The following is a 226,824-nucleotide window of genomic DNA, read 5'->3' as shown; positions in this document are numbered from 1 at the left end:
TGCGCGTCGCCCGCGAGGAGCAGGTGCAGGCCCCAGCGGTCGTCGTACTCGTCGTGCCACTGGTGTCCGTAGAGGTGGTCCGTCACGTCGTCGTCTCCTAGGTCAGGTAAGGCTTACCTAACACTATGGGCGGTGGTGGGGCAACGACGCAGAGCCGACGGTTCGGTGTGACCTGCGTCAACCCCGGGCGAGCAGGCTGCGCGCGGTGTCCAGCAGCGTCGTGCCGGCGGGCCGGAACGACATCCCCAGCAGCCGCCGCGCCTTGTCGTTGCTGATCTCCAGGTGCGGGGGCTCGGCGCCGTCCTGCACCACCGTGGAGACGTCCGCGCCCAGCTCGCGCCGCAGCAGGTCGATCACCCAGCCCCAGGTCACGACGTCGCCGCTCGTCAGCAGGATGCGCTCGCCGACGGCCGCCGGCGTCGTCATCGCGCGGACGTGTGCCTCGGCGACGTCGCGGACGTCGACGACGCCGAACCGCAGCCGTGGGAGCACCGGCACCGCGCCGGTCAGCAGGCCCTGGACGGCCCCGACGGACGTGGACAGCCGCCCGTCCAGCACCGGGCCGAAGATCCCGGTCGGGTTGAGGACGGTCAGGCCGGGCCCGCCGTCCTGCCCGGCCACGAGGTCCCACGCGGCACGCTCGGCCAGCGCCTTGGAGCGGATGTAGGGGTCGTTCGGGTCCTCGGGGTCGGTCCAGTCCGTCTCGTCGTAGCGCCCGCCGGCCTTGGGGCTGTAGCCGACGGCGGCGAACGACGACGTCATCACGACGTGCGCCGTGCCCGCGTCCCGGGCGTGCCGCAGCACCCGCAGCGTGCCGTCGACGGCGGGCGCGATGACCTCCTCGGCCCGGTCCTCGGGCACGGAGAGGAACGGCGAGGCGACGTGGTGGACGACCGCGACGCCGTCGAGCGCCCCGGCCCAGCCCGCGTCGTCGTCCAGGGAGGTCACGACCGTCTCCAGGCGGTCGCCGGGGTCGACGCCGGCGGCGCGCACGAGGTGCCCGACGTCGTCCGCCCGGCGCGCGTCCCGCACCGTGGCGCGGACCCGGTACCCGCGCTCCAGGAGCGTGGCGACGAGCCGGCTGCCGACGTAGCCGTTGCCGCCGGTCACGAGGACGGGTGCGGCGCTCACATCTGCTCCATCGCCGCGACGGTCCGCTGGGTGGCCCGGCGCTCGGCGTCGGCGTCGCCGTCCACGCGGGACTGCCACAGGTCGGTCTTGGCCCGCAGGTACTCCAGGCGCACCGTCATCCGGGCGATCTCCGCCTCGACGCGGTCGGCGTGCGCCGCGAACAGCGCGGCCTCTTCGGCGGCTGCCGCGACGTCGCCGGGTTCGAGCAGCGCGAGGTAGCGCCGCATCTCGTCGATCGGCACGCCGGCGCCGCGCAGGCAGGACAGCGCCTCCAGCGTCTCGACGGCGCGCGGCCCGAACCGGCGGTGCCCGCTGTCGGGGTCGCGGTCCACCGGCGGGACCAGCCCGATCTGCTCGTAGTACCGCAGCGTGGACTGGCTGAGCCCGGTCCGCCGCGCGGCCTCCTGCATGGTCAGCGCCCGTCCGGGCGCCCTGCTCGTCGTCGTTCCCATGCCCTCAGGCTCCGCTACCTCAAGTGCTCGAGGTCAACCGTGCCGCCCGTCACGTCTCGTTCCCGTATCGCTCCCGCCCCGCGCCAGGTTCGCCCTTGCCATAGCCGGGCACGCACGGCAGAGTCTGGTGTGACGCACCTCACGACGGGGTGAGGCGCGTCGCCAAGGAGGTGTCCCATGACGACCGCCGAGTTCGCGACGCTGCGCCGTTCCATCGAGCAGCTGCGTCGGAGCGTCGCCGACGTGCGCGGCGCCTTCGGTGACGCACCCGAGGTCCGCAGGCTGGTGAACGACCTGGAGCGGCTGGAGATCGACGCCGGCGACCTCGCCGCGGCCCACCCCGCACAGGCGGGCGGCACGGGCCCGGCGCCCGAGCCCGTCGTCGTGCCCGACACCCCGCTGGACGCGGCGATGTTCAGCGACGCGGACGACGAGGGGCTCGGCGGCTACCACGGCGACCGGTCGTGACGGCGACCGCCCGTCGGGTCGGCGCCCGGGGCGTCGACGCACCCGGGCGTGCCGCGGTCGGTGCCCGGACGCTGCGCACGGACCGATGGTGGCTCGCGCCCGCCGCGACGGCGGCCGGCCTGCTGGTCTTCGTCGTCTACGCCACCGCGCGGGCGTTCGAGCAGGCGTACTTCTTCGCGGACGAGCGCTACCTGACGCCGTTCTACTCGCCGTGCGTCTCGCTCGGGTGCGCGTCGGCGCCGGGCTCCTCGCACTTCGGCATGTTCCTGCCCGACAACCCGCTGATCCCGTACGCGGCACTCAGCCTGCCGTTCCTGCTGGGCTTCCGGCTGACCTGCTACTACTACCGCAAGGCGTACTACCGGTCGTTCTGGCTGGCGCCGGCGGCCTGCGCGGTGCCGGAGCCGCACGCGCGGCAGACGGGCGAGACCCGGTTCCCGCTGATCCTGCAGAACGCGCACCGGTACTTCTTCTACTTCGCGGTGCTGGTCTCGCTGGTCAACACCTACGACGCGCTCGTCGCGTTCCGGCATCCCGACGACGGGTTCGTCGTCGGCGTCGGCAACCTGGTGCTGCTCGCGAACGTGGCGCTGCTGTGGTGCTACACGGCGTCCTGCCACTCGTGCCGGCACGTCATGGGCGGCCGGCTCACCCACTTCTCGAAGCACCCGGTGCGCTACTGGTTCTGGACCCGGATCTCCGCGCTGAACACGCGGCACATGTTCTTCGCGTGGATCACGCTCGCGTCGCTGATCCTCACGGACCTGTACGTGACGCTCGTGGCGCGCGGGACGATCGTCGACCTTCGCCTCATCGGATAGCGCCCGTCACCGGAAGGGAAAGCAGCCTTGACCGAGATCGAACGGCACGACTACGACGTCCTCGTGATCGGGGCGGGCGGCGCGGGGCTGCGCGCCGCGATCGAGGCCCGCGAGCGCGGGCTGCGCACGGCGATCGTGTGCAAGTCGCTGTTCGGCAAGGCGCACACCGTGATGGCCGAGGGCGGGTGCGCCGCCGCGATGGGCAACGTCAACGAGCACGACTCCTGGCAGGTGCACTTCCGCGACACGATGCGCGGCGGCAAGTTCCTGAACAGCTGGCGGATGGCGGAGCTGCACGCCAAGGAGGCGCCCGAGCGGGTCTGGGAGCTGGAGACGTACGGCGCGCTGTTCGACCGGACGCCGGACGGCCGGATCAGCCAGCGCCACTTCGGCGGGCACACCTACCCGCGACTGGCGCACGTCGGCGACCGCACCGGGCTGGAGCTGCTGCGCACCCTCCAGCAGCGCATCGTCGCGCTGCAGCAGGCCGACCACGACGAGACCGGCGACTTCGAGGCGCGGCTGCGGGTGTTCGCCGAGTGCACCGTCACGGAGCTGCTCACCGACCCCGACGGCGACGGGCACCACGCCCCGGTCGCCGGTGCCTTCGGGTACTGGCGGGAGTCGGGCCGGCACGTGCTGTTCTCCGCGCCGGCCGTCGTGCTGGCCACGGGCGGGATCGGCAAGTCCTTCCAGGTCACGTCGAACTCGTGGGAGTACACGGGGGACGGGCACGCCCTCGCCCTGCGGGCCGGCGCGAGCCTGGTGGACATGGAGTTCGTCCAGTTCCACCCCACGGGCATGGTCTGGCCGCCCAGCGTCAAGGGCATCCTCGTGACCGAGGGCGTGCGCGGCGACGGCGGCGTGCTGCGCAACTCCGACGGGGAGCGCTTCATGTTCGGGTACGTGCCCGACGTCTTCAAGGGGCAGTACGCCCAGACCGAGGACGAGGCCGACCGCTGGTACGACGACCAGGAGAGCAACCGCCGCACCCCCGACCTGCTGCCGCGCGACGAGGTGGCCCGCGCGATCAACACCGAGGTCAAGGAGGGACGCGGCTCCCCGCACGGCGGCGTCTACCTCGACATCGCCAGCCGCATGCCCGCCGACGAGATCCGGCGGCGCCTGCCCTCGATGTACCACCAGTTCAAGGAGCTGGCCGACGTCGACATCACGGCCGAGCCCATGGAGGTGGGCCCCACCTGCCACTACGTGATGGGCGGCATCGCCGTGGACCCCGACACCGGGCAGTCCCGCGTGCCGGGGCTGTTCGCGGCGGGGGAGTGCGCCGGCGGGATGCACGGCTCCAACCGGCTCGGCGGCAACTCGCTGTCCGACCTGCTGGTGTTCGGCCGCCGCGCCGGGCTCGGCGCGGCGGACTACGTCGTCGGCCTGGAGCGCCGGCCGGCAGTCCGGGACGACGACGTCGAGCTGGCCGCCGCCATGACGCTCGCCCCCTTCGAGGCGCACCCCGCCGGCCTCGCGGGCGAGAACCCCTACACGCTGCACGCCGAGCTGCAGCGCGTGATGAACGACCTGGTCGGCATCATCCGTACCGAGCAGGAGATGGTCGCCGCGCTCGATCGGCTCGCCGAGCTGCGGGCCCGCGTGCACGACGTGGTCGTCGAGGGCCACCGGCAGTACAACCCCGGCTGGCACCTCGCGCTCGACCTGCGCAACATGCTCATGGTCAGCGAGGCCGTCGCGTCCTCCGCGCTGCTACGTACCGAGAGCCGCGGCGGGCACACCCGCGAGGACTACCCCGGCCTCGACGCCACGTGGCGGCACCGGGTGCTGGTGACCCACTGCGTCCGGTCCGGCTCCGGGCTCGGTGCGGGGGCCGGCGCGGGGGCCGCCGTCGTACCGCGGACCGCCGTCGAGCCCGCCGAACGGGAACCCATGCGCCCGGACCTGCTCGCCCTGTTCGACCTGACCGAGCTGGAGAAGTACTACACGCCGGCCGAGCTGGCCGGGCACCCGGACGCGAGGCACCCGGACGCAGGGCACCCGAACGTCGGGCGGGCCGCGGCGCCGCAACCCGAGGGAGGCACGGCATGAGCTACAAGGGCCGGTTCCGGGTCTGGCGCGGGGACGCCGACGGCGGGGCGCTCGCGGACTACACGGTCGAGGTCAACGAGGGCGAGGTGGTGCTCGACGTCCTGCACCGCCTCCAGGCCACGCAGACCCCCGACCTCGCGGTGCGGTGGAACTGCAAGGCGGGCAAGTGCGGGTCCTGCTCGGCGGAGATCGACGGGCGGCCGCGGCTGCTCTGCATGACGCGGATGTCGGTGTTCAGGCCGACCGACGTCGTGACCGTGACGCCGATGCGCACCTTCCCGGTGCTGCGCGACCTCGTGACGGACGTGTCGTTCAACTACGCGAAGGCGCGCGAGGTGCCGTCGTTCACGCCGCCCGAGGGCCTGGCGCCCGGCGAGTACCGGATGGCGCAGGTCGACGTCGAGCGCTCGCAGGAGTTCCGCAAGTGCATCGAGTGCTTCCTGTGCCAGGACACCTGCCACGTGGTGCGCGACCACGACGAGAACAAGGAGGCGTTCTCCGGCCCGCGGTTCCTGATGCGGGTGGCCGAGCTGGAGATGCACCCGCTCGACGTCGCCGACCGGGTGCCCGCCGCGCAGGAGGACCACGGCCTGGGCCGCTGCAACATCACCAAGTGCTGCACCGAGGTGTGCCCCGAGGGGATCAAGATCACCGACAACGCGCTCATCCCGATGAAGGAACGCGTCGCCGACCGGCGGTACGACCCGCTGGTCTGGCTGGGCCGGACCATCTCGCGGCGGCGGGGCTAGTGCTGCTCGGCTAGCGCTGCTGGGCTAGTGCTGCTTGGCCAGGGCGGCGGCCCGCGCGAGCTCCGCGCGGATTGCCGGGACGTCGGCCAGGCCGAGCTCGAGGTGCTGGTCGAGACAGTCCTGCCAGGCGGCGCGCGCCTCCGCCCAGCGGCCGACGTCGCCGAGCAGCGCCGCCATCCGGCGCTCGGCCGCCACCAGGTCCTGCCGCATGTCGAACTCCCGGAACCGGACCACGGCCTCCTGGTAGCAGCCGATCGCGCGCTCCAGGTCGCCGAGCGCCGTGTGCACGAAGCCCAGCGTGTCCCAGACGACGGCTCGCGTGGTCGGGTTGTCGTCGTCGTTCAGCAGCGCCAGGGCCTGCTCGGCGAGCGGCAGCGCCCGGCCGAGGTCGCCGTCGTGCGCCAGCGCCCACGCCAGGATGTTCAGCGAGTGGGCCTCGTAGTACGGCTCGCCGGTGCGGCGCCCCTGCACGAGGGCCTGCTCGGCCTGGCGCACCGCGTCGGCGTGCCGGCCCCACCGGACCAGGTCGCCGGCGTAGCCCTGGTGCGCCATCTGGAGCACCTTGATGTCGCCCAGCTCCGCGGCGAGGCCGATCGTGCGCCGGCGCAGGGCCTCGCACTCCGCCGCGCGCCCGGCGTCCGCGGCCAGGGCCGCGAGGTAGCGGGTGCACCACACCTCGGCCCGGCGGTCGCCGACCTCGACGGCGACGTCGCGCGCCGCGACCAGCACGGTCCACAGCGCGTCGCGCAGCTCGGCGCGGTGGGACAGCGTGCTGTAGAGCGCCCAGACCAGGGACAGCACCTCGCCGGTCAGCCCCTGGGCGCGGGCGGCCTCGACGACGGCGAGCAGCACCGTCCGCTCGGCCCGGAACCAGTCGGTGGGCTCCTGCTCGGGCACCCGGACCGGGCCCGGGTCCCGGACGAACTCCTGCCGCACGCGCGCGGGCCACCTGCGGCGGTCCATCTCCAGGGCCACGCCCAGGTACCAGGCCGTGACCCGCCGGACGGCGGCCTCGCGGGCCGCCCGCGGCTCGTCCTGGCGGGCCCGCTCCCCGGCGTACTCGGCGACGAGGTCGTGCATCGCGTACCGGCCGGGGGAGTGCTCCGTCACGAGGCTGACGCGGACGAGCTCTGACAGGGCGGTGCCTGTGTGGTCTGGTGCGGCGCCGTCGTCCGGACCGTCGAAGAGGGCGACGGCCGCGTCCCGCGACACGTCCGGGCCGGGGTGCACGCCGAGCAGCCGGAACATCCGGGCGCCGTCCGGCGTCAGGGCGCGGTACGACGTCGCGAACACGCTGCGGACGTCCGCCATCGCGTCGTCGTCGCCCAGCGCGTCGAGCCGGGCGCCGCCGTCGGTCAGCTCGTCCGCTACGGCGGACAGGGGGAACGCGGGCCGGGCCAGCACCCGGGCCGCGGCGATCACGACCGCGAGCGGCAGCCCCGCGCAGCGCTCCACGATCCGGCGGACGGCGTCCGGCTCGGCCGCGGCCCGCCCGGCGCCGACCCGCAGCGCCAGCAGGGCGGCACCCTCGGCGGGCGTCAGGGTGCCGAGCGGGACCCGGCGCGCGTCCCGCGCCGTCAGGCCGGACAGGGTGGCGCGGCTGGTCACCACGGTGACGGCCGGGCCGGCGCCGGGGCCGGGCAGGAGCGGCGCCACCTGGTCGGCGTCGCGGGCGTTGTCGAGCACGACGAGCAGCCGCCGTCCGGCGACGACGCTGCGGTACAGCGCGAGCCGGGCGTCCTCCGTCGCCGGGACGCGGCCCTTGGCCACCCCGAGCGCCTCCAGGAACGCCCGCACCACCTGGCCCGCCGGCACCGGGGCCGACGCCGGGTCGAAACCCCGCAGGTTCGCGTAGAGCTGCCCGTCGGGGAACCGTCCGGCCACACGGTGCGCCCAGTGCAGGGCCGTCGTCGTCTTGCCGACGCCGCCCGCGCCGTCGAGCACTACGACCCGGGGCGCGGCGTCGTCGGCCAGGAGTGTGTCGAGCGCGGCGAGGGCGTCCGCGCGACCGCTGAAGGCGAGGGGGCCCAGCGGGAGCTGGCGGGGGACCCAGCCGGGCTGGTCGGTGGTGTCTCCGCTGGTCGCGGTGGTGGTTGCTGGGCCGTTCGCTGTGCCGGTCGTTGGGCTGGTTGCTGGGCCGTTTGCTGTGCCGGTCGCTGGGCTGGTTGCTGGGCTGGTTGCTGTGGCGGCGCCCGCGCGGGTGTCGGAGCCCGCGAGGATCGCACGGTGCTGCCGGCGCAGCGCCTCCCCGGGGCCGATGCCCAGCTCGTCGGCGAGGGTCCGGTCGAGCCGGGCGTAGGCGTCGAGCGCCTCGGCACGTCGTCCGGCGGCGACGAGCGCCGTCAGGAGCTGGCCCCAGAACCGCTCCTGCAGGGGGTACCGGTCGGTGAGCTCGCGGAGCTCGGCGACGAGGGCGTCGGTCGTCGCCTCGGGGCTGCCGTCCGGCGCTCCGTCGTCCCGTGCCCGGTCGTCCGGTGCCCCGTCGTCCAGGGCTGACAGGTCGATCTCGATGCGCCGGGCGAGCGCCGTCAGACGCTGCTCGTCCAGGCGCGGGCCGTCGACCGCGTGCAGCACCACCGACCCGACGCCCTCGAACGGCGCGCCGCGCCACAGCGCCAGGGCGTCGCGGAGGCGCTGTCGTTCGGGTCGGGCCGGGTCGGAGGGTGTTGGGTCGTTGGGCGAGGCCGCGTCGTCGGACGGGGCTGGATCGCCGGGCGGGGGTGCGTCGTCGGCCTGGGCTGCGTCGTCGGGCCGGGCCGGATCGACCTGGGCCGCGACCAGCGCCGCGAACGACGCGACGTCGACCTGCCCCGCCGGGACCGCCAGCCGGTACCCGCCCGGGACGGTCTCGACGGCGTCGTCGCCGACGACGGACCTCAGCCTGCTGACCAGCACCTGGAGCGACCGCTGCGGGGAGACCGGCAGGTCCTCGCCCCACACCACCTCGACCAGGCGCTCCACCGGCACCGGGGCGCCCGCGGCGACGGCGAGTCCCGCCAGCAGCGCGCGCAGGCGGCCCGGCAGGTGCACCTCCGCGCCGTCCACCGCGACGGCGAACGGCCCCAGCACGGCGACCGTGACCGCGGGCCGCTGCCCGTCGTCCATCCGCACCCCGTCCCGCGCCGTCGCGACCCGTGCCTGCCTGTGCCTGTCGTCTGCCTGTCCCGGCCATCCTGCCGGGTCGCGCCCGGGACCGAAAGCGCGGGCTGAAAGCGGTTTGAAACCGGCCCGGCGTGAACTGTGCGGTACTGCCACCACCGGGAGAGCGCCGATGCTACGGATCCACTTCACCTCGCAGGACCTGCTGCGCGTGCGGCTCGCGTCCGGCCCCGACCCGCTGTGGGAGGCGGTGCTCAGCGCGCACCAGGCGCACCAGCCGGGCGGCCCGCCGGTGTTCCGGGAGTGGCGCTCGCGGGTGGTGCCGGCGCTGACCTCGGAGGCGCGGGCCTACCTGCGGATCACGCGGCCCCGGGACGGCCTCCGCCCGCCCACCGGCACGCCCACCAGCACGTCCACTGGTACGTCCACCAGCACGTCCACCCGGCTGGGCGCGGCGGCCCAGGCCTACCACGACCAGGCGCTCGCCCCCTTCTGGCCCGCGATCCGGTGTGCCGTCGAGGCCGACGTCGCCGCGCACGCGCGCACCCTGACCAGCGGCGGCACGGCGGCCCTGCTGTCCGGGCTGCACCGGTCCGTGGTCTGGCGGGACCCGGTGCTGAGCGTCGCGACCGCGGCTGACGGGGACATCTACCTGGAGGGCCGGGGCCTCACGCTGCAGCCGGCGTTCTTCTGCGGGCAGGCCCCGTTCGCGCCGTCGGACCCGGAGCTCGCGCCCGTGCTCGTGTACCCGGTGCCGCACCGCTCGGCCTGGCTGCGGCAGCCCGGCGCCGGCCGGCACGACCGCGCGCTGGCCGCGCTGCTCGGCCGGACGCGCGCCGCCGCCCTGTCGGCGCTGGCCCACGGCGCCAGCACGAGCGAGCTGGCCCGGCACATCGGTGTGTCCGCGCCGTCGGCGTCCGAGCACGCGTCCGTGCTGCGCGACGCCGGCCTGATCGCCTCCCGGCGGGAGCGCAACAGCGTATGGCACACGCTGACGCCGCTCGGCCGGGCGGTGCTCGACAGCGGCGGCGTGGATCAGCGCGTGCCGGCCGCGGTGTCGTAGGCGTCGTCGTCGGCGTCGTCGGGCTGCCCGAGCGCGCGGGCGATCCAGCGGCGGGACCCCGCCTGCTCCGGCACGCGGCCGAGCGTCTCCAGTGCGGAGAGCGCGAGGCTCTCGGTCTCCAGGAGCGTCGTCACCTGACGGCGCTCCCACAGGTGTGCGCGCAGGCAGCGCGCGATGCGCCAGGTGTGCTCGTGGTTCCCGGTCGCGGCGGCCCGCCGGACCATGCCGACGAGGACGGGCGCCTCGTCGTCGGACAGCCCGGACCCTGTTCCGGCGCCTGCCTCGGCCCTTGCCTCGGCTGCGCGGGCCGTGCCCAGGTAGTGGTCGAGCATGCGGACGACCGCCGGGCCGGACTCCTCGGGCGGGTCGGCCGAGACCAGCTCGTTCGCGTAGTCCATCAGCAGCTCGTGCATGGTGAACTGGCCCGGCGCGAGCTCGATGAGCAGGCTCGCCCGCTCCAGCTCGCCGACGGCGGCACGGGCGCGCTGCTCCGGGATCGCCGCGAGGGCCGCCACGCTCGGGACCGTGAGGTACGGCCCGGGGTGCAGGCCGAGCAGGCGGAACACGGCGGCGGCGTCCTGGCCGAGCGCGCGGTACGACCAGGAGAAGACGGAGCGGGCGGCCCGGTCGCCGTCGGCGGACAGGGCGGCGATACGGGAGTCGTGCCGGTGCAGCTCGGCGACAAGGGCGGCGAGCGGGGCCCCGGGCCGCCCGGCCGCGCGCTCGGCGACGATCACGTGGGCCAGGGGGAGCCCGCCGCACAGGGCCAGCAGCTCGCGGGCGGCCGCGGGCTCCGTGGCGAGACGGGCGGCGCCCACCTGTCCGCTACCCAGCCGGGCGGCCAGCACGTCCTCGGCCTCGGTCGGCGGGAGCGTCCCCAGGGCGAGCCGCGCCGCGCCCTCTACGGCGACCAGCCCGCCGAGCCGGTTCCGGCTCGTGACCACGACCACGCAGTGCCGTCCGCCGGGCAGGAGGGGCCGCACCTGCTCGACGTCGCGCGCGTTGTCCAGCACGACCAGGACCCGGCGGTCGGCGAGCACCGAGCGGTACAGGGCGGCCTGCGCGTCGGCGTCGTCCGGGATGCGGCCGGGCGGGACGCCGAGGGCGTCGAGGAACTGGCGGACGGCGACGGCGGGGGCCAGCGGCGTGTTGGTCGGGAAGAACCCCCGCAGGTTCACGTAGAGCGTCCCGTCGGGGAAGCGGTCCGGCACGCGGTGGGCCCAGTGCAGCACCGTCGTCGTCTTGCCGATCCCGCCCGGCCCGTCGACGACGGCGATCCGGGGCGCGTCCGCCAGGAGAGCATCGAGCGTCGAGAGGGCCTCGGCGCGGCCGCGGAAGGCGCCGTCCGGGGGCGGGAGCATGCTGGGCGGACGGGGTGTGGTGCCGGCGGGGGCCGTGGTGTTGGGTGCGCTGCCGTCGGGCGTCCTGTTGTCGGGTGCGGTGCTGTCGGCTGCGGTGTCGTCGGCTGCCGCGCCGTCTGCTGCCGTGCTGTCGCTGGGGCGCGCGAGGAGCCGCTGGTGCGCGGCCCGGGCCTCCTCGCCCGGCGGTGTGCCGAGCTCGTCGCGCAGGACGCGGTACAGGTCCTGGTAGGCGGCGAGCGCGTCGGCGCGGCGGCCGGTGCGGTCGAGCACCGCCATGAGTCGGACCCAGAGGCCCTCGCGCAGCGGGTGGAGCGCCACGAGCTCGCGCAGGCCCGCGGCCAGCTCGCCGAGGTCCGGGGCGTGGCCGGCCAGCGCGAGGTCGGCGCCCCGTTCGACGGCGCACAGCGCCTGCTCCATCAGGCGCGGCCGGTCGGCCGTGACGAGCAGGTCGGAGCCGACTGCCTCGAACGGCGCGCCGCGCCAGTGCCCCAGGGACCGGCGCAGGAGCCGGTACTCCTCGGCCGGGTCCGCGGCGGCGCTCGCGGCCAGATCTGCCTCGAACCGGGCCACGTCGACGGCGGACGCCGGCACGTCGAGCTGGTAGCCGCCGGAGGTGGTGCGGACGACGTCGGCGCCGAGCGCCGTGCGCAGCCGCGTGACCAGCACCTGGACGGCCTTGCGCGGGTCGGCGGGGCGCTCCTCGCCCCAGACCGCCGCGGCGATCCGGTCCGTGGGCACCGGCCGCCCGACGTCGAGTGCCAGCACCGCGAGCAGCGCGCGCAGGCGCGGGGTGAGGGCCACGGGAGTGCCGTCGAGCGTCACGGCGAACGGGCCGAGCAGGCGCACCGACACGGGGCTCGTGCCGCCGACACGTGACATGTCCGCTCCCAGGGTCGCCGGTGCTGCGTGTGCTCAGTGTCGCGTGCGGCCGGCGTCCTCGCCGTCGTCGGGGGTGGAGCTCATGTGACGGCCAGGGTGACGAGCGTGATCATCAGGGAAAGGATCAAGCCGCACACCACCGCCAGCAACAGGCCGATCATCGCCCAGATACCGATCATGAGGCCACGCCCCCTGCGGACCTGGGGACTGAACCCGATCGCTCCTTCGTCGTAGAAGTTCTGGTGCGGCGGCGCGTAGAACACCTCGAGGGTCTGGCCGGGAGCGACGTCGACGTCGAGAACGGCGTGGCCGTACCGGCGGAGCCACTGGGAGTACACCTGGAGACGGTGCCGTCCCGACCTGATCGGGATGCGCTGGGTACCCACTGCCGGGAGCGGAGCGGGCCAGCCGTCGACGGTGAGCGTGGGCGCGACCATGTTCGTGGTCAGGACATTTCCCTGGACCGTGACCGACAGCTCTGCGTCGAAGTCGGGCAGCGCCGGCTGCGGCGGCTGCAGTGGCGGGTGCGACGGCGGTGGCTGGCTCACGGGCTGAGGCTAGCTGCGGTGGTCGGAGCGTCACAGGCGGCCAGCCTCGAATTCACCCGCCACCCCCTCTCCTTTGAGACCGAAGTTTCTTGTCTTTGGGCCACCCCAAAGACAAGAAACTTCGGTCTCGAAGGAGATGACTCAACTCGGCCCGAGGTTGCCCCGACGCGAGGCGGCCCCACCCGACCTGGCTCGGCCCGACCCGGCCCGGCCCGCCACTACAGCCAGTCGTGCTCGCGGGCGTAGCGGGCCGCCTCGTGGCGGGTCCGGGTCTGGGTCTTCTGCATCGCGTTGGACAGGTAGTTGCGCACAGTGCCCTCCGCGAGGTGGAGCTGGGCGGCGATCTCGGCGACGGAGTAGCCCTTGCTGGTCACCCGCAGCACGTCGACCTCTCGCTCGGTCAGCGGGCAGTCGTCGATGACGGCCAGCGCGGAGACGTCCGGGTCGATCCACCGCTTGCCCTCGTGCAGCGCCGCGATGACCGTCGTGATGTGCGCGGGCTCCGCCGACTTGCTGACGAAGCCCTGCACGCCGAGCCGCAGCGCCTTGCGCAGCACGCCGGGCCGGGCGTGGCGGGTGAGCATGAGGATCACCTGGTCCGGTTGCGCGGCGCGGATCTGCTCGACGGCGCCCAGCCCGTCCACCCCGGGCATCTCCAGGTCGATCACGAGCACGTCGGGCCGGTGCAGGAGCGTGGCGTCGACGGCCGTGGCGCCGTCCTCCGCCTCGGCGAGGACCGTGATGTCGCCCTCCAGCGGCAGCAGCGCGGCCAGCGCCTTGCGCAGCAGTGCCTCGTCGTCGGCCAGTACCACCGTGGTCATCGGCTGCCCTCCAGTGCCTTCGTCGCCGGCGCGGGGGTCGCGCCTGCCCGCGGGAACGCCGCGGCCGTCCGGAACCTTCCGGACTCCTGCTCGACGGTCAGCTCGCCGCCGTCCTCGGTCACCCGCTGCCGCAGCGCCGAGAGGCCGCTGAGCGCGGGCAGCGGCGCGTCCTTGGCGCCGTCGTTCACGATGTCGATGCCCTGCCCGGTCAGCGTGATCCGGACCAGCGTCGCCTGGGCGTGCCGCAGGATGTTGGTGGTCGTCTCCCGCAGGACCTGGCCGAGCAGCTCGGCGGTCCGGGGGTCGGCCTCGGCCCGGCGGTCCACCCGGACGGCGATGCCGGCGGCCTCGAACAGGTTCTTCGCGTTCTCCAGCTCGGCCGACAGGTTCAGCCGCCGCTGCGCGTGCGCCAGGTTCTTGGTCTGGGCGATCGTGTCGGCGACCAGGGCGTGGATCTCGCGCAGCTCCTCCTGGGCCCGGTCGGCGTCGCTGTGCACCAGCTTCTGCGCCAGCACCGTCTTCAGTTTCACGACGTGCAGGGTGTGGCCCTGGATGTCGTGCAGGTCGCCCGCGAACCGGATCCGCTCCTGCGCGACGGCGAGCTCCGCCTCGCGGTCGCGCGTCTCCTTCATGAGGTCGAGGTACCGCTGGTTGCCGTACAGCAGCGGCGTGGCCACGACGAACACGCCCGTCGGCACGAGCACGTAGACGATCAGGTCGCCGACGACGTCGTCCTGCGACACTAGCAGGCGGCTCGCGCCCACGGCCGCGATGAAGGCCAGCAGCCCGAGCCCGGCGGCGATCCGGTGCCGGGGGAGCTGCGGCACCACGAGCGAGCCCACGACGCCGAGGCCGTAGAAGGCCGTGCTGCTGTCCGTGACCAGCGCCCCGAACACCCACACCGCCGCGGTGATCACGAGGCAGGGCAGGGCGACCCGCGCGAGGTCGTCCGCCGTCCACCGCTCCATCGCGACGACCGCGGCCACCACGCCCACGACCAAGGCGGCCGTGCCCCACCAGGTCGTGTGGTCGATCAGCACGAGCACCACGCCCGTGAGGATGATCGGCGGGACCTGCAGTACGAGGTTGAGCCGGCGCAGCTTCCCCTGGGACACCTCGTTGTGCTCGGACAGCGCGGTCCGCAGGGGCCTCACCACCCGGCACCGGCCGCGTGCATACCAGCCGGGCGCGCGCCAAGAGCAGGCACACGCGCGGGCACGAGGTCCATCGGGCACTCCGGTTCGGTCGGGCGGGTTCGGTCGGGCACGGATTCGGTCGGGCACAGAGAATCGTCCCCCAGTATTCGTCCTCGGCCCCGGCCCCACCAGTGACGCTGCGTCACGGCCGGCCCTGATGAATGTCATGCCAGGTCGGTGACGTCGTTCCACTGTCGAGCGGGTGAAAGTTCGGGTGTGATCGACCCATGCACAGACCACGAGCCGCACTCACGACCGTGTCCGCACTAGCCGCCGTCGCCCTGGCGGGCGCCATCGGTGTCCCCGTCGCCATGGCGACGTCGGAGGACCCGACGGGCGCGCCGTCCGCGGCGACGTCGGGCAAGCCGTCCGGCAGCACGTCGGGCAGCACGTCCGGGAAGGCCGCCGTCGCGACCGCCGACGACCCGGTGACGCACGAGGAGAACGACAGGGTCCCGGAGGGGGCCGCGTGGACGCAGCACTACTTCCCGTCCTCGGACGGGTCCGACGTCGAGCTGCACGCCGACGTCCTGCTGCCCGAGGGGCTGGAGAAGGGCGAGCAGGTGCCGGTGATCATGTCGGCCGGCTCGTACTTCGGGCACTCGGGGGAGATCTTCGACGAGGGCCACCCGAACACCGGCCCGTCCGATCGCTTCGGCGACCTGGTCGAGGGGATCGACCTGTTCGACCGCGGCTACGCGCTGGTCCTGGTGGACACCCGCGGCTACGGCGGCTCGACCGGCTGCATCGACTTCGCGGGGCCGGGCGAGCAGGCCGACGTCGCCGCCGCGATCGACTGGGCCGCGGACCAGTCGTGGTCCACGGGCGCGGTGGGCATGTACGGCAAGTCGTACGACGCCGTCACCGGCCTGATCGGCAACAACCTGGACCAGGACGCGCTCAAGGCCGTCGTGGCGCAGGAGCCCATCTGGGACATGTACGACCGCGTCCGCAGCAACGGCGTGCCCCGTCAGGAGGGCATCATCGCGCCGAGCACGTACAACACGATCGCCCAGCTCCCGCAGATGGCGGACGACGACGAGCGCTACGTGAAGAACTCGCAGTACGAGCTGACGCACCCGGAGTGCCTCGCGGCCAACACGGTGAACAACCTGATCGCCGACCCGGGCACCAGCTACTGGCAGGACCGTGACCTGGCGAAGCACGCCGCGGGCACCGACACGCCGCTGTTCGTCACCCAGGGCTTCCTGGAGTGGAACACCCGCGCCGAGGGCATGGAGGAGTACCTCACCAACCACGAGGGCCCGCAGCGCGGCTGGCTGGGCCCGTGGGACCACGTGCGCGGCAACGACCGCACCGAGGACGGCACCCTGAAGATGGGGCGCGAGGGCTGGTTCGACGAGATCGGCGCCTTCTACGACGAGTACCTCAAGGGCGTGGAGCCGACGACGGACTACCCGGCGTACTCCGTCCAGGACAGCACCGGCACCTGGCGCGCCGAGGACTCCTGGCCCGTCGTGGACAAGACGGCCCGGATCAAGCTCGGCAGCGGCTCGTACGTCGACGACGGCGGCCCGCAGGAGGAGCAGGACGGCAGCCGGTCGAGCTTCGTGAAGTGGTCCGAGCCCGTCGAGCGGGACACCCGCGTGGTCGGGACGCCCAAGGTGTCGCTGAACGCGAAGGGCAACGGCAACGTGCTGGTCGAGCTGCACGACGTCGCCCCCGACGGCACCGCCGTCGCGTTCGACGAGCAGGCCGCCGTGGTGCAGGCCGGGCGGCTGACGGTCGACCTGGAGTCGGCCGACTGGACCCTGGCCGCCGGCCACCGGCTCGCCGTGGAGATCGGCTCGATCCAGAACGGCTCGTGGGTGGACACGCCGTCGGGCCAGAAGATCAAGGCCACGGACGTCCGCCTGGAGCTGCCGCTGGACGACCCGGCCGGCGACGTGCCCACCGAGGGCGACCGCGCCGTCTGGCTGGACTCGTACCTGGCCGCGTACACCGCGGAGATGACGCCGGGCGAGGCCACCTTCACGGTGCCCTCGCCCGGTGCCCGGGACTGACAGGTCGCGCTGACGTCCGGCACTGACGTCCGGTACTGACGTCCGGTACACACGTCCGGCGTGGCTGGGGGGCTGCGCCGGCTGAAGGAACGCGCCGGACGGGCGCGACGGAGCTAGTTGTCCCGGCTCCGCGTGTCCGTCCGGCGCGGCCGTCGTGTCAGCAGCGCGTCGTGCCCGCGCGGCCGGCCCACCGGGTGGACGGTGTCGATCGCCCGCTTCAGGGCGGCCTGCGTGACGCCGGTCTTCTCGTTGTCGGCGTGGAGGGCCGCCATGATCTGGTCGGCCGCGAGCCGCAGCGTGACCTCGGCCTTCCGGGCGATGTCGGCCAGCATCTCGGTCGCGGTGTTCTCGTCGACGCCGCGCACCACGGCGATGACGCCCTTGGCCTGCTCGATCGACGCCTGGCTGACGAAGGCGCGGTTCACGGCGCCGTCCGCCTCACGGTCGAGCGCCTCCCGCTGGACGGGCGTGACGTCCACGACGTAGCCGACCAGCTCGGGTGACCCGCCGCGCTCGCTCTGGCTGCCCTGACCCGTGACCACGACCGACCGGGTGCGGCCGCTGCGGTCCACGATGCGGTGGGCGCACGCGAACGGGCGGCCGACCCGCAGGGCCTGGCTCGCGGCCCGCACCACCCGGCCGCGGTCGTCGGGGTGCTTCCGGGAACGCAGGGCGTCGAGCCCCGGCTCGATCTCGTTCCGCTTCCAGCCGTGCATGGTGTAGACCTCGTCCGACCACCACCAGGTCCCGGAGGAGAGCTCCACCCGGTAGGTGCCGACAAGAAGATTGGTACCCAGGCCCATCGTGCGCATGAGATCCGCTGCCGAAAATCCCGCGGAGAATGCGGGCGCGCCGTCCCCGGCGCTTTCTGCTGTGGTCGTCCGCGGCTGTTCCATCAAGGACACAAGGACCTCCCAGATCCGTTCGGATCTGAAGCCGCTTCATGACTCCAAGCCATTCACCCTACTCCGGTTCGGGCGATTCGGACAGTCCGGACCTAATCGCCCCTGGTGAGCGCGCGTATTTGGGAATGCCTTGACGCTCGAATTTCGGCGCCTTTTCCCGCGCATTTCCAGGCCGATTTACGACGCCGTCGTCGCCTGGTCGCCTCATGGTCGCCGCCCACGTCGCCGCCCACGAGGACCGCTCCCGGTTGCGAGCCGGTTTCACCCGCCTAGGTTGGAGGGAGGTCATGAAGCGGCCGCACGGTGGAGCGCGGCACACCGCTGCCCTGCCCTCTGACCTCGCCCGGTCGCCACCGTGCGAGGACGACGACGGGAGTCCCTCATGAGCCAGACGGCACCTGATCCGTTCGCCCCGTCCAGCGCGGCACCGCCCCCGCCGGACGTCCCACCCGGGCAGGAGAGCATCGGCCGGCTCGTCGGCGAGGTCAGCCGCGACCTGTCGACGCTGGTCCGGCAGGAGGTCGCGCTCGCCAAGGCCGAGGTGGCGCAGTCCGCGAAGAACGCCGGGAAGGGCGCCGGCATGTTCGGCGGCGCGGGCGTCGCGGGGCACATGGTGCTGGTCTTCCTGTCGATCTCCCTGTGGTGGGCGCTCGCGACGTGGCTGGGCGGCGGCTGGTCCGCGCTCGTCGTCGCCGGAGTGTGGGCCCTGATCGCGGGCGTGCTCGCCCTGCGCGGCCGGGCCGCGCTGCAGTCCGTGGGCGGCCTGCCGAAGACCGCCGAGTCCGTCAAGAAGATCCCCGACGCGCTGCGCGGACACGAGGAGAGGAACTCATGAGCACCAACGTCTCTGGCAACGGCTCCGACACGCACGGCCCGGACACGAACGGCCCTGACCCCCACGGCTCGGAAACGAACGATCCCGAGGTGATCCGCGCGGACATCGAGCGGACGCGCGAGGAGCTGAGCCACGACGTCGACGCGCTCGGCGACCGGATCAACCCGGCCCACATGGCGCGCCGCCAGGCCGACCGGGTGCGTTCCGGCGTGTCCCACGTCAAGGAGCGGGTGACGGGTTCGGCGCACGACCCCGCGTCGTCGGGCCGGACGCCGTCCGCGCGGAAGCCTTCGGCGCCGAGCCCGTGGTCGGCGCCGGACCAGTCGTCCGTGAACCAGCTGCTGGACCGGGTGCGGGAGAACCCCCTCGGCGTGGGCCTGGTGGCCTTCGGGCTCGGTTTCGCGGTCGCGTCGCTCGTCGTGTCCGGCCGCGCCGCGCGCCGCTAGGGACGCGCCGGTAGAGACCGAGCAGGCGCTGGAGACCGACCATCCACCAGAGAACGACCGGGCAGAGAGCGACCAGGGGGCAGGCACCATGACCGACATCGACGACTCGTCCTCCCGCACCGGCGCACCGGCACCGGACGACCGGCGCAAGCCAGACTCCCCGCCGGACCTGCACCGGGGCACGTGGAAGTACGTCGCGCGCAACACCGTGCGGCAGTTCTCCGCGGACGAGTGCCTGGACCTGGCGGCGGCGCTGACGTACTACGCCGTGCTCGCCGCGGCCCCGGCCCTGCTCGCCCTCGTCTCCGTCCTCGGGCTGGTGGGCGACGCCGAGCAGGCGGTCGAGCGGGTCATCGACACGGTCGACGGCGTGGTGCCGCCGGACGCGCTGGCGGTCGTCGAGCCCCTGGTCCAGAACGCCGCCGGGGGCGGGGGCCGCGCAGGGCTGGCCCTCGTCCTCGGTGTCGCGCTCGCCCTGTGGTCCGCGTCCGGGTACGTGGGCGCCTTCGGGCGGGCGATGAACCGGATCTACTCGATCGACGAGGGCCGCCCGGTGTGGAAGCTGCGCCCTGTGATGCTGCTGGTCACGCTGGTCGCGGTGGTGATCGCGGCACTGATCGTGGTGGCACTCGTGCTGAGCGGCTCGCTGGCCCGGGCGGTGGGCGACGCCGTCGGGCTGGGCTCCACGTCCGTCACGGTGTGGAACATCGCGAAGTGGCCCGTCGTGCTGCTGCTCGTCATCGTGCTGGTCGCGATCCTGTACCGGGTCACGCCGAACGTCCGCCAGCCGCGGATGCGCTGGATCAGCGTCGGCGCGTTCGTCGCGATCTTCGCGTGGGTGCTCGCGTCGGCCGCCTTCGGGTTCTACGTCGCGACGTTCTCCAGCTACGACGCCACGTACGGCTCGCTGGCCGGCATCATCGTGTTCCTGCTGTGGCTCTGGATCACCAACCTCGCGCTGCTGTTCGGCGCGGAGCTCGACGCCGAGCTGGAACGCGGGCGCCAGCTCCAGGGCGGCATCGCTGCCGAGGAGACCCTCCAGCTCCCGCCCAAGGACGCCCGCGCCAGCGAGAAGCGCGAGGCCAAGCGCCTCAAGGAGGTCGAGCGCGGGCGCGAGCTGCGCACCACGGCGGCCGGGCGGCACCGCGCGGACGACGGCGACACGAGCAAGGACAGCACGGGCCAGAACAGCACGAGCAAGGACAGCTAGCCCGGCACCGTCCCGCTGCGGAACGCCCGCTCCCGCGCCCAGGCGTGGAACCGGTCGAACAGCTCGACCTGCGCGCGGGCCTGGTCCAGGAGCTCGTCGAGCCGCGCGGCGTCCAGGCCGACGTCGTCGGCGTGCTCCCGCAGGGTCTGCCAGCCGCCGATCTTGCCGAGCACCGCGGACCGCATGAGCTCGGCCTCCAGCACCGCCGTCATCGGCGACCGGTCCGTGAGGCGGCCGTTGAGCTTGAGGCGCCCCGCCTTCTCGCCCAGCCACGCCGCCACTTGGCGGTGCCGGCGCCGCGGCACGCCCAGGGCGTTCAGCAGGTCGCGGTACAGCTCCCGCTCGCCCCGCAGCTGCTCGGTGGCCTCCGCCAGCTCCGCGTAGAACGGCGTGTCCGCGTAGGTGCGGGTCATCAGCTCCAGCCGCTCCAGGCCCGCCGTCGCGCCGGTGAAGTGGTCGGAGAGGTAGAGGCCGAACAGGTAGTGGTCCATCGAGTCCGGGATGCGTGGCTCCGCGCCCGCCCGCCGCGGCACGGGCACCGTGGCGTCGCCCGGGGGCCGCGGGCTCGCGGGCCGCAGCGGCGCCGACCCCGTGCCCTGGCCCACGGCCATGCCCTCCAGCAGGTCCTCGAGCGCGTCCGCCGCGGTCCGGCGCGGCGCCCACCCGAGCTCGGACCGGATGCGGGTCGCGTCCAGGACCGGCACCCCCAGCGCCATGTCGAGCCAGCCCGGGTCGGTACGCACCACCCGCGCCGCGTAGGCGGCGGCCAGCACGCCCCGGACGGCCGACGGCGGCACCTCGACCAGGCGGCCGTGACCCGCGATCCGGGCCAGGTCCTGGCCGCTCAGCACGTCCCGGGCCGCCACGTTGAACGCCCCGCGGGCACGCTCCAGGACCACGCGCGCGTAGGCGTCGGCGACGTCGTCGGCGTGCACCGCCTGCAGGCGCAGCCCCGCGGGCAGCGGGATCGCGGGCGGCCGGCCGTACCGCAGCAGGCTCACCGGCACGAGCGGGCCCAGGAAGTACCGCACGACCTCCTGCGCGGCGTCCGCCTGGAAGATCAGCGCGGGCCGCAGCCGCGCCACCGCGACGTCGGGGTGCGCCCGCTCGAACTCGTCCAGCACCCGCTCCTGCGCGGCCTTGTCCACGCTGTAGTGCGACGTCCGGGTGCCCGCGACGGGCCAGTCCTCGCGCCGCGGCTCGTCGTCGGCCACGGGGGAGTACGCGCTCACCGAGGACGCGACCACCAGGTGCGGCACCCCGGCCCGCGCCACCGCCTCGGCCACCCGCCGGGTGCCCTCCACGTTGGTGCGGCGCAGCCGCTCGCGCTGCCGGTTCGGCTGGATCAGCCAGGCCAGGTGCACGACGGCGTCCGCCCTGCGGAACTGCTCGACGAGCCGCCCGACCACGGCCTCGTCCGTCTGCTCCGAGCCGACGTCGACGGCCCCCCACCCCGCGTACACGTACGGCTCGGCGCCGCGGTCCGGCAACCGCCGGGCGATCCCCAGCAGGGACGTGACCCGCGGCTCCGCGTGCAGGGCGCGCAGCAGCGCGGTCCCGACATTTCCGGTGGCACCCACGACGACGACGCGCATGAGGCCACGTTCGCACCGGGCCGGTGCACCCGCATCCGGCGCGGTAGCCTGCACCGGATGAACCGGTCCCGCGACCCCGGCAGGCCCGCCCCACGGGTGCTCGCCGAGCTCGGACGGCTCGGCACCCGGGCCGTCGACTACGCCTGGGCCGCCGACCGGCAGCTCCGCCACCTGGTGGGCCGCGCAGCACTGCCCACCGGACCCGGCGGCGCCGCGCCCGCCGTGCTCCTGCCCGGCATCTACGAGACCTGGGAGTTCCTCGGCCCCGTCGCGACCGCGCTCGCCCGCGCCGGCCACCCCGTGCACGCCGTGCCCGCCCTGCGCCACAACGCGCGGCCCGTCCCCGAGTCCGCCGACGTCGTCGTCGAGCACCTCGAACGCGCCGACCTGACCGGCGTCGTGCTCGTGGCCCACAGCAAGGGCGGCCTCATCGGCAAGCACGTCATGCTCTCGGCAGCCGCCGACCGCGTGCTCGGCATGGTTGCCGTCGCCACACCCTTCGCCGGCTCCCGCTGGGCGCGGTACATGCTCTCCCGGGCCCTGCGGTCCTTCGACCCCCGCGACCCGGTGCTGCTGGCGCTCGCGGGCGAGCTGCTGGTCAACGAGCGCATCACCTCCGTCTACCCGCGGTTCGACCCGCACATCCCCGAGACGGGGCGCCTGACCGGCGCGCGCAACGTCGAGCTGCCGCTGGCGGGCCACTTCCGGCCGCTCGGGCAGCGCCTGCTGGTGCAGACCGTGGTGCGCGAGGTGGCGCGGATCTCGGGCTGACCCGTGCCGGAAACTCTCGCCGGCGTGGTCCACTGGGATGTGCTCACCGTCCGCCACACCTCGCCCCGGCGGCTCGACGTCGGCCTGACGCTCGGGCCTCTCGGGCACGGCCCGGGCGACCCGACGTTCCACCCGGCCGCCGACGGCTCCGTGTGGCGCACGTCGCTGCTGCGCGCCGGTCCGGTGACGCAGCGGTTCGTGCCGGCCGGGCCGCACGAGGTGGTGGTGCACCTGTGGGGCGACGGCGCCCGCGAGGCCGCCGCGGCGCTGCCCGTGCTGCTCGGGGAGGACGACGACGCCGCGGACTTCGTGCCGCCGCCGCAGGCCGCCGTCGCGCACCGCCGCGCCGTCGGGATGCGCATGGTGCGCAGCGACCGCGTGCTGGAGGCCCTGGTGCCCGCCGTGCTGGAGCAGCGCGTGCAGACCGTCACGGCGCACCGGGCGTGGCGCTGGCTGGTCACGCGGTACGGCACGCCGGCGCCCGGCCCCGCGCCCGAGGGCCTGCGCGGCGGGCTGCGCGTGGTGCCCGACGCGCGGGCCTGGACCCGCGTGCCCGTGTGGGACTGGCACCGCGCCGGCGTCGACCCCGGGCGCGCGCGGACCGCCGTGCGCTGCGCGCTGGTGGCCCCGCGCCTGGAGGAGGCCGCCGCGATGGCGCCCGCCGAGGCCCGCGCGCGGCTGGAGAAGGTGCAGGGCGTGGGCGTGTGGACGTCCGCCGAGGTGGCGCAGCGCGCCTTTGGCGACGCGGACGCCGTCTCGGTCGGCGACTTCCACCTGCCCGCCGCCGTCGGCTGGGCCCTGACGGGCGAGCGCACCGACGACGACGGCATGCTGCGGCTGCTGGCGCCCTACGCGCCGCACCGGCACCGGGTGGTGCGGCTGCTGTCGCTGTCGGGGCGCGCCCGGGCGCCGCGGCGCGGGCCCAAGCTGCCGATCGCGGACTACCGGGCGTTCTAGGGCCTGCGGCTGGGCGGTGCGGGCTGGGTCAGGCGGCGGGGTAAGGCGGCTGGGTCAGGCGGCGCAGCGCCCCGACGACACCGGGGAGTCCAGGGCGGTGGCCTGCGCGGCGACGGGGCGCAGCTCGGCGTCGGTCATCGCGAAGCCCACCTCGACGTCGGCCTCGGCGCGGGCGAAGATGACGCCCGCGACCCGGCCGTCGGTGGTCAGCAGCGGCCCGCCGGAGTTGCCCGGTCGCACCTCCGCGGCGATCGAGTAGACCTCGCGGGGGCTGGCGCCCTCGTCGTACACGTCGGGCACGGGCGCGGTGTTCACGCTCAGCACGCCCGCGCTGCGCGAGGTGAACGGGCCGCCCCAGGGGTAGCCCTGGACGGCGGCGCGGTCGCCGACGGCGAGGGTCCGGGAGATGCGCAGCGGCTCCGCGCCCAGGTCCTCGACGGCGACGACGGCGAGGTCGTCGACCGGGTCGAAGTACACGACGCGCCCCTCGCGGGCGGGCCGGTCGGGCAGCTCGACGACGGGGCGGTCCACGCCGGCCACGACGTGCGCGTTGGTGACCAGCCGGTCGGGCGCGACGACGAAGCCCGAGCCGGTCGAGCTCTTGCCGCACGCGTACGCGATGCCCGAGATCCGCGCGACGGACTGCGCGGCGGCCTCGAGCTGCGCGTTGTCGAGGTCGACGACGGGCGCGACGGCCTCCTCCCGCGGCACCATCAGGATGTTCAGCCGCGGCAGGCCGTCGTCGAGCACCATGGCGCGCATCTGCGCAAGGGGCCGGCCCACGGCGGCCGGCGTCAGGTCGTCGATGGCGCGCAGCACCGCGGAGGACGAGACGGCCGAGGAGACGCCCGGCGTGCCGGTCGCGGAGACCGCGTTGCCCACGAAGGACAGCGCCAGCGCGACGACGATCACGTTCGCCGCGCCGCCCAGCAGCCGCTCCAGCGGGCGCAGCCCGGTGCGGTCCACGCCGCGGCGCAGGTCGTGGCCGAACCCGGCCCCGATGGAGGCGCCGAGCAGCGGCAGCAGCACGGCCAGCGCGATCGAGACGGGGCCGCGCCACTGCGCCGAGGGCAGCACGTCGTTGACCGCGGGCACGGCCCAGAAGGCCGCCAGCCCGCCGAGGATCAGGCCGGTCAGGCCGCCGAGCGTGGCCAGCAGGCCCCGGCTCAGGCCGGCGCCCAGGGCGATGAGCAGGGCGACGATCAGCACGAGGTCGACAAGGGTCACGGATAGAAGGTAAGCGGTGAACCTGGGGCTGGGGGCGCCGCCACGCACCTCCGTCACCCGATCCGCAGATTTGCGGACGGAACGTTCACAGCGCGTGCGTCCCTTGCCTGCTGGTGCGCCGCCGCATACTTTCGGGCCGTGCTCGTATCGACAGGGTCCGGATCGACGTCAGGGTCTGGATCAACGACAGGGTCCGGATCGACGACCGGGGACCTCGCCCCGTCCCGCCCGGCCCGCTCCGACTTCCTGTGGACCGCTGTCGTCTCGGTGCTGGCCGCCTTCGGGATGATCGCGCTGGCGCTCCAGGCGAACGAGGCCGACGTGGACCCGGTCCTCGCGTACGTCGCGAGCTCCCTGTCCTGCCTGGCGCTGCCCGTCGCCCTGCGCCACCCGGTGGTCGCGACGGTCGTGCAGTGCCTCGCGACGGCGGCCCTGGACGTCATGGCGTCGGGGCCGGCCCCGTTCCCCGCCGTCACGATCTGCGTGCTCGTGGCCCACGTCGCCCTGGTCGCGCTGCGGCACGACTGGCGGATCGCCGTCGGCGTGTGGTGGACGATCGCCGGCGTGTCGGTGCTGCTGGTCGCCCTCGCCGTGGAGGACCGGCACTCCGAGGTGGCGGAGACCCTCGCCGTCGTCGTGCTGGGCCTGGCCTCCCTGATCGCCCTGATCGGCGGGATCGCCTCCCGGTATCGGCTGCGGATCCGCGGCGAGCTGGCCGCGGCCCGCCAGGACGCCCGGGTCGAGCACGAGCGGCGCACGCTCGTCGAGGAACGCACGCGCATCGCCCGCGAGCTGCACGACGTGGTGGCGCACAGCATGTCGGTGATCCACATGCAGGCGACGTCGGCGCCCTACCGGCTCGCCGACGTCGACGCGAGCACCCGGGCCGAGTTCACGGCCATCGCGGCCGGCGCCCGCGGCGCGCTGGGGGAGATGCGCCAGCTCCTCGGGGTGCTGCGCGAGTCCGGCGCGGCGCCCGAGACCGACCCGGCCCCCGGCCTGGCCCGGCTGCCGGAGCTCGTCGAGGGCACCAGCAGGTACGGTGCACCCGTGACCCTGGTGGTCGAGCCCGAGGTGGGACAGGTGCCCGACGTCGTCGGGACCACCGCCTACCGGATCGTCCAGGAGGCGCTGAGCAACGTGGTGCGGCACGCGCGTGGCGCGTCGGCGACGGTCCATGTCGACCGGGAAGGGACCGACCTGGTCGTCACCGTCAGCAACACGGCGGGCGGCACCGGCAGCGTCGAGCCGGCCGGCGGGACGCAGCGGTCGCGGCACGGGATCACCGGGATGCGGGAGCGCGTCGCCCACCTCGGCGGCGAGCTGCGGCACGGGCCACGGCCCGACGGCGGGTACCGCATCATGGCGCGGCTCCCGCTCCCGGCGTCGGACGGCGGGGACGGCCGTGACGGTGGAGACGGCGCGGGAACTGACACGGACAGCGGTACGGAGGGGGAGCGCGGGCGATGAGCGGAGCGGCGATCAAGGTGCTGGTGGCGGACGACCAGCCGATGATCCGGGTGGGCATCCGGGCCATCCTGGACTCGTACGCCGACATCACGGTCGTCGGTGAGGCGGTCGACGGCCGCGGCGCCGTCGACCAGGCCCGGCGCCTGGCCCCCGACGTCGTCCTGATGGACGTGCGCATGCCCGTGCTCGACGGCCTCGCGGCGACCCGGGAGCTGCTGGACCCGGCGAGCCGGCCGGCGGGCGCGCGGGCCGGGGAGGCAGCACACCGCCCGCGGGTGATGATGCTGACGACCTTCGACGCGGACCACTACGTCTACGAGGCCCTCCGGGCCGGCGCCAGCGGCTTCCTGCTCAAGGACTCCGGGCCCGACGAGCTCGCCGCCGCCGTCCGCGTCGTCGCGGCGGGCGACGCGCTGCTCGCGCCGGGCATCACCCAGCGCCTCATCGAGCGGTTCGTCGAGGCGGCGCCCCGCGACCCGGCGCAGCACCCCCTGGTCCAGAGCCTGACCGACCGCGAGCGGGAGGTGCTCACCCTGATCAGCCGCGGGATGTCCAACGGCGAGCTCGCCGCTGCCCTGGTCATCAGCGAGCAGACCGTCAAGTCGCACGTCAGCCGCATCCTGCAGAAGCTCGGCCTGCGCGACCGGGTGCAGGCCGTCGTCTTCGGGTACGAGAACGGGCTCGTCGTCCCCGGACGCTAGACCGTCCGGGCAGGTCCCGGGGTGAAAGATGGTCCTCTCGTAGGGGGCGGATCGCTCCCGCGAGGGACGCGGGTGCAGGACCGCGCTTCCTACGTTCGTGGTGTTCACGACCCAGCACCCGGACGACCCGAGAGGGAACCACCTCGATGCCCACCACCCCGCCGTCTGCCATCCCGCCGTCTGCCACCGCGCTACCTGACCTGCCCGACGGCGCCGCCTCCGCGCGGTTCACCGCCCGCGAGCGCTGGACGCTCGCCGCCGCCAGCCTGTGGCTGGTGGTCGGGCTGCAGCTCGACGCGTTCGCGCACTCCACCATCCCCGACCTGGAGACCTTCTGGACGCCGTGGCACGCGGTGATGTACTCCGGCATCGCGGCCTGCGGCCTCACGCTGGTCTGGCTGCTGCGCTCCCGCCTCCCGCAGACGGTGACCTACCGCAGCCTCCTGCGGGCGACGCCGTCCGCGCTGCGGCTGCCCGTGATCGGCATGGCGCTGCTGCTGGTCGGCGGCGGTATCGACACCCTGTGGCACAACCTGTTCGGCATCGAGAAGGGGCTCGAGATCTTCTTCAGCCCCAGCCACTACCTGATCATCGCCGGGATGGTCCTGGTGGCCGCGGGGCCCGCGCTGATGGTCGCGTCGTCCGCGAGCACCGTCTCCGCGACCGCTTCCGCGACCGTCCCCGCGACGCCGGGCCGGCGCCTGCGGGGCGCCGACGCCGTCCTGACGACCATCTCGGCCGTGCTCGCCGCCATCCCCGTGCACATCTACACCGGGCATGCCTCCGCGCTGGAGGAGCCGCTGCTCGGCACGGGCGACACGGACATGAGCTCCTTCTCGCTGGACGCCCAGATGTTCCACGCCTACGTGGGCAGCACCGTGGTGCTGCTCGTCCCGATCCTGCTGATCTCCCGCCGCTGGCGCCTGCCCGTCGCGGCGCCCACCGTGCTCGTCGCGGCCCCGGCGTTCCTCATCTGCCTGGTGCTCGGCGACGCGGAGCTCTGGCTGCCGGTGACCATCACGGCGGCGACCGCCGTCGTCGAGCTCGTGGCGCGCGCCCTGGCACCCCGGCTGCGCGCCCTCGGACCGGACCAGAGCTGGATGGTCCTGGGGCTGGCCGCGCCCGCCGTCGTCTGGGGCGCGGTGCTCGCGGTCAGCACCGTCACGGCCGGCGGTCCCGCCTGGAACCTGCACATGATCAGTGGGCTCCTCGCGCTCGTCGCCTTCACCGGGGCGGGCACCGCGTGGCTGGTGCGCCGGGTCCAGCCGGCGGGTGCGGCCGCCCAGGCTGAGCCTGCCCGGTCCACCCAGGCTGGGTCCGCTCAGGCTGACCGAACGCAGGCCGAGCGCACGCCGGCCGAGCCGGCCCCGACCGCGCCGTGAGCGTGGTCCGCCGGGGGGTGAGCGCGCTCGCCCTGGCCCTGGTGGTGCTGCTGACCGCGATCTCCCCGGCGGCCGCGCACGCCGGCGGCCTGAGCCCGACGGGCGTCCGCGGCGTCGTCCTCGACGTTTCGCCCCGGGTACCCGGGCTGACCGTCCGCGCGATCGAGGACGGCGCCCGGCTGGAGGTCCGCAACGCCACCGCCACCGCGGTGCGGGTCCCGGCCGGGGGCGGCCAGAAGCGACCCGTGACCGTCCCGGCGGGCACCACCCGCACCTGGATCGACGCCCGCGCCACCACCCTCGACCGCGACCTCGGCGACGCCGACCGCACCACCTGGTCCGTACCGCTGACCGCCGGCGGTACCTCGGTGACCGTGACCGGCGAGCACGTCGCCGAACCTGCGCCGCCCGCCCTGCCGTGGTGGGCGCTCGCGGCCGCCGTCGCCGGGACGCTGATCGCCGTCGCCCGCCGGGCCCGACGGCCCCACGTGCTCCTCGCGGTCGCCGGGCTGACGACCGTCGCGGCCTCGCTGGTCCACGTGGTCGGCTCGACGCTCGCGGTGCAGTCCGCGCCGCTGTGGGGCACGTTCCTCGACGCGACCGGGATCGGGCTGCTCGTCTGGCCCCTGGTGGTCGTCGCCGCGGTCGCGGCGATCCGGGGCCGCGCGGGCGGCGTCCTCGGGGTCTGCGCCGGAGCGGGGCTCAGCGTCGTCTTCATCCTGCCCGACCTGACCGTCTTCCACTTCGGCGTGCTCCCGTTCGCCGGACCCGACGCCCTCGAACGACTCCTCGTCGCCGTCGTGCTCGGCACCGGCACCGCGGCGGCCGTCGCCGGGGCCGGGGCGCTGCGGGCGCTCGCGGACTCCGGCGGCGGGGAGGGCGAGGCCTTGCCGCCGGGCCCGAGCCCGGCCCTGAACCCGAACGACGACCAGAACCAGAACCAGAGAGAGAACTCATGACGCGCACGACCACCCCGCTCCTCCTCGCCCGTGCCGCCGCGGCCGCCGTCGCCGCGGTCACCGTCGCCGGCGTGCTCGCCGGCTGCGCCGCCGCCGGGCCCGCTGCCGGGTCCGCCGACGCACCGCCCGCGGAGGCATCGGCGTCCGACACCGCTCACCAGGACCACCACGAGGCCGGGATCTGCACGGACGACCCCGCCACGGACGACCCCGCCACCGGTGAGCCGCCGGTCGAGGTCGAGGTCCGCTTCGCCGACGGCCGGGTCGAGCCCGCGCCCGGCCGAGTCGAGGTGCCGCTGGGCAGCACCGTGGTGCTCCGCGCCGAGGTGGACGCCCCGGCCGAGATCCACGTGCACGGCTACGACGTCGCCGCCGAGGCCGCTCCGGGCGACCCGGTCTGCCTCGAGGTCCTCGCCGACACCCCCGGGGTGTTCGACGTCGAGGCCCACCCGGAGACGCTGCTGCTGCAGCTCGCGGTCCGGTGAGCCCGCGCCACGCCCCGCTGGCGGCGCACGGCGTCGGCAGCTCGCAGGATCTTCCGCTGCCGTTCGACCTGGTGCTCCAGGCCGGTGCCGTGACCGTGGTCCTGTCGTTCCTGGTCGTCTCGTTCCTGTGGCGCACGCCGCGCGAGGGCGCCGTCCGGCCACTGCCCGCCCGGTGGGACGCCGTCCTGCGCTCGCCATGGTGGCGCGGGCCGGCCCGGGCGGTCGTGCTGGCGCTGGCGCTCTACACGGTCGGGAACGCCCTGCTCGGTCCCGCCGACGAGACCAACCCCGCCGCCCACCTGGTGTTCGTCTGGCTGTGGGTCGGGCTCGTCCCCGTGAGCGTCCTGCTCGGGCCGGTGTGGCGCGGGGTCAACCCGCTGCGCACGCTGCACGCCGGGCTCTGCCGGCTGCTCCGGGTGCCGGTCACGGGCCTCCGCCCGCTCGCCGGGCCCGACGACCGCGGCTGGGGGCACTGGCCCGCCGCCGTCGCGCTGCTCGCGTTCGTCTGGCTGGAGCTGGTCGCGCCGGACCGCACCGACCCCCGGCTGATCGGCACCTGGCTGACGGCGTACGCCGTCGTCCAGCTCGGGGCGGGGCTGGTGCGCGGCGAGAGCTGGTTCGCGCGCGGCGACGGGTTCGAGATGTACTCCGAGCTCGCCGGACGCCTGAGCGTCCTGGGCCGGGACGACGCCGGACGGTACGTGCTGCGCTCGCCCCTGGCCGGGCTGACGACGGCTGGATTCACCACGGCTGGGCTCACCAAGGCCGGGCTCAGCACGGCCGCGTTGGCGCGCGGCACCATCGCGTTCGTCGCCGTGTGGTGGGGCTCGACCATCTTCGACAGCGCGTCGGGCTCGCCGCTGTGGGCGGGGTTCGCGCAGTCGACGGGGGCGCCCGAGCTCGTCGCCACAGCGGGCCTGGTGGGCGTGTGCGTGCTGGTGGCGGGCAGCCTGCGCTGGACGACGCGCCGCGCGGACATCGCGCTGCCGCTGGTCCCGATCGCCGCGGGCTACACCCTGGCGCACTACGCGTCACTGCTGGTCGTGGAGGGTCCGCGCGGGCTGTGGCTGCTGGTGGGGCAGTGGGCTCCTGGGGCCGACGGCGGTTCGTCCGGCTTCGTAGCGCCCGACGTCGCCGTGCCCGACCCCGCCGTGATCGCCGTCGTGCAGGTCGTGTGCATCGTGCTGGGCCACCTGGTCGGCGTGCTCGCCGCGCACGACCGCGCGCTGCGCGCGGCCCCCGGCCGGCAGCACACCCTCGTGCTCGCGGACGAGCTGCCCGGCGTGCTGCTCATGGTGGTCTACACCTGGGCGGGGCTGTTCCTGCTGTTCGCGGCGTGAGCTCCCTTGCCTGAGGCACCCTTGCCTGCGGCAACACCGCAGGAACATGGGGAAAACCCGTAACTGTGCGCCCACCCGTTGTGCGCCGTCGGCGGCCGAATGTACGTTCCCGCCACGACCAGCCGGGCCTCAGCGGCCGGCCAGGCCACTCACAGCGATGACCACAGCGATGACCACAGCGATGACCGCCGGGTAGTCCCGCCCGGCGGGAAGGATCACGTCGAGGGAGCACCCCGATGCGTCGTGCACACCGATCCACCCCCAGAAACAGCACAGCCAGGAGCAGAACCCCCAGAACCCTGGTCACGGCGGTCGCCGCCGTGACGCTCGTCCTGTCCGCCTCGCTCGTCGCCTCGGCAGCGCCGCCGAAGGTGTCCGACGCCGGGGCGGTGCAGGACTCGACAGCCCAGGACTCGAAGGCGGCACACGCCGAGGCGGCACAGGCAGAGGCGGCGGCCGCCGCCCTGACCTGGTCCGACGAGTTCAACGGCGCCGCGGGCAGCGCGCCCAACGCGGCCAACTGGAACCACGAGACCGGCGCCGGCGGCTGGGGCAACAACGAGCTGCAGAACTACGTCAACTCCCGCCAGAACTCGGCCCTGGACGGCAACGGCAACCTCGTCATCACGGCCCGGCAGTCGGGCAGCGGCTACACGTCGGCCCGCCTGACGACCAAGGGCAAGGTGCAGCCGCAGTACGGCCGTCTGGAGGCGCGCATCAAGATCCCGCGCGGCCAGGGCATCTGGCCGGCGTTCTGGATGCTCGGCGGCCAGTTCCCGGGCACGCCGTGGCCCAACTCCGGCGAGATCGACATCATGGAGAACATCGGCCGCGAGCCCAACCGGGTGCACGGCACGCTGCACGGCCCGGGCTACTCGGGCGGCAACCCCATCACCGGGTCGTACGCGCACCCGCAGAACTGGTCGTTCGCCGACGACTTCCACACGTTCGCGGTCGACTGGAGCCCCAACTCCATCACCTGGCTCGTGGACGGCAACGCCTACCAGACGTTCACGCCCGCCAACACGGGCGGCAACCCGTGGGTGTTCAACCAGCCGTTCTTCTTCATCCTGAACGTCGCCGTCGGCGGCAACTGGCCCGGCTACCCCGACGGGTCCACGCAGTTCCCGCAGCAGATGGTCGTCGACTACGTGCGCGTCTACGACTCCACCGGTGGCGGCGGGGGCGGCCGCACCGGCACGGTCCGGGCGAGCAACGGCATCTGCCTCGACGTCGCCGGGGCGTCCTCGGCCAACGGCACGCCGATCCAGCTCGCCAACTGCAACGGCAACGCCGCCCAGTCGTGGACGGTCGGCACGGACGGCACGGTCCGTGCGCTCGGCAAGTGCCTCGACGTCGCGAGTGGCGGCACGGCGGCGGGCACCCCCGTCCAGCTCTGGGACTGCAACGGCACCGGCGCCCAGCAGTGGGCCTCGACGAGCGGCACGCTGGCGCTGCGCAACCCGCAGTCGGGCCGCTGCCTCCAGCCGGTGGGCCGCGTGCAGACCGACGGCACCCGCACGGAGATCGCCAACTGCGACGGCACCACGGTCCAACGCTGGACCCTCCCCTGACCCCGACCCCCTGACCCGGCACACCGACACCCGCTGACCTCACCTGCCCACTCAGTGATCCGGCACCCGCCGCCGAGGTGCGCTTCTACCCAGTCATTACGCCCGAAAACACCGTGATTCCGGGCCCAATGACTGGCTAGAAGCGCACCTCTGGCGTCCGCGCGGCCCGGGGCGCGGCTGGCCGGGGTCACCGCCGGCCCGACTCACCGCCGGCGGGGCAGCTACCGGTGGATCGTCGGGACGACGGGCGGTCGCCCGGTCCGATCGTCACGACGACGACGCCCACCACCGAAGTGCGCTTCTACCCAGTCATTCGGCCCGAAAACAGCCTGATTCCGGGCCCAATGACTGGGTAGATGCGCACCTCTGGCGTCCGTGTGGCCCGGGGTGCGGCCGGCCGGGGTCGCCGCTGGCCCGACTCACCGCCGGCGGTAATCGCGGGCCGATCGCGACGACGACGGCGACGCCGTCCAAGCCGATCGCCACGAGGACGGCGACGCCGTCCAAGCCGATCGCCACGACGGTGGCGAGGTCGACCGGGCCGATCATGACGACGACGGCGTCCATCACCAAGGTGCGCTTCTACCCCGCCATTGGGCCCGGAAACAGCGTGATTCCGGGCGCAATGACGGGGTAGAAGCGCACCTCCGAGTCGGCGGGAGTTGGCGTCGGCAGTTAGAGGTGGATCGTCAGGATCACGGCCAGGCCGCCCAGGCCGATCGTCACGACGACGGCGCCCGCCATCGCGAGCAGGCCCGCGCCCGGGGAGTCGTGTCCCGGACCCCGGGCCGGGATCGGCACCCGCCGCGCGTGGCGGCGTCGGGAGGCGAGCCAGAGGTAACCCGCCAGCAGCAGCCCGACCAGGCCGGGCAAGAGCCAGACCGCGCTGCCGAACAGCGCCGGCAGCAGACGCGCGCCCACCAGCGAGACCGCGGCGACCGACAGCGCCGTGCGCCGCCACGCCAGCTCCGTCCGCTCGGGCTGCAGCCCCGGGGGAGGCGTCGGCCCGGCGGTTCCCGGCGCAGGGGTGCCGGGGGCGTTCATCGCAGCAGCACGCCCAGGAGCACGAGCACCCCGACCACCGAGACGACGACGGCGAGCACCACGCCCACGATCGTCGACGGCAGCGGCGACCCGCTGCGCAGCGCCCGCTCGACGTGCCCCCAGCCCGCCCAGGCGATCAGCGGCAGCACCGTCCCCGCGACGATCAGCACGATCGACGCCGCGAGCCGCAGCCCGGGCTGCAGGTCGAGCCCGAGCGTCTCCAGCGCCACCCCGCCCGCCACCAGCGCCAGCGCGGTCCGGATCCAGGCCAGGAAGGTCCGCTCGTTGGCGAGGGAGAACCGCGCGTCGGGCTCCGAGCCGACGCCGAACACCGAGCCCGGGAACCGCCGCTCGTCGGGCCGGCTCATCGGGCGTCCGTCCTGAGCCGTGCCGCCGACCCCGACCCGAGGAACGCCGCGGGTCGGGCCGCCCGGGACGACGCCGTGCGAGCCCGCGCCACCCGGGGCCGTGCCGCGCTGGGCTCTGCTGTGCCGAGCGCCGTCCGGAGCCGTCCGGCGCCGCCGTGGGGGGAGCGGCCAGTCCAACCGTCAGTGCACCCGTTCGTGCTGCCGACCATGCGGGCGCCTTTCTCTCGTACTGCCTGCGGGTCTGCCCATTCTCTCGTGCCGAGGCCCGCCGTCCTGCCAGTGCTGTCGTGCCCCGGTCCTCTCACCGCTACGGTCTCACCGGCGTTGTCCCTGCGCCGACGTCGTCCCCGTACCGACGTCGTCCCCGCGCTTCCGCCGCGTCACGTCCGCCGCGTCACGCCCGCCATGTCACGCCTGTTGCGTCACCGTGGCCTTGACCTCCCGCGGTGTCGCGCCGGCCGAGCCCTCCGCGCCCCGCGACCCCGTCGCCCTCCGCGCCCGGACCAGCGGCACCACCACGGCCGCCGCCACGGCCAGCACCACGAGGCCGAGCAGGGCCCACGGTACGGCCCAGCCGCTCGCGGCGTCGTTCGCGGAGGTGACGCCGCCCCCGCCGATGCCGATCACCAGACCGTCCACGCGCACGGTCGCCTCGGCCCGCACCAGCGGGCGGACGCCGGACACCGTCACCACGCGCTCCACCGTCGAGCCGGGCAGGATCTCGGGCAGCTCGCCCGACGCCGTCGCCGGGTCACCGAGCCACGCCGTCCCGCCGGGACCCGCCACGGCGACCGTCTCCGTGGGCACGAGCCGCGCGGTGCCGCTGTTGGTCAGGCTGTACCGGACCGTCGAGGTGACGGTGCCGAACGGGTTGGCGGACAGGTCGGTCGTGACGCTCACGTCGCTGATCCCCAGCCCGGGCGCCAGGTCCCCGGCCACGCGCGCGTGCACGCGCAGCGCCAGGCGGCGGTCCACGGTGAGCGCCGAGTCGCCGACCCGCTGCGTCAGCGCCGTGACGACGCCGCCCGAGTGGTCGCCGGGCGCGGCGTCGTCGGGCACGCGGAGCGTGAACGGGACCTCGGCGGACTCGCCGGGCTCCAGGTCCAGCGTGCCCCGCCGGAAGGTGAGCCAGGTGCCGAGCCCCGTCGCGGGGTCGTCGGCGGTCAGCAGGTCGATGTGGCCGCTCGGCGTCGTGAAGGCGTCTGTGCCGTACACGCTGAGCTGCAGGGGAGCGGCCGACCGGTTCGTCACCACGAGGGCGTCCGAGACGCGGTCGCCGGGCTCGACGGCGTAGCCGTAGTTGGCGCGGCCCTTGCCCTGCCGGTTGTCGGCGGGGGTGACGGACCACGAGATGCCGTCGTCGCTCGCAGTGAGGACCGGCGCGGCCGGGACAGCACCGGCGGCCGTGGCGGCCGGCGCGGAGACGATCAGGGCGCCGAAGGACAGGGCGCCGAGCAGCGCGACCGCTGCCGCGGCGCGTCCGAGGACGCGTCGCGGCAGCGGGCCTGCACGGTGTGGCAGAACGGACACGGGACCGTCAGCCCACCGCTGTGAGCGTGAGGACGCTCGCGTAGTCGCCGGCCGGCGTCTCCAGCGGGATGCGCAGGTCGAGGGCGGCGTCCGCCGTCACCGAGCCCGACGCGTGCCCCGCCGGCGCGGACACCAGGGTGGCGCCCGCCGTCAGGCCGGAACCGGTGCTCGGCCGCACCAGCGCGCCGGCGACGGCGCCACCGGTGTTCTCCGAGACCGACGGCGACCAGCCCAGGCTGCTGCCCGGGAAGGACGCCGAACCACCGGTCGCGAAGAAGTCGGTCGCCGTGCCGTTGATGCTCCACGCCGGGCCGCCGGCCCGCGTGTCGCTGACGGTGACCCGCTTGAGGTCGCCCGTCGCGGTCAGGGCGCCCGCGCCCGCCTCGGCGGTGCCGAGGCTCACGGCCCCGGCGCCGCCCACGACGGTCCACGTGAACGCACCCGGCTCGCCGGGCTCGCCCGGGTCCTCACCCTCGGGCACGGTGACCTCCAGGTCGATGTCGCCCGAGCCGCCCGGCGTCGCGAACGACACCGGGATGCCCAGCTCCTGGGCGGCGTTCGCCGCAGCCCCGCCCGCGGCGTACGTGTAGACGCCGTAGGCACCGGTCGCGGTGTCCGACGGCGCGACCGCGAGCTCGGCCGTGAACGTGCCGTCCGGGTTGAGCAGCACGAGCTGGCCGGCCACGTTCGGGAAGTCCGCCTTGACCTGCGAGTACGACGGCTCCGGCAGGGCCCACTTCTGGACGAGCACCGTCCGGGCACCCGAGCCGGCGCCCTCCGACGGCCGCCACGGGCTCCCGAAGGAGCCGAACACCACGTACACGCCCGTGGGCGCGCCCGCGGCGACCGGCGGGCGGCCCGAGGTGTTGATGTTGGCCGCCGGGTCGAAGCCCGAACCGGTGGCCGTGACGGTCTCGCCCTCGGGGTCCACGCCCGACGCCTTCGACAGCGTCACGGTCGGGTTCCACTCCTCGGGCTGCTCCGTGGGCGCGCTGGTCTGCGCGCTCACGGAGAAGTTGTCGAGGGCGGCGCCCTCGGCCAGGAAGTCCTGGAGCGCCGAGGCGCCGTCGGCCGTCAGGGTCACGCCCGTCCCGGAGACGGTCACGGCGTCGGCGGAGACGTTCACCGTCGTGTTCGCGACCTCGCCCAGCACGACGTCGTCGCCGCCGTACGTGCCGGGCTCGTAGCCCAGGTTGTTCTCCGGGATCTCGACGGCGAGGTCGCCCACGAGGGTGCCCACGCCGCCGTCGACCACCACGGCGACGTCCTTGACCGTCACCGTGAAGGCGTGCGACGGGAAGTGGTAGACGGCGCCGCCCGCGCTGGCGACCGTCAGGTTGTCCGCGTCCGTGACCGTGCCGCCCGTGACGGGAAGCAGGTAGGGAAGCGTCTCGTTCGGCGGGGTGGTGTCGAGGGGCGCGGCGGGGGTGCCGTCCTCGTCGAACTCGCCGGGCGCCACGAGCGTGATCCGCTCGCCGATCGGGACCGCGCCGATGGGCGGGAGGGCCGCCGTCTGGCGCCCCACGTAGTTGCGGAAGCTCTCGCGGAAGCCCCAGGCCAGGTCGCCGCTGTCCGCGGTGACCTCGCTCGGCTCCGCCGCGGCGGCGGTCAGCGCGACGAGCGGTGCGGCGGCCAGCGCCGTGCCGAGCGTCGCGGCCAGTCCGGTCGCGAGGAGCGCGTGCCCGGCGCGGTGCCGCGGACGGCCCGCCGGTCTGCTGCGTGTCATCAATTCATGCCTCTCTCTGGGGATGGACTGCGGACTGGGGGTCTCAGGAGTCGCGCCGCCGGAAGGGCAGCACGAGCCAGCCCTGCCGGAAGCCGAGGATCGCCACGGACGCGGCGACCAGCAGCACGGCGGTCAGGACGGCGAGCCGGCGGCCGGCGGGGCCGTCCGGGAGCAGGCCGTCGGGGATCAGGTCGGCGCCGGCCGCGCCGAGCGTGGCGGCGGCGACCGGGAGGAACGAGGCGGGGGCGTCGGGGTCGGTTCCCGTGCGCGCGGAGCCGCCGGCCCCTGCGTCGCCGCCGGAGCCCGCCGCGCCCGGGGGAGCGGTGCCGGGGGGCGGGGCGGCCGCGGGAGGCGCGGCGGTGCCGCCGCCCCCTGTGCCTGCTCCCGCGCCGCCGCCCGAGCCGTTGCCGCCGTTCCCGCCCGACCCGCCCGGGCCCGCGCTGCCGACGGACCGCTCGGCGTCGAAGCTGACGCTCACGTTCGCGGGCGTCTTGATCTCGTCGCGGGTGCCGGTCGAGTACCAGAACTCGGGCTCGCCCACGAGCTGGTGGAAGGTCACGAACGACTGCGGGAACGCGCCCCAGCAGCTCCCCGCCGGGTCCTCGCGGAGCTGTGGCACGCGGCTGCCGGTGCTCACGCGCTCGCCGCAGTAGTCGGGCACGAGGTGCCCGCCGCGCGAGGCCGGGTCGAGCTTGCGTCCGGTGAAGGTCACGAGCTGTGCCCTGGTCGCGGGCAGCGGCTCCCAGATGGTCATGTCCTGCTGGTCGGTGCCGTACCCGCCGAGCGTGCCGGTGAGCGCGCCGTTACCGGCGGCGTCCAGGCGCAGCTCCGGGTCGGTGACCCACCAGTAGACGAGGCCGCCGTAGAACACCACGGTGAAGCTGCCGGACCACTTGATGCGCACCGAGCCGTCGGCCTCGCGCGTTCCGGTGCCGCCCGTGAGCACCACCTCGGCGCCCGTCGTGCGCCCCGCGGAGTACGACACGGGGCGGCCGTCCGGGGACGTGCAGCGCGTGCCGAACGTGGCGGTGCGCTGCGTGGCGTTCGCGCCCCGGCCGACGGTCCGCAGCACCCGGACGTCGCCCGACCGCCCGTGGTACAGGTTCTCGTCGGCGGTGGTCCAGATGCGCCCGCCGCCTGTGTTCCCGTCCGTGCCGGGACGGCCCGCGACCAGGAAGTTGCACTGGCCCGCGAGGTGGCTCTCCGACCCGGCCTGCACGCTGACGGCCCAGCGCAGCTCGGCGTTCGTCAGCCGGTTGTCCTCGCCCTCGCCGGGCGGTTCGGTCGCGTCGTCGGGCACGGTCACCGTGAGCAGGAGGGGGCCCTGGTCGTCGCCGGTGCCCGACGCCGCGGCCGCAACCGTGGTCGCCGAGAGGAGCAGGGTGAGCACGACGGCGGCGGCCGTCGCGGCGCCCCGCCGACGGCGGGTCGTGCGGCTCATGCGCGGGCCTCCTGCTCGGCGGGGGCGGGCTCGTGTGCCGGGGAAGGTTCTGTCGGAGGCTGTTCTGCCGGGGCGGGCTCCGGCGCGGCGTGCCGGGGCGCGGCGGGTTCTGTTGCGGCAGGTTCCGTCTCGACGACGGCGGCCGGTGCGTGCTCAGCCGCGGGTGCGCTGTCTGCCGGAGCCGACTCGTGCGCCGCCGCCTGACCGTTCGCCGGTGTGTGCTCGTTCGCCGATGCGTGCCCTGCGTCCGCGCTCTCGCGGTCCGCGCTCCTGCCGTCCGAGTCGTCGCTGTCCGTGCCTGAGCGGTTGGCGTCCGTGCCGTCTGCGCCTTCGGCGGCTTCTCCGGCGTCCTGCACTCCGGCGTCCTGCTCTGCGACCACCTGCTCCGCCGCGTCCCGCTCCGCCCGGCGTCGGTCCGCGCGGCGCTTCAGCGCCGTGACCAGCGACGAGAGCACGACGACGAGCAGCAGCAGCGCCGCGACGCCCACCGCGATCTCCTCGGGGCGCCAGGAGTCGCCCCCGTTCGCACCGTTGGCCCCCGCGCCGTTCGCACCGGTAGCGCCCGCGGCACCCGCCGCCTCGGCGGCGGCCTCCGCGGCCGAGACCTCGGCCGGGTCTCGGGTGACGGTCACCTCGGTCTCGATGTTCGTCCCGGAGGACGCCCCGGACAGCCGCAGCACGTGCGTGCCCGTGCGCAGTTCGGAGGGCAGTTCCAGGAGCCCCGCGACCTCGCCGTGGTTGCCCGCGACCAGCGGCCCGACGGCGAGCAGGCCGTCGTCGAGCGTGACGCTCACCTGCTCGCCGGGCTCCAGGCCCTGCGCGCCGAAGCTCAGCACCCGGCCGACGACGGCGGTGGCCTGGTCGACGCCGAGGCTCGCCTTGACCGGCCGGTCCTTGGCGTCGTCGTCGGACCCGGTGTCGCCCGAAACAGCGCCGCCCCCGGAACCCGAGCCTGACCCGGCCCCGCCGCCGGACGCGCCCGCCCCGGAGCCGGCGGCGTCGTCCTGCGCGCTGCCCGCGCCCGAACCGCCGCCCGAACCCGAACCCGAGCCCGACCCGGAACCGGAGCCGGCACCGGCGAACGTGACGGGCGTGAACGTCTCGTTGTTCGCGTTGCGGACCCCGTGCGCGCCGATCGTGATGATGCCGCACTGGACGGTCGTGCAGTCCACGGTGCCGCCGTCGGCGGCCTCGAAACGGGCGCCGGGGATCACGAGGTTCGTGGACCAGGTGCCGTTCGCGGCGACGGTGCCGCCGTTCGCCTCCGCCTCCGTGCTCGACCTCGGGAACGCGACGAACCGCTGGTAGCCGGCGTTCTGCGCGGTCTCGGCGTCGGGCACGTACCGGTAGGTGTCGCCGGACACGCCGCCGCGGCTGGGCGCCCACGACCCGCCCGAGGGGTCCGAGACCCAGCCGAAGAACACGTACACCCCGCCGAACGCCTTGGGCACCGACTGGAAGCCGCTGCCGGAGACGCGCACCGTCGTGGCCGAGCCCGCGTCGGGCTGGCCCGAGACGGCGACGCGGGCGGCGGCGTGCGCCGTCAGCGCCGGGCCGAGCAGCGCGAGCGCGACCACGACGACGAGGGCGACCAGGGAGATCGCCGGGCGGGGCAGGTGACGGGAGGTCATGCGTGGTCCTCGCTGAGGGCGTCGGTTCGGGTGTCGTGCCGGACGTCGGACGGGGCGTCGGCGGGCGCGGCGTCGGCGTCGCCGTACGCGGCGGAGTCGGCCGCGTACCGGGGGAGCACCAGCAGCCCGCCCGTGAGGGGGTGCCGCACCACGTCGACCGGGTGCTCGTAGACCCGGGACAGCAGGTCGGCGGTCAGCACCTCGGCGGGCGCGCCGACGGCGGCGACCCGGCCGCCGTCGAGCACCAGCACGCGGTCGGCCCAGGCGGCGGCGAGGGCCAGGTCGTGCAGCACGACGACGACGGCGCCCCCCTCGCTCGCGTGCCGCCGGGCGTGGCGCAGCACGTGCTCGGTGTGCCGGACGTCGAGCGCGGCGGTCGGCTCGTCGAGCAGCAGCAGCGTGGTGTCCTGCGCGAGCAGCCGCGCGAACGACGTGCGGGCCTTCTCGCCGCCCGACAGCGTGGGGAAGCGCCGCTCGGCCAGCCCGACGACGTCGGCGGCCGCCAGAGCGCGGGCGACCACGGCGTCGTCGTCGGCGGGTGTGCTGTGGCTCTGCTTGCCGGAACTCTGCTTGCTGGGCTTGCCGGAGCTCTGCCAGGGCGCGCGCCCCATGCGGACTACGTCGATCACCCGGAACGGGAAGCTGACCTGGTTCTCCTGGAGCAGCACGGCGCGCAGCCGGGCCAGCTCGGCGGTGCGGACGGCGCCCAGGGGCGTGCCGGTCCAGGCCGCCTCGCCGCCGTCGGGGGCGCGGTCGCCCGCCAGGACCGAGACGAGCGTGGACTTGCCGGCCCCGTTCGGCCCGACGACTACGAGCACCTCGCCGGGGCGGATCTCCAGGTCGACGCCGTCGAGCAGCACGGCGTCCCCGGCGGTGACCCGGACGCCGGCCAGGGTGAGTAGCGGCGTCGGCCCGGTCGCCGACGTCGGCTGTGCATCCTGCTGCGCGGACTGCTGCGCGGCCGGCTGTGCGGTCTGCTGTGTCGGTGTGGTCGGAGCGCTCATGCCCAGCCTCCCGCGGTGCGCCGCGTGCGGCGGATGAGCCAGAAGAAGAAGGGCCCGCCGACCAGCGCGGTGAGCATGCCGATCGGCAGGTCGGCGTAGCCGACGGCGGTGCGCGCGACCAGGTCGGCGGCCAGCAGCAGCAGGGCGCCGCCGAGCGCGCTGAGCGGCACCAGCACGCGGTGCGCCGGGCCGACGGCCATGCGGATCAGGTGCGGCACCACGAGCCCGACGAACGCGATGATGCCGCAGAACGCCACGCCCGCGGCGGTGAGCACGGCGACCACGACGATGCTGAGCACGCGCAGCCGCTCCACGTCGACGCCGAGGTGCCGCGCCGACCGTTCGCCCAGCGACAGGAGGTCCAGGCGGCGGGCCAGGAGCAGCGCGCCGACCAGGCCGATCAGCACGAGCGGCGCGACCACGCCGACGTACGCCCAGCGGGTCCCGTTGAACGAGCCGAGCTGCCAGAACACGATCTGCTCGCGCGCCTGCGTGTCCCCGAGGAACGTGGTCAGCGCGAGACCGGCGCCGCACACGGCGTTCACGGCCACGCCGGTGAGCACGAGCGTCACCACCTCGGTGCGGCCCGCCGACCGGGCCAGCCCGTAGACGAGGAACGTCGCGACGAGGCCGCCCGCGAAGGCCGCGGCGGCCGTGGTCCAGGGGCCCAGGGCGGTCAGGCCGAGCACGATCGTCACGGACGCCGCGACGGCGGCCCCCGACGAGACGCCGACGACGCCGGGCTCGGCCAGCGGGTTGCCGAACACGCCCTGCATGACGGCGCCCGCCGTCGCGAGCGCGGCCCCCACCAGCGCGGCCATGACGACGCGCGGGAACCGGATGGTCCACAGGGCGGCGTCGCCGTTCGGGTGCGCCGGCATCGGGCCGATGTCGAGCCCCGCGTGGTGCAGCAGCGAGCCGACGACCTCGGCGGGCGGCACGTGGAGCTGGCCGGAGCCGGCGGACACGACGGCCAGCACGCCCAGCGCGACGACCAAGCCGCCCGCGACGATCGCGGTCCGGGCCGGGCGGGACGGCGGAAGGGCGGGGGTACCGGCGTCGGGCAGGCGCCCGAGGCTCTTGCGCCGGGGGTTCCTGCGCTTGGTGTCCCTGTGCTTGGTTTCGCTGGGCGCGGGGCCCGTGCGCTCGGGGTCCGTCCCGGCGTGCGCGTTCGCGGTCGAGCCGGCGTCGGGCTCCGCAGGCTGGACGGGCGGCCGGGCCGTGGGGCTCACGGCGGGGCTGCCGGACGCGCGCGTCGTCGGCGTCACGAGAGGCTCTCCGGCGCGTAGAACGCGCGGGCGAGCGCGTCGAGCACGTCGGCCGACTTGGGCCCGAACGACAGGATCTCCGTGTCGTCCATGGCGACGAACCGGCGGTTCTCGCCGGCCGGCGTCTGCGCCAGGGCGGGTACCTGCTCCAGCAGCCCGTCGACGCCGCCCACGGACTCCAGCCCGCCGGTCATCAGCAGCACCAGGTCGGGCTGCATGGACACGAGGCCCTCGTCGTTCAGCGGGCGCATGCCCTTCCAGCCCACCTCGGCGGCGGCGTCGATCCCGCCCAGCCCCTCGATGAGGGAGTCGGCCCCCGACTCGTCGCCGAACAGGTAGTACACGCCGGACTGTCCGCGCACGTAGAGGAAGATCACGCGCGGCCGGACGGCGGCGTCGGCCGGGGCCAGGGCCTCGACCTGGGCAAGCGTGTCGTCGACGGCGGCCTCGGTGCGCTCGGCCAGGGCCTTGCCCTCGGCGGGCAGGCCGAGCGCCGCGCCCGTGGCCTCGGCGAGGTCCGCGGAGGTGTCCAGGCTGCGGTGGCTGTCCAGCACGACGACGGGGATGCCGGCGTCGCGCATCTGCAGCACCACGTCCCAGGGGCCCAGCGTGGTGTCCGTGAGGATGACGGTCGGCGCCAGGTCGAGGATCGCCTCGCCGGTGAGCTCGTGGCCGTTGGACGTGACGACCGGGCGGTCCGCGATCTCCGGGAAGCCCGACGAGATGTCCCGGCCGACGACGCTGTCGCCCAGCCCGAGCTCGAACACGATGCGCGAGAGCGACCCGTACAGGTCCAGCGCCAGGATGCGGCTGGTGTCGGTGACGGTCACCTCGGTGCCCTGCGCGTCCGTGACGGTCGCGGGCAGCGCCGGGCTCGGGTCGGTGGCGACGGGTTCGACGGGGCGGTCGGGTGTGCCCACCGTGATCTCGCCGGTCCAGGCGCGCGGGTCGGCGATCGGCTCCAGCTCGGCCAGCGGCTGCGTGCCGACGACGGCGCCGTCGTCCTCCGCGTGGCCCGCGAGGGGGAGCTGCATGCCGCACCCGGCGACCAGGGCGGTCACCGTGAGCAGCACGCCGACGCCGAGCGCGCGACGGCGGGGGTGGGGGCGGGGCGTGTGGTGCTGGGCTGTCGGGTGGGACGCCGACCTGCTCGGGGTACGCGACGCGGCGGGATCGGGGCCGGCTGCGGGCAGGCGTGACATCGGACAGCTCCCTTGGACGCCGGGACACCGCCCGGTATGGAATTAGGTGTGCCTAACTTAGGCGAGGCGAGCCTGAAGAAGTCAAGCCAGGTCGGCACTTGATGCGATAAATCACCCAAGCTGCCCCAGGCTGGCGGGCGGCTGCCTCGCAACCCCGCCGTCGCTTCACTCCGCGCCGTTGACCACAGCAGTTGCTGCCAGAGGAGGCCCGCCGCTGGCAGCAACTGCTGTGGTCGATGCGCGAGTGGCTCCTGTCAGGGTCCCCAGACGCGCGAAGCGCGCCGCAGGCGGGTCGGGTCCCGTCGGCGGCGCGCTTCGTGTGTTGTCACTCGTAGTAGTGAACGGTCTTTCGCAGGTGGTCCGCGTGGTCGTAGATCTGGTCCAGCGACTCGATCGGGTGCCTGGTCTCGGCCTTCGACTCGTCGAAGAGGCCGAGGTACTTCTGCCCTCTGTTGAAGTGGAGCCGCGCGATGGGCTTGCGATTGTTGTCGTCGAGCAGCACGCCCATGTAGCTCTTCGTGTCGCGCTGGACGATCCGGACCGGCGGAACTTCACTGCACGCGATGGCGCGCACGATCTGAAATGCCTCGATCTCCTCGAGAGTCGTCTCGAGGCCGCGGTCCGATCCCGGCTCGGCCGCGTCGAGGCTCGCCTCGACGGGTGCCTCGGCCGTCAGGTCGGTCGAGCCGGCCGTTGCATAGACCTTTCCGCCCAGCGCTGCCTTGATCCGGTCGTTGACCTGGTCGGCCAGGAATTGCTGCATCGCCTTCGCGACAAGGCCACGGAACTGCTCACGAACCTTCTGCGTGAAGGACCCCTCATAGACGCGACCGGTCAGGTTCTTGATCCACTCGTCATCGGCATCGCGAAACTGGGCCGCGAGAGCGCGCTTGAGTGCGCCGATGTACTTGAGCTCCTCGGCCGCGCTGACGACGGAGTCCACATCGAAGGTCTCCTTCGTCAGCTTCTGCACTTCGGGGATGAGGGACTCGTCGAGCTCGAGCAGGTCCAGCTGCAGGAACGGTGTGTCGTCCATGCGGTTCGGCCTGTCAAGGTCAGTGAAGAAGTGATATCGCTGACCGTTGGTGAGGATGGCGATTCGCGCGTTCGCGACCGCGAAGTAGCGGAAGAGCTGGGAGGCGTGGTTGAGCGTGAGCGGAGCGCCGACGGGCTTGGCCTCGATCAGGATCTGGACCTCGCCGTCCTTGACGATCGCGTAGTCGATCTTCTCGCCCTTTTTGGTGCCGATGTCAGCCGTGAACTCAGGGACTACCTCGTCCGGGTTGAACACGTCATAGCCGAGTACGTGCGCGATGAACGGCATGATGAAGGCATTCTTTGTCGCCTCCTCTGTTTCGATCGCGGCCTTCTGCTGCTCGATCTTGGTTGCCAGCGAAGCGATTCGCTCAGCGATATCCATCATTGGACCTCTGTTCCGGTGACCAGTAGCTTCAGGCCACCGGATGTTAGTCCGTGCGCTCCGCCAGGGTGCTGAATCTGTTGCTGCGGAGCCGAAGATCACCCGGGTGATGATTTTGATTCTTCTGGATGAAAGTTTGGAGCGGCCCGCTGGAAAAACCACCCGAAACGGAGGTGGTGGTGGGGTCGGGCGGTCCGCCACACTGGCCGCATGACCGACTCGATCCCTGCCGACTCGACCCCCGTTGAGCCGACTCCGGTCGAGCCGGGCCCGGCTGAGCCGGTGCCCGCCGGGCCGAACAGCATCGGGCCCCGGATCGGCGTCGGGCGCGAGGCCGAGGTGTACGCCTGGGGGCCCGACGCCGTCGTCAAGCTGTACCGCTCCGGCTTCGACGGGCACCACACCGAGGCGCTGGCCCTGGCCGGCCTCGCCGGGTACCGGGTCGCCCCGGCGCTGGTCGACGTCGTGACCAGCGACGGGCGACCCGGCCTGGTGCTGGAGCGTCTCGCCGGCGCCGACATGCTCGACGTGCTGCGCCGTCGGCCGTGGCAGGTGCGCGCGCTCGCGCGGACCCTGGCCGAGACCCACCTCGCCGTGCACGAGGTGCTCGGACCGGCTGACCTGCCCGACGTCCGCCAGGTGCTCGCCGCCCGCATCGGCGGCGCGACCCTGTCCCGGGAGCTGCGGGGCTTCGCGCTGCGCCTGCTCGACGGGCTGCCGTCGGGCGACCGGCTGTGCCACGGCGACTACCACCCCGGCAACGTGATGGTCGGAGGCGACCGGGTCAGCGTCATCGACTGGCCCAACGCCGCGCGCGGCGTGCCCGAGGCGGACCACGCCCGGGCGATCCTGTTGCTCCAGTGGGCCGACCCGCTGTCCGCCGTTCCGCGGGGCGGGCCCGGGCTGGCCAAGCGCGGGCTGATCGCTGCCGGGCGGTCGATGCTCACCCGCGGCTACGCGCTGACCTACGCCGACGGCGCGCCGGGCGAGCTGCGCGACCTGGAGTCGTGGCTTGTGGTGCACGCCGCGGCCCGGCTGTCCGAGGGGGTCGCCGCCGAGCGGGCCCGGCTCCTCGACTGGCTGGTGCGCGCCCAGCACGCCTTCGAGACCTGAGCCGGCTCCGAGACCTGAGCCGCCGTCGAGACCCGGCGCGCCTTCGAGACGCAGCAACCCTCCGCGACGCAGCACCCCTTTGAGACCTAAGTTTCTTCGCTTTGAGCCGGCTGAAAGCGAAGAAACTTAGGTCTCGAAGGGGATGGGTTACCAGGCAACTCACCCGTCGCCCGGCGTAGCGTTGGGCCCGGAGGTGGGTCATGAGCGACAACCGTGCGGGGGCCGCCGGCGGCGGCGCGATCTACGGGCTCGGCGTCATCGGCGCCTGGGTCTACTTCTGGCAGCAGGCCGACGGGTTCTGGGAGTTCGTCTGGGCCATCGTCCAGGGCCTCTTCTGGCCGGCCTTCATGGTGTACGAGGCGTTCCAGGCGCTCGGCGGCTAGGCCCGAGGCGGCCCGGCCTGTCCGTTCCGGCGCGCGGTCCCCGGCTAGGCCCGACGGCGCCCGCCGCCGCTGGCCCCGGCTTCGGTCCGTCCGCTCCAGCGCGCGGTCCCCGGCTAGGCCCGACGCCGCCCGGCGCCGCCCCGGCCTGCCCGTTCCAGCGATCGGCCCGCCGCCCGGCCAGACGCCTGGTCCGCACCCCGGCCCGACGCCCCTCCGGGCGCCAGCGCACCAGCGCTCTCGCGGTCCTCCCCGCGGTCCTGCTCGCGGGCCGCCGCCGGAATCACGTGCCCCGTGCCGAACCCGCGCGCCAGGACGCCGCGCAGCCGCTCGGCCCCGCGGAGCCGCCCGGCGTCGTCAGTGCGTCCGGGCGCCGCAGGCACGGGGACGACGGCGAGCCGCGCCCGCTCGGCGTCGTCGGTCGGCTGGTGCACCTCCGCGTACCCGCCGTTCGGCATCCGCACGATCCGCCCCGTCTCGTGCCCGTGCAGCGCGATCTCCCGGTCCTTGCGCTGCAGCCCGATGCACACGCGCCGCGTGACCTCGAACGCCAGCGCCGGGCCGACGAGCAGCAGCACCTGCAGCGTCGTGATCACCGCCTCGAAGCTCACGTTGAACTCGGTCGAGACGATGTCGGCGCTCGCGGCACCCCACAGCACGCCGTAGAAGAGCATCCCGGCCACGCCGATCCCGGTGCGGACCGGGAAGTGCCGCGGCCGGTCGAGCACGTGGTGCTGCTTCCGGTCCTGGGTCACCCAGGACTCGACGTACGGGTAGGCCACCAGCAGCCCGAAGTACACGGCCACCACCGCCAGCGGGACCAGCGTCGCGAAGGTCCACGTCCAGCCGAACCACTCGGTCTCCCAGCCCACGGGGACCAGCCGCAGCGCGCCGTCGAGGAATCCCATGTACCAGTCGGGCTGGCTCCCGGCGCCCACCTCGCCCACCGACGCCGGACCGTACGTCCAGACCGGGCTGATCGTGGCGGTCGCCCCGAGCAGCACCAGCACCGAGCCGGTGATGCCCATCATGCCGAGGGCGCGGAAGGCGGCGTCGGGCCACAGGCGCAGGCCGAGCGTCGCGACGGGCTCGGGCCGGAACTGCCTGGCCTGCCCGTCCCGGAGGGTGAGCGCCGCGCGCGCGATCAGCACGACGACGAGCAGCCCCGGCGCGATCGCGACGTGCAGCGGGTAGAGGTTCTCGATGATCTGCCCGGGGAACGGCCCGCCGAACATCAGCCCGGCGATCCAGGTGCCCAGGAACGGGATGCTGAGCACCACGCCCTCCACGATCCGCAGGCCGGTGCCCGACAGCATGTCGTCCGGCAGCGCGTACCCGCTCCAACCGGCGGCGAGCACCAGCACGAACGCCGCCACCAGCAGCACCCAGCTCAGGCGCCTCGGCCGGCGGAACCCGCCGCTGAAGAACGTGATCAGCAGCTGCATGATGATCGACGCCGGCATGACCAGCGCCGCCCAGTGGTGCGTCTGGCGCAACAGCAGCCCGCCGGTCTGCTCGAACGAGATGCGCATCGTCGAGGCGAACGCCTCCGTCACGGTCGCGCCCTGCAGCGGCCCGTACGGCCCGGTGTAGGTGACCAGCTCGTTCGACGGCGTGTACGTGAACGACAGCAGGATGCCGGTCACGGCCAGGACGACGAAGCACGTGAAGGTCACGACGCCGAACAGGTTCGACCAGTGCAGCTGCACGCGCCGCTGGCCCAGCTCCGCGACCCGGTCGCGCAGGCGCGTGGTCAGGCGGTTCGCGGCCCGACGACGGCGGTCAACCGGCATCGCGCACCACGCTCAGCTCGGGCCGGGCGGCGGGAGCCTCGGCGTCCGCGAGGGCTGCGGTCGCCGCGGCGGCCGGAGCCGGTGCGGCCTTCGCCGTCGTCGGGCCGGTGCCTGAACCCGAACCCGAGCCCGCGAACGGGTCGCCGCCCGCGAGGAAGGCCGCGCGGGGCGCCTGCACCGTCGACAGCGGGATGATGTCGCGGCCGAACAGGACCGCCGAGAGCCACACGAGCAGCACCCGCACCTTGCGTTCCCAGGTCGGGACCGCCAGGACGTGGTAGCCGCGGTGCATGATCCAGGCCGGGAAGCCCTTGATGACCAGCCGCTTGTACTGGAAGATCCCGCGCCCGATGCCGAGGGTCGCGACCACGCCGAGGCTGTGGTGCAGGTACGGCTTGACCTTCCGGCCCCGCAGGTCCGCGACCAGGTTCTTCGCCAGCAGCTTGCCCTGCCGCACGGCGTGCTGCGCGTTCGGCACGGTCCGCGCGCCGGGGACGGGGGAGGCGAGGTCGGGCACCGCCGCGTTGTCGCCGGCGGCCCACGCGTCGGGGACGGGCGCCTCGTCGGTGCCGACCCGCAGGTCCGCGCGGGCACGGATGAGGCCGCGCTCGTCGACCGGCAGGTCCGTGTTCTTCGCGACGACGGGGTTGCTGCCGTTGCCGGCGGCCCAGATCAGCAGGCCGTTGCCGTACGACTCGCCCGTCGAGAGCATGATCCGGCCGTCTGCCGCCGAGACGACCTGGGTGCCGAGGTGGATACGCCCGCCGCGTTCCTGCAGGTGTCGCACCACCCAGCGACCCGGCTCGTCGGTGACCTCGGGCAGGATGCGCTTGTTCGAGTCGACGAGGTGGAACGCCAGGTCGTCGCGGCCCAGCTCCGGGTAGGAGCGCAGCAGCGCGGTGGCCAGCGAGAGCAGCTCGCCGAAGACCTCGACGCCGGTGAACCCGCCGCCCACCACCGTGACCGTGAGCAGCCGACGGCGCTCGATCCCCGGCGGGAGCAGCGCGGCGCGGTCGAACGCGGTCAGCAAGGCGTCGCGGATCGCGACGGCCTCCTCCACGTGCTTGAGGCCGATCGCCTCCTGCTCGATGCCGGGGACGGGGAACGTCCGGGTGACGGCGCCGGCCGTGACGACGATCGTGTCGTAGGCGATCTCCCGCAGGGCGCCGTCGTTGGTGTGGACGGTCGCGGTGCGGTGCGCGTGGTCGATCTTGGTGGTGTGGCCGGCGATGACGGTGGTGCGGCGCAGGTGCCGCCGCAGCGACACCATGACGTGCCGCGCCTCGATCGAGCCGGCCGTGACCTCGGGCAGGAACGGCTGGTAGGTCATGTAGCCGTGCGGGTCGACGAGCGTCACGTCGGCCTCGCCCCTGCGGAGCTTCTTCTCCAGGCCCCACGCGGTGTAGAAGCCCGCGTAGCCGCCGCCGACGATCAGAATCTTCTCCATGACACCCTCCTGGTGGTCTTACCTGTTCGACAACACAGCGCGACCGGATGTGACGTGGTGCTGGTCACAGGCGCGGGCGCCCGGTCGGGACGGCGCGGAAGGGCGCCGTAGCCACGGACAACCCGAACCTGGATCCGGCCTCGGGCCGCGCGCACGCTGATCGGGACCGGTCGGCCGACCGGTCGCGGAACCAGCCGTGAGGACGACGTCGTGAGCAAGACAGCCGTGAGCAGGACAGGCGCAGGCAAGAACCCCGTTCGCAGGGCAGCGGTGCGCAAGACAACCGTGAGCAGCGGCCCGGTGAGGCATCGGCCCCGGAGGTATATCGACGTCGATGTGCCGAAGCTGGGCGGCAAGCTCGCCCTCGTGACCGGCGCGAGCGGCGGGATCGGCCTCGGGCTCGCCGAGCGGCTCGCGGGGGCCGGCGCCGAGCTCGTGCTGCCGGTGCGCAGCGCGGCCAAGGGGGCGGCGGCCGTCGAGCGCATCCGGGCGGCGGTGCCCGACGCCGTCGTCGGGACCCGCGCGCTCGACCTCGCGTCGCTGGAGTCGGTGGCCGACCTCGCCGACGGCCTCCTGGCGGACGGTCGCCCGATCGACCTTCTGGTCGCCAACGCCGGTGTGATGGCGCCGCCGGCCCGGCACACGACCGCCGACGGGTTCGAGCTCCAGCTCGGCACCAACCACCTGGGGCACATGGCGCTGGTCGGCCGCCTGCTGCCGCTCCTGCGGGCTTCTGACTCGGGTACGGCCGGCGCGCGCGTGACCACGATGTCGAGCGCCGCGGCCCGCTTCGGCGCGATCGACTGGGCCGACCTGAACGGCGAGCGCGACTACTCGCCCGTGCGCGCGTACAACGCCGCCAAGCTCGCCCAGCTCATGTTCGCCCTCGAGCTGGACCGGCGCAGCCGCGCGAACGGCTGGGGCATCGTGAGCAACGCCGCCCACCCCGGCACCACCTACACGGGCCTGTACAGCGCGGGCCCTGGCCTGGGCGCCGCCGAGCCCCCGAGGATGGACGCCGTCATGCGTCGGTTCCTCGCCCTGGGCGTGTTTGTGCAGCCCGTCGAGATGGGCGTGCTGCCCGCGCTGCAGGCGGTCACGGACCCCGCGGCGGGCGGCGGGACGTTCTACGGGCCCGACGGCGTTGGTCACTTCACCGGCAGCTCCGCCCCGCAGCGCGTGTACCGCGCGGCGACCGACGAGGCCGCGGCGGCCCGGCTCTGGGACGTGTCCGAGGACCTGACGGGCGTCCGGTTCCCGGGTGCGGGTTCCGCCGGACAGGACTGAGACGCAGGACGAGAGTGAGGCGACGATGGACCGCCAGCAGCTGGCCGACTTCCTGAGGACGCGCCGCGAGGCGCTCCAGCCGGAGGACGTGGGCCTGCCCCGCGGGCCGAGACGGCGCACGAGCGGGCTGCGGCGCGAGGAGGTCGCGGCGCTGAGCGGCGTCTCCGCCGACTACTACAGCCGCATCGAGCAGCAGCGTGGACCCGTGCCCTCGGAGCAGGTGCTGGCGGCCGTCGCGCACGGCATGCGCCTGAGCCTGCAGGAGCGCGACCGGCTCGTCGAGCTCGCGGGCCACCCCCTGCCTCGCCGGGTCGGGCGCGGCGACCACGTGAACGTCGGCATGATGCGCATCCTCGACGGCCTGGCGGACGCGCCCGCCCAGGTCGAGAACGTGCTCGGCGAGACCCTGCGGCAGACCCGCCTGGCGGTCGCGCTCCTCGGCGACGAGACGTCGTACACCGGGCCGGAGCGGGTGCGCGCCTACCGGTGGTTCACCGACGTGCACGCCCGCGACCGCGTCCCCGAGGAGGACCACGAGCGGCACGGGCGCACGCTCACGGCCCGGCTCGCAGCCCTCCAGGCGCAGACCGGACCGAGGTCCCCGGCCGGCGAGCTCGCCGCCCGGCTGCGCGGCCGCAGCACGGAGTTCGCCCGGATGTGGGACGAGCACCCCGTCGTCGGCCCGTACTGCGAGCCCAAGCGGCTGAACCACCCCGAGGTCGGCCTCGTCGAGCTGCACGGGCAGACCCTGCTCGACCCCGACCAGAACCAGGCCCTCACGGTCTTCACCGCGGTGCCCGGCACGGAGAGCTACGACCGCCTCCAGCTCCTCTCGGTCGTCGGCGCCCTCTGACGCCCGGCCGGGGGAGCGGCGTCGGGTGGGATGTGCGCGGAGCGAGGGTGCCGGGCCGGCTGAATTCTGATCGTCCTGGTACCGCGAAGTTCATCTGACCCGGACTGTCCGGCAGAGCCAGAAGGTCCGTGGCGCAGACGAACGAAGTAAGGCCCACCCGGCCACCCTCGTCCGGGCACCTCTTCCTCCGGAGGGCTTCTTCGACCGGGCACGCGCGCCGACGACGCCGGGCGGGAGCGGGTGCTCCCGTCCGGCGTCGCGGGTTCGTGCCGCCGCCTGCGCGGGGCTGTAGTGGCGCCCCTGCGGTGCCGGTGCGACCTCAGTCCGACGTGGCGCGGACCGCGGTGACGATCGTCTCGGCCACGGTGACCGGGTGCGAGACGGCGAGGGCGTGCGACGCCCCCGGCACCTCGGTCACGGCGCGGGCCCCGGCGCGCTCGGCCTGGAACCGGATCAGCTCCGCCGGGATGTTGCGGTCGGCGTCGCCGTACACGAACCACGACGGGATCGTGCGCCACGCCGGCTCGGCCGCCTGCAGGTCGTCGGTGAGGGCGGCCTCGGTGACCGGGCGCTGGGTGGCGGCCATGAGGGCGGCGAGGTCCGCGTCGACGTCGGCGGCGAACTGCTCGCCGAACACCTCCGGCCGGATCGCGAGCTCGTTGCCGCCGGTCGAGACCGGGTAGGCCTGCAGCGCCCCGCCGAGCGTGCTGCCGGGGAACTTACCGGACAGGGTCAGCGCGTTCTCCCCGGTGTCGGGCGTGAACGCCGCGACGTAGACGAGGCCCACGACCTTCGGGTTGCCGGCCGCGGCCTCGGTGATGACCATCCCGCCGTAGGAGTGGCCGGCCAGGACGACGGGACCGGGGATGGACGCGACGACGTCGCGCACGTACTGGGCGTCACCCGCGACGGACCGCAGCGGGTTGCCCACGGCGACGACCGGCACCAGCTGCTGCTGCAGGTGCCCGACGACGGCGTTCCAGCTCGACGACTCGGCGAACGCCCCGTGGACGAGGACGACGGTGGGTGTGGTCATGACTGCTCTCCCTTGCTCGGTACTGCTCGGTCTGTGGTGCCCAAGGCCTTGCGCAGCACGTGGACGGCCTGCTCCAGGGCGGCGGTGGTCGCGGCGGTGCCGCGCAGCGGGTTCAGCATCAGGAAGTCGTGGATCGTGCCGTTGTAGCGAACCGTCGTGGTCGGGACGCCGGCGGCCAGCAGGTTGCGGGCGTACGCCTCGCCCTCGTCCCGCAGCACGTCGTTCTCGTCGACGACGACGAACGCCTCGGGCAGGCCCGCGAGATCCTCGGCGGTCGCCCGCAGCGGGGACGCGGTGATCTCGCCGCGCCGCCCCAGGTCCGGCAGGTAGGCGTCCCAGAACCACGCCATCGCCTTGGCCGTCAGGTGCGGGCCGTCGGCGAACTCGCGGTAGCTGGCGGTGTCCTGCCCGGCGTCGGTCACCGGGTAGTACATGGACTGGTGGACGAAGGTGACGTCCCCGCGCTGCTTGGCCAGGATCGACAGCGCGGCGGTCATGTTGCCGCCCACGGAGTCCCCGACGACGGCGAGGCGCCCGGCGTCGAGCCCCTCGGCGGCGCCCTCGCGGACGATCCACCGCGCGGTGGCGTAGGCCTGCTCGATCGCCACGGGGTATTGCGCCTCGGGCGACCGGGTGTACTCCACGAAGACCACCGCGGCGCCGACGCCCACGGCAAGCTCGCGCACGAGCCGGTCGTGGGTACCCGCGTTGCCGAGGATCCAGCCGCCGCCGTGCACGTAGAGGATGGTCGGGAGCAGCGCCGCCGTCGGGCCGGACAGCAGGTCGGGCAGCAGACCCGACCCGCCGCCCGACGTGCCGACCGGCCTGACGATCCGCACCCGGACGTCGCCGACGTCGGCCGGCACGGTGATCCACTTCTCGTCGACGTCCGGCTTGTCCACCGGCGCCGCCTGGACGTCGTCCAGGAGCTTGCGGGCTCCCTCGACCCCGAGCTCGTAGAGCAACGGGGGTCTCGCGGTCGCGTCGGCGAACGCCTGGGCCGCCGGCTCGAGCACGTGCTCGCTCATGTCTGTCTCCTTGCTGCTCGATGCATGTGGATGGGCATCCCTGGAGTCCTCCGGTTCGGGTAGCGCAGGACAGGTGACCCGGGGCCGTGTTTTTATCGGCCTCACACGTACGACCGGTCGGGGGCGCCGGCTGTGACGGCCGTTCGTCCCCGAGGTAAGTCATGACCGCACCGCGCGCCCGTAGTCCCGGCCCTCCATCAGGGCAGCAAGAAGCACGGCAGGGACACGCAGAGCGGAGTGGCGCGAGCCTGGACGTGGCCGTCGCCGTCTTCACGGAGGTCCGCCCGCGACTGTTCGGCATCGGGTACCGCATGCTCGGCTCGGTCGTCGAGGCGGAGGACGTGCTGCAGGAGACATGGATCCGCTGGCACACCACGGACCGGTCCGTCGTCCGCAACCCGCACGCGTTCCTGACGACGACGACCACGCGGCTGGCCATCAACGTGCTGCGGAGCGCGCGCACCCGCTACGAGACGTGCGCGGGGCCGTGGCTCGCCGCGCAGGTGGACATGCACGGCACGAGCAGTCAAAACCCCGCGCTCGGCGTCGAGCAGGCGGAGGACCTGGAGGTGGCCGTGCTGGTGCTGCTCGAACGGCTCACGCCCACCGAGCGCGCCGCCTACGTGCTGCGCGAGGCGTTCGACTACGCCTACGCGGACATCGCGAACATCGTCCAGCTCTCGCAGGCGGCCGCGCGTCAGCTCGTGAGCCGGGCGCGCAAGCACATCGACTCGGGCCGGCGGAGCACCGTGTTCGCGGCTCAGCGGCGGGCGCTGCTGGAGGCGTTGGTCGCCGCGGCGAGGTCAGGCGACCTCGCGAGGCTGGAGCGGCTCTTCGCCGAGGACGCCGTCGGCCGCGCGGACAGTTTCAACCGGGCAGGCGTCGTCAGCCGGGCAGGCGGCGTCGGCCTGGCGGACGCCGCCGTCCGCCCGGCCGCGCGCGGCCTAGCCGTCTGACCTTGCCGTCTGACCTCGCCGTCGGACTGCGGGGCTTCGGGAGCTACGCCGCCGGGTCGAACGGGATGCCGGCCGGCTTCATCCGGTCCAGCCAGTAGGTGAAGTCGCCGTCGTCGATCTTGATGGTCGCCCCGCCGAAGTCGGCGGTCATCAGGCGGTCCCGCAGCGAGGTGCTGGGCCAGCCGTCCCAGCCCACGATCGGCGGGTAGCGCCAGGTGCCGTAGTGGTTCTCCGGCGGGTCGTCGTTGCCGTTGGCGAGCCGGAACAGGTGCGTGCTCGGACCGTCCTTGTGGTAGACGATCTTCGGGTGCGAGCCCTCGAACCGGACCTGTGAGCGGGGGTAGGTCGCGGAGCCGCTGTGCTCCGTGATCGAGACGTGCTCGACCTGGTTGCTCGCCTGCTCCACCCACACGACGACGTGCTCCCAGTCGTGCCGGTGGCTGCCGACCGCCACGGGACCGTCCATGGTCTGGTCCTTCTCGAAGTAGCTGGCGTACATCACCGCGCACCAGCCGTTGTTGCACTTCTCCCGCGCGTACGTCTGCGTGGCGTCCAGGTCCCACTGGTCGCGGCAGCTCCCGTTGACGGCGCCGCCGATCGCGAGGCCGGTCGCCAGCGTTCCGTCCGGGCCGATCGCGGACGTCGCGTAGCAGCCGTCGCCGTCGTAGTCGTAGGCGGGGGAGAAGGACTGCTCGTAGCCGCTCGCGTTCTGCGGCAGGTTGGGTGGCGGGTCGGCGTGGGCGGCGGTGGCCGGGGCGACGAGCGCGAGCAGCGTGGCGGCGACGGCCGCGGCGGTGCGGGCGGCGGCTGAGCGAGTGGCGGCTGAGCGAGTGGTGGAGCCGAGGGAGGTCGGACGGTCCGTGCGTTCCATGACGGGCCTCTCGTGAGTCCTGCTGATCCGGGCGCGTGGTCGAGGATGTCGAGCGGGTGAAATTCGGGGCAGATGGATCGTAGGGCGAGGGTCGGACGGCGGGCAATGAGGGTGATCGCTTACGTCCTCGCCGAGGTGTCCGGCTGCCAGGGCGGACACCGTTGACCCTGCCCCGCCGAGGTCGCTATGTTCTTTATGGGCACAACCGTTCGGATACCGAACACCCGAGCACCACACACAGCACCACGTTCAGCACCGCGTTCAAGGGAGAACCACAGTGCGACGTACTTTCTCTGCTGCCAGTTCCGCTGCCAGATCTGCTGCCGCCCCCGTTCTCGTGACGGCCGCGGCCGTCTTGCTCCTGGCCGCGTGCGGCGGCCCGTCCGCTCCCGGATCGGGTCCTGGATCGGGCGGCGGGGGCGGCGGGGACGACGGCGGGCTCACGCCCGTCACGGTCGGCGTCATCCCGATCGTCGACGTCGCCCCGATCTACCTCGGCGTCCAGGAGGGCTTCTTCGAGGACCAGGGGCTCGACGTCACGCTGGAGCTCGCCCAGGGCGGCGCCGCCGTGGTGCCCGCCGTCGTCGCCGGGGAGTACCAGTTCGGGTTCAGCAACGTGACGTCCCTGCTGGTCGCGTCGTCGCAGGGTCTGCCGCTCACTGCGGTCGCGCCCGGCAACTCCACGACGGGCGTGCCGGGCGAGGACTTCAGCGCCGTCGTCGTCCCGGAGGACTCCGACGTCCAGGACGCAGCCGACCTGGCCGGCCGGACCGTCGCCGTCAACACGCTGAACAACATCGGCGACACGACGATCCGCAAGGTCGTCGGCGACGCGGGCGGCGACCCGGCCGCCGTCGAGTTCGTCGAGATGGGGTTCCCGGACATGCCGGCCGCCGTCGCCGGGGGCCAGGTCGACGCCGCGTGGATCGTGGAGCCGCACCTGACCCGCGCGCTGCAGGACGGCGCCCGGGTGGTCGCGTCCAACTTCGCCGAGACCGACCCCGACCTGCTGATCGCGGCGTACTTCACGTCGGACCAGCAGATCGCCGCCGACCCCGGGACCGTCGAGGCCTTTACCGCCGCCATGGAGGAGTCGCTGACGTACGCGCAGGAGCACCCCGACGAGACCCGCGCCGTCCTGGACACCTACACGGAGATCGACCCGGCCGTGAAGGAGGCCATGGTCATGCCGCGGTTCCCGCCCGCGCTGGAGGCGTCGTCGTTCCAGGTGCTGGCCGACCTCGGCCTGGAGCAGGGCCTGTTCGACGAGGCCGTCGACGTCGACCAGCTCCTGCCGTGAGCCGTTCTCTCGGTCCTCTCCGTCGTCCTGGCACCAGCAGTGTGCTGAGCCGGAACCCGAGCCGGAGCGGGAGCCGTCCGGTGCCCGCCTGGGTGCTGGGCGCGGGCGGGGTCGCGACCCTGCTCGCGGTCGTCGAGCTCGTGCCGCGGCTGGGGCTCATGGACGCGCGGTACCTGCCGCCGACGTCGCAGATCCTGGCCGCCCTGACCGAACGCCTGGGCCGGCCCGAGTTCTGGACGGCGCTCGGGCAGACGCTGACCACGTGGGGCACCGGCCTGGTGATCTCGCTGGTCGCGGGCGTCGTGCTCGGCGTCGTCATCGGGTCGGTGCCGCTGCTGCGCGCCGTGACGGCGTCGACGATCGAGTTCCTGCGGCCCGTGCCGTCGGTCGCGCTGATCCCCGTCGCGATCCTGCTGTACGGCACCGGCATGGCCTCGACCCTGCTGCTCGTGGTGTACGCGAGCTTCTGGCAGGTGCTCGTGCAGGTGCTCGCCGGTGTGCAGGACGTCGACCCGGTCGCCTCCGACACGGCGCGCTCGTACCGCTTCTCGTCGCTGACCCGCGTCCGCACCCTCGTCTGGCCGACGACGCTGCCGTACGCGATGACCGGCCTGCGCCTGGCGGCGAGCGTCGCGCTGATCCTGACCGTGACCGGCGAGCTGCTGATCGGCACGCCCGGCATCGGCCGGCTGCTCGGGGTGGCGCAGTCCTCCGGGGCGGTCGCCTCCATGTACGCGTACGTGGTCGTCGCGGGACTGCTCGGCGTCGTCGTGAACCTCGTGGCCCGCGCGCTGGAGCGCCGCACCCTGTTCTGGCACCCGTCGGTCCGCGGGGAGAGCGCGCTGTGACGGGCCGGGTGACGGGCGGTGTTCGCAAGACGAGCGCTGGGTTGGCGACGGGCGCTGCATGGACGACGGAAGGTGTGTCGGCGACTGGTGCTGCGCGCGCGAGACCCGGCGAACGGCTCGGGCGCGAGGTGCGGTCGGGGCTGCCGTCCGCGCTGCGATCGGTGCTGCTAGTCGTCGGGCTGCCCGCCGTACTGCTCGCGGCGTGGTGGGTCCTGACCGCCTCCAGCACGTCGTACTTCAACCCGCCGCTGCGCACGATCGTCGGGACGTTCGGGGAGACGTGGTTCGAGGGCTCTGCTGGTCAGGGCTTCGCCGGGAGCCGCCTTGTGACCGACGTCGTGCCGAGCCTGCTGCGGCTGCTGGCCGGGTACGCCGTCGCGCTCGTCGTCGGCGTCGTGCTCGGAGTCGCGATCGGCTCCTCCCGCGCGCTGCGCGCGTTCGCGGAGCCCGTGCTGGAGTTCTTCCGCGCGATCCCGCCGCCCGTGCTCGTGCCGATCCTCATGCTGTTCCTCGGGATCGGGACCTCGATGAAGATCGTCGTGATCGCGACCGGCTGCCTCTGGCCGATCCTGCTGAACACTGTCGAGGGCGTGCGCGGCCTCGACCCCGTGCTGCGCGACACCGCGCGGGCCTACCGGCTGGGCCGCGTCGCGACGGTGCGGCACCTCGTGCTGCGGGGCGCGAGCCCGCAGATCGTGACCGGCGCCCGGCAGGCGCTGTCGATCGGGATCATCCTGATGGTGATCAGCGAGATGTTCGCGGCGAAGGACGGCCTCGGCTTCTCGATCGTGCAGTTCCAGCGCAGCTTCGCCATCCCGGAGATGTGGAGCGGGGTCATCCTGCTCGGCGTCGTCGGCGTGCTGCTGTCCCTCGTCTTCCGGGCCGTGACCGGCGCGGTCCTGCGCTGGTACCTCGGGTACCGGCAGTCCCAGCACGGAGGTGCGTGAGATGAGCAGAGCAGCAGGTTCAGCCGGTTCGGTGAGCCCGGGCGGTCCGGTGCCCGACGTCGTCGACCCCGCCGCCGTCGACCCGGCCGTCGATCACACCGGCGGGGCGCGGCTCGACGTGCGCGGCCTGCGCAAGGTGTACGGAGGCATCGCGCGGGGCGGCGTCGCGCGGGGCAGCAGCGGCGCCGGCAGCAGAGGCGGCGCGCCCGTCGAGGCCGTCGCCGACCTCACGTTCGAGGTCCGCCCGGGCGAGCTGGTCTGCGTCGTCGGACCCTCGGGCGCCGGCAAGACGACGCTGCTGCGCTGCCTGGCCGGCCTCCTGCCCCCGACGTCGGGCCAGGTGCTGCTCGGGGACACGCCGGTCACGGGGCCGCCCGCAGGCATGGCGGTGGTGCTCCAGGAGTACGGGCGGTCGCTGTTCCCGTGGCTGACCGTCGCCCGCAACGTGGAGCTGCCGCTGCGGGAGAAGGGCGTGGCGAAGCGGCGTCGGGCCGAGCTCGTGGAGGAGACGCTCGCGGCGGTCGGCCTGGCCGACGTCGCGGACGCCTACCCCTGGCAGCTCTCCGGCGGCATGCAGCAGCGGGTCGCGATCGCACGCGCCGTCGCCTACGAGCCGCAGGTGCTGCTCATGGACGAGCCGTTCGCCGCCGTCGACGCGCAGACCCGGTTCGAGCTGGAGGACCTGGTGCGCGCGCTGTGGCGGCGCCTCGGCATCACGGTCGTCTTCGTGACGCACGACATCGACGAGGCGATCTACCTCGGCGAACGGGTGCTCGTCCTGTCGGCGCGGCCCACGGTGCTGCTGGAGGACGTCGCCGTCGGCCTCGGGCCGGACCGCGACCAGCTCGGCACCCGCGGCGCGCCGGAGTTCGCCCGCCTGCGCACCCACGTGTACGAGCTGGTCCAGCAGGCGAAGCAGGGGGCGCGCACGCTCGACGCGGCGCGGCTCACCTCGGCGACGGGGGGACCGGATGCGTGAGGAGCCCGTGCCAGGTCGGCCCGGCGAGGCCGACGAGCCCGGCGTGCCCGACGACGGCGCCCGCTCGCCCGCGTTCGTGCAGTCGCTCGAACGAGGCCTCGCGGTGATCCGGGCGTTCGACGGCGACCGGCGCTCCCTCACCCTGAGCGACGTCGCCCGGGAGACGGGGCTGAGCCGGGCGTCGGCGCGGCGGTTCCTGCACACGCTCGTCGAGCTCGGGTACGTGGCGACCGACGGTCGCGAGTTCACGTTGCGGCCCGCCCTCCTGGAGCTCGGGTACGCATACCTCTCCAGCCTGACCCTGCCCGACCTCGCGACTCCGCACCTCGAGAAGCTCTCCGAGCAGGTCGGCGAGTCGTCGTCCGTGGCGGTGCTCGACGGCGCGGACATCGTCTACGTGGCCCGGGTCGCGACCCGGCGCATCATGAGCGCGTCGATCCGGGTCGGCACCCGGTTCCCGGCGTACGCGACGTCGATGGGCCGTGCGATCCTCGCCCACGCCGAGCCCGCCGCGCTCGACGCCTACCTGGTCACGGCCGCGCCGTCGGGCACGCTGCCGCCGCTGACCCCGCGGACCATCACCGACCCCGGGGAGCTGCGGGCCGCGCTCGCCGAGGTGCGCGAGCAGGGCTGGGCGCTCGTGGACCAGGAGCTCGAGGACGGGCTCCGGTCGGTCGCGGCGCCCCTGCACGACGGGACGGGCCACGTCGTCGCGGCGGTCAACGTCTCGGCGCCCGTCCGGCGCGGCGAGGTCCCGGAGCTGCTGCGGCACCTGCTGCCGCCGCTGCTCAAGGCGGCCGCCGCGATCGAGGCCGACCTGGCGCGGATGCGTTAGGTGGTGTGCGACCTGCTCGGACTGCCCCGCACTACCGACCGACCTGCTCGACTAGCTCGATCGACTGACCTGCTCGACCTGCTCGACCAGGTGACCGAATCCCGGGAGGACTTGTTGCCCGCACCACGAACACCCGAACGGACCCGGGTCGCGATCGTCGGCGGCGGCCCCGCCGGGCTGCTGCTCTCGCACCTGCTGCACGGCTCCGGCGTCGAGCACGTGGTGCTGGAGGCGCGCACCCGCGAGGAGATCGAGCACACCCACCGCGCCGGAATCCTGGAGGCCGGCGCGGTGCAGGCCCTGGTCGACGCCGGCCTCGACCGCGTGCTGCGCGACGGCTCCCGGCACGACGGCATCGTCCTGCGGTTCGACGGCGCCGACCACCGCATCGACCTGACCGGCCTCACCGGGCGCAGCGTGTGGCTCTACCCGCAGACCGACGTGTTCGTCGACCTGGCGAACCGGCGCGCGGCGGACGGCGCTGACGGCAGCGCTGGCGGCGGCGCGGACGGCGGTGTTGGCAGCTCTGGCACCGACACCGGGGGCAGGCCGGACGGCGAGGTCCGCTGGGGCTGCGCCGTCACCCACGTGCTCGACGGCGACACCGACCGGCCCGGCGTGCTCTGGACCGACCCCGACGGCGACACCCACGAGCTGCGGTGCGACGTGCTGATCGGCGCCGACGGCTCGCACTCGACCCTGCGGCACACGCTGCCCGAGGCGCAGCGCCGCACCTTCGTGCACGAGTACCCCTACGCGTGGTTCGGCGTGATCGTCGAGACGCCGCGGAGCGCGCCCGAGCTCGTCTACACGGCGTCCGAGCACGGGTTCGCCCTGATCAGCCAGCGCACCGACACGCACCAGCGCCTCTACTTCCAGTGCGACCCCGACGAGGACCCCGGCCGCTGGAGCGACGACCAGATCTGGGCCGAGCTGCAGCGCCGCGTCGCCGGGCCCGACGGCTTCCGGCTCGTCGAGGGCCCCGTCGAGGAGCGGTCGGTACTGCGCTTCCGCTCGTCCGTCGTCGAACCCGTGCGGCACGGCCGCATGCTGCTCGCCGGCGACGCCGCGCACACCGTCCCGCCCACCGGCGCCAAGGGGCTGAACCTCGCGCTCGCCGACGTCGTCGTGCTGCACGACGTGCTGCTGACCTGGCTCGCGAGCGCAGGCAGTGCAGGCAGCGCAGCCGGGACATCGCGGGGCGGGCGCCCGGGCCGGCGTCCGGACGACACCGTGCTCGACGAGTACGGCCGCCGCGTCGCCGAACGCGTGTGGCGCGCGCAGCACTTCTCCGCGTGGATGAGCGGCATGCTGCACTCCCACCCCGGCGAGACGGGCTTCGCGGCCCGACGGCGCCTGGCGGAGCTGCGCACGCTCACCGCCTCGGAGTCCGGCCGCCGGTACCTCGCGGAGGGGTACACCGGCTGGGGCCCGGTGCTCGGGGAGAAGGCTCCGTGAGCCGAGCGGGCGCTGCCGTGCACGACAAGGACGTCGAGAGGGAGACAAGGATGACCGAACCACACAGGGCACTCGCCAAGTCCGGGCCCGACGCCGCCGTCGACACCCAGGCGCAGCTCAGCGCCGAGATCGAGGCCGCGCACCGGGCGTACGACGAGGGCCTGGCGCAGGGCGCGCCGCGGGAGCACGGCCCGCGCCGGGACTGGCCGCCGTACCGCAGCTCGCTCCTGCGGCACCCGACCAAGGACCTGCACCACGCGGACCCGGAGACCATCGAGCTGTTCGCGCCCGTCTTCGGCGAGCGGGACATCGGCGCGCTGGAGGCCGACCTGACGGTGCAGCACGGTGGCGAGCCGATCGGTGAGCGGATCGTGGTGCGCGGCCGCGTCGTCGACGGCCAGGGGCGGCCCGTGCGACGTCAGCTCGTCGAGGTCTGGCAGGCCAACGCGGCGGGCCGCTACGTCCACAAGCGTGACCAGCACCCGGCGCCGGTCGACCCGAACTTCACCGGCGTCGGCCGCATGCTCACCGACGACGACGGCTGGTACCAGTTCCAGACCATCAAGCCCGGTCCCTACCCCTGGAAGAACCACTTCAACGCGTGGCGCCCGGCGCACATCCACTTCTCCCTGTTCGGGACCGAGCTCACCCAGCGCGTCGTCACACAGATGTACTTCCCCGGCGACCCGCTGTTCGCCCTCGACCCGATCTACCAGTCCATCCAGGACCCTCGGGCCCGCGAGCTGCTGATCGCGACCTACGACCACGACGTCTCGGAGCACGAGTGGGCGACCGGGTACCGGTGGGACATCGTGCTGTCGGGATCGCACCGCACCTGGACCGAGCCGGAGGACGGCGATGAGTGAGCCGACACCGGGGCAGACCGTCGGACCGTTCTTCGGCTACGCCCTGCCCTACGCGCGCGGCAACGAGCTGGTCGAGGCGGGGACGCCCGGAGCGGTGCGCCTGCACGGGACCGTGTACGACGGCGCGGGCGCGCCCGTCCCCGACGCCATGATCGAGGTCTGGCAGGCAGACCCGGCGGGGGCCGTCGTCGGCAGGTCCGGCTCCCTCCTGCGCGACGGAACCTTCACCGGCTGGGGCCGCGCCGAGACGGACCGCGAGGGCGGTTACTGGTTCCGCACCCTGACGCCGGGCGCCACGGAACCGGGCCGGGCGCCGTTCTTCGCGGTGACGGTCTTCGCCCGCGGCCTCCAGGACCGCCTGCACACCCGCGCGTACGTGCAGGCAGGCTCTGGACCTGCGGGAAGCTCTGAACCCGCGGGAGGCTCTGAACGAGGGAGAACACCAGAAGCAGCGGGAGCCTCCGAACCGAGCGGTGTCGGTCTGCCGGACGGGGCTGGCCCCGGAGGCGGCGACCCGCTGGCCGCCGACCTACTGACCGCCGACCCACTGACCGCGGAGCCGCTGCTCGCCTCGCTGGAACCCGGCCGAAGAGCCACCCTGGTCACAGTGCGCGAACCCGACGGGTCGCTGCGGTTCGACATCCGTCTCCAGGGCGGCCCGGAGGGCGAGGAGGAGACCGTGTTCCTCACGTACGACTCGGCGGCACACCGCGCTGCGCCAGGTCACACACCAGTTGCCACAGCAGGTGAAACGCCAGGTCACACGCCAGGTGGCGCAGCAGGTGACACGCCAGGTGACGCGGCGGGCGGCACGGATGCCTGACGTCGGCCTCCTGACGCCCGGCGCCGACCTCGCTCCGGGTTCTCCGACAGCCGTCACCGACGACGTGGCGGTGCTGCGGGCCATGCTCCGTGCCGAGGCGGCCTGGGTCCGGGTCGTCGTCCGGCATCGCGCTGCGGGTCCCGGCTCCGCCCCGAACCCGGCCCCGGACCCGGACGTGGACCCGGACTCGGATGCGGACACAGACCCGGGTGCGACTGCTGCCGAGATCGACGCCGTCGAGATCGACGCCGTCGTCGAACGCCTCGCCGGCGCGGACGACGACGCGCTGGCCCTCGCCACCCGGCTCGCCCACGCCGGCGCGGCCGGCGGGAACCCGGTGATCCCGCTGGTGGCCGCCCTCCGGGAGGCCGTGGGGCCGCGCCTCGCGCCGGTCGTGCACGCGGGCCTCACCTCGCAGGACGTGCTCGACACCGCGCTGGTCCTCGTGCTGCGCGACGCCGCGGACGGCGCCGTCGCCGATCTGGACCGCGCCGCTGAGGCGGCGGCCCGGCTGGCGACCGAGCATCGCGACCGACCCGCCCTCGCCCGCACGCTCGCGCAGGCGGCCGTGCCCACCACGCTCGGTGCCCGGTTCGCCGGATGGTTGCAGGGCATCCTCGCCGCGCGCGCGTTCCTGGCCGCGGTGTCCGACGCGCTCCCGCTCTCCTACGGCGGCGCGGCCGGCGAGCTGTCCGGTGTGCTTGAGGTGTCCGATATGGCTGGGCTGAGTGGCGCGACTCAGCCATCCGGTGGCGCCGGGCAGTCTGAGGGTGCCGGGCCGCTTGAGGGGTCTAGGCAGTCTGAGGGCGCTGGGCGGTCTGAGAGGGCCGAGCAGTCCGGGGGTGCTATACGCCCTGAGGATGTCGGGTGGGCCGAGAGGTCGGGGCCGTCTGAAAGTGCTCGGCTGTCCGAGGAAGCCGGGGTGAGCGGATCCGCCGACGGGTCAAGGTCCGCCGACGGCGCCGTGTCCGCCGACGGTCACGGCTCCGCGCGTCCCGCGTTCGACCTCGTCGAGGCCTGGGGCGCCGAGCTCGGGCTGCCGGTCGGACCGGCGCCGTGGCACGTCACGCGGACTCCCGTCGTCCGGGTTTCCTCGGCGCTCGCCGAGACCTGCGTGACGCTCGGCAAGGTCGCCAACGACGTGCTGCAGGCGGTCCGGCCGGGTGTCGACGAGCTGCGTGAGCCGGCCGCGCCGGGACGCGGGACGTCGTCGGCCATGGCGCACAAGCGCAACCCGGTGCTGTCGGTGCTGGTGCGGCGCTCGGCGATCGCCGCGCCGCACCTGGCGGCGCAGTTGCTCACGGCGGCGGCGCTCGCGGTCGACGAGCGGTCCGACGGCGCGTGGCACGCCGAGTGGCCCGCCCTGCAGCAGCTCGCCCGGCACGCGGTCGGGTCGGCCCACGCGGCGGCGGAGCTCCTGGAGGGTCTGGAGGTCGACGCCGAAGCCGTGGCCCGGAACCTGCATGAGGGCCTGCCCGACGCTGGACCGGTGCCCGACGTCGGACCTGCGCTCGACGTCGGGGCGGCGTCCGACGCCGAACCAGCACATGACGTCGGGGCGGCGTCCGCCGTCGTCGACCGGGTGCTGCGCCAGTACGCCGAACAGACGAGGCAGGACGCATGACCGCGCGACCCCGGCTGGGCGCCGTCGAGTTCGCGCTGCGCGACGCCACCCGCCCGCTCCTGGTGCTGGGGCCGTCCCTGGGCACATCGGTATCGGCGCTGTGGGGCGAAGCCGCCGAGCTGCTGGCCGGTGCTGTCCGGCCCGTCGAAGGAGCCGCAGCGGATGAGGGGGCTCCGGCCCGTGGCGGTGTGCCTGCTGGGTTCTCGGTGACAGGAGCCGCTGGCGCTACCGACGCTGCTGGCGCTATCGGCGCTGGTGTTGATGCTGCCGACGCAGGCGCTGCCCAGAGTGAATTCGACGTGATCGGCTGGGACCTGCCCGGCCACGGCACCGCGCCGACGCCGACCGCGGCCGAGCTCGACGGGCTGAGCATCGCCGACCTCGCGCGTGCCGTCCTCGACGTCGTGGAGCGCGCGCAGGCTCGGCGCGGGGACGTCGGCGCGCCGTTCTGGTACGCCGGGGTCTCGGTGGGCGGCGCGGTCGGCCAGCGGTTGCTGCTCGATGCGCCCGACCGGGTGCTGGGCGCGGCGCTGATCTGCACGGCGACCAGGTTCGGGGAGCCGTCGGGCTGGGCCGAGCGCGCCGACCTGGTACGCCGGGCGGGGACCCCCACCCAGGTCGAGGCGGCGGCACGGCGCTGGTTCGCGCCCGGGTTCCTCGACCGCGAACCGCAGGTGGCCCTGCGCCTGCTCGGCAGCCTGCAGACCGCCGACCGGTTCGGTTACGCCGCCGTTTGTGGTGCCGTGGGCGCCCACGACCTGCGGGGCCGACTCGGCTCGGTCGCCGTGCCCGTCGTCGCGGTCGCGGGCAGCACGGACCCCGCCACCCCTCCCGCGAAACTGGAGGAGATCGCCGACGCCGTCCCCGGCGCACGGCTCGTGGTGGTCGACGGCGCAGCACATCTCGCACCCGCCGAGCGGCCGCAGGCCGTGGCCGACCTGGTGCGCGACCTCGTCATGGGAAGGGTGACAGCGTGACCGACAGCAGCGAGGTCCAGAACAGTGGCGCGGCGTCGGACGGCGACGATCCGGCGTCGAACAGCGACCCGGCGTCGAACGGCGGCGAGGCCCTGGAGGAGCGGGCGACGCTGGAGAGCGACGAGACAGTGGACGCGGGCGAGGCGCTGGACACCGACGTGACGTCGACCAGCAACGCGACGTCGAGCAGCGGCGGGACAATCAACAGCCGCGGGACAACCAACAGCGGCGGGGCATCCGCCAGTGACGACCCTGTGTCGGACCGCGGCCCGGCGTCGAACGCGAGCGAGCCGCCGGGCAGCGGCGAGTCCGCGCGTGGGAGCAGCGAGCCGCACAGCGGCGACGCCCGGAGTCGCGCGGTCTCGCTCGGCAGCATCGGGCCGCTGAGCCGCAGGCCCGAGCGCGGGGACGACGTGCGCCGGCACGACGGCGCCGCCGTCCGCCGCCAGGTGCTGGGGGACAGGCACGTGGACAGCGCGATCGTGGGCACGACGTCGTTCACCGCCGACTTCCAGGACCTCATCACGCGCTATGCGTGGGGCGAGATCTGGACGCGCCCCGGCCTCGACCGGCGAAGCCGCTCGATGATCACGCTGACCGCACTCGTCGCGGGCGGGCACTGGGACGAGCTCGCGATGCACGTCCGGGCCGCCGTCCGCAACGGGCTGAGCGTCGACGAGATCAAGGAGGTGCTGCTCCAGACGGCGATCTACTGCTCGGTGCCGAGCGCCAACCGCGCGTTCAAGATCGCCCAGGACACGCTGCACGAGGAGGGGCTCGCCTAAGCCGGGCTGTGTTCGAGCCCGAGCCCGAGCCCGAGTCTGAATCCAAGTCCGAGTCAGGGTCTGAATCGGAGTCCGGATGCGCTCGCGGGTGATGTCGCCCGGTCCGTGGATGACGTCGCGCCCGTCGTCGCACTACCTTGAGGCATGACCAGCACGACCCCGCCCGCAGCGGGCGGCCCCGACCCCGTCGGACTCGACCACGGCCTCGGCGCCACACTCACCCCGGGCTTCCAGGGACGGGCTCGGCCCGAGGGCGTGACCCTCCCTCCCGGCCAGTACGAGGAGCAGGGCTTCCCGGTTCTCTCGGCCGGCCCGACGCCGAACATCGACAGCTCGCGGTGGAGCTTCACCGTCACCGACGAGTCCGGCGCTGCGAAGACCTGGACGTGGGCGGACCTGATGGCGCTCCCGCAGGACAAGCCGACCGTCGACATCCACTGCGTCACGCGCTGGTCCAAGTTCGGTACGCGGTGGCGCGGCGTCTCCCTCGACGTGCTGCTCGCCGACGTCCAGTCCACCGCCGACTTCGCGATGGTCGGCTCGTACGGCGGGTACACGACCAACCTCCCGGTCGCCGACCTGCTGGGCGGCAAGGCGTGGATCGCGCACACGTACGACGGCAAGCCGCTGCATCCCGAGCACGGCGGCCCTGCCCGGCTGCTCGTGCCGCACCTGTACTTCTGGAAGTCGGCCAAGTGGGTACGCTCGCTCACCCTCATGCCGACGGACCGGCCCGGCTTCTGGGAGAAGCTCGGCTACCACGACCTCGGCGACCCGTGGCGCGAGCAGAGGTACCAGGGTGACTGAGGCACGTCGATCGGCCACCACGCCAGAGGCCTCTGAGGCGACGGGGGTCGTCGAGCTGACCGGGGCGACCGGCGCAGCGGAGCCGCAGGGCGCGCGGCTCGGCGAGCGTTACGCCGTCCCGTCGGGTTGGCAGGTCGCCACGCTCGTCGGACGGCGCACCGAGAGCCCTTCGGCCGAGACCCTCGTGCTCGACGTCGCGGCGTGGCCGGGGCACCAGGCCGGGCAGCACCTCGACCTGCGCCTGACGGCCCCCGACGGTTACACCGCCGAGCGGTCCTACTCGATCGCGAGCGGCCCGACGCCGTCGGGCGCCGGCCGCGTCGAGGTCACGGTCCAGCGCGTCCGGGACGGCGAGGTGTCGCCCTACCTCGTCGACGACTTCCCGGTCGGATCGGCGATCGAGGTACGGGGGCCGATCGGCGGCTGGTTCGTCTGGGACCCGGCGCGGCACGCGGGCACGCCCGTGCTGCTCCTGGCCGGCGGCTCGGGTCTGGTCCCGGTGATGTCGATGGTCCGCGCCCGCCGCGCCGCCGGGGACCGCACGCCGTTCCGCCTGATCTACTCCGTGCGCACGCCGGACGACCGGCTCTACACCGACGAGCTGGACGCGCTCGCAGCCCGCGGCGACGGCTTCGAGGCCAGCACGATCTACACCCGCGCGGTCTCGCTGACGGCGCTGCGCGGCCCGCGCCGGCTGACGTCGTCCGAGGTCGCCTCGTGGGGCTGGCCGCCCGAGCTGGAACCGCGGGTGTACGTGTGCGGCCCGACGGGGTTCGTCGAGGCGGTCGCACGCATGCTCGTCGCCCAGGGGCACGACCCGGCCCGCGTCCGGACGGAGCGATTCGGCCCCGCCGGGGACTGAGGGGCGGATCGTGTAGAGGGCTGTTCGGCCAGTCCGGTGCAGGCCGGAACGGGCGGTGTGCGCCGGAGTGGCCGGGTGCTTCCTGCAGGTGGCGCTCAGATCGTCGCGTTTCCGGTGGGCGGCCCGTGGACAAGGGCGGGCGTGCCCGACCTTGGACCTGCGTGCGCCGTCGCGCCGTGTCTGCATGGCCCTGCCCTTCCCTCGTTCGTCGCGAGCTCCGGCTGCTCGCCCATCGGTCGATTCCCCCTCGTCACACGGTCTCGTCATGCGGTGCCCGTGCGGGTCGGGGGAGTGACGTGCCCGTTCGGGTGCGTGAAGTGCCAGCCGTCGTCGTAGTGCATGGCGATGTTCTGTGTGTCGACGAGATCGTGGTGGTGGAAGCAGAGCAGTGCCGCGTTGGCGGTCGAGGTCTCGCCGCCGTGCGCCCAGTGGCGCAGGGCATGGTGGACCTCGCAGCGGGCGGGCGGTTGGTCGCACTGACCGTAGACACACCGTTGGTCGCGGGCGATGACCGCTCTGCGCAGCTGCCCGGTGACGGTCCGCTTGCTGCGCCCGACGTCCAGGATCTGCGAGTCGGGCCCGAACACGATGCGCGTGACCTCGCTGTCGCAGGCGATGCGCCGCAGCACGGACGCGGGGACCGGGGTGCTCGTCTCGGTGAACACCGCCGGGCGCTTGATGTCGGGGACGCCGTCCGTGCTGGTCGACCCGGCACCTGCACCAGTGCCTGCGTCGGTGCCTGCGACCGCGCCGAAAAGGCCAGGTCCAGGAACAACGGGGTGAACGGGGTCGGCAACACCAGTCGCAGGCGGCCTCGCCCTGGTCCAGGTGGTTGGTGCCGAGCCGCTCCCGGGCCGGGTTGCCGTGCTCTTGGCTGCGAGGGCCTGGAGCTCTGTCCGGGAGACCGTCACGCTGAGGTGCGGGCGGACCGACGCACCGGTGCCGGTGTGACCGTGGTCGAGCACGATGCTGCTGAGGTCCGCGAGTGCCTGGCCGCGGCGCTGGCCGGGCGTGCGGTCGTCGTCGGCGGCGGGCGCGCCCATGATCGAGCCGATCGCCGCGGTCAGGGTCTGCCCGTGCTCCTCCGTGAGGAATCCGCTGAGGTGGTAACCGCCGATGGTGGGCGCCACGTCGAGGTACTCGCGCTGCCGAGCCTTCGTGTAGCCGCGCTCGTCGGCCTCCGGGTCGGCGTGGCGGGCGAAGTAGCGCACCAGACCGCGGAACCGGTCGGGACCGTTCTGCTCCGACCAGTCCAGGAGCTGCTCCTCCCAGGTAGGGGCGCCGGGGGCCGCGGTGTCGCCCGCTCCGTCGCCCATCTCCTCGACGGGCGTGGAAGACACTGGCTCCTCGACCTGGTCACCACCGTCAGGGACGTCAACGGGCTCGATGGTCGCCACGTCGACGGCGGGGGCGGCCAGTGCGTCGGTACGGACGGTGCTGGTGGTGGCGACGTCGACCAGGGCCCGGATCTTGTCGGTGCCGACCCGGCCGGCCAGGGCCGCGAGCAGCGTGGCGGGCAGATGGTCGCGGAGCGCCTTGGCGGTCCGGACGTCACGCCGCGCCGTCTGGGTCCGGGTGTCCTCGGCACGGGCCAGCCAGACGGCGAAGCTCCGGGCACCCGTCTGTGCCCAGAGACCGGCGGCCTCGATCCGCGGCAGGATCGACCAGCGCACGGCGTTCATCCGGGTGCCCGCCACCCGCAGGTGCGCCGACGCCGCCACGAGACGCGCAGTGGTCAGGGGCCCGTGACCGTTGTCCGGCCCCAGGCTCCCGGCCAGCTCGTCCAGGAGTCCGTCGAGATCTGCCAGGACCTCCTCCACGGGGCGCGAGGCACCTGATCGCTCATCCGCAGCCATGCTTCCCACCGCCTCTCGTGCACCGGAATGTCGTCGCCGGGCACCAGTGCGGCCCTCGGCGTTGACCCGATACTATCGAACAGGCGTGCGCAAGGTTGGTCAGAAGAAAGATCTGTGGATAACTTTTCGCAGGCCGTGTGACGGGTACCGTGGAGCGCATGGAAACCGAAAAGCCGGCCGGTCCACGAGGACCGGCCGGCTCGTCAGCCGCCGTCAGCAGGCGATCGACAGCAAGCCGCCTACCTCTCACCCCGCCCCAGCTTCGACGGCCACCAGACCTTGCGGCCGATGTCGTAGGCGAGCGCCGGGACCAGCAGCGAGCGGACCGCGAACGTGTCGAGCAGCACGCCGAACGCCACGATGAACGCGAGCTGCGCCAGGAACAGCACCGGGATCACCGCCAGGGCCGTGAAGGTCGCCGCCAGCACCAGTCCCGCCGACGTGATGATGCCGCCCGTCAGCCGCAGCCCGCGCAGCACGCCCTCACGGGTGCCGTGCACGAGCGACTCCTCCCGGACGCGGGTCATCAGGAAGATGTTGTAGTCGATCCCGAGTGCCACCAGGAACACGAACCCGAACAGCGGGACCGCCGGGTCGGCGCCGGGGAACCCGAACACGCCGTCGAAGACCAGCGCGGACACGCCCATCGCGGTACCGAAGGACAGCACGGTGGTCAGGATGAGCAGCACGGGGGCCAGGATCGACCGCAGCAGCAGCATGAGGATCAGCAGGATCACCACGAGCACGATCGGCACGATGACCGTGCGGTCGCGGATCGACGCCTCGTTCGTGTCAAGGTCCGTGGCCGATTCGCCGCCGACCAGGGCAGCGGGCAGCTCGTCGGCGTAGGCGGAACGCAGGTCGCGCACCGTCTGCTCCGCCGCCAGGGAGTCCGCGGCGTCGCCGAGCGTGCCCTGGAGCAGCACCGCGCCGTCGGACACCACGGGTTCCGGGGCGGGCGAGCCGGGCGGGCCGAACGGCTGGACGCCGTCCGCGGTCACGGGTGCGGTCGCGCTCGCGGTGTCGGCCGAGATCGCGACGCCCTCGATGCCGTCGTCCGCCAGCAGCACGTCGGCGGCGCGCTGCAAGTCCTCCTGCGGCGCGATCACGTAGACCGGGCTGCCGGAGCCGGCCGGGAAGTGTTCCGCGAGCCGTTCCTGCCCGTCGCGGGCCTCCGAGGAGCCCAGGACGAGCTCCGACTGCGGCACGCCGGAGGCCTGGAGCTGGGTGATCCCGATGCAACCGAGGGCGAGCACGGCCGCCGTCGTGATCCAGATGGCGCGCGGCCTGGCGCGGATGGCGCGCGAGACGCGCCCCCACAGGCCGGTCTCCAGGGCACCGGACTGTGCGGCGTCCGGGTCGTAGACGGGACGGCGCGGCCAGAACGCCGCACGGCCGAACGCCAGCAGGAGGGCCGGCAGCAGGGTGAGCGCGGCGAGCATCGAGAACGCGATGCCGACGGCGGCGACCGGGCCGAGCGTGCTGTTGGACCGCAGCTCGCTGAACAGGAGGCAGAGCAGGCCGGCGATGACGGTACCGCCCGACGCCAGGATGGGCTCGAACGAGCCGCGCAGCGCGCGCAGGGTCGCGGTCCACTTGTCCGGCGTGTGCAGCAGTTCCTCGCGGAACCGCGCCACGTACAGCAGGGCGTAGTCCGTCGCGGCGCCGATCACCAGGATGAAGAGGATGCCCTGGGTCTGCCCGCTGAGCAGCAGCACCCCGGAGTTCGCCAGGTGCCAGACCGTCAGCAGCGCGACGCACAGCGCGAACATGCTGGTGGCGAGCACTGCCAGCGGCAGCAGCAGCGACCGGTAGACGATGATCAGGATGACCAGCACCGCGGCCAGCGCCACGCCGAGCAGCAGACCGTCGATGCCGGCGAACGCCTTGACCAGGTCGCTGGAGAAGCCGGCGGGGCCGGTCACGTACAGCTCGACCCCCTCGGGCAGGTCCGCCGCCAGGGTCTCGCGCAGCTCGGCGGTCGCCTCGCCCACGTCGGCGTCGCCGGACAGGGGCACGAACGCCTGGGCGGCCAGGCCGTCGTCCGACGGGATGGCGGGAGAGACGTCGCCGTCCACCACGTCCAGGCCGCCGACGGCGGTCAGCCCGTCGCCGATCGTGGTGAGCTGGTCGTCGGTGAGCTCGTCGGGCGAGACGAAGACGACCAGGGCGGGGATCGCGTCGCCCTCGGTGAAGCCCGAGAGCCGTTCCTGCACCTCGGTCGCCTCGGCGGTCTCGGGCAGGTAGGCGGTGCGGTCGTTGGAGGAGACCTCGTCGATCCGGCCGAAGTAGGGGCCGCCGACGGAGGCGCCCACCAGCCAGACGAGGATCAGCACGGCGGGCAGCGTCACCCGGAGCCAGCGCGGTACACGGGAGGTCATCGTCGAGGAGCCTGTCCTGGTAGGGGAACTGGTAGGGGGAGGAGTGGTGGAGGGCGGTGTGCTCACGAGGTGACCCGCTCCCAGCTCGCCACGGCGCCGGGGACGACGACGAACAGCGGGTGGGCGGCGGGCGTCCCGGCCGTGGCGACCTGGGCGCGGTGCCCGGGCGAGCGGACGGCGAGCTTGCGCAGCAGGTGCTGCCGCTCGAGCTCGAGCTGCCCGGAGGTCACGACGATGCGGGTCGCCTCGCGCGTGGCCTGGTCGAGCGGTCGTGCGATCCGTTCCGCGTCGAACTGGTAGCCGCGTTGTGTCGCCTCGTCCCGCACACCGTGCAGGTAGCTCGAGATGGCGGTGACGGGCTCCGGGTGCGCGTGGAAGCGTTCGAGCTGGGGGTGTGCGGTGTATCCCGCGGTGTGGCCGAACAGCACGGCCTGCGCCAGTAGCGCCTCGCGCCAGCAGGCGACGAGCCCCTGCCGGTCGAGCAGCGCGGGATCGAGCGACCAGAGCCTCATGGGCGTCGTCGGCTCCTTCATATCGTTAAGGGTTCCTGCAACAGGGGCGCCTGGCGTGCGACGCGATTTCGACCAGAGGGTCCCAAAAATCGCTAGCCAGGCTATATTCAAGTGTATGACGCATTATCCAGCGAGGTAAAATCCGACCGTGGAGCCTGAAGCTGTGTCGGACATCGAGCCCGAACCGTCGATGCTGGACCCGCGCGTCATGGACCCCGACGAGGAGATCGTGCGCAGAGCCGGCATGGACGACCAGGACGTGGACCAGGTCGTCCGCGTCCTGGAAGCGCTGCGCGGCTGGCGCGAGACCGAGCGTCGGATGAGCGAGGCGTCGCGCCGCTACATGAAGCTCGGCGACACCGACATGCGCGCGCTGCGCTACATCATCGCCATGCAGAACCACGGACGCGTCGTGACGCCGGGCGCCATCGCGGAGCACCTGGGCATCACGACGGCATCGACCACCAAGCTGATCGACCGCCTCGCCGCGGGCGGGCACGTGAACCGGCTCCCGCACCCGAGCGACCGGCGCAGCCTCGCGATCGAGGTGACGCCGGAGACGCGGCGGGCGGCCCGCGAGACCGTCGGGCGCAGCCACGCGCGCCGGTTCGACGCCGCGGCCCGGCTGACGCCGCCGGAGCGGGAGATCGTCGCCCGGTTCCTCGACGACCTGGCGAACACGGACCGCGAGCCCGAGGGCGACCCGGCCGCGTACACGCGCACGGGCGACGAGGTCACGGCGGAACTCCTCGACCGGGACTGACCGGACTGATCTGGAAACTGATCTGGACGGATCTGGACTGACCCCCGGCCGAGCCGTCGTCACACGGAAGTGAGCCCGACCGAGGCCGAGGTCCGCGCGAGCCGGAGCCCACGCGGACCTCGGCCCTGGCCTCACACCTCCAGCAGCACCCGCACGTCCCACGGGCCGAGCTCGAGCTCCGCACCCGCGGCCAGCTCCTCACCGCTGAGCAGGTCCCGGACCGCGCCTGGCAGCACGAAGGTGCTCGGTTCCCAGGACCACGAGTGCACGAACCGCACCCGGTCGCCGGCGGGGTTCCGAGCGCCGGTGACGGTCTGCGAGGGGGCCTGCGGGCGCCACCGCAGCGTCCCGGCTGCCTGCGGCGCGCCGTCCGCCCCGGGTCCGTCCGACGACGTCGGCGCTGCTGCCGTCGAGGTCGCCGCCGAGCCCGCCAACACTTCGGCACCGCTGTGCCGCGCTACCCAGTCCAGGACCGCCCGGGCCAGCGCCGGGTCAGGCACCGTGCCGACCGTGGTGATCCGGCCCGCGCCGTGCACCCGCGTGGTCACGGCCGGCCAGCGCCCGAAGTGCGGGTGGTCGTACCCGGCCAGCACCTCGGCGTCCAGCACCTGCAGCCCGTCCACCCAGCCCGTCGCGTGGGCATCGGCCAGCCCCTCGCCCAGCCCCACAACCCCCGCGCTCGACCCTCCGCTGAACCCCTCGAAGCCCTCCGCCACCTGCACCCGCAGCGGCTCGTCGATGGTCGCGAACTCGTCGTAGAAGACCCCGGCCGCATCGCTGAGGTGCGCGGGCTTGCGCTCCGCCCGCGCGCGGGCCTCCTCGTCCTCGTACCCCGTGCGGATGCCGAGCACCAGGTGCCCGCCGGCCGCGGCGTAGCGCTCCAGCCACTGCAACCAGGCGTCGTCGGCGATGGTCACGCCCGCCGCGACCAGCACGGGCAGCTCGCGCGCGGTGTCCTCGGGGCTCGCGTCGGTGAGCTGGGCGTCGTGCACGAGCCGCGCCTGCAGCCCGGCGTCGAACGCCCCGCGGTAGAAGGAGTCGAAGATGCGGTGCCAGCCCCGGGGGTCGGGCCCGGCGCCCCCGCCGAGCTGCGGGAACTCGGCCAGCGACCACTTGCTCGGGTTGGACCACACCAGAGCGACGTCGGCGTCCGGGGTCAGGTTCGCCACCGCGGGGCCAGCGGCCCGGAGCTCGGCGCCGAGCTCCGCGAGCTGCCGGTACACCCGGCCCGGCTCCAGCGAGTGCGGCAGCACGCCGCCCCAGTACGTCTCCGTGCCGTAGGGGAGCGTGTGCCAGTGCCAGTACTCGATCATGGTCGCGCCCCGGGAGACCAGCGCCCAGGCGGCCTGCCGCCACTGGCCGTCGTAGGCGGGCTCGTTCAGCCACGGGCCGCCGATCGCCTGCGCGTTCGTCTCCGTGACGAGGAACGGCGCCTGCTTCGAGGAGTACATGCGGTCGGCCGTCGCGTACAGCGACCACGTGCCCGTCGTCATCCAGGTCTGGTCGTCGGGGACGGTCGGGGGCAGGGTCAGGTGGTCGCGCATCCGGTAGTACGGGTTACCCGCGGTCACGTCCAGCTCGCGGGTCAGGGCGTCGTCCTGCACGGTGGGGCGCTCGTAGGAGATGCACGTGGTGACGAACTGGTCCTCGCGGGCGTACTCGCGCACGACGTCGGCCTGCCAGCCGATGAAGTCCGTGGTGAGCTGCGCCTGGAACCGGCGCCAGGCGAGCGCGTACTGGGGCTGCGCGTTGCCCGACGGCGTCCACAGGTCCGCCCACGACGACAGCCGGTGCGACCAGTACGTCAGACCCCACTCGTCGTTGAGCCGCTCCACCGTGCCGTACGTGCCACGCAGGTGGTCGACGAACCGCTCGAAGACCTGGCGGTTGTAGAAGATCTCGTTGCCCGGCTCGTTGTCCACCTGGTAGCCGACGACGGCGGGGTGGCCCGCGTACCGCGCGACGACGGCGCGGATCACCCGCTCGGCGTGGAACAGGAACGCCGGGTGCGTGTAGTCGATCTCCTGGCGCGCGCCCCAGCCCATCGGCCGGCCGTCGGCGCGCACCACGTTGATCTCGGGGTACAGCCGGGCCAGCCACATCGGCACGGCGTACGTCGGCGTGCCGAGCACCACCTTGATGCCGCGCTCGTGCGCGCCGTCGAGCACGGGCTGGAGCCAGTCCAGGTCGAACCGACCGTTCTCGGGCTCCCAGGTGGACCAGACCGACTCGCCGACGCGGATCACCGTGAAGCCCGCCTCGACCATGAGGTCCAGGTCCTTCTCCAGCCGGTTGGAGAGGCGGTCCTCGGGCCGGTGGTACTCGGGGTAGTACGCGGCGCCGAACAGGACGCCGTCGGCCAGGTGGTGCAGGGGGTTCATACGGACCTCTCGGGTGCGGTGGTCTCGGTCTTGTTCTGAGGTGCGCTGTTCTTGGGCGTGCTGTCGGGCGGCGGTGCCGTGGTCTCCCGGACCACCAGCTCCGTGGGGATCAGCCGGTGCCGTTCGGCGGGCGGGCGGCCCTCCATGGCGCGCACCAGGCGGTGCACGGCCAGCCGGGTGACCTCGGCGAAGTCCTGGCGCACCGTCGTCAGCGGGGTGGACAGGAACTCGGCCTCGGGTGCGTCGTCGAAGCCGACGACGCTGACGTCCTGCGGCACCCGCAGGCCCGCCTGCTCGACGGCGCGGATCGCGCCGATCGCCATGTGGTCGTTCGCGGCGAAGATCGCGGTGACGGGGTTGACGGGGGTTGCGGTGGAATCAGGGGCGGCGCTCGTGGCGGAGCCGGAGCCGGAGCTGGAGCCGGAGCCGGCGTGGCGCAGCAGCTCCCTCGTCGCCTCGTACCCGGAACGCGGGCTCCAGTCGCCGTGCACGACGTCGGGCAAGGGTGCGCCGGTGTCGGCCAGGGCGCTGCGCCAGCCGGCGATGCGGCGTGCCGTGGCAGCCCAGCCGGCCGTGCCGGCGATGTGGTGCACCGTGCGGTGCCCGAGCGTCAGCAGGTGCTCCGTGGCCGACCGGGCCCCGGTCAGCTCGTCGGCCCCGAGCACGAGCCGGTCGCGGCCGGTCTCCTCGGGCGCCGGGTCCCTCCCCGGTTCGACGCCGGGTACGGCGCCGGGCGCGCCGTCGGGCACGGCGCCGGACCGGACGCCGGACCCAGCGCCGGCCACGCCGTCGGGCGCAGCCTCGGCGACGCTCGTGGGCGAGTCGAAGGTGAGCACCGGCAGCCCGGCCGGGAGGCGTAGCTCCGGATGTCCCAGGTCGATCGGCTCGGAGAGCACGAGCCCGGCGATGTCCTGGGCGACGAGCTCGTCGATCGCGGCCTGCAGGTCGGCGACGCCGCCGCCCTGCGTGCGCGCGACGCTCAGGTGGTAGCCGGTGCCCCGCAGGGCGGCGTCGACCCCGGCCAGGATCGACGTCGGCCCGTACAGCGCGGTGCCCATCGTGACCATCCCGATGCGCCGGTTGCGCCGCGTGACCAGCGCCCGGGCCGCCGCGTTGGGCCGGAAGCCCATCTCCTCGATGACGGCCTGCACCCGCGCGCGGATCGCGTCGGCGACGTGTGGTTCGCCGTTGACCACCCGCGAGACGGTCTTCTGCGAGACGCCGGCCCGCCGTGCGACGTCGGTCATCGACACGCGCTGTGTCGCACCCATCCGAGCAGCTCCTTCGCTGTGCCTGAACGCCGTCCGACGACGCCCCGATGACGCCCGACCCCGCACCCTGACTACGTAGTCAACGCAGGGAGCGAACCACGGGTCCGACCATGCGGTCAAGAGCACCCGGGACCGTCGCAGCCATCCCAACCTCCGACACCTCCGCCGGATGGCGGACGGCGACCCCGAGGTGTGCCTCGTTCGGCGGATGCCGGCGCCGGTCCTCGCGGTGCAGGATCACGGCATGGACAAAGGAGTTCGCGTGACCGAGACCGTGAAGAGGCCGCCCTTCGACCCGGAGCTGGAGGCAGTGCTCACGCTGCTGTCCGACCAGGTGCCGATGAGCATCACGCCCGAGATGATCCCGCTCATGCGCCAGGCCGCCCCCGCGCCCGGCGTCGGCGTGGACGACGCGCTCACCGCGGCCGGGATCGTGCGCCGCGACGTCACGATCCCCGGGCACGACGGCGACGAGATCGAGGTCAGCGTGCTGAGCCGGCAGGACCGGACCGGCGTCGGACCCGGCATCTACTACACGCACGGCGGCGGCATGATCATGGGCGACCGGTTCGTCGGCCTCGACCTGCTGCTGGGCTGGATCGACGACTTCGACGCCGTCGTGGTCACGGTGGAGTACCGCCTCGCGCCCGAGTTCCCCGACCCGTACCCGGTGCGGGACTGCTACGCGGGCCTCGTGTGGACCGCCGAGCACGCCGCGGAGCTGGGCATCGACCCCGACCGGTTGATCATCGCCGGCGGCAGCGCGGGCGGCGGCCTCGCGGCGGGCACCGCGCTGATCGCCCGCGACGAGAGCGGCCCGGCGCTCGCGGGCCAGGTGCTGGTCTACCCCATGCTGGACGACCGCGACCAGACCGTCTCGACCACTCAGATCGACGGGGTGGGCGTCTGGGACCGCGGTTCGAACCGCACGGGGTGGTCGGCGCTCCTGGGCGACCGGCGCGGCACCGACGACGTCTCGGTCTACGCGGCCCCCGCGCGGGCGACCGATCTGTCCGGCCTGCCACCCGCGTTCATCGACTGCGGGAGCGCCGAGGTCTTCCGGGACGAGGACGTCGCCTACGCCTCCGCGCTCTGGGCGGCGGGCGTGCAGGCCGAGCTGCACGTGTGGCCCGGCGGGTTCCACGGCTTCGACATCATGGCGCCGCACACCGTCCTGGCCAGGTCGATGCGCGCGGCCCGCGACTCCTGGATCGAGCGCACGCTCGGCATCTGACGGCGGTTCGCGCCACCCGGGCGCCGGTGCCCGACGTCGGCGCCCCGCTAGTGTGTTGGTCCACACACGCGATGGAGCGAAGATGCAAGAGCTCGTGGGCCGCCTGACCGCACTCGATCCCGAGGCCAGCGAGACCCTCAAGGTCGTCGCCTACTTCGACGTGCTCGTCGGGGGCGGCGTAGGGCTCCAGGCGCTGCTGCGCGGGGCGGCCCTGCTCAGCGGGACGGTCGCCGGCGCCGTCGTCGCCGGCCGGACCCACCGCGCGGGGCCCGACGGCGCCCGGCGGGAAGCGCCGGCCGACGGCGGCGCCGACCCGCACGAGGGCTGGCCGTCCCGGCCGGTCGACGGCGGGCGCGTCTGGATCGAGCGCGAGGGGCGCCCGCACGCCAACGACGACATGGTCGTCGAGCGGCTGGCGCTCGCCGTCGACCTGGTCCGGGCGCGGCACGACGGCGAACCCGCGGGCTCCCTCGGTGTCGTCCTCGACGCGACCCGGGAGGTCGCCGAACGCCGGACGGCCCTGGCCCGGCTCCGGCTCGACCCTGCGCGCGAGTACCGGGTGGCGGCGCTGCCCGCGTCCCGCGGCGAGGCGGGTGCCCGATCGGCAGGGAGGTCGGGTGTCGCTGGTGCGCCGGGTGCGCCGTCTACGGTCGTCGCGACGCCGTACGGTCTGGTGCGAGCCGTGGTTCTCGGTCGTGCGGGCTCGGAGGCCGAGGTCTTCGGCCCGGCCGGGATCGGTGTCGCGCGGCCCGGGGACCAGCTCCCGGAGTCCTTCCGGACGGCGCTCCTCGCGCTCCGCCTCCGGCCGCGCCGTGACTCGGGGCGCGGCGACCAAGGGCTCGGCAACAACACAGGGCTCGGCAACGCAGGGCACGACGACGCCGTGTTCGACGCCGCCGACCTCGGCGTGACCCTCGCCGCCGTCAGCGCCCTGGAACCGGTCGCGGCACAACAGCCGGACGTCGTCGCCCTCGCCCGGCTCGACGCTCGCACCCGCGCTGTCCTCGACGAGCTGGCCGCGGCCGAGAGCGTGCGCGCCGCCGCCACGGTGCTGGGCATGCACCACTCGACGCTCCAGGTACGCCACGACCACCTGACGACCGAGCTCGGCTACGACCCGCGGTCCCTGCCCGGCCGCGCCCGGTTCCTGCTCGCCCGGCTCCTCCTGCGCCTCGTCGAGGACGGCTCGGCCGGCTGACCCAGGTGCACCGGCCCGGCCCGGCGCCGGTCGGCCTCGCGCCCCTGGCCGCCGATGTGCGCTTCTGCCCAGTCATTGGGCCGGAAAAGTACGCGGTTTTCGGGCGCAATCGCTGGGTAGAAGCGCACATCGGTCTCGGCTCGGCCTGGCTCGGCCCGACCGGACTTGATCTGGCCCGGGACCTTCCACGTCGACAACGGCGACACCCGCCTCACCCGGTAACCACCCAACCCCGCCCCACCCAAAGGTTGAGTGCTGGGTATTCGCCCTTCTCGGTACTGCAGAAGGGCGAATACCCAGCACTCAACGGGGCGGTCGGGTGGGGTGAGGCGGGCGGGTTGCGGCGGAGCGCTACACGAACGCGCCCAGCAGCAGGACCACGAGCAGGGCCACGACCGACAGGACCGACTCCATGAGCGACCAGGTCTTGAAGGTCTGGCCGACCGTCATGCCGAAGTACTCCTTGACGAGCCAGAAGCCGGCGTCGTTCACGTGGGACAGGAACACCGAGCCCGCGCCGATGGCGAGGACGAGCAGCGCCGCCTGCGTGGGGTCGAGGCCCGCCGCCAGGGGCGCCATGATGCCCGCCGCGGTGATCGTCGCGACCGTGGCCGAGCCCGTGGCGATGCGGATGAGCGCCGCCACGAGCCAGCCGGCCAGCAGCGGGGTGATCCCGGCGTCGGCGATGCCGGAGGCGATCACGTCGCCCACGCCCGAGTCCACGAGCGTCTGCTTGAAGCCGCCGCCGGCGCCCACGATGAGCAGGATGCCGGCGATCGGCGCGAACGAGGAGCCGACCAGGTCGCCGAGCTGCTGACGCGTGCGCCCGACGGCGGTGCCGAAGGCGAACAGCGCGAACAGCGACGTGATGAGCAGGGCCACGAGCGGCTCGCCGAGGAACTCCAGCACCGTGCCCCAGCCCGTCTCGGTGGCGCCCGCGATCTCGACGACGGACCGCGCGAGCATCAGGATCACGGGCAGCAGCACGACCAGCACCGAGATCCCGAACGACGGCTTGCGCAGCGTGGTGGTGCCGGCCTCCGTCGCGGTGGCGGTCCCGGTCGCCTTCCCAGCGCCGTCCGACGACGACGCGCCGCCGCTGCCGCCCGCACCGTTGCCGCCGGCACCGCCCGCGGCGTCGTCGGACATACCGAGCACCGTGGTGGGCGGGTCGAGCTTGACCCAGCGGGTCAGCGGGATGGCGAGCAGCGGCCCGGAGATGATCACCGTCGGGACGGCGACCAGCAGGCCGAGCCCGAGCGTGAGGCCCAGGTTGGCGCCGAGCGCGTCGATGGCGAGCAGCGGTCCGGGGTGCGGCGGCACCAGGCCGTGCAGCGCGGACAGGCCGGCGAGGGCCGGGATGCCGACGAGCACGGGGTTGGTGCGCATGCGGCGCGCCACGATCATCACGACCGGGATCAGCAGCACGACGCCGACCTCGAAGAACAGCGGGATGCCGACCACGAACGCGATGAGCGCCATGGCCCAGGGCAGACGCTTGACCGGTGTGCGGTCGAGGATCGTGTCGACGATCCGGTCGGCGCCGCCGGAGTCGATGAGCAGCTTGCCGATGATCGCGCCGAGCGCGATGAGCACGCCGACGCCCGCGACCGTGGTCCCGAGGCCCGCCGTGAAGCTGGTGAACGTGTCGGTCAGGCCGATCCCGGCCACGAGGGCGAGCGCGCCCGAACCGAGCACGAGCGCGAGGAACGGGTGCATCTTGAGCCACACGATGAGCCCGACGATGACGACGATGCCGATCAGCGCGGCCAGCACGAGCTGCGCGGTCGGGGCGGTGGGCGCGGTGTCCGCGGCGGCGGTCGCCAGCGGGGCAGCGAGCAGAGCGGTGTCGTGGAGCATCAGTGGTCCTCTCCCAGGCGGTGCAGGATCTCGTCGACGATCTGCTCCGGCCGCGGCGTGATGTCGACGGCGAAGCCGGGCTCGTCGTCGGCCAGGGGCTCGAGCGCGGCGAGCTGGCTGTCGAGCATCTCCGGCTTCATGAAGTGCCCGGCGCGGCCCTGGATGCGGGTGCGCAGCAGCTCGTACGAGCCGGTCAGGTGCACGAACTGGACGGTGCCGATCGCGCCGGCGCCGTCGGCCGAACCGTTGCCCGCCGTCTCCAGCAGGTCGCGGTAGCTGCGGCGCAGGGCGCTGCACGGCACCACGGCGCTGCGTCCCGCGGCGAGCTCCTTGGCGAACCAGTCGCGGATGCCCTGGAGCCAGGGCCAGCGGTCGTCGTCGTCCAGGGGGTGGCCGGCGGCCATCTTGGCGACGTTCGCGGGGGAGTGGAAGTCGTCGCCCTCCGCGAAGGACGCGCCGAGGCGCCCGGCGAGCAGGGCGGCGACCGTGGTCTTGCCCGACCCGGCCACGCCCATCACGACGAACGCTCGTGGTCCGGGGTCCTGCGCAGACGGGTCTGTGCCGCCGCTGCTTGTCTGGGTCGAGAACATCGCTGTCTCGGTGACGTCTGTGTCCATGGGGTCTATCTTCACCCATTGATGACACCATTAGCACGTGATTCATGTCACCAATGGTGTGACCAATCCGCCCGGTCGATGGTGCGAACTATTCTTGGAGGATGCCTCCCGTGCTGCACAGCCCCGTCCTCGACGCCCTGGGCCGCCGCATCACCGCTGGTGAGCTGCCGGCGGGCGCCTCGCTGACGCTCGACGGGATCGGCAGCGAGTTCGGGGTGTCCCGCACCGTCGCGCGCGAGGCGATGCGGCTGCTCGAAGGCCTCGGGCTGGTCCGCTCGGGCCCGCGCGTCGGCATCGTCGTGCTACCGCACCCGGCATGGAACGTGCTCGACCCCCGGGTGATCGCCTGGCGGCTGGACGGGCCCGGGCGCACGTCGCAGCTGCGTTCGCTCACCGAGCTGCGCCAGGCGGTCGAGCCGCGCGCCGCGGCGGGCGCGGCACGCGGGGCGACGGCGGCGGTCCGCGACGAGCTGGTCGCCACCGCGGCCCAGCTGCGCAAGCTCGGCGAGGCGGGGGAGGGCGACGGCGCGGAGTTCCTCGCGCTCGACATCCGGATGCACGAGCTCCTGATGCGCTCCAGCGGCAACGAGCTGTTCACCGCGCTCGCCGACGTCGTCTCCGTCGTCATCTCCGGCCGTATCCACCTCGGCCTCATGCCGGCCTACCCCGTGCCCGAGGCGCTCGACGCGCACGAGGCGGTCGCGCGCGCCGTCGCCGCGGGCGACGCCGACGCGGCCGAGCAGGCGATGGCGCGCATCGTGCGCGAGGTGCGCGGCACGCTCGACGACGCCCCGCCCGCTCAGCCGGAGCGACCTGCTCTGCCGGATCAGCCCGCTCAGCCGGAGCGACCTGCTCTGCCGGATCAGCCCGCTCAGCCGGAGCGACCTGCTCTGCCGGATCAGCCCGCTCAGCCGGAGCGACCTGCTCTGCCGGATCAGTCTGCTCTTCCGGCTCGGCCCGCTCAGGCCTGACCGCCGAACCAGCTCTCCTGTGCGGCGCCGAGGCCTGCCGCGGCGTCCCAGTCCTTCAGGGGCTGGGAGAACTCCCACTGGTAGCCGAACGGGTCGACGCACTCGAAGACACGGTCGCCCCACGCCTCGTCCGCCGGTTCTGACGTGATCGTGCAGCCGGACGCCTGGCAGTAGGCGTAGCTCGCGGCCAGGTCGTCCACGCCCAGGCCGACGGCGACGCCCAGCCCCCGCGGACCCCGCTGCGTCAGCCGCTCGCGCTCGCTGTCCGGGAACGGCATGCCGACCAGTGCGTCGACGATGAGCTGCACCTCGCCGCGCGCCAGGATCGTCATGACAGGTCCGCCGTCGGGCCCCGGGACCGAGCCCACCTCCTCGAAGCCGAAGCCTCGGTAGAACTCCGCCGCCGCGACGACGTCGTCCACGCGCAGACCCACCCGGAATGCTGCTGCTACCACTGGTGCCTCCTGATCGAAGTGCCGTCGATGTGCCCGCCGTGCCATTTGGGTACGGCGTACGCAAACTATAGTCGACGACGGCGGGCTCGACGGCAAGGAAAACGAACCGCAAGGAACCTGGCCGACAACCGGCCGGTGGCACAACGAGCGTGGGGGAGAGCGGCGCGTGGGAGATCCTGGCGGCGAGCGGGACAGGGCGCGCACCCTGGACCTGCTGTGGGGCACGCGGGTGCCCTCCGGGCTCGGCCGGAAGCCGGGGCTCGGCCCCGAGCAGATCGTGGCGGCGGGCGTGGCGGTCGCCGACGAGGGCGGCCTGGGCAGCCTCTCCATGCGGCGGGTCGCCGAGCGGCTGGGCGTCGGCGCCATGTCGCTGTACCGGCACGTGCGGGACAAGGCGGAGCTGCTCGACCTCATGGTCGACCGGGTGCTCGGCGAGGTGCGGTACGACGTCGGGCCGGACGGTGTTGGGCCGGACGGCGTCGGGCCGGGCGGCGATGTGCCGGACGGCGTCGGCGCCGGTGCCTCCGGCGACACCGCCCCCTGGCGCTCGCGGCTGGACCGGGTCGCGCGTGCGAACCGCGCCCTCTACGAGCGGCATCCCTGGCTGCTGAGTCGTCCGGAGGGTCGTCCGACCCTCGGACCCGGCGTCGTCGCCAAGTACGACGCCGAGCTCCGCGCCGTCGACGGGCTCGGTCTCGGCGACGTCGAGATGGACCTCGTGCTGACACTCGTCCTGGGCTACGCCCGCGACGCGACGGCGAGCCTGGTCGCCTGGCGGTCCGTCCCGGAGAGCACCGGGCAGGCCGACGACCAGTGGTGGGCGGAGCACGAGCCGCACATGACGCGGGTCCTGGGCGACCGCTACGCGCTCGCCGCCCGGGTCGGCACGGCCGCGACCAGCGGGTACGGCGGCGTGCACGACGCCGAGCGCGCCTGGGAGTTCGGCCTGTCGCGCATCCTGGACGGGATCGAGTCGTTCGTCCGGGCCGGGACCGGGCGCTGAGCCCGGTCGCGGCCCTCGCTCCCGGATTGCTCCTAGATCGCCTTCAGCAGCGGCAGGCGGACGGCGGGCGGAAGCGGCGCAGTGTTGGCCCCAGTACCGGCCCGCGTGCCAGCCGAGGTGCCGGACGGCTGAGCCTGCAGCGCCTGGATCTGCAGCGCCGCGAACCGGCGCGAGGCCGCCACCGCCGCCTTCGGCGACGACGCCCGGATGCCGGAGTTCGCCATGATCACCATGATCAGGTCGTCCAGCCCGACGTCGCGGCGCAGCCCGCCGCCGTCCTTGGCGCGCTGGATCAGCTCGGCCAGCGACCGCAGGGCGCGCGTGCGTTCCTGCGCGAAGTCGACGGCGTCCGGGAACGCCGTGACGAACGCGGCCGTGAAGCCGCGGTCCAGGGCGTGCATGACGCAGACCCGCTCGATCACGGTGCGCAGGCCGTGCCACGGGTCGGGGTCGGCGAGCCCCTCATCGACGATGGCGGCGCACGTCGCCATCTGCTCGCCGAACGCCTCGGTGACCAACGCCTCCTTGGTCGGGAAGCGGCGGTAGAGCGTCGCCGGGCCGACGCCGGCACGCCGCGCCAGCTCTCGCATCGGGACGTCGATGCCCTGCTCCGCGAACGTCGTGCGGGCGACCTGCAGGATGCGCTCGCGGTTGTCGCGCGCGTCGGAGCGCAGCTCGCGCGCGGCGAGCGGCTCCAGGGCCTCGGGCGGCGCGGTCTCCGGGTGCCGGCTCATGCCGGGTGCTCGCTCATGACTCTCGTTTCGCCGAAACGGACGGGGTGTTCCACTCGCGGACATCATGACACCCCGGCGCGCACTGGCACATCCCGGCGCTCCGGCGCATCGCGGCGCACCCTGGCGCGTCCCGGTCCGGCCCCGCAGATCTTGGCCTGCCCCGGCCCGGTCCGGCTCCAAAACACGTTGTCGGGCGGACCCGCGCCTTGTGACACTCCTGCGATGCGGATCAACCCTGCGAACCGGATCAACAGAGTGCAGCCCGACGGCCTGCACCCGACCCCGGGCTACCACCACGTGACGGTCGTCGAGGCCGGCCGGACCGCTCACCTCGCGGGCCAGTGCCCCCTCGACGTGTCCGGTGACCTCGTCGGGGCCGGCGACGCCCTGCGTCAGGCGGACCAGGTGGCGGCCAACGCCCTCGTGGCGCTCTCCGCCGTCGGCGCCGTGCCGCAGGACGTGATCCGGTCGGTCATCTACGTGGCGAGCGAGGACCGGAGCGTGCTCGCGGCGGTCTGGGCCCGGCTGAACGCCGGCCCGCTCGCCGGGGCGTTCACCACCGCGAGCACCCTGCTGGGCGTCACGGTGCTCGGCTTCCCCGGCCAGCTCGTCGAGGTGGACCTGACCGCGGCGCTCGCAGACTGATCGGGCCGGGTCCCCCGAGGCAGACCATGCACCTGCTGCCAGATCCGGTGCCGGTCTGGCAGCAGGTGCATGGTCGGCTTCGCGCCGGGCGGACGCCCGGCATCGGCCAGCCGTCAGTTCTGCAGCAGCACCTTGATCGCGCGCCGCTCGTCCATAGCACGGTAGGCCTCCGCGACCTCCGACAGCGGCAGGGTCAGGTCGAAGACCTTGCCCGGGTCGATCTCGCGCTTCCACACCAGGTCCAGCAGGTGCGGCAGGTAGGCGCGGACCGGCGCGACGCCGCCGTGGATGCCCTTGTTGCCCCAGAACAGGGTGTCGGTGGGCAGGTCGCCGTGCGGCACCCCGACCAGCCCGATCATGCCGCCCGGCCGGACCAGCTCGACCGACTGCGCCCGGGCCTCGGCGGTGCCGACGCACTCCAGCACCGCGTCCGCGCCGATGCCCTCGGTCAGCTCCAGCACCTTGGCCAGCCCCTCCTCGCCGCGCTCGGCGATGATGTGGGTGGCGCCGAACTCCGTCGCCACCTTCTGCCGGGACTCGTGCCGGCTCATCGCGATGATCGTGGTCGCGCCGAGCTGGGCCGCGGCGAGCACGCCGCTCAGCCCGACGGCGCCGTCGCCCACCACCACGACGCTCGACCCCGGGCCGACGTTCGCCGAGACCGCCGCGTGCCAGCCGGTGCACATCACGTCGGACAGGCTCAGCAGGCTCGGGATCAGGTCGGCGTCGGGCTCGCCCGGGGTGGCCAGCAGTGTGCCGTCCGCGTTCGGGATGCGGATCTTCTCGGCCTGGCAGCCGTCGTAGCCTCCCCCGTGCAGGCAGTTGGCCTGCATGCCCTTGCGGCACACCGCGCACGTGTTGTCGCTGTGCAGGAAGCCGCCGACCACGAAGTCGCCCGGCTTGACGGTGGTCACGGCGGCACCGACCTGCTCGACGACGCCCACGTACTCGTGGCCGATCGGTGTCGGACGCTTGACCTGGGAGACCCCGCGGTAGCGCCACAGGTCCGAGCCGCACACGCACGCGGCGACGGTCCGGATGACGGCGTCCGTCGGTTCGACGACGACGGGGTCCGCCCGCTCCTCGAAGCGGACGTCCCCTGCTCCATGAATGATTGCTCCTCGCATGCCCCCATTCAACACGCGTGTCGCGGATGAGGGAGGGGCTGGCGTTACCTCCCGGGCCGTTCAGCCGCGCGCGGCGCGGACGACGTCGGCCAGCGGGACGGTCGGGCGACCCAGGAGACGGTCCAGGTCGTCGCTGTCGGTCTGCAGGTCGCCGGCCGCGATCGAGGCGTCGATCCCGGCGACGAAGCCGGCGGTCCCGGCGTCGAGGCCTGCCTGCTGCAGGTCGGCGGCGAAGGCCTCGACCGTCAGGTCGCGGTAGGCCACCGGTGCGCCCGTGACGTCGCTGATCGTCGCGGCGAGCTCGGTGAACGTGAACGCGGACCCGCCGAGCTCGTGCACGACGACGGGCGCGGCGGCCCCGTCAGCGGCAGCGGCGTCGTCGGCGAGCAGGGCGGCGGCCGCCGCGCCGGCGTAGTCGGCGCGGGGCGCGGCCGAGACCTTGCCGTCGCCCGTGGCCCCGACGATCTCGCCGCGCTCGACGAACTCGGCGAGCCGCGCGGTGTAGTTCTCGGTGTACCAGCCGTTGCGCAGCAGGGTGACGGGCACGCCCGACGCGCGCAGCACCTGCTCGGTGGCCTGGTGCTCGCCGGCCAGCGGGTTGGTGGTGTCGTCCGCGTTCAGGATGCTCGTGTAGGCGATGCGCTCGACGCCGGCGGCCTTCGCGGCGTCGATCACCGCGGTGTGCTGCTTGACGCGCGCGCCGGGCTCGCTGCCGGAGACGAGCAGCAGCCGCTGGACGCCGGCCAGTGCCGTGGTCAGGGTCTCCGGACGGTCGTAGTCGCCCTCGCGGACCTGCGCGCCGAGCTCTGCGAGGTCGGCGGCCTTCTCGGGGGTGCGGGCGATGGCGACGACGTCGGCGGCGGGGACGCCGCGGGACAGCAGCTCCTGCACGACGAGGCGGCCCAGGTGTCCGGTGGCTCCGGTGACGGCGTAGGTGGTCATGTGGGTCTCTCCAGGTTTTGGCGTGGTTCCGGCACGGTGGGCAGTTGCCGGTGGATAGCACTAACGAATCGAAAGTACACCACATTCCGAGTGCGCGCGGTATCCTCGTGCCGTGAGCCTCACCGACCTGGAACCCGCCGACCTGCCGGGCGACGCCCCGACCGGGCCGCCGCAGGAGCTGGTGACCGATGTCTTCGCCCGCGGCTGCACCTCGCGGGCGGCCTTCGAGGTGGTCACCTCCAAGTGGGCCTCGCTCGCGCTGCTTGCGCTGGGGGAGGGCAGCTACCGGTTCAACGCGCTGCGCCGCCGGGTCGAGGGAGTCAGCGAGAAGATGCTGTCCCAGACGCTGCAGGCCCTGGAGCGGGACGGCATGGTCACGCGCGACGTCGTCACGACCATCCCGCCGCGCGTCGAGTACGGCCTGACGCCGCTCGGCGAGCAGGTCGCGCAGCGCCTGCGCGCGCTGGCCGACCTGCTCGAGGCGACCGCCGCGGGCCAGGAGTTCTGACCCGACCCGCCCCGAATCCACGGACGCACCTCTCCTTCGAGACCTAAGTTTCTTCGCTCTGGGGCGGCTGAAAGCGAAGAAACTTAGGTCTCAAAGGGGAGGTGCGGTCACGTGTAGACCCCACGACTCCCGCACCAGCGCCCGCCCCGTCTCGGTGACGTCCAGCCCGCGGCCGGACCGGTGCCGCACCACCCAGCCGGCGTCGAGGAACCGTGCGCCGACGGCGGCGCCCAGCGCGCCGGCCAGGTGCGGACGCCGTTCGGTCCAGTCGAGGCACGACCGCGTCGTCGGCCGCCGGGCGGCGACCGCGCCGTCGACGTCCACGCCGAACTCGCCGAGGCCGGCGGCGCCCGCGTCCGTCAGGGTCAGCTCGTCGCGGCCGGCGAGCCACCCGGACCGCACCCAGGCGTCCGTCAGCCCGGTCCCGAGGCGTCCGGCGAGGTGGTCGTAGCAGAACCGCGCCGCGGCCAGGTACTCGGCCCGGCGGCTGCGGCGGTACCCGGAGACGGGCGCGGCGTCGGCCAGCGTGCCCAGGGCCTCCAGCGCTGTCGCGACCTCCGGGCCGGCGAGCGCGTAGTACCGGCGTCGGCCCTGGCTGCGGCACGTCACGAGCCCGGCGTCGGCCAGGACCGACAGGTGCTCCGAGGCGGTCGAAGCGCTGACGCCGGCCGCGGTCGCGAGCTCGCCCGCCGGTCGGCTGGTGCCGTCCAGCAGCAGGTTCAGGAACACCGAGCGCGCCGGGGTGGACAGCGCCCGGCCCACGGCGGTGAAGTCTCGGTCCCGGGTCATCGCCCGACGGTACGGCGGGGACATTTCGGCGTCCACCGAAGCGTCGCCGGCCTACCGTCCCGGCATGAGCCAGCCAACGAGCCAGCCACCGAGTGCGCCGTCGCCCGCCCCGCACACCCATCCCTACGCCGCGCGTCTGCACTGGACGGGCTCGACCGGCGGCGGCATCCGCTCCTACTCGCGTGACCACGTCGCGACGGCCGCGCCCGCCACCCCCGTGGTGCAGCTCAGCGCCGACTCCGCGTTTCGCGGTGATCCCGACCGGCTCAACCCGGAGCAGCTGGTCGTGATGGCGGCGTCGTCGTGCCAGCTCCTGTCCTTCCTCGGGGCCGCCGCACGCGCCGGGGTGGACGTGCTCGCCTACGACGACGACGCCACCAGCCACCTCGACCTGACCGCGACGCCCGCGCGTCTCGGGACGATCCGCCTGGCCGTCACCGTCCGGGTGGCCGCAGGGACCGACGAGGCACTGGTGCACGAGCTCGCGGAGCAGGCCCACCGCGCCTGCTACGTGGCGAGCACGCTGGCGGTCCCCGTCGAGGTCAGTACGACGGTGACGGTCGGAACGGTGACGGCCGGATGAGCACCCACCCGCAGGACCTGGAGGTCCACCTGCCCGACCGGCCCGGCGAGCTCGCCGGCCTGGGTCAGGCCCTCGGGGAGGCCGGCGTGAGCCTGGAGGGCGGCGGGGTCGTCACGGTCGGGGGTCGCGCCGTGGCGCACTACCTCGTGCACGACGGCGCCCGCGCGCTGGCGGCCGTCACCGCGGCCGGGATCGGGCCGGCGGTGGTGCACGACGTCGTCCTGGCGCGCCTGGACCAGGAGGTGCCCGGCCAGCTCGGCACGCTCGCGCGCCGCCTGGGCGACGCCGGGGTCAACGTGCTGGTCCAGTACTCCGACCACGTCGGCAACCTGGTGCTCCTGGTCGCGGACGAGGACCTCGCGGAGTGCCGGAAGGTCGTCGCGGCATGGAGCCGACGTCGGCCGCCCGCACCCGGGCTGGGGGAGCAACTCTCCTTTGAGACCTAAGTTTCTTCGCTTTCGGCCGCCCCAAAGCGGAGAAACTTAGGTCTCCAAGGAGAGGTCGACCGGCCGGTGAGGATGCCGACCGGCCGGTCCGGCCGACCCTGGCAAGTCGGCAAGTCCGGCTCAGCGGGCCGGGACGCCCACCAGCTCCGCCGAGCGGTCCCAGAGCCGTCGGGCCAGATCGGCGTCGCGCGCCTGCGGGTGCACGCGGCGGGCCACGCGGCCGCGCTCGTAGTACGCGCCGGACTCCCAGTCCTCCCCGGCGGGCGTCTGCGCGAACCGTACGAGCTGCCGGGCGCCCCGCTCGGGGGTCGCCAGCACGAGCTTGCCGATGCGGCTCCGGTACACGGGCCGCATGAAGCTGGTGCTCTCGGCGGCGAAGTTCGTGGCGACGCCGCCCGGGTGGAAGGACACGGCGGACAGCCCCTGGTCGTGGAACCGGCGGTGCAGCTCGGTGGTGAACAGGATGTTCTCCAGCTTCGCCGTGCCGTAGGCGAGGTGGGGCGTGAAGTCGTGGTCGTGGTCGAGGTCGTCCAGGTCGAGGTGCCCGAACAGGCGCGCGCCCGCGCTGGAGGTCTGGATCACGGTGGCCCGGCTCGCCAGGAGTTTGTCCAGCAGCAGGCTGGTGAGCAGGAACGGCGCCAGATGGTTGACCTGAAGCGTGGGCTCGAAACCGTCCTCGGTCTTCGTCCGGACGCCCAGGATGCCGCCCGCGTTGTTCGCCAGGACGTCGATCCGCGGGTAGGCCTCGTCGAGCTGCCTGGCCAGCCGGCGGGCGTCGGCGAGCCGCGCGAAGTCGGCCACGAAGTGGTCGGCGCCCACCTCGCCGGCGACCCGCGCGGTCTTTTCCGGCGAGCGTCCGACGACGACGACGCGGTGGCCGGCGTCGGCGAGAGCGCGGGCCGCCGCCGCGCCGATCCCGTCGCTGGCGCCGGTGATCACGATGGTCCTGGGGGCGGGGTTGTCCATACGGACCAGCATGCGTCAGCCCGCGCCCCGAGCGGGACTGCCGCGCTGGGAGGACGCAGGGTCGGCGCGGCTCGCGCTATGCCAGGTCGACGTGCTGGCGGGCCGCCTCCATGAAGCGGAAGACGCCCTGGCGGGACGTGTCGCGGGCGGCCGCGAACTCCTCCGGGGAGAGGTTCGGCTTCATCTGGTCCACGCCGTCGACCGCCTGCTTGCCCAGGTCGATCAGCTCCTTGGACTCGGTGACGAGCTGGACGCGGAACAGGGCCTCCTGTGCGTCGGTGTAGAGGCGGTAGGTCTCGTAGCGGAGCGCCTCGGGGTCGACGCTCTTGCGCTCGTCGTGGATCGCGAACCACCGGTCCATGTGGGCGCGGCGCAGGTTCACGAGGACGCCGCCGAACGTCGTGTACGCGCTGACGCGTTCCTGCCGCAGGCGCTCGCCGCGTTCGAAGCGCTCCGCATCGGCGCGGTTGCGGCGTTGGAAATAGTGGGTCGCGAGCGAGCCGAGCAGGGTTCCGACGACGGCGACGATGCTGGTCACGATGATCTCCACGGCCGAAGCCAACCACGCCGGGTCAGCCTTGAGAAGCCACCCGGGCAGGCCGCGATCGGGTCGGGGGTGACTGTTGCTCGGGGAGGTGTGTTGCGCTGGGTAGACGTTGTCTACTGACGGCAACGCATCCCCGGTGCGTGGGTTCTCCCCGCGCCCGGCGCGCCGATCACCGGCTCACGCCCCGTCCGGCGCCTCCAGGCGGTCCAGCGTCGCGACGACGAGCGCCGTCACGCCCGTCTCCAGGGTCGGGTGCGGCACCGGGGCGAACCGGGGGGAGTGGTTGGAGGGGATGTCCCGGTCGGTGGTGCCGGCCTGTTCCGCCGCGAAGAACGCTGCCGGGTCCCAGCCGCCGAGCAGCCAGTAGACGAGCGGCACGCCTGCGGCCGTCGCGAGCACGCTGACGTCCTCGCTGCCGGAGACGGCGCCCGGGTCGATGACCCGCTCGGCACCGAATCGGGCGGCCAGGGCGGCACGGGTGCGCTCGGTCTCCGCCGGGTCGTTGACCAGGGGCGGGAACGACTCGCCGGGCGTGATCCGCGGCGGCTCCGGCGCGCCCGCGGCGGCGGCCTCCGCGTGCACGATCCGCTCGATCGCGCCGAGGACCCGGGACCGTACGGCCTCGCCGAAGGAGCGGACGTTCACGCCGAGGCTCGCCTCGTCCGGGATGATGTTGTCCTTGGTGCCCGCCTGGAGCCGGCCCACCGTGACGACCGCGGCGTCACCGGCCGCGACCTCCCGCGACACGATCGTCTGCAGCTTCAGCACCGTGGAGGCCGCCATCACCACGGGGTCCACGGTCGCCTCCGGGCGCGACCCGTGCCCGCCGCGCCCGACCAGCCGGATGTCCAGCACGTCGGCGCCCGCGAACGCCGGGCCGGCGTGCAGCCCCAGCAGGCCCGCCGCCACGGGAGCGACATGCTGCCCGAGCACGATGTCGGGGCGGGGGACCAGGTCGTACAGGCCGTCGTCGACCATGGCCTGCGCCCCGGTGCCGAGCTCCTCCGCGGGCTGGAAGACGACCACCAGCGTGCCCGACCACGCGGACCGGCCCCGCGCCAGCACGTCGGCGGCGCCGAGCAGGGCCGTGACGTGCACGTCGTGCCCGCACGCGTGCATGACCCCTGACTCGATGCCGTCCGCCGTCGTGGTCCGCACGGTGCTGGCGTACGGCAGCCCGGTGTCCTCGGTGACGGGCAGCGCGTCCATGTCGGCGCGCAGCAGCACGCACGGGCCGACGCCGTTGCCCAGCACCCCCGCCACCCCCGTCCCGCCGACGCCGGAGTGCACCACGTACCCGGCCGCCGCGAGCCGCTCCGCGACCAGCGCCGCCGTGCGGGTCTCCTGGTACGACAGCTCGGGGTGCCGGTGCAGGTCCTCGTACGTCTCGCGCAGACCGGGCAGCAGGTCCGGCAGCGGGGCGAGCACCACGTCGGCGTCGGGAACCGTGCCGCGCACCACCGGGGGAGTCGTCATGCGCTCACCCTGCCACCGGGCCCCGGCGGAGGCGCGGCGAGCAGCGGTCCGCACGGGTGGTCGGCAAAAGGTCAGGTGGTCGGCACCCCGGGGTACCGACCACCTGACCTTCTACCGATCACACCTTGCGGGCTACGCCCGCGTGACCGTCAGCTCAGCGCCGCTTCACCTCCAGCTCCGCGGTCGCCTCCGAGGCCCCCAGGTCCTCGGTCCCCTCGTACTCCGCCGTGATCGTGTAGTCGCCGGCCCGCAGGAGCGGCGGCACCAGCACGTCGGCCTTCCCGCCCCGCAGCTTCACGGTGCGCTCGTACGAGTGCCGGTCGCCCTCGCGGCCCACGGTGACGGTGACCCGTCCCGACGGCTTCTCGTCGTCGGCGGACACGGTGACCTTCACCAGGAACGGCTCCAGCGGGCGGACCGAGGACGGGGCCTTGATCTGCGTGCTGGTCGCCGCGGGCAGCAGGTCGTCGGGCACGAGGTCGCTCACCGCCGTGCGGTGCACACCACCCTCGTCGGCCCCGGCGTAGACCCAGGCGCCGTCGGGGCTCACGGTCAGGGAGCGCACCGACATCGCGGTCAGGTCGTTCGACGCCGACGCCCACGTGGCGCCGCCGTCGGCCGAGACGAACACCCCGGCGCCGTTGGCCGCGAGGCCGTACGGGCGCCAGCGGGCGGCACCCGCGACCAGGAGCTCGGTGCCCGCGGCCGGGCCGTCCGGCACCTCGACGGCGACGAACGTGCCCACCGAGGCGGACGTGTTCGGCACCTCGGCGTCGGCGAAGGTCTTGCCGCCGTCCGTGCTGACGCGGATGCCGGGTGCCTCGCCGATCACGACGTGGCCGGTGTCGGCGGGGTCGACCCACACGGACCGGACCTCGTCCCGGGTCAGCCGGGTGAGCGTCTTGCCGAGGTCGTCGGAGCGGTACAGGCCGGACGTCGTGGCCAGCCACAGCCGGTTCTTCTTGGCCGGGTCGACCACGATCTGCTGCACCAGCACCTGGTGGGCGTAGCTGGTCCAGGTCTCGAAGCCGTTCGTCGAGACCATGAGCCCGGTGTCGACGAGCGACGTGTAGCCCACCGCGACCGTGCCCTCGGCGTGCGGGGAGACGGCCAGCGCCGTCGGGCTGTAGCCGCCCCTCGGGCCCACCTGGGCGAGGTCGGCGTCGGACTCGCCGGCGCCTGCCGTCAGGATGCGGCCGCCGCCCAGCGCGTTGGAGCCGATGGCCCAGACGTCGTGGTCGCCCAGCGGCGACTGGGTCACCGCGGAGACCTGGCGGCCGATGACGCCCTCGTGGCCGATCGAGCCCCAGTTCTGCTCGGGGCCGAGTTCGGCCAGCGACCGCTGGTGCAGGCCCTCGTAGTCGACGGCGCGCAGCACGGCCTCGCCGTCGGCGTCGACCCCGGCGTGCACGCCGGAGACGTCGGTGCCGGAGACGCCCGCCTTGGTCCATTCCTCGCCGTCGTCGGTCGTGTAGATCCCGGCGTTCTCCATCGACATGACGATCTGCTCGGCGGGGGTGCCGGGCCAGTGGTCGACGTCGGTGGCGAGCGGGCCGCGCACGGGCAGCGGGTGGCGCTGCCACGTCTGCCCGAGGTCGGTGCTCGTGCTGTAGGACGACAGGCCCGACGCGTACACGGTGCCGTCGGTCAGCGTGGTGACGGTGACGTAGGACTGCTCGGTGTCGGCGCCCTCCGTCCAGGTCACGCCCGAGTCGGACGAGGTGAGCGAGACGCCGTCGCCGCGCACCAGCACGGCGGTGGACCCCTCGGCCACGACGCCCTGCGGGCGGTCGCGGTAGTCGGTGGTGACGTACGGCTGCGTGACCTGGGTGCCGCCGGTCAGCGCGCCGGCGACCCGGTAGACGCCGTCGTAGGTGGCGATGAGCAGGTCGTCGCCGGCGAACGCGGCGCCGGACACGTTGCCGCTCCACTCCGGGGCGACGCGGCGCCAGCGCTGCCCGCCGTCCCGGCTGAGGTAGAGGCCGTCGTCGCTGATCGCGGCGAGCGTGTCACCGTGGGCGACGAGCTCGCTGATCGCGACGTCCGGGAACGGCAGGACGGTCCACGTGGCCCCGGCGTCGGGCGTGTGCACGATGCGGCCGGAGTAGCTGGGGTCCAGGGTGACCTTGCCGGCGGCGCCGTTCAGGGCCACGTAGAACCCGCCGGGCGTCGTGGTGTCGGCCACGGGGATGCCCCAGCCGTCGGCGACGGGCATGCTGCGCACCCGCTGCCAGGTCTGGCCGTAGTCCGAGGTGACGAACGGGTGCACGCCGGACCCGGCCATCGCCAGGCCCGTCCCCGGGGCCGTGGGCGAGGTCGCCAGCTCGCGGGCCGCGCCCGTCAGGCCGACCTGCTCCCACGCGCCGGGCTGGTCGGTGCCCTCGGACTGCACGCCACCGGTACCGGTCAGGGTGCGGCCGGTGACGGTCGCGCGGGCGTCGATCGCGTAGGTGCCGGGCTCGTCGAGCGGCACGGTGCCGCGGAACCAGCCGGGGCTGGAGCTGACGGGGCTCAGGGCCGCGGTGTACTTCTCGCCGGACGGCGCGGTCGCCGTCGCGGTCGGTGTCGTCTCGGGCGTCATGGGCGCGTAGACGAAGACGTCGGTGCTCCCCGTCGCGAGAGACGGCGAGGACTGCACCTGCAGCGGCCGCACGTAGGCGGCGTAGGGGATGCGCACGGTCGTGCCGTCGGAGACGGTGCCGACCACGACGCCCGAGGTCTCGGTGTCGCCCGCGTCCGGGGCGTGGGTGTCCGGGGTGACCGTGAGGTCGATGGACGCGCTGCGCCCGGCCGGGATCTTGACCTGGCGGGCGGACAGCTCGGCCTCGCCCGTGCTCGTCGCGGCGGGCTTCGCCGCGAGCTTGACGGTGACGGCCTTCGTGCCGGCGTTGCGCAGCACCACGGTGCTGGTGCGGGCCGGCTTGGAGCCCATGTCGGCGAGCCCCAGGGAGAGGGCGTCGGGCGCGGCCGTGACCTGCTGGTCGACGGCGGCGGCGACGTCGAGCTTGCCGGCGCCCTGGGCGGACGGCGACACCTCGGCGTCGTCGGAGTCCAGGGGCTGCGCGCTGCCGATGAGGCTCGCGCGGAGCTGCTCGGCGTTCTGCTCGGGACGGGCCTGGGCCAGCAGGGCCGCGGCCCCGGCGACGTGCGGCGCCGCCATCGAGGTGCCGGACATGCGGTACTGGTCGCCGTCCACCTCGAACATGGCCGGGATGTCGGACATGATCTCGAAGCCCGGCGCCACGATCTCGGGCTTGAGCGTCATGGCGTCGCTCGGGCCGCGGGAGCTGAAGTCCGTGATCGTGTCGGTCTGGTCGACCGAGCCGATGGTGCCGCGCGCGGTGCCGGCCGCGACCTCCGCCTTGAAGGTCTGGTACTGGGCCGAGCTGATGTTCATCATGACCAGGGACTCGCGGCGCAGGTCGAAGCCGCCGCCGGCCAGGATGCTCGCGGAGCCCTGCGGGCCCGCGCCGCCCTCGCCGGCGGGGTCGGTCGGGCTCGGCGAGTACAGCAGGGCGCCCACGGCGCCGTGCTCCTCGGCGAGCTGGGCCTGCAGCAGGTGCGGGCCGAGCACCTCGCCCAGCGAGCCGACCGTCAGGCTCTGGATGACGACGATCGCGCCGCGCACGTCGCCGGCCTGCTCGTAGTCCTCCTCCTCGAAGCCGTCGCCGACGTCGACCAGGCGGGCCGTGATGCCCTTGGCCGGCGGGTTGGCCGACATCGGGAAGCGCGTGACGTCCAGCGGACGGGCCGCGTCGCCGCGCTTGGCGCCGGCCAGTGTGAGCGTCGGGTCGGACACACCGGTGACCTGCGCGCCGACGGCGATGACGCCCTCGGCGGCGGCCGGCGAGCTGACGGTCTGGTCGTAGGGGCCGGCGTTGCCGGCAGCGGCCACGACGACGACGCCCTGCCGCACGGCGGCGGTCGAGGCGCGGCCCAGCGGGTCGGTGCCGTCGCCGGGCGTGCCGAGACTCATGTTCACGACGTCGGCCGGGTAGTCGCCCAGCGGGTCGGTCGCGGCCTCCAGCGCGAGCAGCAGGTCCTCGGTGGTGCCGCCGCCGTTGGCGTCCATGGCCTTCCAGGCCGTGAGCGTCACGTCGGGCGCCATGCCCGTGAGGTTGTCGCCGCCCGCGCCGACGATGCCGGCCACGTGCGTGCCGTGCATGTGGTCGTCCATGGGGTCGGCGTCGTCGTTGACGAAGTCGTAGCCGTCGGCCACGCGGTGGCCGGGGCCGAACCCGCCGCCGAGGTCGGCCAGCGTGTAGTCGATGCCCGTGTCGATGATCGCCACGGTGCGGCCGTCGCCCGTGACGGGGGCGCCGTCGGCGTCGTCGCGCTCCCAGACCTGGGGCGCGCCGGTGGCGGGGATGTTCGCCTCGTCGCCGAGGATGCGCACCGCGGCGCTCTCGGTGACGCGCGCGACGCCGGGGGCGGAGCGCAGCTCGGCGAGGTCCGCGGGGTCCACGGTGGCGACGACGGCGGACAGCAGGCCGGTGACGGACTCGGGCTTCTCGAGCTCGACGTCGCGCTGCTCGGCCCAGGCGGTGACGCCCTGCTGGGCCTCCTCGACCTCGTCGACGGCGGCGCGGTAGTCCGCGGCGAAGGCACTGCGCGCCCGGGCGGAGCCGGACCCGGTGCGGGCGGCGGCGACAGCCTCCTCGCCGACGACGTCGGCGGCGGTGGGGGAGTCGAGCTCGATGATGACGCGCACCGGGTCGGCGTCGGGTGCGGCCGGGGCCGCGACGGCGACGCCGGGTGACAGGACCAGTGAGGCCGAGACGAGGGTGCTCCCGAGCAGGAGACCCCGGCGTCGGCCGGAGGGCAGAGGTTGCATGAGGGCTGTCTAGTCCGCGCTACCCTGCGTGGGCAATGGGCGGAATGGCCGGATGTGGCCACTGGCCGGTACCGGCCGCAAGGTTTTACATGGGCGTCACGCGGGAGGGCACTTTTCACCCCGCCCCGCCCCGCCCCACCGACGTGTCAGACACACAGGTCACTCGGGGGACCTGTGTGTCTGACACGTCGTCAGAGCCAGCCCTTGCGGACCGCCTGGACCCCCGCCTGGAAGCGGTTGGCGGCGCCCAGGCGCCGCAGGAGGTCCGCGCTGCGGCGCCGCAGCGTCCGCTCCGAGAGGCCGAGCTCGCGCGCGATCGCCTCGTCCTTGGCCCCCGAGCCGAGCAGGGCGAGCAGCGCCCGGTCGTCCTTGCCCGGACCGCGGTCCGGGGCAGTGGCGCCCGCGAGGCTGTCGGCGGGCGGGATCTCGACGGCGTCGGCCCACACCGCCTCGAACGTCGCGACCAGCAGGTCCACGAGCGGCCCACCCTCGACGACGACGGCGCCCGGGTGCTGCGGGTCGAGGTTCGAGCTGACCAGCGCCGTGCGCCGGTCCGCGATGGCGAGCTTGGTGGGCAGCGACCGCGCGATCCGGGCCTGCTCGCCCACCGACGCCGCGTGCCGCAGCTCCGCCCACGCTCCCGGCAGGTCCAGCACCTCCGCCGCGTACACGGCCCGCCACTGCACGCCGCGCGCCAGGGCGAGCGGCTCGACGGGGTTCTCGTCCGCGAGCACGTACGGCGGCCGGTCGAAGGCCATGAACTCGCCCGTGACCTCGTGCTCCATGCGCGTGTACCAGGCGCCGATCAGCGCCGGGTCGTCGATCACGTGCACCCCCGCGCCCGAGCCGGCGACGTCGGACGTCTGCTCGAACAGCCCGGCCAGGTCCGGGATGGTGGACCGGACCCGGTCGAGCTGCGCCGCCGTGCGGTCGGTCAGCGCCCGCAGGGCCACGCGCGGGTCCACCGCGGTGTACTCGCCGTCGTTCCCGCTCGTGCGGTTGATCAGGCCCGCCGCGCGCAGCCGCGCCAGCATCCCGGCCGGGTCCGTGCCCTCCAGCGGCACCTCCGCCCCGACGTCCTCCACCCGCACCGTGCCCTGCGCGAGCACGTACCGGTAGACGAGGCGGGTGTCGTCGTCGATCCCGACGGCCTGGAAGTCGCTGTCGAGCTCGGGCTCGGGATCGGGGGCCATGGGGGTCAGCGTAGGTCAGGGCCGGGTGCGGGCCTCGCTGTCGGCGTCGCTGTCGGCGTCGCTGTCTTGGCGGTCGGCTTGATCGTCGACGTCGGTGGGGAAGTCGATGTCAGCCAGGAAGGCGAGGACCGCCTCGGCCAGCGCCTCCGGCGCCTCGAGCGCGACATGGTGCCCGACGCCGTCCAGCAGCACGGACCGGACCTCACCGTCGGCGACCTGGCTCATGGTCCCCGCGGTGAACGGCCCGCCGCTCGAGCCGACCGCCAGCACGGGGACGGTCAGGGGGCTCGCCTCGGCGAGGGCCCTGAGCTCGGCGCCCTCGGTGAGCATCGACCGGTACAGGCCGGCCGCGCCGCGCCATCCGCCGGGACGGGAGTAGGTGCGCGCCAGCTCGGCGACGTCCGCCTCGGTGACCGCGTCCGGCGCCGCCGTCATGGTGGGGAACACCCAGCCGCCCAGGAAGTCGCGCTCGCGCCCGGCGAGCAGCAGCTCGGGGACGCCGGGGGCCGCCAGAGCGCCCACGTGCCAGGAGCCGCCGTGCGTGACGTCGGCGAGGCCCTCCAGCCCGAAGCCGGCCAGGCCCATCTCGACGGCGGTGAGGCTGGCGACGTCCTCGGGGTGCGTCGCGGCGAGCCGGAACACCGTGGCCCCGGCGATGTCCTGGCCCAGCAGGTGCACCGGGCCGAGGCCGAGGTGCTCGACCAGCCGGTGCAGGTCCTCGGCCGCGGTCGCGCTGGCTCCCTCCGTGGGCTCCGTAGTGGTGCCCGGGAGGGTCTCCGAGTCACCGAAGCCGCGCAGGTCGACGGCGAACACCCGGTGCCGCTCGGCCAGCAGGGGGATCACCCGGTGGAACGCCCACCAGGTCTCGGGGAAACCGTGTACGAGCAGGACCGGGGTGCCCTCGGTGCCCGCCGACACGTAGTGCAGCTCGGTGCCGTTCAGGCGCGCGGTGTGGTGCGCCACGCCTTGGGTGGCGGTTGTGGGGTCGGCGGCGGTGGGGGCAGACGTCGTGGGAGCAGAGGTCGTGGGGTTCATGCGGGTCATCTCCTGGGGGCGAGCGATAGATCGACAACGTGGTTGTCTAAAACTAGTCAACCAAGTTGTCTTTGTCCAGCGGCCACATAGGCTGACGCCATGTCTCGATCCGGCGCCGACCTCGCCCTTCTGCTCCTGGGCGGCTACCGCACGCTCGTGGACGCCGCGACGGCCGAGCTGGCCGCACGCGGCTACGACGACTTCCGCCCGGTCCACGACTTCGTGATGCGGGCCGTCGCCGCGGGCGCCGACAGCGCCTCCGAGGTGGGCCGGCGCACGTCCGTCTCGAAGCAGGCGGCGGCGAAGACGATCGCGGTCCTCGTGGACCGCGGCTACGTCTCCAGCGAGGCCGACCCCGCCGACGCCCGGCGCAAGCGGCTGCGGGTGACCGAGCTCGGCTTCGACGTGCTGCGTCAGGGGGAGGCGATCTTCGACGGGCTGCGCGAGGCGTGGGAGCGGCGGATCGGCACCACGGAGCTCGCCCTGCTCGAGGAACGCCTCACCACGCTGGTCGGCGACGGCGCGGTGCGCCCCGACGCGCCCGGGTGGGTCGCGCAGGATGCCGGCTGAGTCGCCGGTTGAGTCCCCGGGCGAGTGCCGGCGCGGGCGTCACCGGGAGCGCGGGCGCGCGTCGTCGGGCGGGTGAAAACCCGCGGAACCATGGGGATCGCGCACTAATCTGAGCGGCAAGAATCACTACTTTTCATGCTGACCGGCCGTGGCGACGCGCGAAACAGGAGAAAAGATGGCGAACCTGACCATTATCGAGCGGTCGCCCGACCCCGAGACGCACGACCCGGGACCCCGCTGGCCCTCGATCGCCGTCTGGATCCGCTCGCTCGGCGAGAGCCGCCTCGGCGCGCTCCTCCTGCTGCTCGGCACCGTCGCGGCGATCGTCTGGGCCAACGTCTCCTACGAGTCGTACAGCGAGTTCTGGGAGACCCACCTCAACCTCGGCGTCGGCGACCTGCAGATCGAGTTCACGCTGCACGCCCTGGTCAACGACGCGCTCATGGCGATCTTCTTCTTCACCGTCGGCCTGGAGGTGCGGCGCGAGTTCGCCATCGGCGAGCTGACGAGCTGGTCGCGCGCCATGGTCCCGGTCGCCGCCGCCGTCGCCGGGCTCGTGGTGCCCGCCGTGCTCTACGTGCTCATCGCGCGAGGCTCCGGCTGGGAGCACGCCTGGGGGATCGTCATCTCCACGGACACCGCGTTCGTCGTCGGCGCGCTCGCCCTGATCGGGCCACGCGCGCCCGGCCGGCTCAGAGTCTTCCTGCTGGCGCTCGCGGTCGTGGACGACATCGGCGCCCTGAGCATCATCGCGCTGGTCTACACCGAGAACTTCGACCCGCTGCCGCTGCTCATCGCGGCGGTGGGCCTGGTCGGCGTCTACCTCACGCGGTACGTGCCCACGGGCCGCGGGCCCATCTACGCCACGCTCTCGATCGTGGTGTGGGGCGCGTTCCTGGCCTCGGGCGTGCACCCGACCCTGGCGGGCGTCGCCATCGCGCTGCTCGTGCCGGTCTACCGGCCCAGCCGGCGCGACGTCGAGCACGCGCTGACGCTGGCGCGCACGTTCCGGCAGTCGCCGAACAGCGACTACGCGCGGGCCGCGGCGAACAGCCTGCGCGAGTCGATCTCGATCAACGAGCGGCTCCAGACCGCCTACGCCCCGTACGTGGCGTACGTGATCCTGCCGCTGTTCGCCCTGGCCAACGCGGGCGTGCAGATCAACGCCGAGATCCTGTCGGCGGCGGCCGGGTCCGCCATCACCTGGGGCATCATCATCGGCCTCGTGGTCGGCAAGTTCATCGGCGTGCTGGGCTCGGGCACGGTCATGCGCGTCTTCCGCATCGGCGACCTCGGGCCCGGGCTGTCGCTCGACCGGCTCGCCGGGGGCGGCGCGCTGTGCGGCATCGGCTTCACGATCTCGCTGTTCATCGTCGACCTCGCCATCGACGACCCGGGGGTGCAGAACGAGGCCCGGGTGGGCGTGCTGACGGCGTCGGTCATCGCGTTCCTGCTCGCCGCGGTGATCTTCAAGATCTCCGACCGCGTGCACCCGTCCAAGGAGGCGGGCGCCACGCTGCTGCGCCCCGTCGACCCAGCCCGCGACCACGTGTACGGTCCCGTCGACGCGCCGTACACGCTGGTGGAGTACGGCGACTTCCAGTGCGGGTTCTGCTCCAAGGCGTCGGGCGCCATCCAGGAGGTGCACCGCGAGCTCGGCGACCGGCTGCGGTACGTCTGGCGGCACGCGCCGCTGGACCGGTACCACCCGAACGCCGTCGCGGCGGCCGAGGCCTCGGAGGCCGCGGCGCTGCAGGGCAAGTTCTTCGACATGGAGCGCAGCCTGCTGCTGGACCAGGAGAACCAGCTCCCGTCCGACATCGTGCGGCGGGCCACGGAGCTCGGGCTCGACGTCGACCGGTTCGAGCGGGACCTGGTCTCGCCGGAGGTCGCCGGCCGGGTGCGCGACGACGTGCTCGACGCCGAGGCCATGGAGGTCACCGCCGTGCCGACGTTCTTCGTCAACGGCCGCCGGCACACGGGCCCGTACGACGCCCAGTCCCTGATCCACGCCCTGGAGACGACGGCCCCGGCCCCGACGCCGTCGTCCCCCCAAACGGACTGAACGTGTCAGACGTACAGGTCACCCGGGTGACCTGTACGTCTGACACGTCCTGGGGGAGTGGGGGTGAGGGGCTAGGGCGGGAAGGGTCAGCCCTTGACCGAGCCCGACATCAGGCCGCCGACGAAGTACTTGCCGAGGATGATGTAGACCAGCAGGGTCGGCAGCGACGCGAACAGCGCGCCGGCCATCGAGACGCCGTAGTTCTGCAGCAGCGCGCCGTTGGCGAGGTTGTTCAGCGCCACGGTCACGGGGCCGTTCTGCGACGACGAGAAGAACACCGCGAACAGGAAGTCGTTCCACGCCGACGTGAACTGCCAGATGAGCACCACGACGAAGCTGGGGATCGAGATGGGCAGCACGATCGACCAGTAGGTGCGCAGCATGCCCGCGCCGTCGACGCGCCCGGCCTCGATGAGCTCGTGCGGCACGGTCTGGTAGTAGTTGCGGAAGATCAGCGTCGTGATCGGGATGCCGTAGACCACGTGCAGCATGATCAGCGTGGGCACACCCGTGGGGATGCCGATGTCCAGGACGAGCTGGGTCAGCGGGATCATCACCGCCTGGTACGGGATGAACATGCCGAACAGGATCAGCGTGAACACGATGTCCGCGCCGCGGAAGCTCCAGCGGGAGAGCACGAACCCGTTCAGCGAGCCGAGGAACGCCGAGATGATCGAGCTCGGCACGACGATCGCCAGGGTGCGCCCGATCGCGGGCGCCAGCGTGGTCCACGCCGTGGCCCAGTTGTCCATGGTCCAGATCTGGGGCAGGGCCCAGGCGCGGCTCGGGTCGGCGTCGCCGGTGCCCTTGAAGCTGGTCACCAGCAGCACGTAAACCGGGATCAGGACGATGACCAGGAAGAAGATCAGCGCCGCGTACTTCAGGGTGCGCGCGAGCGAGTACCGGCCCTTGTGCACGCGCGGCGCGACGGGCGCCGGGCGGTGCGCGGTGAGCTGTTCGGCTTCGGCGGTCATCGCTTCTCCTCGCGGTTCGTGCGGACCAGGTAGGGCACGATGACGATCGCGACGATGATCAGCAGGATCGAGCCGACGGCGGCGGCGTTCGCGTAGTCGAAGCTCGACTTGAACACGAACATGTCCACGGCCGGCACCTTGGTCTGGTAGTTGGCCGGCTTGGAGATCGACATGATGAGGTCGAACGCCTTGAGCGACATGTGGCCGATGATGATCAGCGCGGACAGCGCGACCGGCGAGAGCTGCGGGAACAGCACGTGCCGGTACAGCTTCCACTCCGAGGCGCCGTCCATCCGGGCCGCCTCGCGCAGCTCCTCGGGGATGCCGCGGAACCCGGCGAGGAACAGCGCCATCACGTAGCCGGAGAGCTGCCAGATCGCCGGGATGGCGATGGCGATGATGCCGAACGTGACGTTGTTCCACCAGTTGTTCTGCAGCGCGTCGAGCCCGACGATCTGGAACAGCCGGTTCAGGCCGGAGGCCTGTTCGTCCTGGTTGGAGTTGAGCAGCCACCGCCACACCACACCGGAGGCGACGAACGAGACCGCCATCGGGAAGAGGTAGACCGACCGGAACAGCCCCTCGCCCTTCATGGGCTTCTCGAGCATCCACGCCCACAGGAAGCCCATGACCATGGTCCCGACGAGGAACACGACCGTGTACAGCACGAGGTTCATCAGCGAGTGCTGGAAGTCCTCGCTGGCCAGCAGGTCGACGTAGTTGGTGAACCACACGAGCACGGCCGGCTGCTGCCCGGTGGCCTGCGCCGCCGTGTGGTTGTCCGTCAGGGACGTGGTGAAGTTGGCGGCGATCAGCCCGTAGACGAAGACGCCGAGGAGGATCAGGGACGGGGCGAGCATGAGCAGCGGTGGCCCGACTCGCCGCAGTTTGTTCAGCATGTAGGTACCTCGGGTGGGTGGGCGCAGCCGCGCGCCGTCGGGAGGACCCGACGGCGCGCGACGTACGGCGGTGTGCGTTACGCGGGAGCTTGCGGCACCCGTGGGATCAGCCCTGCGCGGCCGCGGCCAGCTCGGACTGGTACCCGGCGAGGTCGGACGCACCGGTCGTGAACTTGCTGGTGGCGTCGGAGATCGCGTTCAGCGTCGCGACCGGGGCCGCCGCGCCGTGCGCCAGCGAGGACACGATCGTGTCGTTCGAGAACGACTCGATGGCGGTCTGCTGGTACTCCGAGAAGTCGGCCGGGTCGGCGTCGGTCCGGGCCGGGATGGAGCCCTTGGCCTTGTTGAACGCGACCTGCCCGTCCAGCGAACCGACGGTCTCCAGCCAGGCCTTCGCGCCGTCCGGGTGGGGGGCGCCGACCGGCAGGGTGAAGGAGTCGGCCAGGAAGTCGAACACGCCGTCGGTGCCGGGGACCGGCGCCGCGGTGAAGTCCGTGCCGAGCACCTTGTCCTGCTCCTCGAACGCCGCGACCGCCCAGTCGCCCATGACGTTGAACGCCGCGGTGCCGTCGATGACCATCTGGGTCGCCTCGGGCCAGTCGAGACCGTCACGGTCGTCGTTGGTGTAGCTCATCAGCGTCTCGAAGTCCTCGAGCGCGGCCTTGACCTCGGGGCCGTTCCAGTCGGTGGAACCGTCCCACAGGCCGCTGTACGCCTCGGCGCCCAGGTCGGCGAGCAGCACCGTCTCCAGCAGGTTGACCTGCGTCCACGTGGTGCCGACGGACAGGGCGGTGACGCCCGCCTTGTCGAGCTTCTCGAGGTCGGCCATCCACGCGTCGAGGTCGTCGTAGGTCGCCTCGGGGTCGACGCCGTTGTCCTCGAGCACCGTCGGGTTGGCCCAGACGACGTTCGCGCGGTGGATGTTCGACGGGATCGAGTAGATCTTGCCGTCGTCGGTCGAGAGCCGGTCGACCAGGTCGGCCGGGAAGACGTCGGTCAGGCCGAACTCGTCGTACAGGTTCGAGACGTCCTCGATCTGCGCGGCGTCGATGTAGTCCTGGAGCTCCGCACCGGCGTGCGCCTGGAACGTGTCCGGCGGGTCCTGCGCCTGCAGACGGGTCTGCAGCAGGTCCTTGGCCGCGGAGCCCGCGCCACCGGCGACGGCGCCGTTGACGAACTCGATGTCGGGGTGCTGCTCGTTGAACACGCCGACGAGGGCGTCGAGGCCGGCCTTCTCGGACCCGGCCGCCCACCAGGTGAACACCTCGACCTGGTCGGCTCCGCCGCTCGCGCTGCTGCCGTCGCCGCCGTCACCGCTGCCGCCGCACGCGGCCAGCGTGAGACCGAGCACAGCGGCTGTCGCCACCGTCGCGGTCATCCTCTGGTTCACTCGCATCTGGGGTCCCTCAACCTTCCTCGGTCGCTGGAGCACCGGCCCGGGGCGTCGACGTCGAACGCGGCGAAGGTGAAGTCTCTTCGTGCTCAGGACGACGTCGTTCTGGTGGACCGGCCGGGCGCGCCTGTACGCCCGTGAACCCGGCTCTATCGAACGGCCACTCGTCCTTGGTGTCAAGAAATGAACGCAAGCGTCGCTGGATCGTGACCTGAACGTTCAGTTCGTGTATCCAAAGCAGTCATACCAGGCTGATTTCAGACAGGGGCACGCAGGAAGGCGGTTACCCTGGGCGCTGTGCGCGCGGATCGGGTAACACCGGGCTCGCAGACCTCGCTGCGTGAGGCCAACCGAGCCAGGATCGTGAGCGCCGTCCAGCAGCGTGGCTCCCTCACGCAGATCGAGCTGGCCGGCGTCACAGGGCTGTCCCCGGCCACGATCTCGAACATCGTCAAGGAGCTCACCGTCGCGGGCGTGCTGCACACGTCGCAGTCGGTGCGCAACGGCCGCCGCGCCCTGCAGGTCACGCTCGCCCGCAACCTCGGCGTCGTCGCCGGCATCCGGTTCGGCATGCGGTCGCTCAGCGTCGCGCTCGCCGACGCCTCCATGCGGGTCCTCGCCGAGCAGCGCATGCCGCTCGCGCCCGACCACCGCGCCGACGCCGGCCTGCAGCGCACCGCCATGCTCATCCGCGAGATGCTCGAGTCCGTCGACGCCGACCCGTCCGAGCTGCTCGCCGTCGGCGTCGGGGTGCCCGCGCCCGTCGACATCCGCACCGGCCAGGTCGTCACCGTCGGCATGATGCGCGGCTGGGACGGCGTGCACGTCGACGAGATCCTCGGCTCCGAGCTCGACGTCCCCGTCACCGCCGACAACGACTCCACGCTCGCCGCGATCGCCGAGGCCCGGTTCGGCGCGGGCGCCGGCCACGACTCGGTCGCCTACATCCGCGTCTCCCACGGCGTCGGCGGCGGGCTCGTGCTCGGCGGCCGCGCCGTGCACGGCCGGTCCGGCGTCGCCGGCGAGATCGGCCACGTGTCCGTCGACGAGCACGGCCCCGTGTGCCGCTGCGGCAACCGCGGCTGCCTCGAGATGCTGGTCGGCGCCTCCAGCCTCCTCGCCATGCTCCCGCCCGAGGCCGGGCACCTCACCCTCGCCGACCTCGTCGCCCGCGCGCAGGACGGCGACGCCGGCTCGCGCCGCGTCGTCTTCGACGCCGGCCGCCACCTCGGCGTGGCCCTCGCCAACCTCTGCAACCTCGTCGACCCCGACGTCGTGGTCATCGGCGGCAAGCTCGCCGAGGCCGGCGAGCTGCTGCTCGAACCGCTGCGCACCTCGCTCGGCCAGCGCGTCGTCGCCACCTCCCGCGGCCCCGTCGAGGTGGTCCCGTCCGCCCTGGGGGCCGACGCCGGCGTGCGCGGCGCCCTGGCCGCGGCCCTCGACCAGGCGCGGATGTTCGGATCCCTGGGAGTGAGCTCATGAACCGCCGACCGCTCCAGCGCCCGTTGAGTGCGGGGTATCTGCGCTCTCGAAACGGTTCGACACCCCAGATGGCCCGCACTCAACGGAGGCGGGCGGTTGTGGCGGCCCTTGCCGGGGTGGCGCTCGTGGCCGGGCTCGGCGGGTGCGCGCCGTCCGAGCCCGCGGGCGCCGCCGGCGTGCCGCACGAGGGGACGATCGGCCTGCTCCTGCCCGAGGCCCAGACGGCCCGCTACGAGGCGTCCGACCACCCCACGTTCGTCGCCGTCACGGGCCGCCGCTGCCCGGGCTGCACCGTGCTGTACGCCAACGCCGGACAGGACGCCGCCGCGCAGCTCCAGCAGGCGGAGTCCATGCTCGCGCAGGGCGCCGACGTGCTGGTGCTCGACGCCGTCGACACGGTCGCCGCGGCCGGTATCGTCGCGCAGGCCAAGCGGCTCGGGGCGCAGGTCATCGCCTACGATCGGTTCGTGGACGGCGCGGACTACTACGTGTCGTACGACTACGAGTTCATCGGCTTCCTGCTCGGCTCGGCACTTGCCGGTGCGGTCACGGAACGAGAGTCTGAGAAGGACGCTGAACCAGAAGCCGGGCCGGACGCCGGGGAAGACACCGGACAAGACGCCGGAGGAAACGACACGGACCGGCCGGGAGTGCTGCTGGCGCACGGCTCGGCGACCGAGCCCAACGCGCTCGCCATCGCCGCCGGCACCCGCCGCGCCCTCGAAGGAGAGGACATCGACGTGCTCGCCGAGTACTACACGCCCGACTGGAGCCCGGACAAGGCCACCGAGTGGACCGAGGCCATGCTCATCCGGTTCCCCGGGCAGGTCGACGGCGTGCTCGCCGCCAACGACGGCATCGCGGGCGGCGCCATCGCCGCGGCCAAGGCCGCGGGCCTCGACCCGGTTCCCGTCACGACGGGGCAGGACGGCGAGCTGGCTGCCGTGCAGCGCATCGTCGCGGGCGACCAGTACATGACGGTCTACAAGGCGACCGACCAGCAGGCCCAGACCGCCGCCGAGCTCGCCGTGCGCGTGCTGCGCGGCGAGGAGCCGCGCACCACCGCCGTCATCCAGGGCGTGCCGACCGTGCTCCTGGCGCCGCGCGCCGTGGGCGTCGACGACGTCCAGCACGTCATCGTCGACGGGCACGTCTACACCACGGACGAGATCTGCGTGCCCGCCTACCGGGACGCGTGCGAGCGCGCGGGCATCATCGGGGAGGGCGCCCGATGAGCGACCCGGTGCTCTCCCTGCGCGGCGTCTCCAAGCGGTTCGGCGGCGTCCGCGCGCTCGTGGACGTCGACGCCGACGTGCACGAGCACGAGGTGCTCGCCGTCGTCGGCGACAACGGGGCCGGCAAGTCCACGCTCGCCGGCGTGCTCGCCGGCGCCCACCGGCCCGACGCCGGCCAGGTGCTGCTCGACTCCCGCCCCGTGGTGCTCGACTCGCCCGCCGCCGCCCGCGCGCTCGGTATCGCGGCCGTGTTCCAGGAGCTCGCGCTCGTGGACGACCTCGACGTCGTCGAGAACCTGTTCCTCGGGCACGAGACCCGGCGCGGCCTGCTGCTCGACGAGGTCGCGATGGAGCGCGAGGCGTGGCGCCTGCTCGACCAGCTCGCCGCCAGCGTGCCCAGCGTGCGCGACCCTGTCCGCACCCTGTCCGGCGGGCAGCGCCAGACCGTCGCCGTGGCCCGTGCGCTGCTCGGCTCCCCGCGCGTCGTCGTCCTGGACGAGCCGACGGCGTCGCTCGGCATGCGCCAGACCGCCGAGGTGCTCAACCTCATCGTCCGGCTGCGCGAGCGCGGGCACGCCGTCGTCCTGGTCAGCCACCAGGCGGGCGACCTGCAGGCCGTGGCCGACCGCATCCTCGTGCTCCGGCTCGGCCGCGTGCACGACGTGTTCGACGGCGACGCGTCCTACGAGGACCTGCTCGCCGCCATGACCGGCGCCGTCCGGCCCGGCGCGGTGCGCCCCGGCACCAAGCACGCGGACTCCGGACGGGCGGTGCGCCGGTGAACGGGCCCCAGGGCGCGACCGGCGTCGGGCTGACCGGCGCCGTCTGGCAGCGGGTGCGCGGCGGCAACAGCCTGCTCCCCATCCTCGCCGCGCTCCTGGTCATCTGGGTGGTGCTCGGCGCCGTCAACCCCGCCTTCCTCGCCCCCGAGAACCTGGTCAACCTCACGCTGCAGAGCGCCCCCGTCGGCGTCATCGCCCTCGGCGTCGTGCTCGTGCTGCTCGTCGGCCAGATCGACCTGTCCGTCGGCTCGGTGAGCGGGCTCGCCGCGGCCGTCGTCGCCGTCGGCTCCGTGAACCTCGGCTGGCCCGTGGCGCTCGCGATCCTCGCGGCGCTGGCCTGCGGCGTGGTGGTGGGCCTGGGGTACGGGGCGCTCTCGACGCGGCTGGGGCTGCCGAGCTTCGTGTTCACCCTGGCCGGCCTGCTGTTCCTCGCCGGGGTGCAGCTCCGCGTGCTCGGGCCGATGGGCTCGATCAACCTGCCGTTCGAGTCGTGGTTCGTGCGCTCGGTGCAGCAGGGCTTCCTCTCGCCGGCCGCCGCGTGGGCGCTGGTGGCCCTCGTCGTCGCGGGCACGGTGACCGTGCAGGTCGTGGCCCGGGCCCGACGTCGGCGCGCGGACCTGCCCTGCGCGAGCGTGCCCCAGATCGTGGTGCGCACCCTGGTGCTCGCCGCCGTGCTCTCCGCGATCGTGGCCTACCTGGGCTCGGCCCGCGGCATCGGCTACACGGTGGTCCTGTTCGCGGCGCTCGTCGTGGTCACGGACGTGCTGCTGCGCCGCACCCGGTGGGGCCGCTCGGTCCGGGCCGTGGGCGGCGACCGTCGTGCGGCCGTGCTGGCGGGCGTGCCCGTGCAGCGGACCGTGGTGCTGTGCTTCGTGGCCTGCTCGACCCTGGCCGCGCTCGGCGGCGTGCTCGCCGCGGGCCGGCTGGGCGCCGCGAACCAGGGCACCGGGGGAGCGGACACCTACCTCGTGGCGATCGCCGCGGCGGTGATCGGCGGTACGAGCCTGTTCGGCGGGCGCGGCAGCGCGTGGTCGGCGGTGCTCGGCGTGCTGGTCATCCAGTCCATCGCCAACGGCCTCACGCTGATGAACGTGGACCAGGCCGCGCGGTACATGGTCACGGGCGCGGTGCTGCTCCTGGCGATCATCATCGACATGCTGATGCGCAGACGACGGGAGGGCCTGACGTGATGCGTCGACCGACGCTGGCGGTGGTGGCGCAGGCGGCAGGGGTGAGCCTGAAGACCGCCTCCCGGGTGCTGAACGGCGAGCCCAACGTGGCCACCGCGACGCGCGAACGGGTGCAGGACGCCGCGGCGTCCCTGGGCTTCCGGCGCAACGCCGTGGCCGCCGACCTGGCCCGGGGCGGCCTCTCGCGGCTCGTCGGGTTCATCACCGGCGACCTGGCCAACGAGTTCTACTCCGCCCTGGCCAGCGGCATCGAGCGCGAGCTGCGGGAGCACGGGCTGCAGCTCCTGACGGCGTCGTCCGACGAGGACCCCGAGCGCGAGGCGTCCCTGACGGGCGAGCTGATCGAACGCCGGGTCGGCGCCCTGATCGTCACCCCGGCGGGTGCCGACCACTCCGCGCTGCGCGGCGAGATCGCCGCCGGGCTGCCCGTCGTGGTCGTGGACCGGCCGGCGGCCGGGATGGACGCCGACACGGTGGTCATCGACAACCGTGGCGGCACGCGGGCCGCCGTCGCGCACCTGCTCGCGCACGGGCACCGCCGCATCGCGTTCGTGGGCGACGAGCCGCACCTGTGGACCTACCAGGAACGCAGCGACGAGTTCCTCGCCGCGCTGCGCGAGGCGGGGGTGGCCGACGCCGAGCGGTGGGTCCGCTCCGGCGCGCACGACGCCGCGGCCGCCCGCGACCTGGTCCTCGAGCTGCTCGCGGCCCCCGAGCCGCCCACCGCGATCCTCGCCGCGAACAACCGCGCCACCGTCGGCACGCTGCAGGCGCTGCGCGACACCCCGGGCGGAGACCAGGTCGCCGTGGTCGGCTTCGACGACTTCGAGCTCGCCGACCTGCTCGGCATCACCGTGGTCGCCTACGACGCCGTCGAGATGGGCCGGCGGGCCGCCGAGCTCGCCGTCGCGCGGTCCGCGGACCCCGACCGGACGGTCGAGCAGGTCGTGCTGCCCACCCGGGTGGTGCCCCGGGGCAGCGGCGAGCGGCCGCCGCGCTGACCGGCCGCCGCTGACCGGCCGCCGCTGAGCTGCCGCCGCGCTGACCTGCCGTTGACATCCGGGCTGGCCTGCACCTACGTTCGGCACGCGACAGCGCTGTCAGCCGACGAGGGAGACCACCCATGTCCATAGTCACCGGCCGGGCCAGATCCCGGCGGGCGGCCGCCGCTCTCTCGGGAGCGCTCGCCCTGGTTCTTGCCATCCCTGCGGGCGCCGCGCTGGCGGCGCCCGCCGGCACGTCACCGGGCGTCGCTGCGTCACCGGGCACGGCGACGGGGCCCGGCCACGGCGCGCGCGGCGACTTCGCGACCTCCTTCGAGGACGACGACGCGGCGCCGCTGGAGAGCACCCCGGCCGAGCGCGACGGGGCGCCGTGGCAGGAGAACGTCGGCGAGCTCGTCGTCGGGCTGCCGGGCAGCGTGCTGGACCGCGTGTCCGCCGTCGGAGCCAGCGCGGAGAACCTGCCGAACGAGGGCGCGGCAAACCTCGCAGACGCGTCGTCGGCCACGAAGTGGCTCGCGTTCGCGACCACCGGCTGGGTCACCTACGAGATGACCGAGCCGACGGCGGTCACGGCCTACGCGCTGACCTCGGCGAACGACTTCGCCGACCGGGACCCGCGCGCCTGGACCCTGCAGGGCTCCACCGACGGCGAGACCTGGGAGACCCTCGACGAGCGCTCCGGCGAGGCGTTCGAGGACCGCTTCGAGCAGCGGACCTTCGAGCTCGACGGGCCGACCGCCGCGTACACCTGGTTCCGGCTGGACGTCACGCAGAACGCGGGCGCGGGCATCGTGCAGCTCGCCGACTGGGACCTGTCCGCCGACCTCACCGAGCAGCCCGCGGACCGGCCGATGACCACCGCCGTCGGCTCCGGGCCCACCACCGTGGACCTCACGAACAAGAAGGACGTCGGCTTCACCGGCACCGCCTCCCTGCGGTACGACGGCGGGCACCAGGCCGACGGCGCGGCGCACGCGACCAACGTCCTGTACGACGACGTCGACGTCCGCGTGGGGCGCGACACCCGCCTGAGCTGGAAGATCTTCCCCGAGCTGCTGGGCGACCTGGAGTACCCGTCCACCTACGCGAGCGTGGACCTGCGGTTCACCGACGGCACCTACCTGTCCGACCTGGACGCGCGCGACGCGCACGGCACCGCCGCGACGGCCGCCGGCCAGGGCGCGGGCAAGATCCTGTACGCCGACCAGTGGAACTCCGTGCGCGTCGACCTCGGGTCGGTCGCGAAGGGGAAGACGATCGACCAGGTGCTGCTCGGCTACGACAACGACGCCGGCTCCGCCGCCACGAAGTTCGCCGGCTGGCTGGACGACGTCGCCATCGAGGCCAAGCCGGAGCGGATCGACGGGCGCAGCCTGACCAGCTACGTGGACACCCGCCGCGGCACGCTGTCCAGCGGGTCGTTTTCGCGCGGCAACAACGTGCCGGCCACGGCCGTGCCGAACGGCTTCAACTTCTGGACGCCGCTGACCAACGCCTCCTCGCAGACCTGGCTGTACGAGTACCAGGCCGCGAACGACGAGCAGAACCGCCCGGTGCTGCAGGGCATCGGCATCTCGCACGAGCCCAGCCCCTGGATGGGCGACCGCAACCAGCTCGCCTTCCAGCCGGCCACCGGCGCGGGCGTGCCCGACGGCGGCCTGGACGCGCGCGGGCTGGCGTTCGACCACGCCGACGAGACCGCCCGGCCCGACTACTACGGCGTGACCTTCGCCGACGGGATCAAGGCCGAGGTGACGCCGACGGACCACGCGGCGGTGCTGCGGTACACGTTCCCCAAGGGTGCCTCGGACAACAAGGGCCACGTGCTCGTCGACCGCGTCGCCGGCTCCTCGAAGCTGTCGTTCGACGCCGCGACCGGCGAGCTGAGCGGCTGGGTCGAGAACGGCAGCGGGCTCTCGGTCGGACGGACCCGGATGTACGTCACCGGCACGTTCGACCGCGCGCCGTCGGCCGTGGGAGAGGCGGCGGGCGACCGCGCCGGCGCCCGCTACGCGACGTTCGACACGACCAAGGACCGCACGGTCGAGCTGCGCGTGGCGACGTCGTTCATCGGGCTGGAGCAGGCGCGCGCCAACCTCGCGCTGGAGGCCACGGGCCGCTCCTTCGAGAAGGTCCAGCGCGCGGCCGAGCGTGAGTGGAACGACCGGCTCGGCGTCATCGAGACGCAGGGCGGCAGCGAGGACGAGCTCGTCACGCTCTACTCCAACCTGTACCGCCTCAACCTCTACCCGAACTCGCAGTTCGAGAACACCGGCACCGCCAAGCGGCCCGTGTACCAGTACGCGAGCCCCGTGACCGCGCCGTCGGGCGAGGCGACCGACACCGCGACGAACGCGAAGATCGCCGACGGCAAGATCTACGTGAACAACGGGTTCTGGGACACGTACCGCACGGCCTGGCCGGCGTACTCGTTCCTGTACCCGGAGATCGCCGAGGAGCTCGTCGACGGGTTCACGCAGCAGTACCGCGACGGCGGCTGGATCGCGCGCTGGTCCTCCCCGGGCTACGCCGACCTCATGACGGGCACGTCGTCGGACGTCGCGTTCGCCGACGCCTACCTCAAGGGCTCCCTGCCCACCGACAAGGCGCTCGACGCCTACGACGCCGCGCTGAAGAACGGCACCGTGGCCCCGCCGAACAACGCCGTGGGCCGCAAGGGCCTGGAGACCTCACCGTTCCTCGGCTTCACGCCGGAGAGCACCCACGAGTCCGTCTCCTGGGGCCTGGAGGGGCTGATCAACGACTTCGGCATCGGCAACATGGCCGCGGCGCTCGCCGAGGACCGCCGGGTTCCCCGGGAGCGGCGCGAGACGCTGCGGGAGGAGTCGGCCTACTTCCTGGAGCGCGCCACGCACTACGGCGAGCTCTTCGACCCGGAGATCGACTTCTTCCAGCCGCGGCACGCCGACGGCTCGTTCCTCAACGCGCCCGAGGACTACGACCCGCGCACCTGGGGCGGGGGCTACACCGAGACCAGCGGCTGGAACTTCTCGTTCCACGCGCCCCAGGACCCGCGCGGCCTCGGCAACCTCTACGGCGGGCAGCAGGGCCTCGAGGACAAGCTCGACACCTTCTTCGCCACGCCCGAGGACGCCACCCACACCGGCGGCTACGGCGGCGTCATCCACGAGATGCGCGAGGCGCGAGACATCCGGCTCGGCCAGTGGGGCATGAGCAACCAGGTCTCCCACCACATCCCGTGGCTGTACGACGCCGCGGGCGCGCCGCACAAGACCCAGGAGATCGTCCGGGAGGTCACGCGCCGGCTCTTCGTGGGCAGCGAGATCGGCCAGGGCTACCCGGGCGACGAGGACAACGGCGAGATGTCGTCGTGGTGGATCTTCGCCGCGCTCGGCTTCTACCCGCTGCAGGTCGGGTCGGACCAGTACGCCATCGGCTCGCCGCTGTTCGACAAGGCGACCGTGCACCTGCCCGACGGCGACCTCGTGATCAACGCGCGGGGCAACTCCGTGGAGAACGTCTACGTGCAGTCGCTGCGCGTGGACGGGAAGTCGCGGACGTCGACGTCGCTGTCGCAGGAGGACCTGTCGGGCGGTGCCCGGCTGGACTTCGTGATGGGGCCGGAGCCGTCCGCGTGGGGCACCGGGGCGGACGACGCGCCGCCGTCGCTCACGGAGGGCGACGAGCCGCCGACGCCTTCCAGGGACGCGACGGCGACTGGGACTGTTGTTGTTGCCGACGGGTCGGCTGCTGACGCCGACGCGCTGGTGGACGACACCTCGGCGACGCGCACCACGTTCGCGACCGGCACGCCGACGATCACGTGGGACGGGTCCGGGACTGCGGCCACGGTGGGCACGTACACGCTCACCTCGGGGGTGGCGGGCACGGCGGCGCCGTCGGCCTGGCGCCTGGAGGGGTCGGACGACGGGGAGTCGTGGACCGTGCTCGACGAGCGGTCCGGGCAGGAGTTCCGCTGGGCGCTGCAGACCCGGACGTTCGAGGTGGAGGACCCGGCGGAGTACGGGCAGCTGCGGATCGTGGTGGAGGGGTCGGCTGTCATTGGTGGTGGGGCCGCTGCAGACGGCGACCTGTCGCTTGCCGAGGTCCAGCTCCTCGCGGACCAGGGGGCGGGCGCCGACGTCGTGCCGCTCAAGGCCGCCGCAGCGCCCGACGCCGAGACGCGGGCCGAGACCCGGGCCGCCGGCAAGGCGGAGGACGCGGCGGACGGCGTCACGGTGTGGGCCGCCCCGGCCTGCGCCGACGGCGACTCGACGCTGCGGGTCGTGGTGGACGGCGCCGAGGACGCGTCCGTCCGGGTCACGACCGACTTCGGTGCCCAGACCCTGAAGGGCGGCGGCGAGCTCACGTTCGACGCGGGCTCCGCACGGGTCGGCACCGGTGCGGTGACCGCGGTCGTCACGGCGACAGTGGACGGTCAGAAGGCGACCGAGACGGTGACCGTGCCGTACCAGGCGGCCGCCTGCGGCTGACCTGCACCCTGCGGGACCTGCACCCTGCGGGGCCTGCACACTGCGGGACCTGCGGGACCTGCGGGACCCGCGGGACCCCGACGGGCGGTCTGCCCCGGCTTCACGGCCGGGGTGGGCCGCCCGTCGGGCTGCCCTGGTAGGCGCTGCCGCCGAGGTAAGCAGTCTCCTGGGATGTGCAACTGAGATCGGTCCGATGCGTTGAGACCGGTCCAGCGGGGGACCGATCTCAACCCAACCGACCGATCTCGATGTTCGGATCTGAGCAGCCCCTCGGCGGTCTCACGGGCAGGGCCGGCCGGCCGTCGGGCTATGCGGGTGCGCCCTGCCGAGCCCTCCGGTGCCTGGATGTCATGCCGAGGTCGGCAGGTTCCTGGCGCGGGCACCTGAGATCGGTCTCTTGCATTGAAACCGGTCACCCGATGGACCGGTCTCAACGCAAGAGACCGATCTCAAATTTCGGCCCCTGTGCCCCTGTGCCCCTGTGGGCTGGGGGCTGGGGGCTCACATCCGGGGTGGCTGTCCGTCGGGCTGTTCCGGTTCCCTTCGCTGCTGAGGTCGGCAGTCTCCTGGGGTGGGCAACTGAGATCGGTCCTTTGCGTTGAGAACGGTCCATCGGGGGACCGGTCTCAACGCATCCGACCGATCTCAAGGAGGGGCCCCGGCAGCCCCCTCGGGCCGTGTCAGCGCATAAGGGATGGATAGGTACTTTCCACACAGCGTCCTCCCAACCGTTTTGGAGGTGGGGCGGCGTCAATACGCTCCGTGGCACACGAGGTTCCCCAGGCCTGATGAGGAGCACATCACCATGTCACGATCCCTGAGAACGTCACGTTCCGTGATAGCGCTGTCAGCCGCCGTGCTGATGGTCGGCACGGCACTGACGGGCGCGAGCGCGGCGGGCGCCGCCCCCGCAACCCAGAGCGCACAGAGCGCCGAGAACGTCCGGGCCGCCGACGCCGCCGACACACCAGACACCCTGCCCAGCGGCCAGGTCCGCGCGATGGAGCGCGACCTCGGCCTCACCAAGGCCGAGATCCCCGGCCGCCTTGCCCGCGACGCCGACGCCGCGATCGTCGAGGCCCACCTCACCGCAAAGCTCGGCGGCCGCTACGGCGGCACCTGGCTGCCCGACGGCGCCGACGCCCCGCGCGTCGCCGTGACCAGCGCGGCCGCGGCCAAGGTGGCCGAGGAGGCGGGCGCGGACGCCGTCGTCGTCGACCACAGCCTGGACGAGCTGAACGGGTGGAAGGAGGCCCTCGACGACGTGGGCGCCCCCACCTCGGTGCACGCCTGGTACGCGGACCCGGCCACCAACGAGGTGGTGGTCGAGGCGTCCGACGTCGCGGCGGCCAAGGCGATGATCGCCGAGTCCGACGTGCCGGCCGGCGTCGTGCGCGTGGAGAAGTCGAAGGTCGCGCCGCAGACCGCGCGCGACATCCGCGGCGGCGACGAGTTCCACAAGCCGCTCGGCAACGGGTACGTGACGCTGTGCTCGATCGGCTTCGCGGTCTCGGGCGGGTTCGTCACGGCCGGGCACTGCGGCTCGACCGGCGACCCGGTCAACGCGCCCGACGGTGCCGCGCTCGGCACCTACCGCGGCTCCACCTTCCCGGGCCGCGACTGGGCCTGGGTGGGCACCAACGGCAATTGGACGCCGACCCCGGCGGTGAACAACTACGCGGGCGGCACGACGGCGGTCGCCGGCTCGAACGAGCAGGGCATCGGCGCGGCGGTGTGCCGTTCTGGTCGCACCACGGGCTGGCGCTGCGGCGTCATCCAGGAGAAGAACGTGACCATCAACTACGGCTCGGGCGACATCCCGGGCATGGCCACGGGCTCGGCGTGCGCCGAGGGTGGCGACTCGGGCGGCTCGGTGCTCTCGGGCAACCAGGCGCAGGGCGTCACCTCGGGCCGCATCGGCGACTGCTCCTCGAACGGCCGGTTCATCTATCAGCCGGTCAACCCGATCCTGAGCAACTACGGCCTGCAGCTCACCACCACGGGCGGCGGCGGGGGCAGCGGCCGGCCGCTGGTCGGGCTCGCGGGCAAGTGCATCGACGTGCCGAACTCGGACTTCTCCGACGGCAAGCGGCTGCAGCTCTGGACCTGCAACGGCACCGGCGCGCAGAACTTCGCGTTCCAGGCCGACGGCACGCTGCGGGCGGGCGGCAAGTGCATGGACGTCGCGGGGGCCAACACGGGCGACGGCACCGCCGTGCAGCTCGCCAACTGCAGCGGCAACCCGGCGCAGCAGTTCACGCTGAGCGGGGCGGGCGACCTGGTCTCGATCCTCGCGAACAAGTGCGTGGACGTGCCGAACAGCAACAGCGCGAACGGCACGCAGCTCCAGATCTGGACCTGCAACGGCACCGCGGCCCAGAAGTGGCGCGTGGGCTGACCCCTAGAACCCGTTGAGTGCTGGGTATTTGCGGCTCAGATGCAGCTGAAGCGACAAATACCCAGCACTCAACGACCTGTTACAGGGTGGCGCGGACCGTTCGGGCCGCGGTGACCAGGTTGGCCAGGGACTCCTTGGTCTCCGCGTAGGCGCGGGTCTTCAGGCCGCAGTCCGGGTTGACCCAGACCAGCCGCGGGTCGATCGACTTGGCGGCGAGCTCGACCAGGTCGGTCACCTCGTCGACGGACGGCACGCGCGGGCTGTGGATGTCGTAGACCCCCGGCCCGATGCCGCGCCCGTACCCGGCGTCGGCCAGCTCCGGGACGATCTCCATGCGGGAGCGGGCCGCCTCCACGGACGTGACGTCCGCGTCGAGGCCGTCGATCGCACCGATGACCTGCCCGAACTCCGAGTAGCACAGGTGCGTGTGCACCTGCGTCGCGGTGTCGGCCCCGGCGGTCGAGAGCCGGAACGAGCGCACCGACCAGTCGAGGTAGCCCGGGTGCGCGGCACGGCGCAGCGGCAGCAGCTCGCGCAGCGCAGGCTCGTCCACCTGCACGACGCCGATGCCCGCCGCCTCCAGGTCGGTCACCTCGTCGCGCAGCGCCAGGGCGACCTGGTCGGCGGTGTCGCCGAGGGGCAGGTCGTCGCGCACGAACGACCAGGCCAGGATCGTCACCGGACCCGTGAGCATGCCCTTGACCGGCTTGTCCGTCAGCGACGCCGCGTACGCCGTCCACTCGACGGTCAGGGGTGCGGGCCGGGACACGTCGCCCCACAGGATCGGCGGACGCACACAGCGCGAGCCGTACGACTGCACCCAGCCGTTGACGGTCGTCGCGAAGCCGTCGAGCTGCTCGGCGAAGTACTGCACCATGTCGTTGCGCTCGGGCTCGCCGTGCACCAGCACGTCCAGGCCCAGCTCCTCCTGGAGCGCGACCGTGCTCGCGATCTCGGCGCGCATCGCGGCCGTGTAGTCGGCGTCGGACAGCTCGCCCCGCACCCACGCGGCCCGCGTGCTGCGGATCTCGGAGGTCTGCGGGAACGACCCGATCGTCGTCGTCGGCAGCGGGGGCAGGTTCAGCCGCGCCTGCTGCGCGGCGGCACGCTCCGCGTACGGCGCGCGCTCGCCGTCGGCGGGCGTCAGCGCGGCGGTCCGCTCGCGCACCTCCGGGACGACGACGCCGGGCGCCGCCGCACGCGAACGCACCGCCGCCGTCGACTCCGCGAGCCGGTCCGCGACCGCGGCGCGACCCTCGGCCAGGCCCGTGGCCAGCGTGGCGACCTCGCCGACCTTCTGGTCGGCGAACGCGAGCCAGGACTTCAGGTCCTCGCCGAGGCGGGGCTCGTCGGCGACGTCGTGCGGCACGTGCAGCAGCGACGTCGACGTGCCGACGGCGAGTGCGCCGGCGCCGAGCCCGGAGCCCGGGGCGGCGAGGCCCTCCAGCGTGCTGAGGCGGGCGTCGAGGTCGGCGCGCCAGATGTTGTGGCCGTCGATCACTCCCGCGACCAGGGTCTTGTTCTCCAGGCCGGGCACGGGGCCCGCGGGGACGGCGCCGCGCACCAGGTCGATCGCGACGGCCTCGACGTCGGTGCCGGCCAGCAGGGCGAGGCCGTCTCCGGCGTCGCTGCGCAGGTCGCCGTACGGGGCTGTGACCAGGATCGCGGGGCGTTGCGCCGGGGTGTCGCCGTCGGCGGTGGGGGAGAGCTCGGTCGCCAGCGCGGTGTAGGCGCGGCGGACGGCGTCGGCCACCTCGTCGAAGGGGACGTCCAGCAGGTCGGTGACCAGGGCGGGCTCGTCGAGCTGCACCCAGGGCGCGCCCGCGGCAGCCAGCGCGCGGAGCAGGTCGGCGTACGCGGCGACGACGTCGTCGAGCCGGTCGAGGGGGCGGAAGCCCTCCGGCGAACCGTCCGCCGGCTTGCTCAGGAGGAGGAACGTGACCGGGCCGACGAAGGCGGGGCGGGTGACGACGGCCTGGCCGCCGTCGGCCGGGTTCGCGAGCTCGGTGAACTCGCGCACGGCGCGGTCGTCGGTGTAGCCGATCGGGGTGTCCGGGCCGATCTCCGGGACCAGGTAGTGGTAGTTCGTGTCGAACCACTTGGTCATCTCGAGCGGCGCGTTGTCGCCCTCGCCGCGAGCCACGGTGAAGTAGGCGTCCAGCGGCAGGCGGCCGCCGTCGGTGGTGAGCCCGGCGAACCGGTCGGGCACGGCGCCCAGCAGGGCGACGGCGTCGAGCACCTGGTCGTAGTAGGAGAACGAGCCGGGGACGGCGGCGGTCCCGGCCTCCAGGCCCAGGTCGACGAGGCGGCGCGCGGTGGCCAGCCGCAGGTCGCGGGCGGTGGCCTCCAGCTCGTCGGCGGTGGTGCGGCCGGCCCAGAAGGACTCGACCGCGCGCTTGAGCTCGCGGCGTCGGCCGATGCGCGGGTAGCCCAGGACGGTGGCGTTCGGAAGGTGCGTGTTCGTGACTGCCATGCGTATCAGCTCCATCGGACCTGGCGTTAGCACCTTGCCCCGAGATTGGCGCCTCGGAGGTAGGTTGCTGCGGTGTCGTGGAGCCAGGACTCTCGACCGCTCTGGATGATGAGATCTGATCGTAGGCATGCCCGGGATGTGGTCGGCAAACCGTCCACGCCTCGGACGTTTTGTTGATGCCGCGATGGTGCGGATAAAAAGTGTGCCAAGCGGCGCAGCCGCGGGCCGGGTCGGGGGAGCGTGGCGGGGCCGGCCGGGGGGCTGTCGGGCGTGGGCTGTCGGGCGCGGTGCGGACCATGCACCTGCTGCCAGGAGCGTGGGCGTTCTGGCAGCAGGTGCATGGTCCGGTTTGGTCGGCGGGTGCCCGTCAGTGGTTGAGCTTCAGGGGCGGCCGGGCGGGCATGGCCGGTCAGGGGCAGACGGCCCGACGGCGCGGGCAGACGCTGGGCTCGTCAGCGCCCGGCCCGCCGACGTCGGGCCGGTCAGACGGCCGGCTCTTGTGGGCGGCGTCGGGCTGTCGCGAACCACAGCGCGGCGGCGACGGCGGCCAGCGCCGCGCTGACCAGCAGCGGGCCGGCGGTCCCGATCAGGCCGAGCGCGACGCCGCCGAACACCGGGCCGAGCAGGGCGCCCAGGTTGAGGGCGACCGTCGAGAACGCGCCGCCCAGCGTCGGGGCGGCGTGGGCCGCCGCCATGCTGCGGGCGATCAGCGTGCCGCCGACGGCGAACGACAGCGCGCCCTGCACCGGCGCGAGTACCCAGACGACGTCTGGGCTGAGCGAAGCGGGGCCCACGGCGAGCGCGGCCCACAGGACCCAGCCGGCGAGCAGTGCCGGCCCGGCGACAGCGAGCAGGAGGCCGCCGTGCCGGTCGGCGAGGCGGCCCGCTGCCGAGACCCCGGCGAACGCCCCCAGTCCGAACAGCGCCAGCACCACCGGCACGAGCGGCGAGCCGAGGCCCGCGCCGTCCGTCACGATGACCGCCAGGTAGGTGAACGCGCAGAACGTCGCGCCGTTGACCAGCACCCCGAGCGCGAGGTTCCGCCGCAGGACGGGGGACCGGAGATTGCCGAGTTCCGCCCGCAGGCCCACCCGAGCGGGCGTCCTGTCGACGGCGGGCGACGCGCCCGATCCTGTCCCGGTACGAGACTCTGCCCCGGAGCCGGAGCCGGAGCCGGAGCCGGAGCCGGAGCCGGAGCCGGAGCCGGAGCCGGAGCCGGAGCCGGAGCCGGAGCCGGAGCCGGAGCCGGCCCCCGGCTGAACCGGCGTCAGCCACGCCACGGTGACCAGCGCCGCCGCCGACACCCCGGCGATCGCCCATAGGGCCGACCGCCAGCCCCAGAGCTCGCCGAGCAGCGCGCCGGCCGGGACGCCGGCGACGAGCGCGAGCGTCGTGCCGCCGAGGATCACGGCCAGCGCCCGGGCCTGCCGACCGGCCGGGACGACGCGTGGCACGGTCGAGAGCGCGACGGCGAGGAAGCCCGCGTTCGCCAGCGCGGCCACGAACCGCGTGCCGAGCAGCACGGAGAACTGGCCGGTCAGCGCGCCCACGACATGCGCGGCGACGAAGACCAGCAGGCATGCGGACAGGGTCCAGCGGGGCGGGAGGCGGCGTCCGACGACGGCGGTCAGCGGCGCGCCGACCACCATCCCGACCGCGAAGCCCGAGGTGAGGTATCCGGCCTGGGCGAGCGAGACGCCCAGGTCGGCGGAGATGCCGGGCACGAGTCCGGCGAGGACGAATTCCGACGTGCCTTGCGCGAAGACCGCGACCGCGAGCACGTACAGCAGGACAGGCATGAACGACTCCGAAGGGGGAGGGGAACGGGTAGGCCGGGACGGCACTACGGGCCCTTCGGATGCGCGGGAGCTGCCCGCTCACAGGTGCGGCGGGGCGGAGCGGCCGGCCCACGACGGGCTCGGCTCCCTGCTCTCTACAGGGGCATCTCGGGCTACCGGAGTACCGGCAGCCCTGACCTGGATGCTTCTGGAGACCTCACGCGGTGAAACTAGCACGCACGGGCCCGGGCGCCGGCTCGGTTTTCTGCCCCGGCCCCGGCCCCGGCCCCGGCAACGGTTCGGGCACCGGCAGCCGACGTCGCCAGGCGACCTCGCGGTCGAGCTGCCCCGTCGAGCGGAACAGCGCGACCTGGTGGGCGTCGGGCAGCGCGGCGGCGAGCGCCTGCGTCGTCGTCGGGCCGAAGCCGAGCTTCTGCCAGAAGCCGCCCGACCGGCGGGAGAACAGCCACGCCTCGTGCGCCCCGGCGTCGGCGGCCCGGTCCAGGGCGAAGCGGGCCAGCCGGAGGCCGTCCCCGGCGCCGCGCAGGTCGGGCCGGACGGCGACGCTGCGGACCAGCGCGTGCTCGCCGTCCGCGCCGAGCTCGAACCCCGTGGTCGCGGCGACAGCACCGGTGTCGTCGCGCTCCAGCCAGAGGCAGACGGCGGGCTCCGCGAGGGCGGCGACCGTCAGGTCGGCCGCGCGCAGGAACGCGGCCAGGTCGTCGAGGTCGGCGGGTGTGGCGGGGCGGAGCACGCGCGGGAGCCTAGCGCGGAGGGGGGCTCTCCTCCGTCGGCGCCGCGCTCGGCACGGTGCACCCCGACCAGCTCAGCTCGCTGCGCACCTGGATCTGCTTGCCGCCGTCGGACTCCGCCCAGATCTCGCCGGAGACCGGCAGCCAGGTCGTGGTGTCGACGAGCAGCTCGACGCGGGTCACGTCGCCGCCTTGCACCTGCGCGTCCGACGGCGTGACGCCGATGCGGGCGACCGTCTGCCCGTCCCGCTCCGAGATCCCGAGGTCGTCGTGCAGCCGCTGGTTGGTGCCGTCGTAGCCGGCGAGTCCGAGCACGACGGCGGCCGTCGACGCCTGCAGCACCTCCAGCGGCAACTGGTCCAGCGGGGCCTTGGGCGTCTCGAGCCGGGCGTCGGCGGGGACGAAGCGCAGCGTCGACGCGTCGCCGAGGGTCGAGCGGATCTTCGCGCCGCACTCCCCGCCCGACATCGCCTTGCCCGCGCGGGTCACCACCTCGCCCGGCGTCAGCCAGGTGGTGGACGACGGCGACGCACTCGGGGTGCTCGTCCCTGGCGTGCCGGCGCCGGGGGCCGAGCCTGGAAGGGCGCCCGGTCCCGGGGTGCCGGTCAGGCTCAGCGCGAGGACTCCGGCGACGACGGCGGCCGCTGCCGTCGTCCACGCGAGGGCGTGTCCGCGCCGCGACGCCGACGACGTGGGCCGACGTCCGGCCTGGACCCGCCCCGGCTCCGAGGCGTCACGGAGCAGCACCTCGACGTTCCCGGCGTCGGCCCAGGACTCGTCGGGGTCGGCGTCCTGCCCGGATGCGCGCCCCTCGGCCCGCGTCCGTCCATCCGCCCGCGCGCGGGACTCGGCGTACGCCCGCGCCAGGTCGAGCTCGGTGTCGGCCTCGCGCAGCGCGCGGCGGGCGCGGGTCAGCTCGTCGTCTGCCACGTCAGGCTCCTTCCTCGGTCAGCCGGTCGTACGCCGCGCGCAGGCGGCGTCGGGCACGGTGCACCCGGGTGGCCGCGAGCGCCGTCGTGCAGCCCAGGACCTGGGCGACCTCCGCGGTGGTGAGCTCCGCGGCGGCGAGCAGCGCGATGACCTCCCGGTCGGTGGGCCGGAGCAGGTTCATAGCGCGGGTGAGCTCGTCGAGCTCCCCGACCAGGCGGACGTCGTCGGCGCCGGTCGGGGCCGGGTGCGTGCGCACCCGTTCCACGAGGGCGGTCCGCCGGTGCCGTGCGCGCGCCTGGTTGGCCATCACCCGGCGCGCGACGCCGAGGAGCCACGCCCGCGGGTTGTCCGGCACCTCGCCCTTGCGCCACGTGATCGCGAAGACCTCGGCCACGACGTCCTCCGCCTCGGCGGCGGGCATCCGGGCGCGGGCGTACCGGTACACGGCGCGGGCGTGCGCGGCGAAGAGCTCCTCGGTGCGCGCGGGCGTGAGCGGGCCGTGCGTGCCGGCGTGCGGCTCGGTGTCGGTGGGCAGGATCGGCAGGGCGGGCTCCGGGTTCTCCGTCGGTGTCCGGGTGGTCGGTCTCGGGCGCGGGTTCCCGCCTGCTGCGGGAGGTGCTTCCGGGACAGTGTGTCCGGCAGCCGCTCGCCCATGTCACGTCCCGGATGTTGCCCACGTCACAGCCCGGCGCTGACATCGCGCGCGGGCCGCCGCACACGACGCCGGTGTGACCACCTTCCCGGACATCTCGCCCGTACCGCGCGCCGTCGTCGTCCTCGCGGCCGCGACGTTCCTTGCCACGACGACACTGCTCAGCGGGTGCGCCGCAGGCGCCGCCACCTCTGGTCTGCCGGGTTCGGGGCAGGCGGCCGGGGCTGCGTCAGGACCGGCGTCGAGCGAACAGTCGGGCACGGGCGCGGGGGAGGCGTCCGCCGAGGCGCCAGCCGCAGCAGCCGGGACGACGCCGGAGCCCGCCAGGGCGCAGGCCGGCACGGACGAGCGTGCCGCCGCCGTCGGCTCGGACAGCCAGGACCCGGACGGCCCAGACCCGGACGGTTCACGACCGGACGCCGCCCGCCCCGCCGACGCGTCCGCCGTCGGCCAGGAGGACCCCGCGCAGAACCTGGACCTCTCCGCCCGCTCGGCCACCGACCCGGCGAGCCCGTGGGTGGTCGTGAACAAGCGCACGCCGCTCGACCCGGTCGACCACGAGCCCGACCTCACCACGGTGCGCGGCTACCTGGTCCGGCCCGACGTCGCGCCCGACCTCACCGCCCTGCTGGCCGCCGCCGACGCCGACGGCGTCCGCCTCACGCTGCGCAGCGCCTACCGCGGCTACGCCAAGCAGGCCGCGGTCTACGAGGGCTGGGTGGCGCAGCTCGGCGCGGCGCAGGCGGACGCCGTCTCCGCGCGGCCCGGGCACAGCGAGCACCAGACGGGACTGGCGGTCGACGTCGGCGGCACGACGCGGCCGGAGTGCGACTTCGAGCCGTGCTTCGGCCGGACGCCGGAGGGCCGGTGGGTCGCCGAGCACGCCACGACCTACGGCTTCCTGGTCCGGTACACGCCGCAGAACAGCGCGGTGACGGGGTACGCCCCCGAGGCCTGGCACCTGCGCTGGGTGGGCCGCGACCTGACGGCGTACCTGGACGACGCCGGCATCACCACGCTGGAGGAGGCCTTCGACGTGCCTGGCGGGGGATACGCCCGCTGACCGGCTCGCGCCGCCGGCGTCGTCCTGCGCCGAAGGGCTTGACCTTGCCGTAGCGGCAACCCTGCACGCTGCGGTCATGACCACACCAGACACCCCCGCTCCAGAAGCCCCCGCCTCAGAAGGCCCCGCGATCGAGGTCGCCGGGCTGCACAAGTCCTACGGTGACCATCACGTGCTCGACGGCGTCGACCTCGCCGTCCCCGCCGGCTCCGTCTACGCCCTGCTGGGGCCGAACGGCGCGGGCAAGACCACCATGGTGAACGTCCTGTCCACGCTGCTCGCGGCCGACGCCGGCACGGTGCGGGTCGCCGGGCACGACGTCCGCCGGGAGCCCGCCCGGGTGCGGTCGGCGATCGGCGTCACGGGCCAGTTCTCGGCGATCGACATGTTCCTCACGGGCCGCGAGAACCTGCGGCTCATGGCCGACCTGAGCCACCTCGACAAGCGGGCCGCCGTCCGCGACGTCGCGACCCTGCTCGGCCGGTTCGACCTGACCGACGCCGCCGACCGCCGCGCCCTGACCTGGTCCGGCGGCATGCAGCGCCGCCTGGACCTCGCGATGACGCTCATCACCCGGCCGCGGCTGATCTTCCTCGACGAGCCGACGACGGGGCTCGACCCGCGCAGCCGCCGCGCCGTCTGGCAGGTGGTCCGGGAGCAGGTGGCCGACGGCGTCACCGTGCTCCTGACCACGCAGTACCTCGAGGAGGCCGACGCCCTGGCGGACCGCGTCGGCGTGCTCGACGCCGGCACGCTCGTCGCCGAGGGGACGCCCGCCGAGCTCAAGGCGCAGGTCCCGGGCGACGCGCCCAGCCTCGACGACGTGTTCCTCGCGCTCACGGGGCACGCCGCGGGCCCAGTCGACACCGCCACGGCCGACATCGACACCGTCGCCCCGGAGGTGGATGCACGATGAGCACCACCTACGCCGTCCGCGACTCGGTGACGATGCTGCGCCGCAACCTGCGGCACCTGAGCCGCTACCCGTCGCTCGCGCTCATGCTGATCGCGATCCCCGTCGTGTTCCTGCTGCTGTTCGTCTACGTCTTCGGCGGCACGCTCGGCGCGGGCCTCCCGGTCGACGGCGGAGGCGGCCGCGCCGACTACCTCAACTACCTGGTGCCCGGCATCTGGATCATGACGGTGGCCAGCGTCGCGAACGGGACCGCCGTCGCCGTCGCCATCGACCGCACGGGCGGGATGTTCGACCGCTTCCGGACCATGGACATCGCCCAGGTCTCGGTGCTGACCGGGCACGTGCTCGGCGCCGTGATCCGCACCCTGCTCGCGCTGACGGTCATGGTCGGGTTCGCGCTGCTGCTCGGCTTCCGGTCGGCGGCCGGGGTCGCCGGCTGGTTCGGCGTCGCTGGGCTCGTGCTGCTCCTGGCGTTCTCGTTCACCTGGCTGACGGTCGCGATGGGGCTGGCCGCCGGCAGCATCGAGACGGCGAGCAACACCCCGCTGGTCCTCATGGTGCTGCCGTTCGTGAGCAGCGGTTTCGTCCCGACCGAGCAGATGCCGCCCGGGCTGCGGCACTTCGCCGAGCACCAGCCGTTCACGCCGGTCATCGAGACGCTGCGCGCCCTGACGTCGGGCGCTCCGGTGGGCTCGGACGGCTGGACCGCCGTCGTCTGGTGCGTCGCGATCGGTCTGGCGGGCTATGTCTGGTCCCGCCGTGAGCTGACCGCGGTAGGTCGGAGGGGAAGATGAGGGCGTGCTGACTATCGCGCAGGTCGCGGCGTACGTCGGGGTGACGGCGCGCGCCGTCCGCCACTACCACGCCGTCGGGCTGCTGCCGGAGCCCGAGCGCGACCACTCCGGCTACCGCCGGTACGGGGCGCAGGACGTCGTGGACCTGATCCGGGTCAAGATCCTGGCCGACGCCGGCGTGCCGCTGGCCCGCGTCCAGGAGCTGCTGCGCGCCACCGAGGAGGAGTTCACGGCCGCCGTCGCCGAGATCGACGCCCGGCTCCGCTCGGAGATCGAGGAACGCGAACGGCACCGGGAGCGCATCGCGCGGCTCGCCGCGGGCGACAGCCTGGCCCTGCCGCCCGAGGGCACCGCCTACCTGGACCGGTGGCGGGAGCTCGGCGTCCCCGAACGGGTCGTCGCGATCGAGCGGGACAGCTGGATCCTGACCCTCGCCGCGTACCCTCCCGAGCAGGTCGCCGCCGCCATGGCGGACAAGGGCCTGCTGCTGGACGACGCCGAGTTCGTCGACCTCCTGCGCTCGATCGGCGAGGGGATCGACTGGGCGCCCGACGACCCGCGGCTGCCCGGCCTGGCCGACAAGGTGGCGGCGGTCCTGGACCGTCACGCCGGGTGGTCGGGTGGCGGGGCTGGCTCCGCCCCGGGCGGCGGGGTGGGCGAGGGGAGCGGTGCCGGGAGCAGGGACGGGACCGGCGGCGAGGCCGGCGGCGCGTCCAGCGAGATGGAGCGCGGGCTCGTCGAGATGTTCGACTCGCTCGCCCTCGACTCGATCCCGGCGGGCCGGCGCCTGGAGTCGCTGTTGGAGGAGCGCGGCTGGCGAGGCTGGACCCGCCAGCAACGCGTCCAGCCCCGCCCCCGCCCCTACCAGCCGTAGTCCGACAACTGACCACAGCACCTCCTGCCAGCAGCGGTTGACCACAGCGGTTGCTGCCAGGCGACCCCCTCGTCTGGCAGCAACCGCTGTGGTCAACACCTGCCCGGAGGGCTGGGGCGGCAGGCGGCAGGCGGCAGGCGGCAGGCGGCGGGCGGGCGGCGGCACGCCGTCAGAAGGGGAGCCAGACGATCGCCGACAGTGCCGCCAGGTAGAGGGCCTGTTCCGCCAGACGGCGTCCGACCGGGGTGGGCGGCTGACCGCCGAACAGGACGCCGCGTCGCGCCGCCGAGATGTTCGCCGGCGTCATGGCGAGCGTCAGGAGCCCGAGGCAGATCGCCGCGGCGGACGCCGTCGTCGGGACCAGCAGGCCGATCGCCCCGGCGAGCTCCAGGACCCCGGTGCCCGCGACCAGCATGTCGGGGCGCGGCAGGCCCGGCGGCACCATGCGCACGAGGTCCGCGCGGACGCGGGGGATCAGCCGCCCCGACGCCGCGAGCAGGTAGACGGCGGCGACGCCGACCCGGGCGGCGTCGTGCCAGGAGTCGAGGGCCGGGACCGCGAGCAGGCCGAGCAGGCGCGCGAGCGCCGTGACCGTGATCAGCAGGACGGGCAGGGGAACGGGCATGGCCGGGGTCCAATCTTGACGGCGACAAGTTCGTGCGACACCTCACCACCGCGGGTGCTATCTTGTCAATGGCAAGTTCGGCTGAACGTAGAACACAGGGAGACCGGAGCCGCATGAGCTATCACCACGGCGACCTGCGCCGGACCATGACCGACGCCGCCGCGACCGCCGTCGCCGAGCGCGGGCCCGCCGGGCTGAGCCTGCGCGAGCTCGCCCGGCTCGCCGGGGTCTCCCACGCGGCGCCCGCCCACCACTTCGGCGACAAGGCCGGCGTGCTCATGGCCGTCGCGACCGAGGGCTTCACGCTGCTCGCCGAGGCCCTCGCCGAGGCGGGCGACGACCTGCTCGCCGCCGGCGTCGCCTACGTGCGGTTCGCCGTGGACCACCCCGGGCACTTCGCCGTCATGTTCGACCGCAGCCTCCTGCACGGCGACGACGCCGACCTGCGCGCGGCCGAGCAGGCGGCATCCGGGGCGCTCGCGGGCCTGGCCCCCGACGCCGACGGCGCGCGCGCCGCCTGGTCCGTCGCGCACGGCTTCGCGAGTCTGTGGCTGTCCGGCGCGATCTCCGGGCCCGACGTCGTCGCGGCGGCGGAGCCGGTGCTGCGCCGCCTGGTCCCGGACGCCTGACGCCGGCGTCGGCCACCGCAATGTGACCATGCATCTGCTGCCAGAGGAGCCGCCCCGCTGGCAGCAGGTGCATGGTCTCCCACCGGCCGGGATCAGCCAGCGGCGCCCGCGCTCACCCGCCTCGCCCGGTCCCGGCCCGGCGGGGCGCCGAACAGCCGCCGGTACTCCCGGTTGAACTGGGCCGCGCTCTCGTAGCCGACGTCGAACGCGACGCGCGCGACGCTGGTGTCCCGTGAGGCGAGGATCTGGCGCGCCGTCGCCAGCCGGAGCTGCTTTTGGAACTGGAGCGGGCTCGACCCGGTGACCGTGCGGAACGTGCGGTGGAAGGCGGACACGCTCAGGCCCGCGCGCCGCGCGAGCTCCTCGATGCGGACCGGTTCGGCGGCGTTGTCCCGGATCCACTGCACGACGCCGCTGACCCGGCTGACCTTGCTGTCGGCCAGCCCGAGCTGCCGGACGGCGTCACCCTGCGGCCCCGTGACCAGCAGCCACAGGATCTCGCGCTGCACCATCGGACCCAGCACGGGCAGGTCACGCGGCCGGTCCAGCAGCCGGATCAGCCGCCCGACGGCGTCCAGCAGCTCCGCGGGCGCCCGGCTCGTCGCCAGCGCGCGCACGGCGGGGCCGCGGCCTGCGAGGCCAGCGGAGGACGGGCCGGCTCCGGCGGCAGCGGGAGCCCCCGCCGTCGTCTCCGCCGTCAGCAGCAGCTCCGCGATGGCGGGGGCGGTCAGCGTCATCCCGAAGCCCAGCGCCGGCGCCTCCTCGCTCGCCCGCGTGAACCGGCCGATCACGGGCAGGTCGATCGACGTGACCAGGTACTCGCCCGGCCCGTACGCGACGGTCTCGGCGCCCAGCCGCAGCTCCTTGGTGCCCTGCGTGATGAGCGCGAACGTGGTGCCCGTCGTCGACGCCTCCGGGCTGCCCGGCCGCGTCTCGCGCGAGAGGAACACCCCGGGCAGCGGCTCGCTGGTGCCTGCGGGCACCCGCCGGTCCATCAGTTCGCGCAGCTCGTCCAGCCCACGCACCTCGTCCATGCCGACCAGCCTCCTCCTCGTCCGTCCCATCGTGACGACCGGAGCAGGATCAGGCAAGAACCCGCGAGGAACGCCCTCCCCGCCACATTCCCGTAGGGCCTTGAATTGTCGAGGAGTCAGGACAGCACGCCCTCGGCCCCACGCACGAGACCAGCAGCACTATCCGGCAATCACACCACCAGGACAAGAGGCAGACATGTCGATCACCATCGTCGTCGGGGCCAGCTCCGGCATCGGGCAGGCCGCCGCGATCCGCGCCGCGGAGGGCGGCTCCGGCGTCGTCGTCACCTACAACGCGAACCGGGACGGCGCCCTGAAGACCGTCGCCCGCATCGAGGAGGCGGGTGGCACCGCCGTCGCGCTCCCGCTCGACGTCGGCGACAGCGCCACGTTCCCCGCGTTCCGCGGCGCCGTCGAGCGCGCGCTGGCCGAGACCTGGGGCGCCCGCACGGTCACGGGCCTGGTCAACAACGCCGGGTACGGCGGCGGCACCCTGTTCGCGGACACCACGGAGCAGCAGCTCGACGACTTCTACCGCGTCATCTTCAAGGGCCCCTACCTGGTGACCCAGGCGCTGCTCCCGCTGATCGAGGACGGCGGCGCCATCGTCAACACCGCCAGCAGCTCCGCGGGCACGGCCGGGCTGTCGGAGGGCTACTCGGCCTACGGGTCCATGAAGGGCGCCGTCATCGTGCTGACCCGCTACCTCGCCAAGGAGCTGGGGCCGCGCGGCATCCGCGTCAACTCGGTCTCCCCGGGCCCCACGCGCACCCCGTTCGCCGGCGGCGCGTTCGAGGAGTACCCCGAGCTGACCGCCGAGCTCGTCGGGCGCACCGCCCTCGGCCGCCTCGGCGAGCCCGACGACGCCGGCTCCGTCATCGCGTTCCTCCTGTCCGACGGCGGCCGCTGGGTCACCGCGCAGGACATCGAGGTCACCGGCGGTTTCAACCTGTAGCCGCCCTCCACAACCGCCCCTGAAGCCCGCGCCGAGTGGCTAGGGTCGAACCATGCGGCTGCGACCGGTGCCCCCGGTGTCGGCCTGGACCCACACCGGGGTCCGGGCCGGCTTCGAGGTGCTGTTCGTCGAGCAGACGGCGGACGGGCTGGTGCTGCGCGGGCACACCACCGCCGTCGAGGGTGGCGAGGCATGGGCGGTCGGGTACCGGATCGACGTCGACCACCGGTGGCGTACCCGCGAGGCCAGGATCGAGGCGGTGACGGCCGCCGAGACCGTGCGCCTCACGCTCGAACGGACCGACCTCACCGCGGCGGAGAGCCCGGCGGACGGCGCCCGCTGGCTGGTCGACGGCGTGCCCGACGACCGGTTCGACGACTGCGTCGACGTGGACCTCGAGTCGTCGGCCGTGACGAACACGCTGCCGCTCCACCGGCTCGACCTGCGGCGCGGGCAGGCCCATGCCGCGCCTGCGCTGTTCGTCCGGGCGGGGCGGCTCTCCGTTGAGCCGGTCGAGCAGGAGTACCGGCTTCGCGAGCGCACCCAGGACCAGATCAGCCTCGACTACACCTCGGCGACCTTCGACTTCGCGTGCGTCCTCACCTGCGACGCCTCCGGGCTGGTGCTGGAGTATCCAGGGATCGCCGTCCGCGAGCGCTGAGCCGCACCTGGACGGTGGCGTCGCGAAACCGCCCCGGCGTGTATCGTTTCGGCCGCCGCAGGCCTCTGACCTGGGACAAGACCGCTCGCGACCGAAAAGGTGCGAGTTCCAAAATGTCCTAGTATGAGGGATGATGGGCCCGCCACCTATCACCAGGGGAATTTCGTGACCGCGACCGCCTCCGGGCCCACCGCAGCGCCACCCGACGTACCTACGTCCACACCCGCCCTCGTCGCCTGCGACGTGGACGGGACCCTTGTCCGCACGGGACGCCGGGCCACCCCCGCCGTCATCGACGCGCTCGGGGCCGTGCGCGCCGCGGGGCACCACCTGGTGATCGCCACCGGCCGGTCCCTGTCGAGCGCGGTGCAGGTGGTGCGCCAGCTCGGCATCCGCGACGGCTGGGTGGTCGCGTCGAACGGTGCGGTGACCGCGCGGCTGCGCCCGGACGGGTACTCGGTGGTCCAGGCGGTTCCCGTGGACGCCGAGCCCGTGGTCCGGCTGGTCGCCCGCACCCGGCCCGACCTGCGGATCGCCGCCGAGGTCGTCGGTACCGGCTACCGCGTCACAAGGCGGTTCCCCGACCGGCAGCTCAGCGGGCACCAGGAGGTGCTGCGCCACGTCGAGGAGCTCTGGGCGCGCCCGACGCCGCGCCTGGTGGTGTACGGGCAGTGGGCCCAGCGGCTCACGCCCACGCTGCGCGCCTCGGGCGTCACGGCGATCGCCGCCCGCGTGGACTGGGTGGACGTCACCGCTCCCGGCGCCGGCAAGGCCGCCGCGCTGGAGAGCATCCGTGCCGGGCTCGGCGTCGCGCCGTCCCGGACGGTCGCGATCGGGGACGGCGAGGGCGACCTCGACATGCTGGCCTGGGCGGCCCTGTCGATCGCCATGGGGCACGCGCCCGCGGCCGTCCGCGCCGCCGCCAGCCGTGTCACGGGCACCCTCGACCAGGACGGCGCGGCGTCCGCCCTGTCCGACGCGCTCCTGCTGCCGGCGTCCTGACCCAACCTGATCGGACCCGGCCGGCCCCGGCTGGCGTGATCGGCGGGCCTAGCGCGCGCCGTAGCGCGCGACCATCGTGGTGACGGCGTCGTCGACGACGCGCTCGGTCTCGGCGTTGCTCGGGTCCCAGCCGACGACGGTCAGCCGCGGCCAGAAGGCGAAGTTCGAGATCATCCCCATGAACTGGGTGGTGGCCGCGACCGGGTCGTCGATGCGCGCGGACCCGGCGTCGTGCTCGGCGGCGAGGTAGCGTCGCACGGCGTCGAAGAACGGCATCTTGCCGACGTCGAAGTGCGTCTCGGCGAGCGCCGGGAAGCGCGGCATCTCCGCGATGACGATGCGGTACAGGCCGACCATCTCCGGCCGGGACATGAGGTCCGCGTACCTGCGCCCGTACTCGGCCAGGCCGGTGGCGAGGTCGCCGGGTGCGGGTTCCGGCGGGGCGTCGTCGGCGAGGCTCCAGTGCTCCTTGACCATCGCCTCGAACAGGTTCGCCTTCGTGGGGAACTGCTTGAACAGCGTGGCCTTCGAGACCTCCGCGGCCTCGGCCACGCGGGCGAGTGACGTGCCGGCGTAGCCGTTGTCCAGGAACAGGCCGGTGGCGGCGGTGATGATCGCCGCGCGCTTCCGCTCCGCGAGCTGCTGGTGGTACGTGCCGGTCCCGGTCGCCATGCCCCCATCATGCCCCAGGGTATGAGGTGAGTCGCTTGACTCACCTCTCGGACCGTGCCTACCCTCAAGGTGAGTCATCCGACTCACAACCAGGGAGAGGCCCCACAGTGCAGCGATTCGAGAACAAGACCGTCATCGTCACCGGCGCCGGGGGAGGCATGGGCGTGAGCCATGTCCGCGCCTACCACGCCGAGGGCGCCGACGTGGTGATCGCCGACCGCGACACCGAGCGGGGCGCGGCGCTCGCCGCCGAGCTGGGGGAGCGGGCCCTGCACGTGGCGCTCGACATCACCAGCGAGGAGCAGTGGGCGGCGGCCGTCGCCGCGACCGAGGAGCGGTTTGGCCCCGTCTCGGTGCTGGTGAACAACGCGGGCATGCAGCAGGCCGCGGCGCCCATCGAGCACATGGACGCCGACGCGTTCCGGCGCACGCTGGACGTCAACGTGACCGGCCAGTTCCTGGGCATCCGCGCGGTGACGCCGTCCATGCGGCGCGGCGGCGGGGGCGCCGTCGTCAACATCTCCTCGACCATGGGCAACGTCGGCACGGCGTACTACGCGGCCTACACGGCCAGCAAGTGGGCGGTCCGGGGCCTGACCAAGTCCGCGGCGCTGGAGCTGGGCCGCGATGGCATCCGGGTCAACTCGGTGCACCCCGGCGTCGTCTCCACGCCGTTCATCAACGCGCCGGTCGCCGCGGGGGAGCGCCCGATCGCGGACTTCTACTCGCCCGCGCCGTTCGCCGTGCCGCGGCTGGGGGAGCCGGTCGAGCTGTCGCAGCTCGTGCTCTTCCTGACGTCGGCGGACGCGGCGTTCGCCACCGGCTCGGAGTTCGTGCTCGACGGCGGCCTGCTGCTCGGGCCAGCCTTGCAGTACGAGACGTCGTCCGACAGCGAGGGCGCGCGGCGCGAGAGCGAGGCCGCCTGATGGACGACGCCGTCCGGCGCGCCGTCGAGATCACCCCGGCCGCCACGACCCGGCAGCGGATCGTCGACGTCACCACGACGGGGCGACGCACCGGCCTGCCCCGGCGGATCGAGATCTTCTTCTACCACGTGGCCGGCCGCACCTACCTGTGCAGCGGCACGGTCGACCGGCCGAGCTGGTACGTGAACCTGGTCGCCGAGCCCGCCCTGACGTTCCACCTCAAGAACGGGGTGCGCGCCGACCTGCGGGCCACCGCCCGGCCCGTCACCGAGGAGCCGGAACGGCGCGCCGTCCTGGCCGAGATCGTGGCCGACCTCAACCAGCCCGCGAACCCGGGGCACCTGGCCCAGCCGGTGGACCTGGAGGACTGGGTGCGCCGGTGCCGCCTGGTCGAGCTGACCTTCCTGGACTGACCTTCCTGGACTGACGGGCCGCGCACGTCGTCGGGCCTCCAGATGCGACCCGGGCCGTTCTCCCTTAGGAAGGAGCGTGCGCAGACCGGGCGGCGAGCCGTTCCGGAGGCGCCGTCGACGCGCACAGGGGGTCGCGAACAGGTGAGGGTTTCCGTCTTCACGCCGAGTCATGCACCGGCGTACCTCGACGACTGCTTCCGGAGCGTCGTCGGCCAGACGTACCAGGACTGGGAGTGGATCGTCCTGCTCAACGGCGACGCGCAGTGGGAACCGCCGCGCCCGGACCCGCGCATCCGGGTCCTGCGCGGCGAGACCACCGGGCACGTCGGCGCGGCCAAACGGGAGGCGTGCGCACTCGCGGCCGGCGAGATCCTCGTCGAGCTCGACCACGACGACGTCCTGGCCCCCACCTGCCTCGCCGAGGTCGTCGCCGCGTTCGACGAGCACCGCGAGGCGGTGCTCGTGTACTCCGACTTCGCGCAGATCAACGCCGACGGCTCGCCCAACTTCGACACCTTCAACCCCGCGATGGGCTGGGAGTACGCCCCCGCGAACGTCAACCAGATGCTCGTCAACCGCTGCCGGGCGCTCGCGCCCAGCCCGCACAACGTCGGCTACATCTGGTACGCGCCCAACCACGTGCGCGCCTTCCGGCGGACGGCGTACGACCGGGTCGGCGGGTACGACGCCGGGCTCGAGGTGCTCGACGACCAGGACCTGATGATGCGCCTCTACCAGGCCGGCGCGTTCCACCACATCGACGCCTGCCTGTACCTGCAGCGCATCCACGACCAGAACACGCAGCGCGACGGGCGGATCAACAAGCTGATCCAGCACGAGACCGTCGACCGCTACCACCGCGGCATCGCGGCGCTCGCGGTCGCCTCGGCGAAGCGGGCGGGCCTCGCGTCGATCGACCTGCACACGGCCCAGTGGGCCGCCCGGACGCTCGTCCCCGGCGCCGACGACCTCGCGATCGACGCCGACGACCTGGTGCTGCCGTACGGGGACGGCGAGGTGGGCGTGATCGCCGCGACCGAGCTGCTGCAGCGGATCCCGGACCGGCTCGCCTTCTTCGCGGAGTGCCACCGCGTGCTCGCGCACGGGGGCCTGGTCCTGACGACGACGCCGAGCACCGACGGGCGCGGCGCCTTCCAGGACCCGACGCACGTGGCCTGGTGGAACGAGAACAGCTTCTGGTACCTCACCCAGGCGGTCCTGCGGGACCGGGCGTTCCCGGGCAGCTCGCACCTGCGGTTCCAGGTCAGCGGGCTGCGCACGTACTTCCCGACCGACTTCGACCGCGCCCACAAGATCCCCTACGTGGGGGCCAACCTGATGGCGGTCAAGGACGGCCCGCGGCAGGGCGGTCCGCTGCTCTGCTGAGCCGCTCTTCGTTCGGCGTCGGGCCGGGGGCTGGGCCGCAAGCCTGGCGCGGAGGCGCCAGGCTCAGCGCGTGACCTGCTGGACGTTGACGGCGCCGACGAAGCCGGTGAGGTTCGTGGTGCCGTGGGTGACGTTGCGGTTGCCGTTGAAGAGCTGGAGCGTGCCGCCCGTGGTCGAGATGGTGATGGTGTTGGAGACGTAGCCGTCCTGGTTCGACAGGGTCGACGTCGTCGACCTGATCCGGGACCCCGGGACCTCGGTGCCGCCGAGGACGAGGTAGGCCGAGACGATCTCGGTGTAGGCGTTCAGGAGGTCGCCGACGGCGTCCGCGGACCACGAGTACGTGACCACGTAGGTGCCCGCCGGGAGCGTGATCGCGCCGCCGTTGAGGACCACGCCGGTGCCGTAGGTGGCGCCGGTCGTGGTCAGGGGGATGACGGTGTTCGCGTTCTGCGCCGCCGTCGACGACGTGTAGAAGTACCCGCCGTTCGCCGGAGCGGCGGCGCCCTGTGAGCCCTGCGGGCCCGCGGCACCCTGGGGTCCGGCGGCCCCTTGCGGCCCGACGGCGCCCTGTGGGCCGGCCGGACCCTGCACGCCGGCGGCACCCTGTGCACCGGCCGTACCCGCCGCGCCCTGGACGCCGGCCGTGCCCTGCGCGCCGGTCGCGCCCTGGTTTCCTGCCGCGCCCTGGGGGCCCTGCGGACCAGCGGGACCCTGAGGACCCGCCGGGCCCTGTGCGCCTGGGGTGCCCTGGGGTCCGGAGGGGCCCTGAACGCCGGTGGCGCCCTGGGTTCCGGTGGCGCCCTGTGCGCCCGGAGTCCCCTGGGGTCCGACCGCGCCCTGGGCGCCCGTGGCGCCCTGCGTGCCGGTCGTGCCCTGCGGTCCGGTGGGGCCCTGGGCCCCGGTCGCGCCCTGTGCTCCCGGGGTTCCCTGGGCTCCTTGAGCGCCCTGGGTTCCGGGTGTTCCGGGTGTGCCCTGCGGTCCGGTGGCGCCCTGTGCGCCGGCCGGCCCCTGCGTTCCCGCAGGACCTTGGGTGCCAGGTGTGCCCGTTGCTCCTTGGGGTCCTGCGGGTCCCTGGGTGCCGGGTGTCCCGGCTGCGCCTTGGGGACCGGCGGGACCCTGCGCGCCGGACGCGCCCTGCGTGCCCGCAGCGCCCTGGGGGCCGGTGTCGCCTTGGGCGCCCTGCGTGCCCGTTGCGCCTTGGGGGCCTGCGGGCCCGGCTTCGCCCTGTGCTCCGTTGGGGCCGTCGGCTCCCTGGGGGCCGGTGTCGCCTTGTGCGCCGGTCGCGCCTTGCGCGCCGTCGGACCCGTCCGCTCCTTGCGGTCCTGTCGCGCCCTGTGCTCCGTCGGCGCCGTCTGCGCCTTGGGGGCCGGTGTCGCCCTGTGGGCCCTGAGGTCCGGCGACGCCCTGTACGCCCTGGGGTCCCTCGGCTCCCTGGGCGCCGGTCGCACCCTGGGGCCCGGTAGCGCCGTCAGCGCCGTCGGTTCCGTCCGCGCCTTGTGCGCCGGTGTCGCCTTGCGCCCCCTGGGCGCCTGTATCGCCTTGGGGGCCTTGGGCTCCGTCAGCTCCGTCTGCGCCCTGTGCACCGTCGTCGCCCTGGGGTCCGGCCGCTCCCTGGGCGCCGTCAGCGCCGTCTGTTCCGTCTGCGCCCTGTGCGCCCTGCGCGCCCGTGTCGCCCTGGGGTCCTTGAGGTCCGGCGACGCCCTGTACGCCCTGGGGTCCGTCGGCTCCTTGGGGGCCCGCCGAGCCTTGCGCACCGTCGGCACCGTCGGTTCCGTCCGCTCCCTGCGCGCCGTCGGCTCCCTGGGCGCCGGTGTCGCCCTGGGGACCGGTCGCTCCCTGGGCTCCGTCCGCGCCTTCGGCTCCTTGTGCGCCCTGCGAGCCGGTGTCGCCTTGGGGGCCTTGGGCTCCGTCTGCCCCGTCGGTACCGTCTGCGCCTTGTGCTCCGTCGGCTCCTTGCGGACCGGTCTCTCCCGGGGTGCCGTCAGCACCGTCGGCTCCCTGTGCTCCGGTGTCGCCCTGGGGGCCCTGAGGTCCGGCGATGCCTTGCACACCCTGGGGTCCCTCGGCTCCTTGGGGGCCGGCCGGGCCTTGGGCGCCGTCGGCCCCGTCGGTTCCGTCGGTTCCGTCGGTTCCGTCCGCTCCCTGCGCACCCTGAGCGCCGTCCGCACCCTGGGGTCCGTCCGCGCCGTCGGCTCCTTGTGCCCCCTGCGCGCCGGTGTCGCCCTGGGGGCCTTGGGCTCCGTCGACCCCGTCGGTTCCGTCTGCGCCTTGTGCTCCGTCGGCTCCTTGCGGGCCGGTCGCTCCCTGGGCGCCGTCAGCCCCATCGGTTCCGTCCGCACCTTGTGTGCCCTGTGCTCCGGTGTCGCCCTGGGGGCCCTGAGGTCCGGCGATGCCTTGCACGCCCTGGGGTCCCTCGGCTCCCTGGGGGCCCGCCGGGCCCTGCGCGCCGTCAGCCCCATCGGTTCCGTCCGCGCCCTGGGCGCCCTGCGCGCCGTCGTCGCCCTGCGGACCGGTCGCACCCTGGGCGCCGTCGGCACCATCCGTTCCGTCAGCGCCTTGTGCACCCTGTGCGCCGTCTCCGCCTTGCGGACCGGTGTCGCCCTGTGGTCCTTGGGGTCCGGCTACGCCCTGCACGCCCTGAGGGCCTTCGGCACCCTGAGCGCCTTGGGCTCCGTCAGCTCCGTCATCTCCGTCGGTTCCGTCCGCTCCCTGAGCACCGGTGGCGCCGTCGTCGCCTTGCGGGCCGGTCGCGCCCTGCGCCCCGTCAGCTCCGTCTACGCCCTGTGCTCCCGTGTCGCCCTGGGGCCCTTGGGGCCCGGCAACACCCTGTACGCCCTGGGGCCCTTCGGCACCCTGGGGTCCTGTGGCGCCCTGGGCGCCGTCTGCCCCATTTGCTCCCTGGGCGCCCTGCGCTCCGTCGTTCCCGTCTGCGCCCTGGGCACCTTGCGTTCCGTCGGCACCTTGCGGTCCGGTCGAGCCCTGTGCTCCGTCGGCGCCCTGCGCACCCGTGTCGCCCTGGGGCCCGGCAGGACCCTGCACGCCCTGGGGGCCTTCGGCTCCCTGTGCGCCCTGGGCGCCGTCGTTCCCACCGTTCCCGTCCGCGCCCTGGGGGCCTTGTACGCCGTCCGCACCCTGTGCGCCATCGGCTCCTTGCGCGCCCGTGTCGCCCTGGGGCCCAGCCTCGCCCTGGGCGCCCTGCGGTCCGGCGGGTCCCTGCGGACCGTGCCCTGCGCGCCATCTGCGCCAGCGGCTCCTTGAGGTCCGTCCGCGCCCTGCGCGCCGTCGCCTCCCTGGGCGCCCTGCGCGCCGTCGGTTCCGTCCGCTCCCTGTGCGCCCTGGGGCCCCTCAGCGCCTTGCGCGCCGTCGGCGCCCTGCGGACCGGTCGCGCCCTGGGCTCCGTCGGTTCCGTCCGAACCGCCAGCGCCTTGCGCTCCCTGTGCTCCGTCGGCTCCCTGAGGGCCGGTGTCACCTTGGGGTCCCTGTGGTCCGGCGGGGCCCTGTACACCTTCGGGGCCCTCTGCGCCTGCGGCGCCCTGCGGGCCGGTGGGTCCCTGTGCTCCCTGTGCCCCGTCGGCTCCGTCCGTTCCATCGGCTCCGTCGGCGCCGTCTGCTCCTTGCGCGCCCGTCGCGCCCTGTGCGCCGTCAGCTCCAGCTGCTCCTTGCGGTCCGTCCGCCCCCTGCGCGCCGTCGGCCCCCTGCGCACCTTGCGCGCCGTCGTTACCTTCTGCGCCTTGCGCACCGTCGGCGCCCTGTGGGCCGGTCGCGCCCTGGGCTCCGTCGGCTCCGTCGGCTCCGTCGGTACCGTCCGAACCGTCAGCACCTTGTGCGCCGTCAGCACCTTGTGCGCCGTCAGCACCTTGTGCGCCGTCAGCGCCCTGAGGCCCGGTGTCACCTTGGGGTCCCTGTGGTCCGGCGGGGCCTTGCGCACCTTCGGGGCCCTCTGCGCCTGAGGTGCCCTGCGGGCCGGTGGGTCCCTGCGCGCCCTGAGCCCCGTCGGCTCCGTCCGTTCCATCGGCACCGTCAGCGCCGTCGGCACCCTGCGGACCGTCGGCTCCTTGTGCGCCGTCGGCTCCTTGTGCGCCGTCGGCTCCCTGCGCGCCGTCGTCTCCGTCGGCACCTTGCGCTCCTTGGGCACCGGCTTCTCCTGCGGGTCCGGTGTCGCCTTGCGGCCCCTGGGGCCCAGCCGGACCCTGCGGGCCGTCGGCCCCGGCCTCACCCTGTGATCCGGCGGGTCCCTGCGGGCCGTCGGCTCCCTGGGCACCTTGCGCGCCGTCGGTACCGTCTGCGCCCTGCGCACCTTGGGCACCATCTGTTCCGTCAGCGCCCTGGGCTCCCTGAGCGCCATCGGCACCCTGTGCTCCCTGGGCGCCGTCCGATCCCTGCGGTCCGGTCGCGCCTGGTGCTCCGTCGGTTCCGTCTTCGCCGTCTGCGCCCTGCGGACCTTGCGGTCCCGCAGGTCCTTGTACCCCTTCGGGCCCCTGGTCGCCCTGGGATCCGGCAGGGCCTTGCGGGCCGACGGCGCCCGGGGCACCGGCGGCGCCCTGCGCTCCCTGAGCCCCGTCGGCGCCATCCGCGCCCTGCGCCCCATCCGCACCGGCTGCACCTTGCGAGCCTTGGGGACCGGCGGGCCCCTGCGGTCCGTCAGCGCCCTGAGTGCCGTCCGCACCATCGGCGCCGTCGGTTCCGTCCGCGCCCTGTGCTCCCGTGGCACCCTGTGGTCCGTCGGCGCCGTCCGCGCCTTGCGCCCCTTGAGGGCCGTCGGCTCCGTCAACGCCGTCAGCGCCCTGTGCTCCCGTGGCACCCTGCGGTCCATCGGCACCGTCGCTGCCATCGGCGCCGTCCGCGCCTTGTGCACCTTGAGCTCCGTCGGCCCCGTCAACGCCATCGGAGCCCTGCGCGCCTTGGGGGCCGGCGGGTCCCTGGGGACCTGTCGCGCCCTGAGGCCCGTCACTGCCATCGGCACCGTCCGCGCCGTCGGCTCCCTGCGGACCCTGGGGTCCGGCTGGTCCCTGCGCGCCGTCGGCGCCCTGGGCGCCCGTTGCTCCCTGGGGGCCGTCGGCGCCGTCCGCACCTTGTGCACCGTCTGCGCCGTCCGCACCCTGGGCGCCGTCGGCGCCTTGCGCGCCCGTCGCTCCCTGAGGCCCGTCGCTGCCGTCCGCGCCCTGCGCTCCCTGAACCCCGTCCGCGCCATCGGCGCCCTGTGCCCCGTCCGCGCCCTGGGCGCCCGGCGCGCCGTCAGCTCCAGCCGGCCCCTGGGGACCGATCAGGCCCTGCGGCCCCGGGGGGCCCTGCGCCCCGTCAACACCGTCCGCCCCGTCAACCCCATCCGAGCCGTCGACACCATCGGCACCGTCGGCACCGTCAACCCCCGGATCACCGTCCGCCCCGCGAGCGCCGTTCTCTCCCTGGGGCCCGGCGGACCCAGGGTCCCCGGAGTCGCCCTTGGGCCCGGGCGGTCCGCCCGGGCCCAAGCCTCCTCGTGCGCCGTCGGCGCCCTGCGGGCCGACGGGTCCTGTGCGTCCGATCTCCCCGGGCGGGCCGGCGGTGTCGTCGACCTCGCCGAAGGCCGGGCCGCGCACGCCCGGCGGCTGCCGGCCCTCCCAGGGGTTGTCGGGGCCGTTCGCGGCGTCGGCGGCGAAGCGGCCGCCGGCCAGGAAGAGCACCGCGGTCGCGCCCACCGTCAGGGTGGTGCGGCCGGCTCTTCGGTACCAGGTCATTAGGCCTCTCCGCCGACGAGCCCGATGGAACCGTCGTCGGTCAGCTTCTTCGACTCACCCTTCTTCGGGGAGAAGACCTCGACCTGGAAGGCCGCGTTCTGGAACGAGAAGTAGGTCGAGAGCGGGCGGTCGTCGAACACGGTGATCACCGCACCGCTCTTGCTGCTCTCGACGGTCGCGATCTCCTTGTCGGCGGTCTTCAGGCCCTCGTATCCGCTGATTGCCTCATAGGTGGCAACGGTGAGGTATTTGTCGGAGTCGCCGGCTTCCGCGTCGGTCGGAAGATAACGGACGAATGTGCCGCTCGTGGCCGTGAGGGTGAGCTCGATCTTCGTGTCCGGAATCTCGCCCGCCCAGTACAGGGGGGAATGGGTCGCGGAGAACTCTTCGAGGGTGTCCGCCGACACGACGGTGGGCACGCCGACCTCGATTCGTTCGGCGGCGGCGGCGCTGGCCGAGGCCTCCGCGGCGTTGTCCGCCTGGGCTCCGCGGATCGACCAGCTTCCGACGGCGACGACCGCGAGCAGCACGAGGGCGGCCAGGGCTCCGAGTGTGACCTTCACTGGTGTACGCAAGGAATGACCGCCCTGAGGTATGGATTCGACGAGATTTCATCCCATGCCACACCAGGAAGAAGACTGTCGCAATTCGGCCTCAGGCGTTATGCGGGTTCTGTCATGATCTGACGGCTATGAAGTTATTACACGGACATCTTTGCGGACCGGAAAGCGCCCACACGACCGCGCGGGCGGCTCACGGAAAGAACTTTTCGCTCGCCGTGCCCGCAGGGCGCTGGTGAGCCAGGATGTCCGCATGGCGCACGCTTCCTCGCACGGATCGGCGGGCCCTGCCGCGCCGAAGACCACGTTCTTCCTGGTCATGATCCTGGTCTCGGCGCTTCTCGCCACGCTGGCCGGGCTGTGGCTCCTGTGGCCCGACGGCGGGGACGTGCCCGACCGGGTGCCGAACCGGGCGGAGGGCACGTCGTTCGTCGACGTCACGATCTCCGGTCCCGCGGACCCGGCCACCGGCAGCATCCCGGTCGAGCTGGACGACGGCGGGGCCTCCCGGATGCAGTCGCCCGGCCCGTCGGTGCCGCTCGCCGAGGGTGACCGCATCACCGCCGTCGACATCTCCCAGGTGGCGCAGCCCGGCGTCGACCCCCTGGTGTTCATGGACTTCCAGCGCGAGCTGCCGATCGCGCTGCTCGCGGTCGCCTACGCGCTGGTGGTGATCCTCGTCGCGCGCTGGCGCGGGCTGGCGGCCATGGCGGGGCTCGGGCTCGCCTTCGTCGTGCTCCTGGGGTTCACGATGCCCGCGCTGCTCGCGGGGCAGAATGCGTTCGGCGTGGCGCTGGTGACGTCGTCCCTGATCATGTTCGTCACGCTGTACCTGGCGCACGGGCTGTCGGCCCGTACGTCGACGGCGCTGCTGGGCACGCTCGTGGGCCTGGCACTGACGGCGGGGATCGCCGCCTGGGCGTCGGGCGCCGCGCAGATCACCGGCACCACCGACGAGGCCTCCGCCTTCCTGCCGTCCAGCGCGCCCGCCGCGGACCTGCGCGGGATCGCGCTGTGCGGCATCGTCCTGGCCGGCCTGGGCGTGCTGAACGACGTGACGATCACGCAGGCCTCGGCGGTGTGGGAGCTGCGCGCCGTCGCGCCGACGGCGACCCGCGCCGAGCTGTTCACCAGCGCCATGCGGATCGGCCGCGACCACATCGCCTCGACCGTCTACACGATCGCCTTCGCCTACGTGGGCGCCGCACTACCGCTGCTCATGATCGTCTGGCTCGTGGACCAGTCGCCGCTCACGGCCCTGACCTCGGGCGAGATCGCCGAAGAGGTGGTGCGCACGCTCGTCGGCTCCATCGGGCTGGTGCTCGCCATCCCGGTCACCACCGCGATCGCCACCCTCGCGGTCCCGGGGCCGACGACGGAGCACGCCGACGGAGCCGGTCTTGAGCCGTCGTCGGACCCGGAGCTGATGGCGCCGGTCTCCGAGGCGTGGGCCGCGCAGGCCCGGGCGACGGAGTCCTGAGCAGCCGGGTCCTGAACGAGCGCGTCCGGAGCGGCAGACTGTCCTTGACGGAAAGGACGCACGATGCGCGCAGTGGTGTACGACCAGTTCGGCGGACCCGAGGTGCTGCACCTCGGTCAAGTCCCGGAGCCGGAGGCCGGCCCCGGCCGGATCCGGGTGCGGGTCGAGGCGGTGGGCCTGAACGCCTTCGACGGCAAGGTCCGCTCGGGGGCCATGGAGTCCGTGTTCCGCACGCGGCTGCCCGGGTCGCCCGGGCTGGAGGTGGCGGGCGTCGTCGACCAGGTGGGGGCGGACGTCGTCGGCGTCGCGCCGGGCGACCGCGTCACGGGATGGACCAGCCGAGGCGCCGCGGACTTCGCGACCCTGAGACGGTGGGCCCCGGTGCCCGACGGGCTCGCCCCGACGCAGGCGGCGGCGCTGCCCGTGGTGGGGGAGGCGGCCCGGCGGGCGCTGCGCCTCCTTGGCCCGCAGCCGGGGGAGACCCTGCTGGTGCACGGGGCCAGCGGCGGTATCGGCGGGCTGGTGACCCAGCTCGCCGTCGCGGCGGGCGTGCGGGTGGTCGGTACCGCCTCACCGGCCAACCAGGAGCGGGTCGCGGCGTACGGGGCGACGCCGACGGCGTACGGCGACGGGCTCGTCGACCGCGTGCGCTCCCTCGTGCCGGCCGTCGACGCCGTGCTCGACACGACCGGCGCCGGCGTGCTCCCCGACAGCATCGAGCTGCGCGGCGGCACCGACCGGGTGCTCACCCTCGCCGACGACGCGGCGCACGACCTGGGCGTGGAGTTCTCGGAGGAGGCCTCGCCGTCGGCCGCGGACCTCGCCGAGCTGCTCGGGCTCGTCGCCCGGGGCGAGGTCGTGGTCCCGGTCGCGCACGTGCTGCCCCTGGCGGAGGCGGCGCGGGGGCAGGCGATGGTCGACGGCGGGCACTCCGGCGGCAAGGTCGTGCTCGTGTCCTGATGCACGCACCTCCGTAGTGACCCATGCGGTAGTTTGGGTCACTACGGAGGTGCGACATGCCCAGACCGACCATCCCGGACCGCCGGGGCACGCTGCTCGACGTCGCCGAACGGCTCGTGCTCGATCGCGGCTTCGACGCGATGTCCGTGCAGTCCGTGGCCGACGCCGCGGGCGTGAGCAAGGGCGGCGTCTACCGCGAGTTCGCGGGCAAGCACGAGCTGCTCGACGCCGTCCTGCAGCGCTCGACCGCCCGCCTCGGCGACCGCGTGGACGCCCTCACGGCGCACCTGCCGCGCCCCGTCCCGCTCAGCGCCCTGTACCGGGCGGGCGTCGAGGCGCTGCTGGACGACCCGCTGATGTCCGCGGCGATGCTCGACGACCGCGCCGTGCTCGGCGAGCACGTGCGCGCTGTCGGCCCGGAGCGGTACCGCGCCCGGTTCCGGTGGATCACGGGGCACATCGAGGAGCTGCGGGCGTCCGGGCACGTCAGGGCCGACGTCGACCCCGAGGCGGTCTCGCTCGCGCTGTCGAGCGTGACGATCGGTCTGCTCTCGGCGTCGGCGCTGATCGGGCCGCTGACGCCGGAGCAGCTCCGGGCCGCGCTCGGGGTGGTCGCGGACCTGGTGCGGGTCGGGATCGACGCCGGCGCTTCGGGCGGCGCGGGCGATTCCGGCGTCGGCCCCGATGCCGAGGCGAGCCGTGCCGCTTCTCGAGCCCACGACGACCAGGAGGCGCCATGACCACGACCACCACCTTCGACGAGGTGCGGGACCTGACCGTGGCCGGCGGCCCGGTCCGCCTCTACAGCAGCGGACGCCCCGACGCGCCGCCCGTCCTTCTGCTGCACGGCGCGATGCTCGACACCGCGGAGCTCGACTGGATGCACGTCGCTCCCGTCCTCGCCGAACACTTCCGGGTGCTGGCGATCGACCTGCCCCGCCACGGCGGCAGCAGGCCCTGGCCGGGTCGCGTGGACCAGGCGCTGCTCCAGCGGGTCGTGATCGGGCTGCTCGACGAGCTCGGCATCCGGCAGGCGGCGCTCGTCGGGCTCTCCATGGGCGGCGGCGTCTCGATCGGCACCGCGCTCGACCACCCCGACCGGATCACCGCCGCCGTGCTGCTGGCGCCCGGCGGGCTCGGCGCGCGGCGTCCGGCGCAGTTCCTGACCTGGCTGTTCACCCGCACGCCCGGTGCGCTCCGTGCGACCACCACGTGGCTGGCCCGGTCGTCGAGCGCCGTCCGCCGCTCGTTCGTCGACAACCTGCAGTACGGCGCCGACACCCCGGGCCTCGAGCGCGCGATCGAGATCGCGCGGCAGGAGGCCGACCAGAAGCACCGGCACCGCGAGCCCGGGCTCGACGACTGGCAGGCGCTCGCGTTCGGGCCGTTCGCGATGCGCACCGACTTTCTCCCGGCCCTGCACCGGATGTCGGTGCCGACGCTGTGGGTGCGCGGCTCCGAGGACCCGCTGGTGCTCCAGCCCGACCTCGACGCCGCGGTCGCGGCAGCCCCCGGCGCGCGGACGGCGGTGCTGCCGGGAGCAGGGCACCTGTCGACGCTCGACCAGCCGGACGAGGTCGCGACGCTGGTCCGGGAGTTCCTGACGACGCACGCGGAGACGGCGGGGGCGTGAACTTTGGCCGGCGCTCGACGGGTCCGGTGCTGACTGTGGGGCGATGACTGGCCGCGGGCAAGGTGCGCTTCTACCCAGCGATTGCGCCCGAAAACACCGTGCGTGGCGGGCCAATTCCCTGTTAGAAGCGCACTTGACCGACCGACCGACCGACCGGCTGGCCCGACGCCGGATCGGCTGACAGCCGGGGCTCAGCGGGCGGACTCGCGGACCAGGCTCTCGATCTCCGCGGTGAGCAGGGCGGCGCCGTCCAGGCCCATGGTGCCGAACCCGCCGACCAGCTCCAGCGACACCAGCCCGTGCACGCGGTACCAGGTGGACAGCGCCAGCCGGAGGGCGTCCGGCGCGGTCTCCGGTGGTGCACCCAGCGACTGCCCCCATCGCAGCAGGTCGGCGTCGAGCCCCGGTTCGACGATCGCCTCGTTTTCGTCTGCCGGAGCGGCTCCGCGGGACGTACCGCCCCCGGTCGTCGCAGCACCTCTGGCCGGTGCGGCGGCTTCGTCGGCACTGCTGTCGACCCGGCCCGCGTCGTCCCGGCTCGCGCCGCCCCCGCCGTCCGGCACCAGCTCCTGGAGTGCCGTGACCAGGGCGAGCATGCTGTGGCGGATCGGGCCGACGTCCGCCAGCGGGTCCACCGCCTCGCGGCGGCTGCCGGTGAACAGCATCACGTAGCGCCGGGGATAGTCCACGGCCCAGCGGCGCCACGCGTGGGCGATCACGGCCACCCGGTCCGGGGCGGGCCGGTCGGACGCCGCCTCCGCCGCGGCCTCGACGGCGGCGCCGAGGTCCGTGTACGCGGCCAGGACCAGGGCGTCCAGCAGCGCGTCCCGGGACGGGAAGTAGTGGTACAGCGCGGGCGGCGTCATGCCCATCGCCTTGCTGACCTGCGCGATCGACAAGCCGTGCGCCCCGCCGCCGTCGACCAGGTCCAGGGCCCGCTCCACGATCTCGTCGACCGTCCGCCGCCGCAGGCGCTCGCGGCGGGTCAGGGACCGCGCCGGTGCGGGCCGGGTGTCGACGTCGTCCACGGGCATGCCGCGAGCCTAGTGCCCGCGCGGCGTGCCCGGCCCGGGCGTCCTTGACTCGCACGACGCCCCCAGCCGACAGTCGTGCCGACAGGCCTGCCTGACGTTCCCGAGCAACGGTCCCACCCGACAGGCCGCCCGACAGCCCCACCCGACAGCCCCGCGCAACGGAATCGCCCCCACGCACCCGCCCACCGGCCCCACCCGCGGCGACACGCGACCCGCCCGCCTGGCACGATGACGCCCATGGCGGCTGACACCCTGCGCACCCCGGAACCGTCCGCGACGACCGCGCCGTCCCCGCCGAGCGCACCGACGGCCCGGACCTGGTTCGTCACCGGCGCGAGCCGCGGGCTCGGGCGCGCGATCGCGGTCGCCGCCCTGGAGCGCGGCGATCGCGTGGCGGCGACCGCGCGGGACCTCGCCGCCCTCGACGACCTCGTGGCCGCGCACGGCGGCGCCGTCGTGCCGCTGCGCCTCGACGTGACCGACCCCGACCAGGTCAGGGCCGCGGTCCAGGAGGCAACCCAGGCGCTGGGCCGCCTCGACGTCGTGGTGAACAACGCGGGCTACGGCCTGTTCGGCACCGTTGAGGAGATCACGCCCGCCCAGCTACAGGCGCAGCTCGACGTCAACTTGTTCGGCGTGCTGCACGTGACCCAGGCGGCGCTGCCCGTGCTGCGCGCCCAGGGCTCCGGGCACATCGTGCAGGTCTCCAGCTCCAGCGGCGTCGCGGCCTGGCCGGGGCTCGGCGGCTACAGCGCGTCGAAGTGGGCGCTCGAAGGCCTGTCGGAGTCGCTCGCCCAGGAGGTGGCGGGGTTCGGCGTGCACGTGACGCTCGTCGAGCCCGGCCCCGTGGACACCGCGTGGCGCGACGAGTCGGCGGTGCGCGCCGCGCAGCTCCCCGCGTACGACGCGCTGCGCGCCGCGGCGTGGCACCCGCCGGGCTCGTCGTCGCCGGCGGACGTCGCCCGCGTGGTCCTCGCCGTCGTCGACGCCGACGAGCCGCCCCTGCGCATCCTGGTCGGCGACCTCGCCGCCGACGCCGTGCTGCCGATCACCGAGGAGCGCGTCGCCGGGTGGCGACGCTGGGAGGCATTGGGCCGCTCGGCGGGCTGAGGGCTCGGCCGGGTTCGCCGTCCGACGGCGCCGGACGCGCCCGGCTGCTCAGTGCCCGCGCCACCCCGGCAGCAGCCGGTTCAGGACGTCGGCCAGCGGCATGGACTCGCCGTCCTTGCCGCCCGCGCCCAGCGTGAGCGGCGGACGGCGCGCCTCGGGGCGGATGCCGCGCACGCGGTCGAGCAGGCCGATCGGCGCGGTGAGGACGTAGAAGTCGCCGTCGGTGCTGACCCCCGCGGTGCGGTCGACGCGCAGGTACCAGCCTTTCAGCCCGGTGCGCGCCGTCCCGCGCCCGCCGTAGCCCTGGACCACGAGGTCCTCGGCGGCGAGACCGGCGGCGTCCGCGGCGGCCACGAAGTCGCGCAGCATCGCCTCGGCGCGGGTGTGCTCGGCGTCCTGCCGGGCGGCGAGCCGCTCGCCCTGGACCCGGACCGCCTCGGCCCGCTGCCGGGACCACTCGTCGTCACGCATGCGGGCAGTCTCGCACCCTTCGGCGGGTGCGCCCGCACCGTTCCGCGCCCGCATCTCCGGCCTCGGCCCGACGGCGGACCTCAGCGCGGGCTGCCCACCGTCTCGCCGTCGACCGGGGTGCAGGGGACGAGGAGCTGCCGCACGCTGCCGCCGTCGTCGGCCAGGAGGTCGAGCAGGAGGTGGACGGCGGCGCGGCCCAGCGCCTCGCGCGGCAGGGCGAAGCGGGTCCAGTCCCGGGTGGAGATGGGCAGCCCCGCGGAGCCGTCGGCCGAGCGAGGCGGGGAGGGGTCGCCGAGCACGGCGACGGAGAGGTCCTCGGGGATGCGCATCCCGGCCCCCGTGGCGGCCTGCTCCAGGACGGCGACTGTCCGGTCGTTCTCGCCCGGGTCCACCAGGACGGCGGTGACGTCGCGGGCGCGCCAGGCGTCCAGCAGCGTCGTGAGCGGCCCGGTCAGCACCTCGCCGACCCCGTCGACCCGTGGAGCGGAGCCGACCGGCAGGACGTGCACCTCCTGCTCCGGCAGCCCGGCGTCGGCCACGCCCGCGCGGAAGCCCGCCTCACGGTCGCGGGTGGGCTCCTGGTCGTCGTCGGGCCGCAGGTAGGCCAGACGGCGGTGCCCGAGACCGGTCAGCCGGCGGACCAGGGCGCACGTCGCGTCCACGTAGTCCGGGGCCACCCAGGAGAGCTCCACGCCGGGCAGCTCGCGCCGTCCGACGAACACGAAGGGGTAGTCGTCTCCGACCAGCTCGGCGATGTCCGCCCGGTCGACCTGCCGGCCGAGCAGCACGCAGCCGTCGGCGACCTTGAGCCGGTTGATCCCGTCGGAGGTGAAGCGGCGCGGGCCGGGGCTGACGGAGCTGAACAGCAGCAGGTCGTACCCGAGCTCGGCGGTGGCCCGCTCGACGCCGAGCAGGAACGGGTAGTAGAAGTCGCGCTGGTCGGTGGGGAACACGGACTCGAACGTGTAGAGGCCGAGCATCCGGTTGCGGCCGCCCTTGAGGCTGCGCGCCGCGGTGTTGACCGTGTAGCCGAGCCGCGCGGCCGCGTCGAGCACCGCCGCGCGGGTGTGCTCGGCGACCTGTTCGCTGCCGTGGCCGCCGCTGATCACCAGAGATACCGTCGCCTGTGAGACGCCCGCTGCTCGCGCGATGTCCACCTGAGTCGCACGTCGTCGTGGGCTCATCGTCGGGCTCCTCCGGTTTTCTGCAGGGGATGCAACGAACGGCCTCTAATGCGCATTAAAAACCGGCAACGGATACGGTATTGATTTATTTGCTCGCCCGTCAAGCAATCTCGATCAGCGTCCCCGAAGTTCACCCCGCAGCGGACCGAATCATCCTCGACGCGCCGCCGACCGCGTGATCTTACGTCCGCGGCGGGCGTTCGCCGAGGCAGTCCGTGATGAGAGATCACGGGGAGCATCCGCGCCGGGCCGCCCGGCCCGCACCGGGCGGCCCGAACGGCGTCAGAGGAGGTCGAGCGGCACGCCGTAGCGCGGCACCACCACCTCGGTGCGCGGCGAGATCCGGCGGATCCGCGCGGTCAGGTCGTCCATCCTGCGCCGCGTCTCCTCGCCGGCCTGCGGCGGGTTGGCCAGCGGCGACTCGAAGTCGTCCCAGTGCACCAGCACGACCTGCCGGGGCTGCTCCAGCGCCGTCAGCAGGCGGCCCGCGAAGTCGGCGGTGGTGTCCGTACTGGGCACGGGCAGCGCGACCGTGTCCACGCGCAGGCCGCGCAGCGCCTGGTCGTCGTAGTCGCTGCCTCCGAGGAGCAGCACGGACCGGCCACCCGGCGAGCGCAGCAGGTACGACAGGGTGTCGCCCTCCGGCAGGTCCGCGATCGTGCGGGGCCGGCGCGGCGCTTGCGTGTGCACGCCGGGGAACAGGAGCGCGCCCGACGCCGTCCGGCTGTGCAGCGACGGCACCACCCGCAGCACCAGGTCGCCGAGGTGCATCTCCTCGCCGCCGCGCACCACTGCGAGCTGCCCCTGCGGCACGCCCATGGCCCGGGCGAGGTGGTAGCCGGTCAGGGTCGTGAACACCATGGCGCCGCGCGTGCGGGCGAGGTGCGGCACGTCGGAGAAGTGGTCCCAGTGGGTGTGGGTCACCAGGATCGAGTCGACGGCGCCGTCCGCGGTCCCGGGGGCGCCGAGGGCCTGGTCGAGCGCCGCGGCGTCGACCCGCAGCCTCGTCGTCGCGTCGAACGCGCCCTTGGCCAGGCCGGTGTCGAAGCGGGTGACGTACGGGTCGAGGAGAACGGTGGTGGTGGGCGTATGGATCTTCCAGCCCGAGGTGCCCAGCCAGGAGAACGTGGCGAAGCCGGTCGGGGGCGTGGGTGTTGCGGGGGTCGCGGCTGTCGCGGGGGTCGCGCCCAGCGCCCGCGCGCCGGTCACGCCGCCGAGCACGCCCAGGGCCGCGGTCCCCGCGCCGGTCATGAGGGTGCGGCGGCTCAGGCCCCGCCTCGATGTCGTGGGTGTCGTCATGCGGCACACCTTCGCGACCGGGCTGCGCGAGAGTCAAAGAGTCTTACCGACGCGCTCCGAGTCGTTCTTGATATGACCCCTCGGTAGGCTCCGCGCGTGGACCTCCTGAAGCACCTGGGCTTCTTCCGGGCCGTCGCGGACGCCCGGCACTTCGGCAACGCCGCCGCCGACCTCGGCATGACCCAGCCGCCCCTGTCGCAGGGCATCCGCCGCCTCGAACGCCGCCTCGGCGTGCGACTCTTCGACCGCGACGCCCGCGGCGTCCGCATCACGGCCGCCGGCCAGCAGCTCCTGCCCGCCGCCCGCGACCTGCTCGACGCCGCCGACGACCTCGTCACCGCCGCCCGCGACCTCGCCCTGCCCGAGCAGGTACGGCTCGGCCTCGCCGCCGACCTCGAGGACGGCATACCCGGCATGCTCCGGGCGCTCGCGGCCGACGGCGCCCCAGTCGCGCCGACCGTCGCCGGGAGCGTCGAGGTCGTGGACCTGCTCCGCGACGGGTTGCTCGACGTCGGGCTCGTGCGGCACCCGGGCGTGCTCGACGGTCTGACGGCGGGGCCGGTGCTCGTGGTGCCGACGCGGGTGGTGGTGCCGGAGGTGGTGGCGGGTCGTGCGGGGCCGGCGAGGGGTGCGGCGTCGAGCGGGGGAGCGGCGCTTGCCGCTGGACCGAGGACGGCGGGCGGGACCGGGCTGCCCGCCGTGACGCTGCCCGTGGCCGTGCCGCCCCGGCACCACCAGCCGCCCGCGCACGACCAGCTCGTCGACGCCCTGCGCCGGGCCGGACACGGCGGCGCGGTCGTGGAAGCCCGGGACGCGGCGCAGCGCCGGGCGCTGGTCGCGGCGGGTGTCGCCGCGGGTCTGGTGCCTGTGCCCTCGCGGGCCGCCGGACCTGCTTCGGCGCCGGATGCCGATCCGGCGCCGTCGGCGGACGCCGGGGAGCCCGGGTACCTCGGAATGCCCGGCCCGCCGCTGCGCCTGCGCGTCGCCCTCCCGCACTCCGCGCAGCGTCGCCCCGAGGTGGACCACGACGGCGTCGCCGCGGCGATCCAGTCGTACTTCGGAACGGTCGCATGACGGCCGCGGACGACGTCGGCCCTGGTCCCGCCGTCGACCAGACCCCCGACCTCGCCGTCAACCGCACCGCCGAATCTGCCGCCGGCCTCACCGTTGACCCCGCCGTCGGCCCCAGCGCCGAACGCCCCGCCGCGGACCCCGCCGTCGTCGCGACGTTGCGCGGGATCGCGCGCGACGCGGGCGTCACCGCGCGCGTCCACGCGACCCGCCTGACCGGCCCGCCCGGGACCGTCGCCGTCGACGACACCGAGCCGGTCGCCGTCGCGTCGCTCTACAAGCTGCCGCTCGCACTGGTCTGGGCCGACTTCGTCGCGGCGGGCGACCTCTCCGCGGACCAGCCCGTCCGGCTCCCCGCGCACACCCGCATGCCGGGCCCGACGGGCGTCGCGATGCTGCTGGACGACGTCCTGCTCACGGCGCGCGACGTCGTCCGGCTGATGCTGGCCGTGTCCGACAACGCGTGCGGCGACGCGCTCCTGGCGCTCGTCGGCCGGGAGCGCGTGCACGAGCGGCTGGCCGGGCTCGGCCTGCCCGAGACCCTGGTGCGGCAGGGTTCGGCCGACGAGACGCGCGCCGTCATGCGCGACACCGGGACCGACAGCTGGGCCGCCGCCCAGCGCTCGCTCGCCGACCCTGACCGCGCCGCCGGCACCACCCAGTACGACCCGGCCTTCGCGAGTGCCGCGACCGCCGGGCAGCTCGGCCGTGTGCTGCGTCTCCTGTGGTCACGCCCGGGCCCCGCGCACGAGCTGGTCCGCGACGCGCTGGCGAACCAGGCGTGGCGGCACCGGGTGGGGAGCGGGTTCCCGCACGACGACGTCGTGCTGCTCGGCAAGACCGGCACCCTCGGGCGGCTGCGGCACGAGGCCGCGGTGGTGCGGTTCCCGCACGAGCACCTCGTGGGCGTCGTCGTGCTGACGCGGGCGGCCCGGCCGGAGCGGCACCTGCCCGGCGTCGACGCCGCGATCGGGGAGCTGGCCCGGGTCGCCGTCGGCCCGCTGCGCCTCCCGGACGACGCCTGACCGCCGTCTGCCTCTTCTCCTTCGAGACCTAAGTTTCTTCGCTTTCAGCCGGTTCAAAGAGGAGAAACTTAGGTCTCGAAGGGGATCAGCCCGCCGCGTCCTGGCGGCCCTCGTGGGTCAGGAGCGTGATCGCCACCGCGACGGCGACACCGATGAGCGTGTCCAGGGCCCGGTCGGCGACGAGGCCGGACACAGGCACGGGGTTCGCGAGGTGCGTCATCGACAGGGCGAGCGGCGTGATGAACAGCATCGCGACGGCGTAGTTGCGGCCCACGTACAGCTCGGCCCCGGCCTGCAGCAGCGCCGCGACCGCGATGACGACCAGCGGCGGCGGCCCCGCCGTGAGCAGCGCCCAAGCGATGACCACGCCGACGAGGGTGCCCGCCAGCCGCTGGGCGGCGCGCATCAGCGCACCGGACGCGTCGGGCGCCGACATCGGCACGACGGCGGCCACCATCGCCCAGTACGGGTGCCCGACGGCGATCGCGATCGCGCCCGCGACGGCGACCCCGACCGCGTACCGCACGAGGTAGTGCGACCACGTCCACTCCGGCCCGGTGCCTGCAGCCGACGTCGGGCCCGACGTCGGGCCAGGTGTGACGGCAACGCCGGACGCCTCGACCGGAACCGGCCCACCCGGCTCCAACCGCGCGAACGCGACCGTCAGCGCGAGCGCGAACACGACGGCGGCGACCGCGACGGCCAGCGCGACCGGCACCTGGCCCGGACCGGACGGCACGGACGAGCAGGCGCCCAGCGCGAACACGGGGAACAGCGGCCCCGGCGGGTGCCAGCGCAGCCGGTGCGAGAGCACCGCCACGCCGGTGGCCCAGAGCGCCGCGACCGGCACCACGAGCCAGCCGGTACCCGGGACGGCGGAGGCCAGGACGGCGATCAGGGTGCCGACCAGCACCGACGCGACCAGCGCGGCGCCCGCCTGGACCTGCTGGGTCAGGCGCGGCCGCAGCGGCACGGTGCGGCCGAACAGGCTGGTGAACGCCCCGAAGGTCGCGTACAGAGACCACTCCAGGTGCCCGGTCGCCCACAGCACGAGCATCGGCACGGCCACGGACGCGGCGGCCCGCAGCGCCACGGGCAGCTCCCCGCCGTACGGCCCCACGTGCAACATCCGGCGCAGGTGGGGGAGCAGGGGGCGCGAACTCATGACCTTTGCATCTTCCCACGCGGCCCGGTGGGGATAACCCACCCCCAGGACGGAGGACAGCCGGTTGGTCCGGCCGCCGTCGTCTGACCAGGATGGACGCATGACCGAAACCGCACCGCACACGTTGCTCACAGGCCGGTCGCTCCGGACGGCCGCGGCGGGCGCCTTCGCCCTCGCCGTCCTGGCGGGTATCGCCGAGGCCGTCGTCGCGGTCACCTCGCTCCTCGCCCAGCCGGGGGCCGACGACGGCCTCCTGCCGCAGGTCCTGCTGCGCGGCCTGGTCTTCGCCGTCGCGCTGACCTGCGCCTGGTACCTGGCCCGCGGTCGCAGGTGGGCGTGGTGGGCCCTGCTGCTCGGCCTCGGCGTCGTCGGGCTGGCCTCGATGCTGCTGCCCATGGCCGCCGCCCTGGCCGACGGCGCCTCCTGGTCCACCGCGTTCGAGGGCGACGTCTCGCCGCTGTTCCCGGTGGTCCGGGCGCTGCACATCCTGTTCGTGCTGGCGGGCGTGACCCTGATGCTGCACCCGGCGGTCCGCGGGAGCCTGTCGTCGGGCGCCCGGGACCGCTAGCGGCCGCTGCCGCCCGCCCGGCTACCGCCGCAGGAAGTCGGTGACCACCGCGAGGAACTCGTCCGGCGCCTCGTCGTGCACCATGTGGCCCACCCGGATCTCGACGAGCTTCCCGCGGGCGACTCCGGCGGTGAAGTCGGCGAGCTCGGCCTGGTCCACGTTGCTCGACGGCCCGCCCGCGACGACGAGCACCGGCGCGGTGATCCGCAGGGCGTCGTCCCACCAGGCCGGGTCCGGGTCGCTGCGCTGCGCGCGCAGGGCGTTGACCAGCGGCCAGTCGAACGGCACGGGGTGGTCGGGCTCGTCGAACGGCTCGAACCGGGGGCCGCCCGGACGGGTCGGGGTGGCGTCCTCGAGCACGAGCCGGGTCACGGGGCCGGGGGCGCTCGCGGCGGTGCTGGTTTCGGCGCCGGCGTCGGTCGTGTTGAGCGCCGTCGTGACCAGGGCCGCCGTCACGGCGCCCATCGAGTGCCCGACGACGGCGAGGCCGCTCACGTCTGTCACGCCCAGCGCCGCGCAGAACGCGAGCGTGTCGGCCGTCATCAGCTCGTAGGAGTACTGCCCGGGCCGGTCGCTGTCGCCGTGCCCGCGGGCGTCCGGGGCCAGCGCGCGGTAGCCGAGGGCGGCGAGGTCGCCCAGCAGCGGGTCCCAGGACAGGGAGCTCTCGCCGAGGGCGTGCAGCAGGAGCAGCACCGGGGCGGCGGGGTCGCCCGCCTCGCGGTAGGCGAGGCGCAGGGACGCGGCGTCGGGGTCCTGGCCGGGTGCGGACTCTTCGGTCCGGCCGGTCTGCGGCTGGCCGACGTCGGGCTGGACTACCCCGGGCTCGGCGGCGCGCGCGTGTCGCCGGGGCGCGTGCTTGACGTCGACGTACCGGACCGGATGCTGCGCTGCGGTGGTCATCCGCGCAAGTATGCCGAGTCCGGGACGGGCCGTTGACCAGCGGGAACAACACGGCACGAAAATCCGCTGACCGCGTAGCGCCCTGGCCGGTACGGTCGGGCGTCGCTGAGCACCGGACGGAGGTGAGACGAGTGAGCAGCACCAGGAAGAACCGCGCGCGGTACCGGCACGCGCTCCCGGCGGAGGCTGTGCGTGAGCGCGCCGAACATGCCCGGTCGGGTGCGGCCGGCGTGCACGCCGACCAGCAGGCCCGCGCCTACCGCACCGGAGCCACGAACCGCGTGGGCTCCCGCTCGGCCCGCGTCCGAGCGGCGATCCGCGCCGAGGAGCGCTGACCCGCAGCTCCGGGGCCACACCGGGCCCACACCGGGAGGCGCCAAACGGGGGTCGTGCGACTGAGATCGGTCGGCTGCATCGAGGCCGGTCCTTCAACGGACCGGTCTCAATACTCCCGACCGATCTCGTGTTTGCCCTTCAGCACCCGCCCGAACACTCGCGCACTAGCCCTGCCGCGTTCGGTCGGCAGCTTCGAGACCGGTCCTTCAACGGACCGGTGTCAATGCTCCTGACCGATCTGGTGCTGCCCTTCGGCACCCGCCCAAACACCCGCGCACCAGCCCTGCCGAGATCGGTCGGCTGCCTTGAGACCGGTCCCTCAACCGACCGGTCTCAAGGCACCTGACCGATCTCGTGTTGCCCTTCAGCACCCGCCCGAACACCTGCGCGCCAGCGCTGCCGAGTTCGGTCGGCTGCCTTGACACCGGTCCTTCAACGGACCGGTGTCAATACTCCCGACCGAAGTCGTATTGCTGTCCAGACCCCAGCCATCTGGTGCTGCAGGTTCAGTACTCAACCGTCTCGCGCTGCGCGCTGAGCAGTGACTGGGTCCTGCGCGCGGTCACACCTGGAGTGCACCGACTACGCGCCCGCGCTGCCGCCAGCCGTCGAAGTGCGCTTCTACCCAGTCATTGGCCCCCGAAACGCCGCGATTTCGGGCCCAATGACTGGGTAGAAGCGCACCTTGGGCAACGCCGGGTGCTGGGGCGGCGCGGCGGTTGTGGTTCGGCGGCGGTTCGTCAGTGGTGGTGGGCCGGCGTCGTCACCGGGGTGGCGCCCGGGCGGCTCCACTGGATCGCCGGGCGGCCGCCGGACCAGCTGTTCCCGACGCCGTCCTCGTCGGCACGCCAGAACCAGCCCGGCGCCTTGCCCTCCGGCCAGCCCGCGGGGGAGTCCTGCCAGGACTCCATGCGGCCGCGCGCCGTCATGTCGAGCAGCGCCAGGGCGGGCATCGTGGCCTCTGAGCCGCGTCCGGTGACCGAGTTGGTGAGGTACACGCGGTCGCCCCGGCGCAGCAAGCACACCCAGGTGCCGAAGTCGTCCCCGCCCAGGACGTCGTCCGCGGCGTGGCTCTCGGCGTGGTCGAGCACGGAGTACCAGTGCCGCGGGTAGCCCATGAACTCCACGAACGGCGCGAGCTCGGCGTACGGCGCCTTCGCGAGCACCGCGAACGAGACGCCGCGCGCCGTCAGGTAGGCCGGGTCCTGCACCGCCCAGTAGGTCAGTGTGCAGCCCTCGCACTGGTTCTCGGCCGGCTCGCCCGGGTGCCACATGTGCTTGTAGAGGACCAGCTCCTCGCGGCCCGCGAACAGGTCGAGCAGCGTGGTGGGCCCGTCCGCCCCGACGACGACGGCGCCCGCGTCGACCTCGGTCATCGGCAGCCGACGTCGCGCCGCCGCGATGGCGTCGGCCTCCCGCGTGTGCGCCTTCTCCCGCAGCAGCAGCTCGTCGCGGGCGGCCTGCCAGGTCGCCCGGTCGACGACGGGTGGTGCCGCGGACGCCGACGACGTGGCGCCGTCGGACGTGGTGCTGGTGGCGGAGTGGTGCTCGTGTGCCGTGGTCATGGGGTCTCCTCGTACGACGGTCCGGTCGGAGCGCCGCGCGACGGCGCCCCCGGAGGTACTGACGACCGACCACGCTGAAGATCATCGGCCGCCACCTCACCACCACGACGAACGAGCCCGGCGGAATTCGACACCGTCACCCCGCCCGGAGGTCGGCAGTTCGCATCGAAGTCGGCACTCTGCGTCGAGGTCGGTCCAGGCCTGTGCCGCCGTCGGAGCTACGTGCCGACCTCAGAGTGCCGCATCTTGAGTTCGGCAGTTGGCGTCGAGATCGGTCCAGCGATGTGCCGATCTCAGTGCAGAGTGCCGAGTTTGTGGGGCAAACTGCCGACGTCGGCGGAGCAATTGCTGCCGACGTCAGCCGCAGGTGCCGCTACCGCAGCGCCGCCGAGACGATCTCCAGGGCCTCCGCCCGGTCGATCCCGAGGGCGCGGGTCGTCTCGGCGTACTGCGCCGCGGCGTCCTGGGCCAGGGCGAGGCGCTGGTTGCCGGCCGCGCTGACGAAGGTTCCGGCCCGGCCGCGGGTCTCGACCAGCCCGGCCGCCTCCAGCTCCCGGTACGCGCGCGCCACGGTGTTGACGGCGATGCCGAGGTCGGCGGCCAGCGCCCGCACCGTCGGCAGCCGCGCGCCGACGGGCAGGGTCCGGTCCGCCATCTGCTGCGCGAGCGTGGTGCGCACCTGCTCGTACGGCGGGACGGGGGACTCGGCATCGATGCTGATCACGCTCGCCACAGTACAAGCGCACCTCACGGCGGACCGGCGGGAACGCGCCGCGCCCACAGCATCGGGCCCGACGTCGGACAGCCCGCCAGCGAACCGCCGCCGCCCGCCCCTCACACCACGCAGAGCTCGTTGCCCTCCGGGTCGCGCACCGTCACGTGGTCCAGTCCGGCCGGCCCGGGGGACTCCCACGCGACGCTCCCGCCCGCCGCCACCAGCTCGGTGACCTTGGCGCGGATGAGCCGCTCGCGCTCCCCGGCCGGGGCGTCCCGTCCGCCGGAGACCTGCAGGTCCAGGTGCACCCGGTTCTTCACGGTCTTGGGCTCGGGGACCTTCAGGAACGACAGGGACGGCAGCCGGCCCTCGGGATCCACGAGGTAGGCGCTGTCGCCCCACTCCGCCTCGGGCACGCCCTGCTCGGTCAGCCATTCCTCCCAGGATTCCCGGCCCGACGGCGGCGGCCGCTCCACGTATCCGAGGGCGAGCATCCAGAACGCGGCGACGGTGCGCGCGTCGGCGCAGTCGATCGTGAGGGTCCAGGCGGTGCTCATCCCTGCACGGTAGGGGGTCGCCCCGCTCACCGCGCGGTGGTAGACATGTACGACATTTACGGAACATGGGTCTGAGGGGGCAACCGTGGCTGAGGTGTACGAGATCAAGGGTGAGGACGGGACCGTGCTGGAGGTGCTCGGCCCCGACGACGAGCCGCAGGGCGAGGTTCCCGAGCCTCAGACGGCTCCGGAACCGACCGGGGTCCCAGAGCCCGAGACCCCCAAACCGACCACGACCCCCGAACCAGAAGCCCCGGAACCCACCGCCGCCGTCAGCATCGCGTCCCGCGCCTCCTGGGGTGCCCGCTACCCCGACGGCGACCTGACGCTGACCGGCCCGGCCGTCGAGGTCTGGGTGCACCACTCGGTCACGGCCCAGCTCTCGCCGGGCGCGACCGTCGCCGCAGAGGCCGAGCAGATGCGCGCGCTGGAGAGCGTGGGCCAGACCCGGTTCGGCACCGGCATCTCGTACAACGTGGTGATCTTCCCCTCCGGCCGCGCCTACCAGGGCGTGAGCTGGAACCGGCGCGGCACCCACACCGGCGGCCGCAACAGCACCTCGCGCTCGATCTGCTTCGCCGGCAACTACGAGGCCAACAACCCGACCGCCGCGCAGATCTCCACGGCCGCCGCCATCTACGGCGCGGGCAAGGACCGCTGGTGGACCCGGGGCGCGCCGCTCGGCGGCCACCGCGACGTCTCGCAGACCGCCTGCCCCGGCCGCAACCTGTACGCGCGCATCGACGACATCCGCGACGGCGAGGGCTCGACCCCGCCCAGCCCGGGGGAGCCCGGCGGGATCACCGTCGACGGCTTCTGGGGCTCGTCCACGACCCGTCGCCTCCAGCAGGAGCTCGGCACCGCGGTCGACGGTGTCGTCTCGTCGCAGAGCGTCGCCTGGCGCGACGTCAACCCCGGCCTGACCACCGGCTGGCGCTGGGTCGCCGACGCCCAGGGCTCCCGCGTGATCGCCGCCCTCCAGCGCCGGATCGGCATGCCCTCGGGCCAGCGCGACGGCAAGATCGGCCCGCAGACGATCCGCGCCCTCCAGCGGTACCTCGGCACCCGGGTCGACGGCGTCATCTCGCGCGAGTCCAGCGCCGTCATGGCGCTGCAGCGCCGCCTCAACCAGGGCCGGGTCTGACCCGCCCTGTGGATGACGGGCCTGGCCGGCCCGCCGGCGGCTAGTCTCGCGTCCATGACCGACGCCGCCCAGCGCCCCTCACCCGACCAGCCCGCCGACCAGCCCGAGTCCCGCCCCGCGCCCGACCCGATCCCGCTCGGCACCGCACCCCGGCCCGCCCTCGGCGTCGACCTGGAGGCGCGCATCCGAGCGACGCTGACGGAGGAGCTCGGCGGCCAGGCCCTGGGGCTGGACCGCGCGCCGATCACCGCGGAGCTCGACGGCGCCGACATCACGTCGGCCGTCGTCGACCTGTCGGGCGTCGTCGTCTCGCTGCCCCAGGCGGCCCAGCCCGCCCACCCGGGCCACGCCACCTACCCGGGCCAGCCCGGCCACCCCGGCCAGGCTGCGCCCGAGCGCAAGGGCTGGCACCCCGAGATCGTCGCCCGCGAGCCCGGCACCCTGCACCACCTGCGCATCGACGCCCACCAGCTCGTCGCCGTGGACCTGCCCGTGGACATCACCGCGGAGGTCACGAACCTGCGCTTCGACTGGGTCGACGGCGCCGACGGCCGCGTGGGCCTCCAGCCCGTCGAGCCCGACGCCGACCACCCGGTCTCCGGTCACGCCCGCGTCGCCGTCGACAAGGCGGGCCTGGTCGCGACGGCGCGCGGCGTGCTCGCCGTCGTCCTGCAGCAGCAGGGCATCACGCTCACCGCCCTGGACCTCGACCTCGTCTCCCAGGGCCCGCGCGCGGCCACGCTCCGGGTCGACGCCGCGATCAAGAAGGGCGTGTTCCTCTCGGCCCGCGTGCAGGCGACGGCGTCGGTCAGCGTCGACGAGAACATGGTGCTCGCCGTGCGCGACGTGCAGCTCGGCAGCTCCAACCCGCTCGTCGCTGCGCTGCTCGGGACCATCCGCGGCAAGGTCGAGGCAGCCACCAGTCGCGACATCGACCTCGCCGAGAAGCTGCCCGACGGCGTCCGCCTGGCCGACGTCCGCCTCGACGCGGGGGAGCAGCTCGTCATCAGCGCCCGCCTCGCTTGAACCGGGCCTGACGGAGCCCCGGCCGGGCCCGACGCCGTCGCGCGGCCCCGGCCGGGGTAGTTTGGGCGCATGTCCGTCAGCGCGCAGACCGGTCCGTCCACCAGGCCCGGGACCACCACCGGCACCCGGGGTGGCTACGCCAAGGGCCGCGCGACGCAGCAGGAGATCATCCGTACGGCGATCCTCGTGTTCGCCGACGTCGGCTTCCACGGCGCCTCCCTGCGGGACATCGCCGCCCGGGTGGGCATCTCCCACCCGGGCCTGCTGCACCACTTCCCCAACAAGGCCGCCCTGCTGGAGGCCGTGCTGGAGTACCGCGACGCCGTGGACGAGCAGTCCTTCCAGGAGGACATGGAGCGCGGCACGGAGTACTTCGAGGCGCTGCTGAACCTCGTGGAGCGCAACCGGCTGCGCCGTCCGCTCGTCGAGCTGTTCGCCGGGCTGTCCACGGAGGCCACCTCGCCCGACCACCCCGCGCACGAGTACTTCCGGCGCCGGTACGCGCGCGTGCTGGGGGAGCAGTCCCAGCTCCTCCGGGAGCGGGCCGCGCGGGGCGGCCTCGCTCCCGGGGTGGACCCCGACCAGGCGGCGCGCACCGTGGTGGCGCTCATGGACGGGCTCCAGATCCAGTGGCTGTTCTCCCTGGAACGGCCTGGCGCCGAGCGGGTCGACATGGCTGCCGACCTGCGCGGCTACCTGAACCTCATCCTGCGCTGACGGCCGCTCAGCCGTTGGCCTCCGCGAGGAGCGCCGTCAGGCCGTCCCGGTCGAAGCCGCCCATGCCAAAGTCGGCCACGACGGTCAGCGGCATGTCGCCGATCATGCCGAGCATGTCGTCGGCCACGGCGCCGCCGTGCACGAGCGCCTGGACGCGCGGCCCGACGACGGGGTGCGCCATCGCCTCGGCCACCGTGGACAGCGGCTCCAGGGGCAGGCGCACGTCCTCGCCCTCGACGACGACGGTCGCCGCACCACGCAGGTCGCGCGACGAGGAGCCGACGGAGACGACGAACTCGCCGCCCTCGACCACCCAGCGGCGCAGCACGGGGTGCCAGTAGGCCAGGTCGCGGCCCACGAGGTCGAGCGTGACCTCGCGCGACGCGCCGGGCTCCAGGTCGACCTTGGCGAACGCCTTGAGCTCGCGCTCCGGGCGCTGCACCTGGGACTCGGGGTCGCCGACGTACACCTGCACGACCTCGGCGCCCTGGCGCTCGCCGGTGTTGGTGACCGTGACGGTCACGCGCACCACGGCGGCGTCGGCGTCGTCGTCCGCCCCGGACGCCGGACGCAGGACCTCGGCGGCCACGCCGTCGTACGCGAACGTGGTGTACGACAGGCCGTGCCCGAACGGGTAGGCGACGTCCGCCCGCCGCGCGTCGTACCAGCGGTAGCCCACCAGCAGGCCCTCGCCGTAGCGGACGTGCCCGAGCTCGCCGGGGAAGTTGCCGTAGGACGGGTTGTCCTCCAGCCGCAGCGGGATGGTCTCGGCGAGACGTCCGGCCGGGTTGACGGCGCCGAGCAGCACGTCGGCGACGGCGGAGCCGCCCGCCTGGCCGCCCAGCCAGCCCTCGACCACGGCCGGGGCGAGCCGCTGCCACGACGCGACGGAGACCGCCGAACCGTTCGCCAGCACGACGACGACGCGGGGGTTCACGGCGGCCACGGCCTCCAGCACCGCGACCTGCTCCGCGGGGAGGTCCATGTGCGCGCGGTCGAAGCCCTCCGACTCGTACGAGGCGGGCAGGCCCAGGAACACCAGCACCGTCCCGGCGGCGCGGGCCACCTCGACGGCCTCGTCCCGCAGCGCGTCGGCGTCGGTGCCCGAGCCGGCGTCGGCGCCGTCGACCGTGTACCCGGCCGCGAACGGCACCTCGGCGCCCGTGGCGGTGCGCAGCGCGGACAGCGCGTCGTCGAGCCGCGTGGGGTTGACCTGCGAGGACCCGGCGCCCTGGTAGCGCGGCGTGCGCGCCAGCTCGCCGACGACGGCGACACCCTCGGCGGAGGCCAGCGGCAGGAGCGGGGCGCCCTGCCGGTCGAGCTCGTCGAGGACCGCGTCGTTCTTCAGCAGCACCGTGCCCGCCGCCGCTGCCTCGCGGGCCAGGGCGTGGTGGGCGTCGACGTCGAAGTCCTCACCGGAGGCAGCTGCGGCGTCGAGCGCCGGCAGCGAGCGCGCCACGAGGCGCAGCACGCGGCGGGCCGCGACGTCGACCACTGCCTCGTCGAGCGTGCCGGCGCGGACCGCGGCGACGACCTCGGCGTCGGTGCGGCCGCCCGTGGCGGGCATCTCCAGGTCGAGCCCGGCGGCGACGGCGGCGACGCGGTCGCGCACCGCGCCCCAGTCGGACACGACGAGCCCCTCGAAGCCCCACTCGTCGCGTAGCACCTCGGTCAGGAGCCAGTGGTTCTGCGACGCGTAGACGTCGTTGATCTTGTTGTACGAGCACATCACCGTCCACGGCTGCGCCCGCTTGACGACCCGCTCGAACCCGGGCAGGTAGATCTCGCGCAGGGTGCGCTCGTCGACGTCGGCCGAGACGCGCATGCGGTCGGCCTCCTGGTTGTTGGCCGCGAAGTGCTTGAGCGACGTGCCGACGCCCTGGGACTGGATGCCGGCCACGAGGGCGGCGCCGAGCTCGCCCGAGATCACCGGGTCCTCGGACAGGTACTCGAAGTTGCGTCCGTTCAGCGGCGAGCGCTTGATGTTGATGCCCGGGCCCAGCAGCACGGCGACGTCGTTGACGCGCGTCTCGCGGCCCAGCGCCTCGCCGACCCGGCGCAGCAGCGCGGGGTCCCACGTGGAGCCGAGCGTGGCCGCGGGCGGGAAGCAGGTGGCGGGCACGGAGGTGCCCAGCCCCAGGTGGTCGGGGGACTCGGCCTGCTTGCGCAGCCCGTGCGGGCCGTCGGTGACCATGACGCCCGGCACGGCGACGTCGTCCCGGCCGACCGGCTGCGTGGTCCAGAAGTCCAGGCCCGACAGCAGCGACGCCTTCTCCTCGAGCGTGAGGGCGGCGAGCGTGCGCTCGACGTCGAACGCGCGGCTGGTCGTCGTCGCCGAGCCGGACACTGCGGCGCCCGATCCTGCGGCTGCCGGCGCCTCGGTGGTCTCCTCGATGGTCATGTGTGCACTCCTTAGCCTGGACTGTTGCGCTGCAAACCTACCGAGTGGTAGAAATTCAAAAACTACCACCCGGTAGGCCGATAAAGACAGCGGCCCGCCGGGAGCCCGCCCAGCCGGGGCAGTGCTGCCCCACCCCAGGAGTCACCATGGCAACCCTCGATTCGCGTCCCGCGCAGGACCCGGCCGCCACGCCGCCGCACGCGGCAGCCCACCCGGCGCCGCCCAAGGCGGGCGGCACCGGCCTCGTCCTCGCGTACGTCGCCGCGTTCTTCGCGCTCTACGTGGCGCTCCTGACCCCGGTCATCAGCACCCTCGCGCTCCGGGTCAGCGCCCTGTCCACCCCCGAGACCCGCGCCGCCGACCTCGCGCTCGTCACCGGCGTCGGCGCCTTCTTCGCGTTCGTAGCCAACCCCCTCGCCGGCGCCCTGTCCGACCGCACCACCTCCCGCCTCGGCATGCGCCGCCCCTGGCTGCTCTGGGGCGTGCTGCTCGGCTCCGCGGGCATCGCGATCATCGCCCTCGCGCCGAACATCGCCGTCGTCGCGATCGGCTGGGCCGTCGCCCAGACGGCGTTCAACGGCACCCAGGCCGCCCTCCAGGCCCTGCTGCCCGACCAGGTCGAGGAGCGCCTGCGCGCCCGCGTCTCCGGCTGGCTCGGCATCGCCCAGAACCTCGCGCCCCTGGCCGGCATCGGCATCGCGGCTTGGCTCACGGCGGCCGGCGCCGGGTCCGCCTGGCTCTTCCTGCTGCCGACGGCGCTCGCGATCGTGGGCGTGCTCGCCCTGGTCGCCGTCCTGAAGGACCGCCGCCTCGACCCGGCCGACGTCGAGCCCTTCCACCTGGGCCGCTTCCTCGGCGGGTTCTGGGTCTCGCCGCGCAAGCACCCCGACTTCGGCTGGGCCTTCGCCGGCCGTTTCCTGCTGCTGTTCGGCTTCGCGCTCTACAACAGCTACCAGGTCTACTTCCTGCAGGACCGGTTCGGCATGGACGAGCCGACGGCGCTCGGCTGGCAGCTGCGCCTCATGGTGCTCCAGGCGGCCGTGCTGCTCCTGGCGGGCTCGGCCGGCGGCGCGCTGTCCGACCGCACGGGCCGCCGCAAGGTGTTCGTGATCATCTCCACCGTGCTCGCCGGCGCCGGCCTGCTCGTCTTCGCGTTCGCAGGGGCGCCCGCCCACCTGTACCTCGGGGCCGCGCTGTTCGGCGCGGGCCTGGGCGCGTACTTCGCGGTCGACCTGGCGCTCGTCACCGACGTGCTGCCCAACAAGGACACCGAGGCCGCCAAGAACATGGGCGTCTTCAACATCGCCAACGCCCTGCCGCAGTCGCTCGCCCCGGCCATGGCGCCGGCGCTGCTCGCGATCGGCCCGGCCTCCGCGGACGGCGCCGGCGGCAACTACACCGCGCTGTTCCTGGTGGGCGCGCTGGTGGCCGTCGTCGGCGCCGTGAGCACGATGTTCATCCGGGGTGCGCGGTGACGGCGGCCGAGCCGACGGGCGAGCCGCGCTACCTCGATCCCGCGCTGCCCGTCGCCGAGCGGGTCGCCGACCTGCTGGGCCGGATGACCCTGGCCGAGAAGGCCGGGCAGATGTTCCAGACCATGGTCGAGGTGGGCCCCGACGGCACGCTGGCCGACGAGCCGTCCGACCACGGCATGCCCGGCACCTCCGACCTGGTGCTGGACCGGCACCTGACGCACCTCAACGTGCTCGCCGCGCCGCCGACGGCCCGCGAGTTCGCCGCCTGGCACAACCGCCTCCAGCGGCTCGCCGCCGGGACGCGGCTGGGCATCCCGGTGACCGTCGCCTCCGACCCGCGGCACTCGTTCACCGACAACCCGGGCGCGGCGCTGCTGTCGGGGCCGTTCTCGCAGTGGCCGGAGACCCTGGGCCTGGCCGCGACCCGCGACGAGCGGCTGGTCGAGGAGCACGGCGACGCGGCCCGGCAGGAGTACCTCGCCGTCGGCATCCGCACGGCGCTGCACCCGCAGGTCGACCTCGTGACCGAGCCCCGCTGGGCGCGCGGCGGGGGCACCTTCGGCGAGGACGCCGACCTCACCGGACGCCTCGGCGCCGCCTACGTGCGCGGGCTGCAGGGCGGCGGCGACGTCGCCCGGGCCGTCGGGCTGGACGGTGTGTTCGGGCCCGACAGCGTGTCCACGATGACCAAGCACTTCCCGGGCGGCGGCCCGCAGCTCGACGGCGAGGACCCGCACTTCGCCTACGGCCGCGAGCAGGTCTACCCGGGCGAGCAGTTCGACCTGCACCTGGCGCCGTTCAAGGCGCTGCTCGCCGCCGGGACCCGGCAGATGATGCCGTACTACGGGATGCCCGTGGGGCTGCGGGCCGACCTCGGCACCGGGCCCGAGGACGTCGAGCAGGTCGGCTTCGGCTTCAACCGCGGCGTGCTGACCCGGCTGCTGCGCGAGCACCTCGGGTTCGACGGCATCATCTGCACCGACTGGGGTCTCGTGACCGACGTCGAGATGTTCGGCCTCCCGTTCCCGGCGCGCGCCTGGGGCGTGGAGCACCTCAGCCCGCTGGACCGCGTGGCCAAGATCCTGGACGCCGGCGCCGACCAGCTCGGCGGCGAGGCCTGCCCGGAGCACGTGATCGAGCTCGTTCGCTCGGGGCGGGTTCCCGAGGCGCGGGTCGACGCCTCGGTGCGGCGGCTGCTGGCCGAGAAGTTCGAGCTCGGCCTCTTCGACGACCGCCGGTACGTCGACGAGGACGCTGCCGCCGTCGTCGTCGGACGCGCCGACCTGGTCGCCGCGGGGCGGCGGGCGCAGTCCCGCTCGGTGACGGTGCTCCGCAACGCGGGTGCCGGTGCTCGCGGGGGAGCGGCGGCTGCTGTTGGTGGCGCGGCTGTCGGTGGCGGCGTCGTCGGCGACCATGCTCGCGGTGGAGCGGCGGACGCCGCGCGCCTGCCGCTCACGCCCGGGCTGCGCCTGTACGCGGAGGGAGTGCCCGACGGCGAGATCGACGGGTTCCGCCGCGTCGGCTCGCCGGCCGAGGCCGACGTCGCGCTGCTCCGCCTGGAAGCACCGTACGAGGAGCGCGGGCCGGGCTTCGAGAGCTTCTTCCACGCGGGCTCGCTCGAGTTCGCCGACGACGTCGTCGCACATGTCGCGGAGGTCTCTGCCCAGGTGCCGACCGTGGTGGACGTGCACCTCGACCGGCCCGCGGTCCTGACGCCGTTGCTGCCGCACGCGAACACCCTGGTCGTCACGTTCGGGGTGGGCACCCCCGCGCTGCTCGACGCGCTCACCGGCGCGGTCCCGCCCGAGGGCCGGCTGCCGTTCGACCTGCCCCGGTCGACGGCGGCGGTCGAGGCCTCCCGCAGCGACGTCCCCTTCGACACGGCGAACCCGCTGTTCTGCTTCGGCGCGGGCGAGTCCCTGGATACAGAGGCCAACGCCGCGGCCTGACCCCGATGGCGCTCCGCCGTCCGACCAGGTACCGCCGGGCGGAGGCGCCGTCGGACCCGGCTGCGTCGGACGCTCCACGACGCCGCAGCCCGACCCTCATCTTCGACTTGAGGGTGAGCCACACCAAACCCTCAACCTTGAGTTGAGGCTGACCCTCGGCGCCCCGCACCCCCGCCCACCTGGGGTGTTGACCACAGCAGTTGCTGCCACGATGGACCATCCGGTGGCAGAAACTGCTGTGGTCAACGCCGTCGGCCGGGCCGGCATCGCCGCTGGCGCCGCGGCCCCGACGTCGCCCCGTCCGCTGTTGAGCACAGCAGTTGCTGCCATGTGGGGCCGTCCCGTGGCAGCAACTGCGGTGGTCAATACCGGGGTCGAACTGGGCCGGGTCGGGCGAGGGCCGGTGGTCGGCAAGATGTCAGGTGATCGGTAGTCCGGGCTGCCGACCACCTGACGTTCTACCGATCACCCGTCGCAACCTGTCCCCGCGCCTGTCGCCGTCCGACCCCGGTGTTGAGCACAGCGGTTGCTGCCACGCGGGGCCGTCTCCTGGCAGCAAGTGCTGTGCTCAACACGGTCCGGGTCAGGTGGTGCGGGTGGTCGGCAGGATGTCAGGTGGTCGGTAGTCCGGGCTGCCGACCACCTGACGTTCTACCGACCACCCGCCGCAACGTGTCCCCGCGCCTGCCGCCGTCCGGGCCCGGTGTTGAGCACAGCGGTTGCTGCCACGCGGGGCCAAGTCCTGGCAGGAAGTGCTGTGGTCAACGACGCGGGGTCGAGGTCAGGGGACGGTCAGTAGGGGTTGGTCGTGTAGGTGCGGCTCAGGGGTTCCGGGATGCGGAAGTAGCTCGCCGACAGGCCCGCCGGGTCCGTCGCGAGGGCGCCGCGGCCCGGGACGTCGTCGCCGTCGTCCCAGCCCCACGGGGCGTTCGCGGCGTTCTGGGTGCACGAGATGCCACCGTCACCGCAGCTGCCCGAGGTGTCGCCCGCGAACGTGCCCGCGCTCGCGAAGAGCTGCGAGTTGTTCCGCTGCGCCCACAGCCCGCCGGGCGCGTGGATGTCCACCAGGCGGTAGGAGACGTCCCGGTCGTCGGGGTGCTCCGGCACCTCGGCGCGACCGGCGGGGTAGTAGATGACGCCGCCGCCCTTGATGTCGTAGCCGGGGCGCGCCTTGAGGCCGTGGCCCTTGGCCTCCTGGGCGGTGACCGGGTGGGTCAGGCCGTCGTGCGGGCTGGTCGCCATCTGCAGGGTGCCGTCGATCGTCTCGGCGCCCGCGCCCCAGGTGCTGCCCTGCGGCGTGTACGAGTAGAAGTCGCTGTGCGCCACCGTGACGGCGCCGCGCAGCACCCCGTAGGCCGAGCCGTCCTTCTGGACGGCAACCATGACGCCCTCGGCGTCGTTCTCGTGCTCGGTGTCGAAGATCGAGTCCGACCAGTCGCGCGGGTGGAAGAACATGTACGTCACGAACCAGTGGCTCGACGTCTCCATGACCGAGTAGTACGCCGTGGCCGCCAGCGGGTGGTTGCCCGTGTTCTCCCAGTTGTTGCGCGCGTTGAGGTCGCCGTCGAAGTCGTACGCCGCGAGGTAGTCCGAGCGGCCGCCCAGGGCGTTGGTGCCGGTCTGGTCCACGTCCTGGTAGTGGATGGGCGCCCAGCGCTGGGCCACCTCGGCGGACGTCGCAGCCGACGGCGCGGCCGACGGTGCGGCCGTCGCGACGGGCCCCGCCGCCGCGAGGCCCAGGGCGACCGCGGCCGCCGTCGTGCCGGCGGCCAGCGTGAGTGTTCGTGCAGGTCCAGGCATCTGTTTCCCTCGTCCCGGTCGGTGTGACAGGTGGGTGTTCGAGGGAAGACTTCACCCCCTGCGTGGCCGCAGGGCAACCGCCACATGGCAGTTCGATGACCAGTGCCTGGCCCAGCAGGACTAGCCCAGCAGCTCCTCGGCGAGCCGCGCCGCCTGCCGGCGCAGGTCCGGCACCGACGTGCACTCCCACTCCAGCCCGCGCCGCGCCAGCCCCATGGCGCGCAGCCGCGGGTGCCCGACGCCGGCGGCGTCGACCAGGGCGGCGTCCGGCGTGAGGTCGAGCCCGGTACCGAGCCGGTGCGGGCGCACCAGGCCGCGCGCGACCAGGGCGTCGACCAGCGGGTTCCAGCCCGGCGACGTCAGGGCGGGGAGCCCGGTCGCGCCCACGACCAGGTCGAACGCCGAGGTGTCCCAGCCCGTCGCGCCCCGGACCGCCTCGACCGTCGAGACCGTGAGCACGCCGTCCGCCACGAGCCGCTCGACGTGGGTGCGCATCGCGTGCGACATGCGGTGCCGTACGTTCTCCCACGAGCGCGCGTGCTCGCGCTGGAAGGTCGCCTGCTCGGCGGCCGTCAGCCGCGCCCAGGTCGGGTTGACCTGCGGGCGGACGGCGTCGATCACCGCGCGCCAGTCGCGGCCCGCGGCGCGCTCCGCCGCGACGCGCTCCCGCACCCGGTCGACGGCGCCCGCGAGCGGCAGGGCGGCGTCGGGAACGAGGCCGGCGCCGAGGTCCACCTCGACGGGCGCCGGCAGCGGGTCGGCGGCGTGCGCGGCGGGCAGGGCGCCGCCGCGCGATACCGCCGTGAACGTCGCCGCGGGCAGCAGGGTGTGGAGGTGCGCGACGACGTCGAGCGTCGTCAGGCCCGTGCCCACGACCAGGACCCGGCGCGCGCCCGCCGCCCGTTCGTCCAGGTCGGGCGACCACGGGTCGGCGACGTACCGGTCGCCCCACGGCTCGTACTCGGGCAGCCGCACGGGCGGCGGGGTGCCGAGCGCGAGGACGGCGGCGTCGGCGCGCAGGACGGCGCCGTTGGCCAGGGTGAGCGTGACGCCGGGCTCGGCGTCCGGCGCAGCCCCGCCCCCGGAGCCAGAATCCACCAGGTCCACCACCGCACCCCGCACGTGCTCGACCACACTGCCGGGCGGCACGGGCACCGACCCGAGCAGCTCGGTGAGGTACCGCCCGAAGTCGGCGCGCTGCAGGAACGTGCCGGGCTCGGCGGGCACTCCGGCGGACGCGCACCAGCGCAGCAGGTGCTCGGGGTCGTCGTCGAAGGCGCTGAGCCGGGCGACCACGGCGTTGAGCGTGTGCCGGGGGTCGGTGGTCCGGTAGGGGAGGCCGCGACCGGGCGTCTCCGCGGGATCGACCAGGAGGACCCGCACCCGCCGGCCGGACCCGGAGGACGCGGCCGCACGCAGCAGGTGGGCCGAGAGGATGACGCCGGCGGCGCCCCCGCCGACGACGGCGATGGTCCGCTGCATGGCCCGAGGATATACGGCCCGGAACGAGCCCCAGGACATGCCCCCGACCAGGGTGAATCTATTAGTCCGCATCGGATATGAGGTACATTCCGGCTAAACGACGCGGAGCGCTTCTCTTGTCGCGCCCAGAACCGGGGAGCCATGACAGTCACGACGACCACCCGGTCGGAGCGCCTGGCCGACCTGGTCGGCCTGACCGACCTGATGCCGCTGAGCGAGACGACGAGCGCCTCCGATCCGGCGAAGGTGTACGAGCGGCTGCGCGCCCGGTGGGGCAACGTCGCGCCGGTGCTGCTGGAGCCCGGCGTGCCCGCCTGGCTCGTGCTCGGGCACCGGGAGCTGGCCACGGTGCTGCGCAACGAGGGCCTGTTCTCGCGCGACGCGAGCAACTGGGGCCTGTTCGCGGACGGCACGGTCCGCCCGGACAGCGGCGTCGGCGGGGTGCTGGCCCCGCGCGACGGCATCTACTACGTGGACGGCCCCCGGCACCGGCACCTGCGCCGCCTGGTCGACGACGCCTTCGAGAGCGTCGACGAGCACCGGCTCGCGACCACGGTCGAGTACTGGTGCGGCCTCGCGCTGGACCGCGTGCTGGCGAAGGGCGAGGCCGACCTGGTCAGCGACTACGCGCGCGCCGTCCCGCTGCTCGTGATGTCCACGATGTTCGGGCTCGACCCGGAGCAGGCCCGCGCGATGCTCGGGCACTCCCGCCGCGTCTTCCAGGCCAGGGGAGCGGCGGGCGCCGAGGCGCTCAACGCGCAGCGCGCGCTGATCTCCGACCTCATCGCGGACCGCCGCGCGGCGCCTGCGGACGACCTGACCTCCGCGATCCTGCGGCACCCGAGCGCGCCCACGGACCTGGACGCGCAGAGCGCCGTCTCGGCGACGCTCATCCTGGGCAGCGAGTTCGAGGTCGGCTGGATCACGCAGGCCCTGCGCATGCGCCTGACCGACCCCCGGTTCGACGGGCGCTCGGGCGGCCGCCCGTCGGCGTCGGACACCCTGGAGGCCGTGCTCGGCTCGACGCCGCCGGCCCCGAACGCGGCACCCCGCTTCGCGCTCGCCGACACGACGCTCGGCGACCGGCAGATCGCCGCGGGCGACGCCGTCGTGCCCGGCATCCTCGGCGCGAGCGCCGAGTCCCGTGGGAACGGCGACGACATCTGGCTGGAGTCGGGCAACCTCTCCTACCTGACGTGGGGCGCCGGCCCGCACGCCTGCCCCGCGCGCCGCCCCGCGACGGTGATCGCGCAGATCACGGTCGCGGCCGCGCTGCGCCGCCTGGGCGGCGTCACCCTCACGGTGCCCGCGGACGCGGTGCGCTCGGCCGGCACGCTCTGGTCGTCCGTGCCCCGCGAGCTGCCCGTGCGGTTCGAGGTACCCCAGCAGACTCGCCCGGTCACGCCGCAGGGTCAGACGGCGCGCCCGGTCACGCCCCAGCGCTGATCGCGAGCATCTCCGGCACCACCACGTCCCACACGGAGCGCGGCGGGTACTGGTGCCCGACGCCGGGCAGCAGCACGAGCCGGGCACCGGTGATCGCGGCCGCCAGCGCGGCGCCGTGCTCGGGCGGGAACAGCGGGTCGGCGTCGCCGTGCAGCACCAGGGTCGGCCCGGCGACGTCGGCGAGCGTGCCGCGTACAGGGCGGCTCTCGACGAGGAAGTGGTTGGCCGCCGCGGCCGGGTCGAGCGACCGCGCGACGACCTGCCGCGCCGTCGCGAGCGTGTCCGCCTCGTCGAAGCCCGGCCCGGAGAACGCCCGCTCGGCGTCGACCAGCCACCGCACGACCGCCTCGGTGTCGCCCCAGTCGGGGTCCGGCGGCGGGTCGTGGAACTGCGCGCTCGCCTGCGGCGTCGGGCCGGGCAGGGTGGGGCCGTCCGGGTCGTGCGTGACCGGGCTGGTCGACATCAGCGTGAGGGACGCGACCCGCCGCCGGTGCTCGATCGCCGTCTGCTGCGCGATCCCGCCTCCCATCGACACCCCGGCCAGGTGCGCGCGGCCGATCCCCAGCGCGTCCAGGAGGCGCACCGGGTCCAGCGAGAGGTCGTCCCCGGTGTACGACGGCGCCCCGGGCGGGTCGGTCCGGGAGCGGCCCGTGTCGCGGTGGTCGTAGCGGACGACGAACCGGCCGCCGCCGTTGCTACCTGGCGGGCCGCCGTCGGCCAGGGCCTGGCAGAAGTCCGCGTGCCACCAGTCCATGGGGCCCGCGATCCCGCCGATCAGCAGGATGGCCGGGTCGGCCGGGTCGCCGAAGGTCTCGGCGCACAGGAGCGCGCCCGGTACGTCGACAAGGGTCTCCGTCATGAGGGGCAGACGGCGGGGCGGCTGAAAACTCATCGGTGCCGCCCGGGACCGGTACCGCCTAGAACCCGAGCACGAGCGCGACCACCGCGACCAGCAGGCCCGCGCCCGCACCGGCCCAGGCGATGAGCAGGTGCCGCCGGGTGCGCTCCTGGGCGTCGTCGAGCCCGTCGCGCAGGGACGCGAACTCCCGGTGCGCCGCCTCGATCTCGGCGCGCAGGGCCGCGAGCTGCGCGTCCGCCCGCTCCGCCGTGGCCCGGGCGGACGCCGCCTCGGAGCGCGCCGCGGCGGCGTCCGCCCGCGCGGCGTCGGCCTCCTGCCGGGCCGCGACGGCCTCGGCTCCGGCGTGGTCGGCCGCCGCCAGCGCGGCCGTGGCGAGCGCCGCGGCGTCCTCGGCCGAGCGGCCGAACGGCTCGGGCAGGGACTCCGGCAGGCGCTCGGGCGTGCGATCCGGGCCGACGGCGGACGAGCCCGCGAACCCGTGCCCGGTCGTGTCCTCCGACGTCGTCGGCTCGGTCGCCGTCGCCCCAGCCGTCGCCCCGGCCGTCGCCCCCGTCGTCACCACGGCCCGGCCCGCGCCCGAACCGGGAACCCGCCCCGGGATCTCCGCGCGGGAGAGCTGGTTCTGTACCTCGGCCTTCAGGTCGGACAGGAACGGACCCAGCCCCCGGCGCTCCTTCGCGGACGCGTGCCGGGGGACGCCACCCGACGGCGCCGAGGCCGCGGCGTCGAGGGTGCTGGGGTCGTGGTCGGTCGCCATGGACCAGAAAGGTACACGCGGGGGCGAACCGGACGCCGGGTGCGCCCAGCCGGCCGCCGAGCCCGCCGTCCGGCCCCGGGTACCGTGAGCCCGTGCAGCTCACCCGGCCCGACCTCGCCCGTGTCCTGGAACGTGCCGTCGCCGTCGAGCCGGTGGCCGACGTCGGCTGGCTGGCCGCACCGCCCCCGCGCAGCCGGGTGCTGCGCCGCCGCGTGGCGCTGGAGCTGGGCGCGTCGCTCACGGACACGGCCGACGCGCTGTTCGGCTGGGCCGTGCACCGCGGCGCCGGGCTGACGATCGCCCCGAGCGGCCCGGTCGCGCTCGGCGTCACCGTGGTGCAGGCCGTGCGGGTCGGGCCGCTGTGGTTCACCGCCCCGTGCCGGGTGGTCGACGTCGTCCGGGGACCGGACGAGGCCGGCTTCACCTACGCGACGCTGCCGCACCACCCGGAGACGGGGGTCGAGTCGTTCCGCGTGCTGCGCGACGGCGACGGTCTCGTCTTCGAGATCCACGCCGCGGCACGGCACGACTTCTGGGGCTCGCGGATCGTGCCGCCGGCCGCGCACCGGGTGCAGGACCGCGTGACGGCCGGCTACCTGGCCGCGGCCCGAGACCTCAGCCGCGGAAGTCGTCCAGGAACTCGCTGATCAGCGCCGTCGTCTCCGCGGGGCGCTCCAGGTTCGGCAGGTGGCCGGCCCAGCCGAGCTGGGTGTGCTTGGCCCCGGGGATCTGCCCGGCCAGGTGGTTCGCGATGGCGCGGAAGTGGTCGAGGTCCTGACCGCCGGAGACGATCAGCGTGTGCGCCGTGATCGCCCCCAGGTCGATCTCGGGGCCGGGCTCCTGGTTGATGTCTTCTCCGGCGGCGAGCTGCACGTCGAAGGCCCGGCGCTGCATGGTGCGCACCAGCTCGCGGGCGTCGTCGTCGGCGTCGGGGCCGAGCCAGGTGGCGACGTTGAGCTCGGTGGCGCCGTCGACGTCGCCGGCCTCCAGGAGCGCGTCCTCGCGGCGCGCGAACCGCTGCACCGAACGGGTGGGCGGCATCGCGAAGGCGGAGTTGATCAGCACCAGGTGGGACACCAGGTCGGGCCACGCGGAGGCCACCTGGAGGGCGACCTTGCCGCCCGCCGACGCCGCGACGACCGCGACGGGCCGCGCGCCGAGCGAGTCGAGCAGCGCCTTGACGTCGCCCGCGTTGTCGAAGGCCGCGCTGGTCAGCGGGGTGTTGCCGTAACCGCGCAGGTCGCAGCGGATGACGCGGTGGTGCTCCGCCAGGGGCGCGCGCTGGGGCTCCCACATCCGGGAGTCGGCGACGCCGGCGTGCAGGAGGAGGACGGCTGGGCCGGAGCCCGTGACGTCGTGGCTGAGGATCATCCGCCGACCGTAACGGCGGCGAAGCGGCCAGTGCCAACGCATTCGGTGGACTCCCGTCCGGGCGGCGGATATACTCGAACACATGTACGAACTCACGGAAGGTCAGGCGTCCGACCGGTCCGGCGCGCACACTGTGCCCTCGCCGGTCGACGTGGCGTTCGCGACCCTGCTCGACGACCTGTTCACCGGCCCCCGGGTCACCTACGCGCCGGTCCGTGAGGAGCCGGTCTACTACAAGGGTCACCCCGGCCGACGTCGGCACCGGCGCTTCGTGCTGCGCGCCGGCACCGACCTCGACGACCCGGGGCTCTACTAGATCAGGCTGTACCAGACCCAGGCTGTACTAGACGACGACGCCGACCACCGCGGCCACCACGGCCAGCGCGATGCCGACCCAGGCGAACGTGGTGGCGGTGGCCGCCTTCTTCGTGGCGGCGTCCGCGGTCTCGCGTGCGCCGTCGGCGGCCGAGCGGGCGGCGTCGAGGTCGCCGCGCAGGGTGCCGGTGGTCCGGGTGAGCTCGTCGAGCCGCTCCTGGAGCCGCGCCGCCTCCTCGCGGGCCGCGGTGGCGGCCTGCTCGGCCGACGCCGCCTGCTCGTCGATGCGGCCGTCGAACCGAGTGGCGAGCTCGGCGACCGTCGTCGCGCGCGCCGCCTCGATGCCCTCCGCGAGGCCCGCCTCCAGCGACTCCTGCAGCGCCTTCTCCTGCGCGGCGGACCGCTTGGCGACCAGCTCGCGCAGGTCCGCGCCCTGCTCCTTGAGGGAGACGGTCAGCTCCGCGCGCACCTCCTCGGGAGTGAGCGGCTTGTCGGGCTTGGCGAGGTACGCGTCGGCCCAGGTGCGGCGCGACCGGCCCTTGCCGGACCCGGCTCCCTCGACGACGGCGTCCTTCTCCTCCTCTGTCAGGCGGTCGAGCGCCTCGGCCGCGGCCTTGACCGCGGGCGGCGTCTCGACGGGAGCCTTGGCACCCTTCGGGGTCTTTCCCTCGGCTGTCATCTCAGTCCTGGCCCCCTGGGGTGCAGCGGCTGCCACGGCTGCGGCGTAGTCGGCGTCCTCGGTGTCGGCCGACGCCGACTCCGGGATCTTGATGGGCTTGGTCAGCAGAGCCCGGAGGCGGTCCATCCGCTCAGTCTTCTCGCCGCCCTCGTCCTGAGGCGCGTCGCTGTCACTGCTCATGGGGCAAAACGTACCGATCTGGGAGCACTATGCCCAGGATCGCGGGGTGTTTCGCGCCGAGTTTCTGCACGAGGGCCCGGGCGGGTCCGCACCGGTCCGGGCGCAGGCTAAACCCTGGGGCATCCCGGTTGCGTCTATGGGACATGACGCACACACTGCGGCGCACCAGGCGCCGCGAACCAGCACCGGAGGACGGCGCCGGCGAGTTCGCCGTCGTACGCACTGGTGCCGACCCGGTCGCGCAGTTCACGGCGTTCGTGCACGCCAGGACCCCCGCGCTGTACCGCATCGCCTACCTGCTGTGCGGCGACGAGCACCGCGCCAAGGACCTCGTGCAGATCGCCTTCGAACGCACCTTCAAGGCCTGGAAGAAGGTGGGCGACGGCGACCCGTTCGCCTACGCGCGCCGGGTCGTGGCGACGGCACGCATCGACACGTGGCGCCGCACCCGTCGTGAGGTGCTCACCGACGACCCCGTGAACGTCCAGCACCGGCCGAGCGTGCTGGCCTTCGACGGCGAGCTTCTCGACCGCGACCAGCTCGTCCGCGCGCTGCTGGAGCTCACGCTCAAGCAGCGCCGCGTCGTCGTGCTGCGGTACATGCTCGACCGCTCCGAGGCGGACACCGCAGCCGAGCTCGGCATCTCCGTCGGCACCGTGAAGTCGACGGCCGCACACGCACTCGGGCGCCTGCGCACCCTCGTGGTGCCCGCCACCTCAGGAGACCGATCATGACCGCGCGCACCACCCGCCCCCACGGCACCCGCCCCTTTGGCCCCCACCCCGACGACGTCCACCCCGCCGACGCGAACCTGGCCGCCGGCCTCCGGGTGGCCGGATCTCTCATCGAGCCGCCCGGGCACCTCGACCCGGCGAGGATCGCGGCGACCGCCGTGCGCAACGTCCGGCGCCGCCGGGTCGTCACGGCGACGGCGGCCGGGATCGCGGCACTCGTGCTGGTAGGTGCCGGTATCGGCGTCCTGGGTTCGGCCCTCACCGACCAGCGGGCGCCGCTGCCGGGCGACGAGGTCACGGCGCCGGCTCCCTCGGTACGGCCGAGCGAACAGGTGGGCGGCGCCCTCGAGTGCCCGACGCTCGAGCCCCTGGAGCACGGCGTCCCGGCGGGCTGGACGCAGGTCGAGCACGACGGCCTGTCCTTCGCCGTGCCGGAGGGCTGGACCTCCCGGCCGACGGACGGCGAGTTCGGGCCCGGGGTGGAGTGGACCGGGCCGACGGTGCTCCACGTCAACGGCGGCGCCGGGACGTCCGAGGAAGAGCCCCAGTTCGAGCGGGTCTACGTGCAGAGCGGTAAGCCCGGCGGGAACTGGTGGGCGCAGACGGCGTCCGCGCCGGAGTCCCAGCTGATCGACGTGCCGGGCGCCGACTACGCCGAGGCCCAGCCCGACCTCGCGACGATGGGCGGCGAGCCCGTCTTCTACGGCGTGAGCCTGTTCCTCCACCAGGCCGGCCAGGGCGAGAACCTCTTCCTCGTCGTCGAGTTCGACGGTGGCCCGCAGGGCTGGGCGGACCTGCATACCTTCCTCGGCGCGCTGGACTTCCGGCGCTGACCGGACGTCCGGCGCCTACGGCGCTCTCCCGGGGTCGGCTGCCGGCTCCGGGAGAGTGACGGGCGACACGTATCGCGACACCGCCATGGCTTGACGCGGATGCCCGAAGGATTAAGTTAGGTCAGGCAAACCTAAGTCGCACCACGCCGTCCGCTCCCGGGCGGCGTTCCTTTCGCCTTCACGAGGAGCCTTCCGCATGCCCTCACGCCTGCCCGCAGTGACGCAGCCAGTGCCCAGCGCGCCCTCCCCGGGTGCGAACCACGACACGACCGCGTTGTTGCGCGGGGCCACCGCGAGCACCTATGCGGACACGGTCCGCGCGGTCGCCGACGACATCGCCGCCCGGCTCACGTCGGTGACCCAGCCGTTCTCGGGGGCCAGCCGCGCCGAGCTGCAGCGCCTGGTGGACGCCGTCGACCTGGACGGCCCGCCGTCGGGCACCCAGGAGGCGCTGCGCGAGGCCGCGGACCTGTACGCGACGCATGCGATCTGGTTCCACGAGCCCACGTACGCCGCGCACCTGAACTGCCCCGTCGCGCTGCCCGCCGTCGGCGCGGAGACGATGCTGGCCGCGATCAACACCTCCGTGGACACCTACGACCAGTCCACGGTCGCCACGCTCATGGAGCGCCGCCTGGTGGAGTGGACGGCGGGCCGCATCGGCTTCCCGCTCGACGGAGACCGGCCCGACGGCGCCGACGGCATCTTCACCTCGGGCGGCACCCAGTCGAACTTCCAGGCCCTGTTCCTGGCCCGCGAGCGGTCGCGCCGCGACGGCACCCGCCTGGAGTCGATGCGCATCCTCGCCACGTCCGCGAGCCACTTCAGCGTCGCCAAGTCGGCGCTGCTGCTCGGCCTGCCGCGCGACGCCGTGGTCGAGGTCGGCACCGACACCGAGGGCCGGATGAGCGCGGACGCCCTGGGGGAGACCCTCGTCGACATCGAGCGCACCGGCGACACCGTGATCGCCGTCGTCGCCACCGCGGGCACCACCGACCGCGGCCGCATCGACCCGCTGGGCCCGATCGCCGACCTGTGCGACGCCGTCGGCACCTGGCTGCACGTCGACGCCGCCTACGGCTGCGGGCTGCTGGTCAGCCCCGCGCGCCGGCACCTGCTCGACGGCATCGAGCGGGCCCGCAGCGTCACCGTCGACTTCCACAAGTCGTTCTTCCAGCCCGTCTCCTCCAGCGCCCTGATCGTGCGCGAGCGGGCCGACCTCGCCCCCGTGGCCTGGCACGCCGACTACCTCAACCCGAGCGAGGAGCTCGGCGAGCCCACCCCCGACCTCAACCAGGTCGACAAGTCCCTGCAGACCACGCGCCGCTTCGACGCGCTCAAGCTCTGGGTCACGCTGCGTGCCCTCGGTGCGGACGGCATCGGCGCCATGGTGGACGCCGTCTGCGACCTGACCGCCGCCGTGCACCAGGACCTCGCCACGGACCGCGACTTCCGCCTCGTCGGGGGCACCGACCTGTCCACCGTCCTGTTCCGCTACGAGCCCGACGGCCTCGACGTCGAGCGCGCCGACGCGCTCGTGCCCCAGGTGCGGCGCGTCCTGTTCGACTCGGGCCGCACCCTGGTCGCCAAGACCGTGATCGACGGCCGCCCCTGCCTCAAGCTGACCCTGCTCAACCCCGACGCCACGCTCGCCGACATCCGCGGCGTGCTGGAGCTCGTCCGCTCCGCCGCCCACGGGCTGCTCGCGGGGGAGGCGCTCGCGGACACCGAGGAGCCGCCGTGCCGGGACGTGCACCCGCGGCTCGCCCGCAGCGAGGAGGAGGCGCGATGAGCGCGGACCTGACGACCGCCGGACAGGTGAAGGTCCACGACCTGCTCGGCATCGGCATCGGTCCGTTCGACCTGGGCCTCGCGGCGCTCGCCCAGCCCCTGCCCGACGTCGACGCCGTCTTCCTGGACCAGCGCGACGGCTTCTCCTGGCACGCCGGGATGCTGATCGAGGGCACCACGCTCCAGGTCCCGTTCCTGGCCGACCTGGTGACGATGGCGGACCCGACGTCGCCCTACTCGTTCCTGGCCTGGCTCAAGGCGACGGGGCGGCTGTACCCGTTCTACATCCGCGAGTCGTTCTACCCGCTGCGCGCCGAGTACGACCAGTACTGCCGCTGGGTGGCCGAGCAGCTCCCGAGCCTGCGCTGGGGGAGGCGCGTGACGAGCGTGGTCCGGGTCGCGGACCCGTCCGCCCGAGCGGGTGCGTCGTCGGGCGGGGGCGGCTACCTGTTCGAGGTGACCGCCGAGACCGCCCACGGCGTCGAGAAATACTGTGCCAAGCACCTCGTGCTCGGCACCGGCACCCAGCCGCGGCTGCCGGCCTTCCTGGAGGGCCTGGCGGGGGCCGGGGGTTCCGACGGCGCGGCGGGCGCGGGTCCCGTGGTGCACACCAGCGACTACCTGCCGCGCCGGGACGACCTGCGCGCCGCGGGCTCGGTCACGGTGGTGGGCAGCGGGCAGTCCGCGGCCGAGGTGTACCGCGACCTGCTGGAGGACTGCGGCACCGGCCCGGGGGAGCACCGCGTGGACTGGGTGACCCGCTCGCCCCGGTTCTTCCCGATGGAGTACACGAAGCTGACGCTCGAGATGACGTCGCCCGAGTACACCGACCACTACGTCTCGCTCCCGATCGAGCAGCGCGACGTGCTGGGGCGCGAGCAGCGCAACCTCTACAAGGGCATCAGCGGCGACCTGATCGACGACATCTACGACACCCTGTACCGCAAGTCCGCGCTGGGTACCGAGGTGCCGACCACGCTGCTGTCCGACACGGAGGTGGTCGCGGCCCGCTTCGACCCCGCCGGTACGGATGCCGCCGGCGCCGAGGGCAGGGGCGAGTACGTCCTGACCCTGCGCCACGCCCAGCTCGGCACGACGGCGGAGCACCGCACCCGCGCGATCGTCGCGGCCACGGGCTACGCCGCCTCGGTGCCGGAGTTCCTGGCCCCCGGCCTGGTCAACCTCGACGCCCGCGGCCGCTACGCCGTGACCCGCGACTACACCGTGGACGACGACAAGCGCATCCACGTCGTCAACGGCGAGGAGCACACCCACGGCGTCACCGCCCCCGACCTCGGCTTCGGCGCCTGGCGCAACTCCGTGATCCTCGCGAACGTCACCGGCCGCGAGCCGTACCCGATCGAGCGCCGCATCGCCTTCCAGCAGTTCGGCCTGCCCGACGGCGGGGTCCCCGCCGCCGAGCCCGACACCCGGGCGACCAAACCGCGACCGACCGACAACGAGATGGAGGCCGCCCGGTGAGCACCCCGACGACACTGCACACCTTCACGACGTCGACCCGGCTCGGCGAGGTGACGATCGAGCCGGTCGACCCGGTGCGCGATGCCGAGCTGGTGCAGCGCTGGCTGGCGCACCCCGCGTCGTCGTACTGGCAGATGGCCGACCTGCACGTCGACGACGTGCGCGAGTACCTGGCCGGCATCGCCTCGCGCCCGAACGAGGACGCCTGGCTCGGCCGCGTCGACGGAGAGCCGCTGTTCCTCACCGAGACGTACGACCCGTCCCTCCTGCTCGACGGCGTGCACGACACGCAGCCCGGCGACCTCGGCATGCACCTGCTCGTCGCCCCGCCCGCGACGCCGCGGCACGGCCTGACCGACACCGTCATGACGGCGGTCATGCGGTTCTGCCTGACCACCAGGGGCGCGCTCCGCGTCGTCGTCGAGCCCGACGTCGGCAACCGGAAGATCGCCGCCAAGAACGCCGCCGCGGGGTTCCGCGTGCTCCGCGAGGTGGACCTCGGCAGCGGCGCGCACGCCAAGCGCGCGGCGCTCAGCGTCGCGACCCGCGCCGACTTCGCGGCCTCCGCGCTCGGCGACGGCTTCCCGGCTGACGGCGCCGGGGCCGGCTCGCACCGCGAGCCCGCGACCCACAGGCCCGACCCCATGATCGCGACGCACCTGACCGCGCCGCTCATGGAGCACGCCCACCGGCACCTCGCCGCCAAGGCGCTCGCGGAGCTCGCCCACGAGCGGCTCTTCGCGCCGGAGCCGGAGAGCGACACCGACGGCGCCTACCGTCTCGACCTGGACGGCGTCACCTACCGGTTCACCGCGCGCCGCTACGCCCTGGAGCACTGGGTCATCGACCCGGACTCGATCCGCCGCACGGCCGACGCCGGGGTGCGCGGCGTCGTCGTCCTGCCCGTGGACGTGCTGGAGCTGGTCGCCGAGCTGCAGCCGCTGCTCCAGGTGCCCGACGCGCTCCTGGCGACGTACCTCGAAGAGCTGTCGGCCACCCTGGCGAGCGCGGCCGCGAAGCGGGAGCGTGAGCTCGACGGCACCACGCCGTCGGTGGCGGGACTGCTGGAGGCGGCCCGGACGGCGTCCGGCACGCACGCCACCGCCGAGGCGTTCCAGCAGGTCGAGGCCGCGATGTCCGAGGGGCACCCGAGCTTCGTCGCGAACAACGGCCGCATCGGCTTCTCCCTGCGCGACTACCGCGCCTACGCCCCCGAGCGCGGTGAGCGCCTGCGCATGCTGTGGCTCGCCGCGCGCCGCGAGCACAGCCACCTCGCGCTGTCCGCCGACCAGACCGAGGCCGGCCACTACGGCGGCCCCGACACCCCGGGCGAGCTGTCCGACGCCGAGCGCGCCGCGTTCGCCGACCGCCTGGACGCCCGCGGCCACGACCCCGCCGACTACCTCTACCTGCCGGTGCACCCCTGGCAGTGGGAGCACCGCGTGGCGGTCACGTTCGCCGCCGACGTCGCGCGCGGCGACCTCGTGCCGCTCGGCCCCGGCTCGGACGAGTACCAGGCCCAGCAGTCGATCCGCACCATGTTCAACCGCACCCGCCCCGAGCGGCACTACGTCAAGGTGGCGCTCGCGATCCAGAACATGGGGTTCCTGCGCGGGCTGTCCCCGGCCTACATGCGGGCCACGCCCGCGATCAACGACTGGGTCGCCGACCTGGTTACGAGCGACGAGACCCTGCGCCGCAACGGCTTCGGCGTGCTGCGCGAGCTCGCCTCCGTCGGCTACACGGGCGACGTCTACCACCGCACGCCCCAGCCCAACCCGCACCGCAAGATGCTCGCCGCCCTGTGGCGCGAGTCGCCCGTGCCCCGGCTGGAGCCCGGCGAGCGCCTGGTCACCATGGCGAGCCTGCTGCATCGCGACGCGGGAGGGGCGGCCTTCGTCACCGGCCTGGTCCGCGAGTCCGGCGTCGCGCCGCAGGAGTGGCTGCGCGCCTACCTCGACGCCTACCTGTACCCGCTGGTGCACTGCCTGCTCACCTACGAGCTCGCGTTCATGCCCCACGGGGAGAACCTCATCCTCGTGCTGCGCGACGGCGTCGTGCGGCGCGCCATCATGAAGGACATCGGCGAGGAGGTCGCCGTCCTGGGGCAGGGCCCGCTGCCCGACGCCGTCGCGCGCATCCGCGCCGCCGTGGACGACGACGAGAAGGCGCTCGCGGTCTTCACCGACGTGTTCGACGGCGTGCTGCGGCACCTGTCGGGCATTCTCGCGGAGGACGGCGTGCTGCCCGAGGACCGGTTCTGGGCGCTGGTCGCCGAGACCATCGACCGGCACGCGGCCGAGCACCCTGACGTGCACGCCGCCACGGGCATCGACCTGCGGGCCGCGCGCTTCGCGCACTCCTGCCTGAACCGCCTCCAGCTGCGCAACACCCTGCAGATGGTGGACCTGACCAACCAGTCCGAGTCGCTGATCTACGCGGGTTCGCTCGCGAACCCCGTGCGGCGCGGCGAGACGAGCACCGAGAGACGGATCTAAAGAAATGACCGCAGAGAGATGATAGGGAACGTGGACTTCGACCTGTTTCGTGACGACCTCGGCATCCCGCACGTGCGGGCCGCCACCGAGACTGCGCTGGCCTACGGCCAGGGCTGGGTGACCGCCCAGGACCGCGGGCTGCAGGTCGAGGCGGACCGGATGCGCGCCGAGGAGCGGTACGGCGAGATCGCCGGCGCGGCGGGTCAGGCGTGGGACCGGTTCGCCGCGAAGGAGCGGCTGGCCGCCACGGCCCGCGAGATCCACGACGCGCTGGCCGCGCCCGAGCGGGCGTGGCTGGCCGCCTACGCGGACGGCGTCAGCGCCGGTCTGCTGGCGGGAGGCCGGGACGTCCCCGAGCTGGCGGGCGTCCCGTTCCGCCCGTGGCAACCGTGGACGCCGATCGGCGTGTTCCTCGCGAGCCACGTGCTGTTCAACGGTTTCCCGAGCATCCTCTGGCGGGCGCACGTGGCCCGGCACCTGCACGTCCCCGGCGTGCCGCTGGACCGGGTGCTGGGCCTGTTCACGGCCGACGGCGGCTCCGGCTCCAACGCCTGGGCCGTGCACGGCCGGTACACGGCGTCGGGCGGCCCGCTGGTCGCGGGCGACCCGCACCGCACCCTGGAGCTGCCCGGCCCCTACCAGCAGGTCCGGCTCGCGTGCACGGACCCGGCCGCGCCCTACGACGTCGTCGGCTTCGCCTTCCCGGGCGTGCCCGGCGTGCCGCACTTCGGGCACGCGGTGCACCGGCATGCCGGGTCAGACCAGTCCGTTGCCTGGGGCATCACCAACGCCGCGGCCCACCACGTCGAGGTGGTGCGGGACGGCGCGGACAGCCGCGGGGTCGACGGCTGGCGCCTGCACTGGCCGGCCCGCGAGCTGTCCGACGTCGGCGTCGGTGCCTGGCGCGCGCTCCTGCACGCCCATACTGCCCGCGACGTCGCCGACGCGTTCGGCCGGTGGGTCGACCCCGTGAACCGGGTCCTGACCGCCGACAGCACCGGCGACGTGCTCAGCCTGACCGCGGGCAAGGTCCCCGCCGTGCCGTCCGGCGCCCCGGAGCTCGCCCTGCCCGCCGCCAAGCCGGCCGACGGCTACGTCGACCTCCCCGCGCCCGCCGCGGTGGTGCAGGTGGCCGTCGACGCCAACGAGCGCCCCGTGACCCAGCACCCCGCCGGAGCCGACGGCCGCCCCGGCACCGGACCGCGCGACCTGCGCCCCGGGCGCGAGGCGCACGACCTGGGCTGGTCCTACGCCCCGCACCGCGCCGAGCGGATCCGCCAGCTCCTCGCCGAGACGAGCGAACCGGAGTCGCCCGCGACCCAGGCGCGCATCCACGGCGACACCCGCGACCTCGGCGCGGAGGGCCTCGTCGCGCACCTGGCCGGCGACGCCTCCGCGGCCGCGGACCGGCTGCGCGCCTGGGTCGCGGACGGCGCCCACGTGGAGGCGGCCTCCACCGACGCCGCCCTCTACATGCGCTGGCGCGACGCCCTGGCCCACCGTCTCGCCAACCACCCCGTGTTCGCCCCGCTGCACGAGCCGCACGACCAGGACCCCGCGCTCGCGCCGGTCCTCGGCGGTGTGTTCGACGTCGCGGCGGCGGTCGGGGCCGGGCTGGCCCGCATCCTCGCGGCCGACTGGCTCGTGGTCGACGGCGCGGACGGGCGGCGCCTGCGCATCGACACCGCGGCGGAGGCGGGGGCGGCGCTGGCTGTTGCCGCCCGGGAAAGCATCAACGAACCGACCTGGGGCGACCTGCACGTCCCGGCCCCGCTGCTGCCCGTCCCCGACCTGGTGGCGCCCGCGGTGCCGGGCCGGCCGGTCGGCGTCGTCCCCGCGCCCGTCTCCGGGAACAACGAGACGGTGCGCTGCACGGGCGGCGCGCCCGGCGTCGCGCCGACGGCCTACCGCGCGTCGGTCGCGCGCTACGTCTGGGACCTGTCGGACCGCTCGAACAGCCGGTGGGGCGTGCCCTTCGGCGCCGACGGGCGTCCGGGCAGCCCGCACTTCGACGACCAGCACGCCACCTGGGCCGACGCCCGCACCACCGCCGTCGTCACCGACTGGGACCGCCTGCGCCCCGCGGACACGAGCCTGCGGCTGCTCAACGGCGCCCGCGGCGCGGAGGTGTGGCGCCGCGACTTCGGCGCGGACGGCCTGGTCACGGTGCACGTGCTGGACCCCGACGCCGACGCCGACCTGCTGCACGGCTGGTTCACCCAGCCGCGCGCGTCCTTCTGGGGGATGGGGGAGCACACGCGCGACGAGGTGCGCGACACCTACGCGTTCGTCGACTCCCTGGAGACGCACCACGCCTACCTCGTGCGCTGGGACGACGAGCCCGTGGTGCTCCTGCAGGCCTACCACCCCGAGCACGACCCGGTCGGCACCGCCTACGACGTGCGCCCCGGCGACCTGGGCCTGCACTTCTTCCTGGGCAGCCGCGGCCCGGTCGCCCGGCACGGCGCGCCCCTGGACCCCTGGTCGGTGCTCGGGCCCGCGATGCGCGGCTTCCTGTTCGCCGGGGCGGGTACCCGCCGCCTGGTGGGGGAGCCCGACGCGCACAACGAGAAGGCGGTCCGCCGCATGCAGGTCATGGGGTTCACCGCGGGGGAAGTGGTCTCGTTCGAGTCGCCGCAGGGGCCCAAGGTGGCGCGGATGGCCTACCTCGATCGCGGAGAGCCCGGGCCGCGATAGCGTCGCGGCATGGTCACTTCTCAGCCCGGCGCAGAGCCCGCGCACCGCACCCTGCTCGTCCGCCCGCCGTCGCCCGCCCTGGCCGACGGCGAGCTGACGCACCTCGAGCGCGTCCCCGTCGACCCGGCCCTGGCCGCGCGGCAGTGGACGGGCTACGTGGACGTGTTCCGGGACCTGGGCTGGTCGGTGCGCGAGCTGCCCGCGGCCGACGCCCACCCCGACGGCGTGTTCGTCGAGGATGCTGTGGTGGTGTTCGACGACCTGATCGTCCTGACCCGGCCAGGGGCCCTGTCCCGGCGCGGCGAGATCGAGTCGATGCGGCCGGTGGCCGGCGCGACGGGCCGGGAGGTCGCCGAGATCGCCGAGCCCGGCACCCTGGAGGGCGGCGACATCCTCAAGGTCGGGAGCACCGTCTACGTGGGGCGGACGGCGCGCACCAACGCCGACGGCGCCGGACAGCTGCGGGCGCTGCTCGAACCGCGCGGCTGGCGCGTCGTCGAGGTGCCCGTGACCCGGGCGCTGCACCTGAAGACGGCCGTCACGGCCCTGCCGGACGGCACGGTGATCGGGTACCCGCCGCTGGTCGACGACCCGTCCGTGTTCGAGTCGTTCCTGCCGGTGCCCGAGGCGGAGGGGACCGCCGTCGTCGTGCTGGACCCGACCACGGTGCTGCTGTCGGAGAGCGCGCCGGCCACCGCCGAGCTGCTGCGGGGCCGCGGCCTGACCGTGCACACCACGCCCGTGACCGAGTTCGAGAAGCTCGAGGGCTGCGTCACGTGCCTGTCGGTGCGGGTGCGCTGAGCGCGCGCGCACCCTGTGGCGCAGGTCACAACGAGAAAGGTGCTTACCGAAACTAACAACTTGCGCCCGCCCGGATAATGGAGGCGATGCCTCCCACAGACGAACGCTCGAATCGATCCGATCCTTCTTCTGACCCCAGTAGTCCGCCCGGCGCCGAGCGCAGCACCTTCGCCTCGGTCCGCAGGCTGTACCCCTACGTCCGCCCCGCGATGCCGCGGCTGGTGGGCGGACTGCTGGCTTCGCTGGGCGCCAGCCTCATGGCGCTCGCCATCCCGCGCGTGCTGCAGTGGGTCACCGACGGCCCGCTCACGACGGGCGCGGAGGACCACGACTGGACGGGCCTGGCCTGGTCCGTCGTCCTCGTCGCGCTGCTCGGCGTCGGCGAGGCCGGCCTGATCCTGCTGCGCCGCACGCTCGTCATGTTCCCCGGCACGCGCGTCGAGGCCGTGATGCGCATGGCGCTGTTCAAGCACCTGCAGGACCTGCCGATCGCGTTCCACGACCGCTGGCCCGGCGGCCAGCTCCTGAGCCGCATCATGGGCGACCTCGGCCTGCTGCGCCGCTGGCTCGTCTTCGGCATCCTGCAGCTCGTGGTCAGCTTCGTGACCATCGTGGTCGGCGTCGGCCTGCTCGTGGTCACGGGCGGCTGGCTCGGCATCATCTTCCTGTGCGGCGCGATCCCCGTGACGATCCTGGCGTTCCGGTTCTCCCGCAAGTACCGCAAGATCTCGCGGCTCTCGCAGGACCAGTCGGGCGACCTCGCCACCACCGTCGAGGAGTCGGTGCACGGCATCCGCGTGCTCAAGGCGTTCGGCCGCGGGCCCGACGCCCTGGACTCGTTCACCGACCAGGCGTCCGAGCTGCGCGAGACCGAGATCCGCAAGGCCACCACCGACGCGGGCCTGACCACCGCCCTGCGCGTGATCCCCGAGGTCACGCAGGCGGTCGCCCTCGTCGCCGGCGTCTACCTCGTGGCCCAGGGCGACATGACGCTCGGCGCGCTGGTCGCGTTCTTCGCCACGACGGCGGTCATCAACGGCCCCGTCGTCGACCTCGGCATGACGCTGTCGATGACGCTCAACGCGCGCACCGCCGTCGACCGGTTCTTCGAGGTGATCGAGACCGTCAACCCGCTCACCGACCCGTCCCGGTCCGCGGACCTGCCGCCCGCCACCGGCGAGACAGGCGGGCACGTCGCCTTCCGCAACGTCACCTTCCGGTACGACGACGCCGAGCGCCCCGTGCTCGACCAGGTCGACCTGGAGCTGCCGCCCGGCACCACCACCGCCCTGGTCGGCCTGACCGGCTCCGGCAAGTCGACGCTGGCGATGCTGCCGCCGCGGCTCTTCGACGTCACGGCCGGAGTGGTCGAGGTGGACGGCGTCGACGTGCGCGACATGACCCGCGCGCAGGTGCGCGAGCGGGTCGCCGTCGCCTTCGAGGACCCCACGCTGTTCTCCGCCTCCGTGCGGGACAACGTGCTGCTCGGCGTGCCCGACGGCCTGCCGGAGGCCGAGCGTGAGGCCCTCATGACGCAGGCGCTGGAGGTGGCCCAGGCGCAGTTCGTGCTGGACCTGCCCGACGGCGTCGGCACCCGGATCGGCGAGGAGGGCCTGTCCCTGTCCGGCGGCCAGCGCCAGCGGCTCGCCCTGGCCCGGGCCATCGCCGCCCGGCCGCGGGTGCTCGTGCTCGACGACCCGCTGTCCGCCCTCGACGTCACCACGGAGGAGGCGGTCACCGCGCGCCTGCGGGACGTGCTGGGGGCCACGACCAGCCTGATCATCGCCCACCGGCCCTCGACCGTGGCCCTCGCCGACCGCGTCGCGGTGCTGCAGGGCGGCCGCATCACCGCCGTCGGCACGCACCACGACCTGCTGGCCACCGACCCGCACTACCGGTACATCATCTCGAGCCTGGAACAGGACTACGAGGCGCACGACGGCGAGAACCACGCCGAGCAGGGCGAGAGCCAGCATGGCCAGAGCCAGCAGACCGAGAGCCAGGAGGCGCTGTCATGACGGTCACCACGGAGCCCACCACCGGGCGCCGTCGTCCCACCGACGCCGCCGCGGACGACGAGACCCTCCTCGGCCAGGACGCGTCCCGCGCCGTCCGACGCCGGTCCATGCAGCTGCTCGGCGACCTGCTGCGCTCCCACAAGAAGGCCCTGGCCTGGGCCGCCGTGCTCGTGGTCGCGTCCACGCTCGGCCAGGTGGCGGGGCCCTGGCTGGTCGGCGTCGCGATCGACGACGCTGTCCCGGCCCTGCGCGAGGGGTCGATCACGCCCCTGGTCCTCACCGGCTCGGGGTACGTCGTCGCCGCCGTGCTGGGCGGCGTCGCCGCCGGTGCCTATGTGCGGGCCGCCGCCCGGATTGCCCAGGCCGTGCTGCTGGACCTGCGGCGCCGCGTGTTCCGGCAGACCCAGCGGCTCTCGCTGGAGTTCCACGAGTCGTACACGTCGGGGCGCATCATCTCCCGGCAGACCTCCGACCTGGAGGCGCTGCGCGAGCTGCTCGACGGCGGCCTGACCGGCGTCGTCTCCTCGCTGCTGCTGATGCTGTTCACGTTCGGGTTCCTGTTCTACGTCGACTGGCGCTCCGGCCTCGTGCTCGCCGTCGCGTTCATCCCGGCCTGGCTGCTCACGCGCTGGTTCCAGCGCATGTCCCAGCGGTTCTACCGGGAGCAGCGGACGGCGTCGGCCCGGCTCATCGTCAAGTTCGTCGAGACCATGACCGGCATGCGCGCCGTGCAGGCGTTCCGCCGCGAGCCCACCACCGAGGGGGACTACGGCAAGCTCGGCGAGGACTACCGCGACGCCAACCTGCAGATCTTCGGCGTCAACGGCCGCTTCCAGCCGGGTCTGATCCTGATCGGGAACATGACGGTCGTGGCGGCGCTCGCCGTCGGCGGCTGGAGGGTGCTCGACGGCGCGCTCGAGGTGGGCGTGCTGGCGGCTGTGCTGCTGTACTGCAAGCGGTTCTTCCAGCCGGTGCAGCAGCTCGGCATGTTCTACAACTCCTTCCAGTCCGCCACGGCGGCGCTGGAGAAGGTGTCGGGCCTGCTCGCCGAGGAGCCCACCGTCGTCGAGCCCACGCGCCCGACGCCGCTGGCCGCGGCCGGGGAGCGGGCGCGCGGCGAGCTGCGGCTGGACCACGTGCGGTTCCAGTACGGCGACGGCCCCGTGGTGCTGCCGGACCTGGACCTCACGATCCCGGCCGGCCAGACCGTGGCCGTGGTCGGCACCACCGGGGCCGGCAAGTCCACGGTGGCGAAGCTGGTCACGCGGTTCTACGACGCGTCCGCCGGGGCCGTGCGCCTGGACGGCATCGACGTCCGCGACCTGGCCTCGGCCGACCTGCGGCGCGCCGTCGTCATGGTGACGCAGGAGGCGTACCTGTTCAGCGGGTCCGTGCGGGAGAACATCGCGCTCGGGCGGCCGGGCGCGTCCCAGGAGGAGATCGAGGCGGCCGCGCGCGCCGTGGGCGCGCACGAGTTCATCCTCGAGATGCCCGACGGCTACGACACCGACGTGAACAAGCGCGGCGGGCGCGTGTCGGCGGGGCAGCGGCAGCTCCTGTCGTTCGCGCGGGCGTTCCTCGCCGACCCGGCGGTGCTCGTGCTCGACGAGGCGACGTCGTCGCTCGACATGCCGGGTGAGCGCCTCGTACAGCGGGGCCTGCAGACCCTGCTGGCCGACCGGACCGCGATCATCATCGCGCACCGGCTGTCCACCGTGGCGATCGCCGACCGGGTGCTCGTGATGGAGCACGGCGCGGTGGTCGAGGACGGCACGCCCGCCGAGCTGATCGCCGGCGACGGGCGGTACGCGCGGCTGCACGAGGCGTGGCAGGACTCGCTGGTCTGAGTCGTTTTCGGGCGCCGCGGGTCGCGGTGGTCAGCGCTTGCGCGGTTCCTCGCCGCGCAGGCCGCTGACCACCGCGGCCAGGGCCCGGTCGAGCTCGGCGTCGGTCACGCCGCCGAAGCCGAGCACCAGGCCGGACAGGTCGGCGGTGCGGCAGTACTGCTCCAGCAGCCGGACGTCGAACCCCGCGGCGCGGGCGGCGGCCCGCGCCGCTGCGGCCTGCTCCGGGGACGTGTGCCACGTGGAGTACATCCCGGCCAGCGGCCCGGCGAGCTTCGCGTGCGGTTCGAGCGCGGCGGCGACCCGGGGCGCCCGGTCGGCGTAGACGCGGCGCGCGGTACGGACCACCTTGTCGACCCAGCCGTCGCGCAGCAGCGTGAGCAGGGCCCGCTGGCTGGCCCACGGCGGGGTGTCGTGCGTGATGGCGCGACGGTGCAGGAGTCGCTCGTGGACCTCCGGCGGCGCGACGAGCCAGCCGAGGCGCAGGCTGGGGCTGACCGACTTCGAGGCGGTCCCCACGTACGCCACGCACGTGCGGTCGAGGGCCGCGAGGGCCGGCACGGGGGCGACGTCGTACCGGAACTCGGAGTCGTAGTCGTCCTCGACCACGACGGCGCCCGCGGCGCGGGCGGCCGCCAGGAGCGCGAGCCGGTCCGCCGCCGGCATGACCCGGCCCAGCGGGTGCTGGTGCGCGGGCGTGACGTACGCGGCGGCGCACCCGGTCAGGTCGGTGACGGGCGCGAGCGCGGGATGGTCCACGACGTCGCGCCCCGACACGCGGATCGTCTCCACGGCGGCCCGGTAGCCCGGGTCCTCGACCAGGACGCCGCCCGGACCGAGCACGCCGAGCAGCTGCCGCAGGGCGTCGGTGGAGCCGCTGGTCAGCAGGATCTCGTCGGGGCCGACCGTCAGGCCCCGGGTGCGGGCGAGCCGTTCGGCGAGGGCCTCCCGCAGCTCCGCCAGGCCGCCCGGGTCGGGGTAGCCCCGCGGCGGCGTCGCCGTGGAGACCTCCCGCCAGGCGCGGCGCCAGCCCGCGAGATGGCGCGGGTCGATCCACGGGGTACCGGCGTCCAGGTGGATGTACCGGGGCGCCTGGGCAGCGGGTCGCGGGGCCCGCGGCTGCGTGGGGAGCGTCTCCCCGGACGCCACGAACGTGCCGGCCCCGTGCCGGGTCGAGACCCAGGCCTCGGCCAGGAGCTGGTCGTACGCCTGCTCGACGACGGCGCGCGCCACACCCAGGTCCGCCGCCAGCGCGCGGCTGGAGGGGAGGCGGTCGCCGGTGTTCAGGGTGCCGTCGGTCACGAGCGCGCGGACGGCGGCGGCGAGCTGCGCGGGGAGGGGCTCGGGGCGGGTGCGGTCGAGGCGGACGGGGAGCATGGGGGTGGCTTTCGGGGTGGGCGGGTCAGGTCGGTCGGTCGGGCGGGTTGGGCGGGGCGGGTCGGGTTAGGTCGGCAGGGCGGGGCGGGAGGGCTAGGTCGGCGGGGCGGGGTCGGTGTGCTCGGCGGGACCGGACCAAGACAGGGCGGGACGGTCGGTTCGGGCCCGGCGCGGGCCGGCTGGTTCGGCGGGGCTGGAGCCAGACGGCCCGCTTGCCCAGGCCCCGAGCCAAGTGGCCTGCTCAACTACCGCTGAAGTGGCTCGTGTCTGTCAGCCACTCCCGGGACAGGCTAGTCGTATGACGACGCAGCAGCTCACCCCGGGACCGGACGCACCCGGTCACGATGCACCCGTTCACGCCGCGCCCGACGGGTCGGTGCCCGGTCCGTCCACAGCAGGCTCGGCCACGGCTGGTTCCAACGCGGCTGGTTCGGCCGGAGCCGGCTCGACCGCGCTCGACCCGTCCTCCGCTCCGCTCTCGCCCACGGACCGGACCACGCCGACCCGGGGCCGCAACCGCCAGGTCGATGAACGGGACCGGCTCATGGGGCTCCTGTCCGACGCGCTGATCGTGCACCTCGGCGTGGTGGCGGGGGCGCACCCGGTGGTCCTGCCGACGGCGTTCGGCGTGGACCCCGCGGGCCCCGACGACGGTGGCACGCTCTACCTGCACGGCTCGGTCGCTGCGGGCTGGCTCGCCCCGGCGCTCGAGCGGGACGTGTGCGTCACGGTCACGGAGCTCGACGGCCTGGTCCTGGCGCGGACGGGATTCCACCACTCGATGAACTACCGGTCGGCGGTGGTGATCGGGCGGCCCCGGAGGGTGACCGATCATGAGGAGCGGCGTTGGGCGCTCGACCTTATTGTCGACCACATGGTGCCCGGGCGGGCCGCGACGTTGCGGCCGGCGACCCGCAAGGAGCTCGCGGCTACCGTCGTGATCGCGCTGCCGCTGGCCGAGGCCTCCATGAAGCAGCGCGCGGGCGGCGCCACCCTCGAACCGGGCGACCTGGAGCTCGACGGATGGGCCGGCGTCGTGCCGGTGAGCCGGACCGCGTCGGCGCCCGTTACCGAGGACTATGTCGCCGACCCCGTGCCCGAGCTCGTGCTCCGCCGCGTCGCTGAGCTGAGTGGAGACGGCGAGCGGTGACGGGCGGGGTCGTCAGAGGCTGGGCGGCGAGGCGCTGGATGGCGAGGTGCTGGAAGCGGGCTGGGTGGTGGCAAGCGGCCGTGATCAGCCGGAGGAGCGGGAGGTCCCAGGTCTGACCGCTGCCGGGCCTGACCGACTGGCGGCGCTGTCTGACGGGTCGGCGGGACTCGTTCGTGCCCGCGTTCTTCGACCATGTCGCTGAAGTCCCGAGTGGTCTGGGCGATCAGAAGGGTGGCTCCCCAGGGTCGGGCCGGTGTGCTCCGGCAGCGCCGGGTGCGACGTTTGCGTCCGAAGTGGACCGGGTGCTGGCCCGGCCGTTCGGGGCACGCCGTCCGAGGAGCTGGCGCACGTCCTCGGCGAGGCTCGTGATGTCGGTGTCGTCGGTGTCTGTGTCCGTGTGGTCGGGGACGGGGCTGGTTTGGGTGGGTGGTCGGGTGTGGGCGTGGCCGGTGGGCGCGATCCAGGTGGTGGTGCCGGTGTCGGGGTCGCGGGTGACGTCCCAGCCGTGGTGCGTCTTGGCGAGGTGGTGGCCGCGGCACAGTGGTTGGAGGTTGGTGGCGCGGGTCTGTCCGGGTGTGCCGGGTGGTTGGTGGGTGGGGTTGAGCTGGTGGTCGTAGGGCTGGATGTGGTCGAGGTCGGTGTGGCGGGCGGGTCGGTCGCACTGGGGGAAGCAGCAGGTCTGGTCCCGGGCGACAACTGCTTGCCGGAGGATCTTGCCGGGTTGGTAGGTGGTGGTGGAGTAGTCGGTCAGGATCCCGGTGGTCGGGTCGGTGAGCAGGCGCTGCCAGGTGGCGTCGGTGGCGATGCGGGCGGCGGTCTCGGCGGGGATGGGGCCGTATCCGTCGAGGTGTCCGGGGGTGTTGTCCAGGCCGAGGAGCATGGTCGCGGGGATCGTGATCCGGATCTGGGGCTTGACGGTGATGACGCGGATCGTGGTTCCGCCGCAGGTGCAGCCGCCGCAGGTGCATCCGGTGGCGGGCACCGTAATGCGGGGCATGGATTGGTTGTCCGTGTCCGGCGTGGTGCTGGGGTCGTCGGGGGCGCATTCGGGGTGTGGTGGGGCGATGATGCGGCCGGTGGTCAGGGCGACGAGGGCGTCGGCGCGGGCTTGGGGCAGGGTGCGGGTGGTGCCGGGGGTGCGGCGTAGGGCGTGGGCGGCTTGTTCGATGGCGTCCCAGACGGTGGCGGCGTCGGTGGCGGGCAGGTTGGCGGTGATCCAGGCCATGGAGTTGTCGGCGGGGTCCAGGAACACGGCCCGCCGGGTGGTGGCGTGCTTGGCCACTTCGGTGGTGCCGTGCAGGTGGGTGGCGTGCTGGTTCATCTTGTCGCGCAGCCACCTGCGGGTGCGGTCGGGTGCTTGGGGCAGGTAGCGGGTGATGGCCTGGTCGCGTTCCTCGGTAGTGAGGGGGTTGCCGGCGCGCAGCAGGATGTCGGCTTTGGTGGTGTCGATGGTGGCGTGGTGGAGGGCGTTCATGACCTGGGGGTGTTCGGCGAGGCCGGTGCCGCGGGCCATGAGCTTGTTCGCGTCGGTCTGGGGGATGTGGAGGCGGGCGCTGATCTCGGCTGCTGCGGCGTTGTGCTCGGTGGTCCAGCCGCGTCGTCGGGCGATTTCGCCGGTGGCGCGTGACTGCATGGCGGTGGCCCAGGAGATGAGGTCCTGCCACCGGGCCGCGACATCGACCAGGTCGGCGTCATCGGTGTCCGCTACCTCGACCGCGGTCAGCGCGGCCACCAGATCTGCGCCGACGGGCAGTGCGCACAGTTCGGGCAGCGCCCCCAGGTCGTCCGCCTCGGCCACGACGTCGGGCTCGTACGGATCTGCCTCGTACGGGTCGACGGAGCCCGTGCCCTCGGCAGGACGGGCGACGCCGGGACGCTCCACATCGACGGCACCACGGGGGAGACCAGCGGCCAGCGCGTGCACGCCACGGCCGTGCCCGGTCCAGGTGACGACGACCTCGGACGGGGCCCTTCCGTCGCCCGATGGGAGCGCGGTCCAGCTCAGGCACGGAGTGGCCGCGGCCGTCTGCGCGTGCGAACCGGTCGTCGTACGCGAATCGGCCCACCCACCTGAGGCTGCGCGATCGGCAGCAGGTGACGCCAGACCAGCGACAGACGAGCCATCGGGCAGCACCCGGCCCAGCGCCCTCTGCAACGACCGCTCGACAGCCGTGACGGGACCACCGCTCGCGTCCAGGATCTTGTCCACACCCGCCCCCTCGGCTCATCCAGCCCATCATTCCCAAGCATCACTGACACATCGAATATATGTTCGATCAGAGCGGGCCGCATCCCCAGATCCAAAGTTGTGGACAACCCCCTGCGCGCCCGAGAACCGCTGCTAGCATCCCGATCGTGACTCCGAACCGTTCCGTCCTGCCGCCCCCGGTCGTCTGACCGGAGCGGCACCACGGCCAGCCCGCGCGGGGCTGGTCCTGCGGCGTGCTCCGAGACGTCTGCCCTCCCGGACGCCTGACGGACCTCGGCACCTTCGCCGTGAGCTCCGGCCAGCCCTCCGGAACCCCTCGGAACGGGCCGGGACCTGCGGGTGCCCGGCCGGGAGCACAACATGTCATCACCTCGGATCGGGCTGCTGCTCGTCTGCCTCGCCGGCGTCCTGTGGGGCACCGGCGGCCTCGCGCTGGAGATCCTGCGCGACCACTCGTCGATGTCCGTCCTCACGGTCAGCGCCTACCGCATGCTCATCGCCGCCCTCGTGCTGGTCGCGGCCTCGTTCGTGCTGCGCCGGGGGCCGCAGCTCGCTGCCCTGGTGCGCGCCCACCCGGTGCGCGCCGTCGTCGTCGGGCTGGGAACCGGCGCCTACCAGGCGCTCTATTTCGGGTCCGTCGCGACCGCGGGGGTCACCGTCGCCACGGTCGTCAGCCTGGGGCTGGCGCCGGTCCTCCTCGCGGCGGTCGACCTGGTCCGGGCCCGACGCCGGACGGCGGTCCGCCCTCGCAGCACCCTGCGCCTCGGGCTGGTCGTCTCCGCCGCGCTGTCCGGGCTCGTGCTGGTCAGCGCGGCGTCCGGGGCTGACGCCGTCGGCCCGCGTCCGGTGCTCGGCCTGCTGCTCGCGATCGCGTCGGGCTCGGTCTACGCCGCGACGACGGCACTCGGCGGCACCCTGCTGGCCTCGCCCGTCGTCGACCCGCTCGCACTGACCGCGGTGGCGACGACGGCGGGCGCCGTCGGGCTCGTCCCGGTGGCCCTGGCCGGCGGCGGTCCCTTCGTCACGAGCGACCCGGCCGCGCTCGGCACCCTCGCCTACCTGGGGGTGTTCACGATGGCCCTCGCGTACGGGCTGTTCTACGCCGGGCTACGGACGACCCGCAGCGGCGCGGCCGTGGTCGCGACCCTGCTGGAACCGGTGACGGCGGCGGTCGCGGCGGCGATCGTGCTGGGGGAGCGGCTCGGGCCGCTCGGCATCGTGGGCTCGGTGCTCATCCTGGCCGCGGTCGCCGGGATCGACGAGCACGAGATTGACGAGCACGGCATGGACGAGCAGGGCGTCGACGAAGGCGCCGTCGACGAACACAGCCCGGCCCCGCTCACCCAGGACGGGTAGCGAAAGCCTGGATCAGGCGTACGACCAGCGTCCGTCCTGTCGCGGCCTCTGCTGCGCCGGGGCGGACGCGTCGTGCTCGACGGCGCTCATCTGGCCGGTGTTGTACTGGTCCGCGATGTACTGGCTGAACTGGCTGGAGTCGAGGGTGTGGGCGTTGTCCTCGAAGTCGTACCCGTTGTGACCGCCCTGCGGGCCGTACCCGCCCGGTGCGGCGGCCGGTGCCGGCGCCGGCGGGATGGCGGCGTGCGCACCCGAGCCGGCCAGCGCGCCGTAGGCGGCCTGCTGGACGCCCGCGGCGGGCGTGGGCGCGTACGCGCCGTAGCCCTGCTGGCCCGACCCGTAGTCGAGCTCCGACCCGGCGGCGTACTCGGGCTGGTATCCGGCCTGGTACGCGGGCTGCTGCCCGGCGTCGGCGGCCGGCTGGTACGACGGGTAGGCGCCCGTGTTCACCTGCTGGGCGGCGGGCTGCCACAGGTCGGCGGGCGGGTTCGGCGAGTCGAACGACGGCGTCGTCCCGGCGAGGCCAGGTCCCGAGACGTTCAGCGCCGGGACGTTCTGCGCCGGAGCGCTCTGTGCCTGAGTGCCCTGGGAAGCGAACGCGTGCGCCGCGAACAGGGCGGACGCACCGGCGTCGGGCTGCACGCCGTTCAGCTCCCCGTGGATGCGGCCGGCGAGGTTCGCGGCGATCGCGAAGCGGAGCGGCGCGAGGGAGTTGACCGACATGGTGCCCGTCACCGCGGGCGGCGGGAGGAACGCGAAGACCTCGTCGTCGCCGAGCCGCAGGCCCTGGTCGAGCGCCGCGTTGAGCGTCTCCTCGAGGAGGTACTCGGCGCGTCCGTCCTCGCCCTCGAGGTCGGCGAACATGTCGTCCATCGTGCTCCACCGGCGTTCGAGCGTTCCCTCGACCGTGTCCAGGAACCACCACCCGTCCTGCGCCTCGAGAAACATGTCGCCGAAACAGGAGGCGAAGCGCGGCGTCTTGCCACCCGTTCCTATCCACGACCAGGACGACAGGGCGAACTCGTAGGCGTCAGGTGCGAATTCTCGGATCAGGTGCACCTTGCGAATGTTGCCATGCTCACACTCCGAGCAAAAGGGGCGTACCGGATACGTAACGATTCGGCTCGGGTGAAACGTCCAAGTTTTTCCTCCCGGAAACACTTGGCCCCCGGGCAGGCGTGGTCGCTAGCGTCGCGCCATGGAGAGCACAGAGAGCTTGGGGAGCACGGGCGCGGGGGGACACGACCAGCTCGCGGTCGACGCGCGGGTCCAGGAGTACTACGCGGGCCTGACCGGCTGGGACGAGCACGCACGGCTCACCGCCCGCTCGGCGCAGGGCCCGCTGGAGCACCTCCGGACCCAGGAGCTGGTCCGGGAGCGGCTCGCGCCCGGCGCGCGGGTGCTCGACGTCGGCGGCGCCACCGGGGTGCACGCCGCACCGCTGGCGGCGGACGGCTACGACGTCGTCCTCGTGGACCCCGTCGCCGCGCAGGTCGCGCGTGCGGCCGAGCACGGCACGTTCGTCGCGCGCGTCGGCGACGCCCGGGACCTCGCCGCGCCCGGCCTGGACCTGGCGGACGACGCCTTCGACGCCGTGCTGCTCCTCGGCCCGCTCTACCACCTCGCGGCCCGCGCCGACCGGCTGCGGGCGCTGCGCGAGGCCGTCCGTGTGACCCGGCCGGGCGGCACCGTCGTCGCCGCCGGGATCACGCGCCTCGCGGCGCTGGTGGGCGGCGGGTACGAAGGCTTCAGGCCGCCCGCCTGGCAGGCCATCCTGGAGCGGGGCGAGGCGCCGTCGGACATCGCCTTCCCCGCGGCCCACTTCCACGACGCCGCCGAGCTCGCGGGCGAGGCGGCCGAGGCGGGGCTGTCCGACGTCGTCGTGCACGGGGTGGAGGGACCGGCCGGCGGTGCGCTGGAGCGCGTCGCGCTCGCCGCGCCCGAGGCGCCGGCGCTGGTCGACGCCGCGCTCACGCTCGCGCGCGCCCTGTCGACGACGCCGGGCGTGCCCGACATGAGCCAGCACGTCCTCGCGATCGCTACGGTCGCACCATGAGCTCCGAGCGCACGACCGGCCCTGGCCCCACGATCGGCGTCCGGCCCGACGACGTCCCCCGGACCGACCCGCCCCCGGCCGCCGACGAGGCCACGATGCTGCGGTCCTTCGTCGACTTCTACCGCGCGACGATCCGGCGGCAGTGCGCGGGGCTGACGGCCGAGCAGCTCCGCACGCCGCACCCGCCGTCGACCATGACGCTGGCCGGGATGCTCAAGCACCTCGCCTACGTGGAGGACGTCTGGTTCTCCGTGCGGCTGCGCGGCAACGACCCGGCGCCGCCGTGGGACACGGTCGACTGGTCGGCGGACCGGGACTGGGACTGGAACAGCGCCCTGAGCGACACCCCGGAGCAGCTCACGGCTCTGTTCGACGACGCCGTGGCCGCCTCCGAGCGCATCCTCGACGAGGTGGTCGCGGGTGGTCTGGACCAGGAGGTCGCGCGGCGCCCGGCTCACGCGGGGCACGGCGGCGCGGTCACGCTGCGCTGGATCCTGGTGCACATGGTCGAGGAGTACAGCAGGCACGCGGGGCACGCCGACCTGCTGCGCGAGGCCCTGGACGGCGCGACGGACCTCTGAGGGCCTGGCCCGCCGGAGGCGTCACACGACGGGGCTCAGAACAGGAACCACGCGTAGTCGGCGGCCTCGAGCACGATCCAGAACCTCAGGAACCGGCCCACCAGCCCGGTGCCGACGAACAGCCACATCCGCACCCGCAGCACGCCCGCGACCACGGACATCACCATGAACGGCGGCAGCCCGGCGAACGCCGAGCAGAGCAGCACGAGGCCGAGGTAGACGGGGCGGCCGTCGGTGCGTTCGCGCCAGCGGGCCATCGCGGCCGCGACCTTGGGCGACTCCAGCTTGTGGCGCAGCCACGGCAGGCGCGTGGTCCCGGCGCCCGCCCAGTACCAGAGCAGCTTGCCGGCCACCTGCCCGACGGCGGCGACGGCGGCCAGCACGACGCTCGGGTAGGTCGGGTCGGCGGCGGCCACCGCGAGGTAGGCCTCCAGCGCCATGAACGCCGCGACGGCGGCGCCGGCGGAGTAGAAGAACGTGGACACCAGGAGCATCGGGCCGGTCTGTCCTCAGGAAGGTCGCGGGCTGGTGGGTCGCGGGCCGCGGTGCCGTGCGACGGAGGGAGCCGGCCAGGTGGCCGGGGTCACATCCGGACGTTAGCGCCTGCGGCCACGAGCTGCCGAATCAACGCCTCCGCGGGCGGCGCGGGCGGCCCGACGGTCAGCGCCATGACGCGCCGCAGCGCGCCGGGCAGGGGAGCGGTCGCGATCCCCGGGTGCCGGTGGGCCAGCAGGGTCAGCCCCGGCAGGAGGCTCACGCCCGCGCCGGCGGCGACCAGGGCCTGCACGGCCACGTAGTCGTCGGTCTCGAAGGCGATGCGCGGGGCGAAGCCGACGGCGGCGCAGCGGGCCACCATGTCGGCGCGGCAGCGCTCGCAGCCGGCGATCCAGTCGGCGTCGTCCAGGGCCTTCAGGTCGGGGGTGACGCCGGGCCCGGGCGCTGCGTCGAGGTCCGCGGCGGTGACGAGGTTGACCGGCTCCTCCAGGATGGTGGTCGACTCGAACCGCGACAGGTCGTCCATGGACCGGGCGTGCCGCACGTCGATGTGCTCGAACACCAGCGCTACGTCGACGGCGCCCGACTGGAGCGCCGCGACGGCGTCCGGCGGCTCGTGCTCGACCAGGCCCACGGACAGGCCGGGGTGCTCCTGGACGAGCCCGGCGACGGCGTCGGGCACGAGGGTGGCGAGCGCGGAGGGGAAGGCGGCCAGGCGGGCGCGGCCCGCGCGCAGGCCGGCCAGGGCGTCGAGCTCGCGGCGCGCGCCCTCGACGCGGCCCAGGATCTCCTCGGCGCGGTTGGCGAGCAGGCGGCCGGCCTCCGTGAGGCGGACGCCGCGGCCGTGCCGCTGCAGCAGCGGGATGCCGGCGTCGGCCTCGAGGCGGGACAGGTGGTGGCTCACCGAGGGCTGGGCGTAGTGCAGCTCCTTCGCCGCGGCCGTGACGGAGCCCGTACGGGCCACCGCCGCGAGCACCCGCAGCCGGGTGAGGTCGAGCTCTGCGGTCATGCCTCCAGGTTAGCGCAGAAAGATAGGCGCCATCGATGGAAAGTCCACGTAACAGGTATTGGACCTATGGGTCATGGACGGGTCACGCTGGGTTCATGATCGTCGCGCCTGCCCCCGTCGAGACCCGACCCGAGGTCACGATCGCCGACGTGCTCGCCGCGCAGTCGCGGCTGGACGGCACGGTGGTCCGCACCCCCGTCGGCCAGTACCCGGACGTCGACCGTGCCGCCGGCACCGCCGTCGTCGTCAAGCACGAGAACGCCCAGCGCACGGGGGCCTTCAAGGCCCGCGGCGCCAGCAACCTCCTGCTCTCGATGTCCGACGCCGAGCGTGCCCGCGGCGTCGTCGCCTACTCCACCGGCAACCACGCCCAGGGGGTCGCCTACGCCGCCCGCCTGACCGGCACCGCGTGCACCATCGTCATGCCCGACGACCCCAACCCCGTCAAGCTGCGCGCCGTCCTCGACCAGGGCGCCGACGTGCTGCTGCACGGCGCCACGTTCGACGACGCCCGCGCGCAGGCCACGGCCCTCGCCGAGGCCTCGGGCGCCCGCCTCGTGGGCGCGGCCAACGAACCCGACATCATCGCCGGCGTCGGCACCCTCTACCTCGAGCTGTTCCAGCAGGCCCCCGGCCTCGACGTGCTCGTGGTGCCCGTCGGCGGGGGTTCCGGCGGCGCCGCGGCGGGCCTGGTCGCCGCCGCCGTCGCGCCCGGCACCGAGGTGATCGGCGTGCAGTCCGCCGCCTCGCCCGCCGCGCACGACTCGTGGCACACCGGGGCGCTCCTGGACCGGCCCAACACCACCCGCGCCGAGGGCCTCGCCGTCGGCTGCGGCTTCGCGGTGACCCAGGCGCTGATGGGGCGGCACCTCGCCGACTTCGTGCTCGTCACCGACGAGCAGATCACCGCCGCCCAGCGGCTCTACCTCACCGGAGCGCACACCGTCGCCGAGGGCGCGGGGGCCGCCGCGCTCGCCGCCGTCCTGGCCGACCCCGCCCGGTTCGCGGGCCGCCGCGTCGGCGTCGTCTGCACCGGCGGGAACGCCAGCGCGGACGAGCTGCGACGTGCCCTGGAGCGCGCCGACGCACCCACGCCCGACTAGGCTCGCCGCATGGCTCGCTACTTCGACGTCCACCCCGTCGACCCCCAGCCGCGCGCGGTCGCGCAGGTGGTCGCGATGCTGCGCGACGACGCGCTCATCGCCTACCCGACGGACTCCTCCTACGCGCTCGGCTGCCGCATGGACTACCACGACGGCGCCGACCGCATCCGCGGCATCCGGCGGCTCGACGACAAGCACCACTTCACGCTGGTGTGCTCCGACTTCGCGCAGCTCGGCCAGCTCGTCAAGCTCGACAACTCCGCGTTCCGTGCCATCAAGGCCGCCACGCCCGGGGCCTACACCTTCATCCTGCCCGCCACCGCCGAGGTGCCCCGCCGGCTCGCGCACCCCAAGAAGAAGACCGTGGGCGTGCGCATCCCCGACTCCGCCGTCACCCAGGCGCTCCTGAGGGAGCTCGGCGAGCCCCTGCTGTCCTCCACCCTGATCCTCCCGGACCACGCCGAGCCCATGACGGACGGCTGGACCATCAAGGAGGAGCTCGACCACGTGCTCGACGCCGTGGTCGACGGCGGCGACGCCGGTACCGAGCCTACGACCGTCGTCGACTGGTCCGACGGTTATCCACAGGTGGTCCGCGAAGGCGCCGGAGACCCCGCCCGCTTCGAATAGCCTGGGGTCATGACCGACCCCACCGGGCTCGAGCAGGCCCGCACCAAGATGACCCAGGCAGGCGTCGCACCCGCCGCGATCGAGACGTTCACGCGGTTCTACCACCTGCTGGAGTCCGGCGAGACCGGCCTGATCCGCGAGACCGACATCGACCCCCTCGTCGACATCCCCAACCGCGCCGAGCTGACCATCAGCGACGACGACGCGGCCGCGGCGCTGGCACAGACCGCGATGCTCAAGCTCAACGGCGGGCTCGGCACCTCCATGGGCATGGACCAGGCCAAGTCGCTGCTCCCCGTCCGCGAGGCCCCCGACGGCGCCGGCGAGCTGCTCACCTTCCTCGACATCATCGTCGGCCAGGTCCGCGCCGCCCGGCAGGCCACCGGAGCCCGCCTCCCGCTGCTGTTCATGAACTCCTTCCGCACCCGCGAGGACACGCTGGCCGCCCTGGAGCGCCACACCGACATCGCCGTCGACGGCCTGCCCGTCGACTTCCTGCAGAACCGCGAGCCCAAGCTCCTCGCCTCGGACCTCACACCCGTCACCTGGGAGAAGGACCCCGACCTCGAGTGGTGCCCGCCCGGCCACGGCGACCTCTACCCGGCCCTGCACGCCTCCGGCGTCGTCGTCGCCCTGCTGGAGGCCGGCTTCCGGTATATGTGCGTCTCCAACTCCGACAACCTCGGAGCCACCCCCGACGCCACCATCGCCGGCTGGTTCGCCGCCTCCGGAGCCCCCTACGCCGCCGAGCTCTGCCGCAAGACGCCCGCCGACGTCAAGGGCGGCCAGCTCGTCGTCCGCAAGGCCGACGGCCGCATCGTGCAGCGCGAGACCGCGCAGACCCACCCCGACGACGTCGCCGCCTCCCTCGACGCGACCCGCCACCCGTTCTTCCACACTAACAACCTCTGGTTCGACCTCCAGGCGCTCGCGGACGAGCTGGAGCGGACCGGGGGCGTGCTGGAGCTGCCGCTGATCCGTAACGACAAGACGGTCGACCCGTCCGACGCATCGTCGCCCGAGGTCGTGCAGATCGAGTCCGCGATGGGCGCCGCCGTGGCCGTCTTCGAGGGCGCGACGGCCATCGAGGTGGAGCGGTCGCGGTTCCTGCCGGTCAAGACCACGAACGACCTGCTCGTGCTGCGCTCCGACGTCTACACGCTCACGGAGGACTACCTGCTGGAGGCCCAGGCGCCCGCGCCGCTCGTCGACCTCGACAAGGCCCACTACAAGCTCATCGACGGCTTCACGCGGCGGTTCGCCGCGGGCGCGCCGTCCCTGCGCGACGCCGACTCCATGACCGTGCGCGGCGACTGGACCTTCGGGTCGGACGTGCGGGCCGAGGGCAAGGCATCGCTGGCGGGCGAGGGCGGCACGGTGCCGGACGGCGCGGTGGTTGGTGCCGAGGGGTTCTGAGGCACTGCTGGGGCTGAGGCGCTGAGGCCGGCGCCGCTGGCCCGACCGGCTGTGTGATCGGTAGGACGTCGCATGGTCGGTAGTACGTCAGGTGGTCGGCATTCCGGGGTGCCGACCATCTGACATTCTGCCGACCGTTCGGAACCCGGGTCGGGGCGCTGGCGCTCAGCCGGATGCTGTGGCGCGTGGGGTGGCTCGGTGCCGTGCCGTGCCGTGCCGCCGGCTGGATGCTTGCGGCGGTGTGATCGGCCAGTCGTGTGGTCGGCAGAACGTCGCATGATCAGTAGGACATCAGATGGCCGGCAGTACGTCAGGTGGTCGGCATTCCGGGGTGCCGACCACCTGACGTTCTGCCGACCGTTCGGAACCCGGGTCGGGCGGGCGGCGCTCAGCCGGACGTCGTTGACTGCCAGGCTTCCTCGACGGCGACGATGCGCTCGCGCAGGGCCGCCGGGTCGGCGTCCTCTGAGACCGGCCCGGCCTCGGCGGCGTCGGCGAGCCAGTCGGCCCAGGCCTGCCAGCGCGCCAGGTAGAGGTCGCGGACGAGGCCCTGCCAGTGCCGGCCGGAGTAGTCGTGCAGGCCGTTGTGCTGGCCGCCCCAGACACTGACCAGGCTGCGCGCCTCGCGTTCCATGGTGTCGCGCTCGGCGGGGGTGTCGCCCCAGGCACGGGCGGCGTCGATCCAGGTGCTCACCCGGGTCTCGGGGCGGGCGTCGGCGAGGTCGTCCAGTTGCAGCAGGTCGGCGCGCAGCCGCGCCATGTGCTCGCGGACGCTGTCAGGATCACCGGCGCGGGCCGCCGCAAGGATGCCGCGGACATGCACCCGTGTGCCCTGGGCCAGGATGTGCCCGGTGAGGTCGGCGATGTCCGCGTCCAGGAGGTCGCGGGCGGAGGGCGTGTCGCCGGGGGTCAGACTCGTGGCGCTCGGGTGCGCGGTGCTCGTACCAGCCGGCAGCGCGTCACCACCCGGCAGACCACCACCACCCGGGAGAGCGTCCCGGACCGCGACAAGATCCCGGACCGCCTCGGCCAGACGGGGGAGGGCGGTCGCGACCCCGGGGTCGTTCTCGGCGTCCACGTTGGACGACGGCGTCGGCGGTTGCGGGCCGCTGATCGCCTCTCCGGCGCTGCGCTGGGCGGGGAACGGGAGTCCGGCGCTCCAGGGTCGGGCGATGACCGGCGTCGGGACGGATCGGGTGCGCCCGGGTCCGTAGAGCGTCGAGATAATAGTGTGCCAAGCGCGTAGCGCTGCCTGTATCGGTTCCTGCACCGGGTCAGCAACAGGCCTCGAAAGCCCGGTCGGCCGGGAGAGAGCAGTCGGTCTGGGGACATCGGCCAGCCCGGACGGCGAGGTCGAGCTGGACGGCGAAGTCGGGCTGGACGGCGAGGCCGGCCCGGACGGCGAGGTCGGGCTGGACCAGGGCGCTGACTCGGCCTCGGAGGTCAGAGCGGACCGGGGGCCTGACTCGGAACCAGAGACCGACTCGGAACCAGAGACCGACTCGGAACCAGAGACCGACTCGGAACCAGAGATCGACCCTGGCGGAGGGGGCGGCGCTGCGAAGCCGTAGCGGGTCAGCACGAAGCTCTCCAGCCACGCGTCGAGTTCGGCGGGGGAGTGCGGGGCGTCGTCCCAGGCGAGGTCGGTCGCCAGCTCGTAGAAGACCTCGTTGTTCTCGATCGCCTCCGGGGCGAGGCCGACGCCGCGGAGGTGGGGGACGCCGTCGGGCAGGGTGCGCATGTCCCGGACCAAGCCGGCGAGGTCGCCGAACAGGGCGGGCCGGCCGCCGAAGTTGTGCAGCGCGCACCAGACCCAGGGGCGGCCGGCGAGCGGGCCGCCGTCGGCGAGCAGGGCCGCGTGCAGCGGCACGTGCTCGCCCCAGAGGTCGAGGACGAGCGTCCGGTCGGCGGGTACGTCGCGCAGGTACGCCGCCACGCGGTCCGGCGTCCAGAAGGTGCCCTTGTAGTGGAACGGCCAGCCCTGCAGCACCCAGACGGGATCGGGCTCGCCCGCGGACCGGGCCGCCTCCGCGAGGGCCCGGTACATGCCGCGGCCTGCGCCGCGCAGGTGCTCCACCTCGCCCGACGGCGGCACCGACTCGATGTACGGGTCCACCGCGTAGTACCCCGTCCCGGGGCCGAGCAGCTCGCGCTGGACGCGCCCGAACGTCGCGGCCAGCTCCCGGAAGCGGGGCGACTCCGGGTGCAACAGGGGGATGTGCCAGCCCTGCCACTCGATCTCGTCGACCGGCCCGGGCCCGGCCAGCGCCGGTGGTACGTGCCCGCCGAACCCGGGGAGCACCGGCGTCATGCCGAGCTCGCGCATCCGCGCCAGGACGCGCCGCGCCAGGTCCACGCGCCGCTCGGCCCACCGGGCGGGCAGCGGGCCGCCGAACGAGTGCATGCCGCCCATGAACGTCCACGGGAAGTGCGCCGCGCCGCCGATCCAGGCGGCGGCGTCGGCGTCGGGCAGGCCGGACCGGCGGAAGGTCTCGGCCAGCACCGCCTCGTGCGCCAGGAGCATCAGGGGGTGCGTCACGCCGTGCAGCGCCATCCAGTCGACCTCGCGCTCCCAGCGGTCCCAGCCCCAGAACGGCGTCGAGTACCCGAAGGTCACGACGTTCAGGTAGTACCGCACGTCGTGCGGCGACGAGACGGCGGTGCGCTGGGCGTCGGGCAGGGGAGCAGCACTCACCCGCTGCCCCTGCCACGTCAGGCGCGTCCCCAGGTGCGTGCGCACGTACCGGCCCAGCGCGACCGACGCCGCCACCGGGTCGGACCCGCGGAGCGTCAGCCGGCCGCCGTCGGCACGGTAGTCGGCCGCGCTCGCCGGGCGGTCCAGTTCCTCGACGGTGACCAGTGCGGGGTCCAGGCCCGTCCGGCGCGCGACGCCGCGGACGGCGTCGGCCCAGGCGGGAGCCCCGGGTGTCACCCCGCCTCCGTTGATCCCAGCCTCACCGCTCCGAGCCCCACCGTTCCGAGCCCCAGCGCCGTCCTCGTCCATACCTCGAAGTCCACCACGCCCCCGCCCTCGCGCGACTCCTCGGCCGCGAACGCCATGAGGTGGCTGTCCAGCGCGGTCGCGAACGACAGCTCGCCGGTCCCCACGGTGCCGTCGGCCACGGCCCGGCAGAACGCGTCCATCAGGCCGTCGTCGCCGCCCGCGTGCCCCCGGTGGTCGGCGGCGACGGTGTCCGCGCGGGCGACCAGCATCCAGGTCGGGTGCCCCATGGGCCCGGCGGTGCCCGCCGCCGCGACCGAGACGCCGGGCACGCCGCCCAGCACGCCGTCGGGCCCCCCGCTCAGCCCCGCCGACGGCGAGAACAGGTCCACCCGGATCTCGCCCGAGTCCATGTGCCCGTGCAGCTGCCCGCGAGTGCCGGTGATCGTGAGGTGCCGGGTGTTCTCCGCGGTGAACGCGCTGGCCGTCAGCGTCGCCGTCAGGCCGGAGGCGAAGCGCAGGAGCGTCTGCTGGTGGTCCGCGACGTCGTTGTCGCAGTGGTAGACGCAGCGCCCGTACGGGCCGCGCCGCAGGGCCGCGAGCCGGCCGGCGGGGGAGAGGTCGGCGCCGAGCATGGTCACGGGGTGGCCCGTGACGTCGCGCAGGGCGTCCAGGTAGTAGCGCGGCGCGTAGAACGGGCAGCTCGCCGCGGCGGGGCAGCCGTCGGTGCAGTGGTCCGGGGCGCCGTCGGGCGCGTTCTCCGGCCGGAAGTGCAGCAGCGACCCCTGGCTGGAGACCTCCTGGGGCGCCGCGCCGGCGATCCAGCGGATCAGGTCGAGGTCGTGGCACGTCTTCGCGAGCACCATCGGGCTGGACTCGGCGGCGTTGCGCCAGTTGCCCCGCACGAACGAGTGCGCGAAGTGCCAGAACCCGATGTTCTCGCGCACCTCGATCGTCGCGAGGTCGCCCAGCGTGCCCGAGGCGACGAGGGCGCGCACCCCCTGCCAGAACGGCGCGAACCGCAGCACGTGCCCGACGGCGATGCGGGCGCCCGTCCGGTCCACCACGCGGGCCAGGTCGGCCAGGGCCGTCAGGGTCGGGGCGGCGGGCTTCTCCAGCAGCATCGGCAGCCCGGGGGCCGACGCCGCGACCGCCGCGGCGGCGTCCACGTGGAGCGCGTCCGGGAGGGCGATGACGACGGCGTCGGGGCGCAGCCGGCCGAGGTCGGCGACGAGGTCGCGCCAGTCGGGATAGCGCGCCGCCGTCGTCCCGGCGAGGGCGTCCAGCCGGGCGGGCACCGGGTCGGCGACCCCCACGACGCGGGCCCGGTCCGGGTGCGCCCGCACCCAGCGGCCGTAGGTGTCGGCGCCGCGGCCGCCCGCGCCGAGCACGGCGAGACGCAGGGGATGGTTCATCGCGCGGTCCTCCTTCTCAGGACACAGAACCGTCTCTGGACAGGGAACATCTCATCGTTCGGCGCCCTGGACAAGACCCGAGACGATGTACCTCTGGGCCAGGAAGAACACGACCACCACCGGCACGGTCACCGCGATGGAGCCGGCCAGCAGCACCGTGACCGGCACCTGGAAGTCGCCGAGCTGCGCGATGCCGAGCGGCGCCGTCCAGAGGTCGCGGTGCTGCACCAGGAACAGCAGGGCGTAGAAGTACTCGTTCCAGGCGATCATGAACACGTAGATGGCCGTCGCGACGACGCCCGGGATCGCGATCGGCAGCACGACGCGGATCAGGAGCTGGCCCAGGCTGCAGCCGTCCATGATGGCGGCCTCCTCGACGCTGGCCGGCAGCGCCAGGAAGAAGTTGCGCATCATGTAGAGGGCCACCGGCACCGTCGCCGCCACGTAGACGACCAGCAGCCCCACCAGGGAGCTCGTCAGGCCGAGCCGGGACAGGATCACGAACTTCGGTACCGCCAGCACGATCCCCGGGAACAGGTAGACCGCCAGGATGATGCCGTTCGTGACGGCCCGGCCGCGGTACCGCAGACGGGCGGCGGCGTACGCGCCGAGCACGCAGACGACGATGCTCAGCACGACGGTCCCGACGGCGACGCCCAGGGAGTTGAGCACGAACCGGCCGAGCCCGAAGCCGCCGTCGGCCTCGTCCCGGACGGCCGTGGCGAACGCCGACAGGTCCAGCCCGCTGGGCAGGCCCAGCGGGTCGCGGGTCACCTCGCCGTACGGGCGCATCGACAGCACGACGCCGTACGCGACCGGGCCGAGCGACCACAGCAGCGCGACCACGACGACGACGGCGCGGCCGGCGCGGGCCGCACGGGTGGGTCGGACACCGCTCATGACTCCTCCGTCCGTCGCGACAGCAGCACGTACCCCACGAGCAGCACCCCGAGGATCAGGCTCATGAGCAGCCCGAACGCGGCGGCGCTGCCGATGTCGGCCTTGGTCACGAGCTCGGTGTAGACCTGGATGGCCATCACCTGGGTGCTGCCGGCGCCCTCGGTGAGCAGGTAGACGTCGTCGAAGGTCTGGAACGACCAGATGAACCGCAGCAGCAGAAGCAGCAGAGCCACGGCCCGCAGCTGCGGGAGCAGGATGAACCGCAGGATCTGGCGGCGGCCCGCGCCGTCGAGCGCCGCGGCCTCCTCGATCTCGCCGGGCACCGACTGGAGGCGGGCGGTGAGGAAAAGGAAGGCGAGCGGCGCCGACTTCCAGATGTCGAACAGCACCACCACCAGCAGCGCGACCGGGACGGGGATGCCCCACACGTCGGCGGAGGTGGTGCTGAGGAAGCCCACGGGCGTGTCCCACCCCAGGTAGGCCCGGCCGAACGCGTTCACGACGCCGTACTGCGGGTTCAGCATCGTCTTCCAGATGGTCGCGGCGGCGACCACCGGCAGCACGTACGGCACCAGGAGCAGGGCGCGCACGAGGCCGCGCCCCGGGAAGGGCCTGCGCAGCGCCAGGGCCAGCACGAGCCCGACGGCGAGCGACCCCACCGCCGTCAGGCCCGCGTACAGGACCGTGGTCCACAGCGCGCCCCAGAACGCCTGCGACGCCGCCGCCCGGCGGAAGTTGTCCAGCGACCACTCGATCGGCTCCGTGCCCAGGAACGGGATGTCGACCAGCCGGATCTCCGAGAAGCCGAACACCACCACCAGGGCGAACGGCAGCAGCACGACCAGGGCGACGACCGCCAGCGACGGCGAGACGAGCAGCCAGCCGGAGCGGTTCTCCCTGCGGGCCAGCCCGGTCCTCGCCTTCGGTCGCGCCACCCGGGTGCGGGCGGGCGCCGTGTGCGGCGGAGCGGGGCGGGCCGCCGTCACTGGTCCTGCTGCAGCGCCGTCACCTCGGCCGCCATCTGCCGGGTCACCTCGGCCGGGTCGGTGCCGCGGTAGAGCGGGTCGAGCTGCTGCGCCAGCGTGCCCTGGGTGGCGACCAGCCCGGCGAGCGTCGCGTCGGGCGTGCCCTGGCCCCACCGGGAGACGGCCGACATGCCCTCGCCCATCGCGGTGACCAGCTCGTCGCCGTACACCTCGGCGACCGACGACTCGACCTTCGGCCCGAACCCGAGGCCGCCCCACGCGTCGAGGTACTCGGTGGGGTTCTCCGGCGTGCCCGTGCGTAGCGGCAGCCTGCCCTCCGTGGCGACGGCGAGCGTGTCGGCGTAGCCCTCGCCCAGCACGTACTCGATGTATTGGCGGGCCTCGTCGGCGTTCGCGCGGGCCGGGACGGCGTAGGCGAGCGTGGCGCCGAACTGGGCCGGCGCGGCTTCGTCGGCCGTGCCGGAGTCCGTGCCGGAACCCGTGCCCGACGGCGGCTCCAGCACCGTGATGAAGCCCGAGTTCTGCGCGAGGAACTCGGGGTCGTCGCCGCACTCCTGGCACGACGGCGGCACCGCCTCGTCGAGGTTCGCGAGCTCGTCCAGGATGTGGGTCGAGAAGAGCAGCATGGCGGCGTCGCCCGCGAGGTACGCGGCCCGCGCGGACTCGACGTCGTAGTCGCCCGCGACCGACGAGTCGCGCAGCTCCTTGAACAGCCCGGCGGCCTCGGCGCACTCGGGCGAGTCGATCGCGACCTCGCCGTCGGACACGAGCCGGCAGCCCGCGGACTGGAAGACGGACTCGATCCCCTCGGTGCCCGACGCCGTGCCCGACTGCGTGCCCAGCGCGATGCCGGTGAGGTCCAGCTCCTCCTTGACAGCCGTCGCGGCCGCCGCGAGCTCGGCGACCGTGGTGGGCACCTCGACGCCCGCCTCCTCGAGCAGGTCGGCGCGGTACGCGATGAGGTGCACCCAGCCGTCGCTCGGCACGGCGGCGACGGTGCTCTCGCCGGTGTCGGCGTCCTGCACCGTGACCGCGCCGAGCGCGTTCTCGTTGAACGTGGCGGGGTCGAGCGTGTCCAGGGCCTCCTGGACGACGTCGGTGTCCAGCAGCCCCTGCGACTGCCAGGAGGTGACCTGCGCGGCGCCCGCGAGGATCACGTCGGGCACCTCGCCCGAGGCGGCCCCGGTGACGAGGGCCTGGTCCTGGTCGGCCGCGGCGAGCGGGACGACGTCGACCTCGATACCGGTCTCCTCCGTGAACTGCGCGGCCACGGCCTCCTGGGCGGCGACCCGCTCGGGCGTGGACTGCGGCGTCCAGAAGGTGAGGGGACCGGACTGCTCCTCGGCGGGCGCGCCGCACGCGGCGAGCAGGGCGGCGGTGGCGGTCAGTGCGACGGCGGCGACGGACGGGCGGATGCGACGGTGCATGGTCGTTCCCTCCACGGTGCGGGCCTTGCTGGTGCGGGCTGAGCTGCGGGCACGTGCTGGGTGCCCCAGACAATTCACCCCGCCGCGGGGCCAGTCAAGGACGACGCGCCGGTGACGCCGGTACGGGCACGTCCACGACCCGGGCGTCGCCGACGACGGGGGAGAGGGCTCCCGCCGAGGCGGCCGCCACGTCGGCGGTCAGCGCTGCTACCTCGGCCTTTGGTACGAGCAGGCGCAGCCGCGCGACGGCGTCGTAGGCGGGCGGCTCCACGAGCGAACCGTGCGCGGACGCCCAGTCGCGCAGCATGTTGTCGATCCGGCCGGCGTCAGCGTGGGGTACGGCGACCTCGGCCTCGAGCAGCAGCTCGCGGCGCAGCAGGGCCCCCGTCGCGGCTGCCTCGTCGAGGGCGGCGGCGACGGCGCCGGAGTAGGCGCGGACCAGGCCGCCGGCGCCGAGCTTCACGCCGCCGAAGTACCGGGTCACGACGGCGACCAGGTCGGTGACGCCCCGGTGGCGGAGCACCTCCAGCATCGGGACCCCGGCCGTGCCGCTCGGCTCGCCGTCGTCGGAGGAGCGGGCGGAGTCGGCGTGCGTGCCGAGCACCATCGCGACGCAGTGGTGGCGCGCGTCCCAGAGCTCCTTGCGGAGGCGGGCGATGACGGCGTCGGCCTCCGCGACGCTGCGGGCGGGGGCGAGGTGGGCCAGGAACCGGGACTTCTTGATGACCTGCTCGTGGTCGACGGGACGGGCGATCGTGCTGGGGAGGTCCACCGTCAGAGGGTACGCACGGCGTCGTCGACCAATCGTCGTCGTACGGCGCTTCCCCCTTGATTAATAGTGTGCCAAGCGTATATTCACACCCATGACCAGTCCCGATGCCACGTCACCATCAGCCAGGGCCGGGGAGCCCGGCCGCTACCCGCGGCCGCCGGTGACCCTCGAGGAGGCCGAGTGGGTGTGGCGCGAGCTGACCACGGAGGCGATGCGGCCCGGCGCCAAGCCGGAGGCGGCGCGTCTCGCGGTGATCACGGGGCTGGTGCGCGCGACCGGCTCCCGGTACGGCGACCTGCTGCGCGTGCGGGTCGAGGACATCGACCTGGGGCCGGCGCGCGCCAAGTCGACCGAGGGCACCGTGCTGGTGCGGCACGGCAAGCACCGCACGCCGCGCCGGCACCTGCTGCCGGCCGACCTCGTGGTGCTGCTCAAGCACTGGATGGTGGTGCGCGAGGAGCTCGCGGCGGAGCTGGAGGGGTCGGTCCCGCGGGCGCTGCTGCTCACGGTGCACCACACGCACGACAACGGGACGACCGTCGTGTCCGGCCTGCCGATCACGCGGCAGGGGCTGGTGCTGTCGTGGCGGCGGTTCGTGCACCGGACCAACGCGCGGTACGGCGCGCTGCGCCCGCCGCTGCCCACGCGGTTCGAGCAGGTCCGCCGCGCCTGGACGGACGCCGCCCAGGAAGGCTGACCCGCCCCCCTGCCCCGCCCCAACGGCCTCGTTGAGTGCTGGGTATTTGTCCTTCTGGCGCGCGAAAGAGGGCAAATACCCAGCACTCAACGAGGGGGTTAGGGTGTGGGGCGGGTCAGGAGGTGGCGATGCCTACCAGCGGCGACGTCGGGGTCGAGGAGGGGAGCTCCTGGAAGCCGTAGCGGTCGTAGAACTTCGCGGCCGAGGTGTTCTCCGCGGCGTAGCCGAGGTGCACGCCCGGGACGCCGCGCTCCGCCAGCGCCGTCCGGAGTGTGTCGATGAGGCGTGAGCCGAGGCCGCGGCGCTGCAGCACGGGGAGCAGGTCGATGTGCAGGTGGGCCGGGTGCGTCTCCAGCTCGCCGTGGCGCAGGCCGCGGACCATGCGGTCGGGGTCGGCGCCGTCGCGCAGGAGCTGGGCCTCGGTGTAGCCGGGGTGGTGGCCGGTGTCCGGTCCGGGGGCGGGGTGCCGGGCGACGAAGCCCGGTGTCCACTCGTTTGCCCACCACTGCGCGAAGGCCTGGGTGTCGTCGACGGCGACGACGTACCCGGCGGCGCGGCCCTCGTGCTCGACGACCCAGGCGAGGTCGGGGGAGTGGTCCACGTACGGCAGGGCGTAGACGTCGGGCATGATCAGGTCGGAGGAGTAGACGCCCCGGGCGTCGCCCCCGGCCGCGGCGGTGCGGACGCAGATGTCGGCGACGTCGTCGCGGTCGGCGACGCGGTACTGACGGATGAATGGCTCGGTCACCCGCGACACAGTAGCGCCCTGGGAACGGCCGGCCGGCGTTACCCCGAGTTTGCCGCAGGAAGACGCCAGTAACGGGATCGTCACGGGATCGTAATGTGCAATTGTCGTCCAAGTTGGTTACGGTCGATTTGTCATGCAGAACCTCGAAGAGGAACTCAAGCACATCCATCCGACCGAGACCACGGTGGCGCTGAGGGAGCCCACCGTCGATGACGGAGCAGCGATGTGGCGCCTGGCGCGCGACAGCAAGACGCTGGACCTGAACTCGTCCTACGCGTACCTCCTCTGGGCCCGTGACTTCGCCCGGACATCGGTGGTCGTGACCGTGGACGGCGAGCCCGCGGGGTTCGTCACGGGTTACGTCCGGCCCGACGAGCCGACCACGCTGATGGTCTGGCAGGTGGCCGTCGACCACGCCTACCGCGGACAGCGGCTGGCGTCCCGGATGCTCGCCCACCTGGCGGGTCAGCACCCGGACTGCACCCACGTCGAGACCACCATCACCTCGGACAACACGGCGTCGATCGCCCTGTTCATGTCCTTCGCGTCGGCGCAGGGTGCGCCCGTCGACGTGCGGACCGTCTTCCCCACGGAGGCGTTCCCGGACGGCCACGACGCGGAGCTCGTGTTCCGCATCGGGCCACTCTCCTGACCTGGTCCCGGTCAGAAAACCCCGGCACGACCCAGCACGATCCCGCACGCCCCGAGCAGGACACCACTGATCTACCCCAGCCGAGTCCGGCCAGCAGAGCCGGACCGCAGAAGGAGCCATGCGCCCGAACACCGCTACGCCCACCGGCCCGTCGACCAGCAGCACCGGCAGCACCAGCAGTGCCAGCCCCAGTAGTCCCAGCACCGGAACGAGCATCTTCGACGAGCTCGAGTCCCAGGTCCGCAGCTACTGCCGTAGCTGGCCCGCCACCTTCACGACGGCGGCCGGCAGCACGCTCCAGGACGAGGACGGCCGAAGTTATCTCGACTTCTTCGCCGGAGCGGGCGCCCTGAACTACGGGCACAACCATCCGGTGCTGCTGGACGCGCTGATCGACTACCTGCGCAGCGGCGGGATCGTGCACGCGCTCGACATGCACACGGTGCCCAAACGGGAGTTCCTGACGACGTTCCGGGACCGCATCCTGGTGCCGCGCGACCTGGACTACAAGGTGATGTTCCCCGGCCCGACCGGCACCAACTCTGTGGAGAGCGCGCTCAAGCTCGCCCGCAAGGTGACCGGCCGCCAGCACATCCTGTCGTTCACCAACGCCTTCCACGGGATGACCCTGGGAGCGCTCTCGGTGACCGGCAACTCGATGAAGCGCAACGGCGCGGGCCTGCCGCTCACGAACAGCTCGAAGATCCCGTACGACGACTACTTCTCGGGCGCCACGGAGGACTTCCTCTGGCTGGAGCGGGTGCTCAGCGACAGCGGGTCCGGCGTCGACAAGCCCGCCGCGATCATCGTCGAGTCGGTGCAGGGCGAGGGCGGCCTCAGCGCCGCGCGGCCCGAGTGGCTGCGCGCCCTGTCCGAGCTGTGCCGCGCCCACGGCATCCTGCTTATCCTCGACGACGTGCAGGCCGGCTGTGGCCGCACGGGCGAGTTCTTCAGCTTCGAGGAGTCGGGCATCGTGCCCGACATCGTCTGCCTGTCGAAGTCGATCTCCGGCTTCGGGCTGTCGATGGCGCTCACCCTGATCCGCCCCGAGCTGGACCAGTGGGAGCCCGGCGAGCACAACGGCACGTTCCGCGGCCAGAACACCTCGTTCGTCACGGCCACCGCGGCGCTGAACCAGTTCTGGGCCGACGACGCGTTCGCCGAGGGGGTCAGGGTGCGGGCGGCCGAGCTGCACGACGGGCTGACGCAGATCGCGAGCGGGTACGACGGCGCCGTCGTCAAGGGGCGCGGGTTCCTGACCGGCATCAAGTTCCCGGACGCGTCGGCGGCGTCGAAGATCGCCGCCGCGGCCTACGAGCGCGGCCTGCTGGTCGAGACGTCCGGGCCGGAGGACGAGGTGCTCAAGACCATGCCCGCGCTGACCATCAGCTCCGACGAGCTGCGCTCCGGCGTCGACATCATCGCCGCGGCGACGGCGGAGGTGCTGGGGGCACCCGCCATCCACGAGAACACGGCCCACGAGGGCACCGAGAACCCGACCGACCACCGAGAGGACACCAAGTGATCGTCACCCGACTGGCCGACCTGGAGAACACCGACCGTGACGTGCGGTCCGAGACGTGGCGCAGCCGCCGGCTGGTGCTCGCGAAGGAGGGCGTCGGCTTCTCGTTCCACGAGACCACGATGTACGCGGGCACCGAGACCGAGATGTGGTACGCCAACCACATCGAGGCCGTGTACTGCGTGGGCGGCACCGGAGAGCTGGAGAACCGGGAGACCGGCGAGCGCCATCAGATCTCCGACGGGACGATGTATCTGCTGGACGGCAACGAGAAGCACACGATGCGTCCGACGACGGACCTGCGGCTGATCTGTACGTTCAACCCGCCGGTGACGGGGCGTGAGGTGCATGACGCGGACGGTGTGTACCCGCTGGTGACGGAGGAACTCTCCTCCTGACCTCCTGACCCACCCCGCAAGACGTGTCAGACGCCCAGGTCCCTCGGGGGACCTGGGCGTCTGACACGTCTACGGCGCGCGATGCGGTGGCGCGCAGCGCGGTCGGGAGAGCGGCTCACGTCTCGGTGAGGGCCCCGGACGTCGACTCCAGGTGGGCGCGGACGAACCAGTGGAACTGCTCGAGCTCGTGCAGGTGGCCGATGAGCAGGTCGTTGGTGACGTCGTCGAGCTTGGCGGTGGCGTCGGCGGCGTTGCGGTGCGCGGTGATGACGCCGGCGTAGACGTCGTCGAGGGCCGCGAGGTGCTGGATCGCGGGGGCGCGGCCGAGGGCGTAGTCGTCCCAGGTGCGGGAGGCGACGAGCGCGCCGGGAGTGCCGACGGGCACGACGCCGAGGGTGGCGATGCGCTCGGCGATCTGGTCGACCATGGCGCGGACGGCGTCGACCTGAGGGTCGAGCATCTCGTGGACGCCGATGAAGTGCGGTCCCACGACGTTCCAGTGCACGTGCTTGAGGGTCAGGTGCAGGTCGTTCAGCGCGTGCAGCCGCTGCTGCAGGATCTCGGCGACCTCCGCGCCCTGCTCGGGCGTGAGGGACGGGACGGTGTAGCGGGGCAGCTTCGGGGACATCGGGGGTCCTCCTGTTCCGGCCGGCGGTGGGACCCGTCCATCGTCACGCGGTCAGCGTCGAGTCGCCAGCGCGGCGAAGGCGGTCCCGGCCACGGCGAGGGCGGCGAGCAGGACGACGCCGGGCAGGGTGGTGCCGGAGGCGAGCAGCGCGAGCGCCCCGAGCAGACCGGTGGCCCCGAGGACGACGACGTCGCGCCGCCGGCCGGTGAGCAGGGCGGCGGTCTCGACCCGTCCGCGGGGCGGGACGTGCGCGGCCCACCAGGTGCAGCGCGCGACGAGGTAGGCGAGCAGCGCGACGGCGAGACCGAGCGGGCCGGGCTCGCCGAGGGTCAGCAGGAGCACCCCGGCGACGACGACCGTGACGCCCGCGGCGGTGGGGGTGGGGCGCAGCACGAGCAGGGCGGTGCAGACGATGACGGCGATCGCGACCGTGGTCGGCAGCAGGCCGGGCGCGCGGCCCGCGGCGGTGACCAGCAGCGCGGGGACGAGCACGAGCAGGGCGGCGTTCAGCGCCCAGCCGGGCACGGTGAGGCCCGTCCCGACGGTGACCGCGGGCAGCGGGCGCGTGGTGGGGTCGTCGGGCAGGCGGAGCCAGGAGCGGGCCCAGGCCGGGACGCGGGGCAGGTTCACGGGGCTCCCGTCCGTCCGGGGACGTGCCGTTCGGCGGCGCGGGCGAGCGCCTCGAACCGGACGGCGGCCTTGTCGCGCTCGGAGCCGGCCCAGCGCACCACGGGGACGCCCTCGCCCGCGAGGGCGTCGATGCGGTCCTCGCGTTCCATGCGGGCGATGCGCCACGCGATGCGGAGGTGGCTCGCGGTGGCGCGGTGCACGTCGGGCAGGGTGTCGACCAGGACGACGGGGTGGCCCTTGGCCCGCCAGGTGCGGACCAGGTGGAGGGGCTCGTCGTCGAGCACGGTGGAGAACAGGTAGACGATCGCGTCGGCGGGGACCTGGGGCGGGCGCACCCGGTGCACCGAGGCGCGCTGGGTGGGGTGGGCCAGGGCGAGGCCGTGCAGCACGCGGCGCAGGTGGCGGCGGCCGGAGGCGGGCGGGAGCGGCCGACGTCGTCGGGCCAGGTCCTCCATGCCGACCCGGTCCCCGGCCTCGACGAGCGCGCGGGCCACGGACGCGGCGGCGTGCCGCGCGAGGTCGAGGGAGGTGGGCTCGTCGACCCGGAGCGTGCCGTACCCGCGCCAGGTGCGTAGGTCGGGTCCCACGTCGTCGCGGGAGTCGACGACGAGCATGGCCGTGGCCTCCGCGGTGGCGTAGGTGCGGCGCACGTACAGGGTGTCCAGGTCGGGGGACCGGCGGGCCGTGGTGCGCCAGTCGATGCGGCGCAGCCGGTCGCCCGGCGTGAACGGGTGGATGTCGCGCAGCTCGGCGCCGTCGCCCAGGCGGCGGGCGGAGTGCGGGCCGGTCAGGCCGCGCAGGCGCCGCGGCAGGGGCAGCCGGCCCAGCGGGGCGGCCGCGGGCAGGACGAGCCGGCGGGTGCCGCCCACCTGCGTGGGCTCCTGCTCCCAGACGGCGTGCAGCGAGCCGCGCACGTCGATCGCGAAGGTCTCCTGCGGTCCCGTGCGCACCGAGGACAGGCGCAGGGGGACGTCGCGGACGGGCCGGGCCTGTTCCGACGTCGGCGGCGCCGACAGGGGCCGCGCCGCGAGCGCCACCTCGGTGGTGCGGTGCCCGGCGGCGCTGATGCGGAGGTGGACGACGTCGGCGGCGTGCGGGGGTGTGGTGAGGCGGAGGGTGGCGGTGAGCTCGCCGGGGGCGGCGGTGCCCTCGGGTTCGTGGAGGGTGCCGCGGGGGTCGCCGTCGTCGTCCATGGACGTACGGGCCGCGGGCGCACCGGTGCCCCCGGGCCGGGCGGAGCGGCCCCAGGCGGCGGCCAGCAGGCCGGGTACGCCGACGAGGGCGACGTCGGGCCGCCCGGTGAGGACGCCGAGGGCGAGGAGGAGGACGCCGGCCGCGACGGCGGCGGTGTGGGCGGAGGTGAGGCGCCAGCCCTTGGCGCCGTCGGCGCGGTCTCCCCGGGAGGTGCGGCCGCCGGAGACGATGACGCCGCCGACGGTCATCGTGCCCGGACCGTGCTGGGGGTCGGCACGGTGTGCAGGAGCTCGGTGACGACGTCCTCGGGGCGGGTCGCGGAGGCCCAGGCGGTGGGGGTCAGGGTGATGCGGTGGGCGAGGACGGGGACGGCGACGCGCTTGACGTCCTCGGGGAGCACGTAGTCGCGGCCGTCCAGGACGGCGACGGCGCGGGCGAGGAGCACGAGGTTCTGGGAGCCGCGGGGTGAGGCGCCGACCTCGAGGGCGGTGTGGTCGCGGGTGGCGGCGGCGAGGCCGACGCAGTAGCGCACGACGTCGGGGTCGACGGCGACGGCCTCGGTGCCGGCCTGCATGGCGAGCACGGTGGCGGGGTCGACGACCTGGTCGACGGGTGCGGCCTCCTGCCTGCGGGCGAGGCGGCGGGTGAGGACCTCGGCCTCCTGGCCGGCGTCGGGGTAGCCGACGGCGAGGCGGACCATGAACCGGTCGAGCTGCGCCTCGGGCAGGGGGTAGGTGCCCTCGTACTCGACGGGGTTGGACGTCGCGAGCACGTGGAAGGGGCGCGGCAGGGGGCGGCTGACGCCCTCGATGGAGACCTGCCGTTCGGCCATGGCCTCCAGGAGCGCGGACTGCGTCTTGGGGGCGGTGCGGTTGATCTCGTCAGCGAGGAACAGGCCGGTGAACACGGGCCCGGGGCGGAACTCGAAGGTCCGGGTGGCGGGGTCGAACACGGACGAGCCGGTGATGTCGGCCGGGAGCAGGTCGGGGGTGCACTGCAACCGCGCGAAGTCGAGCCCGAGGGCGGTCGCGAGGGACCGGGCGGCGAGGGTCTTGCCGAGGCCGGGGACGTCCTCGAACAGCACGTGCCCGCCCGCGAGGATGGTCGCGAGCGCCACCTGGAGGGCGTCGCGCATGCCGACGACGGCGGTGCCGACCTCGGTGAGGACCTGTTCGCCGAGGTGGGCGACGTCGGCGACGGGCAGGGTGCTGGTGTCAGGCACGGTTCTCCTCGGGGGTGGACGTCGTGGTGGGTGCGGCCGGGGGAGCGGCCGCTGTCGGGGCGGGCCGGGTCGCGGCCCCGGGCCCCAGGCGTTCGATCGCGTCGAGCCAGGTCTGCAGGGTGCGGGCGGTGGGGGCCTGGCGGGACGCGAGCTGCCGCACGACGTCGGCGCCGAGCAGGTGTTCGACGTCGGGCAGGGAGGCGGGGTCGGAGGGGTCGACGCCGTGGGCGCGCAGCCTGTCGGTGGCCAGCGCCCGGACGCGGCGCACGACGCGGTCGGTGACGCGTCCGTCGCGGCCGAAGGTGGACCAGCTCAGGTCGGAGACGTCGTGCCGGCCGCCGGCGCGGGCCTCGGTGACGGTGCGGGGCCACTCGGGGTCCTCGACGACGGTCCCGGTGCGGGACCAGAGGGTCGCGACGGCGAGGGTGACGGCGGTGGCCGCGGCGGCGTGCCAGACGTCGATCACCTGCCAGAAGGCGAGCCCGGCCGCGATCAGCGCGGCCACGATCGTGACGGTGGTGATGCGGCCGAGGTTCCAGCGCCTCATCGGGGCTCCTGCACGTCGAGGCTGCGGGCGATGTCCGCGAGCGCCGTGCGGGCCTGGTCGACGGCGGTGTCGTCGACGGGGCGGTCGGTGAAGCGGGCGCGCTGGTAGAGGGTGCGCAGGCGGGCGACGGCGGTGGGTGGTGCGGGGGTGGCGGCCAGGACGGTCGCGGTGAACTCGGTGGGGGTCTGGGCGGGGTCGCGGCTGGTGCCGGCGCGGGCGGCGGCTTCTTCGAGGGCTACCCAGGCGGCGACGACGGCGTCGCGGGGGCGGGGGTGTCCGTCGAGGTGGGCGAGGGCGCGGGTGACGGCGTCCTGGAGCTGGGGGAGGTCGACGTCGTCGCCGAGGGCGGTGGTGCCGGCGCCGGGGGCGAGGTGGTCCTCGGTGGTGTCGGTGGGTTCGCGGCGGATCTGGAGGAGCTTGCGGGCCGCGAGCGTCAGGAGGACGGCGATCAGGAGGACCAGGAGGGTGACGAGGACCAGGATGATCCAGCGGGAGTCGACCTGGTCGGGTTCCTGCGGGGGTGCCTGGCCGAGCTCACCGGAGGCAGGTGGCTGGGACTCGGCGGGGGCGGAGATCTCGGGGGCGGGCAGGTGGGGTGGGCTGAAGGTCCAGGGGGTGGCGGTGGCGGCGCCGAGCACGACGACGGTGACCAGCAGGCAGATCAGGGCGAGGCGTGCTCGGGACGTCATGCGGTGGCGGTCCCGGCGTGCGTGGCGAGCTGGTGGGCGTGGATGCCGGCGACGGCGGCGGTGACGAAGGACGCGGGGTCGGCGTCCAGGCCGCGGCCCATGGTGCGCAGCCCGGCGGGGGAGGTGCGCAGCGTGTCGAGCAGGGTGGTGTCGGCGGCGACGTCGACGCGGGTGTGGCGCGCGGTGGTGAGGGCGGCGGCCTGCTCCTGGATGCGATGGGTCAGGGGCGCGCCCCAGGCGGGCAGGTCCTCGACGTCGGCGGTCGGTACGGCGACGGGGACGTCGGCGGGGGCGAGGGCGACGCGCTGGTAGGCGGTCACGGAGTGGTGGGAGACGCCGAGGTGGCGGTCGCGGGGGTCGGCGCCGGACACGCGCAGGGACGCGACGGGGCGGCCGGACAGGGCGGCGGCCGCGTTGACGGCCTCACCCGCGGCGACGCCGGAGTAGCCCCACCGGGTGCCCGTGCCGAGGTTGCCGGGCCCCTGGGCGACGACGGCGACGTCGCACCCGGCGACGTGCCGCGCCGCGAGCAGGCCGGTGTGCACGGTCACGGCCTCCAGGTCGCCGCCGTACGCCTGGCCGACGGTGACGCAGGTGGCGAGCCAGCCCGTCTCCCGCAGGGCGGCGATGGTGCGGGAGAACGCGGCGGGCAGAGCGCCGCCGTCGGTCATCACGTACGCGACCTTCAGGCCGGAGGGGTCGCGGCCCTCCGCGGTCGCGGCGTGGCGGATCCCCGCGACGACCGCGGGCAGCGCGGAGTGCAGGTCGGCGACGACGACGGGCATGCCGTCGAGGCTGTCGGCGTCGGCGAGGGTCGCGTGGTGGGGCGACTCCTGCTCGTCGACGCCGAGCACCATGGTCTGCAGGGGCGTGTACCGGGCCTTGACGAGGTGGCCGGGGCCGACGGCGGGGTCGGGCGGCAGGACCGTGCCCGGTGAGGCAGGCCCGACGACGAGGGCGTACCCGCCGGTGCCGAGCCCACGGGCCAGCGCGGACACGTTCAGCAGCAGCGCCTCACCAGGAGCGGGCGTGCCGACGAGATCGGTGTAGGCCAGCGCGCGCACCGTCAGGCTCCCGGCCGTGCCGCCCGGCAGGGGCCGGTCGAGGCTCACCTCGAGCTCCAGCGCCCCTTGCCAGGACTTGCCTGTGGAAATCACGGTCCCGATCCGCCACGTCATCACACGGTGGAGGTTACCGCCCGATACCGTTGGTCCTGATGTCCAGCGACCTGCCCCCCACCCTGTCCTCCGCCCCGCCGCCCGCGCCCTCCTCCGGCCTGAACCCGGCCGAACGCCTCCTGAACCTCGTCATCGCGCTCGTGAACACGAACGCCGCGATGACCAAGCAGCAGGTGCGCACCGCCGTGGCCGGCTACTCGGACGCGCCCAGCGACGAGGCGTTCGAGCGGATGTTCGAGCGGGACAAGGACATGCTGCGGGCCCTGGGCATCCCCGTGGTCACCGTCGGCACCGGCGGGCACACCGACGAGCTCGGGTACCGCATCGACCAGGACGCCTACGCGCTCCCGTCGATCGACCTGACGCCCGCCGAGCTGGGCGTCCTGTCCCTGGCCGCGCAGTTCTGGCAGGACAAGACGCTGCAGACCGACATCACGCGCGCCATGGTCAAGCTCCGCGCCGCCGGTGCGGGCGACCCCTCCGCCGACGCCCTGGCCGGGCTCGCACCGTCCGTGCGCGCCGTCGGCGACGCCTACGGCCCCCTCATGGAGGCCATCGAGGCCCGCCGCGTGGTCACGTTCAGCTACCGCGCCGCGTACAACGGCGCCGTGCTGACCCGGCACGTCGAACCCTGGCGCATCGCGGCCCGCGACGGCGGCTGGTACCTCATGTGCTTCGACCGCGACCGGCAGGCACCCCGCGTCTTCCGCATGTCCCGCATCGAGTCCCGCGTACGCGTCGTCGGCCCCGTGAACGCCTACGAGGTACCCGACTTCGACACCGACGCCATGCTCGGCACCGGGACGCCCGGACCGCACGGCGAGATGCGGCAGGCCGTCGTCGCCGTCCGCCCCGAACGCGCCAGCGCGCTGCGCGCCC

At 74.0% G+C, this 226,824-nt stretch carries 198 protein-coding genes and 1 riboswitch (2 of these 199 running past the window's edge); of the genes, 105 read left to right on the top strand and 93 right to left on the bottom strand.

Annotation, left to right across the window (positions count from 1 at the left end; genetic code table 11):
• From FHX71_RS11060 to FHX71_RS11050, 3 genes are all read right to left on the bottom strand, one after another.
• A protein-coding gene (locus FHX71_RS11060) for a hypothetical protein (protein WP_182616177.1) crosses the window boundary here: on the bottom strand, nt 1-86 show its start. 370 nt of this gene lie to the left of the window's left edge; only the first 86 of its 456 coding nucleotides appear in the window; its start codon is at nt 84-86; the stop codon falls past the left edge of the window.
• A gap of 91 nt (nt 87-177) precedes the next feature.
• Nucleotides 178-1,131 carry an NAD-dependent epimerase/dehydratase family protein gene (locus tag FHX71_RS11055; protein ID WP_182616175.1) on the bottom strand — a complete coding sequence of 318 codons (954 nt, stop codon included), beginning with the start codon at nt 1,129-1,131 and terminating at the stop codon, nt 178-180.
• Entirely contained in the window at nt 1,128-1,583 is a 456-nt protein-coding gene (locus tag FHX71_RS11050) for a MerR family transcriptional regulator (protein WP_182616173.1), read from the bottom strand. The genes FHX71_RS11055 and FHX71_RS11050 overlap by 4 nt, the downstream gene beginning before the upstream one ends.
• A gap of 177 nt (nt 1,584-1,760) precedes the next feature.
• Between FHX71_RS11050 and FHX71_RS11045 the strand changes: the two genes are divergently transcribed.
• The 4 genes from FHX71_RS11045 to FHX71_RS11030 are packed head-to-tail and all read left to right on the top strand — an operon-like array spanning nt 1,761 to nt 5,679.
• Nucleotides 1,761-2,051, top strand: a complete 291-nt coding sequence (locus tag FHX71_RS11045) for an Rv0250c family protein (RefSeq protein WP_182616171.1) — start codon at nt 1,761-1,763, stop codon at nt 2,049-2,051.
• Complete coding sequence (gene sdhC, locus FHX71_RS11040; protein WP_182616168.1) at nt 2,048-2,872, top strand: succinate dehydrogenase subunit SdhC; 825 nt, start codon at nt 2,048-2,050, stop codon at nt 2,870-2,872. Before FHX71_RS11045 ends, sdhC begins: the two co-directional genes overlap by 4 nt.
• Before the next feature lie 27 nt (nt 2,873-2,899).
• A complete protein-coding gene (locus FHX71_RS11035) occupies nt 2,900-4,930 on the top strand; it encodes a fumarate reductase/succinate dehydrogenase flavoprotein subunit (RefSeq protein ID WP_246402523.1) in 2,031 nt (676 codons plus the stop codon).
• Complete coding sequence (locus FHX71_RS11030; protein ID WP_182616166.1) at nt 4,927-5,679, top strand: succinate dehydrogenase/fumarate reductase iron-sulfur subunit; 753 nt, start codon at nt 4,927-4,929, stop codon at nt 5,677-5,679. The genes FHX71_RS11035 and FHX71_RS11030 overlap by 4 nt, the downstream gene beginning before the upstream one ends.
• A 24-nt stretch (nt 5,680-5,703) precedes the next feature.
• On the opposite strand, the gene FHX71_RS11025 is transcribed toward FHX71_RS11030, so the two are convergent.
• Nucleotides 5,704-8,784, bottom strand: coding sequence for an AfsR/SARP family transcriptional regulator (locus tag FHX71_RS11025; protein WP_182616163.1), 3,081 nt, complete (start codon nt 8,782-8,784; stop codon nt 5,704-5,706).
• A 166-nt stretch (nt 8,785-8,950) separates the two neighbouring features.
• Between FHX71_RS11025 and FHX71_RS11020 the strand changes: the two genes are divergently transcribed.
• Nucleotides 8,951-9,841: an ArsR/SmtB family transcription factor gene (locus FHX71_RS11020; RefSeq protein WP_182616161.1), complete on the top strand. Its 891-nt coding sequence runs from the start codon at nt 8,951-8,953 to the stop codon at nt 9,839-9,841.
• Here the strand turns inward: FHX71_RS11020 and FHX71_RS11015 are convergent.
• From FHX71_RS11015 to FHX71_RS11000, 4 genes are all read right to left on the bottom strand, one after another.
• Nucleotides 9,814-12,081: an AfsR/SARP family transcriptional regulator gene (locus tag FHX71_RS11015; protein ID WP_182616158.1), complete on the bottom strand. Its 2,268-nt coding sequence runs from the start codon at nt 12,079-12,081 to the stop codon at nt 9,814-9,816. The genes FHX71_RS11020 and FHX71_RS11015 overlap by 28 nt on opposite strands.
• 80 nt (nt 12,082-12,161) lie before the next feature.
• On the bottom strand, nt 12,162-12,629 hold the full coding sequence (locus FHX71_RS11010) for a hypothetical protein (protein WP_182616157.1): 468 nt from the start codon (nt 12,627-12,629) through the stop codon (nt 12,162-12,164).
• Nucleotides 12,630-12,847: 218 nt separating this feature from the next.
• Nucleotides 12,848-13,450, bottom strand: coding sequence for a response regulator transcription factor (locus FHX71_RS11005; protein ID WP_182616155.1), 603 nt, complete (start codon nt 13,448-13,450; stop codon nt 12,848-12,850).
• On the bottom strand, nt 13,447-14,604 hold the full coding sequence (locus tag FHX71_RS11000) for a sensor histidine kinase (protein WP_312877012.1): 1,158 nt from the start codon (nt 14,602-14,604) through the stop codon (nt 13,447-13,449). The genes FHX71_RS11005 and FHX71_RS11000 overlap by 4 nt, the downstream gene beginning before the upstream one ends.
• Nucleotides 14,605-14,873: 269 nt before the next feature.
• Between FHX71_RS11000 and FHX71_RS10995 the strand changes: the two genes are divergently transcribed.
• Nucleotides 14,874-16,670 (top strand): CocE/NonD family hydrolase, encoded by a 1,797-nt coding sequence (locus FHX71_RS10995; RefSeq protein ID WP_220489638.1) that lies wholly within the window; start codon nt 14,874-14,876, stop codon nt 16,668-16,670.
• Between the two features lie 113 nt (nt 16,671-16,783).
• Here the strand turns inward: FHX71_RS10995 and FHX71_RS10990 are convergent, their stop codons facing one another.
• Nucleotides 16,784-17,473, bottom strand: coding sequence for a PAS and ANTAR domain-containing protein (locus FHX71_RS10990; RefSeq protein ID WP_246402522.1), 690 nt, complete (start codon nt 17,471-17,473; stop codon nt 16,784-16,786).
• Nucleotides 17,474-17,957: 484 nt separating this feature from the next.
• Between FHX71_RS10990 and FHX71_RS10985 the strand changes: the two genes are divergently transcribed.
• The 3 genes from FHX71_RS10985 (at nt 17,958) to FHX71_RS10975 (ending at nt 20,066) form a co-directional block, all read left to right on the top strand.
• Complete coding sequence (locus FHX71_RS10985; RefSeq protein ID WP_182616151.1) at nt 17,958-18,410, top strand: phage holin family protein; 453 nt, start codon at nt 17,958-17,960, stop codon at nt 18,408-18,410.
• The gene (locus tag FHX71_RS10980) at nt 18,407-18,856 is read left to right on the top strand and encodes a DUF3618 domain-containing protein (protein WP_182616149.1); all 450 of its coding nucleotides are present in this window, start codon (nt 18,407-18,409) and stop codon (nt 18,854-18,856) included. The genes FHX71_RS10985 and FHX71_RS10980 overlap by 4 nt, the downstream gene beginning before the upstream one ends.
• 88 nt (nt 18,857-18,944) lie before the next feature.
• Entirely contained in the window at nt 18,945-20,066 is a 1,122-nt protein-coding gene (locus FHX71_RS10975) for a YihY/virulence factor BrkB family protein (RefSeq protein ID WP_182616147.1), read from the top strand.
• On the opposite strand, the gene FHX71_RS10970 is transcribed toward FHX71_RS10975, so the two are convergent.
• Nucleotides 20,063-21,661, bottom strand: coding sequence for an NAD-dependent epimerase/dehydratase family protein (locus tag FHX71_RS10970; RefSeq protein ID WP_182616145.1), 1,599 nt, complete (start codon nt 21,659-21,661; stop codon nt 20,063-20,065). The two genes, FHX71_RS10975 and FHX71_RS10970, sit on opposite strands and share 4 nt — an antisense overlap.
• Nucleotides 21,662-21,718: 57 nt before the next feature.
• Between FHX71_RS10970 and FHX71_RS10965 the strand changes: the two genes are divergently transcribed.
• Both FHX71_RS10965 and FHX71_RS10960 read left to right on the top strand, forming a co-directional pair.
• On the top strand, nt 21,719-22,432 hold the full coding sequence (locus FHX71_RS10965; RefSeq protein ID WP_182616143.1) for an esterase/lipase family protein: 714 nt from the start codon (nt 21,719-21,721) through the stop codon (nt 22,430-22,432).
• A 24-nt stretch (nt 22,433-22,456) separates the two neighbouring features.
• Nucleotides 22,457-23,389, top strand: coding sequence for a DNA-3-methyladenine glycosylase family protein (locus FHX71_RS10960; RefSeq protein WP_312877011.1), 933 nt, complete (start codon nt 22,457-22,459; stop codon nt 23,387-23,389).
• Between the two features lie 54 nt (nt 23,390-23,443).
• Here the strand turns inward: FHX71_RS10960 and FHX71_RS10955 are convergent, their stop codons facing one another.
• Nucleotides 23,444-24,616, bottom strand: a complete 1,173-nt coding sequence (locus tag FHX71_RS10955) for a MarP family serine protease (RefSeq protein ID WP_182616141.1) — start codon at nt 24,614-24,616, stop codon at nt 23,444-23,446.
• A 138-nt stretch (nt 24,617-24,754) separates the two neighbouring features.
• Here FHX71_RS10955 and FHX71_RS29725 point away from each other — a divergent pair, with 138 nt between their 5' ends.
• From FHX71_RS29725 to FHX71_RS10920, 7 genes are all read left to right on the top strand, one after another.
• Nucleotides 24,755-26,086, top strand: coding sequence for a sensor histidine kinase (locus FHX71_RS29725; RefSeq protein ID WP_182616139.1), 1,332 nt, complete (start codon nt 24,755-24,757; stop codon nt 26,084-26,086).
• Nucleotides 26,083-26,787, top strand: a complete 705-nt coding sequence (locus FHX71_RS10945) for a response regulator (RefSeq protein WP_182616137.1) — start codon at nt 26,083-26,085, stop codon at nt 26,785-26,787. Before FHX71_RS29725 ends, FHX71_RS10945 begins: the two co-directional genes overlap by 4 nt.
• Before the next feature lie 146 nt (nt 26,788-26,933).
• Nucleotides 26,934-28,169 (top strand): hypothetical protein, encoded by a 1,236-nt coding sequence (locus FHX71_RS10940; protein ID WP_182616135.1) that lies wholly within the window; start codon nt 26,934-26,936, stop codon nt 28,167-28,169.
• A 17-nt stretch (nt 28,170-28,186) separates the two neighbouring features.
• Nucleotides 28,187-29,128: a hypothetical protein gene (locus tag FHX71_RS10935; RefSeq protein ID WP_182616133.1), complete on the top strand. Its 942-nt coding sequence runs from the start codon at nt 28,187-28,189 to the stop codon at nt 29,126-29,128.
• On the top strand, nt 29,125-29,613 hold the full coding sequence (locus FHX71_RS10930) for a cupredoxin domain-containing protein (RefSeq protein ID WP_182616130.1): 489 nt from the start codon (nt 29,125-29,127) through the stop codon (nt 29,611-29,613). Before FHX71_RS10935 ends, FHX71_RS10930 begins: the two co-directional genes overlap by 4 nt.
• The gene (locus FHX71_RS10925; protein WP_182616128.1) at nt 29,610-30,953 is read left to right on the top strand and encodes a hypothetical protein; all 1,344 of its coding nucleotides are present in this window, start codon (nt 29,610-29,612) and stop codon (nt 30,951-30,953) included. The genes FHX71_RS10930 and FHX71_RS10925 overlap by 4 nt, the downstream gene beginning before the upstream one ends.
• Before the next feature lie 320 nt (nt 30,954-31,273).
• Entirely contained in the window at nt 31,274-32,527 is a 1,254-nt protein-coding gene (locus FHX71_RS10920) for a family 16 glycosylhydrolase (protein WP_312877010.1), read from the top strand.
• A gap of 309 nt (nt 32,528-32,836) precedes the next feature.
• Here FHX71_RS10920 and FHX71_RS10915 read toward each other — a convergent pair whose 3' ends face one another.
• The 11 genes from FHX71_RS10915 to FHX71_RS10865 form a co-directional block, all read right to left on the bottom strand.
• Nucleotides 32,837-33,100, bottom strand: coding sequence for a hypothetical protein (locus tag FHX71_RS10915; RefSeq protein ID WP_182616124.1), 264 nt, complete (start codon nt 33,098-33,100; stop codon nt 32,837-32,839).
• 102 nt (nt 33,101-33,202) lie between these two features.
• Nucleotides 33,203-33,571 (bottom strand): DUF202 domain-containing protein, encoded by a 369-nt coding sequence (locus tag FHX71_RS10910; protein ID WP_182616122.1) that lies wholly within the window; start codon nt 33,569-33,571, stop codon nt 33,203-33,205.
• Complete coding sequence (locus tag FHX71_RS10905; protein WP_182616119.1) at nt 33,568-33,939, bottom strand: YidH family protein; 372 nt, start codon at nt 33,937-33,939, stop codon at nt 33,568-33,570. The genes FHX71_RS10910 and FHX71_RS10905 overlap by 4 nt, the downstream gene beginning before the upstream one ends.
• A gap of 408 nt (nt 33,940-34,347) precedes the next feature.
• Entirely contained in the window at nt 34,348-35,469 is a 1,122-nt protein-coding gene (locus FHX71_RS10900; protein WP_312877009.1) for a WxL protein peptidoglycan domain-containing protein, read from the bottom strand.
• Nucleotides 35,470-35,476: 7 nt separating this feature from the next.
• The gene (locus FHX71_RS10895; protein ID WP_246402520.1) at nt 35,477-37,195 is read right to left on the bottom strand and encodes an HtaA domain-containing protein; all 1,719 of its coding nucleotides are present in this window, start codon (nt 37,193-37,195) and stop codon (nt 35,477-35,479) included.
• A gap of 43 nt (nt 37,196-37,238) precedes the next feature.
• Nucleotides 37,239-38,636: a hypothetical protein gene (locus FHX71_RS10890; RefSeq protein WP_182616117.1), complete on the bottom strand. Its 1,398-nt coding sequence runs from the start codon at nt 38,634-38,636 to the stop codon at nt 37,239-37,241.
• Complete coding sequence (locus FHX71_RS10885; RefSeq protein WP_182616115.1) at nt 38,633-40,267, bottom strand: hypothetical protein; 1,635 nt, start codon at nt 40,265-40,267, stop codon at nt 38,633-38,635. The genes FHX71_RS10890 and FHX71_RS10885 overlap by 4 nt, the downstream gene beginning before the upstream one ends.
• The gene (locus FHX71_RS10880; RefSeq protein ID WP_246402519.1) at nt 40,264-41,271 is read right to left on the bottom strand and encodes a heme ABC transporter ATP-binding protein; all 1,008 of its coding nucleotides are present in this window, start codon (nt 41,269-41,271) and stop codon (nt 40,264-40,266) included. Before FHX71_RS10880 ends, FHX71_RS10885 begins: the two co-directional genes overlap by 4 nt.
• Nucleotides 41,268-42,284, bottom strand: a complete 1,017-nt coding sequence (locus FHX71_RS10875; RefSeq protein ID WP_312877087.1) for a FecCD family ABC transporter permease — start codon at nt 42,282-42,284, stop codon at nt 41,268-41,270. The genes FHX71_RS10880 and FHX71_RS10875 overlap by 4 nt, the downstream gene beginning before the upstream one ends.
• Before the next feature lie 251 nt (nt 42,285-42,535).
• Nucleotides 42,536-43,741, bottom strand: coding sequence for a heme/hemin ABC transporter substrate-binding protein (locus FHX71_RS10870; protein ID WP_246402517.1), 1,206 nt, complete (start codon nt 43,739-43,741; stop codon nt 42,536-42,538).
• A gap of 325 nt (nt 43,742-44,066) precedes the next feature.
• Nucleotides 44,067-45,161, bottom strand: a complete 1,095-nt coding sequence (locus FHX71_RS10865) for a type I restriction enzyme HsdR N-terminal domain-containing protein (protein WP_182616113.1) — start codon at nt 45,159-45,161, stop codon at nt 44,067-44,069.
• Nucleotides 45,162-45,371: 210 nt separating this feature from the next.
• Here FHX71_RS10865 and FHX71_RS10860 point away from each other — a divergent pair, with 210 nt between their 5' ends.
• Both FHX71_RS10860 and FHX71_RS10855 read left to right on the top strand, forming a co-directional pair.
• Entirely contained in the window at nt 45,372-46,274 is a 903-nt protein-coding gene (locus tag FHX71_RS10860; protein WP_182616111.1) for a phosphotransferase family protein, read from the top strand.
• A 200-nt stretch (nt 46,275-46,474) separates the two neighbouring features.
• Nucleotides 46,475-46,657, top strand: coding sequence for a hypothetical protein (locus FHX71_RS10855; protein ID WP_182616109.1), 183 nt, complete (start codon nt 46,475-46,477; stop codon nt 46,655-46,657).
• 113 nt (nt 46,658-46,770) lie between these two features.
• Here the strand turns inward: FHX71_RS10855 and FHX71_RS10850 are convergent, their stop codons facing one another.
• Both FHX71_RS10850 and FHX71_RS10845 read right to left on the bottom strand, forming a co-directional pair.
• Nucleotides 46,771-48,447: a cytochrome b gene (locus FHX71_RS10850; RefSeq protein WP_246402515.1), complete on the bottom strand. Its 1,677-nt coding sequence runs from the start codon at nt 48,445-48,447 to the stop codon at nt 46,771-46,773.
• On the bottom strand, nt 48,437-49,894 hold the full coding sequence (locus FHX71_RS10845; protein ID WP_182616107.1) for an NAD(P)/FAD-dependent oxidoreductase: 1,458 nt from the start codon (nt 49,892-49,894) through the stop codon (nt 48,437-48,439). The genes FHX71_RS10850 and FHX71_RS10845 overlap by 11 nt, the downstream gene beginning before the upstream one ends.
• Nucleotides 49,895-50,194: 300 nt before the next feature.
• Here FHX71_RS10845 and FHX71_RS10840 point away from each other — a divergent pair, with 300 nt between their 5' ends.
• A complete protein-coding gene (locus tag FHX71_RS10840) occupies nt 50,195-51,181 on the top strand; it encodes an SDR family oxidoreductase (RefSeq protein ID WP_312877008.1) in 987 nt (328 codons plus the stop codon).
• A 25-nt stretch (nt 51,182-51,206) separates the two neighbouring features.
• Entirely contained in the window at nt 51,207-52,034 is an 828-nt protein-coding gene (locus FHX71_RS10835; protein ID WP_182616105.1) for a helix-turn-helix transcriptional regulator, read from the top strand.
• A 319-nt stretch (nt 52,035-52,353) separates the two neighbouring features.
• Here the strand turns inward: FHX71_RS10835 and FHX71_RS10830 are convergent, their stop codons facing one another.
• Both FHX71_RS10830 and FHX71_RS10825 read right to left on the bottom strand, forming a co-directional pair.
• Nucleotides 52,354-53,070 carry an alpha/beta fold hydrolase gene (locus FHX71_RS10830; protein ID WP_182616102.1) on the bottom strand — a complete coding sequence of 239 codons (717 nt, stop codon included), beginning with the start codon at nt 53,068-53,070 and terminating at the stop codon, nt 52,354-52,356.
• Nucleotides 53,067-54,098, bottom strand: a complete 1,032-nt coding sequence (locus FHX71_RS10825) for an alpha/beta hydrolase (protein ID WP_182616100.1) — start codon at nt 54,096-54,098, stop codon at nt 53,067-53,069. Before FHX71_RS10825 ends, FHX71_RS10830 begins: the two co-directional genes overlap by 4 nt.
• 254 nt (nt 54,099-54,352) lie before the next feature.
• Here FHX71_RS10825 and FHX71_RS10820 point away from each other — a divergent pair, with 254 nt between their 5' ends.
• Nucleotides 54,353-55,054, top strand: coding sequence for a sigma-70 family RNA polymerase sigma factor (locus tag FHX71_RS10820; protein ID WP_312877007.1), 702 nt, complete (start codon nt 54,353-54,355; stop codon nt 55,052-55,054).
• Between the two features lie 43 nt (nt 55,055-55,097).
• Here the strand turns inward: FHX71_RS10820 and FHX71_RS10815 are convergent, their stop codons facing one another.
• Nucleotides 55,098-55,925 carry an NPP1 family protein gene (locus FHX71_RS10815; RefSeq protein WP_246402509.1) on the bottom strand — a complete coding sequence of 276 codons (828 nt, stop codon included), beginning with the start codon at nt 55,923-55,925 and terminating at the stop codon, nt 55,098-55,100.
• 337 nt (nt 55,926-56,262) lie between these two features.
• Here FHX71_RS10815 and FHX71_RS10810 point away from each other — a divergent pair, with 337 nt between their 5' ends.
• The 13 genes from FHX71_RS10810 (at nt 56,263) to FHX71_RS10750 (ending at nt 69,036) form a co-directional block, all read left to right on the top strand.
• Nucleotides 56,263-57,225 (top strand): ABC transporter substrate-binding protein, encoded by a 963-nt coding sequence (locus tag FHX71_RS10810; protein ID WP_182616095.1) that lies wholly within the window; start codon nt 56,263-56,265, stop codon nt 57,223-57,225.
• A gap of 80 nt (nt 57,226-57,305) precedes the next feature.
• Nucleotides 57,306-58,073: an ABC transporter permease gene (locus FHX71_RS10805; protein WP_182616093.1), complete on the top strand. Its 768-nt coding sequence runs from the start codon at nt 57,306-57,308 to the stop codon at nt 58,071-58,073.
• A gap of 161 nt (nt 58,074-58,234) precedes the next feature.
• Entirely contained in the window at nt 58,235-59,020 is a 786-nt protein-coding gene (locus FHX71_RS10800) for an ABC transporter permease (protein ID WP_312877006.1), read from the top strand.
• A 1-nt stretch (nt 59,021) separates the two neighbouring features.
• Nucleotides 59,022-59,999 (top strand): ABC transporter ATP-binding protein, encoded by a 978-nt coding sequence (locus FHX71_RS10795; protein WP_246402508.1) that lies wholly within the window; start codon nt 59,022-59,024, stop codon nt 59,997-59,999.
• Nucleotides 59,992-60,834 carry an IclR family transcriptional regulator domain-containing protein gene (locus FHX71_RS10790; RefSeq protein ID WP_220489636.1) on the top strand — a complete coding sequence of 281 codons (843 nt, stop codon included), beginning with the start codon at nt 59,992-59,994 and terminating at the stop codon, nt 60,832-60,834. Before FHX71_RS10795 ends, FHX71_RS10790 begins: the two co-directional genes overlap by 8 nt.
• Before the next feature lie 90 nt (nt 60,835-60,924).
• Nucleotides 60,925-62,292: an FAD-dependent monooxygenase gene (locus tag FHX71_RS10785; RefSeq protein ID WP_312877005.1), complete on the top strand. Its 1,368-nt coding sequence runs from the start codon at nt 60,925-60,927 to the stop codon at nt 62,290-62,292.
• A gap of 50 nt (nt 62,293-62,342) precedes the next feature.
• Entirely contained in the window at nt 62,343-63,158 is an 816-nt protein-coding gene (pcaH, locus tag FHX71_RS10780) for a protocatechuate 3,4-dioxygenase subunit beta (RefSeq protein ID WP_182616091.1), read from the top strand.
• A complete protein-coding gene (locus FHX71_RS29230) occupies nt 63,151-63,981 on the top strand; it encodes a dioxygenase family protein (RefSeq protein WP_246402507.1) in 831 nt (276 codons plus the stop codon). Before pcaH ends, FHX71_RS29230 begins: the two co-directional genes overlap by 8 nt.
• Nucleotides 63,974-65,605, top strand: a complete 1,632-nt coding sequence (locus FHX71_RS10770; protein ID WP_182616089.1) for a lyase family protein — start codon at nt 63,974-63,976, stop codon at nt 65,603-65,605. Before FHX71_RS29230 ends, FHX71_RS10770 begins: the two co-directional genes overlap by 8 nt.
• Complete coding sequence (locus tag FHX71_RS10765) at nt 65,602-66,582, top strand: alpha/beta fold hydrolase (protein WP_182616087.1); 981 nt, start codon at nt 65,602-65,604, stop codon at nt 66,580-66,582. Before FHX71_RS10770 ends, FHX71_RS10765 begins: the two co-directional genes overlap by 4 nt.
• 383 nt (nt 66,583-66,965) lie before the next feature.
• Entirely contained in the window at nt 66,966-67,367 is a 402-nt protein-coding gene (gene pcaC, locus FHX71_RS10760; protein WP_220489994.1) for a 4-carboxymuconolactone decarboxylase, read from the top strand.
• Between the two features lie 144 nt (nt 67,368-67,511).
• Entirely contained in the window at nt 67,512-68,174 is a 663-nt protein-coding gene (locus tag FHX71_RS10755) for a sulfite oxidase-like oxidoreductase (protein ID WP_220489634.1), read from the top strand.
• Nucleotides 68,167-69,036, top strand: a complete 870-nt coding sequence (locus tag FHX71_RS10750; RefSeq protein ID WP_312877004.1) for a ferredoxin reductase — start codon at nt 68,167-68,169, stop codon at nt 69,034-69,036. The genes FHX71_RS10755 and FHX71_RS10750 overlap by 8 nt, the downstream gene beginning before the upstream one ends.
• A gap of 263 nt (nt 69,037-69,299) precedes the next feature.
• Here FHX71_RS10750 and FHX71_RS10745 read toward each other — a convergent pair whose 3' ends face one another.
• The 3 genes from FHX71_RS10745 to FHX71_RS10735 form a co-directional block, all read right to left on the bottom strand.
• Nucleotides 69,300-70,892, bottom strand: coding sequence for an HNH endonuclease signature motif containing protein (locus FHX71_RS10745; RefSeq protein WP_182616085.1), 1,593 nt, complete (start codon nt 70,890-70,892; stop codon nt 69,300-69,302).
• A 239-nt stretch (nt 70,893-71,131) separates the two neighbouring features.
• Entirely contained in the window at nt 71,132-73,273 is a 2,142-nt protein-coding gene (locus FHX71_RS10740; RefSeq protein ID WP_182616083.1) for an MMPL family transporter, read from the bottom strand.
• A 62-nt stretch (nt 73,274-73,335) separates the two neighbouring features.
• Nucleotides 73,336-73,785 (bottom strand): pyrimidine dimer DNA glycosylase/endonuclease V, encoded by a 450-nt coding sequence (locus FHX71_RS10735; RefSeq protein WP_182616081.1) that lies wholly within the window; start codon nt 73,783-73,785, stop codon nt 73,336-73,338.
• Nucleotides 73,786-73,933: 148 nt separating this feature from the next.
• Between FHX71_RS10735 and FHX71_RS10730 the strand changes: the two genes are divergently transcribed.
• On the top strand, nt 73,934-74,548 hold the full coding sequence (locus FHX71_RS10730) for a MarR family winged helix-turn-helix transcriptional regulator (protein WP_312877003.1): 615 nt from the start codon (nt 73,934-73,936) through the stop codon (nt 74,546-74,548).
• A 131-nt stretch (nt 74,549-74,679) separates the two neighbouring features.
• On the opposite strand, the gene FHX71_RS10725 is transcribed toward FHX71_RS10730, so the two are convergent.
• Nucleotides 74,680-76,929: a beta-galactosidase gene (locus FHX71_RS10725; RefSeq protein WP_182616079.1), complete on the bottom strand. Its 2,250-nt coding sequence runs from the start codon at nt 76,927-76,929 to the stop codon at nt 74,680-74,682.
• Nucleotides 76,926-78,200, bottom strand: a complete 1,275-nt coding sequence (locus FHX71_RS10720; RefSeq protein WP_182616077.1) for a LacI family DNA-binding transcriptional regulator — start codon at nt 78,198-78,200, stop codon at nt 76,926-76,928. Before FHX71_RS10720 ends, FHX71_RS10725 begins: the two co-directional genes overlap by 4 nt.
• A 262-nt stretch (nt 78,201-78,462) precedes the next feature.
• Here FHX71_RS10720 and FHX71_RS10715 point away from each other — a divergent pair, with 262 nt between their 5' ends.
• Together FHX71_RS10715 and FHX71_RS10710 are read left to right on the top strand one after the other, a co-directional pair.
• Nucleotides 78,463-79,434, top strand: a complete 972-nt coding sequence (locus FHX71_RS10715; protein WP_312877002.1) for an alpha/beta hydrolase — start codon at nt 78,463-78,465, stop codon at nt 79,432-79,434.
• Nucleotides 79,435-79,516: 82 nt separating this feature from the next.
• Nucleotides 79,517-80,632 (top strand): hypothetical protein, encoded by a 1,116-nt coding sequence (locus FHX71_RS10710; RefSeq protein WP_182616073.1) that lies wholly within the window; start codon nt 79,517-79,519, stop codon nt 80,630-80,632.
• 351 nt (nt 80,633-80,983) lie between these two features.
• Here FHX71_RS10710 and FHX71_RS10705 read toward each other — a convergent pair whose 3' ends face one another.
• Together FHX71_RS10705 and FHX71_RS10700 are read right to left on the bottom strand one after the other, a co-directional pair.
• A complete protein-coding gene (locus FHX71_RS10705; protein ID WP_220489632.1) occupies nt 80,984-82,492 on the bottom strand; it encodes a GntT/GntP/DsdX family permease in 1,509 nt (502 codons plus the stop codon).
• Entirely contained in the window at nt 82,492-83,082 is a 591-nt protein-coding gene (locus FHX71_RS10700) for a gluconokinase (protein WP_182618618.1), read from the bottom strand. Before FHX71_RS10700 ends, FHX71_RS10705 begins: the two co-directional genes overlap by 1 nt.
• A gap of 137 nt (nt 83,083-83,219) precedes the next feature.
• Here FHX71_RS10700 and FHX71_RS10695 point away from each other — a divergent pair, with 137 nt between their 5' ends.
• Nucleotides 83,220-84,080, top strand: coding sequence for a FadR/GntR family transcriptional regulator (locus FHX71_RS10695; RefSeq protein ID WP_312877001.1), 861 nt, complete (start codon nt 83,220-83,222; stop codon nt 84,078-84,080).
• On the opposite strand, the gene FHX71_RS10690 is transcribed toward FHX71_RS10695, so the two are convergent.
• On the bottom strand, nt 84,071-84,535 hold the full coding sequence (locus FHX71_RS10690; protein WP_220489630.1) for a VOC family protein: 465 nt from the start codon (nt 84,533-84,535) through the stop codon (nt 84,071-84,073). The genes FHX71_RS10695 and FHX71_RS10690 overlap by 10 nt on opposite strands.
• 166 nt (nt 84,536-84,701) lie before the next feature.
• Here FHX71_RS10690 and FHX71_RS10685 point away from each other — a divergent pair, with 166 nt between their 5' ends.
• Complete coding sequence (locus FHX71_RS10685; RefSeq protein ID WP_182616069.1) at nt 84,702-85,538, top strand: TetR/AcrR family transcriptional regulator; 837 nt, start codon at nt 84,702-84,704, stop codon at nt 85,536-85,538.
• A gap of 32 nt (nt 85,539-85,570) precedes the next feature.
• Here FHX71_RS10685 and FHX71_RS10680 read toward each other — a convergent pair whose 3' ends face one another.
• Entirely contained in the window at nt 85,571-86,272 is a 702-nt protein-coding gene (locus tag FHX71_RS10680) for a TetR/AcrR family transcriptional regulator (protein ID WP_182616067.1), read from the bottom strand.
• 222 nt (nt 86,273-86,494) lie between these two features.
• Between FHX71_RS10680 and FHX71_RS10675 the strand changes: the two genes are divergently transcribed.
• Nucleotides 86,495-86,917 (top strand): RidA family protein, encoded by a 423-nt coding sequence (locus FHX71_RS10675; RefSeq protein WP_182616065.1) that lies wholly within the window; start codon nt 86,495-86,497, stop codon nt 86,915-86,917.
• Between the two features lie 113 nt (nt 86,918-87,030).
• Here FHX71_RS10675 and FHX71_RS10670 read toward each other — a convergent pair whose 3' ends face one another.
• Together FHX71_RS10670 and FHX71_RS10665 are read right to left on the bottom strand one after the other, a co-directional pair.
• Entirely contained in the window at nt 87,031-88,044 is a 1,014-nt protein-coding gene (locus FHX71_RS10670; protein ID WP_182616063.1) for a zinc-dependent alcohol dehydrogenase family protein, read from the bottom strand.
• A gap of 60 nt (nt 88,045-88,104) precedes the next feature.
• Nucleotides 88,105-88,986: an SDR family oxidoreductase gene (locus tag FHX71_RS10665; protein ID WP_182616061.1), complete on the bottom strand. Its 882-nt coding sequence runs from the start codon at nt 88,984-88,986 to the stop codon at nt 88,105-88,107.
• Nucleotides 88,987-89,098: 112 nt separating this feature from the next.
• On the opposite strand from FHX71_RS10665, the gene FHX71_RS10660 reads away from it, so the two are divergent.
• The gene (locus FHX71_RS10660; protein WP_312877000.1) at nt 89,099-89,494 is read left to right on the top strand and encodes a winged helix-turn-helix transcriptional regulator; all 396 of its coding nucleotides are present in this window, start codon (nt 89,099-89,101) and stop codon (nt 89,492-89,494) included.
• 90 nt (nt 89,495-89,584) lie between these two features.
• Here the strand turns inward: FHX71_RS10660 and FHX71_RS10655 are convergent, their stop codons facing one another.
• Entirely contained in the window at nt 89,585-90,283 is a 699-nt protein-coding gene (locus FHX71_RS10655; protein ID WP_246402505.1) for an ArsR/SmtB family transcription factor, read from the bottom strand.
• A gap of 64 nt (nt 90,284-90,347) precedes the next feature.
• Between FHX71_RS10655 and FHX71_RS10650 the strand changes: the two genes are divergently transcribed.
• Nucleotides 90,348-90,866: an OsmC family protein gene (locus FHX71_RS10650; protein ID WP_182616058.1), complete on the top strand. Its 519-nt coding sequence runs from the start codon at nt 90,348-90,350 to the stop codon at nt 90,864-90,866.
• A complete protein-coding gene (locus FHX71_RS10645; protein WP_182616056.1) occupies nt 90,863-91,312 on the top strand; it encodes an ACT domain-containing protein in 450 nt (149 codons plus the stop codon). Before FHX71_RS10650 ends, FHX71_RS10645 begins: the two co-directional genes overlap by 4 nt.
• Before the next feature lie 120 nt (nt 91,313-91,432).
• On the opposite strand, the gene FHX71_RS10640 is transcribed toward FHX71_RS10645, so the two are convergent.
• The 6 genes from FHX71_RS10640 to FHX71_RS10615 all read right to left on the bottom strand — a co-directional run bounded on the left by FHX71_RS10640 (nt 91,433) and on the right by FHX71_RS10615 (nt 101,363).
• The gene (locus tag FHX71_RS10640) at nt 91,433-92,278 is read right to left on the bottom strand and encodes an SDR family NAD(P)-dependent oxidoreductase (protein WP_182616054.1); all 846 of its coding nucleotides are present in this window, start codon (nt 92,276-92,278) and stop codon (nt 91,433-91,435) included.
• A gap of 76 nt (nt 92,279-92,354) precedes the next feature.
• Nucleotides 92,355-92,828: a plasmid transfer protein KilB gene (gene kilB, locus FHX71_RS10635; protein ID WP_182616052.1), complete on the bottom strand. Its 474-nt coding sequence runs from the start codon at nt 92,826-92,828 to the stop codon at nt 92,355-92,357.
• Nucleotides 92,829-93,002: 174 nt separating this feature from the next.
• Nucleotides 93,003-94,301 carry an amidohydrolase gene (locus FHX71_RS10630; protein ID WP_182616050.1) on the bottom strand — a complete coding sequence of 433 codons (1,299 nt, stop codon included), beginning with the start codon at nt 94,299-94,301 and terminating at the stop codon, nt 93,003-93,005.
• Nucleotides 94,302-94,455: 154 nt separating this feature from the next.
• A complete protein-coding gene (locus tag FHX71_RS10625; protein WP_182616048.1) occupies nt 94,456-99,135 on the bottom strand; it encodes a S8 family serine peptidase in 4,680 nt (1,559 codons plus the stop codon).
• 191 nt (nt 99,136-99,326) lie between these two features.
• On the bottom strand, nt 99,327-100,328 hold the full coding sequence (locus FHX71_RS10620; RefSeq protein ID WP_182616046.1) for a helix-turn-helix domain-containing protein: 1,002 nt from the start codon (nt 100,326-100,328) through the stop codon (nt 99,327-99,329).
• Nucleotides 100,329-100,343: 15 nt separating this feature from the next.
• Nucleotides 100,344-101,363, bottom strand: coding sequence for an alpha/beta fold hydrolase (locus FHX71_RS10615; RefSeq protein ID WP_246402504.1), 1,020 nt, complete (start codon nt 101,361-101,363; stop codon nt 100,344-100,346).
• A 99-nt stretch (nt 101,364-101,462) separates the two neighbouring features.
• Here FHX71_RS10615 and FHX71_RS10610 point away from each other — a divergent pair, with 99 nt between their 5' ends.
• Nucleotides 101,463-101,933 (top strand): MarR family winged helix-turn-helix transcriptional regulator, encoded by a 471-nt coding sequence (locus FHX71_RS10610; RefSeq protein WP_182616044.1) that lies wholly within the window; start codon nt 101,463-101,465, stop codon nt 101,931-101,933.
• 175 nt (nt 101,934-102,108) lie between these two features.
• On the top strand, nt 102,109-103,998 hold the full coding sequence (gene nhaA, locus FHX71_RS10605; RefSeq protein ID WP_182616042.1) for a Na+/H+ antiporter NhaA: 1,890 nt from the start codon (nt 102,109-102,111) through the stop codon (nt 103,996-103,998).
• Between the two features lie 86 nt (nt 103,999-104,084).
• On the opposite strand, the gene FHX71_RS10600 is transcribed toward nhaA, so the two are convergent.
• From FHX71_RS10600 to FHX71_RS10590, 3 genes are all read right to left on the bottom strand, one after another.
• Nucleotides 104,085-104,972, bottom strand: coding sequence for a carbohydrate ABC transporter permease (locus FHX71_RS10600; RefSeq protein WP_182616041.1), 888 nt, complete (start codon nt 104,970-104,972; stop codon nt 104,085-104,087).
• Nucleotides 104,969-105,871 carry a carbohydrate ABC transporter permease gene (locus tag FHX71_RS10595; protein ID WP_182616039.1) on the bottom strand — a complete coding sequence of 301 codons (903 nt, stop codon included), beginning with the start codon at nt 105,869-105,871 and terminating at the stop codon, nt 104,969-104,971. The genes FHX71_RS10600 and FHX71_RS10595 overlap by 4 nt, the downstream gene beginning before the upstream one ends.
• Nucleotides 105,872-105,977: 106 nt before the next feature.
• On the bottom strand, nt 105,978-107,249 hold the full coding sequence (locus FHX71_RS10590; protein ID WP_182616037.1) for an ABC transporter substrate-binding protein: 1,272 nt from the start codon (nt 107,247-107,249) through the stop codon (nt 105,978-105,980).
• Nucleotides 107,250-107,627: 378 nt separating this feature from the next.
• On the opposite strand from FHX71_RS10590, the gene FHX71_RS10585 reads away from it, so the two are divergent.
• From FHX71_RS10585 to FHX71_RS10555, 7 genes are all read left to right on the top strand, one after another.
• Nucleotides 107,628-108,746: an ROK family transcriptional regulator gene (locus FHX71_RS10585; protein WP_312876999.1), complete on the top strand. Its 1,119-nt coding sequence runs from the start codon at nt 107,628-107,630 to the stop codon at nt 108,744-108,746.
• A gap of 98 nt (nt 108,747-108,844) precedes the next feature.
• The gene (locus tag FHX71_RS10580) at nt 108,845-109,981 is read left to right on the top strand and encodes a substrate-binding domain-containing protein (protein ID WP_182616034.1); all 1,137 of its coding nucleotides are present in this window, start codon (nt 108,845-108,847) and stop codon (nt 109,979-109,981) included.
• Nucleotides 109,978-110,763 carry an ATP-binding cassette domain-containing protein gene (locus FHX71_RS10575; protein WP_182616032.1) on the top strand — a complete coding sequence of 262 codons (786 nt, stop codon included), beginning with the start codon at nt 109,978-109,980 and terminating at the stop codon, nt 110,761-110,763. The genes FHX71_RS10580 and FHX71_RS10575 overlap by 4 nt, the downstream gene beginning before the upstream one ends.
• Nucleotides 110,760-111,953, top strand: a complete 1,194-nt coding sequence (locus FHX71_RS10570) for a sugar ABC transporter permease (protein ID WP_182616030.1) — start codon at nt 110,760-110,762, stop codon at nt 111,951-111,953. Before FHX71_RS10575 ends, FHX71_RS10570 begins: the two co-directional genes overlap by 4 nt.
• The gene (locus FHX71_RS10565) at nt 111,953-112,954 is read left to right on the top strand and encodes a LacI family DNA-binding transcriptional regulator (RefSeq protein ID WP_182616027.1); all 1,002 of its coding nucleotides are present in this window, start codon (nt 111,953-111,955) and stop codon (nt 112,952-112,954) included. Before FHX71_RS10570 ends, FHX71_RS10565 begins: the two co-directional genes overlap by 1 nt.
• A 122-nt stretch (nt 112,955-113,076) precedes the next feature.
• Complete coding sequence (locus FHX71_RS10560) at nt 113,077-117,432, top strand: GH92 family glycosyl hydrolase (protein WP_246402501.1); 4,356 nt, start codon at nt 113,077-113,079, stop codon at nt 117,430-117,432.
• Between the two features lie 835 nt (nt 117,433-118,267).
• Nucleotides 118,268-119,830: a ricin-type beta-trefoil lectin domain protein gene (locus FHX71_RS10555; protein ID WP_312876998.1), complete on the top strand. Its 1,563-nt coding sequence runs from the start codon at nt 118,268-118,270 to the stop codon at nt 119,828-119,830.
• Nucleotides 119,831-119,909: 79 nt separating this feature from the next.
• Here the strand turns inward: FHX71_RS10555 and metE are convergent, their stop codons facing one another.
• From metE to FHX71_RS10530, 5 genes are all read right to left on the bottom strand, one after another.
• The gene (metE, locus tag FHX71_RS10550; RefSeq protein ID WP_246402499.1) at nt 119,910-122,303 is read right to left on the bottom strand and encodes a 5-methyltetrahydropteroyltriglutamate--homocysteine S-methyltransferase; all 2,394 of its coding nucleotides are present in this window, start codon (nt 122,301-122,303) and stop codon (nt 119,910-119,912) included.
• Nucleotides 122,304-122,311: 8 nt separating this feature from the next.
• Nucleotides 122,312-122,415: riboswitch (SAM riboswitch) on the bottom strand.
• Between the two features lie 370 nt (nt 122,416-122,785).
• Nucleotides 122,786-124,102: an MFS transporter gene (locus FHX71_RS10545; protein ID WP_182616022.1), complete on the bottom strand. Its 1,317-nt coding sequence runs from the start codon at nt 124,100-124,102 to the stop codon at nt 122,786-122,788.
• Between the two features lie 196 nt (nt 124,103-124,298).
• Nucleotides 124,299-124,835 (bottom strand): GNAT family N-acetyltransferase, encoded by a 537-nt coding sequence (locus FHX71_RS10540; protein WP_182616020.1) that lies wholly within the window; start codon nt 124,833-124,835, stop codon nt 124,299-124,301.
• A gap of 10 nt (nt 124,836-124,845) precedes the next feature.
• Entirely contained in the window at nt 124,846-125,763 is a 918-nt protein-coding gene (locus FHX71_RS10535; protein ID WP_182616018.1) for a hypothetical protein, read from the bottom strand.
• 1 nt (nt 125,764) lies between these two features.
• A complete protein-coding gene (locus tag FHX71_RS10530) occupies nt 125,765-126,208 on the bottom strand; it encodes a sigma-70 family RNA polymerase sigma factor (protein ID WP_312876997.1) in 444 nt (147 codons plus the stop codon).
• A gap of 283 nt (nt 126,209-126,491) precedes the next feature.
• Between FHX71_RS10530 and FHX71_RS30025 the strand changes: the two genes are divergently transcribed.
• The 4 genes from FHX71_RS30025 to FHX71_RS10510 all read left to right on the top strand — a co-directional run bounded on the left by FHX71_RS30025 (nt 126,492) and on the right by FHX71_RS10510 (nt 130,062).
• Nucleotides 126,492-127,478, top strand: coding sequence for a M15 family metallopeptidase (locus tag FHX71_RS30025; RefSeq protein ID WP_182616016.1), 987 nt, complete (start codon nt 126,492-126,494; stop codon nt 127,476-127,478).
• Nucleotides 127,479-127,554: 76 nt separating this feature from the next.
• Nucleotides 127,555-128,394: an ABC transporter ATP-binding protein gene (locus FHX71_RS10520; RefSeq protein WP_220489624.1), complete on the top strand. Its 840-nt coding sequence runs from the start codon at nt 127,555-127,557 to the stop codon at nt 128,392-128,394.
• A complete protein-coding gene (locus FHX71_RS10515; RefSeq protein WP_182616014.1) occupies nt 128,391-129,188 on the top strand; it encodes an ABC transporter permease in 798 nt (265 codons plus the stop codon). Before FHX71_RS10520 ends, FHX71_RS10515 begins: the two co-directional genes overlap by 4 nt.
• Before the next feature lie 4 nt (nt 129,189-129,192).
• Nucleotides 129,193-130,062, top strand: a complete 870-nt coding sequence (locus FHX71_RS10510) for a MerR family transcriptional regulator (RefSeq protein WP_182616012.1) — start codon at nt 129,193-129,195, stop codon at nt 130,060-130,062.
• A 169-nt stretch (nt 130,063-130,231) separates the two neighbouring features.
• On the opposite strand, the gene FHX71_RS10505 is transcribed toward FHX71_RS10510, so the two are convergent.
• A complete protein-coding gene (locus FHX71_RS10505; protein ID WP_182616010.1) occupies nt 130,232-130,687 on the bottom strand; it encodes a DoxX family protein in 456 nt (151 codons plus the stop codon).
• A gap of 113 nt (nt 130,688-130,800) precedes the next feature.
• Between FHX71_RS10505 and FHX71_RS10500 the strand changes: the two genes are divergently transcribed.
• The gene (locus FHX71_RS10500; RefSeq protein ID WP_182616008.1) at nt 130,801-131,316 is read left to right on the top strand and encodes a TetR/AcrR family transcriptional regulator; all 516 of its coding nucleotides are present in this window, start codon (nt 130,801-130,803) and stop codon (nt 131,314-131,316) included.
• Nucleotides 131,317-131,408: 92 nt separating this feature from the next.
• On the opposite strand, the gene FHX71_RS10495 is transcribed toward FHX71_RS10500, so the two are convergent.
• A complete protein-coding gene (locus FHX71_RS10495; RefSeq protein WP_182616006.1) occupies nt 131,409-132,350 on the bottom strand; it encodes an AraC family transcriptional regulator in 942 nt (313 codons plus the stop codon).
• Nucleotides 132,351-132,546: 196 nt separating this feature from the next.
• Here FHX71_RS10495 and FHX71_RS10490 point away from each other — a divergent pair, with 196 nt between their 5' ends.
• The 3 genes from FHX71_RS10490 (at nt 132,547) to FHX71_RS10480 (ending at nt 134,968) form a co-directional block, all read left to right on the top strand.
• A complete protein-coding gene (locus FHX71_RS10490) occupies nt 132,547-133,305 on the top strand; it encodes an SDR family NAD(P)-dependent oxidoreductase (RefSeq protein WP_182616004.1) in 759 nt (252 codons plus the stop codon).
• A gap of 52 nt (nt 133,306-133,357) precedes the next feature.
• A complete protein-coding gene (locus FHX71_RS10485) occupies nt 133,358-133,966 on the top strand; it encodes a putative glycolipid-binding domain-containing protein (RefSeq protein WP_182616003.1) in 609 nt (202 codons plus the stop codon).
• A 165-nt stretch (nt 133,967-134,131) separates the two neighbouring features.
• Nucleotides 134,132-134,968, top strand: coding sequence for an HAD family hydrolase (locus tag FHX71_RS10480; RefSeq protein WP_312876996.1), 837 nt, complete (start codon nt 134,132-134,134; stop codon nt 134,966-134,968).
• A gap of 48 nt (nt 134,969-135,016) precedes the next feature.
• On the opposite strand, the gene FHX71_RS10475 is transcribed toward FHX71_RS10480, so the two are convergent.
• Nucleotides 135,017-135,640 (bottom strand): TetR/AcrR family transcriptional regulator, encoded by a 624-nt coding sequence (locus FHX71_RS10475; protein WP_182615998.1) that lies wholly within the window; start codon nt 135,638-135,640, stop codon nt 135,017-135,019.
• A gap of 107 nt (nt 135,641-135,747) precedes the next feature.
• Between FHX71_RS10475 and FHX71_RS10470 the strand changes: the two genes are divergently transcribed.
• The 3 genes from FHX71_RS10470 to FHX71_RS10460 all read left to right on the top strand — a co-directional run bounded on the left by FHX71_RS10470 (nt 135,748) and on the right by FHX71_RS10460 (nt 138,365).
• Nucleotides 135,748-136,566, top strand: coding sequence for a glucose 1-dehydrogenase (locus FHX71_RS10470; RefSeq protein ID WP_182615996.1), 819 nt, complete (start codon nt 135,748-135,750; stop codon nt 136,564-136,566).
• Nucleotides 136,566-136,979, top strand: coding sequence for a nitroreductase/quinone reductase family protein (locus FHX71_RS10465; RefSeq protein WP_182615994.1), 414 nt, complete (start codon nt 136,566-136,568; stop codon nt 136,977-136,979). Before FHX71_RS10470 ends, FHX71_RS10465 begins: the two co-directional genes overlap by 1 nt.
• 141 nt (nt 136,980-137,120) lie before the next feature.
• A complete protein-coding gene (locus tag FHX71_RS10460) occupies nt 137,121-138,365 on the top strand; it encodes a glycosyltransferase (protein WP_220489622.1) in 1,245 nt (414 codons plus the stop codon).
• Nucleotides 138,366-138,428: 63 nt separating this feature from the next.
• Here FHX71_RS10460 and FHX71_RS28810 read toward each other — a convergent pair whose 3' ends face one another.
• Nucleotides 138,429-138,959: a hypothetical protein gene (locus tag FHX71_RS28810; RefSeq protein WP_220489620.1), complete on the bottom strand. Its 531-nt coding sequence runs from the start codon at nt 138,957-138,959 to the stop codon at nt 138,429-138,431.
• 957 nt (nt 138,960-139,916) lie between these two features.
• Between FHX71_RS28810 and FHX71_RS28805 the strand changes: the two genes are divergently transcribed.
• Nucleotides 139,917-141,626, top strand: coding sequence for a hypothetical protein (locus FHX71_RS28805; RefSeq protein WP_220489618.1), 1,710 nt, complete (start codon nt 139,917-139,919; stop codon nt 141,624-141,626).
• 1,040 nt (nt 141,627-142,666) lie between these two features.
• Entirely contained in the window at nt 142,667-144,088 is a 1,422-nt protein-coding gene (locus FHX71_RS28800) for a glutamate-rich protein 5 (protein WP_220489616.1), read from the top strand.
• Here the strand turns inward: FHX71_RS28800 and FHX71_RS10445 are convergent.
• Complete coding sequence (locus FHX71_RS10445; protein WP_182615990.1) at nt 144,085-144,615, bottom strand: hypothetical protein; 531 nt, start codon at nt 144,613-144,615, stop codon at nt 144,085-144,087. The genes FHX71_RS28800 and FHX71_RS10445 overlap by 4 nt on opposite strands.
• Nucleotides 144,616-144,898: 283 nt before the next feature.
• On the opposite strand from FHX71_RS10445, the gene FHX71_RS10440 reads away from it, so the two are divergent.
• From FHX71_RS10440 to FHX71_RS10425, 4 genes are all read left to right on the top strand, one after another.
• Entirely contained in the window at nt 144,899-146,125 is a 1,227-nt protein-coding gene (locus tag FHX71_RS10440) for a YibE/F family protein (RefSeq protein WP_246402497.1), read from the top strand.
• A 63-nt stretch (nt 146,126-146,188) separates the two neighbouring features.
• A complete protein-coding gene (locus FHX71_RS10435) occupies nt 146,189-147,085 on the top strand; it encodes an NADP-dependent oxidoreductase (protein ID WP_182615988.1) in 897 nt (298 codons plus the stop codon).
• A 56-nt stretch (nt 147,086-147,141) separates the two neighbouring features.
• Nucleotides 147,142-147,825 carry a TetR/AcrR family transcriptional regulator gene (locus FHX71_RS10430; RefSeq protein ID WP_246402495.1) on the top strand — a complete coding sequence of 228 codons (684 nt, stop codon included), beginning with the start codon at nt 147,142-147,144 and terminating at the stop codon, nt 147,823-147,825.
• Nucleotides 147,822-148,718, top strand: a complete 897-nt coding sequence (locus FHX71_RS10425) for an alpha/beta fold hydrolase (RefSeq protein ID WP_182615986.1) — start codon at nt 147,822-147,824, stop codon at nt 148,716-148,718. Before FHX71_RS10430 ends, FHX71_RS10425 begins: the two co-directional genes overlap by 4 nt.
• Nucleotides 148,719-148,909: 191 nt before the next feature.
• Here FHX71_RS10425 and FHX71_RS10420 read toward each other — a convergent pair whose 3' ends face one another.
• Entirely contained in the window at nt 148,910-149,752 is an 843-nt protein-coding gene (locus FHX71_RS10420; protein WP_182615984.1) for a TetR/AcrR family transcriptional regulator, read from the bottom strand.
• Between the two features lie 237 nt (nt 149,753-149,989).
• Between FHX71_RS10420 and FHX71_RS10415 the strand changes: the two genes are divergently transcribed.
• A complete protein-coding gene (locus tag FHX71_RS10415) occupies nt 149,990-150,862 on the top strand; it encodes an SDR family NAD(P)-dependent oxidoreductase (RefSeq protein ID WP_182615982.1) in 873 nt (290 codons plus the stop codon).
• A gap of 48 nt (nt 150,863-150,910) precedes the next feature.
• On the opposite strand, the gene FHX71_RS10410 is transcribed toward FHX71_RS10415, so the two are convergent.
• The 3 genes from FHX71_RS10410 to FHX71_RS10400 form a co-directional block, all read right to left on the bottom strand.
• On the bottom strand, nt 150,911-151,333 hold the full coding sequence (locus tag FHX71_RS10410) for a hypothetical protein (protein WP_182615980.1): 423 nt from the start codon (nt 151,331-151,333) through the stop codon (nt 150,911-150,913).
• Nucleotides 151,334-151,413: 80 nt separating this feature from the next.
• Nucleotides 151,414-152,517: a LacI family DNA-binding transcriptional regulator gene (locus FHX71_RS10405; protein ID WP_182615978.1), complete on the bottom strand. Its 1,104-nt coding sequence runs from the start codon at nt 152,515-152,517 to the stop codon at nt 151,414-151,416.
• Nucleotides 152,518-152,799: 282 nt separating this feature from the next.
• Complete coding sequence (locus tag FHX71_RS10400) at nt 152,800-153,816, bottom strand: MBL fold metallo-hydrolase (protein ID WP_246402494.1); 1,017 nt, start codon at nt 153,814-153,816, stop codon at nt 152,800-152,802.
• Between the two features lie 96 nt (nt 153,817-153,912).
• On the opposite strand from FHX71_RS10400, the gene FHX71_RS10395 reads away from it, so the two are divergent.
• Complete coding sequence (locus FHX71_RS10395; protein ID WP_182615976.1) at nt 153,913-154,890, top strand: LysR family transcriptional regulator; 978 nt, start codon at nt 153,913-153,915, stop codon at nt 154,888-154,890.
• Nucleotides 154,887-155,912, top strand: coding sequence for a serine hydrolase (locus FHX71_RS10390; protein WP_246402493.1), 1,026 nt, complete (start codon nt 154,887-154,889; stop codon nt 155,910-155,912). The genes FHX71_RS10395 and FHX71_RS10390 overlap by 4 nt, the downstream gene beginning before the upstream one ends.
• 85 nt (nt 155,913-155,997) lie before the next feature.
• Here FHX71_RS10390 and FHX71_RS10385 read toward each other — a convergent pair whose 3' ends face one another.
• A complete protein-coding gene (locus FHX71_RS10385) occupies nt 155,998-157,077 on the bottom strand; it encodes an FUSC family protein (RefSeq protein ID WP_246402491.1) in 1,080 nt (359 codons plus the stop codon).
• A 100-nt stretch (nt 157,078-157,177) separates the two neighbouring features.
• On the opposite strand from FHX71_RS10385, the gene FHX71_RS10380 reads away from it, so the two are divergent.
• Nucleotides 157,178-157,645: a hypothetical protein gene (locus FHX71_RS10380; RefSeq protein WP_182615974.1), complete on the top strand. Its 468-nt coding sequence runs from the start codon at nt 157,178-157,180 to the stop codon at nt 157,643-157,645.
• 21 nt (nt 157,646-157,666) lie between these two features.
• Here the strand turns inward: FHX71_RS10380 and FHX71_RS10375 are convergent, their stop codons facing one another.
• The gene (locus FHX71_RS10375; RefSeq protein WP_182615972.1) at nt 157,667-158,545 is read right to left on the bottom strand and encodes an alpha/beta fold hydrolase; all 879 of its coding nucleotides are present in this window, start codon (nt 158,543-158,545) and stop codon (nt 157,667-157,669) included.
• A gap of 131 nt (nt 158,546-158,676) precedes the next feature.
• On the opposite strand from FHX71_RS10375, the gene FHX71_RS10370 reads away from it, so the two are divergent.
• The gene (locus tag FHX71_RS10370; protein ID WP_182615971.1) at nt 158,677-158,880 is read left to right on the top strand and encodes a hypothetical protein; all 204 of its coding nucleotides are present in this window, start codon (nt 158,677-158,679) and stop codon (nt 158,878-158,880) included.
• 741 nt (nt 158,881-159,621) lie between these two features.
• On the opposite strand, the gene FHX71_RS10365 is transcribed toward FHX71_RS10370, so the two are convergent.
• The 3 genes from FHX71_RS10365 to FHX71_RS10355 form a co-directional block, all read right to left on the bottom strand.
• Nucleotides 159,622-160,446, bottom strand: coding sequence for a DUF899 family protein (locus tag FHX71_RS10365; RefSeq protein ID WP_182615969.1), 825 nt, complete (start codon nt 160,444-160,446; stop codon nt 159,622-159,624).
• A 373-nt stretch (nt 160,447-160,819) separates the two neighbouring features.
• Nucleotides 160,820-161,179, bottom strand: coding sequence for a GntR family transcriptional regulator (locus FHX71_RS10360; RefSeq protein ID WP_182615967.1), 360 nt, complete (start codon nt 161,177-161,179; stop codon nt 160,820-160,822).
• 101 nt (nt 161,180-161,280) lie between these two features.
• Entirely contained in the window at nt 161,281-161,718 is a 438-nt protein-coding gene (locus FHX71_RS10355) for a VOC family protein (RefSeq protein WP_182615966.1), read from the bottom strand.
• A gap of 85 nt (nt 161,719-161,803) precedes the next feature.
• Here FHX71_RS10355 and FHX71_RS10350 point away from each other — a divergent pair, with 85 nt between their 5' ends.
• The 3 genes from FHX71_RS10350 to FHX71_RS10340 all read left to right on the top strand — a co-directional run bounded on the left by FHX71_RS10350 (nt 161,804) and on the right by FHX71_RS10340 (nt 164,605).
• Nucleotides 161,804-162,862 carry a peptidoglycan recognition protein family protein gene (locus FHX71_RS10350; protein ID WP_182615963.1) on the top strand — a complete coding sequence of 353 codons (1,059 nt, stop codon included), beginning with the start codon at nt 161,804-161,806 and terminating at the stop codon, nt 162,860-162,862.
• A 54-nt stretch (nt 162,863-162,916) separates the two neighbouring features.
• Entirely contained in the window at nt 162,917-163,888 is a 972-nt protein-coding gene (locus FHX71_RS10345) for a hypothetical protein (RefSeq protein WP_182615961.1), read from the top strand.
• A gap of 69 nt (nt 163,889-163,957) precedes the next feature.
• On the top strand, nt 163,958-164,605 hold the full coding sequence (locus FHX71_RS10340; RefSeq protein WP_182615959.1) for a TetR/AcrR family transcriptional regulator: 648 nt from the start codon (nt 163,958-163,960) through the stop codon (nt 164,603-164,605).
• Between the two features lie 7 nt (nt 164,606-164,612).
• Here the strand turns inward: FHX71_RS10340 and FHX71_RS10335 are convergent, their stop codons facing one another.
• Complete coding sequence (locus tag FHX71_RS10335; protein ID WP_182615957.1) at nt 164,613-167,006, bottom strand: glycoside hydrolase family 3 C-terminal domain-containing protein; 2,394 nt, start codon at nt 167,004-167,006, stop codon at nt 164,613-164,615.
• A 146-nt stretch (nt 167,007-167,152) separates the two neighbouring features.
• On the opposite strand from FHX71_RS10335, the gene FHX71_RS10330 reads away from it, so the two are divergent.
• Both FHX71_RS10330 and FHX71_RS10325 read left to right on the top strand, forming a co-directional pair.
• Entirely contained in the window at nt 167,153-168,481 is a 1,329-nt protein-coding gene (locus FHX71_RS10330; protein ID WP_182615954.1) for an MFS transporter, read from the top strand.
• Nucleotides 168,478-170,430 carry a glycoside hydrolase family 3 protein gene (locus FHX71_RS10325; protein ID WP_182615952.1) on the top strand — a complete coding sequence of 651 codons (1,953 nt, stop codon included), beginning with the start codon at nt 168,478-168,480 and terminating at the stop codon, nt 170,428-170,430. The genes FHX71_RS10330 and FHX71_RS10325 overlap by 4 nt, the downstream gene beginning before the upstream one ends.
• A 792-nt stretch (nt 170,431-171,222) precedes the next feature.
• Here the strand turns inward: FHX71_RS10325 and FHX71_RS10320 are convergent.
• Together FHX71_RS10320 and FHX71_RS10315 are read right to left on the bottom strand one after the other, a co-directional pair.
• Nucleotides 171,223-172,230 carry a hypothetical protein gene (locus FHX71_RS10320; RefSeq protein WP_220489614.1) on the bottom strand — a complete coding sequence of 336 codons (1,008 nt, stop codon included), beginning with the start codon at nt 172,228-172,230 and terminating at the stop codon, nt 171,223-171,225.
• Between the two features lie 120 nt (nt 172,231-172,350).
• Nucleotides 172,351-173,712: an FAD/NAD(P)-binding protein gene (locus FHX71_RS10315; protein WP_182615950.1), complete on the bottom strand. Its 1,362-nt coding sequence runs from the start codon at nt 173,710-173,712 to the stop codon at nt 172,351-172,353.
• Between the two features lie 141 nt (nt 173,713-173,853).
• Here FHX71_RS10315 and FHX71_RS10310 point away from each other — a divergent pair, with 141 nt between their 5' ends.
• Entirely contained in the window at nt 173,854-175,158 is a 1,305-nt protein-coding gene (locus FHX71_RS10310; RefSeq protein ID WP_182615948.1) for a cytochrome P450 family protein, read from the top strand.
• Here the strand turns inward: FHX71_RS10310 and FHX71_RS10305 are convergent.
• Together FHX71_RS10305 and FHX71_RS10300 are read right to left on the bottom strand one after the other, a co-directional pair.
• Entirely contained in the window at nt 175,142-176,017 is an 876-nt protein-coding gene (locus FHX71_RS10305; protein WP_182615945.1) for an alpha/beta fold hydrolase, read from the bottom strand. The two genes, FHX71_RS10310 and FHX71_RS10305, sit on opposite strands and share 17 nt — an antisense overlap.
• A gap of 58 nt (nt 176,018-176,075) precedes the next feature.
• Nucleotides 176,076-176,774, bottom strand: a complete 699-nt coding sequence (locus tag FHX71_RS10300) for a hypothetical protein (RefSeq protein ID WP_182615943.1) — start codon at nt 176,772-176,774, stop codon at nt 176,076-176,078.
• A gap of 92 nt (nt 176,775-176,866) precedes the next feature.
• On the opposite strand from FHX71_RS10300, the gene FHX71_RS10295 reads away from it, so the two are divergent.
• Complete coding sequence (locus FHX71_RS10295) at nt 176,867-177,421, top strand: DUF1990 domain-containing protein (RefSeq protein ID WP_182615941.1); 555 nt, start codon at nt 176,867-176,869, stop codon at nt 177,419-177,421.
• Here the strand turns inward: FHX71_RS10295 and FHX71_RS10290 are convergent.
• The gene (locus tag FHX71_RS10290) at nt 177,390-178,145 is read right to left on the bottom strand and encodes an alpha/beta fold hydrolase (protein WP_182615939.1); all 756 of its coding nucleotides are present in this window, start codon (nt 178,143-178,145) and stop codon (nt 177,390-177,392) included. The two genes, FHX71_RS10295 and FHX71_RS10290, sit on opposite strands and share 32 nt — an antisense overlap.
• Before the next feature lie 82 nt (nt 178,146-178,227).
• On the opposite strand from FHX71_RS10290, the gene FHX71_RS10285 reads away from it, so the two are divergent.
• On the top strand, nt 178,228-178,461 hold the full coding sequence (locus tag FHX71_RS10285; RefSeq protein ID WP_182615937.1) for a hypothetical protein: 234 nt from the start codon (nt 178,228-178,230) through the stop codon (nt 178,459-178,461).
• Between the two features lie 27 nt (nt 178,462-178,488).
• Here the strand turns inward: FHX71_RS10285 and FHX71_RS10280 are convergent, their stop codons facing one another.
• The gene (locus FHX71_RS10280) at nt 178,489-179,319 is read right to left on the bottom strand and encodes a hypothetical protein (RefSeq protein WP_182615935.1); all 831 of its coding nucleotides are present in this window, start codon (nt 179,317-179,319) and stop codon (nt 178,489-178,491) included.
• 143 nt (nt 179,320-179,462) lie between these two features.
• Between FHX71_RS10280 and FHX71_RS10275 the strand changes: the two genes are divergently transcribed.
• The 9 genes from FHX71_RS10275 to FHX71_RS10235 all read left to right on the top strand — a co-directional run bounded on the left by FHX71_RS10275 (nt 179,463) and on the right by FHX71_RS10235 (nt 194,020).
• Entirely contained in the window at nt 179,463-180,053 is a 591-nt protein-coding gene (locus FHX71_RS10275; protein WP_182615933.1) for a SigE family RNA polymerase sigma factor, read from the top strand.
• Nucleotides 180,050-180,886 (top strand): hypothetical protein, encoded by an 837-nt coding sequence (locus FHX71_RS10270; protein WP_182615930.1) that lies wholly within the window; start codon nt 180,050-180,052, stop codon nt 180,884-180,886. Before FHX71_RS10275 ends, FHX71_RS10270 begins: the two co-directional genes overlap by 4 nt.
• A gap of 196 nt (nt 180,887-181,082) precedes the next feature.
• Nucleotides 181,083-182,678, top strand: a complete 1,596-nt coding sequence (locus FHX71_RS10265) for a pyridoxal phosphate-dependent decarboxylase family protein (protein ID WP_246402489.1) — start codon at nt 181,083-181,085, stop codon at nt 182,676-182,678.
• On the top strand, nt 182,675-184,159 hold the full coding sequence (locus FHX71_RS10260) for a lysine N(6)-hydroxylase/L-ornithine N(5)-oxygenase family protein (RefSeq protein ID WP_182615928.1): 1,485 nt from the start codon (nt 182,675-182,677) through the stop codon (nt 184,157-184,159). Before FHX71_RS10265 ends, FHX71_RS10260 begins: the two co-directional genes overlap by 4 nt.
• The gene (locus FHX71_RS10255) at nt 184,156-186,657 is read left to right on the top strand and encodes a GNAT family N-acetyltransferase (RefSeq protein ID WP_182615926.1); all 2,502 of its coding nucleotides are present in this window, start codon (nt 184,156-184,158) and stop codon (nt 186,655-186,657) included. The genes FHX71_RS10260 and FHX71_RS10255 overlap by 4 nt, the downstream gene beginning before the upstream one ends.
• A gap of 30 nt (nt 186,658-186,687) precedes the next feature.
• A complete protein-coding gene (locus FHX71_RS10250; RefSeq protein WP_182615924.1) occupies nt 186,688-189,354 on the top strand; it encodes a GNAT family N-acetyltransferase in 2,667 nt (888 codons plus the stop codon).
• 9 nt (nt 189,355-189,363) lie between these two features.
• Nucleotides 189,364-190,155, top strand: coding sequence for a dimethylargininase (gene ddaH, locus FHX71_RS10245; RefSeq protein WP_182615922.1), 792 nt, complete (start codon nt 189,364-189,366; stop codon nt 190,153-190,155).
• A gap of 86 nt (nt 190,156-190,241) precedes the next feature.
• Nucleotides 190,242-192,173: an ABC transporter ATP-binding protein gene (locus FHX71_RS10240; protein ID WP_246402485.1), complete on the top strand. Its 1,932-nt coding sequence runs from the start codon at nt 190,242-190,244 to the stop codon at nt 192,171-192,173.
• On the top strand, nt 192,170-194,020 hold the full coding sequence (locus tag FHX71_RS10235; RefSeq protein ID WP_182615920.1) for an ABC transporter ATP-binding protein: 1,851 nt from the start codon (nt 192,170-192,172) through the stop codon (nt 194,018-194,020). Before FHX71_RS10240 ends, FHX71_RS10235 begins: the two co-directional genes overlap by 4 nt.
• Before the next feature lie 30 nt (nt 194,021-194,050).
• Here FHX71_RS10235 and pdxR read toward each other — a convergent pair whose 3' ends face one another.
• Entirely contained in the window at nt 194,051-195,394 is a 1,344-nt protein-coding gene (gene pdxR, locus FHX71_RS10230) for a MocR-like pyridoxine biosynthesis transcription factor PdxR (RefSeq protein WP_182615918.1), read from the bottom strand.
• 298 nt (nt 195,395-195,692) lie between these two features.
• On the opposite strand from pdxR, the gene FHX71_RS10225 reads away from it, so the two are divergent.
• Nucleotides 195,693-196,544 carry a pyridoxamine 5'-phosphate oxidase family protein gene (locus FHX71_RS10225; RefSeq protein ID WP_246402484.1) on the top strand — a complete coding sequence of 284 codons (852 nt, stop codon included), beginning with the start codon at nt 195,693-195,695 and terminating at the stop codon, nt 196,542-196,544.
• Nucleotides 196,545-196,767: 223 nt separating this feature from the next.
• Here the strand turns inward: FHX71_RS10225 and FHX71_RS10220 are convergent, their stop codons facing one another.
• Entirely contained in the window at nt 196,768-198,426 is a 1,659-nt protein-coding gene (locus FHX71_RS10220) for an HNH endonuclease (protein WP_182615916.1), read from the bottom strand.
• Between the two features lie 687 nt (nt 198,427-199,113).
• On the opposite strand from FHX71_RS10220, the gene FHX71_RS10215 reads away from it, so the two are divergent.
• The gene (locus tag FHX71_RS10215; RefSeq protein ID WP_246402473.1) at nt 199,114-200,109 is read left to right on the top strand and encodes a DMT family transporter; all 996 of its coding nucleotides are present in this window, start codon (nt 199,114-199,116) and stop codon (nt 200,107-200,109) included.
• A 12-nt stretch (nt 200,110-200,121) separates the two neighbouring features.
• On the opposite strand, the gene FHX71_RS10210 is transcribed toward FHX71_RS10215, so the two are convergent.
• A complete protein-coding gene (locus tag FHX71_RS10210; protein ID WP_182615914.1) occupies nt 200,122-201,168 on the bottom strand; it encodes a hypothetical protein in 1,047 nt (348 codons plus the stop codon).
• Between the two features lie 139 nt (nt 201,169-201,307).
• Between FHX71_RS10210 and FHX71_RS10205 the strand changes: the two genes are divergently transcribed.
• Together FHX71_RS10205 and FHX71_RS10200 are read left to right on the top strand one after the other, a co-directional pair.
• Nucleotides 201,308-202,165, top strand: a complete 858-nt coding sequence (locus FHX71_RS10205; RefSeq protein ID WP_182615912.1) for a class I SAM-dependent methyltransferase — start codon at nt 201,308-201,310, stop codon at nt 202,163-202,165.
• A complete protein-coding gene (locus tag FHX71_RS10200) occupies nt 202,162-202,746 on the top strand; it encodes a DinB family protein (protein WP_220489612.1) in 585 nt (194 codons plus the stop codon). Before FHX71_RS10205 ends, FHX71_RS10200 begins: the two co-directional genes overlap by 4 nt.
• Before the next feature lie 35 nt (nt 202,747-202,781).
• Here the strand turns inward: FHX71_RS10200 and FHX71_RS10195 are convergent, their stop codons facing one another.
• Together FHX71_RS10195 and FHX71_RS10190 are read right to left on the bottom strand one after the other, a co-directional pair.
• The gene (locus FHX71_RS10195) at nt 202,782-203,240 is read right to left on the bottom strand and encodes a VTT domain-containing protein (protein ID WP_182615910.1); all 459 of its coding nucleotides are present in this window, start codon (nt 203,238-203,240) and stop codon (nt 202,782-202,784) included.
• 89 nt (nt 203,241-203,329) lie between these two features.
• Nucleotides 203,330-204,250, bottom strand: a complete 921-nt coding sequence (locus FHX71_RS10190) for a LysR family transcriptional regulator (RefSeq protein ID WP_182615908.1) — start codon at nt 204,248-204,250, stop codon at nt 203,330-203,332.
• A gap of 95 nt (nt 204,251-204,345) precedes the next feature.
• Between FHX71_RS10190 and FHX71_RS10185 the strand changes: the two genes are divergently transcribed.
• The 3 genes from FHX71_RS10185 to FHX71_RS10175 are packed head-to-tail and all read left to right on the top strand — an operon-like array spanning nt 204,346 to nt 207,399.
• Nucleotides 204,346-205,353 carry a threonine ammonia-lyase gene (locus FHX71_RS10185; protein ID WP_182615906.1) on the top strand — a complete coding sequence of 336 codons (1,008 nt, stop codon included), beginning with the start codon at nt 204,346-204,348 and terminating at the stop codon, nt 205,351-205,353.
• Between the two features lie 9 nt (nt 205,354-205,362).
• Nucleotides 205,363-205,983 carry an L-threonylcarbamoyladenylate synthase gene (locus FHX71_RS10180; RefSeq protein WP_182615904.1) on the top strand — a complete coding sequence of 207 codons (621 nt, stop codon included), beginning with the start codon at nt 205,363-205,365 and terminating at the stop codon, nt 205,981-205,983.
• A gap of 9 nt (nt 205,984-205,992) precedes the next feature.
• Nucleotides 205,993-207,399 carry a UTP--glucose-1-phosphate uridylyltransferase gene (locus tag FHX71_RS10175; RefSeq protein ID WP_182615902.1) on the top strand — a complete coding sequence of 469 codons (1,407 nt, stop codon included), beginning with the start codon at nt 205,993-205,995 and terminating at the stop codon, nt 207,397-207,399.
• Between the two features lie 388 nt (nt 207,400-207,787).
• Here the strand turns inward: FHX71_RS10175 and FHX71_RS10170 are convergent, their stop codons facing one another.
• The 6 genes from FHX71_RS10170 to FHX71_RS10145 form a co-directional block, all read right to left on the bottom strand.
• Nucleotides 207,788-210,331 (bottom strand): alpha-N-acetylglucosaminidase, encoded by a 2,544-nt coding sequence (locus tag FHX71_RS10170; protein ID WP_182615900.1) that lies wholly within the window; start codon nt 210,329-210,331, stop codon nt 207,788-207,790.
• Entirely contained in the window at nt 210,328-211,755 is a 1,428-nt protein-coding gene (locus FHX71_RS10165; RefSeq protein ID WP_182615897.1) for a Gfo/Idh/MocA family protein, read from the bottom strand. The genes FHX71_RS10170 and FHX71_RS10165 overlap by 4 nt, the downstream gene beginning before the upstream one ends.
• Nucleotides 211,756-211,806: 51 nt before the next feature.
• Nucleotides 211,807-212,655 (bottom strand): carbohydrate ABC transporter permease, encoded by an 849-nt coding sequence (locus tag FHX71_RS10160; protein WP_182615895.1) that lies wholly within the window; start codon nt 212,653-212,655, stop codon nt 211,807-211,809.
• Nucleotides 212,652-213,641, bottom strand: a complete 990-nt coding sequence (locus FHX71_RS10155) for a carbohydrate ABC transporter permease (RefSeq protein WP_312876995.1) — start codon at nt 213,639-213,641, stop codon at nt 212,652-212,654. Before FHX71_RS10155 ends, FHX71_RS10160 begins: the two co-directional genes overlap by 4 nt.
• Entirely contained in the window at nt 213,638-215,068 is a 1,431-nt protein-coding gene (locus FHX71_RS10150; RefSeq protein WP_182615893.1) for an ABC transporter substrate-binding protein, read from the bottom strand. Before FHX71_RS10150 ends, FHX71_RS10155 begins: the two co-directional genes overlap by 4 nt.
• A 94-nt stretch (nt 215,069-215,162) precedes the next feature.
• Nucleotides 215,163-215,840 (bottom strand): IMPACT family protein, encoded by a 678-nt coding sequence (locus tag FHX71_RS10145; protein WP_376770127.1) that lies wholly within the window; start codon nt 215,838-215,840, stop codon nt 215,163-215,165.
• Between the two features lie 91 nt (nt 215,841-215,931).
• On the opposite strand from FHX71_RS10145, the gene FHX71_RS10140 reads away from it, so the two are divergent.
• Nucleotides 215,932-216,537, top strand: a complete 606-nt coding sequence (locus FHX71_RS10140) for a tyrosine-type recombinase/integrase (protein ID WP_246402467.1) — start codon at nt 215,932-215,934, stop codon at nt 216,535-216,537.
• A 115-nt stretch (nt 216,538-216,652) separates the two neighbouring features.
• On the opposite strand, the gene FHX71_RS10135 is transcribed toward FHX71_RS10140, so the two are convergent.
• Entirely contained in the window at nt 216,653-217,285 is a 633-nt protein-coding gene (locus FHX71_RS10135) for a GNAT family N-acetyltransferase (protein WP_312876994.1), read from the bottom strand.
• A 133-nt stretch (nt 217,286-217,418) separates the two neighbouring features.
• On the opposite strand from FHX71_RS10135, the gene ectA reads away from it, so the two are divergent.
• From ectA to FHX71_RS10120, 3 genes are all read left to right on the top strand, one after another.
• Nucleotides 217,419-217,937: a diaminobutyrate acetyltransferase gene (ectA, locus tag FHX71_RS10130; RefSeq protein ID WP_182615890.1), complete on the top strand. Its 519-nt coding sequence runs from the start codon at nt 217,419-217,421 to the stop codon at nt 217,935-217,937.
• Between the two features lie 118 nt (nt 217,938-218,055).
• Nucleotides 218,056-219,462: a diaminobutyrate--2-oxoglutarate transaminase gene (gene ectB, locus FHX71_RS10125; RefSeq protein ID WP_246402452.1), complete on the top strand. Its 1,407-nt coding sequence runs from the start codon at nt 218,056-218,058 to the stop codon at nt 219,460-219,462.
• Nucleotides 219,459-219,857: an ectoine synthase gene (locus FHX71_RS10120; RefSeq protein WP_182615888.1), complete on the top strand. Its 399-nt coding sequence runs from the start codon at nt 219,459-219,461 to the stop codon at nt 219,855-219,857. The genes ectB and FHX71_RS10120 overlap by 4 nt, the downstream gene beginning before the upstream one ends.
• Nucleotides 219,858-219,972: 115 nt before the next feature.
• Here the strand turns inward: FHX71_RS10120 and FHX71_RS10115 are convergent, their stop codons facing one another.
• Genes FHX71_RS10115 through FHX71_RS10085 form a run of 7 tightly spaced genes read right to left on the bottom strand, consistent with a single transcriptional unit; the run spans nt 219,973 to nt 225,948 of the window.
• The gene (locus tag FHX71_RS10115; RefSeq protein WP_182615886.1) at nt 219,973-220,485 is read right to left on the bottom strand and encodes a Dps family protein; all 513 of its coding nucleotides are present in this window, start codon (nt 220,483-220,485) and stop codon (nt 219,973-219,975) included.
• Nucleotides 220,486-220,536: 51 nt separating this feature from the next.
• Nucleotides 220,537-221,115 (bottom strand): hypothetical protein, encoded by a 579-nt coding sequence (locus FHX71_RS10110; protein ID WP_182615884.1) that lies wholly within the window; start codon nt 221,113-221,115, stop codon nt 220,537-220,539.
• The gene (locus tag FHX71_RS10105; RefSeq protein WP_182615881.1) at nt 221,112-222,557 is read right to left on the bottom strand and encodes a DUF58 domain-containing protein; all 1,446 of its coding nucleotides are present in this window, start codon (nt 222,555-222,557) and stop codon (nt 221,112-221,114) included. Before FHX71_RS10105 ends, FHX71_RS10110 begins: the two co-directional genes overlap by 4 nt.
• On the bottom strand, nt 222,554-223,531 hold the full coding sequence (locus FHX71_RS10100; RefSeq protein WP_182615879.1) for an AAA family ATPase: 978 nt from the start codon (nt 223,529-223,531) through the stop codon (nt 222,554-222,556). The genes FHX71_RS10105 and FHX71_RS10100 overlap by 4 nt, the downstream gene beginning before the upstream one ends.
• Nucleotides 223,524-224,078 carry a hypothetical protein gene (locus tag FHX71_RS10095; protein ID WP_182615877.1) on the bottom strand — a complete coding sequence of 185 codons (555 nt, stop codon included), beginning with the start codon at nt 224,076-224,078 and terminating at the stop codon, nt 223,524-223,526. Before FHX71_RS10095 ends, FHX71_RS10100 begins: the two co-directional genes overlap by 8 nt.
• A complete protein-coding gene (locus FHX71_RS10090) occupies nt 224,075-224,767 on the bottom strand; it encodes a DUF4129 domain-containing protein (RefSeq protein WP_182615875.1) in 693 nt (230 codons plus the stop codon). The genes FHX71_RS10095 and FHX71_RS10090 overlap by 4 nt, the downstream gene beginning before the upstream one ends.
• Nucleotides 224,764-225,948 (bottom strand): DUF3866 family protein, encoded by a 1,185-nt coding sequence (locus FHX71_RS10085; RefSeq protein ID WP_312876993.1) that lies wholly within the window; start codon nt 225,946-225,948, stop codon nt 224,764-224,766. Before FHX71_RS10085 ends, FHX71_RS10090 begins: the two co-directional genes overlap by 4 nt.
• 35 nt (nt 225,949-225,983) lie before the next feature.
• Between FHX71_RS10085 and FHX71_RS10080 the strand changes: the two genes are divergently transcribed.
• On the top strand, nt 225,984-226,824 hold the 5' portion of the coding sequence (locus FHX71_RS10080) for a helix-turn-helix transcriptional regulator (protein WP_182615872.1). It continues 263 nt past the right edge of the window; 841 of the gene's 1,104 nt are visible here — the first part of the coding sequence; it begins with the start codon at nt 225,984-225,986; the stop codon falls past the right edge of the window.

Source organism: Promicromonospora sukumoe (assembly GCF_014137995.1).
Taxonomy (GTDB): Bacteria; Actinomycetota; Actinomycetes; order Actinomycetales; family Cellulomonadaceae; genus Promicromonospora; species Promicromonospora sukumoe.
The sequence above is the reverse complement of the archived record's forward strand: the minus strand, read 5'-3'. Positions and strand labels throughout refer to the sequence as shown.

What these genes read in the sequence shown, in the direction of transcription:
- FHX71_RS11045 (WP_182616171.1), top strand. Translation starts at nt 1,761, where the DNA reads ATGACGACCGCCGAGTTCGCGACGCTGCGCCGTTCCATCGAGCAGCTG.
- FHX71_RS10755 (WP_220489634.1), top strand. Translation starts at nt 67,512, where the DNA reads ATGACCAGCACGACCCCGCCCGCAGCGGGCGGCCCCGACCCCGTCGGA.
- FHX71_RS10600 (WP_182616041.1), bottom strand. Translation starts at nt 104,972, where the DNA reads ATGACCGCCGAAGCCGAACAGCTCACCGCGCACCGCCCGGCGCCCGTC.
- FHX71_RS10385 (WP_246402491.1), bottom strand. Translation starts at nt 157,077, where the DNA reads ATGAGTTCGCGCCCCCTGCTCCCCCACCTGCGCCGGATGTTGCACGTG.
- FHX71_RS10670 (WP_182616063.1), bottom strand. Translation starts at nt 88,044, where the DNA reads ATGCGAGGAGCAATCATTCATGGAGCAGGGGACGTCCGCTTCGAGGAG.
- ectB (WP_246402452.1), top strand. Translation starts at nt 218,056, where the DNA reads ATGCGCCCGAACACCGCTACGCCCACCGGCCCGTCGACCAGCAGCACC.
- FHX71_RS10995 (WP_220489638.1), top strand. Translation starts at nt 14,874, where the DNA reads ATGCACAGACCACGAGCCGCACTCACGACCGTGTCCGCACTAGCCGCC.
- FHX71_RS10435 (WP_182615988.1), top strand. Translation starts at nt 146,189, where the DNA reads ATGCGCGCAGTGGTGTACGACCAGTTCGGCGGACCCGAGGTGCTGCAC.
- FHX71_RS10285 (WP_182615937.1), top strand. Translation starts at nt 178,228, where the DNA reads ATGTACGAACTCACGGAAGGTCAGGCGTCCGACCGGTCCGGCGCGCAC.
- FHX71_RS11050 (WP_182616173.1), bottom strand. Translation starts at nt 1,583, where the DNA reads ATGGGAACGACGACGAGCAGGGCGCCCGGACGGGCGCTGACCATGCAG.
- FHX71_RS10765 (WP_182616087.1), top strand. Translation starts at nt 65,602, where the DNA reads ATGACCGCGCGACCCCGGCTGGGCGCCGTCGAGTTCGCGCTGCGCGAC.
- FHX71_RS10625 (WP_182616048.1), bottom strand. Translation starts at nt 99,135, where the DNA reads ATGCAACCTCTGCCCTCCGGCCGACGCCGGGGTCTCCTGCTCGGGAGC.
- FHX71_RS11030 (WP_182616166.1), top strand. Translation starts at nt 4,927, where the DNA reads ATGAGCTACAAGGGCCGGTTCCGGGTCTGGCGCGGGGACGCCGACGGC.
- FHX71_RS10490 (WP_182616004.1), top strand. Translation starts at nt 132,547, where the DNA reads ATGTCGATCACCATCGTCGTCGGGGCCAGCTCCGGCATCGGGCAGGCC.
- FHX71_RS10160 (WP_182615895.1), bottom strand. Translation starts at nt 212,655, where the DNA reads ATGAGCGGTGTCCGACCCACCCGTGCGGCCCGCGCCGGCCGCGCCGTC.
- FHX71_RS10390 (WP_246402493.1), top strand. Translation starts at nt 154,887, where the DNA reads ATGACGGCCGCGGACGACGTCGGCCCTGGTCCCGCCGTCGACCAGACC.
- FHX71_RS10895 (WP_246402520.1), bottom strand. Translation starts at nt 37,195, where the DNA reads ATGACACGCAGCAGACCGGCGGGCCGTCCGCGGCACCGCGCCGGGCAC.
- FHX71_RS10235 (WP_182615920.1), top strand. Translation starts at nt 192,170, where the DNA reads ATGACGGTCACCACGGAGCCCACCACCGGGCGCCGTCGTCCCACCGAC.
- FHX71_RS10735 (WP_182616081.1), bottom strand. Translation starts at nt 73,785, where the DNA reads ATGAGGCTCTGGTCGCTCGATCCCGCGCTGCTCGACCGGCAGGGGCTC.
- FHX71_RS10215 (WP_246402473.1), top strand. Translation starts at nt 199,114, where the DNA reads ATGTCATCACCTCGGATCGGGCTGCTGCTCGTCTGCCTCGCCGGCGTC.
- FHX71_RS10290 (WP_182615939.1), bottom strand. Translation starts at nt 178,145, where the DNA reads ATGATCCTCAGCCACGACGTCACGGGCTCCGGCCCAGCCGTCCTCCTC.
- FHX71_RS10985 (WP_182616151.1), top strand. Translation starts at nt 17,958, where the DNA reads ATGAGCCAGACGGCACCTGATCCGTTCGCCCCGTCCAGCGCGGCACCG.
- FHX71_RS10505 (WP_182616010.1), bottom strand. Translation starts at nt 130,687, where the DNA reads ATGCCCGTTCCCCTGCCCGTCCTGCTGATCACGGTCACGGCGCTCGCG.
- FHX71_RS10965 (WP_182616143.1), top strand. Translation starts at nt 21,719, where the DNA reads ATGAACCGGTCCCGCGACCCCGGCAGGCCCGCCCCACGGGTGCTCGCC.
- FHX71_RS10865 (WP_182616113.1), bottom strand. Translation starts at nt 45,161, where the DNA reads ATGGATATCGCTGAGCGAATCGCTTCGCTGGCAACCAAGATCGAGCAG.
- FHX71_RS10300 (WP_182615943.1), bottom strand. Translation starts at nt 176,774, where the DNA reads ATGGCGACCGACCACGACCCCAGCACCCTCGACGCCGCGGCCTCGGCG.
- FHX71_RS10310 (WP_182615948.1), top strand. Translation starts at nt 173,854, where the DNA reads ATGACAGTCACGACGACCACCCGGTCGGAGCGCCTGGCCGACCTGGTC.
- FHX71_RS10590 (WP_182616037.1), bottom strand. Translation starts at nt 107,249, where the DNA reads ATGACCGCGACGGTGGCGACAGCCGCTGTGCTCGGTCTCACGCTGGCC.
- FHX71_RS10575 (WP_182616032.1), top strand. Translation starts at nt 109,978, where the DNA reads ATGAGCGACCCGGTGCTCTCCCTGCGCGGCGTCTCCAAGCGGTTCGGC.
- FHX71_RS10485 (WP_182616003.1), top strand. Translation starts at nt 133,358, where the DNA reads ATGCGGCTGCGACCGGTGCCCCCGGTGTCGGCCTGGACCCACACCGGG.
- FHX71_RS10630 (WP_182616050.1), bottom strand. Translation starts at nt 94,301, where the DNA reads ATGACGACTCCCCCGGTGGTGCGCGGCACGGTTCCCGACGCCGACGTG.
- FHX71_RS10680 (WP_182616067.1), bottom strand. Translation starts at nt 86,272, where the DNA reads ATGAGCCGGCACCCGGAGACCGCGCCGCCCGAGGCCCTGGAGCCGCTC.
- FHX71_RS10400 (WP_246402494.1), bottom strand. Translation starts at nt 153,816, where the DNA reads ATGACGACACCCACGACATCGAGGCGGGGCCTGAGCCGCCGCACCCTC.
- FHX71_RS10545 (WP_182616022.1), bottom strand. Translation starts at nt 124,102, where the DNA reads ATGCCTGTCCTGCTGTACGTGCTCGCGGTCGCGGTCTTCGCGCAAGGC.
- FHX71_RS10270 (WP_182615930.1), top strand. Translation starts at nt 180,050, where the DNA reads ATGACCGCGCGCACCACCCGCCCCCACGGCACCCGCCCCTTTGGCCCC.
- FHX71_RS10945 (WP_182616137.1), top strand. Translation starts at nt 26,083, where the DNA reads ATGAGCGGAGCGGCGATCAAGGTGCTGGTGGCGGACGACCAGCCGATG.
- FHX71_RS10440 (WP_246402497.1), top strand. Translation starts at nt 144,899, where the DNA reads ATGGCGCACGCTTCCTCGCACGGATCGGCGGGCCCTGCCGCGCCGAAG.
- FHX71_RS10115 (WP_182615886.1), bottom strand. Translation starts at nt 220,485, where the DNA reads ATGTCCCCGAAGCTGCCCCGCTACACCGTCCCGTCCCTCACGCCCGAG.
- FHX71_RS10090 (WP_182615875.1), bottom strand. Translation starts at nt 224,767, where the DNA reads ATGACGTCCCGAGCACGCCTCGCCCTGATCTGCCTGCTGGTCACCGTC.
- FHX71_RS10340 (WP_182615959.1), top strand. Translation starts at nt 163,958, where the DNA reads ATGTCCGTCAGCGCGCAGACCGGTCCGTCCACCAGGCCCGGGACCACC.
- FHX71_RS10500 (WP_182616008.1), top strand. Translation starts at nt 130,801, where the DNA reads ATGAGCTATCACCACGGCGACCTGCGCCGGACCATGACCGACGCCGCC.
- FHX71_RS10205 (WP_182615912.1), top strand. Translation starts at nt 201,308, where the DNA reads ATGGAGAGCACAGAGAGCTTGGGGAGCACGGGCGCGGGGGGACACGAC.
- FHX71_RS10560 (WP_246402501.1), top strand. Translation starts at nt 113,077, where the DNA reads ATGTCCATAGTCACCGGCCGGGCCAGATCCCGGCGGGCGGCCGCCGCT.
- FHX71_RS10095 (WP_182615877.1), bottom strand. Translation starts at nt 224,078, where the DNA reads ATGAGGCGCTGGAACCTCGGCCGCATCACCACCGTCACGATCGTGGCC.
- FHX71_RS10815 (WP_246402509.1), bottom strand. Translation starts at nt 55,925, where the DNA reads ATGGAACGCACGGACCGTCCGACCTCCCTCGGCTCCACCACTCGCTCA.
- pcaH (WP_182616091.1), top strand. Translation starts at nt 62,343, where the DNA reads ATGACCGAACCACACAGGGCACTCGCCAAGTCCGGGCCCGACGCCGCC.
- FHX71_RS10835 (WP_182616105.1), top strand. Translation starts at nt 51,207, where the DNA reads ATGGACCGCCAGCAGCTGGCCGACTTCCTGAGGACGCGCCGCGAGGCG.
- FHX71_RS10885 (WP_182616115.1), bottom strand. Translation starts at nt 40,267, where the DNA reads ATGACCTCCCGTCACCTGCCCCGCCCGGCGATCTCCCTGGTCGCCCTC.
- FHX71_RS10910 (WP_182616122.1), bottom strand. Translation starts at nt 33,571, where the DNA reads ATGAACGCCCCCGGCACCCCTGCGCCGGGAACCGCCGGGCCGACGCCT.
- FHX71_RS10150 (WP_182615893.1), bottom strand. Translation starts at nt 215,068, where the DNA reads ATGCACCGTCGCATCCGCCCGTCCGTCGCCGCCGTCGCACTGACCGCC.
- FHX71_RS10520 (WP_220489624.1), top strand. Translation starts at nt 127,555, where the DNA reads ATGACCACACCAGACACCCCCGCTCCAGAAGCCCCCGCCTCAGAAGGC.
- FHX71_RS10345 (WP_182615961.1), top strand. Translation starts at nt 162,917, where the DNA reads ATGACCGACGCCGCCCAGCGCCCCTCACCCGACCAGCCCGCCGACCAG.
- FHX71_RS10720 (WP_182616077.1), bottom strand. Translation starts at nt 78,200, where the DNA reads ATGGGTGCGACACAGCGCGTGTCGATGACCGACGTCGCACGGCGGGCC.
- FHX71_RS10420 (WP_182615984.1), bottom strand. Translation starts at nt 149,752, where the DNA reads ATGCCCGTGGACGACGTCGACACCCGGCCCGCACCGGCGCGGTCCCTG.
- FHX71_RS10790 (WP_220489636.1), top strand. Translation starts at nt 59,992, where the DNA reads ATGCGTGAGGAGCCCGTGCCAGGTCGGCCCGGCGAGGCCGACGAGCCC.
- FHX71_RS10860 (WP_182616111.1), top strand. Translation starts at nt 45,372, where the DNA reads ATGACCGACTCGATCCCTGCCGACTCGACCCCCGTTGAGCCGACTCCG.
- FHX71_RS10610 (WP_182616044.1), top strand. Translation starts at nt 101,463, where the DNA reads ATGTCTCGATCCGGCGCCGACCTCGCCCTTCTGCTCCTGGGCGGCTAC.
- FHX71_RS10365 (WP_182615969.1), bottom strand. Translation starts at nt 160,446, where the DNA reads ATGACCACGGCACACGAGCACCACTCCGCCACCAGCACCACGTCCGAC.
- FHX71_RS10825 (WP_182616100.1), bottom strand. Translation starts at nt 54,098, where the DNA reads ATGAGCGAGCACGTGCTCGAGCCGGCGGCCCAGGCGTTCGCCGACGCG.
- FHX71_RS10905 (WP_182616119.1), bottom strand. Translation starts at nt 33,939, where the DNA reads ATGAGCCGGCCCGACGAGCGGCGGTTCCCGGGCTCGGTGTTCGGCGTC.
- FHX71_RS10265 (WP_246402489.1), top strand. Translation starts at nt 181,083, where the DNA reads ATGCCCTCACGCCTGCCCGCAGTGACGCAGCCAGTGCCCAGCGCGCCC.
- FHX71_RS10165 (WP_182615897.1), bottom strand. Translation starts at nt 211,755, where the DNA reads ATGAACCATCCCCTGCGTCTCGCCGTGCTCGGCGCGGGCGGCCGCGGC.
- FHX71_RS10175 (WP_182615902.1), top strand. Translation starts at nt 205,993, where the DNA reads ATGACCGACCCCACCGGGCTCGAGCAGGCCCGCACCAAGATGACCCAG.
- FHX71_RS10180 (WP_182615904.1), top strand. Translation starts at nt 205,363, where the DNA reads ATGGCTCGCTACTTCGACGTCCACCCCGTCGACCCCCAGCCGCGCGCG.
- FHX71_RS10645 (WP_182616056.1), top strand. Translation starts at nt 90,863, where the DNA reads ATGAGCACCCACCCGCAGGACCTGGAGGTCCACCTGCCCGACCGGCCC.
- FHX71_RS10140 (WP_246402467.1), top strand. Translation starts at nt 215,932, where the DNA reads ATGACCAGTCCCGATGCCACGTCACCATCAGCCAGGGCCGGGGAGCCC.
- FHX71_RS10405 (WP_182615978.1), bottom strand. Translation starts at nt 152,517, where the DNA reads ATGAGCCCACGACGACGTGCGACTCAGGTGGACATCGCGCGAGCAGCG.
- FHX71_RS10675 (WP_182616065.1), top strand. Translation starts at nt 86,495, where the DNA reads ATGCGGATCAACCCTGCGAACCGGATCAACAGAGTGCAGCCCGACGGC.
- FHX71_RS10565 (WP_182616027.1), top strand. Translation starts at nt 111,953, where the DNA reads ATGCGTCGACCGACGCTGGCGGTGGTGGCGCAGGCGGCAGGGGTGAGC.
- nhaA (WP_182616042.1), top strand. Translation starts at nt 102,109, where the DNA reads ATGGCGAACCTGACCATTATCGAGCGGTCGCCCGACCCCGAGACGCAC.
- FHX71_RS29230 (WP_246402507.1), top strand. Translation starts at nt 63,151, where the DNA reads ATGAGTGAGCCGACACCGGGGCAGACCGTCGGACCGTTCTTCGGCTAC.
- FHX71_RS10725 (WP_182616079.1), bottom strand. Translation starts at nt 76,929, where the DNA reads ATGAACCCCCTGCACCACCTGGCCGACGGCGTCCTGTTCGGCGCCGCG.
- FHX71_RS10195 (WP_182615910.1), bottom strand. Translation starts at nt 203,240, where the DNA reads ATGCTCCTGGTGTCCACGTTCTTCTACTCCGCCGGCGCCGCCGTCGCG.
- metE (WP_246402499.1), bottom strand. Translation starts at nt 122,303, where the DNA reads ATGGCAGTCACGAACACGCACCTTCCGAACGCCACCGTCCTGGGCTAC.
- FHX71_RS10975 (WP_182616147.1), top strand. Translation starts at nt 18,945, where the DNA reads ATGACCGACATCGACGACTCGTCCTCCCGCACCGGCGCACCGGCACCG.
- FHX71_RS10595 (WP_182616039.1), bottom strand. Translation starts at nt 105,871, where the DNA reads ATGCTGAACAAACTGCGGCGAGTCGGGCCACCGCTGCTCATGCTCGCC.
- FHX71_RS10795 (WP_246402508.1), top strand. Translation starts at nt 59,022, where the DNA reads ATGAGCAGAGCAGCAGGTTCAGCCGGTTCGGTGAGCCCGGGCGGTCCG.
- FHX71_RS10640 (WP_182616054.1), bottom strand. Translation starts at nt 92,278, where the DNA reads ATGGACAACCCCGCCCCCAGGACCATCGTGATCACCGGCGCCAGCGAC.
- FHX71_RS10890 (WP_182616117.1), bottom strand. Translation starts at nt 38,636, where the DNA reads ATGAGCCGCACGACCCGCCGTCGGCGGGGCGCCGCGACGGCCGCCGCC.
- FHX71_RS10315 (WP_182615950.1), bottom strand. Translation starts at nt 173,712, where the DNA reads ATGCAGCGGACCATCGCCGTCGTCGGCGGGGGCGCCGCCGGCGTCATC.
- FHX71_RS10190 (WP_182615908.1), bottom strand. Translation starts at nt 204,250, where the DNA reads ATGACCGCAGAGCTCGACCTCACCCGGCTGCGGGTGCTCGCGGCGGTG.
- FHX71_RS10970 (WP_182616145.1), bottom strand. Translation starts at nt 21,661, where the DNA reads ATGCGCGTCGTCGTCGTGGGTGCCACCGGAAATGTCGGGACCGCGCTG.
- FHX71_RS10465 (WP_182615994.1), top strand. Translation starts at nt 136,566, where the DNA reads ATGGACGACGCCGTCCGGCGCGCCGTCGAGATCACCCCGGCCGCCACG.
- FHX71_RS10225 (WP_246402484.1), top strand. Translation starts at nt 195,693, where the DNA reads ATGACGACGCAGCAGCTCACCCCGGGACCGGACGCACCCGGTCACGAT.
- FHX71_RS10495 (WP_182616006.1), bottom strand. Translation starts at nt 132,350, where the DNA reads ATGGACGAGGTGCGTGGGCTGGACGAGCTGCGCGAACTGATGGACCGG.
- FHX71_RS10665 (WP_182616061.1), bottom strand. Translation starts at nt 88,986, where the DNA reads ATGACCACCTACGCCGTCACCGGAGCCACCGGACACCTGGGCCGCCTC.
- FHX71_RS10330 (WP_182615954.1), top strand. Translation starts at nt 167,153, where the DNA reads ATGGCAACCCTCGATTCGCGTCCCGCGCAGGACCCGGCCGCCACGCCG.
- FHX71_RS10620 (WP_182616046.1), bottom strand. Translation starts at nt 100,328, where the DNA reads ATGGCCCCCGATCCCGAGCCCGAGCTCGACAGCGACTTCCAGGCCGTC.
- FHX71_RS10280 (WP_182615935.1), bottom strand. Translation starts at nt 179,319, where the DNA reads ATGAGCAGTGACAGCGACGCGCCTCAGGACGAGGGCGGCGAGAAGACT.
- FHX71_RS11025 (WP_182616163.1), bottom strand. Translation starts at nt 8,784, where the DNA reads ATGGACGACGGGCAGCGGCCCGCGGTCACGGTCGCCGTGCTGGGGCCG.
- FHX71_RS10515 (WP_182616014.1), top strand. Translation starts at nt 128,391, where the DNA reads ATGAGCACCACCTACGCCGTCCGCGACTCGGTGACGATGCTGCGCCGC.
- ectA (WP_182615890.1), top strand. Translation starts at nt 217,419, where the DNA reads ATGCAGAACCTCGAAGAGGAACTCAAGCACATCCATCCGACCGAGACC.
- FHX71_RS10375 (WP_182615972.1), bottom strand. Translation starts at nt 158,545, where the DNA reads ATGACCACCGCAGCGCAGCATCCGGTCCGGTACGTCGACGTCAAGCAC.
- FHX71_RS10200 (WP_220489612.1), top strand. Translation starts at nt 202,162, where the DNA reads ATGAGCTCCGAGCGCACGACCGGCCCTGGCCCCACGATCGGCGTCCGG.
- FHX71_RS10855 (WP_182616109.1), top strand. Translation starts at nt 46,475, where the DNA reads ATGAGCGACAACCGTGCGGGGGCCGCCGGCGGCGGCGCGATCTACGGG.
- FHX71_RS10710 (WP_182616073.1), top strand. Translation starts at nt 79,517, where the DNA reads ATGCAAGAGCTCGTGGGCCGCCTGACCGCACTCGATCCCGAGGCCAGC.
- FHX71_RS10830 (WP_182616102.1), bottom strand. Translation starts at nt 53,070, where the DNA reads ATGACCACACCCACCGTCGTCCTCGTCCACGGGGCGTTCGCCGAGTCG.
- FHX71_RS10770 (WP_182616089.1), top strand. Translation starts at nt 63,974, where the DNA reads ATGCCTGACGTCGGCCTCCTGACGCCCGGCGCCGACCTCGCTCCGGGT.
- FHX71_RS10845 (WP_182616107.1), bottom strand. Translation starts at nt 49,894, where the DNA reads ATGGAGAAGATTCTGATCGTCGGCGGCGGCTACGCGGGCTTCTACACC.
- FHX71_RS10705 (WP_220489632.1), bottom strand. Translation starts at nt 82,492, where the DNA reads ATGCTCCACGACACCGCTCTGCTCGCTGCCCCGCTGGCGACCGCCGCC.
- ddaH (WP_182615922.1), top strand. Translation starts at nt 189,364, where the DNA reads ATGGTCACTTCTCAGCCCGGCGCAGAGCCCGCGCACCGCACCCTGCTC.
- pdxR (WP_182615918.1), bottom strand. Translation starts at nt 195,394, where the DNA reads ATGCTCCCCGTCCGCCTCGACCGCACCCGCCCCGAGCCCCTCCCCGCG.
- FHX71_RS10930 (WP_182616130.1), top strand. Translation starts at nt 29,125, where the DNA reads ATGACGCGCACGACCACCCCGCTCCTCCTCGCCCGTGCCGCCGCGGCC.
- FHX71_RS10355 (WP_182615966.1), bottom strand. Translation starts at nt 161,718, where the DNA reads ATGAGCACCGCCTGGACCCTCACGATCGACTGCGCCGACGCGCGCACC.
- FHX71_RS10335 (WP_182615957.1), bottom strand. Translation starts at nt 167,006, where the DNA reads ATGACCATCGAGGAGACCACCGAGGCGCCGGCAGCCGCAGGATCGGGC.
- FHX71_RS10650 (WP_182616058.1), top strand. Translation starts at nt 90,348, where the DNA reads ATGAGCCAGCCAACGAGCCAGCCACCGAGTGCGCCGTCGCCCGCCCCG.
- FHX71_RS10380 (WP_182615974.1), top strand. Translation starts at nt 157,178, where the DNA reads ATGACCGAAACCGCACCGCACACGTTGCTCACAGGCCGGTCGCTCCGG.
- FHX71_RS10240 (WP_246402485.1), top strand. Translation starts at nt 190,242, where the DNA reads ATGCCTCCCACAGACGAACGCTCGAATCGATCCGATCCTTCTTCTGAC.
- FHX71_RS10305 (WP_182615945.1), bottom strand. Translation starts at nt 176,017, where the DNA reads ATGACGGAGACCCTTGTCGACGTACCGGGCGCGCTCCTGTGCGCCGAG.
- FHX71_RS10700 (WP_182618618.1), bottom strand. Translation starts at nt 83,082, where the DNA reads ATGTTCTCGACCCAGACAAGCAGCGGCGGCACAGACCCGTCTGCGCAG.
- FHX71_RS10990 (WP_246402522.1), bottom strand. Translation starts at nt 17,473, where the DNA reads ATGGGCCTGGGTACCAATCTTCTTGTCGGCACCTACCGGGTGGAGCTC.
- FHX71_RS10105 (WP_182615881.1), bottom strand. Translation starts at nt 222,557, where the DNA reads ATGACCGTCGGCGGCGTCATCGTCTCCGGCGGCCGCACCTCCCGGGGA.
- FHX71_RS10430 (WP_246402495.1), top strand. Translation starts at nt 147,142, where the DNA reads ATGCCCAGACCGACCATCCCGGACCGCCGGGGCACGCTGCTCGACGTC.
- FHX71_RS10980 (WP_182616149.1), top strand. Translation starts at nt 18,407, where the DNA reads ATGAGCACCAACGTCTCTGGCAACGGCTCCGACACGCACGGCCCGGAC.
- FHX71_RS10870 (WP_246402517.1), bottom strand. Translation starts at nt 43,741, where the DNA reads ATGTCACGCCTGCCCGCAGCCGGCCCCGATCCCGCCGCGTCGCGTACC.
- FHX71_RS11015 (WP_182616158.1), bottom strand. Translation starts at nt 12,081, where the DNA reads ATGTCACGTGTCGGCGGCACGAGCCCCGTGTCGGTGCGCCTGCTCGGC.
- FHX71_RS10940 (WP_182616135.1), top strand. Translation starts at nt 26,934, where the DNA reads ATGCCCACCACCCCGCCGTCTGCCATCCCGCCGTCTGCCACCGCGCTA.
- FHX71_RS10415 (WP_182615982.1), top strand. Translation starts at nt 149,990, where the DNA reads ATGGCGGCTGACACCCTGCGCACCCCGGAACCGTCCGCGACGACCGCG.
- FHX71_RS10275 (WP_182615933.1), top strand. Translation starts at nt 179,463, where the DNA reads ATGACGCACACACTGCGGCGCACCAGGCGCCGCGAACCAGCACCGGAG.
- FHX71_RS10185 (WP_182615906.1), top strand. Translation starts at nt 204,346, where the DNA reads ATGATCGTCGCGCCTGCCCCCGTCGAGACCCGACCCGAGGTCACGATC.
- FHX71_RS10850 (WP_246402515.1), bottom strand. Translation starts at nt 48,447, where the DNA reads ATGCCGGTTGACCGCCGTCGTCGGGCCGCGAACCGCCTGACCACGCGC.
- FHX71_RS10880 (WP_246402519.1), bottom strand. Translation starts at nt 41,271, where the DNA reads ATGAGCGCTCCGACCACACCGACACAGCAGACCGCACAGCCGGCCGCG.
- FHX71_RS10740 (WP_182616083.1), bottom strand. Translation starts at nt 73,273, where the DNA reads ATGACCTCCCGTGTACCGCGCTGGCTCCGGGTGACGCTGCCCGCCGTG.
- FHX71_RS10615 (WP_246402504.1), bottom strand. Translation starts at nt 101,363, where the DNA reads ATGAACCCCACGACCTCTGCTCCCACGACGTCTGCCCCCACCGCCGCC.
- FHX71_RS10320 (WP_220489614.1), bottom strand. Translation starts at nt 172,230, where the DNA reads ATGCCTGGACCTGCACGAACACTCACGCTGGCCGCCGGCACGACGGCG.
- FHX71_RS10410 (WP_182615980.1), bottom strand. Translation starts at nt 151,333, where the DNA reads ATGCGTGACGACGAGTGGTCCCGGCAGCGGGCCGAGGCGGTCCGGGTC.
- FHX71_RS10745 (WP_182616085.1), bottom strand. Translation starts at nt 70,892, where the DNA reads ATGGCTGCGGATGAGCGATCAGGTGCCTCGCGCCCCGTGGAGGAGGTC.
- FHX71_RS10655 (WP_246402505.1), bottom strand. Translation starts at nt 90,283, where the DNA reads ATGACCCGGGACCGAGACTTCACCGCCGTGGGCCGGGCGCTGTCCACC.
- FHX71_RS11005 (WP_182616155.1), bottom strand. Translation starts at nt 13,450, where the DNA reads ATGACCACGGTGGTACTGGCCGACGACGAGGCACTGCTGCGCAAGGCG.
- FHX71_RS10260 (WP_182615928.1), top strand. Translation starts at nt 182,675, where the DNA reads ATGAGCGCGGACCTGACGACCGCCGGACAGGTGAAGGTCCACGACCTG.
- FHX71_RS11020 (WP_182616161.1), top strand. Translation starts at nt 8,951, where the DNA reads ATGCTACGGATCCACTTCACCTCGCAGGACCTGCTGCGCGTGCGGCTC.
- FHX71_RS10475 (WP_182615998.1), bottom strand. Translation starts at nt 135,640, where the DNA reads ATGGCGACCGGGACCGGCACGTACCACCAGCAGCTCGCGGAGCGGAAG.
- FHX71_RS10425 (WP_182615986.1), top strand. Translation starts at nt 147,822, where the DNA reads ATGACCACGACCACCACCTTCGACGAGGTGCGGGACCTGACCGTGGCC.